This window comes from Maricaulis salignorans (genome assembly GCF_900103475.1).
GTDB lineage: Bacteria > Pseudomonadota > Alphaproteobacteria > Caulobacterales > Maricaulaceae > Maricaulis > Maricaulis salignorans.
This window is the reverse complement of record NZ_FNHG01000001.1, coordinates 55,119-285,804: the sequence shown is the minus strand read 5'-3', so window position 1 is coordinate 285,804 and position 230,686 is coordinate 55,119. Positions and strand designations below refer to the sequence as shown.

Sequence of the window (230,686 nt, the reverse complement as noted above, 5' to 3'; positions counted from 1 at the left end):
CCGAGGCGCTCGCGATCGCCATTGTCGATTCATACGCCACGGGCCACCACGCCGTCCTGATCGTCCGCCTGGATGGCGCAGATGTGGTGCTGGACAATGAAACACCCTGGATCCTCCCGTGGACGGAAGCGCCCTATACCTGGCGAGCCGTGCAGTCCGGACCCAGCCTGCTGGAGTGGCGCTCGCTGGCCCTGATGCCGTAGGGCTGCGCCCACCCGGGGCCGCCTCGCAGGATCGCCCAAGCCCGGCGCCCGCCTTTGGTGGAACCGCCACCTTGGGCGCCTCAGCCAAACCACAAGACGTCGCGATCCCCTGCGGCAGACAACTCCGCACCATCCGCCGACACGTCGGGGCGGCTTGTCCGATTGCTCGATCCCGGACGAGCTCCCACGAAAATTTCGCCTCTATAGCCTCAACAGCGACCCCGCAGCGGGCACACCCGCACCAGGGCAGCACGCCGCCTGCGCGACCCTAGCGCGCAAATGATGCCCGCAACCCCCATGCGCGAGCACCGAAACCCGGGCTCGCCTGCGCGGCGAAATGTCAACACAAAACATCAGCTTGGCACCCGGTAAGGTTTAACCAGACGCGCGCTCGACTTGCGCACCGGAGTGACAGGAAATCAACCACTTAGCTCCCCAAAAAAGCTGATTCGCTTTTCTTGCCCCTGAAATTGCTTAATAAATCATTGACTCTTGCAGTGCGTTGCCGTTCCCTGAAAAGTAACGAGCGTCAGGGGGTCTGTCGCTGCAAAGATGCAAAAAAAGTAGGGTAGGGGACTGGTTATGGCTTTCACAACATCTCAGGATTTCATTGACGCGTGGGCTGAACTCGATGCGGCGTATGTGACGTTTCCGTCGCTTGCGAGCACCGGCGGCAATTACCAAGACGACACACCGGTCTCAACTTCCGGTGAGTTCATCAATGTCCTTTCGCAATTTCCCGGCTATTTCGCGACGCTCCAGAGTGGCGCGACCACAATGGGTCAGCTCGCGCTGGCCGTGAACACCCTCTTTGTTGAGCTGGCCAATGCCTATGTCGACTATCTGGAAGCGGGCAACCCGCCGATCATGGATATCGCCAAGGATCGCGGCGGCCCTCCAAAGCCTGGCCAAACCTACCACGACAACATTCTCGGCAATCTCGGCGATGGTCCCATCGCCTGGCGCTTCGGCAGCGATGACCCTGCCAACAATGTCGACGTCACAGGTGACGGCATTGGCGATCTGAACGCCGAACCCCGCTCGGTCGACGCACAGGCCTACGGCGCGCGCCCGCTGCCGGATGGCAATTCCACCGCCAACATCAAGGCGAGTATTGAATGGGACCTGGCCAATATTCCAGGCATCTCCCCGGCCGACCTTGATCTGGGCCGCCTTGCCCACATCGCTGGCGAAATCAACCTGGTATCGGGCGGCGTGATCACGACATACGCTACCATCCAGGAAGCCATCGACGCGTCGGTGGACGGCGATACCGTGACCATCGGTGCCGGCACCTATGTCCAGACCGGCGTTCTCAACGTCAACAAGGAGATTTCCATCATCGGTGCGGGCGATGGCGCGACCATTATTGAAACCGGTGTCGCGGGCTATGGCCTCCACGTCACGGCCGATAATGTCTCGCTCTCCGAGATGTCGATCGATGCCAGCAACACAACCCATTACGGCGTGAAGATCGACCCGGGTTCGGGCGTCTTTGAAGATGCGATTGTCAACTTCTCGATGGAGAATATGACGGTTTCCGGCGCTGGCCGTTCGGAAGTGGACATGAACAGCCTCGATGGCGGTACATTCACCAATGTGACCGCTGATGGCCTCGCCACCAGCGGCGTCGGCTTCGGCGTCACCGATTCCACCGGCATCACATTCACCGACATCACCACGACGGGGAATAACTGGGGCGCTGTGGGCCTCTATTCTGCCGGTCGCTCCTACGAGCCTGGCACTGATGACGTCACCTTCGCCGGCACATTCACCACCGACGATGCCCCCGGCATCTATATGGAAGAGGAGCTCCTTGAAGGCGTTCCCACCACGGTTACCAATATCGACCTCAGCGCGATCTACGACACGGTCTACATGGTGTTCAATCCAGACCACCGTGAAACCGGCGATCACTTCCACTTCATGTTCGGAAATGCGGCCGACGCGGAAGCCTTCGCTCTGGCCCTGACAAATCCTGAATCATCGGTCATCTACACCGATACAACGCCGGACAATGTCGATTCCAGCGCGGTGGGCGACACATTCTACGTCTACGCCGGCATGTCGATCCAGGCTGCCGTCGATGCGGCCGATGCCGGTGCCACCATCATCGTGGGCCCGGGCACGTATGACGAAGACATCGTGATCGACAAAGCGATCACCCTGCTGTCGTCCGATGGTGCCGCGACAACGATCATCAATGGCCAGAATGGTGCGCTCGGTGCAATCGAAGTTGATCCGAACGCCGGCGCCGTCCAGATCGGTGCCACCGGCCAGGGCTTCACCGTCCAGGGCAATAACGGCAATGGCGCCATCGAGAATGCAGCCATCTATCTGCAAGGCGACCAGGATGGCATCACCATCCAGGGCAATATCATTGAAGCGCGCGGCGATGCGGCCCTGCTGTCGGAATACGCGGCAGCCGTCACCAATCTGCTGATCGACAATAATGAGTTCACCGGTCAGACCTTTGAAGGTGCCCAGCCGAGCGACAATGGTTTTGCGACGCAGTTTGACGTTGGCAATAATGTCCCACGCCAGCTGGTCACGATTGGCGGCAATGGACAGAATGCTTCCGACATCACCTTCACCAATAATACGGTGTCCGGTACGGCCGGTGGCACCAATGCAGGCGGCGAACAGGGCAATACCCTGGTCACCATTGATGCCGAAAACTCAGTGATCGAGGATAACCTCTTCACCGGCTTCACCGCCCGTTATGCGACCGCACTGCGCGCCCGTGAAGACAATACGGATATCCGCAACAACGTCTTCGACGGCGAAACTGCCGGTAGCCCAAACACTGGCGCCATCTATGTCGACACGCCGTTGCCCGGCACGATCGAAGGCAATACCTACATCACCGACACCGGTGAGCGGACCTTCGAATCCGTCGCTGGCGGACAAATCATCCGCGGCGGCACCCAAGTCGACATGATCGATTATTCCGGTTCCGATGCGGGCATTGACGTTCGTCTGTGGCGCGGGGGCGAAAACTCGGGCGGCCATGCCCAGGGCGACATCATCCGCGATGTTGAATCCCTGACCGGGTCGGCCTTCGACGACTTCTTGCAGGGCAAGAATGGTATCAACGTCACCATGGATGGCGGTGCCGGCAATGACGAGATCTGGGGCTATGACGGCGATGATACGCTGATCGGCGGCGACGGAGCCGACAAGCTCCGGGGCTATGACGGCAATGACTCACTGTCTGGCGGCGAAGGCGATGACATCCTCCTTGGCGGTGACGGCGATGACACCCTGATTGGTGGTGCCGGTGCCGATAGCCTGCAGGGTCATGGCGGCTTTGATACAGCGGATTACTCCGCCTCGGGTGCCGGCATTGATGTGCGTCTGTGGCGCGGCGGCACCAACTCCGGTGGCGATGCCCATGGCGACAAGCTGCGCGACATTGAGGCCGTGATTGGCTCGGATTTCGACGACTTCCTGCAAGGCAAGAATGGCGTTGACGTGACCCTGGATGGCGGTGACGGCAATGACGAGATCTGGGGCTATAACGGCAATGACAGGCTGATCGGCGGCGACGGCGCTGACAAGCTCCGGGGCGACAGAGGCGCTGACTCACTGTCCGGCGGCGATGGCGATGACATCCTCCTCGGCGGTGACGGTGACGATACCCTGATTGGCGGCGCCGGTGCCGATAGCCTGCAAGGCCATGCCGGTTTCGACACGGTGGATTATTCCGGCTCCAGCGCAGGTATCGATGTACGTCTGTGGCGCGGGGGTGCGAACTCCGGCGGCGATGCCCAGGGCGACAAGCTGCGCGATATCGAGGCGGTGATCGGCTCCGACTTCGACGATGTGCTGCAAGGCCGGAACGGTGTCGATGTAAATTTGGACGGCGGTGCCGGCAATGACTTCATCGATGGCCTGAGCGGTAACAATGTCCTTGTCGGCGGCGCAGGTGACGACAGCATCTATGGTCGTGCCGGCACGGACACGCTTGATGGCGGAACCGGCAATGACACACTGAGTGGCGGCGCAGACGCAGACACATTCGTCTTCGCTGACGGTTATGGTGCCGACACCATCCTGGACTTCGAGGATGGCACCGACACGATTGACCTGACCGGTGTTGCCGGTGTCTCCAGCGCGGTGGACGTCTTCAACAGCGCATCGCTGAACGGTGCCGATACGGTCATCGATCTGGGCGGCGGAGACACCCTGACCATCGCCGGCTGGAACTACCAGACGGAGATGGACGGGTCGGAGTTCCTGTTTGCTGCGCCAGCAGCGGCTGAGCTCAAACTTTCCGGCGGTGCTGCAGGCAGTCCTGCAATGATATTCGACCTCAAGTCGGGCATCGGGGAAGGCTTCATCGAGTTCGAACAACTGAACCAGACCCTTGGTTCAGTTGGCGACATGATCTCGTCTGATTATGATGGACCAGACTATTACACCTTCTGATGAAGGTGTTTCCAGACCGGGCCCCGCCCGGTCTGGACGCTGGCTCCAAACTGGACTTAAGTGCGGCGGGTTCTCCTTGAACCCGCCGTTCGCTTGTGTGGATGGCCCCGGTGTCCAGGGATGGTGCCACCAGTTCAGGGGATGAAATCAAATGGCTGCAGCAAGCCGAAAGCCACGCGTCCTCCTGGTTCACTACTGGCTCGTGGGCATGCGCGGTGGCGAGAAAGTACTCGAGGCCCTGTGCCGGATGTTTCCCGAGGCTGACATCCTCACCCATGTCGTGGACCGCGAGCAATTGTCACCCCTTTTGAAGCAACACCGCATTCTGACGACATCCATAAGCCGGCTTCCCTGGGCGAAGCGTCATTACCAGAAATACCTGCCCTTCATGCCGCAAGCGCTCGAGGCCTGCGATCTGACCGGCTACGACCTGGTGATTTCCAGCGAGTCCGGGCCGGCCAAAGGGGTCATCGTTCCGCCCGACACGCCGCATATCTGCTATTGCCATTCGCCGATGCGCTATATTTGGGACCAGTATCACGCCTATAAGTCATCGGCTGGCCTGCTGGCCGGAATCGCAATGCCCCACATCGCCCACCGCCTGCGCCAATGGGATGTTACGAGCGCGGCGCGGGTTGATCATTTCGTGGCCAATTCAAACCATGTCGCCAATCGGGTCAGCAAATACTGGCGTCGTGACGCCTCAGTCATTCACCCGCCCGTCGATATAGCCGCATTCTCGCCCGTCGAACCTCAGGAGCGTGGCGATTACTATCTCTGGCTCGGCGAGCTCGCCCCTTACAAACGGCCCGACATCGCCATCGATGCATTCCGGCAGTCCGGCCGCAAACTCAAAGTCATCGGTGGCCCGGACAAAGCGGTCGCACACTTGCAGAAATCAGCCGGAACAACGGTCGAATTTCTTGGCAAGACCGATTTTGACACGCTCAGACATCATCTCTCACGCTGCAAGGCGCTGATCTTCCCGGGCGAAGAAGATTTCGGCATTGTGCCGGTTGAAGCCCTGGCGTCGGGCCGGCCGGTGATTGGCTTCAATCGCGGTGGGGTCCGCGATACGGTGACCGACGGTCAGACCGGAATTCTCTATGATGACCCCAGTGCAGCCGGACTGAATGCCGCGATCGACCGGTTCGAGACCAGCGGTCTCGACTCCTGCGACACAGCGGCATTCACGGACGCCGCGGCGAACTTCACCGAAGACCGTTTCACGAAGGAAATGTGGTCAATCGTCAGATCGCAAACTTTGCCGCACGGGGCTGATTGGCAATAATGTTGCTGGGCCGGCTGAGATCCTTGCGCGAACGCGTCCGCGCCCAACCTGAATTGATCGGTCGCACCGCTATCGTGCTCCTCATCAAGCTGGGCGCAGCCGGGCTGTCCTATGCGATGTTCATCGCGATCGCCCGCGCACTGGACGCCCAGGCGTTCGGCAGTTTCGGCCTGGCATTTTCCGCCGCAACACTGGCCGCCGTAATTATCGGATTTGGGCAGAAGGCCTATATCCTCCGACGCGCGCCCGTTCTGTTCGCGGCGGGGAAGCAGGCAGCGGTCGGAGCCCTGAATCGGCGCGCCCTCCTGCTGTTTGCCCTCGTGACAAGCCTGATCGGCGCCCTCGGCTTTCTCGCCACCTCCGTCTGGCCGACCACCCTTCCAGCCGGGTTATGGCTATGGGCGACCGCCGCTGCGGGGTTGTTCGCACTCGCCGAATATCAGCAAAGCACAGCACGCTCGGCCGGGATCTTCATTCGCGCCCTGGCGCCCCGGGACCTGATCTGGCGGATTCTCGTGATCGCCTTTGCCGTCGGGGCAGCCGGCGCCACATGGATGTCCGCTCAAAGCATATTTGCCGCTCTCGTTCTGTCGCTGGCAGGCTTGCTCCTGGCACAGCAGGTCTGGCTCCCGCACCTGCGACCGGGATTTGCCACACCGGCGGCGGAGGATCGCGCCCGTGTCTGGCTGACAGCCTCAACCGGCCTGTGGGGCGTTGCGATCATACAAGCCCTGATCCCCAACCTCTCGGTCCTTGCCGCAGGGTTTATCCTTGATGTCGATACGGCCGGGCGTCTGTTCGCCGCGCTGCGCACGGCCATGTTGCTGCAGATATTCCAGATGGCTGCCAATCTTGTCATTGCCCCGTCCATCTCCCGGCTGAAGGCCGAAAACCATCTCGACCGACTTCAGACCGAAAGTCGCCTTGTCACTCTGCTCGCCGCCCTACCATTGGCAGGCCTGCTTGTCATTTTTGCACTGGCGGGCGGTTGGGTGATGTCAATTTTCGGGCAGGAGCATGCCGGTTCCGGACCAGTATTGCTGATCCTGGCGCTGGGTTTTTCGGCCAATGCCGTCTGCGGGCCAACTGCGCAAATGATGGAATCCCTCCATGATGAGCGTAGCCTTTTCGTGATTCTCGCCGCTTCGGCGGCCATTTCCACAATCCTGATATTCATCCTCGGTTTCGCTTTCGGCGTGCTGGGGGTGGCCGTGGCCGTCTCCTTGCACAGCATCATGTGGAATCTCGCAGCCTATATCCGGATATGGCAACGCCATGGCATCCGGGTCGGGTTGATCTGATCGGGTGGGTCGATGAAGCCGAATTTTCTTTACCTTGGAGGAGACAAATGCGGCTCGACCTGGCTGCACCGCCTCCTGTCACTTCACCCCGATACAGGGCTGCCAACCTCCAAGGAGCTTTTCTTTTTCGATCGCTATTTTGAGCGCGGAACCGACTGGTACACGCGCCAGTTTGAGGGGCTCGATGCGCCGAGAGTGGGGGAGATCTGTCACGACTATCTTTACAGTCCCGTGGCATTGGAGCGCATTGCGAACTTTTTTGAAGATGATGCCGTTTTTCTGATTTTCCTGCGCAATCCGTATTTGAGAACGATCTCCCATCACCGCTATTTGCAGCGCATCGGCAAAACCACACGCTCGCTTGACGCGGCGCTGGAAACCCATACCGGGCTCACCTCCCATAGTCTTTACCTGCGCCCCGTGCAGCAAGCGATCAACTTGCTGGGCCGGGATCGAATAAAGATTTTGAAATTTGAAGACCTTGCCAGTGACCCGCTTCAGTTTGGCCAGAGCGTATCCGACGCGCTCGGCATCCGCTTCATCGCCGACCTTCCCTATCAAGACAGAGTCCTTGAAGGAAGCTCTGCGCGGTCTGCCGGTCTGGTGCGTATATTGCGATCAGCCGGTTGGCGCCTGCGCGATGCCGGTCTTCAGAGCCTGGTCGGCTCGGTCAAATCCCATCCGCTGGTTGAGCGTCTACTGTTCCAGGGCGGCAGCGCGCGCACGTCATCCCAGGATGCCCGTATGACACCGCGCATTGCCGATCTGGTCCGGCAATTCCATGACGAGGTGATCGGCCTGGAAGAGGTCTGCGGCCTGGATTTTTCGGATTGGCGCGAAACACTCGAAAGTGTCGCAGCACCCGACAATCAATAGATCGCCGCCTCAACGGATTTGATCGCCGTATGCGCCAACCCCAGCAAGGCAATCGCGATAAAATTTCGCCGCGTCAGCATGACCGCAAGCAAGGGGATGAAGAAGAAATAATATCGCGCATTCTGAAAGGCGTGCGTGATTTCACCCATTCCGATCAGTGTAACCGCAAATGCGAAAACATAGTGGCGCACCTTGAAAAGGCGCCGCCGCGATTCCGGGTCTGCAGCGAGGACTGCCAGGACCATGGCCGTGAATACGGCATCCACATACCAGGCGAGATCATGGCGAGTGAAGAAATGCATGGACGAGAAGAACACGACCAGCGTTTCCAGCGGATTATATTCCGGATTGACGACTGTCCGGGTCCAGTTGAACCGCTGCAACTCGGGACCCAGCAAGGGAATTCGTTGAGCGATTCCCATATTGAGCAAGTGATTGAGGCTCACCGCAAATGCCAGAAAGACCGATGGCGCCAGCCAGGTGAAGCGAACTTTTTGCGCGACGATGATCGATCGGAATATGGCGATCACGAAGAAATTGTTTTCTCTCAGGAACAAACCCAACCCGACCAGAACCAGAATGACCGCCACATCCACCCAGATCCGGGCATTCAGCGCCATCAGGCAAAACGGGAACACCAGAAATTCGATGTGGATCCGGCTGAAGAGGAAGGTCGTCATCGGCCAGACCAAGGCCAGCACCAGCGTGTTTTTGTCGATCAGGCCAAGGCGGTAGAAAACAAGACTCAGCACCACGCAAATCGATAGAAGAATGAGCCTGACCAGCGCCGTCGAAACCTGCCCAGCGGCATCGGTCCCGAAGAAAAACTCATTGAATGCGCCGATGTATTTATACTCGTCAGGCCGCAAGTCGGTGACAATAAATGTGGTCTGCAAGGCGATCTGGATCAGGAGACACAGCGCGGTCACGATGAAAACATCGCGCACCTCGTCAGGCCTTGGGCTCAGGACTGGTTGGTTCATGTCTTTGTTTCCCCAGCCCTTGTGTGTCGCAATAGACTTAATGCCTAATTTACACGGGCTGATTACATCCTGTCCTTCTCGGATGTCAGCGAAGGCGGAGCGGGTTGCGACCGAAATGATATGCCCATGAGCACGCGATCTCGACTGGCCATCGCCGCGGTTATGTACAGTCCCAATCTCGGGGACGGAGCGATTGCGGTGTGCATGGACCAGGCTGTTCGCCAGCATGACCCATCGACCGAGCCCGCCTGGATTGACCTTGCCGGCCGCGCCGACATTCCTCGAACCTATTCGCCCCTCCGGCATAACCTGCTGCAATTGCTGGACTTGCTGCCCCCGCCAGTTGACCAGCTCGCCGGCGAACAAATCATCCGCCATCAAGTCCGCGCGCGGCTGAAGCCACGCCTTGAGCACATCTTGCCAGCGACCAGCGCGATACTGGTAGGAGGTGGCCAGCTTTTCTCGGACGCCCATATGAACTTCCCGGTGAAGCTGGCTGAACTGGGCACGCAGGCCGGCGCTCGTCAGATACCGATGGCAATTCACGGCGTCGGCGTCGCGAAGAACTGGCGACGTCGAGCGGCCGTCCTGTTTTCCGATCTCCTCGACAGCTCACAATTGATGTCGATCTGTGTGCGTGACACCGCGTCCCGCGACAATCTCGAACGGCTCGTCAAGGATCACGGGTTGCGGCGCTCCACCGTCGACATCCGGGTGGCTCCGGACCCCGCCTTCATGGCGGCGGAGACATTTGGACTGAATGCTGCCGGGAATGAGACCGGGCGTATCGGGCTCGGTGTCACCCATCCTGCTGCGCTCCATGCCCATGGAGATTACGCAAGAGTTTCCGAACGCGACGCTATCCTTTCCCTGGCCGAACTGGCATCAAACCTCATCGCCTGCGGCTTCTGCCCGGTTCTGTTCACGAATGGCGCCTTCGAAGATGAGGCCTTCCTCGCAAAAGCCCTCAACGCTACGGCCTTTGAAGCGCTGGAGGGCCGGGTTGAGGTGGCACCAGCCCCGACCTCCCCACGGATGCTCGCACAATCTATCGCAGGGTTTGACGGGGTCATTGCTCATCGCCTGCATGCCAATATCCTGTCCTATGCTCTGGGCGGGGTCCCGGTCGGCCTCGCCTGGGACGCCAAGATGCACGGGTTCTTCGGCCTAATCGGAGAAACCGGCTTGTTGCAGCAGGGCGCAAGTCCGGATGCCTCACGGGCGGTCAAAAGTTTGCAGGACGGGTTGAAACGGCGCACCGATATGAGACAGCGCGCCCGGGAGTTATCGCAGGCCGCCCGTTCGGGTGTGCTGGAGAGTCTGAATAGTGTGTGCTAGCCACACTGACAGGAAGTCGGCACACGCGTGCCACATAGGGAGTCGCTGAGATGCAACCGATATCTGTGTTCCGCCTGGTTTCTTTCCTCAGTGTTCTGTTGATTGCGGCTTGCGCGTCAACATCGCCCGGCCCGGCACCCGCCGATGCAGCCGCGAACATGTTCGATCGGGTCGAATACCGGCTGGGCGCTGGCGATCAGCTGAGAATTATCGTGTTCGGCGAGGATGACCTGTCGGGCGAGTTTGTCGTCGACGGCCGCGGCACGGTATCCTTGCCACTGATTGGCGAAATCGATGCCGGTGGATTGACACCGCGGGAGTTCCAGCAGGCCTTCGCCGCTGCGCTTCGCGATGGCTATCTCAATGATCCACGGGTCAGCGTCGAAGTCATCAATTTCCGGCCCTACTATATCCTCGGCGAAGTCGAGGCTGCGGGCGAGTATCCATTTTCCGACGGGCTTACGGTGATGAATGCCGTGGCAACAGCTGGCGGGTTCACCTATCGAGCCAACCGTCGCGTCGTCTTCATCCGGCACGCCGGCAGCGATCAGGAAATCGAAGTGCCGCTGCTGGCCGTCACCGAAGTTCAGCCCGGCGATACCATCCGCATCGGCGAGCGCTTCTTCTGAGGCGGCAGATGAGCTGATCCGGCCAGTTCGGTGTTTGCCTATATCTCCCTCGGCCTGATCGGGCTGGCCGCTTTCACCGCGCTCGGCGCTGACAGCGAAATGGCCAGCTATTTTTACGGCGCCCCGCTTCTATTGATTGGTGGATGGGTCGCGTGGCGAGATCGGGAACTCGGCACCGGTGCCGCCGTTCTGCTCGCGATCATGGCGCTGTTTCTCGGGATCGCCGCTCTACGCGGCCAATTGCTGAGCGGGGCGCCTGAATTTGTCGCACTGGGGGCCTGTGCAGCGGTATTCATTTCAGCGCGGGCGCTGGCGTTCAGGGCCAGAAAAGCGACTGAAATTTGCGCTGTCCTCCTGGGCTTCTTCCTGCTCGCATCGATCATAGCCTTTCTTGATCACATCTGGTCACCAGATCGAATTTTCCTGTTTGAACGACCCTACCATCTCGGGCGGCTGTCTTCCCCCTTCCTCTCCGCCAACACGGCCGCAACCTTCTTCGGAATAGGCGTTATCCTGTCTGTCGGAAGACTGCTGCGCGCAACGGCGGGGCCTATGGGTGGCGCCCGGTCGAAACATTTGATCCTGCCACTGACAACCCTGCTCTTTTGCCTCTCATGTCTCGTCCTGACAGCATCGCGCGCCGGGATCCTGCTGACCGGCAGCGTGACCTGCCTGCTGCTGCTCTGGGAGATGGCACAGCGATTCCGGCGCGGCGAACGGCAGTCGCTCTGGGCGCTTGCTGCCGCCGGTTTGGGACTCGCGCTCACAGCGACCGGCATTGCTTTGCTCTCTGGCGAAACCTTTGGCAGCCGTATCGCAGATGTCGGTGTCGGTGCCGGGTCGCGCAGCGAGCTGTGGACGGCCTATAGCCGTGCCGCGCTCGAGCAATTCTGGTTCGGGGCCGGTCCCGGCGGGTTTGAATACGTCAACGCGGCCTCCACAAATGCCGAGAACGCATCCATCCTCGTTTTCCAGCGTGCCGCTCACAATATTGTCCTGCAATGGCAACTTCAAACTGGCCTCATCGGCCTTCTGACATTGGCAGGTTTCTGGCTCTGGGCGGGCCGAAGAATCCTGTCCGGCCTTGAGCAATCGGGCAGACCCCGCTGGCTGATCCGGACTCTCGTTTGTATCGGCCTGTTCGTTCTCGCGCACGGCCTGGTCGACTATGCCTTGGAGATCCCCGCAATCGCCTGGATGACCGCCTGGCTGGCCGGCCTGGCGGTCGGAGTTTCAGCCCCCAGGGGCAAAGCTCAATCGTCTTTCGTACGACATGCGGTGGGGGTAGCGATGCTTCTGCTCGCCGCCGGGGCAGTGCTTGGTCTGGTGGACACACTTCGGGCGAACGCTGTGAGGGCCGCAACCGGGGATCCCGCGGCCGCCATACTCGCCGCCCCCTTCCCGCAAATGTCAGGCCTGGCGCTCGCCCGCGCCCATGCGGATCTCGCGCTCAGCAGCACGCCGGCCAACCCGGGCCATGCACGTGCGGCCCTTGATCGCGTCCTCGCTCTGGAGCCTCGCGATGGTCGCGCCGAGGCACGCCTGGCCTACGCGCTTTTATTGGCGGGAGACAGTCAAGCCGCGGCCAATCATTTGAGCCGAAGCTTCCAGCTGTGGCCCTATGCCCATCCGGACTTCCGGACCTGGCGCCTTCAGCTCTCTGCCTCGCTATGGAATCGTTTGGGGGAAGAGGAACGGCGCGCAGCGCTCCGTGAGCTCCGTCAGGTTCGTCCGGAGTGGCGCCGCCCATGGCTGGAGCAAACCCGGGCCTGCGAGCTTGGTGGCCAGCCGGCGTGCATAGGCCTGGGCGAAGACTGACCCCCTCACGCCCCCGCGCCGGCTCGTCTCCTGCGCGCGATCTGGACTCGTCCGGCCCGCGCGCATGCTTTACTCAATTGAGGTAGTGTCGTATCATACACTTAGAGAGTGGGGGTGCGTGTCTCATGAAACAATTACGTTCTGTGTTTGTCGCGGCAATCTTGTCGGGGGCGGTATTCGGCGCGCCGGCGACCGCAATTCAGTCAGACGCGACCGCCAACAGCGAAGCTCCTGCTCCGTCCATAGGCGCTCGCGCCCTGGCCGATCAGCTCCTGGCCATTCTTGCAACATTCGGTGAAGATGCGGACGCGGCGGCGCTGGAGACAGCGCTGATCAACGCCCTGGTTTCATCGGACCAGAGCGTTCTGGTCGAAGCTGAAGCGCTTCGCCTCGTGATCGCCGAGACCGATACCGGCGCATTCCGTGCTGCCGCTGAATCAGTCCTGTCGCGCCAACCAGAGTCCGAAGAAGGCTATGTGGCGACGGCCGAGTATACCGGCGGCTTGCCAGCCGGCGTAGGCGATCTCGTTATTCCGGGTTCGCCACCTTTGGCTCGCGGGGGCGGGTCTGATTATTAGTATTATTGCACGGCAAAAATGCCGGCAGGTGGGGAATGGAAATGCGGGGAATACAAACCTTAATTGTGGCGCTCACGCTTGTGCCAGCACTCATCGGCGGCATGGCCTCAGCCCAGAATCAGGGTGAGTTTTTTCAACGCGATCGCAACACGGCTGTCCTTGAGCGCTCGCGAAATGAATTCATCGCCCCACCAGCCCGGCACGGCGCATTCCACGTAAAGGCAGAGGCGGAATTGGGCCTCGCCTCGGACAGTAATATTTTCGCGACAACCAGTAATGAAGAGGCCGACGTGATCGCCTCTTTTCGCCCCTCCTTCGGCGCGGAAAGCACCTGGTCGCGCCATTCGTTGACGGCCAGCGCCTCGGCAACACGCCGCGAATATCTCGACAACACCTCGGAAAGCGTCTGGAACGCCGAAGCCGGTGTTATCGGACGGCTTGATATCCAGCGCGGCTTCTTTGTCGATGTCGCGGCATCAGCAGAAATGCTGACCGAAAACCGCTCGAGTGCCGGCGCAGCGGCGCTGTCCGCCGAACCCATCGAATACGACACGGCCAGTATTGCCGCCGGCGTGACCTACACGACGGGCCGCGTTCGCGTGAACGGCGCCATTGATGTGCACACCTCCGACTTTGAAGACGCAGCGCTGGCCGGCGGCGGCGTCGCTGACCAGGATTTCCGCGACTACACAGAAACCCGCATCAGCGCCCGTGTCGATGGAGCGGTGAGCCCGGCTGTCGCGGTGTTCGCCCGCGCTTCCAGCAATCAGCGCGACTATGACGCTCCGGCCGCAGGCCTGGCGAACCGTGATTCAGACGGGATTGTCGTCGAGGTCGGCGTTGATTTTGACCTTGGCGGACAGGCCCGCGGCTCCGTCGCCGCTGGTGTTCTCGAGCAGAAATACGACGATCCATCCTTCGCCGATATCGACGGCGCGAGTTACAATGCAGAAGTGGAATGGTTTCCGACCGAGCTCACGACCGTTACGGTTTCGGCCACCCGCGCACCGCGCGAATCCGCGATCGCAGCCAGCGCCGGTTATACCGAAACCCAGATATCCGGGCAGGTCGATCATGAACTCCTGCGCAATCTGATCCTGTCCGGTCGCGCTTCGTTTGGGGATGACGATTATTCGGGCATCGACCGGAGCGATGAGCGGTTTGAACTGGTCGCTTCTGCCACCTGGTTGATGAACCGGCGCGTCGGTGTGCAGGCCTCCCTGACCCGCCTCGATGTCGATTCCAGCGGAGCTGCAGCCCGAGGCGATTTCGATAGTAATGTCGCCCGCATCTCTGTCAGCCTGCGGATGTAATCCTGCGAGTTCTGGCCCCGAACGTGCATGTGAAATCTCCAAACCGACACATGACGAGAGTGGCCCATGGCAAGACTGGAAATTGACGAATTCGACAATCAAAATCCCGACGGACCGGGCAATGATGTCGCCGATCTACGCCTGATTCTCGTTATCATCCGCCGACGCATGTGGAGCATGTTATTCGTTGCGGCTCTGATCTTCAGCGCGGTTGTACTATACACCTTCCAGCAGACTCCACTCTATACGGCCAGCGCACGCATCTTGATCGAAACCCGTGAATCCCGCGTGGTGGATTTCGAGGCAGTCCTGTCCGGTCTGCCGCCAAACTCCGCCGCCATTGATACCGAGGTCGAGGTCCTGCGCAGCCGCTCCCTGGCCCAGGCCGTGGTCGCGCGCACTGATCTTGCGACCATCCCCGAATTCAACACCGAATTGCTTGAGGACAGCTGGGCAGACCGTCTATTGCGCCAGTTTACGGCACTGGGCGGCACCTCTGTAGCGACCTCGAACCCGGCTGCCGCTGGCGGGGAAACGCCAGAGATGATGATGGACCGCGTCGCCGAGGAATTGCTGCAGCGGACTTCGGCGCGACGGCTCGGCGGCACTTTCGTGATTGAGGTTTCGGCGACATCCCAGAGCCCGGAGCTCGCCCAGGACCTGGCGAATGCCTATGCGGAGGAATATCTCCTGGCGCAGCTTGAAGCCAAGTTCCGCGCGACGGAGCGGGCCAATGAATGGCTGTTCGAACGCGTCGCCGCGCTTCGCGAAGAGGTTCAGGCCGCCGAACAGGCCGTCGCACAATACCGCGAGGCCAACGGGCTGCTCGATGCCGAAGGCGCCACCCTCACAGAACAACAGATTTCCGACACCAACGCCCAGCTGATCGTCCAACGCGCCGAACTGACAGAAGCACGGGCGCGCCTGCGCAATGTGCGGTCGCGGCTGGAACAGGGCGTGGGGCCTGAATCCATTGCTGAAGTCCTCAATTCCGAAGTGATCCGGGAATTGCGCTCGCAGGAAGCCATGGTCAGCCGTCAGAGGGGCGAGCTGATGTCGCGCTATGGCGCGCGTCACCCCGAAATCCAGACTGTCGAGCGGGAACTGGCCGATATCCGCGTCCAGATCGACCAGGAAGTCAGTCGGATTGTCAGCAATCTCGAGAGCGAAGTGAATATCGCGTCCGAACGCGTCAACTCGCTCTCCAGAAGTCTCCAGGAGCTGCGCAACGAGCTCGGCTCCAACAATGCCGCCCTCGTCAATCTGCGCGCCCTTGAGCGCGAGGCCAATGCCAGCCGCGCGATGTTTGAATCCTTCCTCAGCCGTTTCCGGCAGACCGGCGAAGCCGATCAGTTCAACGAGGCAGATGCCCGCGTTGTTGCCAATGCGACCCTGCCGCTTGAACCCAGCTCACCCCGGCTTATCCTGAATCTTGCACTTGGCCTGGCGCTCGCCGGCCTCGGGGCTGTCATGATCGCCCTGATCCGCGAAATCCTGGAGTCGGGCCTGAGAACCGAGGCGGAAGTCGAGCGCAAGCTGGGCGTGCCGCACATCGCCTCGGTACCGAAGCTGAACACCGGCCTGTTCGGACGGGTTCTGCGAAAGCGTCATGATCCCGGTGAATATGTATTGAGCAAACCGCTGTCGAGCAGCGCCGAGAGCTATCGCACGCTGCGTTCCGGGCTCAAGGTCGCCGGACTCGACAAGCCGTTGACCGTGATTGCCGTCACCTCGGCCCTGCCGGGTGAAGGAAAGACCACAACCACCATCGCATTGGGGCGCATCGCCGCGCAGGCCGCCGACCGGGTGCTCGCCATTGATTGTGACCTGAGACGCCGCGGCTTGAGCACCGCACTCGCTCCCAATGCATCAGCGGGAATGCTGGAAGTGCTGGCGAACGAGGCCTCTCTGGATGATGCCATCATCGTCGACGAGCGCTCGGGGCTTCACGTCCTGCCGCTGACCGTTCGCGCCTTCACGCCGAAGGATTTGTTCCGGTCGGAAGCCTTCAAATCGCTACTGGCAAGCGTGCGGGACCGCTATGATCTGGTGTTGCTGGACACCGCACCGGTCATGGCCGTTGCCGACACACGCGCCATCGCGGGCCTGGTGGATGGCATCGTGTTTTCCGTGGAATGGGGCCGTAGTCCGGTCGGGGCCGCACGCCTCTCCATCGATGCGCTGCATCGCGCAAAAGGCAATATCGTCGGAGTGGTTCTGAACGGCGTCGATATCAACCGTCAGGCGAGATATGGCTATGGGGCGTACTACACCTATTACGGATCCTATCAGAAATACTACACAAATTAACGATTAGGGCTTGCCCTGAACTCAATTTTGGCCCCCAATTTGCGGGACTGTCGTTAATTGTCCTGAATTGAAGCGGACGAACCGGGAGTCATGGCCTGTAAAGGCTTGGGGGGGGTAGCATGCTATTCAATAGCCGGTACGATCAGAGCTTCGCGGATGTTGAGGCACAGGCCGCCGCTACGCCGATCGGCCACTCGGCGGTGAGCCAAAAGGTTAAGCGTTTCGCTGACCTTTTACTGTCTGTTATCCTTGTTGTTCCGGTCGGTCTTCTGCTGGGCGTGATTGTTCTGGCCGTGATGATCTTTGATCGTCAGCCCGTTTTCTACGTCCAGACACGGATCGGACGCCGCGGACAACCGTTTCGCTGCATCAAGGTTCGCACCATGCGGCTCGATGCCGATGCCCGCCTCGAACAAATTCTCGCCGAGGACCCGGCCGCAGCCCGGCAATGGCGTGAACATCAAAAACTCAGCCATGACCCACGCGTGACGCCGATCGGGCGCTTCCTGCGCAAAACCAGCCTTGATGAACTGCCCCAATTGCTCAATGTTTTTCGGGGGGACATGTCCCTGGTCGGCCCACGGCCGATCATTGCGGACGAAATCGATCGCTATGGGGCCGACATCGCCTATTACATGGCGGTCCGCCCCGGCGTGACCGGGCTTTGGCAAGTGTCGGGCCGCAGCCAGACCAGCTATGCCCGCCGCGTGGCTCTGGACCGGGAATATGTCGAGACCCAGTCGCTGCCGAAGGATTTGTCCATCCTGGTCAAAACGGTCCGTGTGGTCCTCACCGGCGACGGCTCGGCCTGATCTATTCTTCGCGGAAAGCCCGCGCCAGGCGATCCGTCATCGGCCGCAAAAGATACTCGATTGCGGATTGTGAGCCGGAGGTGATGAAGACCTCGACCGGCATGCCCGGGACGATTTCGATATCCGGCCCCTCGCCCTCCATCGCGATCAGCGCCAGATAATAGGAGATGCCGGTTTCGGGTTCCACGAGACGGTCGGCGGAAATCGTCAGCACTGAACCGGGCCATTCCGGAGTCTGACGTCCCTGAAAAGTCGAGAACCGAATGCGGGCCTCAGCGCCCGGTGCGATCCGGTCAATCTCTGTCGGCGGAATCCTGGCAGAAATCACCATGGGCTGGTTCGCCGGAGAGACCTGCATGAGAGGGAAGCCCGGCCGGACCACGCCGCCCAGCGTGTGCACATCCAGACCCAGGACATAGCCCGAGCTCGGCGACGCGACCTCGGTACGTTCCAGCGCATCGGCGACGGCGACGCGCCGTTCGCGCAACTCCGCGATCTGCGCCCCGACATCGGCTTCGTTGGACGCGACCTCCTCGATGAAGGCGTTATACAGCTGAGCAATCTCGACCTCGGTCTGGCCGATCGCTGATTGCGTGCCGGCGATCTCCGCGATGCGTGAGCCACGTGACCCGCGCAGCGCCTCGCCCTCTCGCTCGAGGGCCAGGACACGCGTACGGGGCGTCAGGCCGCGCTCATAGAGGGACCGCAGACCGACCAGCTCCTCTTCAATCAGGGCCAACTGGCGGGTTTCAGAATCGTATTGCGCCTGAAGCCCGGCAATCCGGTCATGATACTGACCGATCCGATTGCGCATCACCTCGATTTCGGTTTCCCGCGTTTCCCGCCGCGTCATGAAGACGGTGCGCTGGGCTGCAATGATGTCCTCAGTGTCGTCAGAGGTCGTCATGGAACGAAAATATCGATCGAAGTCGATATCCTCCAGGCCCTCGCGCTCGGCTGCGAGGCGCGCGCGCCGGGCCGTCAATTCCGTCAGGCGAGATTCGATTTGAGCCATCTCGGCACGCGGGCCGGTATCGTCCAGCCGGATCAGTATCTGGCCTTCTTCGACACGATCGCCCTCGCTCACCAGAATCTCGGAAATGATCCCGCCCTCAAGGTGCTGGATAGATTGCACCTCCGTCTGTCCGCGAACCTCACCGGCCGCAATGACAGCGCTGGAGATCGGGGCGAAGACAGACCACCCGATCAGACCGCCAAAGACCAGGATGATAATTGTATAGCCGAGCCGGTTTGCGTTCTGAATTCTGGGATCCCCGCCGGCTCCGGAATTCGCACTTGTCGCATCAGCCATTCTGCTTTTCCTTGCTTGCTGCTGCCAGACCGGAAAGCACTTCGTCGCGGGGCCCAAACCCGCGCACCTGACCGTCGGCCAGCACCATCACCTTGTTGCAGGATCCCAGAATGCTGGGGCGGTGGGCGATCACGACCAGGGTTGTTTTGGATTTCCGAAGCTCGACGAGGGCCTTGAGGAGGGCATCCTCGCCCTCCTTGTCGAGATTGGAGTTGGGCTCGTCGAGGACGACGAAGACCGGATTGCCATACAGGGCCCTGGCCAGCCCAACGCGCTGCCGCTGTCCGGCCGACAGATTGCGACCACCCTCCCCGACATTGGTGTCATAACCATCCGCAAGGCGCAGGATCAGATCATGCGCGCCAGCCTTTCGCGCCGCTTCCACGATGGTCGCCGGCTCGGCGCGCGGGCGAAAACGGCTGATATTGTCCGCGACCGTGCCCGGCAGAAGATCGACCGTCTGCGACAAATACCCGACCTGGGGCCCCAATTCATCCCGACTCCAGTCTTCGAGAGACGCCCCATCAAGCCGCACAGCGCCGCTGAGTGGGGGCCAGAGTCCGAGCAGGACTTTTGCGAGGGTCGATTTTCCGCCGCCCGACGGCCCGATGACACCCAGCCCGTCACCCGGCTCAAGCCCGAAGCTCACGCCCTTGAGGATATGGGTTTGCCCGGTGGGCGGGCCAGCATAGACTTTCTCGACCCGCAGGATCCCGGTGGCAGCTGGCAGCGACATCTTGTCTTTCGGAACCTGGGCCACCTCGAGCAATTCGCTGAGACGGTTGTAGGACTGGTAGGCCATCAGAGCCGGCCGCCACTGACCGATTGCCTGTTCGATCGGTGCCAGAGCCCGCCCCAACAGGATGGACCCGGCGATCATCATGCCGGGCGTGATATCGCCCAGAACGGCGAGCCATGCGCCAACGCCCAGCACGGCGGATTGCAGACCGACCCGCAATGCCTTGGTCGCCGAGCTGTACTGGGCAATGCTCTCGCTGGCGCCACTGTTCAGATCGAGCGATTTTTCATTGCGCTCAAGCCAGCGCCGCTCAAGCTCGCCGCGCATACCCATCGCCTCGATGGACTCAAGACTCGAGAAGGCCGCGTCAGCCGTCAGGTCCGCGGCAGCCGATGCCTGGCCAGCATCCTTCAGCTTGCCTCTCGAACGCGCCTGGTTCGCGAGAGCAAGGCCGCCGAGCAAGACGATGGAGGCGACGCAGAACACGCCGAGGATCGGGTGAATCAACGCCATCACGATGATGAAGAGTGGCGACCAGGGCACATCGAAGATGACGCCGGGCGCCGGGCTGGAAATGAAATTGCGCAGGGTGCGCATATCCTGCAGCGCCTGATTGGAACGGCTGCCGGCCGCGAGATTGGCCCGCATGACCGCATCGATCAGACGCGGCCCCATCTTGCGTTCCGCGGCGGTACCAATCCGGCTGAACAGCGCCGACCTGACAAATTCCAGACCGCCATAGGCGACATACATCACGGCAGCCAGCAGCGACACGGCCAGCAAGGTATCAATGGAGCGCGATGAGAGCACCCGGTCATAGACCTGCAGCATATAGATCGGGCCCGTCAGGACGAGCAGATTGAGGCCAAAGGAGAAAATCGTGAGATTGATCACGCTCCCACGCGCCGCACCCAACGCCGCCTTGACGATGTCATTGTCCCGGAGTTCCTTGCGGGACGATGAGGCCGAAGCCTGCGCCGATTTGCTGGACATATTGGATTGGCCCCTTGCTTTCAGCGCGAGATTCGCGTCAGGAGCGAGAGGCCTTGAAAACCTCTTCGCTCCTGGCGTGTGCCTGACTGGCCTATAGAGAGAGGCAATAACATTATCTCTCCGTTAACGTTGATTACAGTTGTGCCCGAAGCTTGGATTGCCTAATATTCATTTAACTTTAGCGGACAATCCAGCGCGGTTCGCCGGGTTCCGGTCAAAGTGGGGATGGTTTGTTGCAGCGGGGATCCAGAGCAGGTTTGGACGACGGCCAGCCCGGCTTGTGGCCGGGAGGCCTCGACGTCTTCCCGTGGGACGCGCCGCAACCGGTTGCAGCCGATCCCGTCGCCGCCAACCTGGTCGCATCCGATTTGCCACTTTTCGCGCCCATGCCAGAACTGGCACAGGAAGTTCGACGCCTCTGGCAAGAGCGCGGCGACGCTTCCCTGGCTGCGGACAACGACGCTTCGTTTGCTATGATAGCCGAACCATCGCCGCTACACACTCCCGCACCCGACATCGATGGCGTCGAGCTGACTGGAATTGACCTCGGCCTGGCTGGCCTGGTGGATGATGGAGCATTATTCGATTTCAGTGATTATCTGGAACGCCACGAGCAACGCATCGAGGCGATCGGACGCGTGGATGGTCCCGACCTGTTTGCCGGTGACACCGCAACCGCAATCGATGCCAACGGGCATTCCGTCCCGCTCGCCCTGTTGCTGGAACATGTCGAGGCCAACTCGCCCGGCGACAACGCGGTCGCCCTCAGCCGCGAATTTGCGCCTGAAGGGGTAGAATTGGGCGGGCTTGCCAATGACGGGGCGCCAATCGATTTTGGCGGCTATCTCGAAATGTCCAACCAATGCCTGGGCGCACTGGCACAGGCCGAAGGCATGGACCGGTTTGCGGCCAAGGATGCCATGCTCACACCGGCAGACGATTATTCCGTACAGCTGACTTTGCTGCTCGATGCGCCGGGACACGCAGCCAGCTTGCCGGATTACGGCGCTGCGGCCCTGCATGACGGCCTCGAAATTCCGTCGGCTGCCGAGTTCACCGGCCTGGATTGGCTGTCGCAGGATGTGATGGATACATTCGGCTTCGATTACGCGCTCTTCTGAGCCACGTCTCTGGCGACACCCGCTTGAATAGCCGGTACTCATTGTATTTTCTCCGGATTTCAACCTAGACTGAAGGCTGTGGGAACACCCGGACGAGGGCGCGGGCATGGCACGGATTCTGGTTACAGGCGGCGCAGGCTATATCGGCGCGCATGTCTGCCGTGCCCTCGCCGCGCGAGGCGACCAGCCTGTCGCCTTCGACAATCTCTCCAGCGGCCATCAGCATGCCGTGCAATGGGGACCGCTTGTCACAGGGGACATTCGCTCGCCGGCCGCGCTGGACCAGGCTTTTCAAGAATACAAACCAGATGCGGTCATGCATTTCGCCGCCAGTATCGAAGTCGGTGAGGGCCAGCAAAAACCCCAGCAATACTGGGACAACAATGTCGGCGGACTGATCAGCCTGCTCGGTGCCATGGGCCGCGCGGGGGTCAAGCCAATCGTGTTTTCATCCTCCTGCGCCGTGTATGGCGCCCCCTCCAGCATCCCGATCCGGGAGAGCGAAACCCGCGCACCGGTCAGCGTCTACGGCCAGACCAAGCATGCCGCGGAATTGCTGCTGGCGGACATGGCCTTGAATGATGATGCCCGATTTGTCGCGCTACGATACTTCAATGCGGCCGGCGCCAGCCCGGATGGCGAGATCGGTGAGGAACACGAGCCGGAGACCCATCTGATCCCGAATGCGCTGAAGGTCGCCGCCGGCCTTGGTCCGGACCGGTTGAAACTGTTCGGATCGGATTATGACACGCGCGACGGGACCTGCCTGCGCGACTATATCCATGTGGTCGACCTGGCCGCCGCACATCTGGCGGCACTCGACCGGGTCCTGGCCGGTCCGAGCCAGCTATTCTGCAATGTCGGAACCGGTCAGGGCGCCACGGTGCTGGAGGTTTTGCAGGCGGCCGAGCGCATCACCGGGGCCCGGATACCCTATGATATCCACCCGCGACGGCCCGGCGACCCAGCCGTGCTATTGGCCGAAACAAGCCTGGCCAAGGCGCAACTGGGCTTCCAGCCCCGCTTTTCATCCATTGATCAGATCCTCACCGATGCCTGGAATTTCCATGCCAGAAAATGGCGGGTCTGAGCGGATCTGGCCGGTTTTACCGGCTATAGGTGATCGCAAACCAGAGCTTGGTCCGGTCGGCAATCGCGCTGTCGCCGCCGTCATAGAAGGCAGCCTTGAACTCAAGCCCGACATGCTCGCTCAGCTGCGAACTCAACACGGCATCGAATTCCGACCCCAGATCGAGACTGCCATTCTCCGTCTCGAAATCATGATAGACGACCATCGCGCGCATCGCCGATCCCAGTGGCGGGTTGGGGAAGGCGTAACCGGCGCGGCCATAAACATCCCGGATGCCATTGGCCGGCGTTGTCAGGAAGACATCGGCCCAGCCTTGATACCCGTGCAGGGTCGCCAAAGGCGTGCTGAAACCGCGGACGCCATTGCCTTCCAGTGATTCAATGCCGATGGCACCGCTGAGCCCGTTCTGGCTGAGACTGGCCTCGGCGCGGAACATGTTCAGATCGAAGCTGGCCGGGGCATTGCCGTAATCGCTCTGCACGGCATATTCGAGCTTGTAACCAAAGGTCGCCTGGCCCTCGCGGGCGACCGAGCCACTCCAGTTCAGCCCGTAGGTGGCGCTCGAGAGCGCTGCCGCATCCTGCACGTCAGCGAGGATGGCGAAGGCCGTCACGGTGCCGAGCGGTGCTGTTACCGCCGCGGTGATCGCGTGGGCATCCAAGTCAAGCTCGCCGGCAGGGTGATCATCGCCAAAAATCCGGTGAGCGCGGTCCAGATAGGCATAGGTCAGGTTGAGATTCTCGATCGCCGTCGTGGAAGCGACAAAGGCATCAAAGGTCTGCTCGTTCTGCCGGAAGCCGACATTCCCGACATAGCGGGCATCGCCCAGGATGATGCGCTGACGCCCCAGCGTCAGGCGCGTATCCTCAAAGCCGGTAAAGGCCAGCTGCACCCGGTTCAGTTCCGCCGCTTCCGGATCGGCCACCACCGGATAGCCGGGGCGGCCATTGATCGTGTCGTTGAAGTCATCGACCAGATGGAGAACATGCTCGCCCTCAATCAGGAAGGTGAAGCCCGACAAGTCCCCGCTTTCATAACCCAGGCGGGTCCGCAGGGTGATCGCCGTGGCGTCATTGGCCAGGCCGGCCTGGTCGACCAGCTCGGTCCGGAGGCGTGCGTTGACAAGGAATTGACCCTCGGCATGGGCAGGTGCAACCGCGCACACTCCCACGATCAGGCCAGCCGCCCCTGACAGGGCAGCGCGGCCAAGTTTGCTCATACTCATCTCGTTTTCCTCTTTCGCGGGCTCGTCAGGAGCCCGTTTGACCGGTTTGGGTCACTGCACGAGCGGCGATGTCGCGCCGTGCAGTTCAACACCGGAAATTTTCGCCTCACCGACAACCAGTGAGACAAATTGAGCCACCGCCCGCCGCCAGCTGGCATCGCGCAGGAACTCTTCGACCAGGGGCCGTGCAAGTTCGAATTCGGGCACCTGGCCACGCACCAGCTGATCCAGCCGGATAATGTGGAAGCCATAGGGCGTCTCGATCGCCTCGCGCGTCATTTCGCCCTGGCGCAGCTTCATCATCGCCGTCTCGAAAGCCGGCGTCGTCTGGCCCCGCGTCACCTGTCCCAGCCGGCCACCATCGGTTGATGATGAACAGTCGGAGCGGTCACGGGCAATACGTTCGAAATCATCGGGGCGGTTTTGCAGGTGCTCAACCAGAGTCTGTGCTTCCTGCCGGGCCCGTTCATAGCTGTCGGGATCGTCCTTGCTGGCCTGCAGCAGGATATGGACCGGCTCGTAGAGATCGGGCGCACGCAGCTTGTCGGCATTATTGGTGAAATAGCGCCGGCAGGACTCCTCGTCCGGATCCGGCGTCGTCACCTCGCGATCCACGAAAGCCTGGATCAGCGCGTCTTCCTCGACCTCCTTGACCGCATCGGCATCCGAAGCGACAGGCGCCTCGATGCCGCGCGCCCGGGCGGCCTGCAGCAAGGCCTCGCGAATGACGAGCGCCTCCGCTGCAGCCTGCCAGGCCGCCTCAGGCCGGCGGGCGGGGTGATGCTGGGTCTCGGCCGCTATGGCCTTGGCCGGGATGACGACACCATTGACCGAAACTTCCGGCGTCGGTGGCTTGGGTGTGATGATGGAATGTCCGGTCATTTTTCAGCTCCGGGAACGGGCTTGCGGCGCACGACCTGATAGCCCTGGCGGAAGATGTAACGCAGCGGCGCGCTGAACATGTGCACCAGCCGGGTGAAGGGGAAGACGAGGAAGATCGTCAGCCCGAGCACGAGGTGTGCCTTGAAGATCCAGTGCGCGCCCATGATGTAGCTGGCGGCCCGGAAATCGAGGGTGAAAATACCCTGGGCCCAGCTCATAAAGGTCGTCATCTCATGGCCGTCGAGATGCTGGACCGAGATGAAGATCGTCCCGAGACCGAGCAGAAGCTGGACATAGAGCAGGATCAGGATCGCATTGTCGGCAAAGCTGGAATGCTTGCGGATCCGCGGATCGGCGAAGCGGCGATGCATCAGCAGGGTCGCACCGATCAGGGCGAGCGTGCCGGCGACGCCGCCGGCGACAATGGCGAGGATCTGTTTGGCGCCATGCGAAATGCCGAGCGCGTCAAACACCGCGATCGGTGTCAGAAGCCCGACCAGATGGCCGAAGAAGACCACCAGCACACCGATATGGAACAGGACCGAACCCATCACCAATTGGCGACGGCGCAGCAATTGGCTGGACCCCGCCTTCCAGGAATAGGGCTCGCGATCATAGCGGATGATGGAGCCAATCGCGAGGACAGACAGCGCGATATAGGGGTAGATGCCGAACAGGGCCGTGTTGAGGTATTCACTCATCTTTGCTCTCCCTGGCTACGCACCGATACCGCCGGCGCGGTCGGCAATTTCATTTTCTCGAGCATTTTCTCGGCGACATTGCAGCCTGCTTCGCCGGGACCGAATGTGACCGGCTCTTCAGCCCAGGCCTTGTCGAGAGCCTCCAGATCGTCGGCCTCCTCATCCTCGGTCTGGATCTCGACCGGAGCGGCCTCGGCATCCATCGTCGCCAGCGTCAGCAAGGAGCGAAAGACGGCGGCATAGATGCTCTTGCGTTTGCGCAGACGATCACGCAGCGCCTCGAGCACGTGCGAGGTCTCACCGAGCAGGTCGGAGGCCTCAGCCAGAGGCAGGGTCGAGAGAAACTCCAGGAAGAGCGGCAGGAAATCCGGCAATTCCTTGGCGTTGATCTCAAGCCCCTTCTCGCCATAGACGTTCTGAAGGTCGACCATCGCCTGGCCGCGCGCGCGGCTTTCGCCGTGAACATGCTCGAACAGGTGCAGCGACAGGGTCCGCGAGCGATCAAACAGGCTGACATAGCGTTCCTGCAGATCATAGAGATCGCGGCTCTCCAGCTGGTCGATCAAATGCCCGAGACGGGTCTGCTGTCCGACGGACAAGAGCCCCTCCTCGGCCAGCACGGCCTTGAGTTCCGGTCCGGCACCCTGGATATCGGCCGTCGGATAGCTCAACAAAGCCGCCATCACCTTGAATGTCTTGGCCATCATGCCTTCTCCATCGGTGTCATCGGTTTGTTGGCTTTGCCCTTGCCGAACAGCGAGCCGACGGTGGAACCGTCCGAACAGCCATTGCCGAAGCTGAAGCCGCACTCGCCGCGCAGGTCATAGGCGTCTTCAGCCCATTCCCGGTGCGTCGTCGGGATCACGAAACGATCCTCGTAATTGGCGATCGCCATGATCTGATACATGTCCTCAATCAGATCCTTGGTCAGGCCGACGCGCTGAGGAATGCTTTCATCGATCACGCCATCAACCGTCTTGGCCCGCATATAGGCGCGCATGGCGAGCATGCGTTCCAGACCGGACGCGATCGGGGCCTCGTCACCGGCGGTGAGCAGATTGGCGAGATAGCGCAGCGGAATGCGCAGGGAGCGCACATCCGGCATGCCGTCCTGGATATTGATCGAGCCGGCCTCGGCCGCCGCATTGATCGGCGAGAGCGGCGGCACATACCAGACCATCGGCAGGGTGCGGTATTCGGGGTGGAGCGGGAAAGCAATCTTCCAGTCGATCGCCATCTTGTAGACGGGCGAGCGTTTGGCCGCTTCCAGCCAGGCTTCGGGCACGCCGTCGAGACGAGCCTGGGCCTGCACGTCCGGATCATGTGGATCGAGGAACATGTTGAGCTGGGCCGGATAGAGATCCTTCTCGTCCGGCACCGAAGCGGCGGCCTCGATCTGGTCGGCGTCATAGAGGACGACACCGAGATAGCGGATCCGCCCGACGCAGGTTTCCGAGCAGACGGTCGGCTGACCAGCCTCGATGCGCGGATAGCAGAAGGTGCATTTCTCCGACTTGCCGCTCGACCAGTTGAAATAGATCTTCTTGTAGGGGCAGCCGGAGACACACATGCGCCAGCCGCGGCATTTTTCCTGATCGATCAGGACAATGCCGTCTTCCTCGCGCTTGTAGATCGCACCCGATGGACAGGCTGCCGCACAGGCCGGGTTGAGGCAATGCTCACACAGCCGCGGCAGATACATCATGAAGGTGTTCTCGAACTCGCCATACATGGCTTTCTGAATGCCTTCGAAATTGGCATCCTTGGAGCGCTTGGAGAATTCACCGCCGAGAATTTCCTCCCAGTTGGGACCCCATTCGATCTTCTCCATACGCTCGCCGGAGATCAGCGAACGTGGCCGTGCTGTCGGGAAAGCCTCGCTCTCGCCGGCACGCTGGAGGTGCTGGTAATCGAAGGTGAAGGGTTCGTAGTAATCGTCGATTTCGGGCAGGTCCGGATTGGCGAAAATCTTCGCCAGAATCCGCCATTTGGAACCCATTTTCGGCCGCAGCGAACCATTGCTGGCGCGGGTCCAGCCGCCATTCCAGCGCTTCTGGTTCTCCCAATCCTTGGGATAGCCAATGCCGGGCTTGGTCTCGACATTGTTGAACCAGGCGTATTCAACGCCTTCGCGATTGGTCCACACATTCTTGCACGTCACCGAGCAGGTGTGGCAGCCGATGCATTTGTCCAGATTGAGGACTTTGCCGATTTGCGCACGAATCTTCATTCCGCTGCCTCCATGGCGTCTGCGGCCGGACCTTCGAGCCAGTCGATCTTGGTCATTTTCCGGACGATCACGAACTCGTCGCGATTGGATCCGACAGTGCCGTAATAGTTGAATCCATAGGATTGCTGGGCATAGCCACCAATCATGTGGGTCGGTTTGAGTGTTGTCCGCGTGACGGAGTTATGGATACCGCCGCGCTGACCGGTCATTTGCGAACCGGGCACATTCACCGTCTTTTCCTGGGCGTGATACATGAAGAGCGTACCCTCCTTGATCCGCTGCGAAACCACGACCCGGGCAACCAGGGCACCATTGGCGTTATAGGCTTCCACCCAGTCATTATCCTCGAGACCCGCCTTGGCGGCATCGGTCTCGGACATCCAGACGATCGGGCCGCCGCGTGACAGGGTCAGCATCAGCAGATTGTCTGTATAGGTGGAGTGAATGCCCCATTTCTGGTGCGGCGTGATGAAGTTGAGCACGATCTGCGGCTCACCATTCGACTTGGAATTGATCACCGGCGCCACGGCCTTGGTATCGATTGGAGGCCGGTAGACGCACAGGCCCTCACCGAATGCGAGCATCCATTTATGGTCCTGGTAGAGCTGTTGGCGGCCACTCAGCGTACGCCATGGAATCCGCTCATTGATATTGGTCCAGCCGGCATTATAGCAGACGTCCTCGCTCTCGATCCCCGACCAGGTTGGTGAGGAAATGATCTTGCGCGGCTGAGCAACGACATCGCGGAAGCGGATCTTCTCGTCTTCCTTCGGCAAGGCCAGGTGCGCATGTTCGCGCCCGGTCGCCTTCGACAGGGCGTTCCACGCCTTGACGGCGACTTCGCCATTGGTTTCAGGCGCCAGCATCATCAAGGTCTCGCAGGCATCGATCGCAGTATCGATCCTGGGCTGCCCCTTGCTGATACCCTCCTCGAGGACGACACCATTGAGCTCGCCCAGCAGATGGACCTCGTGCTCGGTATTCCAGCCGATCCCCTTGCCGCCATTACCCAGCTTGCCCATCAATGGCCCGAGCGAGGTGAATTGCTTGTGCAGATTGGGATAATCGCGGGTCACGACGGTGATATTCGGCATCGTCTTGCCAGGGATCGCCTCGATCTCGCCCTTGCTCCAATCCTTGACGTCGAGCCCCTGGGCCATTTCGCCCGGGGTATCGTGCAGGATCGGTGTCAGCACGACATCGGTTTCCACGCCGAGTTCTTCAGGGGCGATTTCGGAGAATTTTTTCGCCAGACCCTTGAAGATTTCCCAGTCACTGCGCGCTTCCCAGGCCGGATCAACGGCCGCAGTCAGCGGGTGGATGAAGGGGTGCATGTCAGAGGTATTGAGATCGTCCTTCTCATACCAGGTCGCCGTCGGCAGGACGATGTCGGAATAGACGCAGGTGGTCGACATGCGGAAGTCGATCGTCACGAGAAGGTCGAGCTTGCCGCGTGGCGCTTCAGCGACCCATTTGACTTCGCTCGGCCGCATCTCCTCAGGGGCTTCCTCGCCCATGACGCCATTATTGCCGCCAACCAGATGCTTGATGAAATACTCATGCCCCTTGCCGGACGAGCCCAGCAGGTTGGAGCGCCAGACGAAGAGATTGCGCGGCCAGTTCGCCGGATTGTCCGGGTCGTGACAGGACATTTCCAGCTCGCCGCTCTTGAGCGATTTGATCACATAATCAGCCGGCTCCAGCCCTTGCGCCTTGGCGCTGGCGGCAATGGAGAGCGGATTGGTCTGGAGCTGCGGCGCCGAGGGTAACCAGCCCATGCGTTCGGCGCGGACATTGTAGTCGATCATCGTCCCGTCCCACGAGCCTTCCGGCGCGGTGGGTGACAGAATCTGGTCAACGCTGAGCGTCTCATAGCGCCACTGATCGGTGTGGGCATACCAGCAGGAGGTCGAATTCTGGTGGCGAGGCGGACGGTTCCAGTCGAGGCCGAAGGCGAGCGGTTGCCAGCCGGTCTGCGGTCGCAGTTTTTCCTGGCCGACATAGTGAGCCCAGCCGCCGCCGGACTGGCCGATACAGCCACACATCACCAGGAGATTGATGATCCCCCGGTAATTCATGTCCATATTATACCAGTGGTTCAGGCCAGCGCCGAGGATGACCATCGACTTGCCCTTGGTCTGCTCGGCATTGCTGGCGAATTCACGCGCCACGGCGATGATGCGGTCACGCGGCACACCGGTAATGGCCTCGGCCCAGGCCGGCGTATAGGGCATCATGTCGTCATAGGAAGTGGCGACGAAATCACCGCCGAGCCCGCGATCCAGCCCGTAATTGGCGCAGAACAGGTCAAACACGGTGGCGACCATCGTCTCGCCGTCCTTGAGCTTCAGCTTTTTGACCGGGATCTTGTGCACCAGCACATCGGGGTGGTCGGTGCCGGTGAAGGCATCATGACCCTTATTGGCGAAATAGGGGAAGCCGACATCGACAACATCGTCCTGGTTCTCATCAAGGATGAAGGTGGTTTCCAGGTCTATCTCTTCGCCCTGGCTGTCCTTCTGCTCGATATTCCACTTGCCCGACTGGCCCCAGCGGAAACCGATCGAACCCAGCGGCGTGACGATCTTGCCGCTCTTGCGGTCCCAGGCGACGGTCTTCCAGTCGGGATTATTATCCTCGCCGAGATCATCGCTGAAGTCAGAGGCCCGGACGAGGCGCCCCGCAACATAGCGGTCGCCCTGTTTTTCAAGGCGAACCAGATTGGGGAAGTCGGAGTTTTCGCGCACATATTTGTCGAAATACTCAGCCTGGCGGTCAAGATGGTATTCGCGCAGCACGACATGGCCGAAGGCCATGGCCAGGGCGGCATCGGTACCCTGTTTCGGATTGAGCCAGACATCGCCGAATTTGGAGGCTTCCGAATAGTCCGGACAGATCACCGCACTCTTGGCACCGCGATAGCGGGCCTCGGTATAGAAATGGGCGTCGGGCGTGCGCGTCTGCGGCACGTTCGAACCCCAGATCAGCAGATAGCCGGCATTGAACCAGTCTGCGGATTCAGGAACATCGGTCTGTTCGCCCCAGGTCATCGGGCTGGCAGGCGGCAGGTCGCAATACCAGTCGTAGAACGACATGCAGACGCCGCCGAGCAGCGACAGATAGCGTGAGCCCGCCGCATAGGAGACCATCGACATGGCCGGGATTGGCGAAAAGCCGAACACCCGGTCCGGACCATAGGTCTTGGCGGTATAGGCGTTGGCGGCGGCGATGATTTCGGTGACTTCATCCCAGTCACCGCGCACCAGACCGCCCGCGCCACGCTTGGAAACATAGGACTGGCGCACCGCATCATCCTGCTGGATGGAGCGCCAGGCGGCGATCGGTGGCAGGGTCTTGCGCGCCGCGCGCCAGGCCTTGAGCAGGCGCGACCGGATCAGCGGATATTTCACCCGGTTGGCCGAGTACATGTACCAGGAGTAGCTGGCACCACGGGCGCAGCCACGAGGCTCGTGATTGGGCAGGTCGGGCCGTGTGCGCGGATAGTCGGTCTGCTGGGTCTCCCAGGTCACCAGGCCGCCCTTGACGTAGATCTTCCAGCTGCACGAGCCGGTACAGTTCACGCCATGGGTGGAGCGCACGATTTTGTCGTGTTGCCAGCGCTTTCTGTAGGAATCCTCCCAGCCCCGACCTTCGGTCGTGGTGATGCCATGCCCGTCGGAAAAACTCTCCGATGGCCGCGTGAAAAAGGTAAGACGGTCGAGAAAATGGCTCATCAGGGCCTCCTATGGGTTTTTCACGTAAGCGCCGGGGCGCAGATAGAACCACCAGTTGAGAACAATGCAGACACCGTAGAAGACGGCAAATCCGTACAGGGCAATTTCCGGCGTGGTGGCGCGGATCTGTTCGCCCAGCACTTGCGGGATGATAAAGGCGCCGTAGGCGGCAATGGCCGAGGCCCAGCCGAGAACCGGTCCGGTTTGTTCGCGATCAAACACGACCGCGATGGTGCGGAAGGTCGAGCCATTACCGATACCGGTGGCCGCAAACAGGATCAGGAAGAGGATCAGGAAGGGCACGAAAAACTCTTCAGGCGTCTCCGAGCCATAGGCGAGCTTCATGCACAGGGCGACGCCAATGGCCGCGACAACCATCACGACGGAGATGATCTGGGTCACCAGGGCGCCGCCGAGCTTGTCAGCGATCATGCCGCCAACCGGCCGGATCAGGGCGCCGATGAACGGGCCCGTCCAGGCGAACATCAGGGCGCTGGGCCCGTCCGCATTGACTGTGGTGTGGGTCATCACCCCGTCGACCAGGATGTGCTGGAAGCCGAAAATGACCTTGATCGCCAGGCCAAAGGCGGCGCTGAAGCCGATGAAAGAGCCGAAGGTCATCGTATAGATGACCGTCATCGCCCAGGTGTGCTTGTTTTTGAAGATCTTGTACTGACGCTCGAGGCTGTCGTGGATCGGTCCGGGGATGAGCTTCAGCGCAAACACTGTCGCCGCGACCACGCCCGGCAGGACCAGCCATTTCGACACATTCCAGCCTGAACCACCGGCATTCTCCGGCAGCATCAGCCACAGGCCCGCCGCCGCCATCACCAGGCCGATCGCCAGCATGCCAATGATCTTGGCGAAGGCTGCGATCGGGGAACCGATATTCGGCGATACATATTCATCGCGGATATTATTCATGCCCACCCAGGTCGCGATCACGACCGGGATGAGGATTGCCACCCAGATGAATCCGGCATTGTGCAGGAAGGTCTCGGTCCCGGCCGGGATGCGGCCGATCAGGGTTCCCGAAGTGTTTTGCAACACCAGCGAGGTGCCGCCGAACATGCCGACCGTCATCACCAGCGGGATCAGGATCTGCATCGTGGTGACGCCGAAATTGCCGAGCCCGGCATTCATGCCCAGGGAATAGCCCTGGACCTTTTTCGGGAAGAAGAAACTGATATTGGACATCGAGCTGGCGAAATTTCCGCCGCCAAACCCGGACAGCAGCGCCATCAGCTGGAACTGCCAGAGGGGGGCCTCGGGGTTCTGCAGGATTACAGCAGTCCCAGCGGAGGGGATCAGCAGGAGTGCCGTTGTCAGAAAGATGGTGTTACGGCCACCTGCCAGACGTATGAAAAAGGTCGATGGAATTCTCAGGGTCGCACCGGACAGGCCCGCGATCGCCGTCAGCGTGAACAGCTCGGCCTGGGTGAAACCATAGTCCAGATTGATCATCTGGACCGTGATGATGCCCCAGTAGAGCCAGACAGCGAAGCCACACAGCAAGGCCGGGATCGAAATCCACAAATTGCGAGCGGCGATGACCTTGCCGGTTGCTTCCCATTGCACGGGATCTTCCGGGTTCCAGTTCTTCAGGTCCTTGCCCATAAGGGGCTCCTTGATTGGTCTTGTGGTTGGTACCGGACTTCACCGCCTGTATTCCCGGGGAGAGAAATGGACGCGGTGAAGTCCGGTCCCGTCTCAGCGCTGGGCCGAGGCGGGAATGGGGGATGATGGCAAGTCGGACAGGGAGGTCTCCCCGGCCAGCGCCGGGAATTTGCGATGCTCCTGCCGGCGAATGGCGACATGCATCCAGACCAGCGAGACAGCGACGAGCACGAACATCAGCATGAAGCAGCTGGTCCAGATCCCGGTCAGGTCATTGACGATGCCGAAGGAAATCGGGAGGACGAAACCGCCCAGTCCACCGATCATGCCGACCAGACCACCGACGCCACCAACATGGTGGGGGTAGTAGACCGGGATGTGCTTGTAGACGGCGGCCTTTCCGAGCGACATGACGAAGCCGAGGGCGATCGTGAGGACCGCGAATACCGGCACGCTGGTCGCGAGGCTGAATTCAATCGGCCCCTGGATCCCGTCAACGATGTAGTGGGTCGCCGGATAACTCAGGATAAAGAGGCAGATGAGCGAGACGATGAAGGTGAGATACATCACCGCGCGGGCACCGTATTTGTCGGACATCCAGCCGCCGAGTGCCCGGAAGACCGAGCCAGGCAGCGAGTAGGCCGCAGCCAGCATGCCGGCGGTCTGCAACTCCAGCCCGTAGGCACCCACATAATAGCGGGGCAGCCAGGAAGCGAGCGCGACGAAAGCGCCGAAGACGAAGAAATAATAAGTAGCGAAACGCCAGACCCGCGGGTCGCGCAGGGGCTCCAGCTGCATCAGGGCCGAAACCGGCTTCGCACCGGTCTTGCGCCGCTCCACCAGGGCCGGGTCATCCTTCGCAAAAATCCAGAACAGGATTGCGAGGACCGTGAGCACGGCCGCGTAGATCAATGCGGTCTGTTGCCAGCCGAACGCGACCACCAGAAAGGGGGCGCCAAAATTGGTGACCGCCGCGCCAACATTGCCGGCGCCGAAAATGCCCAGCGCCGTGCCCTGGTTCTTCGCCTCATACCAGCGAGAGACATAGGCGACACCAATGATGAATGAGCCACCGGCCAGGCCGACACCGAGCGCTGCGAGGAGAAAGAGCGGATAGGTATTGGCTTGCGACAACAGCACGGTCGCGAAGGCTGTGGTCAGCATCTGGATCGGGAAGATCAGCCGGCCACCATATTGCTCGGTCAGAATGCCGAGAAAGACCCGGCTGATCGAACCGGTCAGCACTGGCGTGGCGACCAGCAGGCCAAATTCGGTCTCGGACAGGCCAAGCTCCTGCTTGATGCTGATGCCGATAATGGAGAAAATCGTCCAGACCGCGAAACAGGCGGTAAAGGCGATCGTGGTCATGCCCAATGCCTGATTTTGCTGGCCGCGCGTTACGCCTTCAAGCGAATTCATGTCTCAGTCCCCGTCTCACACAACCCGTGTGGTTGCACTGCAGGACTGTCAATAAAGGGGCCAGGACCTCGCCACAACCGGACAGCGCGACGCGCGTCACAACGCCGCAACTAATTGAAATAAAATAGCAAAATTACTCACCCAACCAAACATTCATTGACTGACGACTTACCGGAATCGGACACCCCAGTTGATGTTTGTCAAAGAAACATTATAGGATTTGCGGGCATAGCTCCGGAGCCTCCATGAGACCACAAGATTGCGAATCAGTGCGGGCACTATCCCTGTTCCAGGACATGGATGCTGCGGTCTTCGAACGCCTGATCAGCGCCGCCTATCTGCAGCGCTTTCCCGCACAGATCGAATTGATCACGGAGGGCGAGTCGGCCGATTTCCTCTATATTGTCGTTGCGGGCTGCGTTGAACTTTTCTCAACCGCCAATGGCCGCGAGACGACCATGGCCCTGGTGCGCCCGGTCTCGACTTTCATTCTGGCTGCCACCATCAAGGACGCGCCCTACCTCATGTCGGGCCGGACGCTTGAGGCCAGCCAGATATTGCTGGTGCCATCGGACGACGTCCGCCGGGCGTTCGCAGAGGATGACAAGTTCGCGCGCGCCATCGTCACCGAGCTGGCGAGCTGCTACCGCGCTGTCGTCAAGTCGATGAAGAATCTCAAGCTTCGCACCTCGGTCGAGCGCGTCGCCAACTACCTCCTGCGCATGCAATCGCGCGCCGGCGGCACCCATGTCATGGAATTGCAGATCGGCAAACGTCATCTGGCCTCCATGCTCGGCATGACACCTGAAAATCTGTCCCGGGCGTTCGGGGCCTTGCAGGCGCATGGTGTGACGGTTGATGGCCGCCAGATCACGATTGAAGACACGGAACGCCTCATCCGCTACGCCAAACCATCCCCGCTGATTGATGATCCAAGCTGTTGATATGGGACGGATCGCCGGATTGATCCTCGCCGGCGGCCAGTCGAGTCGGATGGGCCGGGACAAGGCCCTGCTCACATGGCAGGGCGAAACCCTTCTGTCTCGCGCACGCACCCTGCTGCGCAATGCCGGGGTCGATATGATCTTTGTCGGCGGCCGCCCGGATCAGCCCGACGGCCTGCCCGACAGCGAGCCCCATGCCGGGCCGGCACGCGCCATTCTCGATGCGGCCGGCCTGTTGCGAGACCGGTGCGATCAGATGCTGGTCATCCCGGTCGACATGCCACTCCTGGGCCCGGACCAGCTCAGCCCGCTGCTCGGAGGTCATCCGGGCCGGGCGCACTGCTGGCAGGGCCACCCCTTGCCGGCGTTAATCCCTGTCGCGGCCTGCGATGGCCTGGCGAACGATGCCATTTATTCCATCAAGCGCTTGCTCACCACGCTCGACGCAAACCCCCTTGCCGTCGCGCCCATACTCGCTGGCCAGCCCGACCCGTTCAGCAATATCAACACACCGGAGGCCCTCGCCAGCCTGGACGCGATCAGCCGCTGACCGGGCTGGTCGGCTTCGATCCGAACAACATCGGCGCATAGCCGATACAGAACAGCAGGAAGGCCCCGCTCCACAGCGTCGCACCGGCGGCCAGCAGGAGCGTGTCATTTGCGTGCAATGCGGCACATACGCGAATAATCGCCCCGAGATGGGCGAGGATATAGATCAGCGTCGTCACCGTGTCGGCCTTCCGGGCGCGTCCGGTATGGCCCAGGCTCGCACGGGTCATCACTGCCAGCGTCATGGTGCCGATCAGGCCGGCCGCCATGGCATGCAGACCGGCGGAAGCCGTAATGGCTGCGGGCCAGGCAATCGCCGCCCCGATCAGGACAACCGAAATCCCGAGCCAGGCATATCCGGCATGCAGCGACCAGACGAGCGGTTCGGCCAGGGTGGCCTGCCCTTTCCACCGGGCCAGCCGCACCAGCTGCGTCAACCCGGCGAACACCAGCAAACCGCCCGTCAACAGATGGGCCGGCGCGATAACCCATCCCAGCAGCGCGAGAGCCAGCACGCCAATGGAGGCTTTGTCATAGGCCTTCATCGGGCCAGGCATCGTGGCCGTGTGGGGGCTGGTGACCGATGCGAGCCAGTTACGGGTAAAGCTCGGAACGATGCGGCCACCGATCAGGGCGATCAACAAGGCCGCGACCGCAAATGTCCCGCGAATGGCGGCGAGATAGTATTCGGGGGCGTGAAACAGAAGGTGAGACAGCGCGAACAGGGTGAGCAGTGCAACGACGGGCAGATTGCGCCAGTTCTTTCCGGCCATGACCTCCCGGAAGGCGACCGCCGCGAGAACGAAGAGGAAGGCGATATCCACCAAGGCGGCGATCATCCCGTCAACGGCCAACACCGCAATTCGCCCGGCGACCCACAACCCGAAGAGCGCCGCAAGCCCATTGCCGGCAACAGGTGCGCGGCCGGTCCAGTTCGGGATCGCCGTCAGAGAGAAGCCGCAGATAATCGCGGCAAGATAGCCATAGAGCATTTCATGGGCGTGCCCCGTCAGCCCCAGCGATGCGAAGGGGCCTGATCCGCCGCCAGAAAATTCCCAGACCCAGATGGGAACCAGGGCTGCAGCCCAGAACGCCCCGGCCAGGAAGAAGGGGCGGAAAGCGTTTTGCAGCAAGGGCGGGGCGGCGCGCCGTTGCGCGCCCCGGTCGGCGGTTCGTTCCATTATCGTGTCTCTGATCCAGGTGAACTTGATATTTCTCAAGCCTAGCCAAAACCACCACAATGCCGATGAGACGCATTGTCACGGAGCGCGCATCTTTGGACGGGAGTTCGCCGCGTCAGGATTCCCTCGCTGACCTGAGTTTCAGACCCTTGGATCGGAACCGGATTCACCCGCCCCGGTCCGGCGGACATCACCGACATCGAGAATTGGCGCCGCATCCACGTCTTCCGCGCTCATCAATTCCGCAAGCCGCTGGAGCGAAGCGATCAACATTTGCTGCTCCCAGTCGGCGAGCTCACCAAATGATTTCAGGAAACCGGATTGAAGGGCGGGCGGTGCATCGGCCAGGCTTTGCCGACCGGCATCACATATCTCGATATGGACACTTCGACGGTCCGTCTGGCTACGCTTCCGGGAGATGAGGCCCCGTTGCTCAAGCCGGTCGAGGATCACCGTCACGGTCGGCTGGCTGAGCGAAACCTCCCGTGCGATGACGCCGGGCGTCACCGAACCCTTCTGGGAGAGCGTCTGCAACACAATCCGTTGTGACGATGTCAGCCCGCTGGCTTTCATCAGTTTTTTCGAATGAAGGTCAACGGCCCGGACGATCCGGCGTACGGCGATCAGCACATCATCCTGCCTGCTCATCCGGTGTCTCCATCAACCGCCGCCAGCCCCTAAACCTAACCGCCTTTTCCCCGGTCGCAACTCGTCATTCTGGTCTTTAGAGAACGAATTTTCCAAGCCCTTCAACTAGCAAAGAGGCACCCGAAATCATCACCAGAATTCGTCTCAAAAATGCAACGCGAACCATATCTTACCGGAATGTAACGCCTATCTTCGCTTCGGGGGGCCACCAAGTGACGAACGGCCACTTCGGAAGGTCGTTAGACGTCTATATACATATGGCTATTTCGGGACGGATCGCCTAAACAGCTCAAATCAGAAAAATCATGAGGTAACTGAGAGCCATGCTCAAAAAGCGCGCGCTTACGACGACCATTTTGTCATCCGCCCTGCTTGCGGCCGTTGCGACCGGCATTGCTGCGGCGCAAGTGGAAACCATCACGGTGACCGCGACAAAACGGGAAGCCAGCACCCAGTCGATCCCGATCGCAGTCAACGCGATGGGAGAAAGCACGCTCGAAGAACTTCGCGTCAATGTTTTCACCGACTATCTCATGCAGCTTCCAGGCGTGACCGCCGGTGGCTCCGGCCCCGGCCAGAACACGATTTACATTCGCGGCCTTGCTTCGACGACGCCAAACCTCACCACAGCCGGCGTGGCCGGTCTGGCTCCGAATGTGGCCTTCTATCTCGATGAACAGCCTCTGGGTCAGCCCGGGCGCAATCTCGATGTCTACGCAGCCGACATCAATCGCGTCGAGGTCCTGCCGGGACCACAGGGCACGCTTTACGGTGCCAGCTCGCAGGCCGGCACCGTCCGGATGATCACCAATGCCCCTGTCATCGGTGAGTTTGAGGCATCTGCCAGCTTCGGCATGTCATTCACCGAAGGCGGTGAGATGAGCAATAATGTCGAAGCCGTCATCAACCTGCCGGTCTCCGAGAACTTTGCCTTGCGCGGCGTGGTCTATTACGACAACCAGGGTGGATATATCGACAATGTCGCCGGGACTCGCTCGGCGATTGAAAGTGCCCGCTTCCGTTCCGCCGGAACCATGCGCGCGAACGGTGTTCCAGTGAGCGCCAACCGCGCCGGTTTCCAGGCCGGAGCCGATTACACGACGAACGTCACCTATATCGACGCGGATAACGCCGCACTGGTCGAAGACGACTTCAATGACACCACCTATCAGGGTTTCCGTGTCAGCGGCTTGTGGGACATCAACTCCGATTTCAGTCTTCAGGTAACTCACACCCGGCAAGAGCTGGATAGTGATGGCGTCTTCTTCTCTGACCCGGAGCTCGGCGATCTGGAAATCCAGCGCTACGAAGCCGATGAAATGGAAGACTCCTTCCACAACACGGCCTGGACGCTGGAAGGCCGCCTCGGCATGCTCGATGCGGTTTATACGGGCGCCTATACCGACCGCCAGACCAACCAGCGGGTCGATTATTCCGACTATCTCTTCGTCGGCCAGTACCTGCCCTATTATATCTGTGACGGTTCGGTCTCCTATCCCGGCGCCGGCGGGCCATCGGGCACGTGTCAGGCACCGAATCTGTTTGTGGATTCATCAACGGACACTACGGTCTTCACGCAAGAACTGCGCTTCAACACCCCGGAAGATCGCCGGTTCCGCGCAACATTCGGCGGCTTCTACAGCGAGCTGGAACTGGCGGAGCGCAATGACTTCACCTATCCTGGCTCGGTCAATGCGGTGCTGTTCGGCCAAACCGGCTTCTCACCGAATTATCCCTTCACAACCGGATATATTTCCGATCCGGGCCCATTCCCGGCGGGCGTCATTTTCCGCAATGATGTTCTGAGAACCGATGTTCAATCGGGCGTGTTCGGTGAAGCCAGCTTCGATCTGAACGATCAGTTCTCGATCACCGTGGGAACGCGCTATTACGATATCGAAGTCGATCTCGAGGGCAGCGCCAACTCCTCCTTCTGTAACGGCTTCCAACCGGACGCCAATGCATTCGGAACCGATATTTCCGATCTGTATAATGGCGATGGCGCCGTGACCTTCCACGGCTCCTGCAACACGGCGGATCACATCACCTATACCGATCCGAATGCTGCCGGCATTCCGGCATCGGTGGCTGCGGCCCTCGCCGCTCCCGATGCAGCGCGCACGGATGGCTTCATCTTCAAGGCGACCGGTCAATGGACGCCGCGCGATGGCATGCTGTTTTACGCCACCTATTCCGAGGGCTTCCGCCCCGGTCTGCTCAATCGTCCAGGCGGCGCAGCCGGCCCGGGCGGATATACCGTTCCCTTTGCGCTCGAGAGCGACGAGGTGACCAATTATGAGTTCGGCTGGAAGCTCGACCTGGCGGACAACCAGCTGCGCTTCAACGGCAATGTCTTCTTCGTCGATGTCGAGAAGCTGCAAACCACGATTTTCGATCCGTCCATCGTCAATCTCTTCTTCTCGGACAATGCGGCGAATGCCGAGATCCGGGGTTTTGAAGGCGATGTGACCTGGGCGCCGAGGGATATTCCGGGCCTCACGGTCACCGGGGCCTTCTCGATGCTCGACACCGAGATCACGGAAGTCCTGACCCCCACCGATGACGTGCTTGTCGGCTCGGAACTGGCCTTTGCTCCGGGTTTTCAGGGTAATATCCGGGCTCGTTACGAATGGGAGCTGGACAATGGTCTGACGGCACACGTCATGCCACAGCTGATCTATTCCGGTGACTCCGTCAGTGACGTCATCGAGATCAACAAGATTGAGCTCGATGCCTACACCATGGCCAGCTTCTCAACCGGCCTGACCAGTGATGGCTGGAGCATCGAAGCCTTCGTCAACAATCTGACCGACGAACGCGCCCAGTTGAGCAACAACTTTGTCTATGACCGGGAGCGGGTCACCGTCGCCCGTCCGCGGACATGGGGCATGCGGGTGCGGGTCCAGTACTGACCCCGCCCTTGGCTGAGCTTAGCTAATACCTAGACTGGGCGTCCTGTGTTCTTGCGGGACGCCCAGTTTTATCCACGGATACCAATTTGCCCGACGAAACTGAAACCCAGTCCGATCTGCTGCAGGCCGTGCAGGCCCGCATGTATGCGGGCGAGTTTCGCGACGCTGTCACCCTGCTGGATGAGGCGATCAACTCCGACCCGGTTTCCGTCGAGGCGCGCTATATGCGCGCGGTCTGCCATCGCTATCTGAAAGACGCTCCTGCCGCCGCTGCCGATCTTGCGGCGCTCAAGCAAATGGCGCCGGATTTTGGCCGCGCCTATCAGGAAGAGGGACACCTGCATCGCGATAGCGGCAATTCCAAACGCGCGCTGCTGGCCTACCAACGGGCCTGCCAGTTCAATCCCGCCCTGCTGGCCAGCTGGAAAGCCCAGGCGGCCGCATTGCGATCACTCGGCCGCGCCGCAGAAGCCGATCAGGTTGAGGCCCAGGCCCGGCGACTCGAGAGTTTGCCCAAGGACCTCGTTTCCGTCACCCACCTTCTTTACGAAGGCAAACTGCTGAAAGCCGAGCAACTCTGCCGCGCCTACATGCAAAAGCACCCACACAACATTGAAGGCATGCGCCTGCTGGCAGAAATCGGGAAACGGTTCGGCGTGCTCGAAGACGCCGACTTCCTGCTCGAGACCGCGCTTGAACTCGACCCGGACAATATCCAGCTCCGGCTGGACTTCATCGATGTGCTGCGCAAACGACAGAAGTTCGAGGCCGCCCTGGCGCAGGCCAAGGCGCTGCATGAACGCGAACCGGACAATCCGCTATTCCAGTCCCATCTGGCGATTGAATCGATGCAGACGGGTGATTTCGACAAGGCGCTGGCGCTGTTCGAAACAATCCTTCAAGCCTTGCCGGAAGACCCCGCTACGCTCACCTCGCGCGGCCATGCCCTGAAGACGCTGGGCCAGCAGGATGAGGCAATCGCCTCCTACCAGTCGGCGGCGCGGATCAAGCCTGACCAGGGCGATGCCTGGTATGCGCTCGCCAATCTCAAGACCTACCGTTTTTCCGATGATGAACTGGCCAGATTACGGTCGCAGGAAACCAGTCCTGATCTGGGGTTTCAGGACCGGATCTATCTGTGTTTTGCCCTTGGAAAGGCGCTCGAGGACCGCAAGGATTACGCTGCGGCATTCGAGTATTATGAGCGCGGCAATGACCTCAAGCGCGCCCAGACCCGCTATAAATCAGATCAGATGGAAGAAGAGCTGGAGGCCCAGGCCAGCATCTGCACATCGGAAATGTTCGAGAAACAGGCCGGCAACGGGTGCCCGGCGCCAGACCCGATCTTCATTGTCGGATTGCCGCGGGCCGGCTCGACCCTGATCGAACAAATCCTTGCCTCGCACAGCCAGGTCGATGGCACGCTGGAACTGCCCAATATTCTAGCCCTTTCGCACAGGTTGCGCGGCCGCAAGCGGGTCAGTGACCGGACTCTCTATCCGCGTGTCCTGAATGATCTCGAGGCCGACAAGCTGCGCGCGCTTGGTGAGGATTATATCGAGAATACGCGCATCCATCGCCAGGGTGCCCCGTTCTTCACCGACAAGATGCCGAATAATTTCCGGCATATCGGCCTGATCAAGCTGATCCTGCCGAATGCGAAAATCATCGATGCACGCCGCGGGGCCATGGCGTGCTGTTTCTCCGGCTTCAAGCAATTATTCGCCGAAGGCCAGGAGTTCACCTACGGGCTCGAGGAAGTCGGCCGTTACTACAAGGCCTATGTCCGCTTGATGGACCATTGGGACGCGGTCCTGCCTGGCCAGATCCTGCGCGTGCATCACGAAGATGTCGTCGACGATGTCGAAGCCCAGGTCCGGCGGATACTGGATTTCTGCGGCCTGCCCTTCGAGCAGGCCTGCCTTGATTTCCACCATACCAAACGTGCGGTGCGTACGGCCTCTTCCGAGCAGGTCCGCCAGCCGATCTACAAGCAAGGCGTCGCCCAATGGCGCCGTTTTGAACCCTGGCTGGAGCCGTTGAAAACGGCTCTGGGAAATGAACTCGCCGAAGTCTGAGGAGACAGGATGCCCCGGAGATTTTACAGAACGTCGCACAAGACCGGCGAAGATAATGTCGAAGTCCTGGGCCTGGATGTTCACAATCCGGTGTTTTTCATCGCGGCCGTGCTCGTCGTCACCTTCATCGGCCTGACGCTGGCGTTTCCGCAGTCGGCATCGGACGTCCTGCTCGCATCACGCGCATGGGTGCTGGAGACATTCGACTGGCTCTTCGTGTCAACCGTGAACATTGTCTTCCTGTTCGCACTCTTCATCATGGTCTCGCCGCTCGGCCGTTTGCGCATTGGTGGCCGCGAGGCGCGCCCGGACTTCTCCACCGCGTCCTGGCTTGCGATGCTGTTCTCGGCCGGGATCGGGATCGGCCTGATGTTCTGGGGGGCCGCCGAGCCGCTGGCCTACTACACGAACTGGTTTGGCACCCCGCTCGGAGTCGAGCCTGAAACCCCGGCCGCACACGATCTGGCGCTAAGCGCGACCATGTTTCACTGGGGCCTCAATGCGTGGTCGATCTATGCGGTGATGGGGCTGGCGCTGGCCTATTTCGCCTTCTCAAAGGGCTTGCCTCTCACGGTGCGCTCGGCCTTCTACCCGCTGCTCGGCGACCGGATCTGGGGCTGGCCGGGACATATCATTGACCTGCTCGCGGTGATCGCGACCCTGTTCGGCCTGGCCACGTCCCTGGGTCTCGGTGCACAGCAGATATCCAGTGGCCTGCACTATCTTTTCGGGATCGAGGCCGGCATCGGTTTGCAGATTGCCATTATTGCCTTCATCACCCTAATCGCCACCGTTTCGGTGGTGCGCGGCCTCGATGGCGGCGTGAAGGTCTTGTCCAATATCAACATGGCAATGGCGGCACTCTTTATGCTCTTCGTCTTTGCCGTCGGCCCGACCCTGCTTATCCTGGGCGGCTTCTGGGACAATACGATCAATTATGTTCGAGACTTCATCCCGTTATCAAACTGGATCGGTCGCGACGACACGGAATGGTTCCACGGCTGGACGGTATTCTACTGGGCCTGGTGGATATCCTGGTCGCCCTTTGTCGGCATGTTCATCGCCCGCATCTCGAAGGGCCGGACAGTGCGGCAATTCCTGTTTTGTGTGATTTTCGTTCCGCTCCTCGTCACCATCGCCTGGTTTTCAACCTTCGGCGAGATCGCGCTGCTGCAGGCGGAAACCGGTATCGGCGAACTGGCCAACGGGATTGATGAAGTCTCACTCGTCTTGTTCCAGATGCTCGAAAACCTGCCCTTCGACCAGATTGCCTCGATGATGGCGGTTATCCTGGTGCTGATCTTCTTCGTGACGTCGTCAGACTCGGGCTCACTGGTGGTCGACAGCATTACCGCCGGCGGCAAACTCCACGCCCCGGTTCCCCAGCGTATCTTCTGGGCCTGTATCGAGGGGCTGATCGCCATTGTCCTGCTCTATGGCGGCGGAGCACAGGCCCTCACGGCGTTGCAAGCCGGCACGATCGCCGTTGGCCTGCCCTTTACGATCGTCCTGCTGGTCTGCTGCGTCAGTCTCTGGAAAGGCCTGTCCGCGGACTCGCGTGCCCTGCGCAAGCAAGAGCGCGAGGAAGTCGCCGCGAAGCCCGGCTAGGCGGCACCCTTGCCCACCGGATCAGCTGACGCCAGGAACTCCACGCTGTGAGCGACTGGAGGCAAGGCGGGTGGGTAAAAGGCCCCGCCTGCGCTCGCGGAGTCGACGCTGGACCGGCCACGATGGAGCATTCGGCTATCGTCCCACGGACGTGCGCACACAGGCGCACACAGGAAAACGGGCGGACCGGCAGGCCCGCCCGTTCTCTCTGTTCCAGCTTCGCCGAGCGACGCGGCGCTAGAAGCTGGAGCGCAGCTCCACGCGGACCGTATTGGCCGAGAAATCACCATCGCCCAGACCCGAGAAGGTCGATTCGATGCTAAGGCTGGCTCCCGGCATCAGCTGGCCGCGCAGACCAAGCCGGGCATCGGCGCGAACTCCGCCTGTGCCAACCAGACCACCGTCCTCATCCATCAATCGCGCGGCGTCATAATCCCACACACCGGTGAGCTCCACGCTCGGCTCCCACCAACCGCCCGAAGGCGTGTTGAAACGGTAGGATATCTGCGGACCGGCCTGGAAACGGCCGATGGCGATGGTCTGTTCCGGGATATCGATGCCGAGACTGTCGGTATAGGCCGCCTGGCTCTCTTCGAAATGCGCCACACCAGCGGTCGGACGGACCCGCCAGTTACCCGAGCGCCACTCGCCGGTGAGGTTCATCCGGACCAGCGAACGCGTAGTCGTGAATTCATCCTCATAGAGACCGAGCGGATCGACCGTGTTGTCGGATTCGCCATACATTGCAGTCGCGTCGAACCAGAGGCCGTCACCGATCTCGCGGACCAGATAGGGTCCGGCGAGCCAGCCGCTGCCTTCAATCCGGGCGCCACGAATGGCCCCTGCCCGTTCGGCGATATCGTCGGCTGTGTCGTCCATCCAGTCGTGCTGGAACATGACACCGATAATCGTCTGCTCGCCGAGCATCCAGTCAGCCCCGAGCTGCACCAGGCCGAAGGCGCTATCGGCAGCGTCGCCGGCCCGGTCATCGGAGATCGACGAGTAATTCGCCGAGAACCAGATATCGATGCCGTTATCGGCTTCGTCGATACGAGCCTCCTCACCCTCCATCTGCGGTGCCGCATCGCGGGCGGCGTGGCGCATGCCGGACAGGCTGGCGACCATCGACACATTGCGCGTTCCGCCATTGATGTCAGCGGCAAACTGGCCGGGCGAGCGCGTATCGCGATCCTGGACGCGCCGGGTCAGATCCGGTGCGGCCTGGAGAATGCGATCGCCGCGCCGGACCATGAAGTTGCGGATGGCGCGTTGGGTCGCCAGCTGGACCTCTGCCTCATCACGGGTGTTGGCGAAGGTGCAGACAATGACCTCATTGGCGTCCAGATCGATGTCGACCCGGCCCGCAGCGGGATCGATGACGCTGCCGCCATCTGTGTCACCAACGCAGCTGATGGTATCGAGACGCCAGCCGGCGGGTACTGATTGCATCACGTCATAGGTGCCCAGCAGTTTGCGCACCGGTGGGCTGGCGGCGTAGCCGGCCTGGGTGGTCAGGCTGAGAGCGTCCAGATCGGTGTCGCTTGAGGTGAAGACGAAGGTCTCGTCACGCTGGAGACCGCCCGGCGTGGTCGAAACCAGCTGGATCGTGCCACGGCGTTCCGCGATCGAGACGGTGAGCGGGATGGCGACGACGATGGTGTCACCGCTGGCGCGCGTCTCGGCATTGGGCCCCTTGGCCGCGGCACCGCCGCCGCTGAGATTGATGACGGTTACCGTGCCGGTATAGGTGCCGGCCGGCAGGTCATTGGCCAGTTCATTGACCGTGATGGTCAGCTCCACCTCGCCGAAGGCCGGGATCGTGCCGGTCAGCGGATCGACATCAAGCCAGTCCACATCGGCCTCGGTCCGGAACTGAACCGGCTGGCTGCCGGGATTGGTCACCGCGGCTGTGGCAGTGACGTCCGTCGGATCCTCGACATCGCTGCCCAGAACCACTTCGACTTCAATCGGCTGCGCCACGGCGTCGATCGAGGCGTACGCTGCCACATTGCCGTTGCCGGCGGCATCTTCCGCGAGTTCGGCATCGACCGTGATCTCGATCATGCCGATCGTCTGTGGTGTGACCAGCACGGTGTATTCCAGCGCACTGACCGCCACGAATTCGGACAGATCGGCATTGGAGGCTGTGATGTCATCGACCTCGAAGCCGGTGACATCCTCGGAGAAGGTGAAGCTCGCGGTGAAGGGTCCCTCTGTCTCCTCACCGGGCAAGGTAATCGCCAGGGTTGGCGGGATATTGTCGGTGATGATGGAGAATTGCTCCGCGGCCAGATTGGCATTGCCCGCCGCATCAATGACTGTCTCCGCGGGCAGATCCACCGTGACGGGGCTGCCGGCCGTGGGCGTCACCGTGAGTTCATAGGCCGCGCCGCTGCCACTCAGATCGGAGAGTTCGGCATTGGCGACGACGAAGTCTTCGAGCGCCAGATCCGTTACCTCTTCAGAGAAGGTTACCGTCAGCGTGAAGGCTCCGATCGCCGGCTCGGCGGCATCGCTGCTCAGCACCACGGTCGGCGCAGTGCCATCGGTGCTGATGGTGAACTGCGTCGCGGCTGTGTTGTCATTGCCCGCCGCATCCTGGGCGGCACCGGCGGCAAGGTCGACGGTGACATCACCGTCGGCGGCCGGCGTGACCGTGACCGCGTATTCCGCGCCGGAACCGGTCAGCTCGGACGCGGCACCATTTCCGACGACGAGATCCTCGAGGGCCAGGCCGGTCACAGCTTCAGAGAAAGTCACGGTCAGCGCGAAGGCACCCGAGACCGGGTCTGCGGACTCGGTCGAAAGCACCACTGTCGGCGCGGTCACATCGGCCGCGATGACAAATTGGGCCGCGGCCAGGCTTGAATTGCCGCTCGGGTCCTGCGCGGCGCCTGCCGCGAGATCCACTGTGACATCGCCGTCGGCCGACGGTGTGATCGTGACCGTATATTCAGCCTGGCTCGGTTCGACGCCGGCGTGCACCGTTCCGTCACGGGGCGCGTTCTCCTCAGGCAGAGCCGTGCCGGAGAAATCCGAGGCGGTGCCATTGCTGACGACGATGTCCTGTAGAGCCAGGCGGCTCACGGACTCAGAGAAGACAATGTCGAGCGTGAATGCGCCGGCAACCGGTCCGGTTTCTGCCGAGGACAGAACCACCGTCGGCGCGATCACGTCATTGACGAGCGTGTATGTCGTCTCATTGGCGCCGGTCGGCGTCAGACTGGCCAAGGATTGCCCGCTATAGTCGGCAATATCATTTCCGGCCAGAAGTGACAGCGTCACCACACCGTTCAGGGACGGCAAATCACCGCCATAGGCCACCACTCGGTAGGCCTCGGGGCCCGTCTCCGCCGCGACGGCTCTCGCAGGTCCGGCGAATCCACCAGAGCCGTAAGGCCTGACGTAGAAGCTTGCCGTCGTGCCATCGAGCGCGAAATCCGATTCTTCCAGGTTGATGACGGGTTCCGAGAACGTGACGATCCATGCGAGAGTGTCGGAATCGGTTATTTCGGTGGGCCCGGCGCGTTCGATCGAAACGAGCTCTGGCACCGAGAGATCATGGGCCACGCTCAAGGTTTCATCCCCGGCCAGACTGTCATTCCCCGCAATATCGGTCATCACGCCCGCGGCGATGGCGATCGTCACCTCGCCCTCGGCCAGCGGCGAGATGGTGAAGGAGAAGGAGTCGCCGTCCTGGGCCAGAATGGCCGCCGTGGCATTGGTGAGGGTCAGATCGGCCGCCGTGAAGCCGGTGACCACCTCGTCGAATGTGACGTTCACCACAAAATCGCCGCTCGAATAGCCACTCGAGTCGTCCAGCGACAGCTGCGGCGTCGGGCCGAGATTGTCGACCGTGACGATGCGCTCATCCGTCCCGCCGCTCGGAGCGAGCGTTTCGAGCCAAAACCCACCGGCATCCGTGGCGTCAGAATCATAGCCCAGTTCGAGTTCGACCGGTCCATTGAGCGAGGCGAGATCTCCACCGGCCGCTTCCACGACATAGACCGTGGGCTGTGACTGCGTCACAGAAGTGATGGTCGCCGTGGTCCCGGCCACACGAAAATCGTCTTCGGAGACATTGTCGAGCTGTTCCGAAAAGCTGACGGCCCATGTCAAGGTATCGGAATTGGTCGGAGAGCCACCAGTGGTGACAAATTCGACAGACGTCACGCTGGGCGGCGTAAAGTCATACAGGTAGGAGGCCTGCTCCGGCGCCGCATGGCCATTGCCCGCGATATCGGTCGCCGCGCCCGCGGCGAGATCAACCGTCACCAGTCCGTCGCCTGCTGGCGTAATCGTGGCGACATACCCGTTCCCGAAGGTCCTGAGGTCTGAGGCCGTGCCATTTCCGACTATGAATTCATCCAGCTCAAGCCCGGTCAATCGCTCGCTGGACAACATAATGAGCGTAAGCTGACCCGTCTCCTCAACCTCATCCGTGTCGATGATGAACTCCACGACGGGCGCTGTGCGATCAAGCGTATAGGCAGTTTCCTTGGTGCCGGTGGCAACATAGCTCCCCAGGTTGTTGCCATACTCGTCGGGATAGGGGCCACCCTCAATACTGATATAGAGGCCGCCCTCATACGTCAGCAGATCGCCGCCGGATGCCGTGACATAGAAGCCGACCGAATAACGCTCCACCTCGATCGTCCCCACGTTCACATTCCGCACCCTGAAGGCTTCAGGTGGAAGACTGTAGCCAGACGAAATGCTCGAGAACTGGAAGTCCCACGTCAATTCCGTTGCGTTTGTCAGCTCCGATGTCGAAGTCACTCGGCGAATATGGGCCAGAACCGGCGCGGTATTCGAAACATCGAAATAGTTTTCATTGGCCCCTGACGGGGTCACATCGACCAAGGCGCGGCCGTCGGTGTCTTCGATATCCTGTGAAGCAGAGACGCCGAGGGACACGATCCCCTCCAGCCCGGCGAGGTCGCCGCCGCCTATCCGGACTTGCCAGGCATTTCCGCCGGCCGACTGTGCGGTGAGAACCGTGGCAGTGCTGCCGGTCACGCTGAAATCAGTCTCATCCACTCCGGTCACAGGCTTGGAAAACGCAACAAGCCACCAGAGGTAATCCTCGTTTGTCGTCTCGCTCAAAGGGTCGGCGCGTTCGATCGAGAGTATGGTTGGCGGGCTCAAATCGGCCGCGATCGAAAATTGCGGCGCGGCCGGATTCGGGTTGCTGGCATCATCATACAGGCTGCCAGCGGGAAGATCGACCGTTACGGTGCCGGTGGCGGACGGCCGGAGGGTGAAGGAGGCGGTGTACGCCCCCCCAAAGGAAAAACTCTCTACCACGGCATTACCCACCACGAGATCGGATTGGGTGAACGCGACAATAATGTCGGACCATCCGGCCTGCGGCGTACAGGTCATGGTCACGGTAAATACATCGGTCACCGGCGCAGCCGCCGTCGTGGCAAAGGCGCACTCCGGCACGGTATTGTCGATCGTGATGGGCGATTCAGACACGGCAGCCAGGTCGGTCAGCGCAACCCCGGTCAGACTCTCGATATCCTGACCTGCCTTGAGTCGGACCCAGACCTCCCCGTTCATATCCGCCAAGTCGCCACCGGAGACTTCAGCCCAATAATACGAGGCGCTGACGGCGGTCCAGCCAGTGATGGTAGCGGTCGAACCGATCACCTCGAAGTCGGACGGATCGACATTGCGCACATTCGCATTGAATTGGAGCGAGGCGGTGAACGAATCGGCATTGGTGTAGGTCGGCCCCCCCGTGGACAAGAGGCGCGGCGCGGGATCGCTTGCCTCGGCGCCGGGCGTCAGGCCTGCGCCCGCAACGAGGGCAGCGGCGAGCATGGCCGTCACCAGCCCCGCCGTTTTCGCACCAGTGCCGCGACACATGCGGACGAGCCTGCCAAATGCAGCCGAACCAAAACCGATCATCTTGCCACTCCCTCTAATCCCGGCGCGCGACGGACGGCGACTCCCCCCCGAAGCCGCCACCCGCCTGTCGCAATGCCCTGCGGGCTTCGCGCGCACCCCCAACCCGGCTCCACGCCCAATTTGGGGTTGAGCGTAAATAAGGGTTGGATTTCAACTTGATTGGGCGATGTATTGGCACCAGCATCAATCACCCATATGGGTGGTTCTCACCGCTTTCCTGAAAAAACCTGTCCCCCAGAGATTTGCCCATGTCCGAGCTTGATCCTGCGTCTGAAACGGCAGCCGAGACCGCAAACAGGGTGAGCATTGTGACCCGCGCGAGCTATGGCGCCGGCGATCTGGGCTTCGTGCTGGTCTGGCAGGGGGCGGCGCTTTTCCTGCTCTATTTCTATACCGACATCCTGCACCTGGCGCCGTGGGTCGCGGGCGCGATCTATCTGGCAGGGATGGTCTGGGATGCCGTCTCCGACCCGCTGATCGCCACCTGGGCCGAGCGCCACGCCGCCCGCACCGGTCGCTATGGCCGCATCATCGGCTGGGCCGCCCTGCCGGTCGGGCTCACCTATGCTGCGATGTTTGCGATCCCGGCCGGCGGCGCGGCGGTTACCGCGATCGGGGCCCTGGTCAGCCATCTGGCCTTCCGCACCGCCTTCACCTGCGCCGCCATGCCCTATAGCGCCCTGCCCGCACGCCTGACCCGCGATGGCGATGTCCGCACCGCCCTGTCGGCCGTGCGCGTGGTCGGCGCGGCCATTGGCGGGCTGGCTGTTGCAATCGCGACGCCGCTGATCGTGCAGATGGCGGCCGAATCCGGCGAAGGTGCCGGCTATCGCCTCGCCGCCATCGCCACCGGAGCGCTCGCCGCCGCCGTGTTGCTGCTCTCCAGCCTCGGCATTCGCGAAACCCCGACCGCCTCACCACCGCCGCCGGCAACAGGATATCTGGGCGATCTGGGGGATCTCTGGTCAGGCATGCTGCGCAATCCGCCGCTGCAGCGCCTGCTGGCCCTGATGCTGCTGGCGACAATCGGTTTCGGCCTGTTCACCCAGAATATGCTGTATTTCCTCAATCATGTACTGGCCCGGCCCGAGCTCGCCTTGCCCGTCCTGGCCACACCGGCCCTGGCGATGATCGTCACCGCCCCCCTATGGATGATGCTTTCGGCGCGAAGCTCGAAACGTTTTGCCATGCTGGCCGGCATCATCACCGCCCTGGCCGGCTATCTGCTGATCGCCATCGCGCCGACCGCCGGTCCGGCCCTGATCCTCGTCAGCGTCGGCCTGGTCGGCATAGGCAGCGCCGCCCTGCCGGTCATGTTCTGGTCGATGGTGCCCGATGTGATCGATTTCGGTGAACTCAAGACCGGGGTGCGGGTCGAGGCACGCACTTTCGGGCTGACCACCTTCGTCCAGAAATGCGCGGCCGGACTGGCGGCCCTGCTGGCCGGTGGCTTGCTCGCCTGGTCGGGTTACACAGCGGATGCCGTCCAGACCCCGGTGGCGCAATCGACGATCATCGCGATGATCTCCTGGCTGCCCGCCGGCCTGATGGCTGCGATGATCGCCATTGTCTGGGGCTATCCGCTCAGCCGCGAGCGGCATCGTGAAATTGTCGCCGATCTGGCCAGGCCCCGTACCGGGAGCTGAGCGCATCACCCGTTCGGGCGGTTGAGCGCCGCAGCACAGGCTGGCATTGTCGCAGTTTGCACGGGCGGGAGCGCTCGCCCCATCCCTCCTGGAAGGCCCCAGATGAGCGAGACAATCCAGGAGCAACCGGCCAAACTCCGCTCGATGGCGGATGAGAGCGATGGTCTCAGCCAGGTCCATCTCGGCCAGGCGCAATTGCTGCACGCCCGCACCGGCCTGTCCTGCCTGATCGTCTCGGGCGTGACGCTCTATCTCGCCGTCCTGGTCAGCCTGACCGGTGATTTGCGCTTCGCGGCGATCTGGCTGGCCTGCACCGGCGCCATGATCGGCGTGGTCTATGCCTATGCGAGACTGATGGCCCCGCACGGCATCAATGCCGGCAATTACCGGCGCTATCTGACCGGGCACACGATCATCTCCGGCCTCACCGGTCTGGTCTGGGGCGGTCTGGCCAGCGCCTATCTTGACCCGAGCTCGCTGCTCAACATGTTCATCGCCACCAATATGGTGTTCTCGATCACCGTCGGCGGCATGATGCCAAGTTCGGAATACCGGCGCACCTTCATCAGCCTCGCCTCGGCCACGCTCCTGCCTTTCGCGGGCTATTGGCTGCTGACGGTCGATGGTCCCTTGCGGCTGATCGGGATCGGACTGCTGATCTATTACGCCTTCGGCCTGCTGGTCAGCGCCCGCGCCGAAGTGCAGACAATCGCCAGTCTCGCCGCCGAGCGCACCCGGGACCTGACGCGGCAATTACAGGAGCAGAACCGCATCATCGAACGCGCCAGCGCCAGCAAGTCGCGCTTTCTTGCCGCGACCAGCCATGACATGTCGCAGCCACTCCAGGCGCAAGGCTTTTTCATCGGCGCCATGCGCCGCACCCTCGACCAGCCCACCCAGCTCGAACTGCTTGACAAAATCGAGGCCTGTTGGCGCAGCCAGCAGCAGCTCTTGCAGGCGCTCGTGGAAACGGCCCGACTGGATAGCGGCGCCATTGTCGCTCGCACGCGCGGTTTTCCGCTAGAGGAAGTCCTGCAGGATTTGCGTGCCGAGTTTACGGGCATGGCGCGCGCCAACCGGGTTGAACTCGCCATTATCCCTGCGAAGTTGGCGGTGAATAGCGATCCGCTCCTGGTCACCCGCATCCTGCGCAATCTCTTGTCCAACGCTATCAAATTCACCCCCGCTGGCGGCCAAGTGGTGCTGCGCCATGCCCTGCAGGACGGCGCGCTTTTCGTAGAGGTCTGCGATGACGGACCTGGCGTTTCGACAACCGAGCGAGACCGCATCTTCGATGAATATGTCCAGCTCGACGCGAGCCATACCGGCAATGAAGTGGGGCTCGGGCTCGGCCTGACCATCGTGCGCCAGTTGGCGCGCAAGCTTGATATCGAGCTGCGGTTCGACTCGACGCCGGGCGAGGGGACATGCGCCGGCATCGTGCTGGCCCTCGCCGCTTCGCTCCCCGACGCGCCGGGCGATCCGCAACCGCGTGGCAAGATACCCGAAAGCCCGCTGGTCGTGCTGGTCGAGGATGAGGCCAGCGTGCGCGAGAGCCTGACCATGCTCCTCACCGATTGGGGTTGCCGCGTCATCGCCGCCATGTCCGGCCGCGAAGCGCTGGAATTACTATCCTGGGCTGATGCCGAGCCTGACGTGTTGATCGTCGACAAGCGTCTCGCCGCCGGTGAGGACGGGGTGGAGACGGTCAAGGCCCTGCGTTCCGAGGTTGTGGCTGATATCCCGGCCATTCTCCTGACTGGCGACATCTATCAATTCGAGGCCATCGCCGGCATGGAGCACATCACGGTCCTGCCCAAGCCGACCGAGGCTGACCAGCTTCATGGCGTCCTGCTCGACATCCTGCGCCCATCGGCAGGCTAGATCAGCCCAAGCGCCTGCGCCTTTCTCATACAGGCCGTCCGCGTATGCGAATCCAGCGCCTGGAAGATCGAGCGCATATGGGACTTCACCGTGTTCTCGCTGATATTGAGCCGGCCGGCGATATCCTTGTTGGTCGCCCCCTGCCCCATGAGATCGAGTATTTCCAGCTGCCTCGGCCCAAGCTTGGGCAATTGCCGTTCGGACTTCGATTGCCAGACATCCGCCGCCTCGCCGGCGCGAGCCATAACGCGGGTTTGCGGCCCGTCGAAACACGTGCCGCCCGCCAGGATGACATCGACGGCAGCGATCAACTCTCCGGTGTCAGCCGATTTATGGACGAAACCCCGCGCGCCCAGCCTTCTCATCTCCGCCAGCGGCGGTTCCGCACCGATGCCGGAAAGCATCAACACCGGCGTACGCGGTTTTTGCTCGCGGACCGCGGCGAGCACGACGAGCCCGTTCATCGAACGCATCACCAGATCGAGAATGATCAGATCATAGGTTGGGGCCGCGCCGAACGTCTTCAGGAACTCGACCGGCTCGCTAAAAACCTCGACCGTATAATCCTCGCGCATGCTCGACAGCAGCGCGCTGAAGCCGTCGGCAAACATCCGGTGATCATCGACAAGCGCAATTCGAAGGCTCGCAAGCATTTTCTACCGGCTCCATCCTGCGGAGTGCCACCTGACAGGCTCCACACTGCGCTCTCCAGCACGCCCGGAACCCTATCGCATGCTCCAGGGAGACACCAACCGGAGCATCAGACGCATGCGCTGCGGTCCGTGCCGCGTTTCAGATCACAATCTGGACCGAACAGAATGCCGTATCCCCTATTCGCTGTCGCGAAACTCGATTTCGAGCCGGTCATTGAACGCCGGCAAGACCAGTACACCAGCCTCCAGGCTGGCCCCTTCGCGCAGGGGCGTGACCGGCCGCCAGGTCTCTGGAATCTGAACGGTAAGGCCCTCGATCGGCGCATCCGTCGTCATGACCAGCGCAATCGTCTGCTCCCCCAGGCTGACATCCACTTGGACCGTGTCGCGCACCGCCCACCAGTCGCCAAATGCCTGGAGAGTGCCGATCCATGAATTGGGGCCGATTGCCGTTAGCAGTCCATCGAGCATGGCCAGTTTTTCACCTGTCTCATTGGGGTGAATCAGGACGACATTGACCCCGCCATACCTGGCCAGCGACGCAGCAAGGTCGATCCCGGCCGCCAACCTGTCACCATCGAGAACGGGCTGCTCGTCCTCTAGGGAAATCGGGAATTCAAAGATCGCGGTTTCGCTGGCATAGCGACGGCCGAAATTTGCCCTGTACGGCAGATGCGTGAGCGCTGTCCCGGAGCTGATCGAGGTCGAAAAGCGGTATCCACTGGCCTCCAGCGCCTCAGGCAAGCTGTCCGGCGTCGCTAGATAGCCCGGCCTGAAGGACGTGACGGTCTCCCCCGTCAGAGCTTCGAGAAGGAACCGGCTGACGCGGAGTTCTCCAAGCACCGAAGCATGGCGCGTATCGCCGACGCCGCCAACCCGCGGCTGATACCCAGGGTATCGCTCCTCGCCACTCCCCAGCGGTAGATCGGAGAAAACATCGGTATGACTAACGGAGTGGCTGCCGATCTCCATGCCCTGGCGCTGCAATTCCCGAATGGCGGCAAAGGCGGACTGATCAAAGAAACTGCGGTCGAGATAGTCGCGAAAATACTTGGTTTGGATGAAGAAGGTGCCATGCACGCCGTGGTCCGTGAGTACATCGGCATAGGCTGCCATATTCGCCACGGAGTACTGGTAGTCGACATCAAAGGTTATGATGCTGGCCAGCGCTTGCCCGTCGGGCACTGTCGCCAGGGTCACCGCGTCGGGCGCGTCCCGGTAAATGGCACGCACCAGACGCAACCAGACATCCACTGATGGCTCATAGCCATTGGCATAATCGCGCCCGGCACCCTCGTCGCGACCCGAATTGGCGCGCAGAATGAAGAAGCCAAGGTCAAAACCCAATGCATAGGCCTGGCCACCGCCGGCATGGGACCGGGCGATGAAAGCCGCTGCGCCATCCTGGTAACGACCGAGCACGGTTTGCGCGCCAACGAAGGATTGGGTGCCGATCCAGCCCTCCGGCCGTTCCGGATTGCCCAGCCTGACAACCTGTTCGCGCGGGCCGGTGAGAAAGCCGGTGAGGACCTGACCCGACCCGAAGCTGACCTCATAGTGATCACGTCCCTCCTCCAGACGCTCGAAGCCAAACACATCCTGCAACCCGCCGCCGAGTACCTGGGTCGCGATCAGCGTGCCCCCGCCGGCCACATATTGACGCAAGCTGTCGAGCTCGACCGGCTCGAGGAGGGCGCCAGAAATAATCGGATAGGCCAGAATTGTGGAATGCTGAACGGCACGCGCAGCATCGCGGGTGATGATAAAAGGCACACCGATCGTGCGCAGCCCGTGCACCAGGCCCAGCCAGGCAGAATCCTCGTCGGTCAGGAGAATCGCTAACCGCGACGCGCTACCGGTCTCGTAGTCGCGCCAGTCCGCCAGCTCGGCTTCGATATCTGCGCTCACGGCAGCGGGTCCATTCAGCCCACGCAGGAAAGCGGGCGGGCGGCTCAGCCATATACTTGCCGCGATTATCAGGCCTATGGTCAGGATGGCCCCAATTACACCCCAACTTCGGTTCATAACGTCCCTCGATATCCTCGCGCGTCCTTTAATAGGCCCGCAAGACCTTACTTTGCAGTTTTGATGGCAGCGCACGGTGACGCCCATCCGATCCGCAATCCATTTTCGTTACGGCCACCGCTGCCAAGGACCAAGGACAGATTTCCCGCAATGCTCTCCCCCCATCCCCCAGTCGCGCTCCGTATCCTGCTCGGCCTGTGTCTCGCAGCGGTCGCACCGGCGTATGCGGAAGAGCCAATCTGGACCTCGCCACTGTCCAGCTCCCGGCCCGCTTGCGTATCGGCCATCCATGTCTATGTGCGTCCGGTCGGGGAGAATGCTGTCGAGTATCTGCGCGCCGACGCCATTCAAGACGGCTGCGTCTCGCAAACACCTCCCGGCAGCTCGGCGCCGGACCTCGATCTCACGCGCGACGCCCGACCAGTCGACCGGGATCTCCAACGTGGCGCCTGGGCCTGGCATAGCGGATCCTGGCGCCAGGACCCTGAAGCCTTTGTTCTGTCGGCGATGGCCCAGGGGATTGATCACGTCTTTATTTCGATACCGATCGTGGAGGGTCGGGTCGACGCGTCGCCCGCGCTGGAACGCCTGATCAGCATTGCCCATGCCAGCGGAATTGGCGTGTCAGCGGTCGAGGGCGACCCGGAAATGGTCACAGCCGCCGGCCTGCAGTACGCGCGCGGTCGCGCTCTCGCGATCCGGCAATACAATCTCGACCACCCAGCAACACCGCTGGACGGGCTGCAATACGATATCGAACCCTATCTTCTACCCGATTATGCGCTGGCGCCGGAGGACATGCTCGAGCGCTGGGCACAATCCGTGATTGCTTTGAGCGAGACTTATGGTGCCGATGTCGACATCGTCATACCGTTCTGGCTCCCGCTGGTCCCCGGCGGACCGGAGGCCCTGAGCAGCGTTCGCGAACGAGCCGCGCGTCTCACGGTCATGGCGTATAGGACGGCGCCGGCGTCTATCCTGTCTGCAGCTCAACCATCCCTGATCTGGGGCGAGGCGCACGAGTTGCCGGTCGTCATCGCACTTGAAACCGGGCCGCTTGAGGATGAGCACCTTCAGGTCTACCGGCCCGCACCGCAGGGCCAGCTTCAGATTTCACAATCTGGTTCCGTTCAGGAAGTACACTTGCGCGCCGAGACCGTGGCCGGCACGGTAGATGAGCCCGCCTTCCGTTACAGCCACACGGTGACCGCGCCGGCATCACGGGTCAGTTTTCGTGGTGACCTGCCGGCATTATTCCTGACGCTGGACGAGGTGGAGCCGATGCTCAATGGCTATGACAGTTATGACGGTGCCGCGATCCACGGATTGTTCCAGCAAGCAGACCCGGCGCTCATAAGGAATGAGCCCTGAGTCGCATCCAACCCGGTTAGCAGTCTTGCAGACACACGACATCTCAAAGTAAGACCTTGTGCCTGCCCCCTGACAGGATAAGACTTCCCGCAAGTCCATAATTACACGCAATGCGAGTGGTGACCCGGGAGATTGTCGCACTCCCCGGCGACAACCCGCGGTCAGCTAGACCAAGCCTGAAGCATGATCGCCCGGCCATCCATGTGGCAGGTCAAATGTTGGAGATTTCTCATTGGCCAATGGCAAGCCAGATTTATCACCGCTGCACGAGCGGTGGCAGCATGCCCTGTCGGAATTCCTCGAGCGTGCAGCTGCGACCCGGCTTGAGCTGGATCGCAATATTGCCGACCTTGCCGGCGGCAATGCCGATCAGACCCAGCTCGATGCGCTCACGCACGACACGCACCAGTTGGCCGGGTCAGGTGGCACCTTCGGGTTTCCAGAAATCAGCCGGCTGGCCAAGACAGCGGAGAGACTGCTGCTCGCCGGTCCCGAGGCGATCACGGAGTCGATCAACGCCGTACAGGTGCTGAGCCTTTATCTGGGCGAAGTCGTCGCAGGCAAGCACGCCAGCCAAACGACACCCGATTTCAGCAACGCAGCGCCCGTCGAAGCATCTGCGCCAGCCAGACATGCCCCCCGCCAACGGCGCGTCCTGATTGCCGAGGATGACGTCGTATTCGCGGCCCTGATCGGTGACATGTTCGGCGATGAGATCGATGTCCACACAGTGCATGACGGCGACGAAGTCGTCGCGGCCGTGCGCCGCCTGACCCCCGATGTTCTTCTCCTTGATGACGGACTTCCGAATCTGCGCGGACTTGATTTGATCGAAGCCTTGCATCGCGATGGCATGACACGGGATATGGGCGTGGTGATGCTGACGGCCAATGCCGCCCCGGATTCCGTCCTGCGGGCGATTCAGGCCGGCGCGGTGGATTACCTCGTCAAGCCGGTCGATCCGGTCGCGCTCGTCCGGACAATCCGCGAACGGCTGGACAATTCGCGCACCTCCGTCTTGCTGATCGATGACGACCCTCTGGTCCTGCAATTGCTCCGCGACGGATTTCGCAATTCCGGGTGTCTGGTGTCGGAGGCCGCAGACGGCGAAACCGCGCTGGAGATGGTCGCCAATGAGAAATTCGACCTGCTCGTGCTCGACCGGATGATGCCGGGCCTTGATGGCAGTGCCGTGCTCCACCGCCTCAAGAGCAATCCGCAAACCCGGAGTATTCCGGTCATTATTCTGACGGCGCGGGGCGGGGCCGATGAATCTCTTGCTTTTCTGCGACGGGGCGTGACCGACTTCATCACCAAACCGTTCAATCCGGACGAAGTTGTTCTGCGCGGGCTGCGAATTCTGGAGCGCGCCGATGCTCGTTGAGACAGTAACAGCCATCCTGCTGGCCCTGCAGGCCGTACCCGCGGAGACCGGGGATTGGCGTGCCGATGTCTGGCGGCTTTCCGATCAAGGCGACTATTCCGCCGCTCTGGCACGTGTTGGAACCTCACCGGAACCGTCCGGGTATGAGGCCCGGGTGATGCGCGTTCGTGTCCTCGCCTGGAGCCATGATTATCAGAGTGCCGAACGCGAACTCGCCGAATTGGAGCGAGCCTTTCCAGGCAATCCTGAACTGGAAGCGGTACGTGGATCCCTGGCCTATTATCAGGGCCGGAATGACGACGCTGAAACCGCATTTCGCGCCGCGCTGGCGCTGGACCCGGATCTGGCGGAGGCTCGGGACGGGCTTGCGCGGCTCGACGCCGGCACCACCGGAACCGAAATGCGGCTCCGTCTTGATATGGGAATGGGTGTCAGCAGCTTCTCACGCTCTGCCAACAGTAACTGGACCCAGGCTTTCTCGCAGCTGACCTGGATTGCGCCGCGGTTCTCTGCCGGCATTCGCACCGATACCTATGACCGTTTTGGTCTGCGCAATGACAGCCTGGGCCTTCGCTTCACCTACCGCATCGATGAGGATTGGGATGTGGAAGGCAGTGCTGATCTGGGTCCAGGCAATGTTTTCCGTCCCGAACAGAGCCTCGGAATAACCATAGGCCGGCGCTGGGTGCCTCCTTCAACGGACCTCCCGGCCGTTCGGACCACGCTGGGGCTTCGACGCGATCAGTACAACGCGGTCACCGTGGAATCCGCTTCGCTAGGGATCGGGATGTTCTGGGAGGGCTATAGTCTGGAAACCCAGGTCATCGCCATTGCGGATGCGGGCGAGGACGCCAGTTACGGCGCCTTGCTGCGCGGATCCTACGAGCTTGGCGAGCGCGCCACTTTCAGCCTCGGCATGGCCGATGCGCCTGAGACCGATGCCGGTGTTACCGTCAACACACGCAGCCTGTTTGCTGGCGTCCGTTACCGCTTCGACGAGAACCGGCAAATCCGTCTCGACTGCGCACGCGATGACCGTGAGAATTCCTACATCCGGAAGGCGTGCAGTGTTTCAATCAGCTACCAATTCTGACACGGTTCTGCTGACCGCAATCTGGGTCGCCAGCCTTGTTCTCGTGAGCCTTTCCGTGTTGGCCCTGCTGGCGTTGGCGGCTCTGCGCAGTCTGCGCGACCTCGGCCGCGAGCGCGAACAGGCTTGTGCCGATGCGCTCAGCGCCAACATACGCAATCTCCTTGCCTCACGGGTGGAGATTGCGCCAGCCATGCTGCCCAAACTCCAGCATCGCGTCGTGCGGGCCAGCATCGCAGTGCTCATCGGCTATTTCCGCAATCTCGAAGGCGAGGCGCGCCAACGCTTGAAACAGCTCCTGGAGGTTTGGGAAATCGAACCCGCCCTGGCGCGCCTCTACCGCAAGTCACCGCGCCTTCAGAAACTTCAGATCCTGGCAATTTTCTCGCATCTCGACACCCCGTCATCACTGGATCTGGTGCGTCAGCAACTCTCCTCCGAGGATCAACATATTCGCCTGGCCGCTCTGCGGACAATGGTCCGGCGAGACCCCGAAATCGCGCTAGAAAATCTCGTCGACCTGACAAACCGCTCACGTGCTCGCGACATGCAATTGCTCGCCACCACGCTGCGGCGACAGGGGCCGCGGGCGATATCGGCGCTCGAGGCGCTCGCCGGCGCCGGAGCGATGGAAGGTTGTTTGCGCAGCGCCCTTGAAGGCCTCGCTGCGATCGGTGCTGCGGAGACACGGCTCGATCTGACAACGCTGGCAAACCACGCTTCCCCACGGGTGCGGTCCAGCGTCGCCCTGCTCGCCGCCGGCATTGTGAGCCCGGCCGGAGCAACGGCCCTGCTGCGGCTGGCCGAAGATCCCGAGCCGGCTGTGCGCGAAAGTGCGGCCCTTGCGATTGGCCTGCGGCGTCGCGCTGACCTGATCGAAATCCTGACAGCATTGATCACCGACCGGGTCTGGTCGGTGAGGTTCCGGGCTGCCCAGGCCCTGGCGGAACTGGGCCCGCCCGGCCGCGCCGTCCTGCGGCACCTGCCCGATCCGGGCCCGGGGACAATTCGTATTGTCGAAGAAGTTCTGTACGCTTCAGGTCGTGCGACATGATCGGTCTGGTCGAAATCCCGCTTCTGGTTCTGGCCTGGCTCGTCCTTCTGGTCGGCCTGATCCAGAATCTGATCTATGCCAGCTATCTGATTCCGGCGTGGCGCGAATTGCGCGACCGCGCCAACGCCCATGACGACGAGGCCACCTGGCAGGCCCTGAGGCGCGGCGATCAGCCGCCGATCACCCTGATCGTGCCCGCCTATAACGAAGACAAATCCATCGTCGCCAACGCCCATTCCCTGCTGTCGCTGCGCTATTCCGGCTTTCAGGTCATCATCGTCAATGACGGCTCGACCGACGAAACCATGACGCGCCTGGCCGATGCGCTCGAATTGGTCGAGATCCCGCGGGCGCCGATCCCCGGATTGGTCCATGCCGAGATCCGCGCCATTCATCGCTCGGCGATCTACCCCAATCTCTGTGTTGTCGACAAGGAGAATGGCGGAAAGGCCGACGCGATCAATGCCGGTCTCGCCTGCACCCGCACCGAATTGTTCTGCGTCATTGATGCCGATTCCATTCTCCAGCCCGAGGCACTGGTCCGGGCCGTTCAGCCCTTCCAGGATCCGTCGGAGAATGTCGTTGCGGTCGGCGGTACGGTCGGCGTCGCCAATGGCTGTCTGGTCAAGCACGGACAGATCGACCAATACGACCTGCCGCAGGAGTTCATCGCCCGGGTCCAGGCGGTGGAGTATACGCGCGCCTTCCTGCTCGCCCGCCTGGCGCTGAGCCGCACCAACACGCTTACCCTCGTATCGGGCGCCTTTGGTGTTTTCTCGACCCGCGTGGTGATTGGAATTGGTGGCTTCGACGTCACGACGGTCGGTGAGGATATGGAATTGATCATGCGCCTGCACCACCGGCTGCGGCAGGACGGCATACCCTATTCAATGCGCTATCTGCCCGAACCGGTGTGCTGGACCGAAGTGCCCTCGACCCTGCGCGGCCTGTCCCGTCAGCGTATTCGCTGGCAGCGCGGAGCGATGGAAAGTCTGTCGCGACATCGCGGCATGATCCTCAACCCCCGCTATGGCCGGATCGGCCTGGTGGCCCTGCCGAGCATGATTGTCATCGATGTCCTCGGACCGGTGGTCGAGGTCCTGGGCTATTTCCTGGTCCCGGCGCTGGCGCTATGGGGCATTCTCGACCTCGATTTCCTCCTTGCCTATCTGGCTTTGACGTTCGGATTCGGGATTTTTCTCAGCACGGCGAGCATCGTGCTTGAACAGGGCTCAATCGAACGCCCCACCACAGCCAGGCAATTGCTCAGTCTGGCCTGGACGGCCGTGCTCGAAAATTTTGGCTATCGCCAGCTCAACAATTTCTGGCGTCTGACGGGGCTCATCAAGCATTTCAGCTCCACGCCCGCGCAGTGGGGCGATGTCGGGCGCACCGGCTTTCGGGAAGAGGACGCCAGCTGAGCCGCGCATGAGTGGGGCCCACGGCGCTGACTTCCGAGGCAGACCGGATCCGCGTCCTGTCTTGACCCGTCTCGCTAGACTGAGGGGTCGCATGGCCGTTTGCGCAGAATATGCGCCTGAAGCGGCGACGGAACCCGGTCTCCACGGCCCAGATCGATTCGCTCGGACGCCCGCCCTGCACGATCCGCACGACTCGAACGAAGTTCGGCTGACCGTCGACCGCGCCCAGACAATGTCGTCCTGCGGTTTCGGCATTCACCTCGCCCGCCCGGCCGCGGCGGCATCGCGAGCAAAAGCCAGGTGATCAGAAGCGCAGACGCAGGTCCGGGCCGGTGCGGTGATGCTTGGCTTGGTCGCCGAGTTCCGCATTGTAGCCAAAGCTGACGCTGACCCTCTCATTGCCGACGATATTGATGTCAGCACCGAGCTGATAGACGCGTCGGTCGAGAACAGTACTGATCATTGCCGCATCCGAATTGACGCTGGCGCCAGCGAAACGAACCGGGATGTCCACCCGACCGGTCGAGCTGAGCCGCGCGCCCATCGTCAGCGAGACGGTACCGGTGCGCGTTTCACTCTCATGGAAAACATGACCCAGACGCAAGACTGGATTGAGCGAAGCGATGAGTTGGGTGTCGCGAACCACCTGGACGCCGAGTCCGTCCAGACCGGTCTCCGTCAGGCCATAATGGCGCAAGGCCGTCAGACCTGCGTTTAGAGATGGTGCGGCGAAGAAAGCGCCATTGCGGAAAACATTTCCGACATGCCCGTCAAACCGGAGGTGCCCGGTCTGGGGTTCCGACAAGCCCCTGCCGGTCTCGAAGACCGCCACCGAGCGCGCCGTTTCCAGCCAGGTCCAGCCACCGGAAATCGAGAAGCCGCAATTATACCCGTCGGCATTCTGGCGTTCCATGCCCAGACCGGCCGTGAACCCCTGACCACTGGATCGCGCCCTGTTGCCATCAATCGGGGTCTGGCTAATTTCCTCATACGCTATTGCGAACGCCAGCGACCAATCCTGGCCGAGTGGTTGCTGGAACCCACCGCTAAAGCGAGTGGAATTGGAGCCCACGCCCAAATCCTCGGTGCCGGCCGCGCGGTCGCGCGTGGATTGCTCAAGGCGGGTCCAGACGCATTGATCATCGTGTGATCTGACCACCGTGCCGCAATTGAACAGATCGCTTGCCATCGTATTGGCCGCGGTGAGCTGCCCATGTAGCGCCGCGACGTGGGCCTCCGGATTGAGTTCGCTGAAGACCGCCTGATAGGCGTCAAGCTCGCCAGCCTGCATGCTGCGACTCCGCCGTCGAGCAGGGCTGTAGACACACCCGGGTCAAGCATGGCCATGACGACAAGCTCTGCGCCCTTGGCGTTATCGCCGCCAACATGGCCGTCGCCAGCCGCCCCGAGCAGGCCATAACTGCTGCCGGCCACGCCGCCGCCACCGCCGAGGCTTTGGGCGAACACACTGATCGAGCCCTCACCATGGGTGATGATCGTGCTGTAATTATTGACCGTCGCCGAGCCGCCGCTATTGCCGACTCCGCCGGTTCCGCCAGAGCCCAGGCTCAAAATGACATCGCCGCCCGTGCCGCCGATGCCGCTGTGGCTCTGTGCCACGACACCATGAGCCTGAACGTCATAGGTCGTGAGATTTCCGACCCGCGTGGTCAGGATGACCGTGCCGCCTGCGCCGCCGGCGCCGCCCGCCGCCGCACTCGCCCCGGCATAGCCGTCACCACCATTGCCGCTATTGCCGCCCAGGCTGGTCGCGATCACGCCGGCCAGAAGATCGGTGTGCGTGACGAAATCGCCATGCGTGTCCGGCACTTCCCAGGTATTGGCGGTGCGAGATTGTCCGCCAGCACCGTTATTGGCTTCACGGAAAGGATAGCCGTGGCGCCCATTGCCGCCGGACGCGCCGAAACGGTGCACCGCGACGGAATTGAAATCACCCGGCCCGCGCGTCGGCGTATTCAGTGAGTAGGCGAGCCCGGTGCCGCGGACATCCAGTTCGCTGGCAAGATTGACCATGCTGCCCGTATCGAAAGTGACGCTCTCAAGCTCGCCATAACCGTTGAGCACAACAGCCGTAACTTCAGCGATCACACCCGTCGTCGGGTCGATCATCATGTCACCAACGGCAACGACGCCGGCATCCGTGGTCCCGAGGATGATGTATTCGCTGTCACTAAACAGGTTCAGTGGGTTGCCGGCCAAAAATCCGCCGTCGGCCAGGACTTCGGTGATCGTGAGAAAGCCAATGCCGCGGACAAAGATCTGATCGCCCACCTGGCTCTGCGCCAACGCCTGTCCGGCTCCGGCCGCCAGCAGCGCCCCGGAGACCGCCAGAACCGTCCCCAGCGAACTCAGCCGGTTCAGTATTGTGTGCGAGAGCAGCGAATCCTTGCGGCCGCGCTCGGCTGAACTCAAAATTGAGGGATTCCTGAGAGCTGATGAACCCACAGTCTTATAGCGACAAGTCTCGTCATTTTGCGTCCCCCCGGAGCAAATCACAAACTGCGCGTATGTGTGCACCCAAAATCCACTGCCAACCGACTAGGGAAATGCTTGCTTATAATTGGATCTTGCATGACCTGTGTCATGCAGATCTAGTTCAAAACTATAAAGTTACACTATTTACAGATTGTTGCTGCAGCGAAACGCCCCAATTTACTCAAAGATAGTCGATCCCTCTGCGCAGGCGTGAAAACGGCGCCATGAGCTGAGCGGGGCCCGTCGCGCCGCTCTCCATCATCGGCCGCGCTTAAGTTCAACGTTGATCCCGTCCGGATCCGCACCCGCGCGGATCGTCGGGCACGTGCGAGCGAGCAGCAGATCGAGGCAGCCCTATCCCGCCTGGGTCAGCGCGCTATGATCGGATTGATGGCGCACTCAAACCCGGCCGCGCGTTGAAAGCGGCCAATGCCGCGCACAACGCAAGGCATGAGTTTTGCGCGGACATGGATCAGAATTGGCGCAGGAAATCCGGACGAGCGCGACAGCGGCAAATCGATGACCAGACAGGGGTGACGGTGCTGTCAGGCCAATGCGGGCCGGTCTCTGAATCGAAATCGCCCCTCAAGGCTCAGGGCAAATTTGTTTCAGCGCGGCCTGTAAGTTCGGCAGAATCGCCGAGAATGTCCGATATTATCGCCTCGGCAAGCCAGCGCGTTCCATCGGTGTCTGCAGCGTAGAACATGAATTGTGAGCGTCGTTCAGCGCGGATCAAGCCGGCCCGTTCCAGGGTCTGCAGGTGGCCGGTCATGGTCGATCGCGGCACTTCATAGTGCGCAGCCAGATCACCCGCGGATACCGAGATCGGATATCGCGCGCACAGCCGCCGAAAAAGGTCCAGGCGCACCGGGTGTGAAAGGCCGGCCAGCGCGGTAACGGTTCTTCGATTTGTCATGCCGGCAAGTTGCGGTACGAGCATGACCAGCACATCGAATTTTCGTGAATGTTTTGCGACGACGCGAATTCGGCACAGCCCGGCACCGGCTAGTCCCGACGGCAGGAATAGTGACCGAGAACCGGGATAACCCTGCGGCTTCCATCAACGCCTTCCAGGCGCAAAACAGCACGGTTCATCCGCAACCCATCCGCAACGACTTCGTCAAAACGGCCTGAGACCAGGATCTCGCGGACATTGCCGGCACCAGGAAAGCGGCGCTCATAGAGGTCGCCCACCGCGATCATGCCCGCAAGCCCCGGGCTGACCCGGCGCAGCGCTTCCGCGTCCACCAGAAACCTGATTTCACCGCGCGTGAGGTTTTCGAAAGCCAGCAAATCGTGGGGTCCACCGGCGCGCCACAGGAAAACGCCGCACTCCCCGGAATCAAGTCTTTGCGGCCCCAGCGACGTCGTCGGCTCCAGCACGCCCCTCTCCCCGGCCAGCGGGGCCGCGGTCGCCGGAGACGGTATCGGTAGGGACTGACAGGCCGTCGCAGACAGACTCAAACCGGCCAGGGCGATGATTGCCTTAATCCGCATGACCCATCTCCCCGTTTTGCCGCCAGATCCCATCCGAGAGCTGGAAGCCTGAATAGGACAGCGCATTGCCCAGATCGGCATTCGTCGTTGCGATGTCGATCGTCCACGCGACAGCAGCCGAGCCAAAAATCATGTCTGCCGCGACCGTCATATCCGCAGTCTCCCCGGATAGTGCGGCCACGAGCTCGCCGCCGCGGCACTCCAGAGCGCCGTTCAATTCGGGTACAGCAAGGCCGAATTCCTGCGACAGATCGGCCGAGAAAGCCGCAGTCATCACGCCACTGGCGGCGGCACAATGGCCACCGGTGAAATCCAGCCGGTCGAGGCTGACCGTGATGACCGCCGCTTCCGTGAGGCCGGGGATCTCCTGCAGGCCCATTCGAACCGGTACGCCGACGAGCTGGGCATCGAGCACTTGCCAGTTACCGTGCAGATCGACCCGCGCAAGCCCACTGCCGCGCAACCCGGCATCGGCCAGCACCCAGTCGATTGCGGGCCGGCCACCTGGCAGGGTCCACGGCCGGGTGTGAATTTGCGCCCGGCGCATGGAGACCTGACCGAGGCGCGCGCCCCGGATCGTGCCATTCCAGATCGAGCCATGTATCTCGGCCCGGCTCAGATCGACCCCATTGGTGGTCAGTCCGAGCACCAGCTTCAGCGGCAGCGTGGCAATCAGCCCGATCAGCAATGCGATGATGAAAACAGCCAATAATCGCAGCATTTGCCTAATTCCCTGCCCTGGTCAGAACGAGATTGAGTTCGACCTGGTCACGGCCCAGCCGGGCCATGGTGATCGACATCACCTCAATGCCATAGCGGCGCTCCATCTCGATCAGCCAACCCATCGCGGCTCCGTAGTCAGCGCGGTCGATATGTACGCTCAGTCGTCCGTCGACGCCCGGGACAATGCCGGCAATGGCGATACGCCGCGAAGTCGCGGCCGCGCCAACTATTGTGCGCAGCGGCCGCGATGCCTCGTTCGAGCCGGGATTTGCCGCTGGCAGGACGGCATAATCGGCCAGGCCTTCCCGAATCTCGCGGTGCTGTTCGACAGCCGCTGCGTATTCGCGGCGGGCCCGCTCGTGAACATCAAGCAGCGGCCCGACCAAAAGGGTCTGGACCAGCCAGGCCAGCAAGAGGCCGGCGAGGGCCAGGGTCATCACTTGCTCGCGGCCCGTGCGGGCGGCCCAGAGCGCAGGAATGCTCGACAAAAGGGCGGTCATGGGATCCTCAGCGTGAAATCGCCGTCTATCCCGGCGGGGCCATCGCGCGCGCCCTGATCGACAAGCTCGATATTGCGCGCCTGCGCATCTTCACTCAGCGCATCGAAATCGGAGAAAACGTCATAGCGGGCCGAGACGCTGAGTTCCTGACGAGACTGATCATAGCGGATCGCCTGGATCACGACGGAATCATGCCCGTCTGACAGATTCGCCAGCGCAGCGAGCAGTGGCAGGAATTCGCCGCTTCGCTCGCGCCCGTGACGCTCGGCAAGCCGCTCGTCGAGAATCCTGCGGGCACGCACTGGGTCGAGCGAGCCGGAAATAGCAGGGAAAGCCGCCTGTACAAGCTCAACGCTGGCCGCATCATAACGGTCGGCCCGTTGCATCAGATAGACACTCTCGCCGATCATGAAGAGCCCCAGGCCAAGCAGAAGGCTGGCCGCGAGGGCAGCGCTGCGTGCAAACAGGCCAAGGGTCCGCGACCAGTCTATACCGGCGCCAAGCCTCTGACCGAACAGCGCCGGCATCCGTTTCAACACCCCCTCCGACAAGCCGCAAGCCGCCTGATCCAGCGGCCGGTCACGCAGGGGCCGTATGCTCTCCCCAGCGAGGCCAAGCGCTGGAGAGACCGCGAGCCGTCCCTCGCTCGCCGATGCTGTCAGGCTGTGAAGCAAGGAGTCGAACATGCGCCCGCTGCAGGCACCGCCAATCGCCCGGCCAGGCTGCCGCAACGCCTCCCCGTAGAAATAGATGACCCGGCCCTGCTCGTGGCGAAGGGTCAGCGCCGCGTCGCCTTCGGCAATAAGCAGGCAATCGGGGACCGTCGACACACTCCCGCGCAGGTAGGGCCGGCAGGTATCACGCCAGGCCTCAACCGCTGATTTGGCCGCGGCGAACACCCATCGCTGCCCATCCTCATCCGGAGCACCGATGGCGACATCGACCTCCTCCAGCCGGGAGGCGAGCTCTTCCTCGATGAGGAATGGCGCGGCCTGCCGGGCATCATGCTCCGACCGGGTCGGCAACACGGCCTGGCTCACAAAGACATCGTCGGACGGAAGGATGACAATGGTGGACCTGATTGCTTGCAGCAGCGCCGTATCGAGCGAAGCCGAATTGTCGCCGGAGGAGACCTGCACCACGGCCTCGTGGCCGCCTTCAAGGATTGACCATTGCAGGCCATCCGGCGGTGATGGGAACAGGACGAGGGTCTGACTCATTGGAACATTCCATGTCGCTGCGTCACACGCGTGATCTGCCGCCCGCCGCTCACTTCGATCTGCTCGCGCAACGCGTATCGAATGCCCGCGTATTGCACCGTGATGTCGATCTCGAAATACCGCGAGCTCACTCCCAATTCAGGCCGCTCTGCGGCATCGAGCTCGAGCGCGCGCATGATGTCTGTGGCCCAGAATGCCTCGATATCGGCATAGCCGGCCGCCGGCCGCTGTAGCAGAACGGTCTCGGCCTCGGCCCGGGTAAGGGCGCCATTCAGTGCTGCCATCAGCAAGGGGGCCTGATCGAGCCGCAATGTATTGATATCGAGCGCCAGGGGTACAGCGCCGGGGAAGGCGCAGATCAACGGCGCCACACGCGAATAGGCGTCGGTCGTGACACCGGCGACCGCACGCAACTCCCCCGCTTCCGACAGATAGGTATTGCCGGTGCGGTAGGCGCGCCCGTCGCGCAGATAGATATCGTCCTCGGCGCCGGACGTGACCGGTCGCAGATCGCTATCGAGCCAATCAGCCGTCGCCGCGGCAATCTGGACTGCCTGCCCGGCTGGGATCCCGGTCTCTCTCAGAAGGCGCTCGAACTGGGGTTGCTGATCAGCGTTGATCGCAAGCCTGCCCTGGGCATCAGCGGTCACCAGCGCGTTGGGGTTGAAGCAATTATGGGCATCACGGATCTCGCCGGTAATCTGGCCGCCCTCTATCGGGAAAACGCGCGGTGTGTTGAGCCAGCCGGCATCGGGTCGGAAGGCCTGACTGGGATCGTCGAGGGCCCGTAGCAGCAAGGCCTCGGCATAATCGCGCGCGCCGAGCACATACCAGTGCGCCTGATCCCGCACCTCCATATTGGCGGCCTGGCGCAGCGAGAAACGCATCCCGGAGGTCATGGCCAGCGCCAGGCTCGACATCAGCGCCACCAATAGGATCGCCGTGATCAACGCCGCACCAGCCTGCTTGTCCGCGCGCCCGATCACGCCACAACCCTCGTAGTCGAGGTCAGGACAAAGTGCTCCAGCCGGCCCAGACCGGCGAGGCTGTAGTGCAAACGCACAGCGCGCGGCAGTTCGGCGGCCTGGTTGGCAGGACCAGCCGGCACCCATATCGTATCGACCCAGGCCGCTCCGACGAGAGCTTCGAGCCCGACCTCGCTGACACCCTCGATCAGGATCTGTTCGCGAAACCCGTTTGTCAGACCGGCATCAGGATGACCTCGCACCCGCCGCACGATGCGGTCGCCCCGCAGGACGTATTCCACACGTATCAGGGAGCTGCGTCTCCGGCCCACGCTCGTATCGGTGGCACCTCCGCGCGTAAAGACGAGCAAGACTAGATCGGTCGGCACCGCCTTGTGACGATCCGGGACGCCATTGGTTGCAGCAGCAAACACGACCGGGTCGCGCATCCCATCGGCTTCACGCACCGGCCGTAGCGCCAGCTGTCCCATATCGTCCCGCAGCATCACCCGAAACCGGTCGAGCGAACCCACACGGTCGAGCGCGCCATCAACCTGTTCCGAACCCTGCACGCTGGCCGAAAGCAAGGTCACCGCCATGCTGGCCATCAGGGCAAAGACAAAAGACGCGACCAGGATTTCGAGCAAAGAGAAGCCGGCCTGGTTGGTGGGAGTGCTCATCCGCCGCTCCCGCGCCGAAAGGTCTCGAGCCGGGCCAGTTCGCTGCCCGTGCCGCCCGCATTGACGAGCAAGATCAGGCGCTGCAGATCGCGGTCGGTGGTCGGCTCGACCAGGAGCTGCCAGGCATAGCTGCCACCGGCCAGCTCATACGTTCCCGCATCGCCGCCGCGCAGCCGAGGTTCCAGCAGAGCCTGGTTGAGTAGATTTTCGGCAGCCATCACCGCCAGGGCGCGCTCCTGGATGACGGCCGCATTACGGGTCGAGCTCTGCATCAGACTGAGCATACCAATCCCGCCCAACGCCAGGACCACCAGCGCCATCATGACCTCGATCAGGGAGAAACCGGCCTCGCTATGGGAGCTGCAAGGCTTCATCCCGCGACGGCTTCCACACGCAGGCGTCCGGCATCGTCGAGCAGGATCGCGTAAGTCTGACCCCGCTCCTCCAACAGGAGCCGGAACGGATCGTTGAAACCGGCAGGGTCGAAGAATGCCGCGGGATACACGGCCACACCCTCGGGGTGCCAGGCCAGGGCGATGGTATCGCTGCGCAGTGTCATCTCAGAGGCAAAGCCGCGCGGCTGCAGGGTCGGGTGGTTGCGCAGCGGTCGCCACTCGCCGTCGACATAATTGGTGAAGGCATAGCCACCATCTGTGAGCGTCAGCCCAACCGGTTGACCGGAGATCACGGCTTCCTGCTCGGCATCGTGAAGCCGCACAACCAGGCGCTCCGCTTCGCGGCGCAGCGGTGTGCGCTCGGGACTGGCGGCGAGCGCGATCGTGGTCGCCATCAGTGCCATGATCGAGACCGCGACCAGCACTTCAAGCAAGGAAAAACCTGACTCCTTCTCGGCATTCATGCTCATGATTCGCGCTCCCAGTTGCCAATATCGGCATCGAGCCCCTCGCCGCCTTCGCGGCCATCGCGGCCGAGCGAAAACACGTCAAACACGCCGTATTGGCCGGGATAGACATATTGATAGGCATGGCCCCACGGGTCGGCCGGGAGGCGACGGATATAACCCTGTTCACGATAGGCCGCGCCGGGTCCCGCAGGCACTTCAACGAGAGCCTGAAGCCCCTCTTCCACTGACGGATAGCGGCGCGCGTCGAGCCGGAATGCGTCGAGCGCCTGCTCCAGCACTGCGATATCGGCGGAGGCCTTCTGGACCATCGCCTGATCCTGAGCTGGCATGACATTGATCACCACAATCGTGGCCAGCAGACCAAGGATCGAGATGGAAATCATGATCTCGAGCAGGGAGAAACCGGCTTCGCTGCCGGTCGTATCAGTGTCTTCATCATACGGGGTCATGAGGGCCTCCTTAACCGAGGACGAGCGTGTTGAGTTGCAGGATCGGCAACAGGATGGAAAGAACGATCAGGACGACGATCAGCCCCAGAACCAGGATAATTCCCGGCTCCAATAACGACAGGCTGACCGCGATCGAGCTGTCGATATCCCGACCGAGCTGGTCGGCGGCACGCCCGAACATCTCGTCGAGCCGGCCCGAGCGTTCGCCCGCCGCGACCATGTAGATCACCAGCGACGGAATCCAGCCACCGCGGGTCAGGGCGTCGGACAGACCGCGACCGCTCTCCACGTCCGAGACGACGACCGCGATCATCTCCCGAAATGCGTGGTTTGCACCGGCCCGACCTGCAGCCCTCAAGGCGTCAGGCAAGACCGTGCCCGAGGTGATGAGGATGGACATGGTACGGGCAAAGGCTGCCGCCTCGACCTGGCGCAAAAACGCGCCGATCAAGGGCACCCGGACGACGACCGCGTCATGGATCCGGCGATAGCCGGGCTGACGATAAGCCAGGATAAAGGCGATCGCACTGCCGGCCAGACCTGCGGCAATCCAGGGCCAGGATGTCGCGAGGAAGCTGGAGATCGCGATCATGCTGCGGGTCAAAGTCGGCAGACTGACCCCCATGCCGGTGAATTGTTCGGCGAGACGGGGCACGACGAAAAGCATCAACATGGTGATGACGCCGATCGCGACCACGGCAAGCACCGCCGGATGGACCAGCGCACCGACAACCTTGTTGCGGACGGCATCTTCGGTTTCGAGATGGTCGGACAGGCGCGACAGCACCATGCCGAGGCTGCCACTGGCCTCGCCTGCAGCGATCAGGGCCCGATAGACAGGCGGAAAACTGCCAGGAGCAGCGGCCATCGCGTCGGCCAGCCGACTGCCCTCGGTAACGCGGGCGCGCACTGCCATGATGATGCGCCGCATCGCATGTTTTTCGAGCTGGCGTCCAACCAGGTCCAGCGATTCCTCGACCGGCATACCGGCCTCGATCAGCGCCGCCAATTGGCGGGTGATGAGCATCAGGTCGCGCGTTCCCAGATCGCGCCGCGAGACGTATTCGATCAATTGGCCAACCGCAGTGCCCGGCGCTTGCACGCCACGACGTGAATCGGCCTGGCGCAGGGCCAGCGGCGCCAGGTGCTGCAGGCGCAATTCGCGCCGCGCGGCCAGTTCCGAGTCCGCCGTGATCAGGCCGGTCTTCTTGTGCCCGCGGCCGTCAAGCGCACTATATTCAAACGCTGGCATGACGTACGCCCCCGTCATCACGGCACAGGCGCAGCACTTCGGCCAGGCTGGTCTCGCCACGCAAGGCCAGACACGCACCATTCTCAAACAGCGTCTGAGTGTGCGCGAAGGCGTGAGCTGCCATCTCGCTTTCGCGTGCATCCTCATGAATGAGTTTGCGCAGGACTTCGTCGACCTCGACGATTTCGTAAATCCCGACGCGGCCCGCATAGCCCAGCGACTTGCAGTTCGAGCATCCCGTGGGCCGGTAGAGCATCACATCCTCCGCCTCGTCGAGACCGAGGATGGCCCGCTCGGCCCGATCTGGCGCATAGGGCTCGCGACAGGCATGGCAAAGACGGCGCACCAGCCGCTGGGCGATGATCGCGGTGAGGGTCGAAGCGAGCAGATAGGATTCGGCCCCCATATCGCGCAGGCGCGCGATCGCTGCGACGGCGGAGTTTGTATGAACGGTCGAAAGCACCAGATGCCCGGTCAGGCTGGCCTGCACGGCGACTTCTGCCGTCTCGGCATCCCGGATTTCGCCGACCATCACGATATCGGGATCCTGGCGCAGGATGGCGCGCAGACCGCCGGCGAAAGTCATCCCGATCTTGGTGTTGACCTGGGTCTGCCCGATCCCGTCGACGGCGTATTCGATCGGGTCCTCGACCGTAAGGATATTGCGCGCCAGCGTATTGAGCTGGTTGAGGCCTGAATACAGCGTCGTGGTCTTGCCTGCACCGGTCGGCCCCGTCACGAGGACGATGCCGTTGGGTTGCGCGAGCGCCCGCTCATACGCGGCGAGCACCTCTGCGGACATGCCCAGATCATCGAGCCGGAACCGCGCATCCGAATTGTCGAGCAGCCGCAGAACGACCCGCTCCCCATTTCGCGACGGCAGCGTGGAGACGCGAATATCAACAGACTTGCTGCCGAGTGAAAGCGACAGGCGGCCATCCTGGGGAAGCCGCTTTTCCGCGATATCCAGACGCGCCATCACCTTGATCCGTGACACCAGGAGCTTCGAGAGTTTCGCAGAAACGCTGGCCGCCTCCTTCATCACGCCGTCGATACGATAGCGGATGACGACGCGATCACTGAAGGATTCGACGTGCACATCGGAGGCCTGCATGCGCACGGCCTCGGCGATTAGTCCGTTTATCAGGCGGATCACCGGGGCGCTGGAAGAGTCATCCAGCAGGTCTTCCGACTGGGGAATCTGGTCAATCAGATCGGAGAGCGACTCGCCCCGTGTGGTTTCCTCAAGCTCGGTCTCGTCGAGCCCGGCATAGGCGTAAATATCGCGCAGGAGCTGATCATACTCGACCGTACCCAGCTCGCTGACGGGATAATTGCCTCCAACCACCCGGCGCACCTCAAGCAAGCGCAGCCGGTCCGCACCCGTCCTGACCACATATCGCGGCGCATCGCCGGGAATGAAGGCGATCCCCGCCTGGCGCGCAAAGGCGTAACGCACCGGCGGCAGGGAGTTGGAGCTCTGGCTGTCGGCCACGATCAGTCCCCAACCTCCGGCAGGCGCGTCGAGGTCGCATCCATCATGCCCATCAAGGCTTCCAGGCTGCTCGCACCGTCGGGGTGGGACAGACGCTGCTCGCGCGTGATGTAATCATACCGGCCATCGGTCACGGCCCGCATGTCGGCCGCGCTTCTGATAATGGTCGGACGAATGAAGATCATGAGATTGGTGCGGTGCGTGGAGCGCGAACGCGACCGGAACAGATTGCCGATCCCGGGCAGGCTGCCGAGCACAGGCACCTGGGAATTATTCACGTCATCATCTTGCTGTATGAGCCCGCCGAGCACGATGATTTCGCCATTGTCGGCGAGAACAGTGGTTGTCACGCGGCGCTTGTTTGTCACCAGATCGGTGGAGTCGCCCACCACGGTTCCGGCGATACTCGAGACTTCCTGTTCGATATAGAGCCGAACCGTTCCGCCCTCTGTGATCTGCGGCCGGACCAGGAGTTTAACGCCGACCTCCTCGCGTTCAATGGTGCGGAAGGGGTTGGAATTGTTGTTGCCAAGGGCCTCACCGGTTGTGATCGGGATTTCCTGACCGGAGATGAAACTCGCCTCCTCATTGTCCATGGCCAGGATGGACGGCGTCGCGAGCACGTTGGAATCGACGTCATTCTCCACGGCATTGAGCACCAGGCCAAACAGTCCGCCATTGCCCAATTGTCCCCCCAGGCCAAACGCGCCACCACGCACGCCCAGCAGAGAGGCCAGTGCCGCATCCCTGAGCTCACCGATCGTGGCATCGGCGCTGTCACCGGGCACCGCAACCGCGCCGGCAAGGGCGAGAAGATCGGGATTGGACGCGGAGTAACGTGTAAGGGCCAGCGGCGTACTGCTGTCATCGCCGCCGGCGAGCATCATCTGAACCCCGAGTTCGCGGGCCGCGCTGTCAGAAATCTCGACGATAATCCCCTCGACAAGGACTTGCGGGCGGCGCACGTCGAGCTGACGGATAACGCGCTCAAGCTCGCGCTGGACATCGATGCTGGCATTGATGACGAGCGCATTGGTCGGCGCGTGGTGGGCGACCGTCGGCCGCCGGTCGCCCGGCGCCCCTGCGCTCATTGCGTCGACCATTTCCTCAAGGATTGGCAGCAACATTTCGCCGTCGGCATTGTTGAGATAAACGACGCGGAAGCCTTGGTTGGAGACGCTCGCCCCGTCGACGCGACGGATCAAGGCGGCCATATCACGCACAGCATTTGCGGTGCCGCGCAGCAGTAATGTGTTCGACGATGAGAGTGGCGCGACGGTGACGCCGCTACGGGTTTGCCCCTCGCCCGTGCCGCCCGAACTGTTCGAGCGCTGGATGATCAGACTCATCTCCGAGGCCGAAGCATTCTCCAGCTCGACCATTTCATAAACGGCAGTATCGCGATCGAGATCACGTACAACCTCCCGGATGCGCTGCATATTTTCGGCGAAGTCGACAATGACGAGTGCGTTTCTGCCCGGCGCAGCATTGACGCTGCCCTGCGGGTGAATAATCGGACGCAACACGGCAAGCGCATCCTGGGCGCTGGCATGCTGGAGATGGATTACCTGGGTGGCATATTGGTCGCCGCGAATTTCCGCATTGACCGGGCTGACCGAACGCGCACCGGCCTGGTCCGGCACGATCTGGAAGGCGCCCGAGGCCGTCGGCACGACAACATAGCCATGCACCCGCATCGTCGACAGGAAGACCTGGAAATACTCATCAGCGGTCAGCGGGCTTTGCGACGTGATAGTGACCCGCCCCCGCACGGATGGGTCGACGATGAAAGTGTGACCGGTGACCGCCGAGACATCGTCGATCACGGTCTGGATATCAGCCTGATTGAAATTGACGATACTGTCCTGGGCCTGGGCCTGATCGGCCCCCGAGATGAGGATAGCCATCACCGCGATAAAGGCGGCGACTCGTTTTGAGATCGAAAGCATCAGGACAAATCCACCTGGAGGGTCAGCGGCACACCGCCGCGCCGGATTGAAAGAGAGATTGTTTCGCGCCCCTGCAGGCTCTCGAACAGCTCAGCCACATCGCCCGCCTCGGCCAGAATCTGGCCGTCAACGGCGAGCAGGATGTCGTCGCGACGCAGCCCGAGGGCGGTGAGGACGACATCGGATTCGGTCGCCATGCGATAGCCAATCAGCGCTCGCCCCTCGAACACCGGTTCGACGCGGAAGATGTCCCCAGGTGCCCGTCCCCGTGTGCGTCCGGCAGACGCAGGGGCTGCAGCGGGGGCAGCCGCCGCGACCGAATGTCGGGTTTCGCGCAAGACGAGCGCTTCCAGCACGCCACGGCGGTCAATGATGATGCGATCCTCGTCGAGCGAATGCAGTGTGACGCCATCGACGATTTCATCGCCCTGGCGGAATAATCCGTCCCGGCCATCCGGCGTTTGCAGGAAGGCGACGCCGCCGGCAGCGGTCTGCCCGGTGCGGATGCCGCGCACGACCAGATTGAGGCGGGATTCCGGGATTGCGGCGATTTCGACCGCGCTCGACAGGGAGGCCGTGCGATCGGCGAATAATTGCGCCGACGGCAAGCCGCCGATTTCGGAGGCGTAGCTTGCATCTCTGGTGCGGCCGCCAGACTGGACAGCATCGTCGAACGACATGTTCGATGCACTGGCGCCAAAGGCGATGAACCAGATTATGTGGGCCAGCAGAAGGCCGAGCAGGGCGACGAGGACAATCTCGAAGCCACTCGCCAGAGCAGATAGCGTCCGATGACGACCGGATCCTGTAACCAGATATTGTGCCAACTTGCTCATGCCGACTTCGCCCACAGCATGATCCGGGTCACGGACCAGCGAAAAGGGTCGCGATGCCGACCCCTGTTGGCCTTTCGATTACACGTGACTCCCGACAGTTCTGCGACACCCGCATGACAGTTTCGCAACACCGCGAAAAGCCGACTCAAAGGGAGGGAATGGGAGGCGGCGAGCCGGCGGGGTTCCATGGCCCGGTAGAGGGCCGGCCGGGGGCCGACGTGCGGGGCGGACACAGAGGCCCGCCCCGGTCGTTTGGGCTACCAGGTCCGGCTCACCGAGACGCTGAACGTGGTACCCAGATCATAGGTATCGACGGCCAGTTCGGTGCCGCCGGCATTCTGGGTGGCGCTATAGCCATCACCGAGAATATTGCGAACCGAGAAGCCCACATCCCAGTCTGCTTCCGCGACATTGATCGTGCGGCTGTAGACGAAGTCGAGGGATGACGGGACCTGCTCGACAATCTCGGGGAGACTGTCTGACAGGTTGGCCACAGCCCGGGTCCGGTCACTGACGTAATTGTAGAGCAATGCACCGCGCGCCCGGCCATCGAAGGTTTCGAAGCCGACCTGCACGTTGAACAAATGCTCAGACTGACCCTGCAGGGCCCGGCCATCTTCAATGAAGCCGGCGGCGCTGAGCACCAGCGCCTGCGGGTTGCCGAAGGCACCCTGGGCGACAGTGACACTACCTTCACCCGACACTTCCGACTGGATGTAGGTGTAGTTGGTCTTCACGAACCATTCGCGGTCATTGAAGAAAGGCTGATCCCAACTATCCGAGAAATCGAAGGTTTTCTCGTACTCGAACTCGGCCCCTGTCAGGGTCGCGCTCGGTGCGTTGATGAAGGAGGTATTGAGGCCATCACCGATCGGGATGATGAACTCCTCGATCGGATTGGTCAGCTCCTTGTAAAAGGCACCAACCGTGACGAATTGTTCCCGGCCGAAATAGTATTCGAGGCGGGCGTCATAGTTCGTGATCTCGGTGTTTTCCAGATAGGGATTACCCTGGAAACGCTGATCGGTTTCGGTGTTGAAGAACTCGGCAAAGGCGAGCTCGCGGAATTGCGGGCGGGCGATCGTCTGGGAGTAACCGGTGCGCAGCTGGAGATTGTCAGCGAAGGTCCAGGTCAGCGTCAGTGCTGGCAGGACATAGTCTTCCTGCTGCTGGGTTTCGACCAGGCCGCTGTCCGCCGCACTGGCCGGGAAAGCGAAGGTGTCGACACTCAACTCACCGTCTTCGAAACGCGCCCCGAATGCAGCCCGGACAAAGTCGGTCAACTCAAGATCGGCGCCGACATAATAGGCATCGACGTCAAGCTGGCCGTGATAAGCTTCCGGCAGGGACAGGCCACCGGTCTCGATGAGACGCAGGCGTTCATCCGTGATGTTCTGGTTCGCAAAAATATAGTCGATACGGCTGCTCAGAAGCTCGGACGGGATGCCGACCGAACCCGGTGCGAAGGAGAAGCGACGCGTCCAGGCATCACGCTCGCGGCTGGTATTGGCGTAACCGGCCGTCAGCGAGACGTCCATCGATCCCAGCTCGACGGGAAGTTCGAGATCGATCCCGTAGTCGGAGGTGTTGTCTTCAACCTCGGAGAAGGAGGTCGAGTTGCCGTTGACCGTGCCTTCATAGACATAGCCAGCCCCAGTATGGGCGTATTCGGCATTGCGCTGATAGGGCGCGTCACGGGTCGCAGTCGCATCGGACACCCGCCATTCGACAGACAAGCCACCGAGGCTTTCAAACAAGTGTTCACCGGTCAGCTGATTGAACAGAACCTGCCGCTCGAACCATTCAGTGCTGTCGGTGCGGAAAACGCCATTGGCACCCGCGTTGAACTCTTCCTCTATGCGCGCCTCTTTCGAGGTCGAACGCAGCGCCATGGTCAGGAAATTGATCGAGTGATTGGTGTAGAAATCGACACCAACGGACACCATTCCGGACACATCGATCGTGTTTTCGGTGCCGAGGAAATTATTGATCCCCCGGCCGGGAAGGGCGATGCCCGAACGGTCGGCGAGCGGTGGTCCGTTTTCATAGACCAGCTCATCGCCTGCGCCGATCCGACCCTTGCCACGCTGGCCCTCACGGGTCTCCCATGCATTGCTGTACTGGAAGGCCGCGATCACGCCGAGCGAGAAATTCTGGAAATCATAACGGTCACCGGCATTGAACGAGACCGCGCCATTGGCGTCGGTATCGACATTCTGGATAACCCAAAGCTCGGAATTGACGAGCGAGCGGCCGATCGCCTGCTGCTGGTCGGCCGGTAGATTGTTTCCAACGCGTGTGGTCTCGAACACCGAGGCCAGCTCGGCCGGGATGTCACGCAGACCGTCATCATAGCCCATCCAGTCCGTGTCTGAGCCGTGATAGGTGAGGCCGTGATTTCCGGTCGTGATCGTGTTGAAACTGCCATCGACGCCGGCCGTGAAGAAACCTTCCTCCGGCAGGGCCGAGGTCTCGATCCCGATGACACCACCGCCGAACTCACCGGGGAAACGCGGCGAGAAGGTTTTCTGGACCAGAACACTGGACAGGATATTTGTCGGGAAGATATCGAGCGGGGCAGCGCGCCGGAACGGTTCCGGCGATGGCATCGGCGAGCCATTGAGCAGCGTGTTGGAATAACGCTCATTCAGACCGCGAACAACGACAAACCGGCCCTGGGTGGTCGACAGGCCGGTGATACGCACAAGCGCGCCGGCGAGATCAGAATCGCCGGTCGTGAGCAGGTCGTCGATCGAAAGGGACGCCGAAACCTCGGAGGTCACGCGGCGAGCTTCGGGGATATACTGATAGCGCACCGTGATGACTTCAACATCACTGGGGCTTTCCGCATCCTGCGCGAACGCAGCGGCCGGCACCAGCGTCGTTGACGCGAGGAGTGCGGCCATGAATGCCATACGATTCGTTTTCATCTTCATCACCGTGAGACTTCGGTTGAACGGAACCAGTTCCCGGCCGGCATCTGCCGGCCGGGAGAGCGGTCGTGCGTTACGGAGTGACCTGGAAAGTCCAGCCCTGGTACCAAGTGTCGTTGCTGTCCTCGACGGCACCGATATAGGTCACGGGTTCGAACCAGCTATCGAGCGCATTGACGTCGGTCGTGTTGACCGCCAGCTCGGTGGCACCGGGAACAACACCGGTGGAACCCGGGATGAAGGTGAAACCGCTCATCGAGTTCGTGATCTCGGCATTATCAGCCTGCCCCAGGAACCAGGTCGACAGATCGACTGGATCGCCGGCGGTTTCCTTGAAGTTGGTCAGGCAATCGAGCACGGTCGACTGGATGATGAGGTCTTCATCACCCGCGGCGCCGGTGGCACCGATACGGTCGAAGGTCTCGGCGTCGTCGACATTCAGGCAGGCATTGCCGAAATCGACCACGATACCGTTATAGAATTCGCCCGCGGTGCCGGCACGGATCAGCATGCCTTCATCGGAGTCATTCGAGCCCGCACCATTACGGCGACCGATCAGGGTAAAGTTCGAGATGCGGGGATTGGACCGTGGCAGAAGCGTGTTGTTCGACGATCGGTTGTCAAACTCGAAAGCTTGATCGCCATCATCCGACTGCTGGATGATCACGTATTGGGCGCGCCCGACCCAGCCATCGGTGTAGTCCATCGAGTCGTCGGAATTGCCGGTCAGCACCAGGTGGCGCAAATCGACGGCCCCGCCGAACATCTCAACACCGTCATCGGCATTATTGTGAACCTGGACGTAATCGACTTCCGTACCGCTACCGACAGCCTGGAAGGCGATACCGTTGAGCTCGTCCTCATTATTCACCTTGAAGCCGGCATAGCGGACTTGGGTGTAGAAGATATTGCCCGAGTCATCCGTCGGATCGGCACCACCGAACAAGCCGGAAGAGCCTTCACCGGATTTCTGACAATCGGCCGTACCGCCCGTTGCAGTACCGTCGATACAGGCGTTGATCGGTGCGCGGCCATTGATGACCAGACCGCCCCAAAGACCGATCTCGGTGGCGCCAACCGTGCCTTCCACATCCGAGCGGGCCGTCAATACGACGGGCGCGGTGCGGGTACCGTTGGAGCGAATGCTCGAGCCCCGGGCGATCACGATATAGTCGGAACCTGCCGAACCGAACACTGTGACACCCGGGTCAATCGTCAGCTCGACCTCGATGCCCGAGGGCGCAGGACTGGCGGCATCGGGACCTCGGTCAACACCGACGAACACCGGACCGACCAGTTCATAGACCGAGCCACGCGTCAGGTGCAGATCGGCAGTCACATTGCCGGTGATCTGGCAGATACGCTGATTGTTGATGACTTCAGCGGATTCGGTGGTGCCGGTCGGACAGCCCGGATCGGCGAAGAGATTGTAGGTCCAGCCCGCGGCCCAGTTCGAGGCCGCATTCTCGGAACCGGAGAAGGCACCGATATAGGTGGTCGGTTCGAACCATGGGTCGAGCGCGTTGACGTCGGTGGTGGCCACGGCCAGTTCGATCGGGCCCGGGAAGACGTCCGACATCGTGTTGTCGATTTCGGCATTGTTCGCCTGGCCGAGGAACCAGTCGGAAACATCGACCGGGTCGCCGGCCGTTTCCGAGAAGTTGACCACGCAGTCAAGCGCGACCGATTGCATGACCAGGTCTTCATCACCGGAAGCGCCGGTAGCGCCGATCCGGTTAAAGGTCTCGGTGTCATCGATGTCGAGGCAGTTGTCGCCGAAGTCGACCACGATGCCGTTATACAGCTCGCCAGCGGTCCCGGCCCGGATCAGCATGCCTTGATCGGAGTCGTTGGAACCCGTGCCGCCGCGCTGACCGACAAGGGTGAAGTTGGAAATGCGAGGATTGGAGCGTGGCAGCAAGGTGTTGTTCGACGACCGGTTGTCGAACTCGAAGCCCTGGTCGCCATCGGCCGACTGACGCACAAGCACATATTGTGCACGGCCACGCCAGCCATCGGTGTAGTCCATCGAGTCGTCGGAATTGCCGGTCAGCACCAGGTGGCGCAGATCGACGGCCCCGCCGAACATCTCAACGCCGTCATCGGCATTATTGTGGACCTGGACATAGTCGACTTCCGTGCCGCTGCCGACACCCTGGAAAGCAATGCCATTGAGCTCGTCTTCATTATTGACCTTGAAGCCGGCGAAGCGAACCTGGAGGTAACGCAGCGTCCCGGAATCATCGGCCGGGTTGTCGCCGCCGAACAGGCCGGAAGAGCCTTCACCGGACTTCACACAATCGGCAGAACCGCCAACAGCTGTGCCGTCGATACAGGCATTGATCGGTGCGCGGCCATTGATGACCAGACCGCCCCAAAGACCAATTTCGTTAGCGCCCACCGTGCCTTCAATGTCGGACCGGGAGGTCATCACGATCGGCGAGTCGGCGGTGCCGACTGCTTCGATGCGGGAACCGCGGGTGACGACGATGTAGTCGGAGCCGGCAGCGCCAAACAGAGTCGCGCCCGGGTTGATGGTCAGGGTAACCGGCGTGCCGCCAGCGGCCTCGCCATTGGGTTTTTGCGCCGTGGCGCCATCATCGAGACCGACAAAAACCGGTCCGGTGACGATCACACCGGCATTGGCAGCGATCGTCGTATTCGAAGTGATATTGCCGGTGATCTCACAGGCATTGATGGTGGTCGTACCGTGCGTAACGCTTGTCTCGCGGATCGAGCCGGTGCCGCAGCCTCCAGCCGGGACGAGATCGATCACCACATTACCGGTGCCGCCACCGCCGCCACCACCACCGGGGGGTGTTCCGACATTATTGCCGCCGGGCGACGAGATCGATGTATCCGAACAGGCTGCCAGCAGGACGCATGCGGTACTGGCCAGCAGAAATTTGCGGAATTCTTGCTTCGACATTTGAGGGACCCCCTAAAGAAACCGTGCAATGTGGGCCGATCCCGACCGACCCGTTTCGGCCTTGGCCCTATAGAGGCTGTGTGACGGTGCCGTGACGGGCTGCGGGCCTGCAGGCCAGCTGGCACAGGGGAAATCCGACTCTGCCGCGAGTTCGGAAATTCGGAAATTTCGGAAGAAGGGCGTCCAGAAATGGCGCGAGAGCCGGGCGCCTCCGAGGGATGCCCGGATGAGTGACGTGCTTGAAGTTTTTGTGACGTGTCATTGCGTTTGGTGCCGCCGGGCGCTTCACGGGCAGGAAGACGAATCGATCGCGCCTTCACGACCGCCTGTCATGCGCTGACCGCACCAGGCACAACCGGGTCCGGAAGCCGCTCTGTGGACAACTGGCGCACCTGCACTAAAAAGCAGGATAGTTTTCCTAGTATTTCGGAATTACCCGAAATCTGGAATATTCATTTCGCCACTAATTATGCTATTTCGGGAAATTTGGCATTCTTGTTTTGAAATACATAACATGTGGAATTAGAACAAAATATAGCAAACTTTGAATGATAGTACAGAGCATCTTTTCATCCGTACCCGGACGCGTTAGAATTGCGACAGTTAGATGTCAAACAGGACGTTTGGATCAATGAAACGGAGCAAATTATCATGATGCATTCCACCCGGCCGTTCGCCCTCGCAGGCGCCGTCTTCATGCTGCTGGGCGCCGCGCCTGCTGTGCAGGCGCAGTCCGCCAATGTCTTCACCTTCCAGACCGATCAGGCCACACTCCGGACAGAGACCGGAATCCTGGAAACCTATGAACGTCTGGTCACGCAAACCGGACAGTATTGCGAACAGTTTGACCTCGGCGCGATGAGCGAGCAGTGCGAAACTGAAGTTCTGGCGGCCGCCGTCGCCCAGGTTGACAGTCCCGGCCTCGCAGCGCTGCACGCCGCCCGGCTGGCCGAACAGGCCCTTCGCGCCCGGCAGGATGCGGCAACACCCACCAGCTAACCCGTCCGCCAAATTGCTATCGCAAGATTGGTCTACTCCCCGGCGGCGGCTGACGCCTGCTTCCCGGGGAGTTTTGGCCGGGCCCCGGCTCTGGCCGATGGCGATTTGCTGCGCTGCTCAAGCTGGCCCCGTTCGCGCAGGCAGGATCGGCCGCGAGCGACACAAAACCTTCATTTCACACCCCGCCTGCCGCTCGATATAGCTCCCGGCACATCGCTGCCTGGAGTCGCGAATTATGAAAGCCCTGCTTGCGATTTTCGCACTCACCCTGACCACAGCATGCACACAGCCCGAGGCGGGCAATAATGCCGTAGCGGCCTTTGACGCGGACCATCTTGCCACCTCGCAGGCCTGTTTCAGTGAACACCCCGCCAGCTTGCTTGAACCTGGCCAGACGCTGCTTGAACGCGGCCCTGACGGCATAGTCCGCATTTCCAGCCTCGTCGAAGGGCGTAGCGAGAACCTCGAATTCTCCATCGCGCAAATGCCGGACGCAGACCGTCAGGCGCTTGACGCTGCGGCAGCTGATTTCTTTCAAGCGGCAAGCGCGGTCTATGATGTGACCAGCGACACCGTCATCTATCACCGGGCGACCGATGGGACTCTGTGCACCGTTACCGGTGACCGGGCGATCGGACGGACGCTGATGGCGAGCGTCCGCAGCCTCGCCAGCACCGAATAGAGCGCCATCGGCGGTGCATTCATAGAAACGCGAACCGGTCTCTGGATAGGGGCCCGTCGCCATTCACTATGTGTCCCCGCCCCTTTCGAGGTAAACTGTGTCCGCCCCAGTCAGTTTTTGTCGGGATCCCGCATGCAGGCAGGATGCTGAGATGGAATCAAGGCTCAAGGTCAAACTCCTCTGAACCCACTCTCAAGCGCCTCTCGATGGTCGGGATGTGCAATGTTGACCAGGCGCCTGACGCGCTCGGCAAGCGGCTGTCCGCGCAGTTCAGCGGCCCCGTATTCGGTGATGATGATGTCGACATCACCGCGCGTCGTCGTGACATTGGCCAGTGGGCCGGCGACAATGCGGCTTCCACCATCCTTGCGCCTTGATGCCAGCGCGATGATCGACCGCCCACCTTGCGCAATCTGCGCGGCTCGGACGAAATCCGGCTGACCGCCAACCGCGCCCAAATAGTGCCGACCGGCGGTTTCGGCATTCACCTCGCCCGTCAGGCCGACTTCCATCGCACCATTGATCGAGACCAGTCTCTTCTGAAACTGCGCCTCACCATGCGTCACCGCAACAGGATGAATTTCCAAGTCTGGATTCTGGTGGACAAAATCGTAGGTCTTGCGGGTTCCGACCGCCATCGACGCGACGCCAATGCCGGGCCGCATTGATTTGCGGGCATTGGTCAGCACCCCCGCCTGCGCCAACTCGACCAGGCTGTCCCCGATCATCCCGGAGTGAAGACCAAGATCGCGACGGTCAAGCAGGCGGCTCGGAATGGCATCGGCAATCGCGCCGATACCAAGTTGCAAGGTCGCGCCATCGCCAATGTAGGCCGCGGCATGCTCGGCAATTTGCTGGGCCACATCACTGGGACGGCCGGCGACTTCCAGAATGGGGTAATCGCTCTCCACCACCCGGCTAACGCGATCCCGTGAAATAATGGCCCCGCCACTGGCCGGCATGGCGGCATTACATTCAATGATCACATGCCGGGCCGTCGCGGCCGCGGCGCCCATCAGCATGCAGGACAGGCCAAAACCGTACACGCCATCGCGGAGTGCTCCGGACAGCAGGGCGACATCACAGCGGAATTGTCCGGCCAGAATGGCGTTCGACATTTGCGCCAGGCTGACCGGCAAGACCTCGAGACAACCGGCTTTCGACAGCGCGCCCGTGCCGCCCAGTGCGCCATAACTTTCAAATCGAAGCACGTCAGCATGTTCGGCGGTGAAGCGGCTGTGGATGTCATATCCGAGGAAGACCGTCACACCGCCGAGGGCGTGGCGCTGCTCGATCAAGGCGTCGACCAGCGCAACCGGGCTGCCGGCAGCCTCACTGATGAACACCCGGTCGCCGGGGCGGATATAGTCCGTGAAATCGATGTCCAGCCGGCTCGCTTCAGACATCTTGACCCCGAAATGTGGACAGGATGGATTGGGCCTGGCGGACGAGTGGCGTATCGATCATCCGGCCGTCGACCGAGATCACGCCCTTGCCATCGCGCGCGCCGGCCTCGGCCGCAGCGACGACACGACGAGCGAAGTCGATCTGACTTTCTGTGGGCTGATAAGCCGCATTGGCCTGGGCGACCTGGCCCGGCGCGATGCACATCTTGCCCGAATAGCCGATCTCGCGGCCCTGCTGCACGTCGCGATCAAATTGTTCCCCGTCCCGCACCGCGATGGTCACCAGATCAAGCGCCTGCACCTTATGCGCCTTGGCGGCCAGGGCGACATGGGAGCGGGCGTGGAGCACTTCCCGGTTATCGTCCGTGCGAAGCCCGTCCATTTCGGCGACGAGGTCCTCGGCTCCGAAATACAGGGCCATCACACCGGCAGCAGCGGCGATTTCGGGCGCACGCAACACACCAAGCGGTGTTTCAATACCGACGACAATGAAGGGCGCGTGGCGATGAAGTCGCGCGACCTGGGCTTCATTCTCCACCTTGGGCAGGACAGCATACTCGGTACCGGCCGCCGACAGGGCCTGGCAATCGGCCTCGAAATCCGCACTGCCGATCGGGTTGACCCTGACCATCACCAATGCCCCGGGCTTGGCATCGCGGGCGGCGCGATACAATTCGGGCAGACCGGCCCTTGCGGCGGCCCGTTCGCCTGGCGGCGTTCCGTCTTCTAGGTCCAGCACAAAGGCATCGGCCGGAATGCGCTCAAACTTTGCGATCAGATCCGGCCGGTTCGCCGGGGCGAAGAGCATGGAGCGGATCATGCCGCTTCGGTTTCCGGCTTGCGGTGCATCAGGGCGGTGCGATCGCACACGGCCACCAATTCGTCACGCTGATTGAAGGCTTCATGGCGGAAGCCGATAATGCCCTGGTGCGGCCGCGACGCGCTGGCGCGCGTCGACGTGACATGGGTCACGACATGGATCGTGTCGCCGTGAAAAACTGGCTTGGGAAAGCCCACATTCGACATGCCCAGATTGGCAACCGTCGTGCCGAGCGTTGTGTCGTTCACGGTGATGCCGATCATCAGACCTAGAGTGAACAGTGAATTGACCAGCGGGCGGCCGAACTCGGTCCCTTTCGCGAATTCGAAATCGATATGCAGCGGCTGGACATTCAGGGTCATGTTGGAGAACAACATATTGTCGGCCTCCGTCACGGTACGCCGCAAGGCGTGGTGGAATGTCTGCCCCACGGTAAACTGTTCAAACCAAAGCCCGCTCATCTCGTCCTCATTTTCTGGTCAGTCATCAAGGCCAATCACTTCGCCATCCACCTGGAAATGCTCGCCCCTGAGTTGTCCCAGTGCGAACTGGCTGATCGGCCGGTTGGTTTGCGGCGTGTTGCGGATCCGGATCCCCGGAGCCAGCGCCGGCAGTGTCGCATCAAGCGTGTGGGCGGCATCCATCACCGCGCGACGCGTCGGAGCTTCGGCGGCCCGCAAGGTCTCTACCGTCGCCTGAAGCAAGCTTGAAGCCCAGAAGGTCAACTGGTTCCGGGGCGTGCGCGGGGAATAGCGCTCCATCACTTCACGCCACAGAACAACATCGGGACTATCGATGAATTGCGGGTCGGCCGGGTCCTTCAGGAAGAGCAGGCAGCGCACGCCCTGCAGGGCGTCATAGCCGGCCGGCTCAATCACTGTTGTCGGATCGGGCGACGCATTGGTCAGCAGGTTGAGTTCAGGTTCCCAACCGGAGCGCACCAGCGCCTTGTAGCCCAGCGCGGCAAATTGCGGGGTGGCTCCGTTGAAGAAGACATTGGAGCCCGCTGCCCTCAGATTGGTAATCTGCGATGCCAATGTTGTGTCGGTCGGCTGATAACCCTGGATGCCGGCGATGGTCACAGGCAACGCGCCCGCATCAATTTCTGCCTGCAAGCCATACTCAAGGTCATGGCCAAAATCGGTATTGTCGCGCAGGAGACCGATACGGGCTCCCGGGTGATTACGGGCGAGCCAACGCGCCCAGATACGGCCTTCGACGGCGCTCGATGGCTGCAATCCGACCGACCAGCGAAAGCGCGCCGTGTCAGTCCAGTGCCGGGCACCGGACAGGACATAGAGCAAGGGGATGCTGGCGCGCTCGGTATAGGTCGAGATCGCGGTGGAATTGGCCGTCCCCGCCGGGCTGATCATGGCAAAGACATTTTCGCGTTCGACCAGATAGCGGGCATTCTGGATCGCCCGGCTCGGATCGAGACCATCATCGGCCGTGCGCAGATCGATCCGGCGCAGCCTGCCATCAGTCATCATCACCCCGCCCTCGGTATCGTTGAGGTGCTGCTGCCATGCGCGGATGGCATCGAGCATCGGGCCGAAAACTGCTGCCGCAGCCCCGGAGGTCGGCCAGCTCTGACCGAGGCGGATCGTGTCGTCAGTGATGCCATTGGCGCCACCTCCGACATCACCACCGGGCGCCCCGCAAGCCGCCAGCGTTGCGGCCGAGCCGATCAGGGCGGCCCGGCGTGTCCAGCCATTTGCGGTGCGCGTGGTCATCCGATCAACCATCAATCAACTGCTCGGCGATGGCGAGCGCAAATGCGTCCTCGCCTCGCTCGATCGCACGGACGGCACGGGTAACCGGGGCACAGTCCGTTGTTCCACCGGTGCGGGCGATATTGCCCGACAGGACCCGGGCCGCTGACAGCGCAAGAATGTAACGGGCGTGACCGGCCGGGCAGGTTTCCGCCGCCTCGACCGCCATAGCGGTTTCGGCCAGCCGGACATGGAAGGCCGGCGTGTCGATCGCCTCGCCGGCAGCGCCAATCCAGCTCTCATAGGTGGTGCGCAAGACCTCGAGCAGGGCGCGAAGGTCAGCCGGTGCCGTGTTGAGTGCAATCGCGGGACGCGCCCCGCCGGCCTTGACCCGTTTGGCTTCGGCGCGACCGATAATGGAACGCTGCACCTCGGAGGCACCCTCATAGATCGTGGTCGGGCGCACAGCGCGGGAAATCATCTCGATTTCCTCGCCGACGATCACGCCACGGCCACCATGGATCTGTTGGGATTGGTAGATCACCTCAACCGCAGATTCCGTGGCAAAAGCTTTGGACACAGCACCTTCGACAATCGTGCTTTGCCCGGAGTCGCGCAGATTGGCTGCACGGTCGACCAGGGCCGCGCCGCCTTCTACCATCGCGGCCATAATACCGAGCTTCAGCCGGATGCCGTCGAGATCGCTGAGATGGCCGCCAAAGGCCTCACGACTGGTACTGAACGCGAGCGCCAGATCCAGCGCACGGCGCGCCATGCCGAGGGTTGCAGAGCCGACTGACGGGCGGAAGATTTCAAGCGTGCCAAGGGCCGCTCTGAGGCCCTGACCGACTTCGCCGAGCCGCTGGCTGTCGGGAATGCGGCATTCATCGAAATCCAGGTAGCCGATCGCGTGGGGCGCCTGCAGCGCGATGCCGCCGCGCGCCGTGAAGCCGGGCATTCCCGTCTCCATCAGGAAGGCGGTCACAGAGCGTTTGTCATCATCGCCCGTGCGGGCGAAGGTGATGTAGACATCGGAGTCCGGCGCACCGGAGATGAACATTTTCGAGCCGTTGAGGACCCAGCCATCGCCATCGCGGCGGGCCCTGGTCCGCATTCCCAGAACATCGGATCCACTATGGGGTTCGGTCAGGGCGAAGGAGAAGAGCGTCTTGCCCTCGACGAGCCCCGGGAGATAGCGATCACGCTGATCATCGGTTCCCATACGCAGGATGGCGTTGGTTCCAAGACCTTGAATGGCGAATTGCGTATCAATCAGTGCGTCATGATAGCCAAAGCGTTCGCGCAACAGGCACAGGATCGCGGAATAGCGTTCAACCCTGCCCGCCCCGCCATACTCTGCCGGCAAGGTCAGGCCGAACAGTCCCTCCTCGGCGATCGCCTCGATCAGCGGGCGGCACGTACGCCCGTGATCCTTCCAGCCGTTTACAATCGGCATAAAGCGTTCCGCGCAGAGCCGGTCAACTCGCTCACGAAGCTCAGCGTCAGTTTCGGGTGTCGGTGTTGTTTTGAGCATGGAAATGCGCCCCCACTGTGTTTTGACTGCACCGAGCCGACCCGGCGCTTGACAACCATATTCGTCACATACTACTCGGTAGGTCAACACATCTTGTGTGATCTCACTGCAGGCCGTTAGTGTGGCCAGATACGCAATTTCCAAGACAGGCCCTACGCAATGGAAATGACAGTCGACCAGCTACTTCACGCCTTCCGCATCATGGAGCGCTCCATTCTGGCCGAGCAGCGCCTCCTGCGCTTCATCGAGGCTGGCGATTCCCGTGTCTTGCTCCACTCCGGCCGCGGCCAGGAAGCGATTGGCATTGGCGCCTGCGCGGCGCTGCGTGATGACGACATGCTCTTCTACAGCCACCGCGGGGTTGCGCAGATTCTCGCCAAGGGCATCTTGCTGGACGAGTTGATCGGCGACTTCCTCGGCCGTATCGGCGGCGCGACCGGCGGGCTGGGCGCCGGCATTGTGCACGCTGTGGACCCGAAATTTGGCGTGATGGGTTCAAGCGGCACACTCGGCGGCGGCTTCGTGCTCAGCGCCGGCGCGGCCCTCGGTGCCGCCAAACTGGGTGATGACCGCGTCTCGATCCACCTCTTCGGCGAAGGCTCAGCCAATCGCGGGACATTCCATGAGGCTGCCAATGCCGCGGCGCTCTGGAAGCTCCCGATGATCTGGCTCTGCGAGAATAATGGCTATTCGGTATCAGTCCCCCATCGCGAGGCGACCTGTATCGAGGACGTGGCCCAGCGGGCACAGGCCTATGACATGCCGTCGGCCATTGTTGACGGGCAGGATGTCGAGGCGGTCTACGGCGCTGTGAAGGAGGCCGTTGAACGGGCTCGGTCCGGCTGCGGACCAACCCTGATCGAAGCCAAGACCTTCCGAATTCGCGGCCATTACGAAGGCGATCCGCAAAATTACCGCAGCAAGGATGAGATCGCGGCAGCGAAGCTCAAGGATCCGCAAATCCTGGTTCAGGAAAGACTGGCGGCCCGCGGAGTTGGAGAAGACCGGCTCGAGGCGATCCGCCAGGAAGAACGCGCCCATCTGGAAGCCGCTGTTGCGACGGCCATGTCGCATGCCAAGGCCGGAGAAGCGCAAATCTATCAAGGCCTGCTGGCGGGGGACATGTCGTGAGCGAACGGATAATCAGCTACCGGGCGGCGTTGAATGAAGCCCTCGTCGAGGAAATGGAGCGCGATGAGCGCGTTTTCCTGATGGGTCAGGACGTTGCGAAATTTGGCGGCGTGTTTGCTGTCAGCAAGGGTTTGCAGGACAAGTTCGGCCCGAAGCGGGTCTTTGACACGCCGATTTCCGAGACGCTCATCGTGGGCGGCGGCGTCGGCGCAGCACTCGCCGGGGCACGCCCCGTGGTCGAGCTGCAATATGCCGACTTCGCCCTGGTCGCTATGGACGAGATCCTGAACAAGGCCGCGAAATGGCGCTACATGCACGGCAACCGTCAGAGCGTCCCGCTTGTGATCCGGGCCGCCGAAGGCATGTTCGGGGGGCTGGGGCCCGAGCATTCACAGTCTTTCGGCCAATACTTCTGGAACGCGTTCGGACTGAAAACCCTGATGCCCTCAACGCCCGCCGACGCGAAGTCGATGTTGAAGGCAGCGATCCGTGATGATGACCCTGTGCTCTTCCTTGAAAACAAGGCGCTCTACAATCGCCGCGGCCCGGTCCCGGACGAGGTGGAAGTCGATCCGATCGGGAAGGCCTCGACCATTCGCAACGGCACTGACCTGACCATTATCGCCTGGTCGAGCATGGTCGCGGTCGCGTTGAAAGCCGCCGAAGCGCTGGCCGAAGAGGGGATCAGCGCTGAAGTGATCGACCCGCGCGGCGTACGCCCGCTGGACACGGCGACCATCTTTAACTCTGTCGACCGGATCGGGCGGGTGCTGGTCACCCATGAGGGCCCGGTCACGGGCGGACTTGCCGGTGAACTGATCGCCCAGATCGTCGAGACCCGTTTCGACAAACTATTGGCGCCGCCCGCCCGGGTCGCCGGGGCTGACACTTACGTCCCGCAAAATCTGGAACTGGAACGCTTCATCGTTCCGCACCTGGAACACATTTTGGCCGCGGCACGCAAATTGGCCGCGACCGGCAAGTCATCCACCCAATAAAGAGGTCGAATAGATGTTTGAGATCAAGCTGACGAAGCTGGGCCAGACCATGGAAGAGGGCGAGGTCGCCGAATGGCTGATCGCCGTCGGAGACAGCTTCAAGGAGGGCGATGTCCTCTATGAGTGCGAGACCGAGAAGGCCCGCACCGAAGTCGAGGCGACCCGCTCCGGCAAGCTGGTCGAGATCGTCGTCGCGGAAAACGAAATCGTGCCGGTTGGCACCGTGATCGCCCGTGCGGAAGAAGCCTGATGAGCGATGAGGGGACCAGGCTGACCGGCATCCAGCGGGCGATGGCCGGTGCGATGAAGCGGAGCTGGGACGAGATTCCCCATTTTGCGGAAGTCACCCAGATCGATGCCGAGCCCGTTCTTGACCGGCTTGATGCCTGCCGCAAGGCGGCCCCGGTCGATGCGCCGCGGGTGACGATCAACGACCTTCTGGTCCATGCTGTCACCCGGGCCCTGTCCGAGGATCCCCGCTTCAACGTCCTGTTCGACGGCAAGGCGATCAGGCAATGTGACGGAGTCAATCTCGCCGTCGCCATCGCCACCGACAACGGGCTGATGACGCCGGTTCTCCGAGATGCGCACACCCATGACATCTACGCGATGGCCGCAGCCCTGCGCGAAAAGGCGGACCGGGCCCGCGCCTGGAAGCTGGCACCGGACGAATTCGACGGCGCTGTGATGACGGTATCCAATCTCGGCAAATTTGATGTCGACAGCGGTTTCCCGGTCATCAATCAGCGCCAGACCGCGCTGCTTTTCATGGGCAGCATCAAGAAACGGCCCTTCGTGATCAATGACGCCGTAGTGGCCCGCAAGACCGCCTATCTGACGCTCGCCAGCGATCACCGCATCATTGATGGCGTCACGGCGGCGAGCTTCCTTGAACGGATTATTGGCCACTTCACCGGCAGGAGCGCGGCGAATGACGCATGAATTGAACGGACGCACCGCCATCATCACCGGCGCCGGCCAGGGGCTGGGCCGCAGTTATGCGCTCGCCCTGTCGCGCGCGGGTGCGAACATCGTCGTCAATGATATTGGCCGCGGGCCCGATGGACGCCCGACCGCCGAGGCCGTCTGTGCCGAGATCCAGGCGGCCGGCGGTAAAGCCGTTGCCAACACGGATAGCGTCAGCGAGCGTGACGGCGCCCAGGCCATGGTTCGCGATGCGATCGAGCATTTCGGCAGCATAGACATCCTGGTCAGCAATGCCGGCATCGAGCGCAACAAATCCTACGGCAAGTCGACCGATGAAGAGTGGGAGGCCGTCACCAGCGTTCACCTCACCGGCACCCATTATCTGTGCCATGCCGCCTGGCCGCACATGCTCGAACAACAGCGCGGCCGCATCATCCTCGTGAGCTCACCCTCCGGGCTTTGGGGAAATTTTGCGCAGTCGTCCTACGCGGCCGCGAAGATGGGCATTATCGGGCTCGGCACTGTTCTCGCCATCGAGGGGCAACGGAAGAATATCCTGGTCAATTCCCTCGCGCCCATTGCGACGACACCGATGACTGAAGCCCTCCTGAGCCCCGAACTTGCAGCGAAACTGTCGCCCGACGAGGTTGCGCCCGCCGTGACCAAACTGGCCTCAGACGCGCTCACGACAACCGGCGCCATTATCGTCGCCGGCGGCGGCTGGTTCTCCTCCGCCCATATTTCACTCTCGCCCGGCGTTCACTTCGAGGGCCGCCCTGGCCCGGCCGATCTGGACGCGCGGTGGGAGGAGATCGTGTCGGGCGACAAGAGCGCCCCCAGCGGGCCACTCGATCCTGACACGCTGCAGAAGATGTTTGTCGGCGACTGAACTATTCAAATCCGAGGTATGTGATGAATTTCGAGTTGAGCGAAACGCAGCAGGATGTCCAGCGCGCCGTGCGCAGTCTGGCCGGAAAATTCGGCGATGAATACTGGCGCAAATGCGACGAGTCCGAGACTTTCCCCTGGGATTTCTACAACGCCTTCGCCGAGGCCGGCTGGATCGGAATTGCCATCCCTGAAGAATATGGCGGATCCGGACTAGGCATCAGTGAAGCCGCCATCCTGCTGCAGGAAGTCGCAGCATCGGGCGCCGCAATGAATGGCTGCACGCCGATGCATCTGAGTATTTTCGGCGTCAATGTCATTGCGAAACACGGCTCGGAAGAATTGCGCCAATCCCTCCTGCCACAGGTCGCGACCGGCAAGCTGCATGTTTGTTTTGCGGTCACCGAACCTGATGCCGGAACCGACACCTCGCGGATCAAGACTTTCGCGCGCAAGACCAATGATGGCTACGTCATCAATGGCCGCAAGGTGTGGATTACCAAGGCCCTCGAATCACAGAAAATGGTGCTGGTGACACGCACGACACCGCGTGAGGAATGCGCCAAGTCCACCGACGGCATCTCCCTCTTCCTGATCGACATTGACCGCTCGAAAATCGACATCAAGCCGATCCCGAAAATGGGCCGCAATGCGGTGAAGACCAATGAGGTCTTCATCGACGACCTGCACGTACCGAAATCCGCACTGATCGGCGAGGAAGGCAAGGGATTCCGCTATCTGCTCGACGGCTTGAATCCGGAACGCATCCTGCTGGCCCACGAGTCCATCGGCATCGGCTATGTCGCGCTGAAGCGCGCCATCAGCTATGCCAATGAACGCGTGATCTTCGACCGGCCGATCGGGGCCAACCAGGCGATCCAGCACCCGCTGGCCATGGCGCATGCGCAGCTCCAGTCCGCTGAATTGCTCGCCCGCAAAGCCGCCTGGCTCTATGATCGTGGCGAACCGTGTGGCGGCGAAGCCAACATGGCGAAGGTGCTCTGTGCCGACGCGGCTTTCTTCGCCGCCGACCGCGCCGTGCAGACCCATGGCGGCTATGGCTATGCCAAGGAATATGATGTCGAACGTTATTTCCGGGAATCGCGGCTGATGCGGATTGCGCCGATCAGCCAGGAGATGGCATTGAATTATATCTCGCAACATGTGCTGGGCCTGCCACGCTCCTATTGATGACCAAGACCGCATCTCCTCGCCTTCTCGACCGGATCTCCGCGATCCCGGGATCACAGACCGCAGTGGTCACCGTCGGGACGGACGGGGAGACGCGCTGGAGCTATGGCCAGCTCCTCTCGGAAGCCGGGGCGTGGACACAGAGACTGAGCGATCTCGGCCTCGAGGCCGGCGACGCAATCGGACTTTGGCTTCCCAATTGTGCCCCCTGGCTCGCGATCGAGCTGGCAGCATCGACGCTCGGCCTGCTGGTTGTTCCGGTAAACCCGCGCCTTCGCGGCAATGATGCACGCGCCCTGCTTGAACGGGCCGGGCTTCGCTGCCTCGTCGCTCCAGAGGCCAGCGGCATGGTCGATTTCGACGCGCTTCTGGGCGAAGCCCTGGCTTCTCCCCTGCCCGGTCTCGATCACGTCCTGCGGATCGATATCGACGCGCAAATCGCGAGTGGGGCCGAGGCCGGGATACCCAGGGCCGCTGGCGGCGATCTGGCACTCAACTGCTTCTCCACATCCGGTTCGACCGGCGCGCCAAAACTGGCGATGCACCGACAGTCCTCGCTGGTCATCCGCTTCAGTGCCGCCGCACAACGGTTCGGCATCAATTCCGGCGATGCGGTGTTATGCGCCTTGCCACTTTGCGGCGTCTGGGGGCTAGGCATATCACTCGCCGCCCTGATGCGCGGCGCGAGTTGTGTCTTCCTGCCGGTCTTCTCCGCCAGCCGCGCGGCCGAAGCCATGCACGACTATCAGATCGCGCATGTGCATGGCGGCGACAATCTGGTTCGCGAAATTCTCAACGCGCCGACATTCCAGGGCGAGCAATTACCGTATTGGCGCAGCTGCTATTTCGGAGCTTTCACCGGGAGCCCGGCGGCAGAAACCATCAGGATGATCGCAACAAGCGGTGCGGTGCAGGTCCAGGCGGCACAGGCCTATGGATCGTCCGAAGCTCTGGCCTTCGTGGCCGGTGCCGCTCCCAATGCTCCCGAACCGGAGCGCCTGCTGGCTGGCGGTCCCTATCTCGATGACATGACCCAGGCCAGGGCCGTGTCGCCGGATGGAAGCAACCTGCCCCACGGCGAACGCGGCGAGCTCCAGTTGACAGGTGCATGCATCATGCTGGGCTACCGCAATGACAGCCCAGCGAGCACTGCAGCGATGACGCCGGACGGATGGTACCGGACGGGGGATCTTGGCTACACGACGCCCGGCGGACTCGTCTTCATTTCACGCCTGGGTGACGCCTTGCGGCTACGCGGCAATCTGATCGACCCGGCCGAGATCGAACACCATATCGGCACCCATCCGGACGTTGAAGAAGTCCATGTCGTGGGGGTCAGTCTGCCATCGCGCGGCGACGTTGCCGTCGCCTTCGTGCGCGTATCCTCTCCCGGCTTGGACGAGCCGACATTGAAGGCCTTCTGCAAATCGCGGATTGCCGGCTTCAAGATCCCGGACAGGATCGTCCTGACTGACGCTATTCCTGTGACGGTCGGCGCCAATGGCACAAAGGTCAAAAAAGGGGAGCTGCGCGAACGGGCCCTGGCCTATTTCGACACCCCGTGAAGGATGAAATCGGCGATGACGTCGGCAATTTCCTCTCGCGTATCGGCCGATGACTGGCCGCGCTCGACATACCACATGATGGTCCAGTTCAGCGAGCCCAGCAGCGTCTTGGTCAAAAGCCCCGGATTGACCGTCCGGAACTCACCGCTGGCCATGCCGGCCTCGATGACGGTCCGGAACAGGCCCTCATAGTCTGACCTGGCATTGCTGATTTCATCCACGAAACGCTCACGCTTCTCGTTGACCAGAAGGTCGGTCGTCGACAGCAAGGCGACCCGGGTCAGCGCCAGGTTTTCCATGATCACCATGGCATGGCGAAATGACATCGCCCGAATGGCCTCGCTGGCGCTGCCCTCGATCCGGGCGAGCGGCGCGACCTGGGTCAACATCAGGTCAAGAACATGCCGGTGAATATCAATCAAGATATCCGATTTCTTGCGGTAGTAATGGTAAATACGCCCCTTGGTCGCATTTAGTTGGTCGGCGATTTCATCAATCGAGGCACGGGCATATCCCAGCCGCATGAAGGCCTCGGTCGCAGCGAGCAGAATCTCGAGCCGCCCTTCCTCATTGCGATTGGGCCGAGCCCGCGTCCGGGACGTTGCCGCGGGTTTGGCGGATTGATCATCACTGACTGCATTCTTGGTCACTGGCTTATTCATCAATCGCAATCCGTTGTGTCGGCACTGGTAGTGGCCGCAGTTTTGGCCGGACGTGAAACCTTGCGCTGCATGATCGGAATCAGGGAGACAAGGCCACCCGGCAGGAAAAATACAACCGCAATCAAAATTGCACCGAACAGAAGTTGTGTCCACGCCTGACTTAGACCAGCCGCCAACTCCGGAACCAGCTGCACGAACAGTCCACCGATCAACGCCCCCGCGATGACCCGGCTGCCACCGACCATCAGTGCAGCCAGGAAGGTCAGGTTGATCAAAAGGCCAAACGCCTCCGGCGCGATGAAGCCGATGGCCGCCGCATAGAGCCCTCCCGCCAAACCCGCACAGATGGCGGAAACGGTGAAGGCCGCGAGCTTGTAGCCGGCGACGTCAATACCCATCGACCTGGCGGTCAGCTCGCTGAGCCGGATCGCATCGAGTGCCCGGCCGAGCCGGTTGCGCGTCACCGCCCAGGCCACAAAGACGAGGATAGCGATGGTCACGACGGTAACCATATACATCCAGCTGACAGAGCTCAGCCCCCAGCTTTCCGGCGCGAATTGTGGCGGAATGGCCAGGCCGGCATGGCCACCCGTCAGGTCCGAGAACCGGGGCAGCATAAGCGGAAAGACGATCGCCAGCGCCGCGGTCACGATCGCCAATTGAAACCCGCGCAGTTTCAGCGCCGGCTTGCCAAACACCAGACCCAGCACACCGCCGGCGAGGGCGCCGGCCAACAGCGCCAGCGGCAAGGGCAGGATGTCGCGCACGAGCAGGATTCCCGTCGTATAGGCCCCGATGCCGAAGAAGGCCGAATGCCCGATGGAGAGCTGCCCCGCCCGGCCGGTGATGATGACGAGGCCGATTGTCGCGGCGCCGTAGATCAGTGCCAGGGTGAGGCGATCAATCCGGTATTGCGGGATCAACCAGGGGGCCGCGAGCGCGAGAAGAAAAGCGGCGGCCAGAAGCATGGCAATAGTCTTGTTGTTCAGCGTCATCATACGCGCTCCGCCTGGACGGTGCCGAACAGGCCGTGGGGCCGGAACAGCAGCGCGATGAAGACCAGGATGAGCGGCGCTGCGATCCTGAGGTCACTGCCGATGAAGGGGAGATAGGTCGAGGCGAGGTTTTCGGTCACCCCGACGAGTATCCCGCCGACAATCGCACCAAATGGATTGTTCAGACCTCCCAGCGTCGCCGCGCAGAGGCCATAGATCAGGATCGGGAACATCATTCCCGTGGTCAGCAGAATGGACGGCGCAAGCAGGATCCCCGCCATGGCCGCGAAAATCGCGGACAGGCCCCAGCCGAGCGTGAACAAACGGTTTGGCTCGATTCCGATATAGACCGCCGATTCCGGATTATCCGATGCGGCCCGCATGCGCAGACCCAGGCGGGTATGCCGGAAGAACCACCACAACAAGGCTGCCTGCCCGGCGAGCACCGCGATGAGGAGAAGCGTCTCGCTGCCAATCCGCACGCCGGCGAATTCAAGATTGAGCGCCGGCACCAGCGCCGGAAACTCGCGCTGTGCCCCTGGCCAGATCAGCGCACAGACCTGGTTGAGGACAAGGAAGACCCCCAGCGCCACGACGGCGGAAGCGAGCGGTGGCTTGTTGCGCAAGGGCCGCATCAGGACCCGTTCAATCCCGGCCCCCAGCACGAAGGCAAAGACCAGCGCGGCAATGATCGCGACGGGCAGCGGCGCTCCCCAGGCGGCAAGCTGCCACGCGAGAAATGTGCACACGAGCGCCATTTCGCCGAGCGCGAAATTCACCACGCCGGTGGTGCGATGAGCGAGGACGATGGCCACCGCCATGGCCGCATAGAGCGACCCGTTGGCGATGCCATCGACGACCTGTTGCAGGAAGACCTGGAATTCAGCCGGCATGGTTCAGATAGGCCTCCTCGATAATGCCTGACCCTGCGATCTCGTCCGGGCGCCCGGAAGCGACGACGCGGCCGTGGGACAGGAGCAGCGCCTGACTGGCGATTTTGAGGCTGAGGTCCGCATTCTGCTCGATCAGCAACACTCCAATGCCGTCTGCTGCAATCGCGCGGATTGTCTCGAACAGCTCGATGCGGATGAGCGGGGCCAGGCCGAGCGAGGGCTCGTCCAGCATCAATATCCGCGGCTCGAGCATCAGGGCCCGGGCAACCGCGAGCATCTGTTGTTCGCCCCCGCTCAGCTCACCGGCCGGCTGCGTCCAGCGCTCGCGAAGTATCGGGAAAAGCCTGCAGACCTTGTCACGCAATTCGGCTTCTCGGACCACGGAACCGGTCTGCGTGGCGGAGAGATTTTCCCCGACCGTCAGTCCGCCGAATGTGCCCCGCCCCTGAGGGACATGAACGACACCGGCGCGAACGATATCGCGGGCCGAGACGTCGATCATCTCGCGGTCGTCGAGTCGGATGCTGCCGGCCCGTGGAATAATGCCCGAAAGCGCCCGGAGAATGGTTGTCTTGCCGGCACCATTAGCCCCGAGCAGGGCGACGATTTCGCCCGGCCCGACCATCAGGGTGATATCATGCACAACCCGGCTATTGCCGTAGCCTGCGCTGAGAGCGGAAACGACCAGCTTCATGCCGCCTCTCCCGCGCCGCCAAGATAGGCGGCCCGCACGGCCTCGTCATTGCGGATAGTTTCAGGTGTTCCCAGTGCGACAAGCCGGCCGGAGACCATCACTGCCACCCGATCGCAGATCGCATTAATCAGCCCCATGTGATGTTCGACGAGGATCAGGGTCAGGCCCATTTCCTGGCGCAAATCGCGGAGCAATTCACCAAACTCGTTGACTTCGCCATGGCTGAGGCCCGCCGCCGGTTCATCTGCAAGAAGCAGGTCCGGCCGGTGCACCAGCGCGCGGGCCAGCTCAATTCGCTTCTGGGTTCCGTAGGGCAATTCGGATGGCAATTCGTTGAGGCAGTCAGCCAGCCCCAGGCGCTCGCACAGGGCAATAGCATCGGCACGGAGCGCGCGTTCTTTCCGGTTACTCCAGGTAATGACGGAAGCCCAGTATCCTGCAGCGCCAGCGCTGTGGCCGCCCACCAAGACATTGTCGAGCACGGAAAGCTCGGAGATCAGGGAGATATTCTGGAAGGTCCGCGAGACACCCAGACGCCGGATTCGCCAGGCGTCCTGCCGGGCCAGGTCATGGCCGGCGAACTGGATTTGGCCCGAGGTTGGCCGGTACAGGCCACTCAGACAATTGATGAGCGAAGTCTTGCCCGCCCCGTTCGGCCCGATCAGTCCGAGAATTTCATCTGACCGGACATCCAGGGTGACGTCACGTACAGCGTGCAAACCGCCGAAGCTAAGCGACAAGGCCTGGATTTGAAGCAAGTTGGGCACAGCATCCCTCCGAATGGATGACGCCGGCTGTGCAAGCCGGCGCCACCTGTCAGACATACTGCCTGCTAGCGTTGGATCGAGAACTCGATGCCGAAGGTCTGCGGAGCACCAAGCCGGGAGACTTCGTCATTGATCGCGTAATTGACCGTCGTCCGATACACCGTGTCAGCCAGATTTCTCCCCCACAAGGCAATCTGCCAGTCACCATCGTTCGGCGTGAAGGCCACCCGGGCATCGAGAAGACCATAGGGGTCTTCAAACTGGGCATTGTTCGGCCCCCAGAACATCTCGCCGCGGTGGTTGTAGTTGACCCGGAAAGAAAGCGCATCCGACATCCCGGCGAGGTCGGTCGTGTAATCGAAACCGACATTGTATTGATAGTCCGGCGTTCTTTGCAGGAAGTTTCCGTCGTTCACATTGCCGAGCGAGTCGGAGAAGTCGATGTATTCAGTGTCGAGGAAGGTCGCGTTTGCGAAGATCCGGAGCCCGTCGGTGACCAGAAGTTGGGATTCAACTTCAATGCCCCGGATTTCTGCATCGGCTGCGTTGTCGGTCACATTGCACAGACAGTTGGTGTCAGTCTGGGTGACCTGAAGGTCAGCATAATCCATCGAGAACACCGCGAGATTGACCCGGGCGCGCCCTTCAAGGAGATCCATCTTCGCACCGAATTCCATATTGGTGACGGTTTCCGGATCATAGCTGATCGTTGCCGCAATTGCGTTTGACGGCGTGTCTTCAAAGCCGCCGCCCTTATAGCCCCGCGACCATGTTGCGTAGAACATGAGGTCGTCATTGGGACGGTATTCAACGGTGACCTGTGGCGTGATTTCATTCCAGTCATCGGAATAGGCTGCCGAGAATGACTGACCCTCGGTCAATCCGCCGGCAAGCGGCGTCAGTGGAACCGTGCCGCCCGGGTTGAAGCGGTCACCGGTCGACACCGCAGTCGCGAGCACGTCGCCGCTTTTTTCGTCGTAGGAGTAGCGCACCCCGGCGACAGCCCGCAGCTGGTCACTGAAGGAATAGCCCAGCTGCCCGAACATGCCGTAGGAAATATTGCGCGAATTATTGTCCCAGTGGGACTCGCCGGAGATCAGGTCGAGCGCGGCGAGCGGCACAATGCCCCAGAAGCGGTCATACTTGTGGACATCATCCTGCTGATGGTAGGCGCCGATGATCCAGTCGAAACTGGACTCGCCAGGCGTCGAGACCAGGCGGACTTCCTGCGAGAACTGGGTCGCGCTTTCGAACTCGTTCACAGGCGTCGCGAACAGGAGTGGCGAGAGCACGCCATAACCGTTGTCAGGCCCGATGCTGGTCTGGTCATACAGGCTGTCGGCGTCGCCATTGCGATAGCCGACGACAGCGCTAAGGGTAGCAAAATCGCCAATCTCACGGTCGACCTGGAGCGTGATACCAAAGGCCTCCCGGTCGAGTCCCTGGGGCGTCTCGGTCGCGTCGCCAAAGAAAAGCGGATGCTGCGGCAGGCTTTCACGCACGCTCAATGGCCGGCCAAGAATGACGCCGATCGCTTCGCGTGCCGAGCTCCAGGCACCCTGCCCCGCGTCAGGACCATCGATTGCCACCTGATGACCGCCATTGCTTTCATCCTGGGTGAAGTCCGCAATCAGGCGGGCTTGCCATGGTGAATCGTCCGGAGCCCACAGCAGCTGAGCGCGAGCCTGGAAGGACCGCAGGTCATCCAGATCGCGATTGTGCAGGATGTCATAATTATACCCTGAACGATTTCGCGACTGGGCCGAGAGACGTCCGGCGAAGTCGCCGGCTATCTGACCGGTCACATGGCCGCGCGCCACAGTTTCATCGTAATTGCCGAAGGACATGGAGAGGGAGGAAGACGGATCGAACGCCGGGCCCGCGGTGATAACGTTGATCGCACCACCAACAACATTCCGCCCCATGAGAACACCTTGAGGGCCGCGAACGACCTCGACGCGCTCAATGTCATAAAGGTCGAAGTTGAAGAGACCGGAGCGCCCCGCATAGATGTCATCGATAAAGATGCCGATGGATTGGTCGGCAGACGGCGAGTCGAGGCGCGTATTCGTGATACCGCGAATATTGAACTCGGTGTCGAGCGGCGAGATTGCCGTAAACGACAAGGAAGTGACCCGGTTGGCAACATCTTCAAGGCTCATAATCCGGTCTTCGGCGAGCGTTTCACCGTCGAAGGCGCTGATCGCCAGCGAGGCGTCCTGAACGCTTGCGGCCCGGCGCTGCGCCGTCACGACAACCACGTCGAGGCGGCCCGCCTGGTCCGGATTTGAGGCCCCCGCCTCCTGTGCCACGGCCGATGGCGTGACTGCAATCGCCGAAACGGCGGCCAAAAGGGCAAGGCTGGAAACTGATGTCAAAAGTCGCATGGTAGAAACTCCCCTATACAAGATCTCGCCTTACCCCGCGCCTGATAGCGGAGAGTAGTCGATTTTTATAACCTACTGGGTAGTATGCAAAACGGCGCCGGTCAAGCCCCTTGACGTTGAGGTGCGCGGCATACTACTTAGTAGGTTATGAACCCTGTTCCACAAAACCCCGACAGCTTCCCCGCACCCTTGCGGGGCATCCGCGTGCTCGACCTGGGCATGCTTTTACCTGGACCGGTTTGCGCCCTGCACCTCGCCTGGTTCGGCGCAGATGTCATCAAGGTGGAGCCCACGACCGGGGATCCGGGCCGCGACCTTTATGATGGCGCCTTTTTCGATACCTATAATCGCGGCAAACGGTCGATCGCTCTGGACCTGAAGTCAGAAGACGGTCGCGCGGTCATGCGCAAGCTGATCGCCGAGGCGGACGTCCTGGTCGAGAATTTCCGGCCAGGGGTCGCCACGCGGCTGGGCGTAGATGCCGACACCGCCACTCGCGAAAACGCCCGTCTCATCTATTGTTCAATCAACGGATACGGCAGCGGTGCGGAAGCTACGCGGCCCGCGCATGACCTGAACTTCCTGGCCCGGTCCGGTGCCATGGGGGCCGCAACAACCTGGTCCGGACAGGGCCGCGCGCCCGTACGTCCCGCCATGCCCGTGGCCGATATGGGCGGCGCCGCAATGGCCACCCAGGCGATTCTCGCGGCGCTGTTCCAGCGCGAGCGGACAGGTCGCGGTGCCCGAATCGAAATCCCGATGATTGACGTCATGATGCACTGGATGGCCTGGCGGGTTGCTGCAGAAGACCGGGCTGACCCGGACGCCTGGACGCGCTACCTCGAGCCGGCCAACGACATCTATAAAACCGCCGATGGGCGCCACATCGTCATCGGCGCCATTGAAGCGCATCTCTGGAAGAAGCTCGTGGACCTGCTCGACGCGGCAAGGCCCGGCTGGTTCGCCGATGCAGGCGTTGCGGACTGGGGATGGCAGGACCGGCGCGCGGCGGCGGCCCCGCTCGGCGAGGCGCTCAGTCATGCCTTCCTGTCGCGCACAAGCGATGACTGGGTCACATCCGCCACCACGGCCGGCATCCCCCTTGAACGCGTCGACACGCCGGCGGAGGCCTTCGCCCAGCTATCAGCGTCGGAACGCGGTATGATCAGCGCCGATGGCTGGATCCGTCCACCGCTACCCGGCTTGCCAACACTCGGCGCAGCGCCGCATCTCAACGCCGACGGAGATTCGATCCGTTCCGGAAATATATGGGTGACTGATGACCGCTGACTCCCACCACACGATCGACCACATTGTCGCGCACAACGTCGCCACAACACCGGATGCGCCAGCGATTACGTTCGAAGACCGGACGCTGAGTTATCGCGAACTGGACGCTCGCACGAGCGCCCTGGCCGACTCGCTGACCCAACTCGGCGCCCGCAAGGGCGATCTGATTGCGTTCATCGGTCGCAATCGCCCCGAACATTTCGAAGTGATCATCGCGGCATCGAAAGCCGGGCTGATTGCCGTCGGGCTGAACTGGCGCCTCAGCGAAAGAGAGTTGGCGGAGCAACTTGCCGATTGTGGCCCCTTCGCCGTTTTCACCACAACTGCCGCGCGGCCGACCCTTGATGCGGCCTGCACCGGCCTATCCGCTGAAGCGAAAATTATCACATTCGGGGAAACGGGGCCGCTGGGTCATGAAGGCCTTGTCGCGCACGGCAATGCGGAATCCGTCCCGAGCCGGTCCTCGCCTGAGGATTTGTGCATGATCTGGTACACCTCCGGCACAACAGGCCGGGCGAAGGGCGTCACATTCACGCATCAGAGCTTGTGGTCGATCTTCCCGGGTGCGGGTGCGGAATGGCGGGTCAGCAGGGACAGTACGAGTCTGGTGTGTATGCCGACATTTCACACCGCCGGTGTTGGCTGGGGCCTGATAACCCTGTCCTTCGGCGGGCGCATTGTCATCGTCGACGAGTTCATTCCCTCCGAGCTTGTCGACTTGATGATGCGCCTGCGGGTCACCAATTCGGTTTTTGCGCCGATCATGCTGGAACAGATTGTGTCGGAGCTCGAGGGTCGCGGACTTCCACCGCTTCCCGACTTGCGGGCGATCCTCTATGGTGCCTCTTCAATCACCGAACCTGTTCTGGCTCGCGTCGTTGAAGCGCTCGATTGCGAGCTCATCCAGGGATATGGCCTCACGGAGGTCAATGGCACGATTTCAATCCTGCGATCGGAAGAGCACACACTGACCGGCGAACGCCGCAAGTATTTGCGCTCGGCCGGCGTCGCTGTGCCCTGGGGCGAGCTCAAGGTCGTCGATCCGGAAACCGGCACCGAGCTTCCCAGCGGGGAAGTCGGGGAAATCTGGGGCAAAAGCCCCGGCATGATGACCGGGTACTGGAACAAGCCCGAAGAATCCCTCGAAGCGTTGACACCGGACGGATGGCTGCGGACCGGCGATGCCGGCTACATCGATTCCGAGGGGTTTCTGTTCCTCACCGACCGGGTGAAGGACATGATCATTACGGGCGGCGAGAATGTCTATCCGATCGAGATCGAACACCTCATCGCCGCCCATCCGGCGGTCTCGGAAGTCGCTATTGTCGGCGTTCCCGACAAGAAGTGGGGCGAGACCATCAAGGCCGTCGTCGCACTGAAACCGGGCGCGCACGTCACCGAACAGGAATTGATCGCGCTGACCCGGGCCGAACTGGCCAGCTATAAATGCCCGACCTCCGTCGATTTCGTCGACAGCCTGCCGCGCAACGCGTCCGGCAAGATCCTGAAACGCGTGATCCGCGACGCCTATTGGACCGGCCACGACCGGCGCATCGGATGACCCGACGTTTCGACGGAAAAGTCGTGTTCGTCACCGGCGCCGCGCGTGGACAGGGGCGCGCTACGGCGGAGGCCTTCGCCCGTGAAGGGGCCTGCATCATTGCCGCCGATATCTGCCGACCGATCGCATCGGATTCTCCCGGCGCTGCCCCCGATGATATGACCGCCATGGTCGACGCCATTGAGGGCCAGGGCGGCCGGGTGCTCGCGCGGCAATGCGATGTCCGCGATCTCGCCTCCATCGAGGCCGTCCTGGATGAGGGCGTCGCTGCGTTCGGCGGTCTGGACATCGTCTCGGCGCAGGCCGGGATCGCCGGTTTCGGCAAGAGCCATGAGCTCAGCGAAGACCAGTGGTCGACCATGATCGATATCAATTTGTCCGGGGTCTGGCGCACATGCCGCGCGGCCATCCCACATCTGGTCGCCGGAGAATCCGGTGGTTCGATTATCCTGACGAGTTCAGCGATGGGCCTGAAGGCCTTGCCGGATGTCTCTCACTATGTTGCAGCCAAACATGGCGTGGTCGGGCTGATGCGGGCATTGGCGCTGGAACTTGGACATCATTCGATCCGGGTTAATGCGGTCTGCACGACGACCGTCAACACGCCGTTGATTCAGAATCCGTCCCACCTCCGCAAATTCCGGCCTGACCTTGAAAACCCGACCCTGGACGACGCCGCGAAGTCCGCGCGGCGGATGAATGTCCTGCCGGTTCCCTGGGTTGAGGTCGACGACGTCCGCAATGCCATTCTCTGGCTGTGCTCGGACGAGGCGCGCTATATCACCGGCGTCGCCCTGCCCGTCGACGCCGGCTTTTTGATCAAATAAGAGGGGCAAGGCCTTGAACTCTGTATCCTATCAAGCCGTCGGCGAAATCGGCGTCATTACCGTCCACTACCCGCCGGTCAATGCGCTGAGCCTCGCGGTTCGAACCGGGCTGGGCGAAAGCCTGGCCCGCGCCAATGCCGACCCGGATATCAAGGCCATCCTGATCCGCTGCGACGGCAAGACCTTTATTGCCGGGGCCGACATCAAGGAATTGCAGAAGGGCTGGCACCTCAAAAACCCGACCCTCGGCGAGATCCAGGCGATGCTGGAGACCGGCAAGCCGAGCATTGCCGCCATTCACGGCACAGCACTCGGCGGCGGGTATGAGCTGGCGCTGACCTGCCATGCCCGGATCGCTCTGAATGATGCAGCGATCGGCCTGCCCGAGGTCAAGCTTGGCCTCCTGCCCGGCGCGGGCGGCACCCAGCGCCTGACCCGGCTTTGCGGTCCTGCCGCTGCGCTCGACATCATCGTCAGTGGCCGTCAGGTACCCGCCAGCGAGGCGCTGCAGCTTGGGGCCATTGATGCGATTGTCACAGACCTCGACGAGGCGGCCCTGACATTCGCCAGGGATTTCGCCGCGCGCCCGGCGCCCGCCCCGGTGATCGCCCGCAATGAGGCCATCGCTGGAATCGATCCGGACATTTTTGCCGCCGCCCGCAAGCAGGCCGCGCGCAAGTCGCGCGGTGCCGAGGCGCCATTGGCGATCATCGCCTGCATTGAGCAGGCCTGCGAACTCACGCCCGCTGAAGGCCTCCGCTTCGAACGCGCCGAGTTTGATGGCCTGTTTGGCAGCGACCAGCACAAGGCGCTGACACACTATTTCTTCGCCGAGCGCGAGGCCCGGAAGATCCCCGGCCTGCCCGGCGAACTTGCAGCCGTCCGCATTGAACGGGCCGGCGTGATCGGGACGGGCACAATGGGCCGCGGTATCGCGGTCGTGCTGGCCAATGCCGGGATCGAAGTGCGGCTGGTCGACACGAATTCAGACGCCGCCAAGCTGGGAATGGAGGCCATCAAGGGCATTTATGACGGATCAGCCGCGCGCGGCATCCAGACCCGGGACGCGGCCGATGCGGCTCTGAAGCGGATCAAGCTGGGCGGCTATGAGGACCTCGGCGAAGTTGATCTCGTGGTCGAGGCGGCCCCGGAAATCATGGAGCTGAAACGAACAATTTTCGCCCGGCTGGATGCGTCCACGCCGCCCCGGGCGATTCTGGCGACCAATACGAGTTCGCTGGATATCGACAGCATCGCGGCCGCAACCGCTCGGCCGGAACGCGTAATCGGCGCTCATTTCTTCTCGCCGGCTCATATCATGAAACTGCTGGAACTGGTGCGCGGCACCACCACCGGGCCGGAAGCCATCGCCGCCATGATGTCGCTCGCCGCACGTCTGGGAAAGACGCCGGTGCTGGCCGGCAATTGTGACGGCTTCATCGGCAATCGGATGCTGCAATACTATACGGGCCAGTCTGAATTCCTGATGGAACACGGCATCGCCCCCGAGCGGATCGATGCCGTGGCCGAACGATTTGGCATGCCAATGGGTCCCGTTGCGCTTCGGGATCTGGCCGGAATCGATGTCAGCGTCCTGGTCCGCAAGGAGCGAATGAAGACACTGCCCGAGGGCGAACGCATGTCGCCCATTCTGGAGCGGATGGTTGAGGCCGGCCGCTTCGGCCGCAAGAACGGCAAGGGTTTCTATCGCTATGAGGGAGGTGAGCGCAGCCCCGCCCCGCAGGCCGCAGCCATTATTGCCGGCGTCGCCAGCGATCTTGGAATTCCGGCCCGCGAGTTCAGCGATGAGGAAATCCGCGACCGTCTCTTCATGCCGCTGGTGAATGAGGGCGCGAAGGAGTTGGAAGACGGCATCGCGATCCGGGCCGGTGACATTGATGTAGCCTGGGTGAATGGCTATGGCTTCCCGCGCTGGCGTGGCGGCCCGATGTTCTGGGGACAGAGTGTCGGCTTCGACAAGGTGGCCGAGCTCGCCCGCGAATTTGGCGAGCGCTACGGCCCTCGCTGGCGCCCCACCCCGCTCCTGGAAACCATGGTCCGGGACGGAGTCGCCACCTGGCGCGAGGCTGGTTACTGAGCGCCTTGGCCGGCGACTTCAAACAAGGCGGCCGCGCCCATTCCGCCACCGACACACATGGTCACGACAACATGTCGTGCGCCGCGCTTACGGCCCTCAATGAGGGCGTGGCCGGTCATGCGCGAGCCGCTCATGCCGAACGGGTGGCCGATCGCAATAGCACCGCCATTGACATTGAACCTGTCGAGCGAAATGCCGAGCTCGCGCTGGCAATAGACGGTTTGGGACGCGAAGGCTTCATTGAGCTCCCACAGGCCGATATCGTCGACCCCCAGCCCGTGACGAGCCAACAGGCGGGGCACGGCGAAGACCGGGCCAATACCCATCTCCTCCGGTGCACAACCGATGATCTCAAAACCCCGGAAAATGCCGAGCGGTTGGAGGCCGGCCCGCTCGGCCGCGTCGGCACTCATGACCAGGCAGGCGCTCGCGCCGTCGGAAAGCTGGCTCGAATTACCAGCCGTCACCGACCCGCCCGCCTCAATCGGGCTCAGCCCTGCAAGGGCCTCGGCGGTTGTGCCGGGCCGCGCCCCTTCATCATGCACAAATTCGACCGGGCCCTCTTCTGACGCCAGCGAGAGCGGCAGGATCTCGTCGTCAAAAGCACCGCGGGCGCGCCCTTCCGCATGGCGTGTCTGACTCAGCAGGGCATATTCATCCTGGGCCTGACGGGAGACATGATAGCGCGCTGCCACGGTCTCTGCCGTATGGATCATGGAGTCGTAGAATCCCGGCCGGGCCGCTGAAAGCGCCCCGGATTGATAGCCCGTCATATTGCGGTGTGGCAAAACCTGCGACACGGACTCAACCCCTCCGGCGATACAGATTTCGGCCTCGCCGGCGCGGATGCGGTGAGCAGCCGTAACGATCGCCTGCAGACCGGATGCGCATTTGCGATCCATCGTGCATCCTGCGACCCGGTCGGGCAGTCCCGCCAGCAAGGCCGACGCCCGGGCAATATTGTTTCCGGTCGCCCCCTCAGGCTGGGCGCACCCCATCAGGACATCATCAACCAGATTTCCGTCCAGCCCGGTGCGGTCCATCAAGCCACGGATCACATGAGCCCCCAGGCCAGGGCCGTCTGTGCCCGTCAGACGTCCCTTGAACGCCTTGCCTATCGGCGTGCGGACCGTGGCAGCAATAACGACATCATTCATGAAAAACCTACCAAGTGGGTTGCTGTAAGAGCCTTATAATATGCCCAGTTTTACGTATTTCAAGCAAAGATGGAGGAGAATGACGAGATCATGCCAGGGCGGTGCGCAGGCGCTGTCAGACCAATGCGAACCGGTCTCCGAAATCGACCATCAACCTTAACTCAGACGGGGAGCTGGCGCCATTCGGCCAGGGCGGCGGATCGGTTCTGCTTGAATGTTTCTCTGCGGTTCAGGTGGCGTTCGTGGCTGGAGTGATTGTGGACGGATGATTGGGCCGAGACGAATCTCTGGAGTGTCTCGAAGCTGCGGAAATTGCCCATCGCACGCTCCTTTCGCCTGAAGGGAAGGCGGGAGCTTTCGGCGCGGTTATTGAGCCATCGCCCGGTCTCCTGGCGGCCGGCATTGCCGATTAGTTTCATCGCGGCTTTGTATGACTTCAGCCGATCCGTCACCACGACTTGCGGATGACCCTATCGCTTCTTCGTTCTACGCAGGAACCTCAACGCTGCCTTGCGATCCCGGCGCCTCGTGACATAGGCCTCAAGCACCTTGTCCTCGTGATCGACGGCGCGCCAGAGATAGTGAAGCTCACCGTTTATGTTGGCTCTGCCGCCCTTCGGCTCACGAAAACCTCGTCCAGGTGCCACCGCCATTGAGTGTGGGCTCGCATTGAGGCAGATCGTTTCTTGCGGATCTGCGCTGCGAACAATGTCCCGAACCTGTTCCACCAAAATCGCACCGTCTCGTGCGTGATATCGATCCCGCGCTCGTGGAGCAGATCCTCGACGTTTCGCAGCGAGAGCGGAAACCGGATATACATCATCACCGCAAGGCGGATGATCTCGGGCGAAGTCTTGAAATATTTGAATGGATTACGCATCGGGTGGGGCTAGGGAACTGCGTCGCCGCGCTCAACCCGTTTTAATCTGACAGCACCGTCAGATCAGGGGTCAGATAAGGATGGCGTTGGGAAAACCCGCCATGTTACCGCGCCTTGGCGGGGCGGGCCCGTGAGGTGAGACCGGTGTCGGGGGTTAGTGGCGGTGAGGGTGGGATTCGAACCCACGAGACGGTTCCCCGCCTACACACTTTCCAGGCGTGCGCCTTCGACCACTCGGCCACCTCACCGCGAGGAGCGCGGACTATACGCATCACGGGGGCCAGAGCAAGTGACCTCAATCAGCTGCGACCGGCTGCGCAGCAGGCGGCGGCAGTTTCGGCTCTGGCAATCGCGCCGGGAGTGCCTATTTTGATGGCAGCCCCTGTCCAGGAAATCCCCATGACCCAGCCCGCTGCCAATTCCGCCATCATCACCGCCGACCAGGCCCTGCCCGGGCGCCCGACGGCGATTGCCACCGCCAGCCATCATTTCGTGACCGGCCGGCCCTTGAAGGTGGAGCGGCCGGAAATGATGGAGGAAATCTTCTTCGGCATGGGCTGTTTCTGGGGCGTGGAACGCCTGTTCTGGGAAGCCGAGGGTGTCTGGCACACAGCGGCCGGCTATGCGGGCGGGCACACACCCAATCCGACCTATGGCGAGGTCTGCTCCGGCTCGACCGGTCATGCCGAGATCGTGCGGGTGGTCTATGATCCGCAGGAGATTTCGCTCTCCGCCCTGCTCAAGCTCTTCTGGGAGGGCCATGATCCAACCCAGGGCATGCGCCAGGGCAATGATCGCGGCAGCCAGTACCGCTCGGCAATCTACGTCACGACGCCGCAGCAGGCGCTGGAAGCACAGCTCAGCCTGACCGCCTATAACAAGGCCCTGGCAGCGCATGGTCGCGGCCCGGTCACAACCGAGATTGCCGAGAACCGGCCCTTCTTCTATGCCGAGGACGATCACCAGCAATATCTCGCCAAGAATCCCGGCGGCTATTGCGGGCTGTCCGGCACCGGCATCGTCTGCCCGATCGGCACCGGGATCGGCGCGGCCTGAGACCGGTCCCGGCTGATGCCGGACTTGCGGTGGCATCGCCGCAATCAGGGAATCGCCGCAGATTGATGAGACTGCGGGTCCGCCGGGCCCGTCCACGCATGGAACCGGTTATTTGGCACGTTTGATCGCCTTCGATGTCGACTCGACGCTGTTGCGGGTGGAATCCCTCGACATGGCGCTGGAGGCTGCCCTGTCAGCCCTGCCCGATGCGGCCGGCGCCAAGAAACGCCTGCATGACATCACCAATGCCGGCATGACCGGCCGGATGGCGCTGCGTGATTCCCTCGAGGCACGCCTGCAACTGGCCGCGCTCGACCGCGACATGGTGGCGCGGATCGCCGAAGAGCTGCGCAAGCGCGTGACACCAGGCATGGCGGCCCTGCTGCGGCAATTACGGGCCCAGGGCGATGAATTGCACGCGGTCTCCGGCGGTTTCGCCGACCTGCTTGAACCGGTGCTGGGCGATCTCGGCTTTGGCCGCAGCGAGATCCACGCCAATGAATTCGTCTACGAGGGCGGCCAGGTCATCGGGCTCAATCCCGATTGCCCGCTATCGCGCAATGGTGGCAAGGCGGAGATTCTCAACCGGATCTCGCGCCCGGCCAAAACCACCATCATCATCGGCGATGGCATGACCGATTTCGAAGCCTTCGAGCAGGGCGCGGCCGACAAATTCATCGGCTTCGGGGTCATCGCCCAGCGCGAAGTCGTGCTCGCCGCCGCCGAATGGGCCGGCGAAAGCTATGTCCGCAGCGTCAACGCCCTGGCCAGCCTGCTCAAGACCTAGCCGAGGATCAGGCGCGCCCGGATCGTGCCGTCCATTGCCTTGATGCGCTCGAGGAAGTCCGCGGGCAGATCGCCTTCGAGATCGGCGGCGACATAGCCCAGCTCACCGCGGGTCTCCAATTGCTGGGCCGCGATATTGGCACCGGCTGCACTGACCGCATCATTGAGCCGCGACAGATAGCCCGGCGCATTGCCGTGGAAGCTCAACAGCCGAACGCGTCCGGCCTTGATAGCCCCCGGCTCGATTTCCGGGACATTGACAGCACCCTTGGTGGCCCCGTGGCTGAGAAAGCGGGCCAGCTTGGCCGCGACATCGTCGCCGATTGCCTCCTGGGCCTCCAGCGTCGAACCGCCGACATGCGGGGTGAGGATGATGTTCTCGAATTTCTGCAGCGGCGTCACAAAGGCTTCGTCCTTCGAGGCCGGCTCCTTCGGGAAGACGTCGACTGCGGCGCCGGTCAGATGGCCGCTTTCCAGCGCCGCGCACAGGGCATCGATATCGACCAGATCGCCACGCGCCTGGTTGATCAGGATCGAGCCCGGTTTCATGCGGGCAATCGCCTGGGCGTTCATCATATTATGGGTCGTTGGCAATGAGGGCACGTGCAGGGTCACGACATCACACATTTCGAGCAATTCATCGAGTGTGCCGACCGAGCGCGCATTGCCATGGGCCAGCTTGGGTTCGACATCGTAGAAATAGACATGCATGCCCAGCCCGCTGGCCAGCACGCTCAATTGCGATCCGATATTGCCATAGCCGACAATGCCGAGCTTCTTGCCGCGCACTTCGTGGGAATTGCTCGCGGATTTGAGCCATTCGCCGCGCTTGGCAGCGGACGCGCGCAGCGGCACCCCGCGCATCAGCATGATGACGGAGGCCAGCGTCAGTTCGGCGACCGAGCGCGTATTGCCGAACGGGCCATTGAAGACCGGAATGCCATGGCTGGAGGCAGCATCGAGATCGACCTGGTTGGTGCCGATGCAGAAACAGCCCAGTGCCAGCAGACGCGGCGCGGCGTCAAAGGCGGTCGCGGTCATTCTGGTGCGCGAGCGGATCCCGGCGATACGCGCGTCGGCGAGAGCGGCGTGCAGCGCCGCCGGCTCGAGCGCCGAGGCATGACGCTCAATGCGCAAGCCTGCGGCCAGCAAGGGTGCATCGGCCACCGGGTGAAGATTCTCAAACAGGACGGCGGTATCGGTCATGGGGCGCTCCTCGGCATTCGGCGCCAGACTAGGAGGATTTCGCTGCACCGCAACATCAACGGGAGGAATTTTGCACGCATGCGGCGGTTTTTCGCAGCCGGAAACCCTGATCATGCGTCAAACGGGCCAGGGAGCCGCAAGAATCGTCTCAACTGGCCTCATAGGCGGCACGGAGCCAGTCGATCACCGCCCCGTCGACTTCATCGGCACCCTGCAGCCGCACCCGATGTGTGACCATCGCATTGAAGGAGCCTGCCGCCTCCAGCCGTCCGGCCGGCGGCATGGCGCCAAGATTGAGCCCGAGATCGAGGCGCGTCCTGGTCGAGGGTTGCACGATGGCGAATTGTTTCGACCGGCGCAGCGAGACATAGGCCTTCTTCGGCGCGAGCTCCACATCATCGCCAAGACTGCGGGCGACCTCCATCAGACGGTCATGGATGGGCCTCAACCCCGCCTTGCCGGCATATTGCGCCTCGACCAGATCGGCTTCGGACCCGGCCGTCTGCGGCGCGAGCCTTTCGGGATTGAGGCTCACCGTCGCCACGAGATTGGCATAGCCATGGGTCAGCCCGTGCTCGCCCTTGAGCCAGGCGAGGATCTTGCCATGCTTGCGCTCGGAAACAGTGCCCGCCAGAACCAGCCATTCATCGAGCGAACGGCCGGTCTTCTCCGGCATGTTGGCAATCATGCTCTGCAGCATCTCGTCAGGCGTGGCCATTCGGTCTCCCTCCCGTCAAAACGGGTTCAGGCTAGCCAATCACTCCGGATGGGAAAACCCCTATTCGCCCGAAGCAGGCTCGGTCGGGTCCGCCAGGGCATGCAGGGCGTCCAGCGTCAGGGTGACGTGTTCATTCGGGTTGTTGTCGGTGTGCTTGAACGCGATCTCACCATCGGCGGCGATCACATAGGAGGTGCGGTTGGTCCAGCCCGGACGCATCATCAAGCCGACGCCATAGGCCGAGACCGTTTCGCGTTCGACGGCAGCGACCGGAAAGGCGCTGGCACAATGCGCTTCGGAAAACTCGGACAGACGGTCCGTATTCCCGGCGGTCAAGCCAATCAGCGTGGCGCCGGCGGCGGCGAATTCGGCGGCGGACTCGGCAAACAGGGCCGCTTCGACATTACAGCCCCCGGTGAAAGCAGCCGGGAAGAAATACATCACCACCGGACCTTCACTCAGCGCCGCGGCGAGATCGAACTGGATGGCTTCGCCACCGAGAAAACCGTCGGCCTGGAAGAGAGGGGCCGTGTCGCCAACTTCGGGCGCAGCAAAGGCCGGCGCGGCAAGACAGGCGGTGACGGCAAGGCTGGCGAGAAAACGGCGCATGATGAACTCCAGGGGTTTGGGCAGAGATATCCTAGCGCATAAATGCGCCCTGCCGGAAAATAAGCAAGGGCGCGCGGCCAATCAGACGGCTCGCTCACCAAAAGGTGAGCGGAGCCAGCCTAGTTGTCGTCCATCTTGAGCGCGGCGATGAAGGCTTCCTGCGGGATTTCGACCTTGCCGAACTGACGCATCTTTTTCTTGCCGGCCTTCTGCTTGTCCAGAAGCTTGCGCTTGCGCGAGGCGTCGCCGCCATAGCATTTCGCGGTCACATCCTTGCGCAGGGCGGACAGGGTTTCACGGGCGACGATACGGCCACCGATCGCGGCCTGGATCGGGATCTTGAACATGTGGCGCGGGATCAGATCCTTGAGCTTTTCGCACATGGCACGGCCACGCTGTTCGGCCCGGCCGCGATGGACCACCATGGAGAGCGCATCGACCGGCTCGTCATTGACCAGGATCGACATGCGAACGAGATCGCCCTCGCGATTGTCCACCCAGTGATAATCGAAGCTGGCATAGCCCTTGGAAATGGATTTCAGCCGGTCATAGAAATCGAACACGACTTCATTGAGCGGCAATTCATAGATCAGCATGGCCCGGCTGCCGGCATAGGTCAGTTCGAGCTGATTGCCGCGGCGGTCCTGGCAAAGCTTGAGCACGCCGCCGAGATATTCGTCCGGCACCAGGATGGTGGCCTTGATCCAGGGTTCGGCGATCGAGCGGATCTTCATCACATCGGGCATGTCGGCCGGATTGTGCAGATCGACCGTGGTGTCGTCGGTCATCTCGAGCTTGTAGACCACGGACGGCGCCGTGGTGATCAGCTCGATATTGTATTCGCGTTCGAGGCGTTCGCGGATGACTTCCAGATGTAGAAGGCCGAGGAAGCCGCACCGGAAACCGAAGCCGAGTGCCGCCGATGTCTCCATCTCATAGGAGAAGCTGGCATCATTGAGAGCGAGGCGTTCGATCGCCTCGCGCAAATCCTCGAATTCGGCACTGTCGACCGGGAACAGGCCGCAGAACACCACCGGCTGGGCCGGTTTAAAGCCCTTGAGCGCTTCGGTCGCGGGGCGTCGGTCATCGGTGATGGTGTCACCGACGCGGGCATCGCGAACCTGTTTGATCGAGGCATTGAGATAGCCGATCTCGCCGGGGCCCAGGCTGTCGATCGATTCCTTCTTGGGCCGGAAGACGCCGACGCCATCGACCGGATAGGCCCCGCCGGAACGCATCAGGCGAACCTTCATGCCCTTTTTCAACGTGCCCTCGATGATCCGCACCAGGCAGATCACGCCGAGATAGGGGTCATACCAGCTATCAACCAGCATCGCCTTGAGCGGCGCATCGGGGTCACCCACCGCTGGCGGCGGCAAGCGCTTGATGACGGCTTCCAGCACGTCTTCAATGCCCAAACCGGTCTTGGCGGAAATCTCGACGGCTTCCGAGGCGTCAATACCGATCACATCCTCGATCTGCGCCTTGACGCGCGGCACATCGGCGGCCGGCAGATCGATCTTGTTGAGCACGGAGACGATCTCGTGATCGACATCAATCGCCTGGTAGACATTGGCCAGCGTCTGCGCCTCGACGCCCTGGGAGGCATCGACGACCAGAAGCGAACCTTCGCAAGCGGCCAGTGAGCGATTGACCTCATAGGCGAAATCGACATGGCCTGGGGTGTCGATCAGATTGAGGATATAGGTCTTGCCGTCCTTGGCCGGATAATCGAGGCGCACAGTCTGGGCCTTGATGGTAATGCCCCGCTCGCGCTCGAGATCCATATTGTCGAGCACTTGCTCCTTCATCTCACGATTGGTCAGCCCGCCCGTATACTGGATCAGGCGATCGGCCAGGGTGGATTTGCCGTGGTCGATATGGGCCACGATGGAGAAATTGCGGATCAGGGATTGGTCAGTGCTCATGGTGCGGGAGGTAGCATTGCCGCGCGATCAGGCCAAGCGGGATGGGCTGTTTGCTTTATGCACGCCGGAAAATCTCCACGCGACTTGCCGCTGGAGGGATAGGAGGGTGCGGGACGCCGGCGAATGCCGGGTAACCGGTAGTGAAAGTAGCGTGACATTCGAGACGTCCCGCACGTGCAGTTTTCCCGTGGCGTCTCCACCGCCGTTTCCAATTCAATCAGGTATTCGGGTCGGTCGTTTAGTGCCGTCAGACCTGAAAGAACGCCCTGCCAGCGCTCAGGTTGTCACCCCTTCGCCCGGACAGGCTGCACGCTCCCGATCGCCGCGACTGACTGAGCTCGTGCCTCCCGTGCGACCGGAACGGGTGGATTGTGCGTCAGGCGCGAGGGGGCGGGGATAAATTGACCCATAAATCGTCATTCCAGCGAAGGCTGGAACCCGGTTCGTAGAGCAAAAGGGTCGGAAACTGGCGCCAAATCAATGAGATGTCGGTGCGTGAATCCGGGTCCCAGCCTTCGCTGGGATGACGATGATTTGTATGCCTGGTGCTGGATAAGTCACGTCAGCGCGGAACGAACACCGGCACCAAACACCCCACCCCACCGTCATCCCACGGTGCTCGGGCGCGCTTTGCGCGGCTGAGTGTCCGGGGGAGCTCAGCGATCCGGTGGGCCGGCGCGCTCCGCTGTTACTGACGGCCAGCGTTACCGATGAGGTCCCCCGGGCGCGCTTCGCGCGCCGTGGGATGACGGAGGGTTTATTGGCAGGGGTGGCAGGCCAGTCCGTCGCGCCCGTCATCCTCACCAGCTCCGCCCCGGACTGCGTCCGGCGCACCGCTTCCGGATTACCGCCTCAAATGCAGCGAGTGAGGAACAGGCCCTACCCCGCCGGCAGATTCTCCAAGAAGAACCGGATCGTGTTCTCGCCCATCACGGCGCGGATATCCGCCTCGCTGAGACCGGCCGCCAGCAGGCGATCCGTCAGCACCGCGTATTCCGAAGCGTCAAACGTCGCCGTGATCGTGCCATCATAATCAGACCCCAGCGCGACATGCTCGACGCCCAGCAAATCGATCGCGGCGAGGATGGTCGCGGCGACGCCTTCCGGCGTGTCATCACAGGTGACGTCGGCCCAGAAGCCAATGCCGATAACACCGCCGCGCCGGGCAACCTCAGCCATCAGATCGTCGGGGATATTGCGCTTGGCTTCGCAATGACCGTGAATGCCGGTGTGGGAGATGACCAGCGGGACATCGGTCATGTCGAGCACTTCGCGAACCACGGCCTGGGAGGAATGGGCCAGGTCGATGATCATGCCGTGTTCGACGATGCGGGCGACAGCGGCGCGGCCGAAATCGGTCAGGCCGGCATTCGAGACGCCGTGCAGCGAGCCTCCAAGCTCATTGTCGAAGAAGTGCTGCAGGCCGATCATCCGGTAGCCCTCATCATAGAGGCCGTCGATATTGGCCAGATCGCCCTCGAACGGGTGTCCGCCCTCGGTGGCGAGAATGCCGACCAGCACATCGGTATCACCGGCGCGGCGCTCCAGGGCTTCGGCCAGGTCCCCGCGGGTCAGGGCGACGATGAAGTCACCATCCGAGCGCTCGGCCACACGCATCAGGCGCCGGGCATGGAAGCGGGCGCGGGCATAGATGGAAGTCCAGGTGTCGAGGGGCCAGCGCTGGACAATGGCGAGCGGGGTGATGTTGTCACTGTCGGCGGTATTGCTGTCGTAATTCATGTCGGCCGGCGTCTTGGTGACGCTGGAAAAGACCTGTAACGCGACATGGCCGGCGCGCAGGCGCGGCAGATCGGTATGGCCACGATCATTCCAGCGCGTCGGATCGCGCATCCACAGCAGCATGTCGGAATGCAGGTCGGCGACGCGCAGGCTGTCATGCAGGGCCGTCGCCTCGGTGGATATGGCATAGGGGTCGTGGGCGGTGACGGCATTCATGTCGTGGTCGAGCTTGGCCGGAAGAACACCGAATACGCCGATGGCGACAGCCACCAATAGAGCCGCAGCCACTGCCAGGATTATACGCATGTCATTCCCCCGAAAATCTGTTTGATCGCGAGAGTGCCACAGCGCGCCGGGCTTGCAAGCAAAAGGGCCGCCCGATCTCCCGGACGGCCCTCTCAATGCACTCGATGCTGTCAGATCTATTCGCTGTAGAGCTCGGAGATCGACAGGGAAGCGGTGGCGTTATTGCCCTGGCTGTAGGAGCCGATCCAGATGTCATAGACACCGGATGCCGCATTATTGAAGCGCAAGGCCGGGTTCAGACCGGCATTGCCGCCATCATCATCACAGAACCAGTTGCCGTTCGGATCATTGATCAGCAGCGTCGTATCGGAGCTCGAGGCCGCCGAGATGATCAGCGGCAGGGAACCGGCCGAATAGGTCAGCTCGAAATCAGGCGCAGACGCGACCCAGCCGGCACAGCCGGAGCGGACGCTATCGGCCCGATAACCACCACCGGAAGTGATGCTGACACGGTATGGGTCAGGCTGGAAGCCGGCGCGCAGCGACACGGAGCCATAGGCGGCAGGCGCAGCCATATTGATGCCCGACCGCGGCTGTGGCCGAGGCTGGGGACGCGGTTGCTGGCCGGCAACCTGGCCGATTTCCGAGATCGACAGGACCGAGGTCGCATAATCGCCCTGGGAGTAGGAACCCACCCAGATGTCGTAACGACCGGAAGCCAAATTGGCCAGCGTCACCAGAGGGTTGAGGCCATTGCCGCTATCATCGTCGCAATACCAGTTGCCATAGGCGTCATTGACGACCAGCGTCGTGTCCGAGCTGGATACGGCACCAATGGTCAGCGTGTCATAACCGCCGGCGCTGTAATTGACCGAGAAATCAGGCGCATCGGCGATCCAGCCGCGGCAGGAACTGCTCAGCTGAGCGGCGCTGCGCGTGCCGCCGGAGGTCACATTCACCGTATAGGGATCGGGTGTGAATCCGGCCCGCAGATTGGCGCTGCCGAAAGTTGCTGGCGCATAGGTATTGGGGACATTGGATGTGCCCTGGGTCAGGCCGATTTCGGAGACCGAGAGAGTGGTGGCGGCATAATCGCCCTGGGAATAGGAACCGATCCAGACATCATAGCGACCGGACCGTGGATTATTGAGCTGAACCAGCGGGTTGAGGCCCTGGCCGCTATCATCATCGCAATACCATTCGCCATTTGGCCCGTTGACCAGCAGGGTCGTGTCCGAGCTCGAGGTCGCGCCGATCGTCAGATCATAACCGCCGGCCGCGTAATTGATCGAATAATCGGGTGCATTGGCGACCCAGCCGCGACAGGACGAGGACACATTGCTGGCCTGGATCGAACCGCCGGACGTGATGTTGACGTTATACGGATCGGGCGTGAAGCCGGCATTGAGATTGACACTGCCATAGGTTGGCGGCGCCGAGTAATCCTGGGCGAGCGCGGCGCCCGCCATCAGTGCGGCAGATGCCGTTGCGAGCAAAAATGCTTTCATCTTGATTTCCCCTTGAACGATCGCCGGGGGCTCGGCCCACCCCGTGCAAGCCGCCCCGGCAGATGCCAGACCTCCATACTAGAGGGTTTTCCGGGTGAACCCTAGCTGAATGAAGGACTTTTTTTTTGATTTCAGGCCTGGCCCGACGCCATCAGGCAGGCGACTGCAGACGCCAGTACGGCGGGCAGTTCGCCCTCCTCGCCATGCTCGCCGCGCTCGAGCGCTCCGGCCAGATGGCCCAGCCGTGTGAGGCCGACATTGAGCGCTGCGCCCCGCAGGCCATGCGCGGCCGCGCGCGCGGCGGCCTCGTCACCATCACGGCGGGCCTGGATATGCGTCGCTGCGAGAGATTGGAAGTCCGCAACGAACTGGGCTTTCAGGGTCGCGAAAGTGTCCGCGCCAACCGCCGCAACCAGGGCCCCCACGGCAGTTTCGTCGATTTCTGCATAGTCGCGCCAACCCATCGCCTGGTCCGTCATCATTCATACCCTTCCGAGATTTTCTGCCAGCCTGCCCGGTTGGCGATGCGCGCCTTCAGTCGCGAGGCGAAACCAGATTAGGGTGATATCCTGATCAAGCCGTAAACCGCATGCAGCGCCAGTGGCCGGCAGAGTGTCCGCGGGGCATCAAAGGCCGGTAAAAACCTGCAGCGCCCGCAAGAGCGGGTCGTCAAAGCGCAACTTGCCCTGGGTCAGTGCGAGACAGATGCATTCCTCGCCCTCACCAATCTGGATATCATGCTCGACCCCGGGATCGGCCTCCTCGACATCACCGCGTACATACCGCTGATCGCCATCGAGGAAGGAACCCTGCAAGACGAGCGTCAATTCGGTACCGCGATGACCATGGCGCGGGATGGCGACACCTGGACGCGCGCGCAGCAGCCAGAGGCGCTCATCGCTCTCGCCATGCCACAGCATCGCCTTTCTCAGACCGGGGCCGAGAAACTCCCAGCGCAATTTGATCCCTTCCCGGTCGATGAAATCGCACAACACCGCGGGCAGGCATTCGGGCCGGTCGACCGCGGCCGCCGGTATGGCCGCAGCAGGCTCAGGCGGGGTCCGGGCGGCATCAAATGCCTCGTCGAGGGCGAAAATATCATCCGCATCGAAGGCGAGTTCACCCTTGTCCTCAACCGATTCCAGCATGGCACCACCAATCCGCGCCATCGAGACAGCATGCGCCCGCGCCGGCACGGACACTTCCAGATGCGAACGCAACAGCATGTCCTGACCCGGCGACATCGAGGCACCGGCGGCATGGTCGAGATACCAGCCCTGTTCGAGGAAATAGCCTCTCCGGCTCATTGCAGATCTCCAAGGCTGAGTTTCAATTTGTCCATCGCCAGACGGATTCGCGATTTGACCGTCCCCAGCGGCAAAACCAGGCGGACGGCAATATCGCTGTGGGACAGGCCTTCCATGAAAGCCAGTTCAAGCACCCTGCGCTGATCCTCCGGCAGGGTCTGGAGCGCCTCGCTCACAGCGCTGGCATCCTGGCCGCGGGCATAGAGTTCATCGGCGGCCGGGATTTCGCCGGGGCGCAGGGATGGATCGGTCAGGTCGACACGATCAGCCCGGGCCAGCTTGCGATACTGGTCGATATGGAGGTTGCGCGCGATCGTATAGACCCAGGTCGACACGGCGGATTTGGCGACGTCATAGCTTTCGGCACGGCGCCAGATAGCCAGCATGGTGTCCTGGGCCAGGTCATCGGCCTGGGCAGAGGGCAAGCCGCGGCGGACCAGAAAGCCGCGCACACGCGGCGCGAAATGATCGAACAGACGGCGGAAGGCCTCACGGTCCCGGTCGGCGCCAATGCGCTCGACAAGACCAGCCAGCTCCGCAGCATCCATCAGCCCTGCCTGCGACGGCGCAGCCATCCCCATTCGCCCCTTTTCCAGGCCAGTCCGCCCGCGCAACCGGGGCGAATTCAATATCTGAGCGACAGCGTACATGCCCAGACTACGGCGCCCGCGGCGGGATGGATCACATGTGACTGCAGTGATCCACACCGGGCCAGCGCTCGTAACCCCTTTCATTGACCACAATTATCGGGCGCGGCCAATGGGTGCACTACAACAGAAAAAGCGGATCGCGGTGATCGGTTCGGGAATTGCCGGACTGTCAGCGGCCTGGCGTCTGACACTGCATCATCAGGTCACCCTGTTCGAGGCGGCCTCCCGGCCAGGCGGCCACGCCCATACGGTCGAGGTCGATATCGACGGCGAGCCGGTCGCCGTGGATACCGGCTTCATCGTCTTCAATCCGGCCAATTACCCCAATTTCACAGCCATGCTCGACCTGCTCGGCGTCGAAACCGCGCCCAGCGACATGTCATTTGCCGCCTCGCTCGACGGTCATGGCTTCGAATACTCGTCGCGGCCCGAAGGCCTGTTCGCCCAAAAGCGCAATCTTCTTCGGCCTCGCATGTGGCGCATGCTGCGCGACCTCTTGCGCCTGCACGCGCATTCCAAAGTGCTCGATGCCGCGTCCGAGCCGCGCTGCCTTGATCAATTCCTGCGCGATGAGGGCTATTCGCGCACCTTCCGCGACGACCATATCCTTCCCATGTGCGCAGCGATCTGGTCCTCACCGGTCGCCACCATGCGCGGCTATCCGGCCAGCGCCTTCTTCGAGTTTTTCCGCAATCACGGCCTGCTGCAGGTGCTCAACCAGCCCGCCTGGCGCACCGTGACGGGCGGTAGCCGCCACCATGTCGAGGCACTGATCGATCTCTTCACCGGCGACTTGCAGTTATCGACGCCAATCCGCTCGGTCACGCGCTCCAATGACTCGGTGACCCTGCATCCAGTCGACGGCGACGCCATGCTGTTCGACGAAGTGGTTTTCGCCTGCCATAGCGACCAGGCCCTGAAACTTCTGGCCGATCCCACACCGCAGGAGATCAACCTGCTCGGGGCCATCCGTTACCGCGATAATATCGCTGTCCTGCATACCGATACGCGGCTCATGCCGCGGCGCAAATCGGCCTGGGCGAGCTGGAATTATCTCGATACGCCGGACAGAACCGGGCAGGAACGCATCAGCCTGACCTATTGGATGAACCGGCTACAGCCGCTGGCAACCGCCAAGCCGGTGCTGGTCACCCTCAATCCCGATCTCGCCCCGGCGCCCGACCTCGTCCTGCACACGGACCATTATGCCCATCCGGTCTTCGACGCCGCCGCGATCGCGGCGCAGCGGCAAATCCATGAAATCCAGGGCGATAATCGCAGCTGGTATTGTGGTGCCTGGCTGGGATCGGGATTTCACGAGGACGGGCTGCAATCGGGACTCGCCGTTGCCGAGGCACTGGGCGCCCCGGAGCGCCCCTGGGGCCTGGAGGGCATGACCGGACGCATCGTCTGGCCGGACCATAATGCGGCGCAGACCGGAATTCGCCGGACCGTTAGCGCTCAATGACGCCGCTGCCCGCCTCACTTCTCGATGGCGATATCGGCCATACCCGGCTGGGGCCGAAGCGCCACAGCCTGCGCTATCGCATGCACTCCGTCCTGCTCGATATCGACGGGCCGCAGCTGGCCCGGATCCGCTCCCCCCTGTTTTCGGTCAATCGCTTCAATCTCGTCAGCTTCCAGGCCCGCGATCACGGGCGCGGCGACGACAGATTGCGGCCCTGGGTGCGTGAGCAACTGGATGGTGAGGCAGCGGACTTCGAGCTCGGCCGGGTCCAGATCCTCGCGGCGCCCCGCGTGCTCGGCCTGGTCTTCAATCCGGTGACGGTGTTGTTTTGCCATGATCGGTCGGAGGCCTTGCGGGCCGTGATTTTCCAGGTCAGCAATTTTCATGGCGGGCGCCGCGCCTACACTTTCATGCTGCCGCCGGCCTTCCCGGGGAAAAGTCTGCGCTTTTCCAGCAGCAAGCGCTTCTTTGTCTCGCCCTTCAATGACACGAATGGCGAATACCGCTTCCGGCTCGACCGCGACCAGACCGGTCTGCGCCTGGCGATCCAGCTCTACCGCGAGGGCGCCTGCGTCCTCAGCGCCGTCCAGAAATGCACAATCGAGCCCCTGACGACGCGCAATCTTGTCCGCGCTCCGTTTTCGCTGGCCTTCAATACAATCAAGATCGTCGGCGCCATCCTGCTGGAAGCCGCACGCCTTCGCCTCAAGGGGCTAAGGCTGTATACTCCCCGGCACGGCTCCATCGACACCAGACCCTGGAGACAATGATGGATATCTATTCGGACCAGGCCGGTGACACTGGCCAACCGGAATCCGGCAGCGCGCTGGACCGTTTCATCGCCAACCGTTTGCGTCACGCCCTGTCCGGTCTGGACAGCGCACATCTCGTCATCCAATTGCCCTCCGGCTATCGGGTTTTCTGTGGTGACCCGGCGGCGAGTGCCCAGGCCGAATGGCGGCTGAAGCGCTGGAATGCACTGTTGCGGCTGGGGGGTAGCGGCGCGCTGGGCTTTGCCGAAGGTTATGTGAATGACGAATGGGACACGCCCGATCTGCGCGCCCTGCTCGATGTGCTCGCCCGCGCTTTCGACCAGATCAGTGTCGCCCAGGCGAGGGGCGGGCCGAGCCGCATCATCGGCCAGGTCCAGCACTGGCTCAACGCCAATACCCGCAGCGGCAGCAAGCGCAATATCGCCTTCCACTATGATTTGGGGAACGCTTTCTACGCGCTCTGGCTCGATGCGAGCATGACCTATTCCTCGGCCTGTTTCACGGCGCCAGACCAGAGCCTGGAATCGGCACAGGCGGAGAAATATCGCCGGATCTGCGTCGCCGCGCAGTTGAAGCCCGGCGATCATGTGCTCGAAATTGGTTGCGGCTGGGGCGGATTTGCCGAAGTGGCCGCGCGCGATTTCGGTTGCCGTGTCACCGGCGTCACCCTGTCGACAGAGCAGCTGGACTACGCCCGGGCCCGCATCGCCAAGGCCGGGCTGGACGGCCAGGTCGAGCTGCAGATCCGCGATTATCGCGATATCGACGAAAAGTTCGACGCCATCGTCTCGATCGAGATGTTTGAAGCGGTCGGCGAGGCGCATTGGCCGGTCTATTTTGACCAGCTGGCGCATTGCCTGAAACCCGGCGGCCATGCTGCGCTACAGGTTATCACCCTGCGCGAAGCCGATTTCGAAGATTATCGCGGCACGGTCGATTTCATCCAGAAATACGTCTTTCCCGGCGGCATGTTGCCGCCGCCGCAGGCGCTTGCCCGCGAAGCCGCCCGGGCCGGGCTGGAGGATATCGGCGCCGAGATGTTTGGCGAAGATTATGCCGACACCCTGCAGCGCTGGCACACCGACTTCGATGCGGCCTGGCCCCGGATCCGGGAATTGGGCTTTGACGACCGCTTCGCCCGCATCTGGCGCTACTACCTCGCCTATTGCGAGGCCGGCTTCCGCTCGGGCCGTTGCGATGTCGGTCAATTCGTCTATCGCAAACCCGACCCCGCCACGGCCTGAGTCGCGGCTCTGGACCGCGCGACCGATCCGCCGTCAAATGGGGCGAGGGGCTTGGCAGCCACCGGGAGCGGAGCTCATTGGCCTGGACGGATCAGATACGCAGCATTGTGAGCGCCGGAGCGCTGGCGCTTGGCTGGCTGTTTCACCCTGCGCCAGCGGCGGCGGACCAGGCGCTGATCGCCGTTGCGTCGAATTTCAACACGACGGCACGCGCGCTGCAGACCCGGTTCGAACAAACAGGCGAGCATACCGTGCTGATCACGCCGGGCTCAACCGGCCGGCTCTATGCCCAGATTCTCCACGGCGCGCCCTTCGATGTGCTGCTGTCGGCTGACCAGGAGACCGTAAACCGCCTTGCGGCGCAGGGTCGAACCGTGTCCGGCACGCAATTCACCTATGCCGTGGGGCATATCGCCCTGTGGTCGACCAATGGCTCTGACACATCAGGCCCGATAGCGGACAGGCTGCGTGAAGGCCGCTACCGCACGCTTGCCATCGCCAACCCGGCACTTGCGCCCTATGGCGCCGCGGCCCGCGAGGCGCTGCAGGCGCTTGAATTATGGTCCCCGGCGCAAGACCGGCTCGTCACCGGCGAAAGCATAGCTGCCGTCCAGGCGATGTTAATCACCGGCAATGCCGATCTGGGCGTCGTCCCGGTTTCGCAATTCGCCGGCACAGATATGAGCGCCGACCCCGACTACTGGGCGATACCCCCGCATCTTTACACGCCGATCCGTCAGGATGCGGTGCTGACGCGGCACGGGCAGGACAATCCGGCGGCGCGGGCCTGGCTGGATTTCCTGGCCAGCGCGGAGGCGCGCGAAATCATCTCCGCCCATGGCTATGGTGTTGAGGAATAATGCCTGATCTCGGCCCACTCTGGCTCAGCCTCGAACTCGCGGCGATCACCACCGCGATCCTTCTGGTGCTCGGCACACCGCTGGCCTGGTGGCTGGCGCGCACACGCTCGGTGCTGAAACCGGCGATCGAGGCCCTGACCGCCCTGCCGCTCATCCTGCCGCCGACCGTGATCGGCTTCTACCTGCTCATCCTGCTCAACCCGACTTCGCCGGTCGGCCGTTTCTGGCTGACCCTGACCGGCGATACGCTGACCTTCTCCTTCACCGGCCTGGTTGTGGCCTCGGTAATCTACTCCCTGCCCTTCATGGTGCAGCCGCTGCAGAGCGCTTTTGAAAGTGTCGGCCGCGCGCCCCTGGAAGCCGCTGCGAGCCTCGGCGCCTCGCCGCTGGACGCCTTTTTCAGCGTCGCCGCGCCGCTTTCGATTCGCGGTTTTCTGACCGCCTCGATATTGAGCTTTGCCCACACAATCGGGGAATTCGGTGTCGTGCTGATGGTCGGTGGCAGTATTCCCGGCCAGACCCGCGTCATCTCGATTGCGATTTTCGAACAGGTCGAGAGCCTGCAATACCAGGACGCCCATATCCTCTCGGGCATGCTGATCGCCTTCTCCTTCATCACCCTGCTGGTCGTCTACAGCCTCAATCGCCGGTTCCGTGTCCATGTCGGATGATCTGCTATCCCTGCAGCTGCGCTCCCGGCGCGGTGGTTTCGACCTTGATATCGAGGCGGAAATTCCGCTCGCCGGCATTACCGCTGTGTTCGGCCCCAGCGGTAGTGGCAAGACCAGCCTGTTGCGGCTGATCGCCGGTCTCGACCGCCCCGATCAGGGCCGCCTGGCGATGGGCGAGGCAGTCTGGGTCGACCGCGCCCGGCATGTTTTCACCCCGGCCCACCAACGGCCGGTCGGTCTGGTCTTCCAGGACGCACGCCTGTTTTCCCATCTCAGCGTCGCGGGAAATCTTGACTACGCACAGCGCCGCGCGGCGACCGGCCCGACACGTTTCGATCCCGAAACGATCATTGAAGCGCTTGACCTGGCGCCGCTATTGCCGCGCCGGCCGGCCTCGCTGTCGGGCGGCGAAGCGCAACGCGTGGCGCTCGCCCGTGCCCTGCTGACCCAGCCGCGCCTGCTTCTGCTCGACGAGCCGATGGCCGGGCTCGACCATGCCCGCAAGGCCGAGCTTCTGCCCTATCTCGACACGACCTTGCGGCAATTGGGCATTCCCGCGCTCTATGTCAGCCATTCCGTCGAGGAAGTGGTGCGCCTGTCTGACCGTGTTCTGGCCCTGTCCCGAGGTCAATGCGTCGCGATGGGACCGGTCGAGGATGTCTTCGCGCGGCTGGATATCGAACCGCTGGAACGGGATTTCGAGGCCGGTTCGGTCCTGGCCGGTCATCTGGTCGACCAGGATGAACGCCTGCAGCTCAGCCGGATCGATATTGGCGGACAGATACTGGAATTGCCGATGCCCGCCGCCCTGCAGCCGGGCGATGCGGTCAGGCTGCGGATCCGGGCCCGTGATGTCGCGATCGCCACGCTGAAACCGCAGGCGATCAGCATCCGCAACGTGCTCGATGGCCGGATCACGAGCATCACCGCCGATGAAAACTCCCCCTATGCCGATCTGACCCTCTCGATCGGCACCAGCCCGTTGAAGGCCCGTCTCACCCGCGCCTCGGTCGAGGCGCTGCAACTGGCACCCGGCCTGGCCGTCTATGCCCTCGTCAAGAGCGCCAGTTTCGACCGCGGCCCGGGCTGATCGTCGCAGCCGGTCCGGCGACGCTTTGCGGCGTTGGCGCGACAGCGTATGAGCAGACCATCGCCGGTTTTTTCAAGGAATTCCCATGACACAAGCGATCGACAACAAGCCACTCGCCGGCCTCAAGGTACTGGAACTGGCGCGCGTGCTGGCCGGGCCCTGGATCGGCCAGACCCTGGCCGATCTCGGCGCTGATGTGATCAAGGTCGAAGCGCCGCGCGGCGATGATACCCGCCAATGGGGCCCGCCCTGGGTCGAGCATGAGAGCGGCCGGGCGGCGGCCTATTATCATTCCTGCAATCGCGGCAAGCGCTCGATCGCGCTCGACTTCACCAGGCCGGAAGATCGCGATCTGGTGCTGGAACTGGTCGATGGCGCCGATGTTCTGGTCGAGAATTTCAAGGTTGGCGGGCTGGCCAAATACGGGCTCGACTATGACAGTTTGAAAACGCGCAATCCGCGCCTGGTCTATTGCTCCGTCACCGGTTTTGGCCAGACCGGGCCCTATGCCCACCGGGCCGGCTATGACCTGATGATCCAGGCGATGAGCGGGATCATGGACCTGACCGGAGAGCCCGACCGGCCGCCCCAGCGCCTGGGCGTCGCCTTCGCGGATATTTTCACCGGCGTCTATGGCGTGATCGGTGTCCAGGCGGCCCTGGCCCAGCGCGAGAAGACCGGACTTGGCCAGCATGTCGACATGGCGCTGCTCGACAGCATGATGGGTGTGCTGGGCAATCAGGCGATGAATTATCTGACCACCGGGATCACACCGCACCGGCTCGGCAATTCACACCCGAATATCGTGCCCTATCAGGAGTTTGCCGCCAGTGATGGGCATATCATCCTGGCCTGCGGCAATGATGGCCAGTTTGAACGCCTCTGCACCCTGCTGGACTTTCCGCCGGATGTACTTGCCCGCAATCGCACCAATGCCGAACGCGCGGCCAACCGGAGCGAACTGGTGGCCCAGATCGCCGCCGCCATGGCGCGCTTCACGCGTGAGGGCTTGCTTGCCGCGCTTGAAAAAGAAGGCATTCCGGCCGGGCCGATCAATACGGTCGAACAGGCCTTCCAGGATGTCCAGGCCCGACATCGTGGCCTGGCGACCGAAGCCGATGGGATTCCCGGCATCCGCAATCCGATCCGCATGTCCGGCGCCGATGTCGGCTCGGGCCAGCGCTCGCCCGGTCTCGACGAACATGGCGCCGAGATCCGGGAGCGTTTGTGGGACTAGTCTGCGGTCAGGCGGCGCGGATTGTATTCAGGAACTGGTCGAACTCATCCTTCCAGGCGCCCTGATTGCGGGCCATGTCGGTGCAGGAATTGAGCACGTCGCTGGAGACCTGGTCGGTCTGCTGGGTGAATTCGGCGACCTGGCCGACATCGGTGGCTGCCTTGGTCGCGCCCGCCTGGGCCCGCTGGGCCGACTCGGCGATTTCCGAGGTGGCGACGCGTTGCTGTTCGATCGCCGCGGCCGAGGCCGTTGCCAGTTCGCCCAGCTGGGACACGGCTGCGAGCGCCGCCGCCGTCGACTTGGCGCAGGCCTCGGTCGAGGACTGGATCGCCGAGATGCGCTGGGTGATCTGCTGGGTTGCACCGGATGTCTGCTCGGCGAGCGCCTTGACCTCGGAAGCCACGACGGCGAAGCCCTTGCCGGCCTCACCGGCCCGCGCCGCCTCGATGGTCGCGTTGAGCGCGAGCAGATTGGTCTGCGAGGCGATGGTGTCGATCAGATCGATAATGGCACCGATCGCCTGGGCCGATTCCGCCAGCTGTTCCACAACCTCGGAACTGACGCGGGTTTCCTGATCGGCGACCTGCGACAATTCACTGGTACGGGCGACCTGGCTGGAGACTTCCGCGATGGAGGCGGCGAGTTCCTCGGCGGCGGCGGCGACCGATTGCACGCTGCTGGCGGTCAGATCGGCGGCCTGGCGGGCCGAGTTGGACTGGCCGGCGGCCTCGCTGGACCGGGACTGCATCTGGCCGGCGGCCAGCTCAAGGCTTTCCGAGGAACGCATGACACTCTGCATCAGATTGGAAGACGCATCCTCAAAGCGTTCCACGGCCTGCCGGGTCGCTTCCTGCTGACGCATCTTGGTTTCGGCTTCGGCATCATCACGCGCGCGCACCTCATCGGCGGCCGTCAGGGCTGCGTCGAGTTGCGACAGGGCGCGGCTGAGCTCACCAAACACATCGGCGCGCTCCTGGCCGGCGATCTCGACATGCCGATCACCGCGGGCCAGGGCCGTGAGGACCTGCTGCACGCTGGCGACCGAGCGCCGGATCGACGCACCGATCATGATGGTCAGCCCATAGAGTACGCCCGCCGCGACCAGCACGGCGATGACCCCGATCCAGAAGCTGAGCGTGTGCATGGTGTCGAGTTCGGCCCAGCCGGCGCGCAGGTCATCGGCCGTGCCGTCGCGGACACTCTCGATCATCGTGTCCATATCGTCGTCGAATACGGCCAAGCGTTCAGTATAGGCGATGGTGTCCGCTGTCGTCAGGTTCCGAACCTGCGCTTCAAGCTCGCCGAACAACGCGGTCAGCGCGGTATATTCGGTCTGGATTTCGTCAAATGTCGCCTGATAGCGGGCATCGAGCCCGGTGGCCCGCGTATTCTCGATCGCAATCCCCAGATCGGTCAGATTTCCGCGCGCATCGGCAATGAAATCATCGGTCGGCAGGGCCAGCATGCGGTAGGTGTCACGCAGGAAGGAGGTCATGTCCTTCTCCAGCGCATTGGCCGCGACATTGGCGATGGTCGTTTGCCGCGACTCTGTGACGACCCGCGCCACCGCACTGCCCACCAGGCCGTTGACGAGCACATAGAGCAGCATGGCGCCGATCGAAGCGACCGCGAGCAGGGACAGGCGGCCACGCAAGGACATGTTTTGCAGGTTGATTGCAGGCATCAAGGGACTCCATGGCCCGGACCGGGCGGCGTGACAGGTCAACCGGTCGACGCGATGAAGTCTTGCGCAGGCCAGCTTCCCATTTGACGAGGACCCGCAAAAACGGGTTCGCCGAACGAACTGACACCATTAATTGTCAAGGTTAATCGGAGGCTACGCCGTGCCGGCCGCCCCAGTCATATTTTATCCATGCGGGAAGAAAAGCCTGCGGCAACCGGAGCGCGGTGCGCTCCGGCTGAATGCCGTCAGGACGCGACCAGGGTGACCTGGTCGGTTGGCACGTCCCAGGGCAGATGGTGATTTTGCAGCATCACCAGGTTTTCCGGACTGATCACGCGTGTGCCGCCTTCATAGCCGAGCAATTCGCTGATCGGCTGGTCGAGATGCCGCGCCAGGAGAAGCGTTTCATTGGACGAGAAATTGGTCAGGCCGCGGGCGCATTCCTCGTCGGCCTCGTTATAGATGTGCAGCACATCGCCCTTCTGGAAATCGCCATGGATCGAGACGATGTCGGCGCGCTCGACGACGAGGTCGCCGGCGAGCATGGCATCAATCCGCTCCTGCTTGAGCACCAGGCTGCCGGCCATTTGCAGGCGATTGGTCAGCCAGACAGCCCAGGAGGAGGCCGGCGTACCCTTGGCGACGCAACGCGTATGACGGCGCTCCTTGGCAAGGATGGAGGAGATCGGCCGCTCGATAATGCCGCGCGCGATCAGCGTCTCGCAACCGGCATCCTGCGCCATGTTGGCCGCATGCATCTTGGTCAGCATGCCGCCGCTTCCCAGCGCGCTCGTACTGTCGGTCACGGCCAGGTAGGAACTGACATCATCAATCGTTTCGATGAATTGGGCGCCCGGCTCTGAAGGGTCGCGATCATAGAGGCCGTCGACACTGGTCAGGATGATCAGATGATCAGCCTGGATCATGTGCGCGACCTTGGCCGCCAGTCGGTCATTATCGCCAACCCGGATTTCCTGGGTCGTAACCGTGTCATTCTCGTTCACGACAGGCATCACACCATGCTCGAACAGGCGCTGGATCGTGTTGCGGATATTGAGGAAGCTGCGGCGCTCCTCGATATCCCCCAGAGTTACCAGTACCTGGCCGATAATATAGCCATGCTCGGCGGCAACCTGGCCGTAGGCGTTCAGCAGGAGTGGTTGACCGCAAGCGGCGGCGGCCTGCTTGTCGAGCACATCGGCCTCTTCGGGGGATTTGTTCACGGCATTGAGTCCGAGCGCGACGGCGCCGGAAGAGGTCAACACAACATCATAACCCTGCTCGCGCAGATCGGCGATGTCGCTCAGAAGCCCGTGCATGAAGGCGTATCTCAGGGTCAGTCGCTTGCTGTTGGCCAGAAGGCTCGAGCCGATCTTTACAACAATTCTCTTGCGCGCACTCAAAACAGGTCTCCGTTCGATATCAGGGGGAAATTTTGTGGGTTGATCAGTCTATACGGGAATACGAACCGCATTTCAACCAACCGACTCCTGTAATGGCAAATACATTATATCATCTCTTGCCCTAATTTTGCCCTTTAACGCTTCTGCCCTTACTCACAAATTCGATACGGTATTGGACTCTGTGAGAAATTTGCGTTCGCTTTGCTTATAAGATACTACACGCTCTGAAATGACCGCAGGCCAGTGCTAGCCCAGCTTCTGTGATGGCCGCCCAGCAGGTCGTGACAGAGGATTATTGATGCAGATCTTGTTGATCGGGTGCGGAAAAATGGGCGGCGCCATGCTGCGCCGCTGGCTCCAGTCAGATATTGCGCGTTTCACCGTCGCCTCACCCAATGGCGGCTCCGTGCCGCCGGGCGTCGAGCATGTGCGCTCGCCCGCAGAACTGGGTGAACGCCTGTTTGATATGGTGCTGATCGCGGTGAAACCGCAAATGATCGATACGGCACTGCCACCCTATATGCCGCATCTGGCACCGGATGGCTGCCTCGTCTCGATTGCCGCGGGCTATTCCAGTGCCCGCATAACCGCCCTGATCGGCGAGAGCCCAGTGATCCGGCTGATGCCCAATTTGCCGGCAATGATCGGCCAGGGCGTCAACGGCCTGTTCGCCAATGCGACGTGCACAACCGCTCATCGCGAGGCCGCAACGGCACTGGCGAGCGCAACCGGCTCGGCGATCTGGGTCGAGGATGAAGACCAGATCGACCGTATCACAGCCGTCGCCGGCAGCGGTTCAGGCTATGTGTTCGAAATTGCCCGCAGCTATGTCGCCGCGGCCGAAGCCCTGGGCTTCGACACGGCGACGGCACGAACCCTGGTGCTCGACACCATGGCCGGTGCCATCGAGATGGCACGGCAATCCGACCAGTCGCTCGAGACCCTGCGCAAGGATGTCACGAGCAAGAACGGAACGACCCAGGCCGGGCTTGAAGCCCTGATGCAGGACGGACAGCTCGACACGCTGCTCGAAAACACCACCAAGGCCGCTTACGCGCGGGCCATAGAGCTGCGATAACAGTCGCCGCCTGCCCGCCCATCACCACCAGACAGACCACAAGGAAAATAATGTCCGAGACCGTGCAAGACTATGTGAATGAGCTGGGCCGCAAGGCCAGGCAAGCCGCCGGCGCTCTCGCCGGAGCCACCACAGAACAGAAGAATACCGCCCTGCGCGCCACCGCCAAGGCGCTGCGCGAGACCATGCCCGCTTTGCTCGACGCCAATCGCAAGGATGTCGAAAGCGTTGCCGGCAAAGGCAAGAATGCCGCTTTCATCGACCGCCTCGTGCTCGATGCCGGCCGGATCGAGGCGATGGCCTCGGCGCTGGAACAGATCGCAGACCTGCCCGACCCGGTCGGTCGCAAGCTGGCCCGCTTCGAACGCCCCAACGGGCTCGTCGTCGAACGCATCTCCGTGCCAATCGGCGTCATCGCCATGGTCTATGAATCACGCCCGAATGTCGGCGCCGATGCCGGCGCGCTCTGCCTGAAATCGGGCAATGCCATTATCCTGCGCGGCGGTTCGGAAAGCCTCAATTCAACGCGCCAGATCGTCGCCTGCCTTGCCGCCGGCCTGAAAGCGGCCGGTCTGCCCGAAGACGCCGTCCAGCTGGTCGACACCACAGATCGCGACGCGGTGAAATTCCTGCTGCATTGCGCCGACTATGTTGATCTCGTCATCCCGCGCGGCGGCAAGGGCCTGGTCTCCCTGGTCCAGCGCGAAGCGCGCGTGCCCACCCTGCTTCATCTCGATGGCAATGTGCACACCTATATCCACAGCGCCGCCGACCTGGCCAAGGCGACCGCCGTCGTCGTCAATGCCAAGCTGCGCCGCACCGGCGTTTGCGGTGCCACTGAAAGCCTGGTCGTCGACCGGGCGATTGCGGGACAATACCTGCCCGGCCTGCTCGACGCCCTCGGGGCCTGCGAAGTGCGCGGCGAGGCCGAATCCATCGCCATCGACGCCCGCATCAAGCCGGCCTCCGACGAGGACTGGGACACTGAATATCTCGATGCCATCCTGTCGGTGAAACTGGTCGATGACGCGGCCGAAGCCATGACATTCATCGAGGCCCATTCCTCGCATCATACCGATGCCATCATCACCGAAGACAGCGAGACTGCCGCCGCATTCCTGCGCACTATCGACTCTGCGGTCGTGATGCATAATGCTTCGACCCAGTTTTCCGACGGGGGCGAGTTCGGCATGGGGGCGGAGATTGGCATTGCCACCGGCAAGATGCATGCGCGCGGCCCGGTCGGACTCGAGCAATTGACCATCTACAAATATCTCGTCCTCGGCGACGGCCAGACCCGGCCATAAGGTCCCTGACCGCCGCCCAGACAACTCCCAATCCATGATCGTGAGCGTGACATGCAAACCGAAGCCCTGATTTCCCTCGCCCTCTATTTCATCCTGATGATGGCGATTGGCTATTACGCCTACCGAAAATCGACCAGCAATGTCGCCGAATACATGCTGGGCGGCCGGCAATTGCACCCGGCTGTGGCGGCATTGTCAGCGGGCGCGTCGGATATGAGCGGCTGGATGCTGATGGGCCTGCCCGGCGCCATCTATGTCTCGGGGATGAGCAGTGCGTGGATCGCGGTGGGTCTGCTGATCGGCGCCTATCTCAACTACAAGCTCGTGGCACCGCGCCTGCGCGCCTATACCGAGATTGCCGATGACGCGATCACCATCCCGGATTTCTTCGAGAAGCGCTTCAAGGACAAGTCACGCCTGCTGCGCGTCATTTCCTCGCTGGTCATCGTTGTCTTCTTCACCCTCTACACCTCGGCCGGTGTTGTTGCCGGCGGCAAGCTGTTCGAGGCTTCCTTCGGGCTGAGCTATGAGATCGGGCTGTTCCTCACCGCCGGTGTCGTCGTCGCCTACACATTGTTCGGCGGCTTCCTCGCCGTGTCGCTGACCGATTTCGTCCAGGGCTGCATCATGTTTGTCGCCCTGATCACGGTTCCGATCGTCACCTATATGGTGCTGGGTGGCAGCGATCCCATCCTGGCGGAAATCAATAGTATCGATCCAACCCTGTTGCAGATGACCACCGGCGTCACAGTGCTCGGCGTCATCTCGAGCATGGCCTGGGGCCTGGGCTATTTTGGCCAGCCACACATCATTGTCCGCTTCATGGCCATCGCCACGCTGAAGGAAGTCCGCGCCGCGCGTTATATCGGCATGAGCTGGATGCTCGTCACCCTGATCGGTGCCGTTGCCACCGGTATTCTCGGCCTCGCCTATGTCACTTCGACCGGTGCCGCCCTGACCGATCCGGAGACGATCTTCATCCTGCTCTCCCAGGTCCTCTTCCACCCGCTGGTCGGCGGCTTCCTGCTCGCCGCCATCCTGGCCGCGATCATGAGCACGATCTCCTCCCAGCTTCTGGTCTCCTCCAGCTCGCTGACCGAGGATTTCTACAAACATTTCGTGCGCCGCGGGGCGAGCCAGACGGAACTCGTCCTGGTCGGGCGGTTCTCGGTTCTGGCCGTCTCCCTGGTCGCCATTGCGCTGGCCTTTGACCGGTCGAGCACCATCCTCTCACTGGTCTCCAATGCCTGGGCCGGCTTCGGCGCCGCTTTCGGCCCGCTCATCCTGCTGAGCCTGTTCTGGCGCGGCATGACCCGTAATGCAGCGCTGGCCGGCATGGTCACCGGTGCGGCAACAGTGCTGATCTGGATCTACGCACCATTCGAGATCGGCGGCATGCGCCCGTCCGACGTGATGTATGAAATGGTGCCGGGCTTCGCGCTCAGCCTGATCGTCACCCTCGTGGTCGGCTTCGCCACCCGCACGCCAACCAGCGAGCTGACCGAGGATTTCGACACCATGAAGGAAGCCATGCGCACCGGCGTTATCGCGCCGAAATAGCGCCCATCGGCAAACAGACCAAAACGGCCGGCGGGGCAATCCCGCCGGCCGTTTTCATGTTCAGTTGAAGGTTTCGCCGGCCTCGGCTTTGCTTCGCAACAGGCTCGAAACTGTAAAGTCCGGCCCCAGCGCGCGGGCATGTCGGGCCAGCCCCTCGAGCACAACCTTCAGCCCGATCGTATCGGCCCAGAACATCGGACCACCGGTAAAGGCCGGCCAGCCATAGCCATTGAGCCAGACGATATCGATGTCCGAGGCGCGTTGGGCCATGCCCTCCTCGAGGATTTTCGCGCCCTCATTGATCATCGGATAGAGCAGGCGCTCACGAATCTCATCGCCCGAGAACTTGCGCTGCGGCAGGCCGCTCTTCGCCGCGAAGTCCGCGATTATCGTCTCGGTCTCAGGTGAGGGCGAGCCGCGACGGTTCTCGTCGTAATCATAGAAGCCTTTCGAGGTCTTCTGGCCCCGCCGCCCGCGCTCGCACAGGACTTCGCGAATGGTCGAACTGGTCGAGCCTTCCGCGGTCCAGCCCAGATCCAGCCCGGCCAGATCGGCCATCTGGAAAGGGCCCATCGGAAAACCGAATTCGGTCAGGGCGGCATCAACCTCCCATGGCGTCGCGCCTTCAAGCAGAAGCTTTTGCGCCTCGGTCTGACGCGGGCTGAGCATGCGGTTGCCGATGAAGCCGGGGCAGACGCCGGAAACGACGGCAATCTTGCCGATCCTTTTGGCCAGACCCATCACCGTCTTGAGAACGGAAGGCGAGGTGCTGGCACCGCGCACGACTTCGAGCAGGCGCATGATATTGGCCGGCGAGAAGAAGTGCAGACCGACCACGGCTTCGGGCCGTTCCGTCTCGGCGGCCATCTCGTCGATATTGAGATAACTGGTGTTGGAGGCGAGGATGGCGCCGGGCTTCACGATGCCATCCAGACGGCGAAAGACCTCTTTCTTGATCTCCATCAGTTCGAACACCGCCTCGATCACCAGATCGCAATCGGCGAGGTCCCCGTAATCCAGCGTCGGGGTCAGCAAGCCCATGGCCTGCTCGACCTGCTCTGTCGTCATGCGGCCGCGCGCTGCGGTGCGTTCGTAATTCTTGCGAATGGTGGCAACGCCGCGATCCAGCGCCGCCTGTTCACGTTCGACCAGGGTTACGGGCAGGCCGGCGGAGAGGAAATTCATCGCAATCCCGCCGCCCATCGTGCCGGCACCGAGAATCCCCACCCGGGCGATATCGATCACAGGTGTGTCGGCCGGGATGCCATCGATCTTTGCCGCCTGGCGTTCGGCGAAGAAGAGATGGCGCATCGCCCTGGACTGGGTGCCGGAGACGAGCTTCATGAACAGGTCCCGTTCCAGCTTGACACCCTGCTCAAACGGCAATTCGACCGCAGCCCGGACGGCCTCGATACAGGCCTTCGGCGCATCGAAACCGTGCAGCTTGCGGGAGTTTTCGGCGATGAATTTATCGAAGACCTGCGGGTGATTGGCCGCTTCGGCAATGCGGTCAGTGCGCAGGCTCGAGACCGGGTGGCCAGCCGCGCCGGCGACCTCCCTGGCAAAGGCGATGGCCGCATCAGCCAGACTGCCGGCATCGGCAACCCGGTCGACCAGGCCGATCTCCAGCGCCCGGGCTGCGGTCACCGGATTGCCGCTGACGATCATCGTCAGCGCATCAGCCACGCCGGCGACGCGCGGCAGGCGTTGCGTGCCACCCGCGCCAGGCAGAAGCCCGAGTTTCACTTCCGGCAGACCGAGCTTGGCTGAAGGAATTGCGATGCGGTAGTGGCAGCCCAGGGCGACTTCCAACCCGCCGCCCAGCGCCGTGCCGTGAATAGCGGCGACCACCGGTTTGCGGCATTGCTCGATTGCATCCACCACTTCGGGCAATGACGGGCCGACCGGAGGCTTGCCGAACTCGGTTATGTCGGCACCCGCGAAGAAGGTCCGTCCTTCGCAGCGAATAACCACAGCCTTGATCGCGTCATCGCCGGCCGCCTCGGCGATCCCTGCAGCCAGCCCCGCGCGGACGGCCTGGCCGAGCGCGTTGACGGGTGGATTGTCGGAGATGATGACAAGCACCTCACCGTGGCGTTGGGTGGTGATCACAGACATGGGCCGCTCCTGTCGATTCCGTTTCAATTCAGTCGTCTAACGCCAGACCGGCGCGACAAACCGATTTGACCCCAAGCCAGGACGCGCCGCAAGACGTGCAATCTGCCGCACTCGGTGACGCTCGCGCGAAACTCTGTTAAGCCGATGATATGGATGCCAGACATGACCAGGGCGACGACGCCACTACGCAGCGCTTTCAGCAGAAGCGCGAACGCATACTCGATGCCGCGGCGCAGCTGATCAACCGGCATGGCGTCAAGGGCATGACTTTTGTCGATGTCGCCGAGCTCGTCGGGCTGAATACCACCAGCGTGACCTATTATTTCAAACGCAAGGAATTGCTGGCAGCGGCCGTTCTGGACCGCTCGATCGACCGGCTCGAGGAGCTGATCCGCGACGCGGGCGCCCAGCCGACGCCGCGGGCGCGCGTCGCGCGTTATGTCCAGGTGCATTTCGAGCTGCACGCCCGCATCCAGCTCAATCGCGAACGTCCCTATACCGTCCTCTCGGATATCCGCGCACTGGGCGAACCCTTCCGCACCGATCTGACGGCCCGTTATGTCGGGGCGCTGCGCAAGGTTCGCGAATTCTTCGCGCCGCCGCTGACGGCACGCGACAAGATCCTGCGCACGATCCGCGCCCATGTCCTGGTGCAGAACATGTTCTGGCTGCCCGGCTGGCTGGCCCTGTATTCGGTCGATGACTACCCGCGGCTCAGCCGCCGCATGATCGAGATTTTCGAGCACGGCATTGCTCCGGCCGATGCTGCATGGACGCCGCAACTCCTGCCGGTCAAGACACCGTCCCGGACAGCCGAAGCGGAGGGCATGCCGGAGAATTTCGCGCGCGCCGCCACATGCCTGATCAATGAAAAAGGTTATCGCGGCGCCTCGGTCGAGCAGATCGCGTCAGAACTGAATGTCACCAAGGGCAGTTTCTACCATCATCTGGAAGCCAAGGATGAACTGGTGCTGGAATGCTTCCGGCGCAGCCATGAGCGGATCGAACTGGTGCAGCGCGCCGCCATCGAGGCCAATGGGAGCCAGCGCGACCGGCTGGCCTCCGCCATCGCCACCCTGCTGGATGTCCAGCTGTGCAGTGATTTTCCGCTCTTGCGCACGACGGCTTTGCAAGTCCTGCCAAGCGAATGGCGGACCGACATGCTGGAGCGCTCGACCCGGCTGGCGCGCCGCTTCGCGGGCATGATGATTGATGGCATTTCCGAAGGCTCTGTCCGCGCCCTCGACCCGCTGATCGCCAGCCAGGTCGTCATGGGCACGCTCAACGCGGCCTATGATCTGCGCGGCTGGATCTCCACCTTGCCGGATCCGACGGCGATCAGCCTGTACGGTTCGACCGTCGCCCACGGCCTGTTGGCGGACCCCGTCGACTTTGCAGTCGACTAGGGCGCGAACCCGGTAAAGCCACGCGCCGGCCCTAGGTCCGGCGCTGCCGGATCAGGCCTTCCTGCGCCGTGCTGGCAATCAGACGGCCGTCGCGGGAAAAGATCTGGCCGCGATTGAAGCCGCGGCCACCGCCAGCCCAGGGACTGTCGGTGACGTAGAGCATCCACTCATCCGCGCGCACATCGCCATGCAGCCACAGCGCATGATCCAGACTGGCCGACTGCATGCCGGGACTGATCCAGCTGACCCCGTGCGGCTGCATACTGGTGCTCAGCAAGGCCATGTCGGAGGCATAGGTCATGATCGCGCGGTGCATCACCTGATCGCCGGCAATCGGTGCCACTGCCCGCATCCAGATCTGCCGGACCGGCTCGCTCTGCTCCGGACGCAGCAATGACCAGGGCTTGACCGCCCGCATTTCGATCGGACGTGGCCGCGTCATCGCCTTCACGAAGGCTTCCGGCAGTTCGGCGCTCTCGCGCTGGATCAGTTCGGCATCGCTGAGCAGGTCTTCCGGTTGCGGCACATCGGGCATTTCGGCCTGATGGCTGAACCCGTCTTCGGGGATCTGGAAAGACGCCGCCAGATTGAGGATGGGCTTGCCATTCTGCATTGCGATGACGCGCCGCGTGGAAAAACTGCGACCGTCAAAATCGCGCTCGACGCGGCAGATGATCGGCAGGTTTTCATCGCCCGGCCGCATGAAATAAGCGTGGAGTGAATGCACGACCCGGCCGGGTTCGACCGAGCCGGTCGCCGACATCAGCGCCTGGGCGATCACCTGGCCGCCAAACACCCGCCCCTGCCCGCCCGGATTGCGCAGACCGCGATAAAGATCGGTGTCCAGCTTCTCGACCGACAGCAGACGCTCAAGCCCTTCGATCAGCTCGGCGGGTGTCTTGCGGGTTTCGGGCGTTTCACTTGCGGGCATGGCCAGGTCCTTCTTGTCGGCTCAATCAAGCCAGGAGCCGAAATTCGCGGTCAAAACGCCAGCCGTCAACGCCTATTGTGCAGCGCAACATATACGTATGGATCAGATCGCGACCTGCTTCATCGATACAGAAATGTCGGCCAGCCGCTCCAGGTCGACCGGCGTGCCGGCAGCGATCAGTTTGCGCCCGAACATGAATTCCGGCGGTGCATTGACCGCTTCGACGGACCGGACTCGATTGCCCTGCAGGTGAAACACGGCGAACTTCCCCGTCGCGGGATCGCCGCGCACCAGCTGGCTGGTCGCATCCAGCGGCAGGCCGGCGAGCTGGATTTTCAGATCATATTGATCCGACCAGAACCAGGGCACTTCCGGCGCGTGCGGCGACGTCGACGTCAGGACATGAGCGACGCAGCGCGCCTGTTCCAGCGCATTGGGCACGCTCTCGAGCCGGAATTGCGTGTTGTAGAGTTCCAGCGGGCGGAAGGAGACATCGCCAATGGCGAAGATCGCCGGATCACTGGTGCGCGCCTCGGCGTCGACAATTATGCCATTGCCGCACTCCAGCCCGGCCTCCCGTGCCAGCGCGTCATTGGGCACGACCCCGGCACCGACCAGAACCAGATCGCAGGCCAGCACACGGCCATCGGCCAGCTCGACAGCCGTTACGGCCTCGGTTCCGGCAAAGCCCTTGGCGGCGGCATTGAAGATGAACTCGACCTCATGATCGCGGTGATAGCGTTCAAGGAATTGCGACATGGTTGCGCTGGCGACGCGGGCGGCGCTGCGGGCCTCGCGTTCCACGATAATGGCTTTCAAACCCGCCTTGCGGGCCGAGGCGGCGACTTCCAGACCGATATAGCCTGCTCCGATCAAGACGATGGTCTTGCCGGGGATCATCGCGGTCTTCAACGCTTCGGCATCGGCCAGGTTGCGCAGGCTGAGCACGCCGGTAAGACCCTCGCCGGGCAGGCCGAGCACGCGCGGCCGCGCGCCCGTCGCGATGACCAGCGCGTCATAGCCGATAGCCTCGCCATCGCCGAGGATCACCGCTCGCGCCGTTCGGTCGATACGGGCGACACAGGTGCCGAGCCGCAGGTCGACATCATTGTCATTGTACCAGTCTTCCGGCCGCAGGATGACATGATCGAGACTGCTGGTGCCCGCCAGCCAGGCCTTGGACAGGGGCGGACGCTGATAGGGCACGACCGGTTCCTCGCCGATCAGCGTGATTGCGCCGGCAAATCCGCTCTGGCGCAATTGCGCCGCGACGGCGCCGCCCGCATGGCCGGCGCCGACAATCACAATACGCTGCGGCAGGCTCGGAGCTGGGTTCATGGCGCTGGGTCTTTCGGCGGGACGTTGGCGAAATCTGTCTTGCGCCAATCAGACCGCATAACCGGGGCCGCAATCAACCGACAAATCAGGCAATCGGCAAATCAGACCGATAGGCACGAAACGCCGGATGCGGTCGCCCCGAACCACTCAGACTTCGCCGCGAAGCCCCACCGCGCGCAGGATATTCGCCGCTGGGCAGAAGCCGGTGAAGCTGGACTGGACCAGGTTGAGCCCGACGAAGACCGCCAGGAATATCCACCAGGGATGGACCAGCCAGGCAAGAAGGATGGAAATCAGGACAAAACTGCCCGCAAGCAGGGTTACGCCGCGTCCTACAGTCATGATGCACTCCCTTGAGTTTGGACCGGCTCATCGCCGGTTGCCGGCACGTAAGGCACGTCCGGATCCTTGAAAACGACATAGATGGCCGGGATCACCAGGACCGTCAGAAGGGTCGAGGAAGCCAGGCCGAACAGAAGCGAAATCGCCAGACCCTGGAAGATCGGATCACCCAGGATGACGACCGCGCCGATCATCGCCGCGATTGCGGTCAGCATGATGGGTTTGAAGCGGATCGCGCCGGCGCGCAGCAAGGTTTCCCGCAGCGGCTCGCCGGCCTCCGCGCCGTGGCGGATGAAGTCGACCAACAGGATCGAGTTGCGCACGATGATACCAGCCAGGGCGATGAAACCGATCATCGAGGTCGCGGTGAAGGCGGCGCCGAACATCCAGTGACCGAACATGATGCCAATGAAGGTCAATGGCACCGGCGTGAGGATGATGAGCGGCACCCGGAAGGATCCGAACTGGGCCACCACAAGCACATAAACGGCGAGCAGGGCGACCATGAAAGCGGCCCCCATATCGCGGAAGGTGACATAGGTGATCTCCCATTCGCCATCCCACAGCAGGGTCGGCTCATCGTCGCTGGCTGGCTGGCCATGCAAGCGGATCACCGGTTGCGGCACGGCCTCGGTCCAGGGCCGGTCGTCGAGCGCATCGGCGACAGCGCCCATGCCATAGATCGGCGCTTCATAGGCCCCGGCCAGCTCGCCCATCACCATTTCGGCATAGCGGCCATCGCGGCGATAGATCGGGTAGGATCCGGGTTCTTCGGTGACGGAAACCACATCGCCGAGTTCGACAATGCCGCGGGCACCGGGAAGCCCGTTTGCGGGCACCGGTGTCGAGGCCAGACGTTCATTCCAGCTGCGCGCGCCGCGCGGCAGAGCAACCGAGATATCAATCGGATTACGGCCCTCACCGCGATGCGAATAGCCCACGGGCATGCCACCAATCAGGGCCTGGATGGTGTCATAGACGTCGCTTTGCTGGACCTGGAAGAATTCGAGACTGTCCTGGTCTATGGCAATACGCAGGCGTGGACGCGGCGTGCCGAAACTATCGTCGATATCGACGATATAGGGCACCGAGGCGAAGGCCGCGCGGACTTCGGTGGCGACGGCCCGCCGGGTCTCGGCATCAGGCCCGTAGATCTCGGCCAGCAGGGTTGCCATCACCGGCGGTCCCGGCGGAATTTCGGCGACGCGCACCACCGTGCCCTCGGGCATGTCGAGACCGGCAAGCAATTGCCGCGCTTCCAGCGCGATTTCGTGCGAGGAGCGGTCGCGCTCGGTCTTCGGCGCCAGATTGACCTGGAGATCGCCCAGTTCCGGCCGGTTGCGCAGATAGTAGTGGCGCACCAGGCCGTTGAAATTGAACGGTGCCGAAGTGCCGCTATAGAGCTGGATGGAAGTCGCCTCCGGCAGGGCTGCCAGACGATCAGCCGCCTCGCCCAGCACGCGTTCGGTCCGCTCCAGCGTGGCACCCTCGGGAAGATCGATGACGACCTGGAATTCCGATTTATTGTCGAAGGGCAGAAGCTTGACCGTCACCGTGCGGGTAAAGAAGAGCGACATCGAACCCAGGGTGAAAACCCCGATCACCAGCAGAAGCGTCCAGGCGCGGCCGCGCGTGGCGATCACCGGCGCGGCGACGCGGCGATAGAGCCGGCCGAGCGGGCCTTCGCTTTCATGGGCGTGGGCGGCATCATCGCCCGGCTTGTCGGGCTTGCCGCCGGCGATGACTTTCATCAGCCAGGGCGTGAGCACCATGGCGACGAAGAAGGAGAAGATCATGGCCGCCGAGGCATTGACCGGGATGGGCGCCATATAAGGCCCCATCAGTCCGGAAACGAAGAGCATGGGCAGAAGCGCCGCGACCACGGTCAGCGTCGCGACTATGGTCGGATTGCCGACTTCGGCAACCGCCTCGATGGCAGCCTGGACACGGGACCGACCGTCGCGCATCGCCCAATGACGGGCAATATTCTCGATCACGACAATCGCGTCATCAACGAGAATGCCGATCGAGAAAATCAGCGCGAACAGCGAGACGCGATTGATGGTGTAGCCCATCAGATTGGAGGCAAACAGGGTCAGAAGGATGGTCGTCGGGATGACGACAAACACCACCACCCCCTCGCGCCAGCCGATCACGAAGGTGACAAGCAGAACGATGGAGACAGTCGCCAGGGCGAGGTGGAAGAGGAGCTCATTGGCTTTCTCATTCGCGGTCTCGCCGTAATTGCGGGTGATGGTGACCTCGAGCCCGTGCGGGATCAGCGTGCCCTCAAGCGATTCAATACGCTCGATGATGTGTTCCGAGACAACGACCGCATTGGCGCCCTCGCGCTTGGCAATCGCCAGGGTGACGGCGGGCAGGCGATTCCACTCGGTCTCGCCTTCCTCGCGATTGAGCATCCAGGCGCGGGCATCGGTCGGCATGGAACCGACCACCACCGTGGCGACGTCGCGGACATAGACCGGGCGGCCATCGCGGGCGGTGACCAGCAGAAGCCCGATATCGGGAATGCCCTGAAGGGTCTGACCGGCGGTGACCGACCAGGCCTGGTCAGTGGCGGTGAGATCGCCGACCGGGAAAGAGCGATTGGCCTCGGCGATGCGGCCGGCAAGCTGTTGCAGCGTAATGCCGTATTGCGACAGGCGCTCCGGATCGGGCTCGATGCGGATCTGGTCGGCGCGGCCGCCGACGATATAGGTCAGGCCGACATCCTCGACCGAGAGCAGGGCGGCGCGCAATTCCTCGACGATATTGTAAAGGGCATTGTCGTCCCAATGCCCGGCCTCATCAGCCCGGGGCGAGAGCGTCAGCGATACAATCGCGACATCATCAATGCCGCGGCCAACAACAAGCGGCTCGGGAATGCCGTGCGGGATGCGGTCCATATTGGCGCGGATACGTTCATGCACGCGCAGGATGGCCGCGTCCGGGTCGGTGCCGACATCGAAACGGGCCGTCACCATCACCTGGTCATCACTGGTCTGGGAGTAGACATGCTCGACCGCATCGATCGAACGAATGATCGCCTCGAGCGGCTCGGTCACCAGTTCGACGCCATCGGCGGCGCGCAGACCATCGGTCTGGACGATGACATCGACCATGGGCACGGAAATCTGCGGCTCTTCCTCGCGCGGGATCACCATCAGCGCCAGAAAGCCCACGGCCAGCGAAGCCAGCAGGATAAGCGGCGTCAGCGGCGAGTTGATGAAGGCCTTGGTGAGGTGTCCGGAAATGCCGAGCTTCATGGCTGCACCAGCAGGTCACCGGCGGCGAGGCCACCGAGGACCTCCACACCATCGGCGGTGTCGAGACCGCGCTGGACGACAATGTCGGAATGGCTGCCATCCTCATGGAGCAGGCGGGCATAATCGACACCGTAACGGTTCGCCAGATAGCTGGCGGGCACCAGGATAGCGGCGCGCTCATCCACCGCGACATAGACCCGCACACGCTCGCCGACGAAATAGCTGCCCAGGCCTTCGACGACCGCATCGGCGATCACGCGGCCATCTTCAACCTGCGGATAGACTTGCCGGATATAGCCCGACGGGGAGACATCGCCGGTCAGGTCGGAAACGTCGACCATCACCGCATCGCCCTCGCGAATGCTGCGGGCATGCCGCTCGGGCAGGCGCAGGCGCAGAAGATAGAGATCGGAGGCGATCATCGCGACGGCTTCGCCGGGCAAAACCACGCTGCCGGAGGTCACGGGAACCTGCAACACGCGGCCGGACGCCGGCGCGAGCACATCGCCCTGCCGCGATTGCTGCACCAGGACATTGCGGTTCTGGCGCGCGGCGGACACCTGCCCGTCCAGGACGTCGACAGCCGTGCGCGCCTGGTCGAGCCGGGCCTGGGGGAATATCCCGCGGTCAAACAGGTCCTGTGCCCGGGTCAGATCGATCCGGGCCTGGGCCAATTGCGATTCCAGCGCCGAAACCTGACCGTTGACGGCCCCGATCTGTGGCGCAATCCGGTCATCAACCACGATGGCGAGAATATCACCGGCGATGACCGCGTCACCCTCATCGACCCGCAATTCGCCGATCGTGCCGCCAATCCGGGCGCGGGCGCTGACGACATCGACGCTCTCAACCGTGGCGAAAACCGCCTTGCGGTCGACGATCTGCTGCTCGGCCACCGTATAGGTCTCGCCGGTCTGGGCGAGCGTGGCTGTTGGCAGGCCAAGGCTGGCAAGGGTTAGCGGGAGAATGAGTCCGGTCAGTCGCATTGGGGGCCTCATACGGCTTGGGGGTCGAAAATGGCACCGGTCGCCGGGTCAATCGCGATGGTCGCCAGACCGGCCTGTTTCCAGGACATCAGCCCGCCGCGCACATGCGTGGTGATGGGGATGCCCGCCGCCTCGCAGCGTGCCACCGCATCGGCGGAGCGCTTGCCGGAGCCGCAATGAAAGATCACTTCCCGGGTCTTGTCGACAGGCAAGGCGGCGGGGTCAAAGGTTGAAAGGGGAAACAGCAAGGCGCCGTGAATGCGCTCGGAGGCGTATTCGCGCGGCTCGCGCACATCGATCAGGATGGCTTGTTTCGACTGCACCGCTTCAAGGGCGGTCTTCGGGTCCAGCTCACGCAGGCTCATCGGGGAATCTCCTCGGCGGTGAAGAAAACATAATTGACAACTAATGTAGTGAAAGATATTTTAGTGTCAACTAATGTTTGGAACACCGATGAACGCAAACCTGAACAAGCCCGAAGCCGACAGCCATTTCGCCGAGCTGCAACACCAGGCCGGCGATGCCGCCGCCTTCCTCAAGCAGCTCGCGAATGAAAAGCGCCTGTTGATCCTGTGCCGCCTGGCGCTCGGCGAGGCCACGGTGTCGGAATTGTGCGAGATGGCGGGTCTGTCGCAGTCGGCGATGTCGCAACACCTCGCCAAGATGCGCAGCGAAGGCCTGGTCACCGGACGCAAGGCGGGCCTGCAGGTTCACTATTCGATCGCAGACGAGCGCTGCCACGGCATTCTCAAACATCTCAAGGAAGACTTCTGCACCGCCGCCGACAGCCTGCCAGGCTGATCAGCGACCCTCTCAACCCCGAAGGAGCGTGACATGGCACATATTGTTGTACTGGGAGCCGGACTGGGCGGCGTACCGATGGCGCTCGAGGCCCGCAAACACGCCGGCAAGACCGATACGGTCACCGTCATCAGCGACAGCGCGACCTTCCACTTCACGCCTTCCAATCCCTGGGTCGCCGTCGACTGGCGCCAGCCCGACCAGATCAAGGTCGAACTGGAACCGATGTTGAGCCGGAAAAAGATCAATTTCATCCACGCCGCCGCGACCGGTTTGCGGCCACACGAGAATGCCATCGACCTCGCCAATGGCGAGACGGTGACCTACGACTATCTTGCCATCTGCACCGGCCCGGAACTCGCCTTCGACGAGATCGAGGGGCTGGGTCCCCATGGCGGCTTCACGCAATCCATCTGCCATGTCGATCATGCCGCGGCCTCGAAGCAGGTCTGGGATAAATTCGTCGCCGATCCGGGCCCGATCGTGGTCGGCGCGGTGCAGGGCGCGTCGTGCTTCGGGCCGGCCTATGAATCCGCCATGATCATGGAAACCGATCTGCGCCGCCGCAAGATTCGCGACAAGGTGCCGATGACCTTCGTCACCTCCGAACCCTATATCGGCCATCTCGGGCTCGACGGTGTCGGCGACACCAAGGGCATGCTCGAGAGCGAGCTGCGTAATCGGCATATCAAATGGATCACCAGCGCCCGCGTCACCAAGGTCGAGGACGGGCTGATGCATGTCGAGCAGGTCGCCGAGGACGGCACCGTCGCCAAGACCCACGAACTGCCCTTCAAGTATTCGATGATGCTGCCGCCCTTCCGCGGCATTCCCGCGCTGCGCGGCATTGAGGGCCTGGTCAATCCGCGTGGCTTCGTCATCGTCGACAAATCCCAGCGCAACCCCACCTTCCCCAATATCTACGGTATCGGTGTCTGCATCGCGATTCCGCCCGTCGGCAATTACGCCGTCCCCGTCGGCGTCCCGAAAACGGGCTTCATGATCGAGTCCATGGTCGTCGCGGCGGCTCGCAATATGCGCGCCGTGATGAAGGGTGAAGCGCCGCGCCATGAAGCGACCTGGAATGCCGTCTGCCTCGCCGATTTCGGCGATGGCGGCGTCGCCTTCGTCGCCATGCCGCAAATCCCGCCGCGCAATGTCAATTGGGCCGCGGAGGGCAAATGGGTCCACATGGCCAAGGAAGCCTTCGAAAGCTATTTCATCGGCAAGATCCGCAGCGGGACAGGCGAGCCCTTCTATGAGAAAGCCGCCTTCGACATGCTGGGCATTCACAAGGTCAAACCGCAGACACCGGCCGAGTGAGGCCATGTGAGATTTCAGTGACATCCCTGGCAAAGCTGGCCTTCAGGCTTGTCGCCTGAAGGCGGTCGGCTAGGCTGATCATCTCGCCATTTTGTGCGAGCCAGCGATCTGCCAGGGTGATGCCGTCATGAAATTCTTTATCGATACCGCCGAAACAGCTGAAATCCGCGAACTGGCGACCACAGGCCTTGTCGACGGCATCACGACAAACCCCTCGCTGATCAAGCAATCCGGCCGGGACTTCGTGGAGGTCATCGCCGAGATTTGCGACATCATTCCCGGACCGGTGTCCGCCGAAGTCGTGGCGCTGGATGCCGAAGGCATGCTGCGCGAGGGCCGGCGACTTGCCGCAATTGCCGGCAATGTCACCGTCAAACTGCCGCTGACCTGGGACGGGCTGAAAGCCTGCCGTGGCCTGAGTGATGAAGGTATAGCGACCAATGTCACGCTGTGCTTCTCGGCCAATCAGGCCCTGCTCGCGGCAAAGGCCGGAGCGCGCTTCATCTCGCCTTTCATCGGCCGACTCGACGATCTCGGTGTTGACGGTATGGACTTGATCCACAAGATCCGCGCGATTTACGACATTTATGGCTTCGAGACCGAAATCCTCGCCGCCTCTATCCGCTCGGCCGCCCATGTTGAGGCCTGCGCGCTGGCCGGTGCCGATGTCGCGACGATTCCACCGAAAGTACTCAAATCCCTGTCGCAGCACACGCTGACCGACAAGGGCCTGGCCAGCTTCCTCGCCGACTGGGACGCCACCGGCCAGAGGATCTGACCACCCCCGCTCTGCTGCACCGCAATATAACAAGGTGCATAACCGGACCTGCCATGTTACGGGGCGCTGACGCGTCACCCGAATATCGGACCAGTCGGCCGAGCCAGTTAGCTGGCATCATGAGGCATGATCTGGAGCAAACACGCGCCCGGATTGGAAGAATACCTCATGACACTGAACACCCGAATTGCGCCGGCATTGGCCCGCGCGCTTGAAAAGAAGGGTTTTGCCACCCTCACAGAAGTCCAGGAATCGGTGCTCGCACCGGAAGCCGATGGCGCCGACCTCCTGGTCTCGGCCCAGACCGGCTCTGGCAAGACGGCCGCATTCGGCATGGCCATCGCCCCGACCCTGCTCGGCGAGGCCGAACGTTTCGAACGCGGCGCCGAACCGATGGCCCTCGTCGTCGCCCCGACGCGCGAACTGGCCCTGCAGGTCCAGCGCGAACTGGTCTGGCTCTATGGCGAGACCGGCGCCCGCGTCGTCACCTGCGTCGGCGGCATGGATACACGGACCGAACGCCGCGCGCTTGAAGCCGGATGCCACATCGTCGTCGGCACACCCGGCCGTCTGCGCGACCATATCGAACGCGGTGCGCTCGACCTGTCCTCCTTGCGCGCCGTGGTGCTCGACGAAGCCGATGAAATGCTCGATTTCGGCTTCCGCGAAGACCTCGAATATATTCTCGATGCCGCACCGGCGAGCCGCCGCACGCTGATGTTCTCGGCCACCGTCCCGCGCTCGATTGCCGATATGGCCAAGCGCTATCAGCGCAATGCCGTGCGCATCTCCACGGTCTCGGAACGCGCCCAGCACAGCGATATCGAATACAAGGCGCTCTCGGTTGCGCCCAGCGATCGCGAACACGCCATCATCAATGTCCTGCGTTTCTATGACGCCCCGAGCGCCATCGTTTTCTGCGCCACACGCGAAGCGGTCAACCGGCTGTCCAGCCGTTTCGGCAATCGCGGCTTTGCCGTCGTCGCCCTGTCCGGCGAACTGAGCCAGAAAGACCGCACCTCGGCGCTGCAGGCCATGCGCGATGGTCGCGCACGCGTCTGTGTCGCAACCGACGTCGCCGCACGCGGTATCGACCTGCCGGGTCTCGAACTGGTGATCCATGCCGATCTGCCGACCAATAGCGACACCCTGCTGCACCGCTCGGGCCGTACTGGCCGGGCTGGTCAGAAAGGCACATGCGTCCTGATCGTGCCTCATACCCGCCGCGGCCGTGCCCAGCGCCTGCTGCGCGATGGCAAGATCCAGGCTGAATGGGGCAATGCGCCCAGCCTGGAAGACATTACGGCGAAAGACCGCGAGCGCGTCATGTCCGACCCGTCGCTGTCGGAGACCTATGACGAGGCCGCCCTCGCCATGGCCCAGGAACTGCTCGCCCGCTATCCGGCCGAACAGATTGCCGCCGCCTTCCTCAATCGCCGGCAGGCCGATATGCCGTCCGCCGAGGAATTGATCGAAAATCCCGGCACCTATTCCAATGACGGCCCGGGCGCACCGGAAAAGCGCCGCGAGCCGTTTGGCGACAGCGTCTGGTACCGTCTCACCGCGGGCCGCAAACATCGCGCCGAACCGCGCTGGATCCTGCCGCTGATCTGCCGTCTTGGCCATATCACCAAGCGCGAAATCGGGGCGATCCAGATCGGCGAGGAAGAAAGCCGGTTCGAGATCCTGGCCTCGGAGTCTGATCGCTTCATGGAAGCGGTGCAGAAAGCCGGTGGTGGCGAGAAGTCGATCCGCATCACCCGTGATGAGGGCGGTGCAGACGCACCGCTCGACCGCCCACGCACCCCGCGCCAGCCGGCCGCCTATACCGGCCGTCCGAAACCGGCTCGCGATGGCGAGGGCGGCGGCAATTTCACACCGCGTCCGAAACCCTATGCCGGCAAGTCCGACAAACCCTATCAGGGCAAGTCACAGGATGATGCAGCCTTCACCGCGCCCTATGCACCGAAGGCCAAATCGCGCGCCAGCGACGGCGACAAACCCTACACACCCAAGCCCCGAAAGGCTGATGGCGACAAGCCTTTCGCACCGAAAGGCAAGCCTCGTGCGGCCGAGGGCGGTGCGCCGTTCAAGCCGCGCAGCAAACCGTTCAGCGCGGATCGCAAGCCCGGCGCCAAGGCCGGCACGCCACGTCCGAGCAAGCCCTGGGATCCGGCCGTTGTCGCCTCGGCCCCGGTCAAGCGCCGCTCGCCAACCGAGAGCCCGGCTCCGGGCGGTCCCGATCACGCGCTGAAGAAGACCAAGAAGAAAGCCAAGCCGTCCGAAGAGTAGTCGCGTCGGACCTGCGGGCGATGGCGGACAACCGTCATCGCCCGCCGGGTCTATTCTTCGTCCGCCGGTTTCAACTCGTCAGTCTTGGACAAGTCCGGGAAGAGCTTGAACCAGCTGGCCGCCGTGATCAGCGCCAGAACGCCGCCCATCAACACCGCACCGACCGGGCCGAGAAAGCGCGCCGCAACGCCGGATTCAAACTCGCCCAGCTCATTTGACGCCGAGATAAACATGAACTCGACCGCCGAGACGCGGCCGCGCATGCTTTGCGGCGTCGAGAGCTGAATGATGGACTGGCGGATATAAACCGAGATCATGTCGGCGGCGCCGGTAATCGCCAGCATGGCCATCGACAGGATGATCAGGGTGGAGAGTGCAAACCCGATCATGGCGACGCCATAAACCGCGATCGCCCCGAGCATCCAGCCGCCAACATGGCGCGTCAGCGGACGGGTCGCCAGCATGAAGGCGACAATCGCCGCACCAATCGCCGGCGCTGTCCGCAACAGGCCAAGCCCGACAGTATCGGTGTGTAGAATATCGCGCGCGAAGACCGGCAATAGCGCGGTCACACCGCCAAACAGAACCACAATCAGATCCAGCGAAATCGCGCCCAGCACGATGCGGTTATTGCGCACATAGCGCAGGCCCTCGACGATCAGGGCGCGGCCGTTGACGCCGCGGACATGTTCGTGCTGCGGCGTGCGAGCCGTCGCGATGGCATAGATCGAGATGACCGTCAGGACAAAACCGGTGACATAAACCGTCGCCGGACCGGCGATATAGAGCAGACCGGCGATCGCCGGGCCGATGATCGCCGCACCCTGAAAGCCCAGTGAATTCCAGGCGATCGCCTGCCGCAATTCATCGCGCGGGATCAGGCGCGCAAACAATGCACTGGCAGCGGCTGGCGAAAACGCATGCATCACGCCCATCGCCAGCGAGGTCAGATAGATCATCCACAATGCCGTCGGGCCCGCGAAAAAGGGACTCGCCGCAAGCACCAGCATGCACAGGCCCCGGCCGATATTGCTGACCACCAGGATCATCTTGCGATCGAGCCTGTCGGCTGCCTGCCCGCCAACCAGCGAAAGCAGCAGGACCGGTGCAAATTGCGCCAGCCCGACCAGACCCAGCATCAGGGCCGATTCCTCGACCGAACGGGTTTCGCGCGCGATGTCATAAACCTGCCAGCCAATCGCCACCGCCATCATCTGGCGAGCCGCTGAATTGGCCTGTCGCATGATCCAGTAACGTAGGAAGGCATCATGCCGGAAGACGGCAATGGATGGCAGCAACACGGTACAATCCCCCCGGAAATCGAGGCCGCGACGCGTAGCGCGGCAGCCAATATGGTGAGCCATACACAGAGCCGCCGTGAAGCGAAAATCGAAACTGGCTCTTCGCTGCGATACCTGACAGACCACGTCGCGCATCACAATCACGCCACTGGCGTATCTGCGCATTCGCGCACCATCACGCTTCGCGCTAGACTGCGACCACACGCCGCTTCGCCACGTGGCGATTTTTGATGTTTATCAAGCCGGCAAGTTTGCCGCGACAGGGGTTTTTGTGGACGGTTCGATTTCAAACGCTGCCAGCACCGCCGCAGGCCAGCGCCCGCTGATCGATCATTTCGGGCGGCACATCACCTATCTGCGCCTCTCGGTGACGGATCGCTGCGACCTGCGCTGCGTCTATTGCATGAAGGCGCGGCCGGATTTTCTGCCAAAATCGGAATTGCTCACGCTGGAAGAATTGACCCAGCTGAGCGATGCCTTCATCCGCCGCGGCGTCACCAAAATCCGTGTCACGGGCGGCGAGCCGCTGGTGCGGCGCGACGTGATGACCTTGATCGAAAACCTCGGCACCCGGCTCAGTACGACCGGGCTGGAGGAGATCTGCCTGACCACCAATGCGACGCAGCTGCCGCGCTTTGCAAGGGATCTCGTCGCCGCCGGTGTCAAACGGATCAATGTCTCGCTCGACACGCTCGACGCGGCGACTTTCGCACGCCTGACCCGCGGCGGCCGGATTGCCGACACGCTGGCGGGAATTGACGCGGCCGATGCAGCCGGTCTCAAGATCAAGATCAATACGGTCGCCCTCAAGGATGATAACGAACATTCCCTGCGCGAGCTGATCGCCTGGGCCCATGGCCGCGGTTTCGATCTGACGCTGATCGAGATCATGCCGCTGGGCGAGGTCGATGCGGCGCGTTCGGATCAATTCCTGTCGCTGGCCCAGGTCAAGGCCGATCTGGAAAAGGGCTGGACCCTGACGCCGCTGACCGACAATACCGGCGGCCCGGCGCGCTATCACCGCGTCGAGGAGACCGGCGGCCGGCTTGGCCTGATCACGCCCCTGACCGAAAATTTCTGCGCCGGCTGCAACCGGGTCCGCCTGACCTGCACCGGCCAGCTCTATATGTGTCTGGGCCGCAATGGCCGGCTCGATCTGCGCGCGGCCTTGCGCGAGGGCGGGCTTGATGCGGTCGACGCCCTGCTCGACGAAGCCATGGCGCTGAAGCCGCAGGCGCATGATTTCGATGTCTCCGCCGGGGCTGAAGCCGCAGTTGGCCGCACCATGGCCCATACCGGAGGCTGATCCATGGCCCTGACAATCCGCTATTTCGCCGCCCTGCGAGACAGGATGGGCACCGCCGAATCGGTCGTCGACCACATGCCCGGCATTAATGGTGGCGGCCTCGCCGAATGGCTGATTGCCCGCGATCCGGCAGCAGAAGCGCTCGCCCATCCTTCGGTGCGCCTGATCATCAATGACGAGATCGCGCCGCGCAGCCAAGCCCTCCAGGATGGCGACACCATCGCCTTCTGCCCGCCCTTTTCAGGGGGCTAGACGGTGGCGGTTTCAGTGAAGGTCCAGACGGAACGCTTCGATGCCGGAGCATTGCTCGATGCGCTGACAGGCCGGGATTCCAGCTGCGGCGCTGTGGCCAGCTTTACCGGCCAGGTGCGCGGCGGCGATGATCTGGTCGCGCTCGAGCTGGAGCATTATCCCGGCGTCACCGAGCAGGCGCTCGGTCGCATCGCCGATGAGGCCGTGCGGCGCTGGTCGCTGGGCGAGGCGGTGATCATCCATCGGGTCGGCAGGATGGCGGTTGGCGAGCCGATCGTCTTCGTCGGCGCCTCGGCACCACACCGCCGCGCCGCCCTTGAGGCGACCAGCTTCATGATCGATATTCTCAAGACCCAGGCGCCGTTCTGGAAACGCGAACACACCAGCAGCGGCTCGCACTGGGTCGAACCACGCCCCGGCGATGATGAAGCCGCATCGGCCTGGCTGGCCGGCGAGAAGGAAAGCACAGCATGAGCGCCATTCCAGACATGATCGGCTTTGCCGTCATGACCGTCTCCGACAGCCGCGACAGCAAGACCGACAAGACCGGCCCCTGGCTGCGCGAACAGATCTCTGCCGAAGGCCATGCCGTCATCGACCATGCCATCGTGGCCGATGAAATCGACGCCATCCAGAACCAGCTACAGGCCTGGATCGCCGATCCTGCCATCCATGCCGTCATCGCCACCGGCGGCACCGGCCTGACCGGCCGCGATGTCACACCTGAAGCTTTCAAACCGCTCTATGACAAGGAGATGGACGGGTTTTCTGCCGTCTATCACCAGGTCAGCTTCCGCTCGGTCGGCGTCTCCACCATCCAGTCACGCGCCACGGCCGGGATTGCCGGCGGCACCTATCTCTTCGCCATTCCCGGCTCGATGGGCGGCTGCAAGGATGTCTGGAACCATATTCTCAAGGACGAATTCGACCGCACCCACCGGCCGTGCAATCTGGTCGACCTCCTGCCCCGCCTGACGGAGCGCTGACGATGAGCGCCAAACTTACGCACCAGGATGATGATGGCCGCATCCGCATGGTCGATGTCGGCGACAAGGACGAAACCACCCGCCGTGCCGTCGCGACGGGGCGCATCACGATGAGCCAGACCGCCTATCAGGCGATCCGCGATGGCCAGGGCCCCAAGGGCGATGCGCTCAAGACGGCGGAGCTGGCCGGCATCATGGCGGCCAAGAAAACCTCGGACCTGATCCCGCTCTGCCACCCGCTGCCCATCACCCAGGCCAAGGTCGCGATCAGCGCGAGCGACGAGATATCGGGCTTCATTATCCGCGCCGAGGTCTCGACGCGCGGCCGGACCGGGGTCGAGATGGAGGCGCTGACGGCAGTGTCTGTCACCGCGCTGACGATTTACGACATGGCCAAGGCGCTCGATAAGTCCATGCGCATTTCCGACATCGTGCTGGAAGAGAAAACGGGCGGAAAATCCGGAGATTATCAACGCGATGACTGACATCATGATCTCCGTCGAGGCGGCCCGCGCCCGCATCGCGGCGGCGCTGCTGCCGCTGGAGGCCGAGCCCTGCACGCTGATCGATGCGCCTGGCCGCACCCTCGCCGACCCTGTCATCGCCGTACTGACCCAACCACCGTTCGCGGCGTCGGCGATGGATGGCTATGCAATCCATTCAAGCGATCTCGGCGACACACCCAAGCGTCTGGCGCTTCAGGGCGAATCTGCGGCCGGGCACGGTTTCGATCTGGCCTTGAAGCCCGGCCACGCCATCCGGATCTCGACCGGCGCGCCGATGCCGCAGGGCGCTGACCAGGTGGTGATGCAGGAGCGGGTCGTGCGCGACGGCAACCACATCACCCTCGACGACACGCCGCGCCCAAACTCCAATGTTCGCGGCGCGGGGATTGATTTCAGTGCCGGCGATATCCTGCTGCCGTCGGGCATATTGTTGAGCCCCGACGCGGTCGCCCTCGCCGCCGGTGCCGGCATGACAGGCCTCACCGTCCATCGCCGTCCGCGCGTCGGCATATTGTCGACCGGCGACGAACTGGTCGAGCCGGGCCAGACGCCGGGGCCACACCAGATCATCAATTCCATCGCCTGGGGTCTGGACGGGCTGGTGCGCCAATGGGGCGGCGAGCCGGTCTATCTGGGCATTGCCCGCGACAGCAAGGCCGATGTCCGCGCCAAGCTGGAGGCGGCGCGCGGGCTCGACCTGATCGTGACCATTGGCGGCGCCTCGGTCGGTGATCATGATCATCTGCGCCAGGTCTTCAACGCCATGGGCGGCCAGCTGGAATTCGGCAAGATCGCGGTCAAGCCGGGCAAGCCAAGCTGGTTCGGACGGCTGGACGAGACCGCTTTCCTGGGTCTGCCCGGCAATCCGGTCTCATCGCTGGTGATGGCGCGGCTGCTGCTGCAACCAGCTCTGGCCATTCTGAGCGGGCGGCCGGAATCACTGGAGTTTGCCACCGTCATGCTCGGCGAGGATCTGGCGGCCAATGGCATGCGTGAGAACTTCGTCCGCGCCCGCATCGACTGCCAGACCGGCCGCGTTCATCCGCTCGGCAATCAGGACTCCTCGGCCTTGTCGGCGCTGGTGCATTCGAATGCACTGATCCGGCGCGAAGTCGAAGCGCCTGCAGCGCGGGCCGGCGAGACAACGCAAATCCTGCCACTCTGACGGTCAGGATCAGACCAGCGAGATCCCCGGCTTGCCGGCCTCAGTCCGCCCGATCACGGCCGCGGCCTCATGGCCGTGGCGAGTAAACAGCGCCAGCACTTCGTCGGCACGCTCCGGCGCGCAGGAGACCAGAAGCCCGCCACTGGTCTGCGGATCGCAGAGCAGATCGCGCTCGGCATCGGGCCAGCCGTCCGGCGCCGTCACGAAATCACCGACCGACGCCCAGACCCTCACCGATGCGCCCGTGCGCACCCCGTCCTCGGCCAGTCGCCGCGCGCCAGCGAAAACCGGCACCGCATCGCGCGTCAGCACGGCGGCGACGCCGCTGCCCTCACACATTTCGCGCAAATGCCCGAGCAGGCCGAAACCGGTGACATCAGTGACGGCATGCACACCATCAATTCCGGCCAGATCCGTGCCGGGCCGGTTGAGCAATGTCGTCGAGGCGATCATCTCGGCCTGGTCTTCCGGTGAAATAATGCCACGCTTCATGGCCGCGCTATAAATGCCGATCCCGAGCGGCTTGCCGAGAATGAGGACATCGCCGGGCTTGGCTCCGGCATTGGTCAGCATGCGGTCGGGATGGACAATTCCCAGCGCCACCAGGCCGTAGAAGGGTTCGGCCGCATCGATCGAATGCCCGCCGGCAATCGGTGCGCCTGCCGCCTCGGCGACCGAGCGGCCGCCATTGAGAATGGTACGGATCGTCTCCAGCGGCAGCTTGCCAACCGGCATGCCGACGATCGCCAGGCAGAAGATCGGCCGCGCGCCCATGGCGTAGATATCGGAGAGGGCATTGGTTGCAGCGATACGGCCGAAATCAAACGGGTCATCGACGATCGGGGTGAAGAAATCCGTCGTCGCGACAATCGCCAGATCATCGCCCAGACGATAGACCGCTGCATCATCGCGCGTCGCCGCATCGACGATCAGTTCGGCCGGCATGGCAAGGCCCGGCGTGCGCTCGATAATCTGGTTGAGCACCGATGGATCGAGCTTGCAGCCGCAACCGCCGCCGTGCGCCAGACTTGTCAGCAGGGGCGGCGTCGTGAGATCGGTCATGGGAATTCCTGGCAAATGGCATGACTGTCGCCATGTCCGGTGGGATTGATCGAGTGGAGTATACTGCGCCCATGCCCGATTATGCGATGCTCGATGACACGGATACCGCCAGCCTGGCCGGTTTCGACCTGATCGTCGATGTCCGTTCGCCGGGGGAATTTGCCGAGGACCATCTGCCCGGTGCCATCAATCTGCCAGTGCTGAGCGATGACGAACGCGTGCGCGTCGGCACGATCTACAAACAGGTCTCCACCTTCGATGCCCGCCGCGAAGGCGCGGCCCTGGTGACCCGCAATATCGGCCATCATCTCGAAACCGCGCTGGCCGGCCTGCCGCGCAAATCGAAGGTCCTCCTCTATTGCTGGCGCGGCGGCATGCGTTCGCGTTCGATGGCGCTGGTCCTGTCGGCGGTGGGCTGGAAGGTCTCGCTGCTGCGCGGTGGCTATCGTACCTGGCGGCGCGAAGTGGTGGCACAGCTGGAGCACTCAGAGGCGTCCCTGCCCTTCATCCTGATCGACGGCCAGACCGGCACGGCCAAGACCGCCATCCTGCTCGAGCTCGCGGCCAGAGGCGCCCAGATCCTCGACCTGGAGGGCCTTGCCTGCCATCGCGGCTCGGCCTTCGGGGATTTCGCCGACATTGCGCAACCGAGCCAGAAACGCTTCGAAACCCTGATCTGGGAGCAATTGCGCGGCATGGATCTGAGCCGGCCGATCTATCTCGAGGCCGAATCCAACATGGTCGGGCGCCGGCACATCCCGACGCGCATCTGGACCGCAATGAAAGCCGCGCCGCGTATCGCCATCTCGGCTCCGGTGCCGGCGCGCGCGCGATATCTGGTTGAGGCCTATCCCGACCTGGTCTCGGACACCGTCAAGCTGAACGCCTCGCTTGACCAGCTCGCCAGCCGCCACGCCAAAACCCGGATCGCCGAATGGCGCGCACTGCATGCCGCCGGCGATTATCGCGAACTGGCCGGCCAGCTGATCACAGCCCATTACGACGCCGCCTATAATCGCGCCCGCGCGCATCACGGCGAGGATCCAGTCGTGACCCTGCGCAGCGAAACACTCGATGTGGCCGCGATTGGCGAACTGGCCGACGCCATTCTCGCAGCAAAGGTGAAGCCCTGATCGAGGCGATCAGTCCTGGGCTGCCTCGTGCAGCGCCGCTGCCAGCATCCAGCGATAAAACCTGTCCTTGAAGGATGATGGCCGTTCCAGCCCCATCCGCTCCAGCGCGGCCTGATCAACACTGCCCCTTGCCGACAGCCGGGCACCGCTCCAGGCAAGACGCAGGAGAGAGCCCAGCGAGGCCGACGCATTCTTCAACCGCTCCAGCGCCGGCAGGAGGCGCTGCTCGACCTCCGTGAAATCCGTGCCGAAGGGAAAATCAGGCAGATGCCCGGCGGCGCGCGCCGGGGCGAGCGTGGCGCGGATCCGCTCGGGCGTGTTGTTGCGATAGCCGGCAGGAATTTCATAATCTGCGGCGATCTTGCCCGCCTGTTTTGCGGCCGCCAGCAAGTCACCCTGAAACCGGCTATCAGCGATATTGATCAACTCGGCGACGACATCGGCATCGGATTTCCCGCGTAGATCGGCAATTCCGTATTCGGTGATGACGATATCGCGGCGATGGCGCGGGATCGTGTTGTGAGGGTAGGACCAGACGATATTCGACACCGTCTTGCCGCGCGAGGTCCGCACCGCATTGATGGTGATGATGAAGCGCGCCCCGTCCAGGGCAAAGGCCTGTTCGGCAAAGTCGAACTGACCGCCGACGCCGCTCACCACCTGGCCGTCACCGGTCGCATCGGAGACGACGGCGCCGAGCAGGGTCACCATCATGGCGCTATTGATGAAGCGCGCGTCGGTGCGCGCCCGCCGGCGCTCATCAACACCGCCATAGAGCGTATTGGTGAAACTGACTGGCCGCATCTCGAAGCGTTGTCGCCGGTCCTCCGGCATGGTGCGCAGGGCCGTGTAGAAATCGCGGCATTCCAGGAAGAAGGCCGCATGCAGCACGGCGCCATCAACCTCGCGCTTGAGCACATCCGCCTTTTCCAGCTGCAGGAATCCATCGGTCAGCATTTCGCTGGCGCCATAGAGACCGGCTTCGAAGGGCTTGTCCTCGCAGGCCAGGGCCTCACAATCGCCGGCATGCAAGGCCGCGGAGAGCGGCGCGAAAACGTCATTTTGCGTCTGGCGCAGGATCAGCCCCTGGGCGACAGCATCGCCGACGGCGCCGATACCAATCTGCAAGGTCCCGCCATCGGGCACCAGGCGTGCCGCCTGCAGGCCGATCGCCTGGTCGGCCAGGCTGACCGGGCGTTTCGGCGCCGAGAACAGCTCGAAATCCGTCGCTTCGCTATCGAGCATATGCGCGAATTCATGCGCGTCCACCAAAGCAGATTGGCCGCCCATAAAGGGCATTTGCGAATTGACCTGGCCGACCAGCATGAAGTCGGCCCGCCCCTCAGCCCGCGCCTTGAGCAGGTCAGGCGTGATGTCGGGATTACTGCCCAGGCTGTAGAGCGGCCCGGCATCACCCGCCTGTTTCGCCACCAGCTGGCCGACGACATTGACGCCGCGATCGAGGATATAGCTCTGGGCATCGGTATAATTGGCGCAGATATAATTCTGCTGCGCCCGCGCCACGCCGCGCCAGCGCCCGGCGAGGAAGAAGAATTCATCGACCCGGATATTGGCCGGCAGCGAACCATCGCGCAGCGCCGCCGCATAGCTCAAAGGCGGATAGGCGCCGAACAGCCGCTCCATCGCCGGTTCAAGAAAGCGCCGCTCCAGCCCGTTGCCGAGGGCCGGCGTTTCCAGCGTCAGCGCCGTAAAAATGGTCAGATCGAGGGCGGGGTCGGCCATCGCCCGCGCCACCAGCGCATTGACGACATGATTGGGTTTGCCCAGCCCCAGCGGCAGGGCCAGCACAATCCGGCGCCCGACCGCGGCGATAATCGCGTCGGCAATCGAATCCACGCTGTCATGGTGCTGTGGTCTGGCTGGCATGGCATGTCCTCAAACAAAACCGGTAGACCTGACGAGTCTAGCCCAGCCCGCCGGGGCAGGCCATGCGGCCAAAGCGGTACAGGAACAGGGCGATCTGGACAGGCCATAACGCCTGCCGCGGTTTGGACACTCTGTTCGATCCGGCCACCGGACATACCGCCCGGCCAAAGGCAGCGGAACGCGACGAACGGCCCGGTTCTGCCGCTGAATGACACGCGTTTTGATTTTCTACGCGGCAGGGAGCCGCTAGTCTGTCCCGGTTATGCTTAGATCGCTCAAAGAATCCGCACCGCAGGGACTGACCGCCCTGCGGAGCGCCAACCAACACCTGATCATTGTGCTGGCCGTGTTCTGGGGGGTCGCCGCCTTCCTGTCCCTGGTCATGAACTGGACCCAGTTCTCGGCGTCCCCGACCATGCTGATCAGGCTGTTGCCGGTTTCGCTCGCAGGCGGGTTTCTCTGCTATCTGCTGGCCGAACTCATTCGCCGCACCCGGGGCCAAGCCTGGCCCAAACGGCTTTCAGCGACCGCGCTGGGCGTCTGCGTCGCGGCCCTGGTCTATTCCATTGTCAGACTGACTTTCCTGGCCGAGAACGCCGTGGGCGAATTTGATCGCGGGATGCTCGGCCGGGTTGGCCAGCAATGGCTGACCGAGGTCGGGCTGTTTGCCGCCTGGTGTGGGCTGGCGCTGCTGCTTGGCCGCCGTGATGATGCAGCCGCAACATCCAACCGCCCTGCGATGGCGAGCCGCCGCTCACGGATTCATCGGATGCTGAATTCGACCGACCTGCCCGCCCCGCTGATGACGGGGCGCAATGACGGAATAAACCCGTCCACGCTGTGGCGCTTTCAGCTGGCCTTCTGGCTCTGCAATCTGTTCTTCACCTTCCTCTCCAGCGTCGCCGTCGTCGAGGAACTTTCCAACCTCTGGCGAAATGTCATCATCGAGAGCAGTGGCTTGGCGGTGACAATTCTGATTCATGTCGCCGTGCTGCGGCCGACGCGTCAGCTTGATCTGCCGATCCGTTTCGGCCTGGCCCTGGGCAGTTCGATGCTCGCGACCTGTTTCTACATCGTCGTCATGTGGCTGATGTGGTTCGAGGTCTTTCCTGCCGGCTTCAGCATCAACGGGCTGGAACCTCGTGGCTGGGCGGGGCTGACGGCCATCGCGCCGCGATGGTTTGTGTTCAACATGCCGATCTTCATCGCCTGGTCCGCGATCTATCTGGTCCTTGAATCCTTCGGTCGAATCCGCGCCCAGGAACGCCAGATTTTCGATTCCGCGGTCCTCGCCCAGGAAGCCCAATTGAAGATGCTGCGCTTTCAGTTGAACCCCCATTTCCTGTTCAACACGATCAACGCCATCTCTTCCCTGGTGATCGACAATCGCAATGACGAGGCCGAAACCATGCTGGGCCGGCTGAGCGGGTTTCTGCGCTTTGCCCTGCAGACCTCGCCAAACGACCAGGTCACCCTGCAACAGGAACTGGAAGCCCAGGCGCTCTATCTTGCCATTGAGAAAGCGCGCTTCGACAGCCGGCTTGAGGTCGAGCACGAGATTGAACCCGGGGTGCAGCGGGCGCTCCTGCCCTCACTGATCCTGCAGCCGGTACTGGAAAACTCGGTCAAATACGCCGTCTCGCGGTCACGCTCCCGCGTGAAAGTCCTCATTCGCGCCCGCAGACTGGGCGACGACCTGCTGGTGGAAATCCTCGATAGCGGTGGCCCCGGGATGCCGCCCTCTGAAAGCACCGGCGTGGGCCTGGCCAATATCCGGGCCCGGCTCGACGTCCTGTACGGCGAACGGGCACAGCTTGAAGCTGGCCCAGTCGACACCGGGGGGTTTGCTGTGCGCATTCGCCTGCCGATCGAGCTGGCGCCTGAAGATGATGACGCGGGAGGAGACGCCAAACATGCGCATTTTGATCGTTGACGACGAGCGGCTGGCATCGCGCCGCCTGGAAATTCTCCTGGCCCGGCGGCCACAATACGAGGTGGTCGGCGTGGCCCGCGATGGCGAGGAAGCGCTCCAGGCCATCGAACAGCACCGTCCGGATGTCGTCCTGCTCGACATTCACATGCCCGGCACAGACGGGATCCTGGTATCGCGAAAACTCGCCGGGCCGGATTCGCCCGCAGTGATTTTCGTGACCGCGTTTGAACACCATGCGGCCGACGCCTTTGAATCGGCCGCCATCGACTATTTGCTGAAACCGGTCAGCCCCGAACGGCTCGACACCGCCCTCGCCCGCGTCCGCAATCTGATCTACCTCAAGGACGCGCAATCACGGGTTGGCGAACTGGAATCGGTCGTGGCTGCGCTGCGCGGCGGCGATGATGGAAGCCAGGAAGTCATCTGGGTCCGGAGCCGCGAAGGCATGGTTCGCATCCCGAAGCGGACGATCGACTGGGTGGAGGCCGAGGGTGATTATGTGCGCCTCCATTGCCGGGAAAAATCCTGGCTGCACCGCGAGACTCTCTCGGCGATGGGGAAGACCCTGGGCGACCGCCTCTTCATACGGGTTCACCGCTCGGCGATCGTCAACAAGCGGCGCATTGTCCTGTCGTCAACGACCGGGACCGGTGGCCGTATTGTCCGGCTGGATACCGGGGCGGAAGTGCGCGTCGGCCGCTCCTATGGCGGGGCCCTGCGTGAAGCCCTCGACCAGGGCACGGACTGACCGGGCGCCGCTATTTCATCTGATCCGGGCATAAAAAAGGGCGGCAAACCCAAGGTTTGCCGCCCTTCTCATAGTCATGCCCCTAGTAGCGCAGAGCGATCTGGCCAAAGAAGCGGCGGCCGACAACGTCATAGAGTGACGGATCGGTACCGGACTGGACATTGGGTGCATATTCCGGCGGCTGCTCGTCGAACAGATTGTTCACACCGAACCGGATCGTGGCATTGTCGGTGATATTCCAGGTGCCGGCGGCATCCCAGTACCAGACCGAATCGGCCCCGGTGAAGCTGGTCTCGACCGGGAAGATCACGCTGGCCCGATTATCCATCGACGCGATGTATTGTGCGCGGACATCAAAGGCGAAGTCCGACACGCTCCAGCGCGTATTCCAGACGGCCTTCCATTCGGGGAAGGACGTGCCCAGGCCTTCACCAAAGAAGGACACTGTGCCGGCGAAATCCAGATCCGGAAGCGTGTCCAGGTCTTGCTGACGCCATTCCATCAGATGGGTGAGCATCAGGCTGGTGGTGACCGAACCGGTCCAGGACGGCGCGCCGAGCCATTCCGGGTCGAAACCCCAGCCGAGCGCGAGATCGAAGCCGGAAGCCTGTTGCGAACCACCATTCACGCCCGGGAACAGCCCGTTCGGATCATTGACATAATTGATCCCGAGAATATCGCCCCCGAAGCGCACGATCCCGGCGCAGGAGTCACGGTTCACATCATAGCTCGGATTGGTCCCATAGTAGTTGTAGCAATCCGCAATCAACTGATTCACCCCCGGCGCAAGGATCGGCGAGGAAATGTCGATCTGCCAGTAGTCGATCGTGCCCTGGAAACGGTCCAGCCAACGATTGGATACAGGGGACGAGAAGACCGCACCAATGGTGAAGGTATTCGCGGATTCCGGATCCAGATCCGTATTGCCTGTGGTGGTCACGGACGCCTGGGTGCCAGGGGTCTGGACATAGGCATCCGGAGACGCAACGCCCGTGGCCGCGCACAAGGCCCGCATCTCGGTCGCGTCTGGACCGGAACGCTGGTCACCGGTGATCGAGCACGGGTCGAAATACTGCGGCGCACCACCGCCACCACCGAACAGCTCACCAAAGTTCGGCGCGCGCACGGAGTGCTGGTAGGAGGCCCGGAAGCGTGCATAGTCCAGCGGCTCCCAGCTCAGCTCGGCCTTGTAGGCCGGGTCGTTCGAGCCACCGATGGCACCGGAAATGCCATCGCGGAACTCACTGCGCGAAACCCGGTAGCCCAGACTCAGGTCAACCGGACCGAACGGCGCGTCATCACCGGCAAGCGGGATCAGCGCCTCCCCGAAAATGTCTTCGAAGCTGTTCGTGCCGGAATTCGGACTCGCAGCATTGAAGCCCGAGATCGGCCCGCCGCCTGCACCCGGGTCATAGTCGAATTCGAATCCGCGATATTCGGCACCGAGAACCAGTGAAACCGGGCCGGCCGGCATGTCAAAGGCGTCACCCGTGACATAGACCTGACCCACCGTTTGCGAGAATTCGGTCGTCGCCGTCGTCGCGACTTCCAGATACGAGACACACGCGGCAGAGAGTGGCTGACGCCCGAACGGGTTGAACCCGCCAGCGCAGGTGCTGTCGCCGCCGTCGGCAGCTTCCAGAAGGATCTGCAGACGATCGGTATCGATATTCCCCTGCTGGGTTTCCTGGATCTCGGTATCACCCCGCGAAATATACGCATGCCACGTCCAGTCGCTGGAGCCGATCGGTCCGTCCGCACCGAAGCTGTAGCTGGTCACCGTGTTCTCATAGTTCGACTGGCGCAAACCGGCAGAGAGCGTCCGCTGGCGCATCATGAACGGCTCGGTCGCACCCGATCCAACCAGGTTCGGGTCATCGCCGGTCCGGCTCGCCAGAATGCTGGCCAAATCGGTCGGAATGAACGGGTTCGTCGTCGGAATGATCAGCTGGAAGGAAACCGTACGCCCAGGCTCGACGAGGGCGGAAACCGCCTGGGTCGGCGTGTTTTCACCCGGAGCACGGATGCTCACGGTCGGAATCGGGGTCGGCGCCAGGGCTGCCGCCGACGAATAATCCGTCCAGGCGACATTCGCGAATACATTCACGCCATTATCCAGGTCGTAGTCGGCCCGGGCCATGAAGCTGTCGCGCTCCATTGGCAGGGTGAGCAGGTTCACGAAGTCAAAATTGTAGGAATAGGCATCAGGAAAGATGTTCTGATTGACGTTGCCGTCGATATCATAACGGAAATTTTCGACGTCTGATGGATGATTGAAAATCCCCGCAGAGAACATCGTACCGTCCAGGTTGAAACCGAACCGGTTTCCGGCGCTCACATCAGCCGCATCAACGCCATAGCCAGCGAAGACAGCGTCAACGGCCGCTTCTGTCGGACCATTTGCGCCAAACAGCAGCGAGCCGGCCGGGAAGAAGCTGGTGGTGGATGTCGCCTGTTCGGCAAAAGGCCGCTGGCTTTTGATCATCCCCTGACGGACCGACCGATCGAAAGCCAGGACGGCATTGCCCCGGCCATTGTCGATATTGCCACCAATCACCAGAGACACGCCGTACTCCTCGGCATCCCAGTATTCGGTGGAATTTTCATAGGTGAAGCGCAAGTCCACGCCTTCAAAATCATCCTGCAGGATGACATTGACCGCGCCGGCCACGGCGTCGGCACCATAGACCGCCCCGGCTCCGCCGGTTGCGACTTCGATCCGGTCCACCAGAGCGGCAGGAATGATATTGAGGTCAACAGTCAGGCCTGCGCTGGACGGCATCGCCCGGCGGCCATCAACCAGCACGATGTTCCGGTTGGCGCCAAAGCCACGCAGATCGATATTCGCCTGCCCATTATTCCCCGGATTGTTGGACGTTGTGGTGCCAGCCGGATTCACCTGCGGCAGCGTGTTGAGATAGGTGTCCAGCGTAATGTCCGCATTGGCGACCACCTGTTCGCCGGTCACAGAAACCAGCGGGCTGTCAGCAACATAGTCCTGGCGGGCGATGCGCGAACCGGTAATGATGACAACATCATTATCCTCCGCCGCGCCGTCCTGCGCCGCCACGGGTGCTGTCAGGGCACCGAGCCCCGCCAGCATCGTCGCTCCGAGCAGAGCGGATCGTCCCAGACCGCTCCGGATTGATCTGAATCCTAGATTTTTCATGCCGTTTTGCTCCTCGGCTTGGATTTCCCTCGCATGCGGCAAGCCACACGCCTTTGCCGGCGCACGATCGCGCACCGAAACCCGATAAGGAGCGCTGCGGGTCAGGAAGGGGAGTCGTATTCGGTGGGCTGCATGGCGGGGGGATAAACGGCAGGAAGTCGATGAATGGGGCCGTTTCAGCGACCAACAGCGGTACGACGCGCGGCGGCGGCCAGGGTCCGAGGTAGAGACGACCGGATGCAAGCGATCATGTGGCCGAACCGGGTGCCACTCCCGGCAAAACACACATGTCGGCCCATGCAACAATCGGCGGCACACTGGGCGCCTCTTCAGAATGCTGGAGACAGACGTCCTGCCGCTCGCGGCGTGGAGACTTGCGTGTGGGCGATCATGTGTCGGAGGACAATGGCGGAGAGGGAGGGATTCGAACCCCCGGAACCTTGCGGTTCAACGGTTTTCGAGACCGCCCCAATCGACCACTCTGGCACCTCTCCGCGGGGAGGCGCTTTCTGTACCAGCCCGATGACAAAATCAAGAGGCGGAAACCGCCAATGCCAGCAGGCCTGTCGCTGTGCCCGGCGTTGACTCTGCGCGTGGCATGCGTATAACGCCCGCTCCTGTCTGTGCGGTTCGCCGTTCGGGCGGGTATTTGTTGAAACAACGCCCCGGGGATACGGGGTGAAGAAAAAGAGCCACGCCAATGCCGGAAAAACCGGTGAGGGACGTTGCTGAACAAAGGAAACCGAGATCATGTTTGCAGTGATCAAGACCGGCGGTAAGCAGTACCGCGTTGCAGCCGGCGACGAGATTCGTATCGAAAAGCTGGAAGGCCAGCCTGGTGACACGCTGTCACTCGGTCCTGTGCTGATGCTGGGCAGTGATGAAGGTGTGACCGTCGGTTCACCTGTAATCGACGGCGCCCAGGTGATCGGTGAATTGCTGGACACCAACCGTGCCCGCAAGATCATCGTCTTCAAAAAGCGCCGCCGTAAAAATTACCGCCGCACCCAGGGCCACCGCCAGTGGGGCACGATCGTGCGCATCGCCGAAATCGTGATGCCAGGCGCCAAGGCCAAGACGGCCCTGAAGACCACGACCGCGGCTCCGGCCGAAGTCGAGGCTCCAAAGGCTGCACCCAAGGCGAAGGCGGCCCCGAAAGCTGCTGCGCCGAAAAAGGCTGAAGCTGCTGCCAAGCCGGCCGCGCCCAAGAAGGCCGCTGCCAAGAAGGCTGCACCAGCTGCCAATGACGACCTGACCCAGCTGACGGGCGTTGGTCCGGCTCTGGCCAAGACACTGAATGAAGCCGGTGTGACGTCCTTCGCGCAAGTTGCGGCCTGGACGGCAGCCGACATGGAAGCCCTTGGCGTCACTGCCAAGGCTGAGAAAAATGGCTGGATCGAAGCGGCCAAAGCGCTCGCTTCCGGAACGGAGGGCTAACAATGGCTCATAAAAAAGCAGGCGGTTCATCCCGTAACGGTCGCGACTCCGCAGGTCGCCGCCTTGGCGTCAAGAAATACGGTGGCCAGGTGGTCATTCCGGGTAACATCATCATGCGTCAGCGCGGCACCAAGGTGAATCCGGGCGCCAATGTCGGCATGGGCAAGGATCATACCCTGTTCGCGCTTGTCGAAGGCCGTGTGGCTTTCACCAAGAAAGCCAACAACAAGGCCTATGTATCGGTTCAGCCGATGGCAGACGCCGCCGAATAAACGGTTCGCACATATCGAGCCGTTCGCTGTTACCAGCGGGGCTCGACAGCGCGATAGCGCATCAGGGGAGACGGGTCACCGTCTCCCCTTTTGTTTGCCTCCCCGCCGCCCAATGGAGACCATGATGGGTCCGCGGATCGAAACGACGAGATTGCTGCTGCGCCCGCCAGAGATGAGCGATGCGCCGGATATCGCGTGCCATGCAGGCGAATACGACATTGCAAAAATGACGATGATGATCCCGCACCCCTATCCGCTTCCGGCGGCAGAGATGTGGATCCTGATGCGCCTTGCCGGCTGGGATAGCTCCGCCAACCGCCACTTGATCGTCCAGACACAGGAGGCCGATGGCGGCGAAATGTGTGGCATGGCCGGGATTTTCCGGCGCTCGCCGGATAGCGAATGGGAAATCGGCTACTGGATTGCCAAACCCTTCTGGGGGCGTGGACTCGCCACGGAAGCGGGACAAGCCTTGATCGACTATGCCCGCACCGAATTGGCGGCCGAAACCGTGACAGCCGGCCATTATGACGACAATCCGGCTTCAGGCCGGGTACTGGAGAAGCTCGGGTTTCGCTATACCGGTAAAGCTTGCGAGGAATTCAGTCTCGGGCGCCTGGCAAAGGCGAACTGCCTGGGAATGACAATGGATCTGGTGACCGCCTGAAGCGGAACGCTGCAATGACGAGAAACGCTTATTTATGCCCGGGAAAGCGGTATAAGGGGCGCTCACAAAAGAGATTACCCGATGAAATTCCTCGACCAGGCTAAAGTTTATGTTCGATCCGGCAATGGCGGGGCGGGGTGTATGTCATTCCGGCGCGAGGCCTTTGTTGAATTCGGCGGCCCCGATGGCGGTGATGGCGGCAAGGGCGGCGATGTCTGGGCCGAGGCGGTTGAAGGCCTCAACACCCTGATCGACTATCGCTACAAGCAGCATTTCAAAGGCGATACCGGCGGCCATGGCCATGGGCGCGACCGTTCCGGCAAGGGCGGCGAGGATGTCATTCTGCAGGTTCCCGTCGGGACGCAGATCCTCGACGAGGACAAGGACGAAGTGCTCGCCGACATGACCGAGCTGGGCCAGCGCGTGCTGTTGGCGCGCGGCGGTGATGGCGGCCAGGGCAATGCCCGTTTCAAATCGGCGACCAATCGTGCGCCGCGCAAATCCACGCCCGGCTGGCCGGGCGAGGAGCGCTGGGTCTGGCTGCGGCTGAAACTGATCGCCGATGTCGGCCTGGTCGGTCTGCCCAATGCCGGCAAATCGACCTTTCTCAGCGTCGTTTCCAAGGCTAATCCGAAGATCGCAGCCTATCCGTTCACCACGCTCTACCCCAATCTCGGCGTCGTCGATCTGGGTCCGGGTTCGCGCTTCATCGTCGCCGATATTCCCGGCCTGATCGAGGGTGCGCATGAAGGTGCCGGCATTGGTGACCGCTTCCTTGGTCATATCGAACGCTGCGCCTCGATCATACATCTGATCGACGGCACCCAGGACGATCCGGTCGAAGCCTATCATACGGTCCGCAACGAGCTGGCAGCCTATGGTGGCGGCATCACCGACAAGCGCGAAATCCTCGCACTGAACAAGATAGACGCTATCTCCGAGGACGAGATCGAGGAGAAGGCGAAGCTGCTGGAAGCGGCGACCGGCAAGAAGGTCATGCGTCTGTCAGGTGTCTCCGGCGACGGCGTCAAACGGCTCTGCTCGGAAGCGTGGCGCATCGTGCAACAGGTCCGTGCCGGCGTCGCCGAACCCGATGAGGAAGGCTGGGCCCCGTGACACGCCGCGGCTTCGACGCGGCCCGCTGCATCGTGGTCAAGGTCGGTTCAAGCCTGCTGCAATCAGGCCCCTCCGTCATTGACGCGATCGCGGACGATATTGCGTCACTGGCCGGGCAGGGAAAGCGTATCGTACTGGTTTCATCCGGTGCTGTCGCGCTGGGACGGCCCCGGCTGGGCCTTGGCTCCGGCTCGCTGACGCTGGAACAGAAACAGGCCGCCGCAGCGGCCGGCCAACCGGTCCTGGTCGGCGAATGGGAACGCACTTTCGCCCGCCACGGACGCGCCACGGCCCAGGCGCTGTTGACCCTCGACGTCACAGAATCACGCCGTCACTGGCTCAATGCCCGCGCCACGCTTCACACACTGCTCGATCTCGGCGCCATTCCTGTCGTCAATGAGAATGATACCATCGCCACCGACGAAATCCGCTATGGCGACAATGACCGCCTTGCGGCGCGCGTCGCCCAACTGGTCGGGGCAGACCTGTTGGTGCTGCTATCGGATATCGAGGGCCTGTTCGACCGGGACCCGCGCTGCCACCCGGAGGCCAGACTTGTCCCGGAAGTCCACCGGATCGACGCGTCCATCCACGCCATGGCCGGCGATGCCAACAAGCTGACCGGTGTCGGCACGGGCGGCATGCGCTCGAAAATTCTCGCCGCCGAGATTGCTGCCGCCTCGGGCTGTGCGACAATCATCGGGTCGGGATCGGCGCGCACACCTATTCTGCGGCTACGCCAAACCGGTTGTGGCAGCTGGTTCCATCCGACCGGCTCGGCCGTCAGTGCCCGCGCCGCCTGGATTGCCGGCGCCCATAGCCCCAATGGAGAGATCCGGATTGATGCCGGCGCCGCGTCGGCGCTTCAGGCCGGCAAGTCCTTGCTGCCAGTCGGGGCCATCGCGGTCGACGGACATTTCGAGCGCGGCGATGCCGTGCGCATCATCGGGCCGGATGGCACCGCAATTGCGCGTGGGGTCAGCGGCTATGATGCCAGCGACGCACGACGGATTTGCGGTTGCAAGACCGCTGAAATCGAAGCCCTGCTGGGATACCGGCGAGCCTCGGCGCTCGTTCACGCCGACGACATCGTGCTATCGAGCCCTGGCGCAAATGGCGGCTGTAATGTCTAGACGCCGCTCCAGCCCGATGGCGCGAGGCCGGCTGATCAGCGCCCCGAAGCCGGCCCGCGCGCTGCGTGGCGAAACGTTCGTCCGGGGCATGAAAGTCGGCCTGTTCGGCGGCACATTTGATCCCCCCCATGACGGCCATCTCCACGTCGCCGAGGCGGCCAAACGGCGCCTTGGCCTCGACCGGATCTGGTGGCTGGTCTCGCCGCAAAACCCGCTCAAGCAACGCCGTGCCGGGGAGCTGGACAGCCGCATGGCGGCAGTTTCAGCCCTGGCGGACCGGCCGGGAATGGTGGTCAGCGACATCGAGACCCGACTGGGCTGCAACCGGACCATCGAGCTGATCAACGCCCTGCAGCGCAGCCATCCCGGCGTTCACTTCGTCTGGCTGATGGGCGCCGACAATCTCAGGAGTTTCCACCGCTGGGGGCAATGGCGCCAGATTTTCGGCTCAGTCCCGATTGCCGTGATTTCGCGGCCACAGGATTCCGTCCGCGCCCGCCTCGCTCCCGCTGTCCGGATGCATGCCGACTCACGGCTTCGTGACCAGGGTCTCGCGACGCTGCCCCTAAAAAAGGCGCCCGCGTGGACCTATCTGATAGAACCGTTAAACTGGCATTCCTCTTCCGCGCTTCGCGCGCAAACCTGAACCCCGATCCACAGCAGGCAGGACGATTCCATGACCGACCTCACCCTCGGCCAACCCCCGGTTCATGCCGCCCTGGATTTCTTCGACGATCAGCATCCCCCCGCCGGGGATTTCCTGCGAGACGTGCTGACCGGTCTGGCCGCGACGCCAAAGTCCATCCCGCCCGTCTACTTCTACGATGCTGCGGGGTCGGCCCTGTTCGACCAGATCACCGACCTGCCGGAATATTATGTGACCCGGACCGAACTGGCCCTGCTGGACCGGATCGGGCCGGAACTGGCCAAGCGCGCCGGGCCCGGTGCTGTGGTCATCGAACCGGGATCGGGCTCGAGTGTGAAGATCCGCAAATTGCTCAGTGCGCTCGATCAACCAGCTGGCTATGTCGGCCTGGATATTTCCGGCGAGCATCTCATAGCCTCCTGCGACGAGCTGGCGCGGGATTATCCCGGTCTGCATATCGGCGCGATCTGCGCGGATTTCACGACCGGCCTGTCGCTGGATCATCTGCCGCTGCCCAAGGGTCGGCGGATCCTGTTTTTCCCGGGCTCGACCATCGGAAACTTCGAACCTGACGCCGCCCGCGCCGTGCTCGCCAGTTTCCGCAAGGGCATGCGCGAAGGGGACGCTATCCTCATTGGCGCCGATCGTGTGAAATCACCGCAAACGCTGGAAGCTGCGTATGATGACGCCCAGGGCGTGACCGCAGCCTTCAATATGAACCTGATTGCCCGCATCAATTCCGAACTCGACGGCACACTCGACCCGGCCCTGCTCAAGCATGTCTCGGTCTGGAATGCCGAAAAATCACGAATTGAAATGCATCTCGAAGCCCGGGAAGCACAGCAGCTTCAAGTCGCTGGCCGGTCATTTTCGCTGGCCAAGGGCGAACGGCTGCACACCGAAAATTCCCACAAGTTCACGCCGGAGAGTTTTCAGGCCCTCGCCGAATCGGCCGGTTTCGACCTGCTGGAAAGCTGGTCAGACCCAGCTGAACTCTTCTCGCTGCACTGGCTCGAACCGAAAGCGAAAGCGTGATATAGGCACGATATTGTATTGGTTGTCAGAAAGGACACCCGCCCTGTCTACGGAAACATCGCGCCGGACCAAGGAAGAAACGGCTGCGGCCGTCCGGGTCATCGGAGAAGACGGTCCCCTCGAGGAAATGGAAGCACTGGTCCTCGAAACTCTCGACGACGACAAGGCTGAAGATGTTGTAGCGATCGATCTTCGCGGCAAGTCTTCGGTGACCGACATCATGATCATTGCCTCCGGGCGGTCATCGCGCCATGTCAGCGCGATCGCCACGCACCTGATCGATACGTTGAAGGAAACCGGCCGTGTGAAAACACGGATCGAGGGATTGCAGACCTGTGACTGGGTGCTGATCGATGCTGGCGATATCGTCATCCATCTCTTCCGACCGGAAGTCCGCACTTTCTACAATCTTGAGAAAATGTGGTCGGTCGACCCGGAAACTCCGGCATCTGCGGCAGACCCGGCAGTCTAAGTGAAACTCCGCATCGCAGCGATCGGACGCATTCGTTCCGGACCGGAACGTGAGCTGGTCGATGATTATATCAGCCGCTGTTCGGTTGCCGGACGTGCCATCGGCCTGGGTCCGCTGACCGAGACCCAGATCGATAATCGCAGTCTCAAGACACAGACCGATGAGAGCCGCGCCCTTGCCGAGAGCCTCGGTGGCGATATCAAATTCGTATTGCTTGATGAGCGCGGCAAGGCCTTCAAATCGCCTGATCTTGCCCGCAAGCTGGGGCAATGGCGCGATGGCGGCTGCCGCGAAGTCGTGTTCTGCATTGGCGGGGCGGACGGGCATGACAGGGAAGCGCTGCCGGCGCCCGATTTGATGCTCGCATTCGGCCCGGCCGTCTGGCCACACAAGCTTGTACGCGTCATGCTGGCCGAACAGATCTACCGTGCCGTGTCGATTCTGGCCGGCACGCCCTATCACAGAGAGTAAACATTGCGCCGGGAAGGCCATTGAGCATTTCCGGTGTCCGCATTTATCGGGTCGGCAATACCGGTTCCTACCGTTTTCAGAACAGGGATTTAGCGTCAGCGGATGTATCTCCTCCTTCTCTCCCTTTTGCTGTCGCAGGCCCAGCCTGCCGGTGCGCCGCCGGCCGATGCGGCCACGGCGGAGCAGCTTGAGCGGGAGGCCCGCGAGACCGCAGCGCGCGCCGAGGCCGCACGCGAACAAGCCGATCAAGTCGCGTCCGAGATCGCACTGATGCAACGGCAATTGGTGGAGTTGGGGCAGCGCGTCGGCAATAGCGAACAAGCGGCGCTGGCGGCATCGGGTGAACTCACGCGCCTGGGCAGCGAAGAAGCCGAAATCCTTGCCCGCCTCGCGGCAGAGCGCGAATCGCTGATCGACATTCTCGCAGCCATCCAGCGCATCGAGACCCAAACCCCGCCTGCGATACTGGCGGCGCCAGACGATGCGGCCCGGGCTGCGCGGGCGGCGGCATTGATGGCCCAGGTTGCGCCGGCCCTGCAGGAGCGCGCCGATGCCCTGTCGCGCGAGCTGGCGCAACTGCGCTCGATCCGCAGCGATATCGAAACCCAGAGCAGTGTGCTGGCGAGCGCAGAGGATGTCTTGTCGGCACAAAGACTTGAGTTGCAGGCGCTGATCGCGGAGCGGCGCGCGCTCGAGGCCCGCCGGCGAGACGAAGCCGTCGCCTTCCTGGAAGCGTCCAGTTCTGCCGGCGAACGCGCCCGTTCGATCCGCTCGCTCCTGTCCGAATTGACGCAGATGGCGGCTGTGATGCCGACGCTCAACCCGCGCCGGATCGAACTTCCGGACACGATACCGGAGCCGCATATGCGCCCGGCCCGTGACCTCATCGCTGCTCGGGCACCAGCCGAACCGCTTGAAACCCTGCGTTTCGCCGATGCCCGCGGTCGGCTCAGGCCGCCCGCGGCTGGCGAAGTGGTCCGACGCTTCGCGGAGCTGGCCGAAGATGGCACAGCATCTGAAGGAATATTCATTCGGACTCGCAGCGAAGCGCAGGTAGTGTCTCCCTTCGACGCCCGTATCGAATTCGCCGGACCGTTCAGCACATATGGCGGTCTCTTGATACTCAATGTCGGGGAGGGCTATTATATGGTCCTGTCGGGCATGGCGGTCACCTATGCCAGTGCCGGGCAAAGCGTTCTTGCTGGCGAACCGGTTGGTGCAATGCCCGATACTGGGCAAACGGCCCCAGAATTGTATCTGGAGCTACGTAGAGACGGTAATGCGATGGATCCCGGGCCCTGGCTCAGACCCACTGCACAATCCGGATAAGACCTCGCGCACAAAGGACGCGAATTTGTATGCGCATCAATGTCTTCGCTTCAATCCTGGCTTTCGCGCTCGGGGCAGTGGCCATAGCAGTCGCTGCCGAAGGACGGCAAGAGGATCATTCGGAGACGTTTCGGCAGCTTGAGCTGTTCGGGGACGTGCTGAGCCGGATCGAGTCCGACTACGTCACAGAGACCGAACAAAGCGAGATGATTGAGGCGGCCATTGAAGGCATGCTGACTTCGCTCGACCCGCATTCCGCCTATCACAATCCCGACAGCTACGAGAACCTGCGCGTAACGACACGCGGCGAGTATGGCGGGCTGGGCATGGAAGTGACCAAGCGCGACGAATTTATCACCATCGTGTCGCCGATCAGCGACACCCCGGCCGAACGTGCCGGCCTGCGTACCAATGACCGCATCATCGCCGTCGATGGCGATAGCATTGTCGGAGCCACGGTCGACAGGGCCGTAGAACTGATGCGCGGCGCCGTCGGCGATCCGATCACGATCACCATTGCCCGCGCCGGCGAAGATCCTTTCGAAGTCACCCTCGTGCGTGACACCATCCCGCTGCGCACCGTCGCAACGCGAATTGATGACGGCATTCCCTATCTGCGGATTGCAGGCTTCAATGAGCGCACCACCGAAATGGTGCTGGAAGGGATTGCCGATCTGGAAGAAGAATACGGCGCGCCCCTGCCCGGTCTGATCCTCGATGTCCGCTATAATCCGGGTGGTTTGCTCGACCAGGCGATCGGTGTGACCGATGTTTTCCTGGACGGTGGCGAGGTTGTTTCGACCCGCAATCGCGATCCACGCGACACCCAGCGTTACAATGCCCGCCCCGGCGACCGTCTGAATGGCGCACCCATTGTCATCCTGATCAATGAGGGTTCGGCCAGTGCTGCTGAAATCGTAGCCGGCGCGCTGCAGGATCGTGAACGCGCCGAGCTTGTGGGCATGACGAGTTTTGGCAAGGGCTCGGTTCAGACCATTATCCCGCTCCGCGGTGGCCGTGACGGCGCCTTGCGCCTGACGACCGGCCGCTATTACACACCAGCGGGGCGCTCTATCCAGGGTACAGGCATTGTGCCGGACCTCCAGATCAGCTCCTTCCCGATTTCTGAGGATGAGGATGCTCCCGGCTCCCAGGTCAGGCTTGAAGCCGACCTGCCAGGCGCACTCGAGAATGAATCCGGTGAAGGTCGGGCAGAGGCGGATATCGCAGCGATCGAGCAACCGCCGGCTGACTGGCCCGAAGACGAAGACTTCCAGCTTTCGCGCGCTCAGGAAGTCTTGCGCAGCTCGATGGAAAGTCAGCAGGCAGCGCTGCAATAACCAGCACGCCAATTCCCCGCCCGTCACCGCCAGGTGCGGGCGGGTCAAGCATGCTGGCCGTTAACCGTTTCTTTTCCGGGACAGGGCAGTTTCGACAGTGAATTCGTGCGCCCGGCCGGGGCGTATGATCGGTTATTTCGCTTGTCGAAGATTGCTCACATGTCCAGCGCCGTCCTACGTCATGTCGAACCCCTGCTCACAATCAGGGCACCGCTCTTCGCCGGACTCGGCGCGGCAGCCCTGTTTGCCGTCGTTATTCTGACAATTGCCGTGTTCGGGAAAGCCGATCTGCAGCCCCCACTCGCCCGCGGCGGCGTCACACCGGCGCCGGCTGAAGCGCTTTATCCGGCAGCTGAATTGCGGATCGCGCCCGAGGAAGACGAACCCCCTGTGATCCGCTTCATCGAGCCGGACGGAGCCGAGGAAGTCCAGCTCGCCGGGATTGAGGATCGCTTTGCCTCGCCCCGCGCCCCCGCAGCGGGATCCGACCCGGCAGACGCGGAAGCCCGCCATGCCGCGGCGCGGCCTGACCCGGCGCAGGCCTTGGCACCGGCCCCGCTTCCCGGTCTGAGTGAAAACGGCCCCAATGGCCTGCTGCCCGTGATTCCACCCAATGGGCTGCGGGCATCACGCGCCTATGCCCGGCCCTTCCATGGTGATCCAAGCGCTCCGACCATCGCAGTCGTGATCGGGGGACTGGGCCTCAATAGCGCCGTGACGCAAGCAGCCATCAATGAATTGCCGCCGGAGATTGCCCTCAGCTTCGCGCCCTATACCCGCGATCTTCAGACCTGGGTCGACCTGGCGCGTGCCGCTGGTCATGAAGTGCTGATCGAGGCGCCGATGGAGCCTTTCGACTATCCCAATAATGATCCCGGGCCACAAACCCTGCTTGCCGATGCCGCACCCGGAGACAATCTGGCGCGCCTGGAATGGGTGCTGGGGCGCACGACCGGATATTTTGCGGTCTCCAACTATCTCGGCGCCCGCTTCTCGGCGTCGGAGCCGGCCATGACGCAATTGCTGCAGAGCCTTGAGGACCGGGGCGTCGCCTTTCTGCATGACGGCGCCGGCCGGCGCACGGTGATCGAGACAGCCGCCCGCGCGACCAATGTCCAATACGCCATCGCCGACCGGGTGCTCGACGAAGACCCGAGTCCGACCGCAATCGACGACCATCTGCTGACGCTGGAGGCGCTGGCGTTGCAGAATGGTGCATCACTCGGCGCCGGCTTCTCCTATCCGACCACAGTCGAGCATGTTCGTGACTGGGCCCGCAGCCTCGACATGCGCGGCTATCAGCTGGCGCCGCCATCGGCCGTGATGGCCCGCCGGCGCTTGCAGGCACGTCTTGCGGCCGAAGCCCGGGCGCTGGAGCCCGAGCCTGAACATGTCACCGATAATCGCTGGTCACGCCCGCCAGCCGACGCATCGGATGGCGGCGAGCACGCGGCGCCTGCCGCCTCGTCGGGCCATTGATGTCGGAGCCTGACGACCCCTGGCCGAACCATCGCGCCAATGTCGGCATTGCTCTTTTCAATGCTGATGGTCAGGTCTGGCTAGGTCGCCGCGAAGGCACACCGCCGCCCTGGAACTGGCAATTGCCTCAGGGCGGGATGGATGCGGGGGAGACCGCCGAGACCGCGGCGTTGCGCGAACTTGAGGAAGAAACCGGTATCCGGCCCGATTGCGTCGAACCGCTGGGTAATATCGCAAACTGGATCGCCTATGATTACCCGCCAGATGTGCGCGAGGATCCACGCTTCCACAAGAAACGGCATCTCGGGCAGAAACAGCGCTGGTTTGCCTTCCACTTTAAGGGCTGTGAGGCTGATATTGACCTCGCCCGTCACGCCGAGGTCGAGTTCGACGCCTGGCGTTGGGGCGAACTGACGGAAATCCCGGACCTGATCATCCCCTGGAAACGGGATGTCTATGTGCAGGTCGTAGCGGCGTTCGCGAAATTCGCGCGCTAGTCACCGCGCCGCCTCACTCTGCCGCGCTGACAAGACGGATCGCTCCAGCGGCTGACCGGCCAGAAGAACCATATCGATGCGGTCATAGGCCGTCACATCAAGCAAGGGATTGGCACGCAGGATCAGCAGGTCAGCGCGCTTGCCCGCTTCAATTGTCCCGATCTCCCCGGCCAGTCCGAAAGCGACAGCGTTGTCGATCGTCAGGCTGCGGAACAAGGTCGCCGGCGAGATGCCGGCCTCGATCCAGTTCTGCATCTCCCAATAACCGGCCAGTCCGGGCGGCGAAGCCCAGCCGAAACCACCAACCGCCGTATCCGAGCCAAACAGGAAGCGGGCCTGTTCGGTAGACATCTCCCAGATCAAGTCTTCATAGCGATTGAGAAATGCGGACTGGGCCGCGGCCATATCGGTCGCTTCATCCCCTTCCGCGATCATCTGGCCAAACATGCCGATGAAGTGCTGGCGCTGTGCCTGGGCATCACCACGCAAATATCCCAGATAGGCGGCTGGGACGACATCAGTCCATCCTCGATCCTCCAGGAGCGTGGCGTCAAACAGGCTGGCCGTATTGCGGAGGGTCTGGACGGTGGGCTGCACCGCAATCGGTGAATGGGAGATGCGCCGGGCAATGCTCTCTATTTCTGCGGATGGCTGAGGGTCGGTGAAAGACTGATCCGTCCATTCCCACAGGCCGTGGGCGAGGATATCGACCCCGGCTTCGAGCGCAAAGGCATGACCGGCGGGCGTTGTGGCATGCAAAAGGACGGGCAAGTTCTCTGCATGGGCTGCGCGGACCACGTCCCGGACAATATCGACCGAGGGCAATCGGAAGGCTGGTGCCCCACCAGGCCACCACAGAGCCTCCTCATAATAGAGTTTGATACACTGGCCGCCCTGATCGAGAACCGAGGCCACAGCGGCCTCTGGAGTGTGCGCGGCGATGTCTGCCCCCTCGGGAACGAGGCCCGCGGCATGCGTGTCGATCAGATACCCCGGATAGGTGTCCCAGACCGGCTCGCCCCCGAGCTCAAGCGCCATGAAGCCATCCGAAAGCACGACGCCCTGCCCACAATGAACCAGGTGCGGGTGAAGCGGCGCGGCCTCGAACCGCGCATTGGTCGCCGCGTCGGCATTGAGCTCGATCACGGTGGTGAAGCCGTGAAACAGGAAGCTGCGCGGCTGTTGCGCCATATAGTCCTGATATAGCGCCTCGTAGTCCTCGCTGTAGCGGCGACGCAGCCCGGTCGCATGGTAGAGATGAACATGGCTGTCGATCAGGCCAGGGATAAGAAAGCCCTGCCCGGCATCGATGATGCGCGCAGCACCGACATCGATCGGTCCGCTTCCCGTCTCGATAATGCGGTCGCCGCTGACCCGCACCCATGCATCCTCAAGCGGGGCGTCCCGTTCGGGGCTGAGCAATATCGCATTCACGATGATCAGATCCGGAGCCAGCCCGGATCGGAGGGCCGGCTGGCCGGAGACGGGCTGGCTCAGCGCCGCGCCCAGCAAGAGGGCCGACGCTAAGCAGGTCGATAAGGGGTGGCTGGGCATGGGGATCTCCTGTGACAAGGGCCCCAACAAGCCGGTATCCAGGAAGCGGGCGCCCTCAAACGCGATCGGGGACATCCATAATCGCGATCTTGGACAGGCGCGTGAGACGTTCTATCAAGTCGAGATGACCTCGGTTCTTCATATCTCCGCCGTGCTCTGTGCGATCATGGCGCTCTATCTGGTGAATCTGCGGTCACAGCCGCGGCTCGCGCACCGTTTGCTGGCGCTTGTCTTCGCACTGTTTGCCGCCCAACACCTGCTCACCAGCCTCGCCATTCTGGGACTTGGCCCGGCCCTCGTCTGGTGGCGGCCGACACTGGCCATGCTTTTGCCACCCGCCCTTTTTCTGCACCTGCGCGCGGCCTCACAGCCGGGCAGGAGGCTGACCGCAGGGGACCTGCTCCACCTGGCGCCGCCTGCCGGACTGCTGCTGGGACGGCTTTTCCTCGGCGATGGCCGCTATCTGGACGGAGCGATTATCGCCAGCCTGCTGTGCTATGGTGCCTATGCTGTCCTCGCTCTGCGGACCCGGAATGCATCGGGCCGCCGCTGGAAAATCATGGTTTGCGGCTGGCTGTTCATGATGGCCCTGGCCGACCTCCTGGTGATGATCGAGCTGTTGGGCCGGGAAGACCTGCGCCATTCGCTCATCCTGATCATCACTGTCTCGGGATTCTTCCTCTTCCTGGTCTATTTTCTCCTCACAAGCCTGCATCAGAGCGGTCCGCTCAGCTGGACCATGACGCGGGCCCGGGAAGATACAGCTGGAAACGAAGTGGTGAGGACCAGGCTGGAACAGCACATGGCGGATCAACGGCCCTGGCTGGATCCCGATTTGACGGTGGCCCGGCTCGCACGGCAACTCGCCCTGCCGCAACGGCGTGTGTCCGAGACCATCAATGACGAATTTGGGGTCAGCGTCAGCCGCTGGATCAATGGCTGGCGAATTGCCGAGGCCCAGCGCCTGATGCGGGGCACACCGGACCGGCCGCTGGTCGAACTCATGCTCGATTGCGGGTTTCAGACCCGGTCCAACTTCAACAAGGCCTTTAAGGGTGTGACTGGTGAGACGCCGAGTGCCTGGCGTAGACGCAACCGCCAGCCGCCTTCGTCTCTGCCGCAATAGAAAAAGGCCGCCCCAACGGGACGGCCTTGATCAGATTCAGTAGTTCAGACGGGTCAGTTGGCGACCGTCGTCCGCATCGCTTCCAGCCGCTCGATGCGGCCCTGTGCCTGCTCGACTTCCATCTCGGACTTGGCCACACCCAGGTCTTCCTGGGCATTCTTGAGGTCTTGCTCGAGAGCGGCGACATCAATCTCCGAAACCGGGATCGCTTCTTCCGCGAGGATGGTCAGACCCTCCGGCGTCACCTCGGCGAAACCGCCATGGATGAAGGTGCGCTCGGCAACGCCGTCGGTCGTCACAATGATCGCGCCGGAGCGGATCACAGACATGAAGGGGGCGTGCTTCGGCAGGACGCCGAAATCGCCATCTTCACCAGGCACGACCACCATATCGACTTCACCCGCAAACAGGCGGCGCTCAGGCGATACGAGGTCAAAATGCAGCTTGTCAGCCATCAGGTATTCCTCCGGCTAATGCCGGAGACCGCTTATGCGGCCTCCGCAGCCATTTTCTCGGCTTTTTTCACCGCGTCTTCGATCGTGCCGACCATGTAGAAGGCCTGCTCGGGAAGGTGATCATACTCGCCGTCACAGATCGCCTTGAAGCCCTTGACCGTGTCAGCCACAGGCACCTGGATGCCCGGGAAGCCGGTGAAGATTTCGGCCACGTCGAATGGCTGCGACAGGAAACGCTCGATCTTGCGGGCGCGGGTCACCAGCATCTTGTCCTCTTCGGACAGCTCGTCCATGCCGAGGATGGCGATGATGTCCTGCAGGGCCTTGTAGCGCTGAAGCGTTTCCTGGACCCGGCGGGCGGTGTTGTAGTGATCGTCGCCAACGATGCGAGGCTCGAGAATACGCGAGGTCGAATCGAGTGGATCCACAGCCGGGTAGATACCCTTTTCCGAGATCGCACGGTTGAGAACCGTGGTCGCATCGAGGTGGGCGAAGGTTGTGGCAGGCGCCGGGTCGGTCAGGTCATCGGCGGGCACGTAAACGGCCTGAACCGAGGTGATCGAGCCCTTGTTGGTCGAGGTAATGCGTTCCTGCAGTGCACCCATATCGGTCGACAGGGTCGGCTGATAGCCCACCGCGGACGGGATACGGCCGAGCAGGGCGGACACTTCGGAACCGGCCTGGGTGAAGCGGAAGATATTGTCGACGAAGAAGAGAACGTCCTTGCCCTCTTCATCGCGGAAATATTCAGCCTGGGCGAGACCCGACAGGGCGACGCGGGCGCGCGCTCCCGGAGGCTCGTTCATCTGGCCGAAGACCAGCGAACAACGCGAACCTTCGGTCGAGCCATCATGCTCTTTCGGGTCCTTGTTGACGCCTGATTCGATCATTTCCCAGTAAAGGTCATTACCTTCACGGGTCCGCTCGCCAACACCGGCGAAAACCGAGTAACCACCGAACATCTTCGCGATGTTGTTGATCAGCTCCTGGATGAGAACCGTCTTGCCAACGCCGGCGCCGCCGAACAGGCCGATCTTGCCGCCCTTTGCGTAGGGGCAGAGCAGGTCGACGACCTTGATGCCGGTAGGCAGGATCTCAGCTTCCGTTGCCTGTTCGGCAAAGGATGGTGCAGCCCGGTGAATCGGGGCCGTCATCGTGTGCGGGATATCGCCCGCTTCATCGATCGGCGCTCCGGTGACGTTCATGATGCGACCGAGCGTGCCCGGACCGACGGGAACCATGATCGGCGCGCCAGTGTCGACAACTTCGACGCCGCGCTGCAGGCCCTCGGTCGCGTCCATGGCGATGGTGCGAACCGTGTTCTCGCCAAGGTGCTGCGAAACTTCGAGGGTCAGCGGCTTGCCGTCATTGGTCGACAGCAAGGCGTTGAGGATGTTGGGCAGTCCACCATCGAACTCGACGTCGACGACGGCGCCGGTGATCTGGACAATACGGCCTTTAAGAGTGCTCATGATTGGTCTTCCCCTCGTCTAGAGAGCTTCGGCGCCGGAGATGATTTCAGTCAACTCCGTCGTGATTTGCGCCTGACGGGTGCGGTTATAAAGAAGGTTCAGCTTGTCGATCAGTTCGCCGGCATTGCGGGTGGCATTATCCATGGCGGCCATGCGGGCCCCCATTTCGCCAGCCGAATTTTCCAGCAGGGTCGAAAGAATTACGGTGGTGATATAGCGCGGCAACAAGGCGTTGAGGATGCTCTCTTCGTCCGGCTCGGCGTCATAAACGCTGCCATCCGTGTCCGGCCGATCGGCTCCGTCCTCGATCGCATCGATCGCCGGGATCAACACTTTCGAATACGGTTTCTGCGAGATCACCGAAACGAATTCCGAAGCGAGGATTTCACAAACATCGAACTCACCGGCTTCAAACATATGGGTGATCTCGTCACCGATACGTCCGGCAACGGCGCCGTTGAGGGTCTTCTCGGACTTGAGATCGAACATCTTGATGATCAGCGAGGCGAATTGGCGCTTCAGCTGGTCGAAGCCCTTCTTGCCAACGCAGATAATCTTGACGGTCTTGCCAGCACGCTGAAGCTCGTTGACACGAGCCCGCGCCAGACGGGCGATATTGGTGTTGAAGCCGCCACACAGGCCACGGTCGGCCGTCATGACGAGCAGCAAGCGTGTCTCATCGCTACCGGTACCGACGAGGAGCGGCGAGGCTCCCGGGGTTCCGGCCATCGAATTCGACAGGTTCGCCATCACGGCAGCCATGCGCCCGGCATAGGGGCGCGCGGCTTCCGCGGCTTCCTGGGCCCGGCGCAGCTTGGCCGCTGACACCATCTGCATCGCCTTGGTGATCTTCTGCGTGGATTTCACGCTGGCGATACGATTTCGAAGGTCCTTAAGGCTCGCCATGCGGCACTCCTAGCGGTCGTTACGGTTCAAATTCACGCGAAATGTTCGGTGAACTTGTCCAGAACGCCCTTCAGCTTGGCCTCAGATTCGTCGCTCACCTTCTTCTCATCACGGATCGCCGCCATGAGAGTGGCATGCTCGGCATGGAGATGACGCAGAAGGTCTGCCTCAAAACGCTGAATGTCGCCGATTGCGATCCCGTCGAGATAGCCGCGTGTACCGGCATAGATCGCGCAGACCTGTTCTTCCATCGACAGCGGCGAGAATTGCGGCTGTTTCAGGAGCTCGGTCAGGCGCTGACCACGGCTCAGCAGTTTTTGTGTTGCGGCATCAAGGTCGGAACCGAACTGGGCAAAGGCCGCCATTTCGCGGTACTGGGCCAGTTCGCCCTTCATCTTGCCGGCAACCTGCTTCATCGCCTTGGTCTGGGCAGCCGAACCAACGCGCGACACCGACAGACCGACGTTCACAGCCGGGCGGATGCCCTGGTAGAACAGGTCGGTTTCCAGGAAGATCTGGCCGTCAGTGATAGAGATCACATTGGTAGGAATATAGGCCGACACGTCATTGGCCTGGGTTTCAATGATCGGCAGAGCCGTCATCGAGCCGGAACCATTCGCTTCGTTCAGCTTGGCCGAACGCTCGAGCAGACGAGAGTGAAGATAGAAGACATCGCCCGGATAGGCTTCGCGGCCTGGTGGGCGACGCAGCAACAGGGACATCTGGCGATAGGCAACAGCCTGCTTGGACAGATCATCATAAACGATCAGTGCATGCATGCCGTTATCGCGGAAATACTCGCCCATGGCAGAGGCTGTAAACGGTGCCAGGAACTGCATCGGTGCAGGATCCGAAGCCGTCGCGGCCACGACGATGGTGTAATCCATCGCGCCATTTTCTTCGAGCGTCTTGACGATCTGGGCGACCGTCGAACGCTTCTGGCCGATCGCGACATAGATGCAGTAGAGCTTGGCGCCCTCATCTGTGCCCTGGTTGATCGCCTTCTGGTTCAGAATGGTGTCGAGCGCGATCGCGGTCTTGCCGGTCTGGCGGTCACCAATGATCAGCTCGCGCTGGCCACGGCCGACCGGGATCATGGCGTCAATCGCCTTGATGCCCGTTGCCATGGGTTCGTGAACCGATTTGCGCGGGATGATACCCGGCGCCTTGACGTCAACGCGGCGGCGTTCGGCGACATCGGTCAGAGGACCCTTGCCATCGATCGGCTCACCGAGACCGTCCAGCACGCGGCCCAACAGGCCCTTGCCAACGGAGGTGTCGACGATCGAGCCGAGACGCTTGACGGTGTCGCCTTCCTTGATGCCCCGGTCTTCACCGAAGATCACGCAACCGACATTGTCGCGTTCCAGATTGAGGGCCATGCCCTTAATCCCGCCCGGGAACTCAACGAGCTCACCAGCCGCGACCTCATCGAGGCCGTAAACGCGCGCAATACCGTCACCGACGGATAGCACACGACCGACGTCCGAAACCTTCGCTTCGGTGCCGTAATTTTTGATCTGATCCTTCAGGATCGCAGAAATCTCTGCAGCCCGGATGTCCATGGCCTACGCCTCTTTCATCGCATTCTTCATCCCGTCCAGCTTGGTGCGGAGAGATGAGTCGAACATACGGGAACCAATCTTGACGATCAGCCCGCCCATTAATTCAGGACGCACGTTTGTGCGAACTTCGATTTCGCGCCCGAAGGCACTTTTCAGAGAAGCCGCAAGGGCTTCAGTCTGTTTCTTGGTCAGCGCCGCGGCCGATGTCACATCAGCCCGCACAATGCCGCGATCGGCATCAAGCAGGGCCGCGAAGATCGTCGCGATATCGCCGAGTTCGGCAGCACGGCGGTTTTCCGCCACGACGCCAAAAGCGTTCTTTGTCAGCTCGTTGAAGCCAGCCTTGTCGGCCAGTGCGAACAACACGCCGGTCTTGTGCTCGGCCGAGTACAGCGGCGAGGTCAGGACGTCGGACAATTCGTCCGAGGTCTCGAGCGCTGCGCGCAGGGCCGACAGATCAGCGGCCACCGCATCGAGGCTGCCGCTTGACTTGGCCAGCTCGAATACTGCTTTCGCGTAGCGACCTGCAGCATTGGCTGTGATGGCGTCTTCGCCGGTGCTCACCGTGACGTCACTCTCTGGCTGGAGAAGTGTCTGTAATTCACCGGAAGGTGCAAACACTTGAAATTCAACGATTTGTACGATTGGACGAGCAAGCTTGCGCTACCCGTCCTCGGGGTTCGGCGCTGCGATAGCACAGGGTGATCAGCGCAGCAAGCCGGAGCGCGTACCGATTCAGCAGGCGGGCGGCTGTCTGCAGCCTGTGCCTGGCGCTGAAATCCTCGCGAGAGGCTGGATTGGCGGCCCGCCTGGCCCTGGCCTGATCGGAGCATGAAGCCCCCGGCGCCCTGTGGTTACAGGGTATTCGGCGGTTCCCCGGTAGCCAGTCCCGCGGCCGCCGGCGGGGATAACAGCCGCGGCGGAGCAGCCGCGGTGCGGGCCAGTTATTTTTGCGGGTCCGGCGAGCGGCCTGCGATTTGGCGCGGGCAGGCGCAGCACAACAGCGAATCCCCCTGCCGTGCGATGCTGTCGCCTGGAATGGCTGCAGAGCCGCCGCCGTCCTGCCGCACGCCCCCTGGCGGACACCGGCTAGCCTGCCACATCCTTGCCGGATGGTGGCGAACCAGCACTGCGCGCCTTCTTGGCGAGGATATTGAGCACTTCGACGAAGAGCGAGAACGCGATCGCGAAATACAGATAGCCGCGCGGAATGTGGAATCCGAGACCATCGGCGATCAGCGACATGCCGATCAGCAACAGGAAGGCCAGCGCCAGCATTTTCGTGGTCGGGTGATTCTCGATGAACCGGGCGACCGTACCGGCGGCGAACAGCATCACCCCCATCGCGATCACCACGGCGGTGATCATGATCGGCACATGATCGGTCATGCCGACAGCAGTGATGACCGAATCGAGCGAGAAGACGATATCGATCACGGTGATCTGGGCGACGATCATCAGGAAGGCGTCGCCGGCCGCATTCCTTGGCGCCTCGCTGACGCCTTCAACGGTGTGGTGGATTTCCAGCGTGCCCTTGGCGAGCAGGAAGAGGCCGCCGCCGAGCAGGATCAGATCACGCCAGGAGACGCCGTGATCGAAGACGGCAAACAGGTCGGCCTCCAGATGCGCCATCCAGACCAGCCCCATCAGCATGATAATGCGGAAGAGCAGCGCCATGGCCAGGCCAAGCGTTCGCGCCGAGGCCCGCCTCGCCTCGGGCAGGCGCGCGGCCATCAGGGCGACGAAGATCACATTGTCGACGCCCAGCACGATCTCCAGAAAAGTCAGCGTTGCCAGTGACAGCCATATTTCCGGCGTAGACAGGAGTTCAAGCATGATGGTGTTTCCCGGTGGGGCCTGCAGGCCAGGCGCTACATGAAACTATAGGGATCGACATCAATCGTCACGCGGATCGATGGCGGGATTTTGACCCGCGACTTCCAGGCCCGCAAATAGGCGGAGATATCAATCGCCTTGTCGGCCCGGACCAGAATGCGCCGGCGATGCCAGCCGCGCACCAGGGCGCGCGGCGGCTCGGCCGGTCCCCAGATCTCGACACCATCGGTCAGCGGCGCGGCCGCGGCATAGCGCCCGGCCGCGGCTTCAACGGCCTGGACATCGCGCGCCTGGAAGCTGATCGCCGCCATGCGCCCGAAAGGCGGCAGGCCGAGCGCTTCGCGCGCCATCATCTCGGTTTCCAGGAAGGCGTCACGATCACCGGCAATCAGCGCCTGGATCGCCTCATGCTCGGGCTGGTGGGTCTGCAGCAGGGCACGGCCCGGGCGTTCGGCACGGCCGGCGCGGCCGGCGACCTGGACCAGGGTCTGGAAAGTGCGCTCGCCGGCGCGCGGATCACCGCCGGCCAGACCGAGATCGGCATCAATCACCCCGACCAGGGTCAGATTGGGGAAGTTATGACCCTTGGCGGCGATCTGGGTGCCGACAAGAATATCGATCTCGCCGCGCTCCATCCGGTCGACCAGATCGGCACCCGACGCGCTGTCGGAGGAATAGATCTCGATCTTCGCATCGGGGAAGAGATGTTTCGCCTCCTCGGCGACGCGCTCCACGCCCGGACCGACACTGGTGAGACTGTCCTCGGCCTGGCACTCGGGGCAGAATTTCGGCCGCGGCATGGAGAAACCGGTGACATGGCAGACCAGCCGCCCGGTATAGCGATGCTCGACCAGATAGGACTGGGTATCCGGCGAGGTCATGCGATGACCACAGGCGCGGCACAGCACCAGCGGCGCATAGCCGCGGCGGTTGAGATAGAGCAGGACCTGCTCGCCGGCCTGCAGCGTCTCGACCATGGCCGCGATCAGCGGCGGCGAAATCCAGCGCCCGGCTTCAGGCGGATGTTCGCGCAGATCAATCGTATCGACCTGCGGCAGCACGGCAGAGCCCGGCCGTGCCGGCAGGCGCACATGCACATAGCGCCCGGCCTGGGCATTGGTCAGGCTTTCCAGCGACGGCGTCGCCGAGGCGAGCACGATCATCGCGCCCTCGATCTTGGCCCGCAGCACCGCCAGGTCGCGCCCCTGATAGGGCAGGCCCTCATCCTGTTTATAGGTCGGGTCATGCTCCTCATCGACAATGATGAGTTTGAGATTGGTGAAGGGCAAAAACAACGCCGAACGCGCCCCGACCACGATCCGTGCCCGCCCCTCGGCGACTTCACGCCAGCAGCGGCGCCGCACCTTGGGCCCGGCGGCGGAGTGCCAGATCGCCGGGGCACAGCCAAAGCGCGCCTCGAAGCGCGACAGGACGGCAGCCGTCAGGGCGATCTCGGGGAGCATGATCAGGATCTGGCCATCGGGATGGCGGCGCAGGACTTCAGCAATCGCCTCGAAATAGACCTCGGTCTTGCCCGAACCGGTCACCCCGTCGAGCAAGGCCGCCTGAAATCCACCCGCCCGCACCAGCCGCCGCAACACACCGCCCGCCTCGGCCTGCAGCATGGTGAGCGACAAGCCCTCGGCCTCGGGATCGGGAATGCCATAGGGTGGATCGATCGGGCGGCTGATCGTCGTCAACGCCCCGGCCGTTGCCAGACCCTTGACCACGCCGGCCCCGACCCCGGCTTCACGCGCAATATCCGCCGCCGAAGCCTCCCCCAGCGCCAGCGCCGCATCGAGCACTGCCGCACGCGCCGCGGTCATGCGCGGCGCTTCAGTGCCGCTGACCTGGTAGAGGGTTTCGGTGGGTGAGGGTTTCAGCGCCTCGGCACTGCGCAGCACCGATCGCAGGATCACACCGGGCGGCTGCACCAGATAGCGCGCCAGCCAGTCAACGAATTGGCGCGTCCCCGCCGGCAGCGGCGCCCCGCCCATCGGCGCCTCAACCGATTTCAACGCCCGCTCGCCAGGCCCCGGTTTCAGCCCCCAGACAACCCCATGCACCATCCGCTTGCCCAGCGGCGCCAGCACATGATCGCCCAACCCCAGCTCGAGCCCTTCAGGCACGAGATAGTCAAAGGCCTCCGGCAAGGGCAGCGGAAACAGGATCGAGGCGCGAGATGACGATTCGGAGGACACAGGCGCAAGTGTGCCTGTTTGCGCGGGGGAGTTCAAAGCGGAATAGCGCCGGGGAGGGAGCAGTGCCTCTCGCGCGACCAAACCCGAACCCTTGTCATCCCTGACGGATGCCCGGACGCGTCAGCGATCCGGGCGCAGATCAGGGACCCAGACGCCCGACGTCTGGCCAGTCACGCGCCGGGCGACAAGGTTTACCGCCCCAGCCCCGATGGATTCACCATGGCGGTTCTGGGTCCCTGATCTACGCCCCGCATACGCGGGGCATCCGTCAGGGATGACAAGATATGATTTGATGACAGAGAAATTTGAGCCCGCCCCTGACCCAGGCATGGCTCGTGGCCTGAAATCACCGCCGCCGTGTCAGGCGGGCGTCGAACCAGGTTTGCAGGGGCTGGCGCGCGGCCTTGTGCTGGCGCAGCAGGGTGTCGAGCATGAAGCCCGCCTTCGCGCCCGCATTCGGGGCACTGCTACCGTGCATGAATTCTGTCGCCTGCGGCGTGTGTCCGGGTCTGGTGTTCATCATCGCCTCCCTGGCTGATGATGAGAGTTTGCCCGCTGCCTGTGTCACGATCAGGCCGCTCGCAGGGCATGTTTGCGGCGGTGACATTCATGCTGGGTCGGGCTTTCGTGGGTGGCGGGCTGGAGAACAGCCCCGTGCGGACCGGTGAAAGAAGAGGCCTGTCGCCATTGCCGGCACCGGAAGAAGGATCACCATTATCGATCTCCCTTTGATTTTTTATCGGTTTTAAGCTATCAAATTTCCTTCAAAGGATAGTTCATGCCCTATCAACACGACTCCCTCGCCCGCGCGCGCAAACAGCTCGATCAGAAACTGGCCCCGATCCGGGGCGAGGCGGCCTTCGTGCGACCTGCCAAGGGCTGGGTGCGGGCGATCCGCGATGCGCTGGGCATGACGGGGCGGCAATTGGCGGCGCGGCTTGGGATCAAGCAACCGACCCTGGTCGCGCTGGAACAGGGCGAGGTCAACGGGACCATCACAATCGGCCGCCTGAAAGAGCTTGCCGAGGCGCTGGACTGCACCCTCGTCTATGCGCTGGTGCCCAACCGGCCGCTACAGCAAATCGTCGAGGAGCGAGCCCGGCACCTGGCCAATCTGCGCCTGACGCGCACGCATCACTCCATGCGGCTCGAAGACCAGGGCCTGAATGTTGACGATCTTGCCGACGAGCGGGATCGCCTGGCTGCGGGCCTGTTGCGCGACAATGCGCGGCAGATATGGCGGCCCGACGAGGATGAGATGTGACCAAGGACCTCGCAGACGGAGCGGACGACGCCGCCACCGCCCTCGAGGAAGACGAGCGCAAGCAGCTCATCCCGACCTATATCACCAGCCGGGCCGAGCTGAATGAGGCCGAACAGGTCAATATCTCCGATGCCGATGGCTGGGCCTTCTCGCGCCAGCGCGACGTCCTCGATACCGGCTTTCTGCTGCGGCTCCACAAACGCATGCTCGGCGATGTGTGGCGCTGGGCCGGAAGCTACCGGACCACTGAACGCAATATCGGCATCGAAGCCTGGAGAATTCCGGCCGAACTCGCGCAACTGCTCGATGATGTCCGCTTCTGGGTCGCGGCGGAAACCTACGGGCCGGACGAGGTCTGCATTCGCTTTCACCACCGCCTGGTCGCGATCCATCCCTTCCCGAACGGCAATGGCCGGCTTGCCCGTATGGCTGCCGACCTGCTCGCGGTAAGGCTCGGCCGGCCGCGCTTCAGCTGGGGGCGCCGCGAGCTGGTTGCGCCGGCCAGCGCCCGCGCGATCTATATCGCCGCGCTCCAGGCCGCAGACCGGCATGATATCGCCCCGCTTTTGCAGTTCGCGCGGCCGGATGGAGCATGAGCCCATCCACGCTCAACTTGCCCCCTAGCTGCGATGCTCCGGATTCTCGTAATCGAAGCGGCAACCGGCCTTCCAGGCGTTGCGGTCATTGCCGTGACTGGGCAGGCCGCCCGCGGTTTTGAGCATGTGGGCGAGGTGCATCAGATTCCAGCTCATGATGGTGGTGTTGCGCTGGGTGAAATCATTGTCGAAACCGGCACCGTCATCGCCATAGCTGGCGCCCGGTCCGGCCTCGCCGATCCAGCCGCAATCGGCCTGCGGCGGGATGATATAACCCAGATGACCGAGGGCGTAGAGCATGGTCATGGCGCAATGCTTGATACCGTCCTCATTGCCGGTGATGACGCTGCCGCCGACCTTGCCATAAAAAATCGACTGGCCCTTTTCGTTCAGCTTGCCGGACTCGGCATAGAGGCGCTCGATCAGACGGCGGCAGACCGAACTTTCCTCGCCGAGCCAGATCGGTGTGCCGATCACCAGGATGTCGGCGGCCATGACCCTGGCGCTGATCTGCGGCCAGTCATCACGGGCAAAGCCGTGCTCGGTCATGTCGGGATAAACGCCGGGCGCGAGATCGAAATCGACCGGGCGCAGCATCTCCACGGCGACACCATTGGCAGCCATGATCGCGCTGGAGACATTGAGCAGCATCTCGGTGTGAGACGGCGTGCCCGTCGGCTTGAGGGTGCAGTTCAGAAACAGCGCCGACAGGGAGGAGAAATCGAAATCATGGCCCTCACACAAGGCCTTCTGTTTCGCGTTGAGAACCATGCGGCGCGCTCCTGTTGCTCGGTGAGATCGTGGGATGCAGGCAATGTAACGCAAAACACTTCGAGGTCACACGCACCGATAGCCCGGACGCTCGAACCGGCTTGTGGGGCCTGTCACTTGGCGGCGTTGCGCGCACGGCCGAATTGCGCCGGACCCGCTGAATTTCCAGCCTGTGCCGGCGCAAACGCCGTGCTAGATCTGAAGGCCACGCGGTCAGAGGCCAGACTTGTCAGCCCGGGCGGGGCGCCCGGCCGGAACAGGACCGCCAGCGCAATCGGAGTTGCAGCATGGGGATTTCCTTTCGGGCAGGTGTGCTGGGTTTGATGACCGCCGCGTGCAGCGAACCGGCCGAAACCGAAGCGGCCCCGGCAGCCGAGACTGTGCTGCCGGCCGCGACTGAAGCGGCACTGAATGCCCGCCTCGACGCCATGATGGATGTTTACGCCCCGGTCGGATATTCCGTGGCGATTTTCCGCGGCGAACAGCTTGTGTTTGAGCGCCATGACGGGCTCGAACGCCTTGGCCGGCCGGACGTTCCGACAGAGCACACGCTCTACGCCGTCTTCTCGATGTCCAAGCTTTTCTTCCTCGTTGCGGTGATGCAATCGGTCGAACGGGGCGAACTCGACCTTGACGCTCCGATTGGCCAGTATGTCACCGATCTTCCCGAGGCCTGGCGGACGCTTCGCGTGCGGGAATTGCTGGAGCACGTATCCGGACTGCCGGAATACTATTTCCACCCGAATGTGCCGGCGAATGCACAGGATGCCATGGCGCTGGTGCGTAACGCCGACTTCTTGAACCCGACCGGCGATGTGTCCCGCTATAACCAGACCAATTTCCTGCTCGTTCTCAAGGCGCTGGAAACCGTCAGCGGCCGCAGCTATGCCGATCTGGTCGGCATCGACCAGATCGCGCGTCTCGGCCTGGACGATTCGATCTTTGGCGGCCGGGCCCTCGCTGATCAGGACCGGATCGTCCTGTATCGCGGACAGGGCGCGGACGGAGGGTTGCTGGCTTCGGAATTTCCGGTCTACCCGCCCTATGTGCACTCCTCCGTCGGGCTCAATACCAGCCTGGCCGATCTAAAGGCCTGGACCCGGGCCCTCGTGCAGGGCGAACTGGTCGCCCGCCAGACCCTGCTCGATCACTGGCAACCCATGCCACTCAATAGCGGCCGTCCCGGCGCCTATGCGACTGGCTGGGAATATCAGAGCCTGGGCGAGTTCACGTCTGTGGGGCATGGCGGCGGTGGCCGGGTCAATCTGATGCACGCCTTCCGGACCGACGCGCCAGACGACAATGTCACCGTCATCTATCTCGACAATGGCGGGCCGCGCGAAACCTCGCAGCGGCGGCTGACCGCCGCGCTCGCCAATGAGATTGTGCCCGGCATTGCCACCGGACTGCAAATCCTGTTCGAGGATCTCACCCCGGTCTACAGCGCACAGGGCTGGCCCGCCGTACTGGAGCGACTCGACCGCTATGCGGACGCGGAAGGTCTCGACGACGCCGGCCGGGAGGGCCTGCTCAACAGCTTCGGCTATAATCTGTTCAACGTCTACGGCCCGGCCTCGGCGCAAGATCCATTCCGCACCAATGTCGAGCGCTATGCCAGCTCGCCCAATGTGCATGACAGCCTTGGCGAGGCTGTGTGGGCAAGCGGTGATCCGTTCACCGCCCTTGGCCACTATCAGGCCGCCCTGTCCCTCGACCCGGGAAACCGGCGTATCGAGTCTGTCATTGCTGCTCTGGAGCGTGAAATCGATGCGGCCGCAGCGCTCAGCCCTGGCGCGGAATAGACAAGGCGCGCCGGCCTCGCTGCGGCGCCATGTCACCTGTGCTGCGGGGCCAGGTTTGATAAGTGTCAATACAGCCCTTCGCACACGCTGGACCGACCCATGACGCCCTCCCCGACCCTGCTCAAATATGCCCGCCAGAACACGCCGCGCTATACCAGCTATCCCACAGCGCCGCATTTCCATGCCGGCATTGATGGTGATGTGTTTGGCGGCTGGCTGGGTGCGCTCGACGCGGACGCGGCCGGTTCGCTCTATCTCCACATTCCCTGGTGCCGCGAGATGTGCTGGTATTGCGGTTGCTCGACACGGGCGACCACGCGCAATGAACCGGTGGCGACCTATGCCGGGACCCTGCTGAAGGAAATCGATCTGGTCGCCAGCCGCTTTGCCGGCCGGCCGCGCATCGCCCACATCCATTTCGGCGGCGGTACACCGACGATTCTCAGCGAAGACCAGCTCAGCGCCGTGATGGAAAGCCTGCGCCAGCGCTTTGACGTGCTGGACACGGCCGAGATCGCGATCGAGATTGATCCGCGTATCTTCACGGCCTCGCTGGCCCATCATCTCGCCCGCCTGGGCTTCAACCGCGCCAGCCTTGGCGTGCAGACCTTTGATGCCGGCGTGCAGGCGAAGATCAACCGTATCCAGCCGCTTGAAACCGTCGCCGCCTGCACCGAAGCCCTGCGCGCGGCGGGCATCACCAATCTCAGCTTTGACCTGCTCTACGGCCTGCCCGGCCAGACGCTCGAAGCCTGCCGCGAGACCGTCACGGCAGCGCTGGCGCTGGCGCCCGACCGTTTCTCGGTGTTTGGCTATGCCCATGTGCCGCACATGAAACGACATCAAAAACTGATCCGCGACGAGGATTTGCCCGGTGCCGAGGCCCGCATCGAACAGGCCCTGGCCATCGCGGAGGCGGTGCAGGCAGCCGGCTATCGCCCGATCGGGATCGACCATTATGCACGCGCGGGGGACGACATGGCCCGGCAGGCGACGGCCGGGACAATGCGGCGCAATTTCCAGGGCTATACGACCGACCAGGCGAGTTTTCTGATCGGTCTCGGAGCCTCGGCGATCAGCCAGATGCCGGCCGGCTATGCCCAGAATACGGCCGATGTCGCCAGCTGGAGCCGGGCGATCGAATCGGGACATCTGGCGACAGCGCGCGGCATTGCCCAAAGCGGTGAGGATCGTATTCGCGGCGAGATCATCGAACGTTTGATGTGTGACCTGGAAGTCGATCCCGGCGCCATTGCAGCGCAGTTTGGCGGCGCCCTGGAGCAGGCCGACCTCGACGATCTGGTCAGCGACGGGGTGATAAACCGCCAGGCCAGCCGCATTGCGATCGCCGAGGATTACCGCATGCTGGCACGGGTCGTGGCGGCGCGGTTTGACGGTTATCTGCAGGCCAATGCCGCGGCGCGCCATTCCGTCAGCGTCTGATCACACCGCCATCACTGCATTTCATGGCCCCGGTTTGCATTTGGGAAACCGTATCAGGCAAAGCTGCGTCCTGATCGCAATGGAGCCGAATCACCATGACGGAAAACGCCGAGGGCATGTCTGCCGAGCCGCTGGACAGTGAGCGTGTCCGCGCCTTCCTGCTCTCCAATCCGGACTTCGTGCGCGAGGACGCCGAATTGTTCGCGCAAATCGCGCAGCGCCAGACCGGCGAAGGGGTGATCGATCTGGGCGCCGCGGCGCGCGCCAAGCTGTTGACCGAATTGCGCCAGCTCAAATCGCTCAATTCCAGCATTGTCGAGACCGCGCGCGCCAATCTGGCGACCCAGTCACAGATTCACATGGCGGTTCTGGCGCTGCTGGAAACCGATAATCTGACCGCGCTCGACCGCAAGATTTCCAGCCGCCTGACCGGCGCGCTGGGGGTCGATGTCTGCCGCGTCCTCATCGAGGGGCACGCGCCGCTGCCGGCGGGGGAATCGATCCTCGGCGCGGCCGAAGGCTTTGTCGGCGAAGTTCTGGGCAAGAAGGTCGAGCGGCTGGGCCCGGTCAATCCTGACCTGGCGCACGCGCTCTACGGGCAGCAGGGCAAGCGGGTGAAGTCGGAAGCGATTGTCCGGCTCGATTTCAACGGCCATGACGGGCTGATGGCAGTGGCGGCGCGCGACCACACCCTGTTCGAATCTGGCCAGGGCACCGAATTGCTCAACTTCCTCGCCCGCTGTGTTGAACGGATGATCACACGATGGCTGCACGCGAGCTGAGCCTCCCCCTCACCAATGCGCGAATGGTGTTCGGCCAGCATCTGGCGGGCGAACGCCGGCTGAGTCCGAAAACCGTCGAGGCCTATGGCCGTGATCTCGACCAGTTTGCGGTGTTTCTCGGCGGGCATCTGGGGCGCAGTGTCACGCTGGATGATCTGGCCGGGCTGAAAGCGACCGATTTTCGCGCCTTCATGGCGTCGCGGCGACGCGGCGGGTTGTCGGCGCGCTCGCTGGCGCGATCGCTCTCGGCGATCCGTACCTTCTACAGTTATGCGGAGCGGCGCTGGGGTGTCGAGAATGCCGCCCTGGCCCTGATCGAAGGCCCCAAGCTGGGCCGTTCCAAGCCGAAACCCGTCAGCGAGACCGGTGCGCGCGACCTGATCGCCGAGGCCGGTCGCGCCCGGGGCACGGACTGGATCGAGGCGCGCGATGTTGCGGTCTTGTCGCTGCTCTATGGCTGCGGCCTGCGGATCTCCGAAGCATTGAGCCTGACCGGTCGCGACAGGGCCCTGCCCGACAGCATGCAGATCACCGGCAAGGGCTCCAGGACGCGGCTGGTGCCGATCCTGCCAGTCGTGCGCGAGGCGGTGGCGGCCTATGCCGCGATCTGCCCGTTCGAACTGACCGCCGAGCAGGCTCTGTTCCGCGGCACGCGTGGCGGCGCGCTGGGGCCGCGTACGGTGCAGAAAACGATGGAGGCATTGCGCATCCGGCTCGGTCTGGGACCAACCGCGACGCCGCATGCCCTGCGCCACTCCTTCGCGACGCATCTGCTCGCCCATGGCGGCGATCTGAGAGCGATCCAGGAATTACTCGGCCATGCCAGCCTGTCGACGACGCAAATCTATGCCGATGTCGAGGCGACACGCCTGATGGCGATTTATGACGGGGCGCATCCGCGCTCACGCACGCGCTGAAGCTTCCGCCTGTCAGGCCGCGAGCTGGGCCCGGTCGTGAGACCACAACGTCACCTCAAAACCCTCTTCCGGGTCCATATGGGTCGACACCTGCTTGAAGCCGGCTTTCTCGAGCACGCGGTGGGACGGATTGCGATCGCTTCGGGTGCGGGCAATGACGCGTTTGACCTGCTCATGGCCATAGGCCCAGCCCATCAGAGCGTTGACCGCCTCGGTGGCAAGGCCCTGTTCGCGGTAGGAGACCAGCATGGAATAACCGATCTCGACCTCGCCTTCGGCGGTGGGCGCACCCTGGAAACCGCCAATGCCCAGGAGCCGGTTCATGATCGGCGAGACATAGACCCAGGAATACCAGCCGGCGTCTCCGGGATGGGCCGCGAGCTGGTCGCGATTCCACGACATCGCCGCCGCGTCCATCAGTTCGGGCGGCCAGGCCGGCTCGCGCTCAACCCCCAGCGCGGCAAAAAAGGCCGCGCGGTCATTGAGTTGCATTTCCGCCAATTCCCGGTCGAGAGCGACCAGCCGCAGACGCTGTGAGACGATTTCGGTTCTGTCAGACATTGAACTGCGTTCCATCCACTCAACGCGCGCACCATTCCAGCCAGACATTGGCGTCGATATTGCGCTGCGATTTGGGTTGTCATGCCGCATCACGCGACGCCTGTCCTCACACGTTTTGCGAAAACACGCATGCGCCGCTAACGGGATTCTTGCCATCCCAGCCTGCCGGGGGCAAGCCCAAGCTGGCCAAAGACGGTAACAGAATGCGCGTCCGCGGTCAGGACTGCATGCTCCAGCCTTCAACGCCCATCGCCGCCTGGCGAACCGCTTCGGTCAGCGTCGGGTGGGGGTGGCAGGTTCGCGCAACATCCTCGGAAGACGCACGGAATTCCATCGCCAGGCAGATCTCGGCGATCATTTCCCCGACATTGGCACCGATCATGTGGGCGCCCAGAATTTCGTCGGTCTCGGCATCGGCGAGGATCTTCACAAATCCGTCAGTGGCGTGGTTGGCGCGGGCGCGCGAATTGGCCTGGAAGGGGAATTTGCCCTTCTTGTATTTGCGACCCGCCTGTTTGAGCTCGTCTTCGGTCTGACCGACCGAGGCCAGTTCAGGATAGGTGTAGACGACGCCGGGAATGACGCCGTAATTCACATGGCCCGCCTTGCCGGCAATGCGCTCGGCACAGGCAACACCCTCATCCTCGGCCTTGTGGGCCAGCATCGGCCCATGGGTGCAATCGCCGACGACCCAGACATTCTCGGCCGAGGTGCGGAAATGATCATTGGCAATGAAACCGCGGGCATCAGGCTCGATGCCGACATTTTCCAGGCCGAGCCCGGCGGTGAAGGGCCGGCGACCGATACAGACCAGCACCGTGTCGGCCTCGATCGTCTCGGCCTCACCGCCCTTGGCGGGCTCCAGCGTCACTTTCAGCGTGTCCGGATCGGAGCTGTCGACGCCGGTGACCTTGGTCCCGAGGCGGAAATCCATGCCCTGTTTGGCGAAAATGCGCTGGGCGGCCTTGGCCAGCTCGGTATCCATGCCGGGCAGGATACGGTCGAGATATTCGACCACGACCACCTCGGCACCCAGGCGGCGCCAGACCGAGCCCAGCTCGAGCCCGATCACGCCGGCACCGATCAGGACCAGGCGTCCGGGCACTTTCTGGAGATCCAGCGCGCCGGTCGAGGAAACGATCCGCGCCTCGTCAATCGTCACGCCCGGCAGGGGTGTCACTTCGGAGCCGGTGGCGATGACGATATGCCTGGTGTCCAGCACAGACGTGCCGCTATCGGTTTCGACCTGGACCTTGCCCTGGCCGAGGATCTTGCCCTTGCCGCGAATGTATTCGGCGCCGTTTTTCTTGAACAGGAATTCAATGCCCTTGGTCAGCCCGTCAACGGTCTCGTCCTTATGGCCAAGCATGGCCGGCAGGTCGAGCTCGACGGCGCCGGTGACAATGCCCATGGCGGGGAATTCGCTGGTCGCGCTCTCGAACAGTTCGGAGGCGTGCAACAGGGCCTTTGACGGAATGCAGCCGACATTCAGGCAGGTGCCCCCGAGCGTGCCGCGCATCTCGACGCAGGCCACTTTCAGGCCAAGCTGGCCGGCACGAATGGCGCAATTATAACCGCCGGGACCACCGCCGATAATGACAAGATCATAGGGTTCGGACATGGGGGCCTCGCGGATTGGTAAAGGGCTCAAATTCGGACACGTCTTCTATATGCAACCTTCTGGCATCGAAGGTAAGAGGCGGCCTGCGGTCCAGCCAGGCGCTGCGCATGGCGCACTGCGGGCCATCAGCCCGGTCGTCGCGGCCAGTATTGCAGCACGGCAACGCCCAGCAGGGTCGCAAGGCTGGCGATATTGATGATGACATCGTGAAGCTGGAAGGCCGGCCGGTCGATATTCACGTAAAGCGGTTCGGCAATGATCCAGATCCAGTATCCCAGATCGAGGGAAACCGCGGCCGCCGCGGCGAGCAGGGCCAGCTTTATGCCTTTCGGCCAGGCAGCGATCAGCAGTATGGCCGTCGCCAGGAAGCCGGCCATATAAGCGGTCCAGATTGCCTGCAGCCAATCGGGGACGGCCTGCACCGCTGTGAGGATTTCCGGACCGCTGGCACCGAGCGGAGGGACCAGCCAGTCGCCGGTCCAGGCAGCCAGCAGATAGGGCAAGCTGTAGACGACGCGGCCCAGCGCAAGGATGACGACTATCCAGCGCACAACCTGCATCACATACTCCTTGTTTGACACCGACCTCGGCGCGGGCCCGGAAAGCCGTGTCGGCGTTCCCGCCCGCGTCCTGTGTACGACCTAGAGGTCGAACAGCATGCGCTGCGGATCTTCCAGGTTTTCCTTCACCCGCACCAGCCATGTGACGGCTTCCTTGCCGTCGACGATACGGTGATCATAGGACAGGGCCAGATACATCATCGGCCGGATCGCGACCGCACCATTGAGGGCGACAGGCCGTTCCTGGATCTTGTGCATGCCGAGAATGCCCGATTGCGGCGCATTCAGGATCGGCATCGACATCAGCGAGCCATAGACGCCGCCATTCGAGATGGTGAAGCTGGCACCCTGCATTTCATCAATCGTCAGCTTGCCATCGCGGGCACGTTTGCCCAGGCGGATGATTTCCTTCTCGATCTCGGCCAGCGACATCTGGTCGACATTGCGCACCACAGGCACAACGAGGCCACGCTCGGTGCCGACAGCGACGCCGATATCGTAGAAATTCTTGTAGATGATATCGCTGCCATCAATCTCGGCATTGACCGATGGGATCTCTTTGAGCGCCGCGACACAGGCCTTGGCGAAGAAGCTCATGAAGCCGAGCTTGACGCCGTGCTTGGCAACGAAAGCTTCCTGATGGGCTTTGCGCGCATCCATGATCGCGCCCATATCGGCTTCATTATAGGTCGTCAGGATAGCGGCGGCGTTCTGGGCATCCTTGAGGCGTTTGGCGATGGTCTGGCGCAGGCGCGTCATGCGCACGCGCTCCTCGCGCGGGCCGGTTTCACGCGGCGCAGCCGGAGCAGACGGTGCCGCAGGTGCGGGCCGTGCAGCCGGGGCCGACGTGGCGGGCGCGGCGGCCGGTGCAGCGGCAGCCTGCAGCGCGTCACCCTTGGTAATGCGGCCATCACGGCCCGTGCCGGCAATGGCGCCGGCATCAAGCTTGTTTTCCTCGATAATGCGGGCGGCCGATGGCATGGCCACGGCGTCACTGCTGGCGGCCGGCGCTTCAGCCGCAGCCGGAGCGGCGGCGGCAGGCGCGGCAGAGGCGGCTCCACCCTCAGTGATTTTCGCCACGACATCACCCGGCGCAACGCTATCGCCCTCACCAACCATCAGCTCGGCAATGACGCCCGCAGCCGGTGACGGCACTTCGACGGCGACCTTGTCGGTTTCAATCTCGACCAGGGCCTGATCGACGGTGACGCTGTCGCCAACCTTCACCAGCCAGGCACCGATCGTGCCCTCGGTGACCGATTCGCCCATCACAGGCACGGTTGCCTCGACAGTTTTGCCCGAAGCGCTGGCCGGTGCGGATGTCGCTTCGGCCGGTGCGACCGGTGCAGGCTCAGCGGCGGCCGGGGCCGCGGCGGCTTCGCCACCGGCACTCATCGTCGCCAGCTTGGCGCCAATCCCGACGGTTTCGCCCTCCTCAACGAGGATGGTGCCAACCACGCCGTCATTCTCTGCCCGGACCTCGACGGCAACCTTGTCGGTTTCGAGTTCGACGAGGACATCGTCTTTCTTGACCGCGTCGCCGGCCTTGACCGACCAGGTGCCAACGGTGGCTTCGGTGACGGATTCGCCGAGTTGTGGAACGGTGATGTCGGTCATGATGATGTCTTTCCTGTTGGCGACGGGATGGTAAGGCGGCGGCCGGGAATCAACCCAGCGCCTCGTTGACCAGCGTTTCCTGTTGATGCTTGTGCTTGGCGGCAATACCGGTTGCGGTCGAAGCCGAGGGCTGACGGCCGACATAGACCGGGCGTTTGGCAACGCCGTCCAGCTTGCCAAGAACGAATTCGATATTGGGCTCGACGAAGGTCCAATAGCCCATATTGCGCGGCTCTTCCTGGCACCAGACGATCTCGGCCTGCGGGAATCGGGCGAGCTCGGCGAGCAGCGCCTTGAACGGGAAGGGGTAGAGCTGTTCGACGCGCATCAGATAGACATCGTCGATATCCTTCTCTTCGCGCGCTTCGAGCAGGTCGTAATAGACCTTGCCGGTACACAGCACGACGCGCCGGATCTCATTATCGGGCTTGAGCACGGTGGTGGAGTGCGAAATCTCGCCATCCAGCCGCGAGCTCTTGTCGGCATCATCCCACAGGACGCGGTGGAAAGAGGAACCCGGGCCCATCGCCGCGAGCGTCGAGACGCAACGCTTGTGACGCAGCAGGCTCTTGGGGGTCATGATGACCAGCGGCTTGCGGAAATTGCGATGAATCTGGCGCCGCAGGATGTGGAAGTAATTCGCCGGCGTCGAACAGTTCGCGACCTGCATATTGTCCTGGGCGCATTGCTGCAGGAAGCGCTCCGGGCGGGCCGAGGAGTGCTCGGGGCCCTGGCCCTCATAGCCATGCGGCAACAGCATCACCAGGCCGGACATGCGCAGCCATTTGCGTTCACCCGACGAGATGAACTGGTCGATGATGACCTGGGCACCATTGGTGAAATCGCCGAACTGGGCTTCCCACATCACCAGCGTATTCGGTGCCGAGAGCGAATAACCGTATTCGAAACCAAGCACAGCCTCTTCCGAGAGCATGGAATCGATGACTTCGTATTTCTTCTGCTCGTCACCGAGATGGTTGAGCGTGGTGTAGCGATCGCCGGTTTCCTGGTCGATAATGTGCGAGTGGCGCTGCGAGAAGGTGCCGCGGCCGCAATCCTGGCCGGACAGGCGCACCGGGAAACCCTCGGTCAGAAGCGTTCCGAAAGCGAGATGCTCGGCCGTTGACCAGTCAATCCCCTCGCCGGTCTCGATCGCGGCGCGGCGGGCACCGATGACCCGGTCCAGCGTGCGGTGGATATTGATGCCGTCCGGCACCGTCGTCATGGCCATACCAACGGCCTTCAGACGCTCCATGGTCGCGCTGGTCTCGCCCTTGCGGTCATCGCTCTCGGGCAGACCCAGACCGGACCAGCGGCCATCCAGCCAGTCAGCCTTCTCGCGGGAGAAGGTCTTGCCGGCGTCAAATTCAGCCTCGAGGAAGCGATCGAACTCATTCTCCATCGCCTCGACTTCGGCGGCGGTGAGCGAGCCCTCGGCGATCAGCTTGTCCTGGTATTTCTTGCGGACCGGCGGCAGATCCTTGATCACCCGATACATGATCGGCTGGGTGAAGGTCGGGTCATCGCCTTCGTTATGGCCGTAGCGGCGATAGCAGAACATGTCGATCACGACATCCTTGCCGAAGAGCTGCCGGTATTCGGTCGCGATGCGCGTGGCATGCACCACGGCTTCGGGATCATCGCCATTGACGTGGAAAATCGGGGCCTGGACCATCAGCGCCACATCGGACGGATAGGGGCTGGAGCGGCTGTCCTTGGGATCGGTGGTGAAACCGATCTGGTTATTGACGATGAAATGGATCGCGCCGCCGGTGCGGTGACCGCGCAGGCCCGACAATCCGAGACATTCGGTCACGATGCCCTGACCGGCAAAGGCGGCATCGCCATGCAGCAGCAAGGGCAGGACCTTGGAGCGCGGCGTACCGGCCTGGGCGCGGCAATTCTCTTCCTGCTTGGCGCGGGCCTTGCCGAGAACAACCGGATCAACCGCTTCAAGGTGCGATGGGTTGGCGGTCAGCGAGAGGTGGACCCTGTTGCCGTCAAACTCGCGGTCGGATGAGGCACCGAGATGGTATTTGACATCGCCGGAGCCGAATTCTTCCTCGCCTTGCGTATTGCCGCCCTGGAATTCATGGAAAATCTGGTGATAGGGCTTGCCCATCACGGCGCCGAGCACGTTCAGGCGGCCCCGGTGCGGCATGCCGATAATGATGTCGTCGACACCCATGGCGCCGCCGCGCTTGATGATCTGCTCCAGCGCCGGAACCATGGATTCGCCGCCATCGGCGCCGAAGCGCTTGGTGCCGGGATAACGCTTGTGCAGGAACTGCTCGAAACGTTCGGTCTCGATCAGCTTGCCGAGAATGGCGCGCTTGCCGTCGATGGTGAAGCGGATCTCCTTGTCCGGCCCCTCGAAACGTTCCTGCAGCCAGGATTTTTCCTCGGGATTGGAGATATGCATGAATTCAATGCCGACCGGGCCGCAATAGGTGCGGCGCAGGATTTCCAGCATTTGCCGCGGCGTTGCGGTTTCAAGGCCGAGATAGCCGTCAATGAAGACGCTCTCATCCATCGCCGCGCCGTCGAAACCATAGGTCGCCGGGTCCAGCTCGGGCTGGGCGCCCTGGTCGGACAGGCCGAGCGGGTCGAGATCGGCGGCCAGGTGGCCGCGCATGCGATAGGCGCGGATCATCATGATGGCGCGGATCGAGGCCTGGGTCGCCTTGCGGATCGCGGCCGGGTCGGCATCGGGCGCGGCGCGCGTCACATGCGCGGCGACCTTCTCGACCATGGCCGCTTCATCAGCCCCGATATCGCCGAGCGCCGAGACCATCTCGCCATTGGCGCGCGGCGGCCAGCCGGCGCGCTTCCAGCTTGGGCCGGCGGCGGCGCGCGTTGAATCGGCGGGCGCATCCCCCATGGCAGCGAAGAATTGTCGCCAGCTGTCAGGAACACTCGCCGGATCGGCCGCGAAGGCCGCCGCCATCTGCTCGAGATAGACGGCGTTGGCACCTTGCAGGAATGACGTATCCAGGAAGGACTGATTGTCGGAAGAGCGGGTCTGGTCAGACATGGGGGGAAGGCCTGAAATCGCAAAAAGATTCGTAAGGGACTAAGCCGATACGGTTAACAACCATCTATGGCCGTTCTGTGGAGAACAGAAGGTTTGCGCAGGCCACTGGTGCCAACTTGCTGACAGCTGACGCCAGACACGAAAAAGCCGCGCCCGGACGAACCCGGACGCGGCTTGTTCATGTCAGCGCAAAAGCTCAGCCCTTGAGCAATTCCGCCAGCGTGGTGCCGAGACGGGCCGGGCTTGGCGAGACGATGATGCCGGCCGATTTCATGGCTTCGATCTTGTCTTCCGCGCCGCCCTTGCCGCCGGAAACGATGGCGCCGGCATGGCCCATGGTACGACCTGGCGGGGCTGTGACCCCGGCGATGAAGCCCACCGTAGGCTTGGAACGGCCCTTCCTGGCTTCATCCTTGAGGAATTGCGCTGCATCTTCCTCAGCCGAACCACCGATTTCGCCGATCATGATCATCGACTTGGTTTCCGGGTCTGCAAGGAAAAGCTCGAGCATGTCGATGAATTCCGTACCCTTGACCGGATCGCCGCCAATGCCGACCGCGGTGGTCTGGCCAAGGCCGACCTGGGTGGTCTGGAACACGGCTTCATAGGTCAAAGTGCCGGAGCGTGAGACCACGCCAACCGAGCCCTTCTTGAAGATCGAGCCCGGCATGATGCCGATCTTGCACTCTTCAGGGGTGAGAATGCCCGGGCAATTGGGGCCGAGCAGGCGGGAATTGGATGTCTCCAGCCGCGCCTTGACCTTGACCATGTCGAGTACGGGAATGCCTTCGGTGATGCAGACGATGAAGGGAATTTCCGCATCGATCGCTTCAATGATCGCGGCGCCAGCCCCTGCAGGCGGCACATAGATCACCGAGGCATCAGCCTTGGTCGCGTCCCTGGCTTCGGCCACGGAGGCGAAGATCGGCAGGCTGGCCGCACCGTCGAGGCCGGATGACCAGGTCGTGCCGCCCTTTTTGGGGTGCACGCCGCCCACCATCTGGGTGCCGTAATAAGCCAGCGCCTGTTCGGTGTGGAAAGTGCCGGTCTTGCCGGTCAGTCCCTGAACAATGATGCGGGTGTCTTTATTGACGAGGATCGACATCTATTTGGCCTCCTTCACGGCGGCGACAATCTTCTGGGCCGCGTCGTCGAGATCGTCCGCAGCGATCACATTGAGACCGGATTCATTGATGATCTTCTTGCCGAGCGCGACATTCGTGCCCTCGAGGCGCACCACGAGAGGAACCTTCAGCCCGACTTCCTTCACCGCGGCGACAACGCCCTCGGCGATGACGTCGCAGCGCATGATGCCGCCGAAGATATTGACCAGAATGCCTTTGACGTTCGGATCCGCAGTGATGATCTTGAACGCCGCCGTCACCTTCTCGGTCGTGGCACCGCCACCGACATCGAGGAAATTGGCGGGCTCGGCACCGTAGAGCTTGATAATGTCCATCGTCGCCATGGCGAGACCGGCACCATTGACCATGCAGCCGATATCACCATCGAGGGCGACATAGGCGAGATCATGCTTGGAGGCTTCGATTTCCTTGGCGTCTTCTTCCGTCGTGTCGCGCAATTCCATGATGTCGGGATGGCGGAAGAGGGCATTGCCGTCGAAGGAGACCTTGGCGTCGAGCACCCGCAAATGACCGTCTTCCATGACGATCAGCGGATTGACCTCGAGCATGCTCATATCCTTCTCGACGAAGGCCTTGTAGAGAATTTTCGCCAGCGAACCCATATCGGTCCGGGCCGCACCGGTCAGCTTCAGCGCGTCGGAAATCCGGTCCGCGTCGGCGTCGGTGACACCGGCGAGCGGTTCGATATTCAGCGTCTGGATTTTTTCCGGGGTCGAATGCGCGACATCCTCGATATCCATTCCGCCTTCAGTCGAGACCACGAAGGCAACCTTGCCGGTTTCGCGATTGACCAGGATGGAGAGATAGAGTTCGCGCTCGATGTCGGCGCCGTCCTCGATATAGAGGCGGTTGACCTGTTTGCCGGCCGGGCCGGTCTGGTGGGTGACCAGCGTATTGCCGAGCATTTCTTTCGCGTTCTTGACCACATCCTCTTTCGAGAAGGCGAGGCGTACGCCGCCCTTGGCGTCGGAGCTGAGCTCCTTGAACTTGCCCTTGCCGCGTCCGCCGGCATGGATCTGGGATTTGACGACCCAGAGCGGCCCGGGGAGTTTGTCGGCGGCGGCCCTGGCCTCGTCGACAGAGAAAATCGCTACGCCTTCGGCGACAGGCGCGCCAAAGCTTTTGAGAACGGCTTTCGCCTGGTGTTCATGGATATTCATGTGTGCGGGCCTCGCGTGGGGAGAGATCGACAGATAGGCCGGGTGGAACCCGCCTTATAACACCCGCCCGCTTCAGCGCAACGCCTTCGCACGGACGGGTTTTCATTCAGATATGAACCACATTCGCCGCATCGTATGATGGTGCGGGCCTGTGGGCGATATCATTGAATTCGAGCGGCCTTGCTGGCGTCGGGACAGCTTGGTCCGGCCCGATCAGGTCGCCGCTGAACAAACGCACGCCAGCGCTGACCGAAGCGCCGAGCAGTGACGTGTTCTCGATTTGCGTCAGGAAAGTCTCGGCCCTGAGATCCTGGGCTGCCGTCACCAGGCCAAGCACAGCCTGGACGGTCGCGGTTGAGACCTCACCATCACCCAGCCGGTGGGGGATTTCAGTACCGAACATACCGATGCCACTGCCCTCGAACCGACGCAGCTTCGAGACGCCATAGGGCAGGCGCGCGATGATTTTCGACCCGAAGGGCATCATCGAGCGAAATAATTCCTGCATCTGCGCTTCCGGTGCGCCGTCGGGGATTCCGTCAATGCGCAACTGGAAATGCCGCCGGATCGGCACCGGCACCGATTGCAGAATGGCGAAATAACTCATCCGCTCCGACAGCGAGGAAATCGTGTCGTAATGCACCGGGATGATTATGCCGCAACTACCACCCGCGGCATGGACCCGCTGAAAGCCGCGCTGGGCGGCAATCGCGACAGAATGGTCCAGAAGGCGATTGAGTGGCCGGGAATCGAGCACCGTAAACGTCTCCCGGCCATAGGCGGGGAAGCCATTGATCACCCGGCGCGCGACACAGAGATGGTGGGAGACGGCATTGGTGCGCGCGTCCCAGCAGGGCTTGAAAACGATATCATCCCAGGGCGTCGAGCGGGGCTTCGCGGCCGATTGGGTCCAGCGCGGCGGAGGCGGGCCGGTTTCGGCAAGCGGTTCATCCTCAGCCCAGGCTGGCCGGCCCGGATCGCCCCCCGGATCCCGGGTCGCGCCACCCGCCCCTGACGGCCGGATTTCCGCTTCCTGCGGCTGGGCCTGGGCTATGATTTCGAGAAACTCCTCAGGCGAGACACTGCGGGATTCTGCGGCGAGTTTCAGGGTTTCCAATGCCTGGTCGCCGAGAAAGAAGGCGGAAAGCTCGGCGGTGATTTCAGCCACTCGCTCCGCCGCTGCATCACCGGTCAAAACACTGAAAATGATCAAGAACCCGCCCTGACAGCGGAAGGTGACATCGTCCGCGTCGAGCCGTTTCTCAATAAAGTGAGCGCTGACATCATAGATTTTTGTGCGCAAATGGGGCCAGTCAGAGCCCGCTCGCTGCTTCACCTCCTCGAGATTGAGGAATTGAAGCTGGCCCATCTCGACATTCGCGCGGCCCGCGAGTGCCAGTTTGAGCTTCATTTTGAGTTCAGGCTGCATCGCGTTCCTGCTCCGAACCCCTAGAGAACACCCGTGAGTGCAAACAGACGGTTACGACAGGCGCGATCCAGGTGTTTTTAGCAGGCCGGCCAGCCGGACCGCGCCGCCGTGCCGGCAAGCGATGGGGGGCACCTAGCTGCCATAACCCAGCAATTCACAATCGAAATCGCGCATGTCCTCGGCTCGCTGCCGCAGGGCGACGAAGGAAAGCGCCTGGTTTGGGATCGGCAAGGCTGCATCCGTCCCGATAGCGTCACCGGCAAAACCCCGCACGCCGACGCTGATGCCGGCGACCAGCGCCTCGAAACTATCAACCTGGCTGAGCGCAGTTCCGGCTCCCTGCTGGCTCGCCGCCTTGGTCCGGCGGCCCAGGAGTTCGATGTGCTCGTCCGAAATGCCCCCCGCACGGATTGCAGCCGGGATATCGGCCCCGAAAATATCGATCCCACACCCCTCAAACCGGCTCAGATCCGTCTGGTCGAACGGGACGGTCGCGAGCAAATTTGATCCAAACCATTTCATCGAGCGAAACATGTCCTGCATCTGCGCGAGCGGTGCATCGTGCGGAATATGGTCAACCCTCAGGAAGAAGTGCCGCCGCAGATGTGGAGGCACCACCTGCAGGATCGAAAAGTAATTCACACGATCAGCCACGGTGCGGATTGTGTCGTAGTGGACCGGGATGCAGATGTCGCAACTGTCGCCGCGGGCATATCCGCGTTGAAACCCGCGCTGGGCCGCGATCGCGACGGCGATATCAAGAGCGCTGTGAAGCTCGGGCGCACGGCTGCCCATCAGCGTGTCCCGACCGTAGGAGACAGCACCATCCTTGAAGCGCCGGGCCAGGCAGATATTGGAGCAAATCGCATTATGGGTCGCATCCCAGCACGGCTTGAAAATGATATCATCCCACAGCTGTGTAATATCGACCGGCACCGGCTCAAGCAGCGCGGGCTCGCTCATGACGTTCGCAGCCGCGTCGGCCGCCGAATATGCAAGACGAGCTGGTGCCCGCGCCTTGTCCCGGCCCGGCACCATGGCGCCGGTGTATTCTGGCTGACCGGAATTTGAGACCGGAGCCTCTTGCCAGCGTCCGACCGGCCGCGGCACGGTTCGAGGCTCCGCCTGGAGACCGGAAGATGATGCCGACGACGCCGATTGGCCTTCAACCCACCGGGCAACGGACTCGGGTACCGGCGAGCCCGCGTCACGACCAAGCGCCGGCGCCCGACCCTGCTTGCCATTCCGGGCCAGTTTCCGGTCCCTGCCAGAGGGGGCCGCGGGCTGTTCGGCTGTCCTGCGGCGACCACCCGACACCGCTTCGCCGGGGTCAGCCTGGGCGCTCATCTGTATGAATTGGGCGAATTCCGCCGCATTGACCTTGCGCGCACTCGCATTGATGTCGAGATCCTTGAGAATCTGGTCCCCGAGGAAAAACACGTTGAGTTCCTGCGAGAGGACTTCGAGCCGTGCCCGGGATTCTTCCGCCGACAAATGCGCGAAGATCAGAATGAAGCCCCCACGGCAGCGCACCACAACATCATCGGGATGCACCCGCTTTTCGACGAAATGAGTCGCAACGCTGTAGATTTTCTTGCGGACCTCGATCCAGCGGTCACCGGTCTCGACCTTGACCATTTCCAGATTGAGGAATTGGAACTCATTCATTTCCGCCGGAGAGCGCCCCGCCAGGGCTTTTTTCAGACGCTCTTCAAGTCCCGACGACATGGCATTTCCAATTCAACAACTTGCCACCAATGGGCGAATTTGTTGAATACTGGAGCTGCAGACGGATTCATTCAAATCATGAATAATGCATCGTTATCAATTACTTTACCTTCGGAACGCCGGTCAGGATTTGCCTTAGCGAAGCGCGCCCATGACCGCCCCGTCAACTGACAAGCCCCCGCCGCCACGCACACAGAGATAGAAGGCCAGCGCGCCATAGACCGCTGCGCTGGTCCAGGCCTGCGGCGCAATCCACCAGGCGAAGACAATCGCTGCGATCAATAGCGCCAGACCGACGATCCGGGTCAGAAAGCCGACGGCGAGCATCACGACCGCCAGGTGGGCACCCCAGACCGCGATCTGCGCCAATTGCGCTGGCGCCACCAGCGGCACGGCCCAGATCTGGGCCGCACTGACGGCAGACGGCACCACATCGGGCCAGTCTGCGGCATAGGCACGGCCCCACACCCATAATCCCGGTATAAGCGACCAGCGTAGCGCTGCGCCGACAATCCAGTCTGGCATGAAGCGTTCGGCGCGCTCGGTCTTGGTGATTTCCTGCATGCTTGTCCCCGATCCCCAAACCTCCATTGGAGGCCGTCAGAGCCAAGCATGCCTGCCGCGCCGTGCGCTGGCAATCTTATGCACCTAACGCGCGAAATAGCGTCCGGCCCAATGATCGACCGAGAGTCTTCCGGGGCCAGAACCGGCCACAAAAGCCGTCATCACCACCCACAAGGCATGCGTGCTCCACCAGGCATCCGGATAGACGAAGATCTGGATCACCACGGTCATGCCCAGCAGGGCCAGCGCCGACAATCGGGTCATGACACCCAGCACCAGCAGGATGGGAAGGGAGAATTCGGCCAGCGTTGCCATCCAGGCCGCGACCTCGATCGGGAGAAGCGGCAGGGCATACTCAGTCTCGAACAAAGCCAGCGTTGACGCTTTCAGGCTGAGCGGGAATTCCGGCAGGCGCAGATACGCACGCTGCACCGCGAAATCATTGATCATCTCGGTATAGGGAAAGACACCAACGGTCTGCACCTTGGTCAGGAGCGAGCGCCAGAACACACCCGCCAGCGTCAACCGGGCGAGGAGTTTGAGAGCATCACCGGCCAGATAGCGCTGCACGAGCTCAATCAGGCGTTGGTGCGCGTGCTGCGCGGTCTTGATACTCGCTGCGATCGTCATGAGCGGGATCCTCCAAGGATTGAACTGGCAAGGGCCTCACCGAACAGGTCGGCGGCATTGTGGCCGGCATCAACCGATGCGGCGGCATGGGCCGCATCCTGCAGGGTCTGCCCCTGCGCCAGCGCAGCCAGAAAGCCATGATCGGCCGATGACAGGGCGCGATGGCGCACAGTGCCGCGATGGCGCCAGACAAGGGCATGGTCCGGTGCCGGCCTGAGCTCGACACGCGCCGGCTCGGCATCATCGCGATTGCTGCGCCAGATCGCATAGGCCGGCCAGTTCGAAGTGCACAGATGGACCGAGGGGTGCAGGCGCGGCGCCAGTTGCGGCAATGCCTCCGGTGCCAGTCCTGCCAGCTGACCGGCGTCGAGGGCCGGCTCGTCTGATGCGTGGTGGGCCTCAAGCCAGGCCCGGTCGAGGCGCGCGACATCGCCGAGATAAACCAGCCCGGCGGAAGGGGCATAGCCGTCAATGAAATCGGCGAAAGCCTCGCCATAATGACTCATCACGGGATCGGTCGGCGGCACTGCCTGCCAATAAGCCTTGGCCATGGGCGCAAAGAAACCAGCGCCGACCAGCCGCTCGACCACCGGATAGGCGGCGCGCAGGACTTCAATCATGCCGTGAACGACATTATTGCGATAAACCGCCATGCGCCGCAGCGCCGCGGGCGTCGTCAACCAGGGCTCGAGCCCCGCCGCCTCGCCGCTCGTAATCGCAGCGACCAGTTCGTCATGAAAGCGGTCAGACATGAGCAGACTTTCCGGCGCGTGCGCACTCAAGCACACGCTGCGCCCGCTCGCGCTCGACAAGCAATTCGCCAAAGGCGGGAATATTATTGTCGCGCTCGATCAAGACCGGCCGCGGCCCGAGCCGGGCAATAACGGCTTCATACAGGCGCCAGACCGGATCTGCGACCGGCGCACCATGGGTGTCGATCAGCAATTCATCGCCCAGCTCCGCATCGGCCTCATGGCCGGCCAGGTGGAGTTCGCCAACAGCGTCTTCCGGGATCGTGTCGAGCCAGGCGGTGATGTCGAAACCGAGATTACGGGCGCTGACATGCAGATTATTGACGTCGAGCAAGAGGCCGCAACCGGTGCGCCGGACCGTCTCGGCGAGAAATTCAGCTTCCGGTATTTCTTCGCGCATCGGCAAGTAGCGCGAAGGGTTTTCGATCAGGACCGAACGCCCCAGCGCCGACTGCATCGCGTCCACATGTTCACAGAAACGGTCGAGCGCGAGGCGTGTCATCGGGGTGGGGAGAAGATCGTTGAAATAGGTGCCGGAATGAACCGACCAGGCAAGGTGTTCGGATATCCGCACCGGCTCATAGCGGTCGAGCAAGGCTTTCCAGCGCCGCAAATGAGCCGGATCGGGCGGTTCCAGCCCGCCCAGCGACAGGCCGACACCATGCAGTGAGACGGGCGCCTTCGCCCGGATAGCATCAAGCCAGTTCAGCCGCGGGCCGCCGGCCGACATGTAGTTCTCGGGATGAACCTCGAACCACAGGCCGGCCGCCTGTTCATCCAGGGCCGGGCGATAGTGCTCCGGCTTCAGGCCAAGGCCTGCTGAAGGGGGCGTTCCAGGGATGGACAAGCGACCTCGCCTCGCGATGCGGCACCCCGGGGGAGGGCGGCGCATTCAGGAGTGGTGGAAATCAGGGGCGTTCAACAGGCGTCAGCGAACCATTGCCGTAGGGCGTCTCGATGTCGACGCAGGTACCGGCCGGGACGGAGGTCCAGGCATTGCCCTGATAATCGACAGTCGAAGTCCCGGCGCAAGTCGTGCCCGGGCCCGCAGCGCAATCATTCTCACCGGCCAGGGCGACGCCATAGCAATGCTCCATTGGCGGCTCATTCTGCGTAGTCCCTGCGTGGGCGACAGCAGCGGTCAGCGAAAGGGCGAAGGCGGACGCGGCAAGGGCCGCAATTTTGGCCTTTGGGGTACGGGTTTTCATCAGGCTTGGTCTCCAGGGTCTGGCCGGTCGCCGATGGGGGGAAGAAAGTGTGCGACGGGCAGGGAGACCATATCGCGCAGCCGCCGGAAGGCTATTCACGTCCCCGTCCGGTCGCTTCACCAATGCGTTATCTGTGGCGTGATTGAGCGCGAGCGTCGGCTTGCGGCATTGGCTACTGGCCGGCGAACATCGTCATCCGGCCCGTCTGTGCGCCAAAGACCACCGTCTCATAGCTGCCCGGCAGCGGCCTTTCCTGCGGGCAGGCCTCGCTACGGCCCGCGCGCGGCGCGGCGAAGACCGGCCCATCGGCATTGTCAGTCATGCAGACCAGGCCGCCGCCGGCCAGACTGTCGGGACCGGGCGCGAGCAAGACCTGGCCGTCGCGGGGAAAGCCGCGATAGATTACCCGGCACTCGCCGGCTGCGAGCGCCTGCCAGGGCTGGAATTCAAGCCCGCCCGAAGTCGTGACCTGGCCGGCCGAGACCGGCACCGGCCCACGGCCATTATTACAGACCTCCAGCTCACGCACGAAGGCGGCCATGCCGCGCGGATCGACGGGCGCGCCCGGACAAAGTCCGGCATCGGCCGCGCCCAGGTCCTCACAATGAATGCGATGCACGACGCGGCCGAAATTGCGGCCGCCCGGCCCGCGCCGGCTTGTCGCCTCAACAGGCAGGCGGGTGAAGTCCCGGGCCCGGCGATTGGCCGAACAGGGCGGGACTGACGCCAGGGTCAATGTCGCGTCCGCCGGCACGCAATAGGTCTGAGCAGTTTCCCGGGCCGGCCAGACCCAGCTTCCCGACATCACATGCAGGTCGAGATCTTCGCCGACGACACCATTGAGGGCGCCGTTCAGGCATTCGCCCGGTGCGATCATGAACCAGCTGCGCAAGGTGCGCGATGGAGCCGGCGTCGTCCGGTAGGCGGCGGCGGCGGCGACGGCAAATCCGGTCTGGTTGCAGACCTCAAGCAGCACATCGCGCGGCGCCTGGGCCTGAACCGGCGCCGCGAAACCGGCCATGAGAAGAAAACCGAGAAAACCAGACCGCATAACACTCTCCATCCGCCGGAATGGTTGCGGCGACGATCCCGCAGGTCAACCGGGAAAATCTCTCCCCGCACCAGCCCCTTCGGACCCGGCGCCGCATCCCGGCTGTCTTCAACAGCTTCAGGTGAGGCCGGAAAGATCGCTGATCACAGGCCCGCGAGGACAATCGTGTGCATCAGGCGCCCCGGGATGAAGGAGAGCAGGCCGGGAATGATCAGGGCGCCATAGAACAGACCCATGACCTGGCCTCGATGACCGCGCCGGTCACCCCGGCGGGCCGAGAGGACGAGACGGAAGACGCCGATAATCGTCAGCGGCACGAAGATATGGATGAAGGAAAAATTGCCGCCATTGATTTGCCGGATGAAGATCGCGCTGATCGCGGCCGATGCCATCAACAGGACGAAGAGAATCCCCATCGTGCGGTGCGGCAGATTGCCCTTTGGGGCGAACATCTGGATCGAGCCGATCAGCAAAGCTCCAACGGCGCTCAAGACATGCAGCTGGACGACGAAGGGGGCGGTCAGGAAAGCTTCGGTATTCATGGCAATCTCCTCGGATGGCGTGGTCTGTGGGAGACACAAAAACGCATCACGGCAGGGATTGAAGCGCGATTGCGCAAACGGGCTGATGCGGTTCGCGAAATGCGCTAGGTGTTGATCCACGCTTCGTGAATGGACGTCATGACCCCGAATGATTCCAACAAGGGCCTGCTGCCAACCATCGCCATTATCGTGGTGCTGGGCAGTTTTCTGTCCGTACTCGGACCCTATCAAACCCATCAGCTCGGATTTCCCGGCGTCTGGTTCTACTGGGTCGGCCTGATGAGTCTGGGCTGGGCCTCCAACGCCCTGGTGACCTTGTTTCTGGCGCGCCTCACCGGCGACTGGCCCTGCCTCGCCCATTACGCGCTCGCCTCATTCCTGATCAGCATCCCGATCACGATCGGCGTTGTCACCATCCAGGCGCTGCTCTCGCACCCTTTCGCGGTCCAGGCCCTGCCCGTCGTCTTCATCTTCGTCTGGGTCATTTCTGCGGCCGTGACCGCGCTGGGCTGGCTGATGGACCGCCGCGCCGCGCCGCCGGAAACGCCGGCGATCAGCCGGGCCCTACTCGACAAGCTGCCGCCACGCCTGCAGCGCGCCCCCTTGCTGGCCCTGCAGTCGGAAGATCACTATCTGCGCGTCCACACCTCTGCCGGCGATGCACTGGTCCTGATGCGGCTGAGCGATGCCATGACAGCTGTCGAGAATCTGGACGGCCGTCAGACCCATCGCTCCTGGTGGGTGGCGCGCCAGGCCGTCGACACCGTCTCCCGCGGCGACGGACGCGCCGTTCTCACGTTGAGCAATGGTGTGCAGGCCCCTGTCAGCCGCACCCACGCGCCCGGCCTGCGCGAGGCGGGCTGGTATTGATTCCCGCAGCGCCCTGCGGCGGCATGCCGCCTGATCAAGGCCTTGCCCGCCAGCGCTGCGCGTCACACACTCCCGCCACCCGATTACCCCAGCCTGCAGGATGACCGCGCCGATGAGCCCCAGTATCGATTTCAAGCTGAACCCGGATCTCGACGTCGCCCATTATGCCCGCCTGTATGCCAAGACCGGCCTGGTACAAATCCCGGACATACTGACGGAAGACACGGCCAATGCCGTTCACGAAATGCTCGCCCGGCAGATCTCCTGGCGGCTGGTCTTCGTCGCGCCGGAGGGCGGACAGGTTGCGGATTACGGCTCGGTAGTCTGTCTCGACCAGGCTGAAATGCAGGCCATGGGCCGCGACGGCCTGCAACAGATCATCGCCGGCGTCATGGAAATGGCGCGCAAGAATATCGGCTTTCTCTACTCATCCTACCCGATGATCCAGGCCTATTCCGAGGGCTGGGATCCGGGACACCCGATCCATCAATTGACGGAATTCATGAACTCCCCGGCCTTTCTGGACTTCGGTTGCGAAGTGATCGGTGCCAAGCAGATCACCAAGGCCGACTGCCAGGCCACGCTCTATTCGCGCGGCCATTTCCTCACCCGTCACAGCGATGTTGGCATGAATAACGAACGCCGCGCGGCGTACACGTTTGGCTTCACGCGCGACTGGCAAACCGATTGGGGCGGATTGTTGATGTTTCTCGATGACAAGCAGGATGTCGAGCGGGCCTTGATGCCGCGCTTCAATCTGCTGTCGCTGTTTGACGGACACCGGATCCATTCGGTGAGTCCGATCTCGCCCTTTGCCGGTGCCGGGCGTTACCAGATCACCGGCTGGCTACGCGACGATCTCCCACCCTTCATCAGCTAGTCCAGGCTCAATGCGCCAGCAGGACAGCGAAGGACGTCCCGTCGATCAGTGACGTCGTTTCATCACGGCCGAGGGCGCGCAGCAGTATTGGCGCACCAAACCCGCCCATCACGAGAAGATCGGTATGGTCTGCCGTCGCTGCATCGATCAACACCTCCGAAGCACTACGCCCCTCGAGCGCAATCGTGCTGGTCGCGGCTGTCACGCAATGCAGGTCGAGATAGGCAGCGACCTCCGCCAGCTGGTCTGAAGCTTCAGCGCCACGTCCCGCCCGCAAGACCGCGACCGCATCGGCGGCCTGCAGCATCGGCATGGCACCGACCATTGCGCGCATCGCCTCCAGCGAGCCATCCCAGGCAATCGCCATTCGCTTGAATCCCGCCTCCGGGTCCCGCTCCGCCGGGAGCAGGAGCACGGGGCGGCCCGATCGTGTCGCCGCCATGCTGATAGATTGCAGTGCCGCGGCTCCAGCCCGTCCTTCGGGCTTGGCCATGACGAACAGGTCACACAGGCGCCCCTCATCGGCGAGCGCTTCCTCAGGCAAGCCAATGTATTCGATGAATTTTCCAATCACCGCTTCATCGGCCTCGTCAGCCACCGTTTCGAAAGCGGCGTGCGCGGCAGCGCTGGCCTTCGCTGCAGCATCCGCGAGCGCTTCGAGCACGGCCTCCATCCCGTAGGTCGAAAAGGAATCGCCGAGAAAGTCGGCGCCGCTGGCCAGGTTGCGGCGGACGAAGAGGGCGTCGAGGCGAGCCTCGTGCTCGCGGCAAAGCCCCACACCCTGCCGCAGAAGCGGGCCATCGGATGGCGAGCCATCGAGCATGATAACAATACGACGAAGCCTCATGGAAATTCTCCTGTCGGTAAAGCTCTAGACGACATCCGCGATAAATTCCTGACGATTGGCGCGCCAGTCAGCGGCGGTCTGGCCCCAGATATCCACCAGGATACCAAAGCCCGGAACTTCCACTTCCTGGCCGCTATTGGTCGAGCCGACACGGTCGGCGACAGCCTGACTACCGTGATTATCGGCATGAATGAGGTGGATAACACTGTCCCAGCCCAGCGTATCGAAGGCGTGATCCATACAGGCGATCGCGGCCTCGGTCGCATAACCCTTGCCCCAGCTTTCCCGATTCAGCGTCCAGCCGATTTCCGGCTGCGGCCAGCCATGCGGATACCAAGGCCCGACCCGGCCAAGCCATTGGCCCGTTGCCTTCTCGATCACCGAGAAAAAGCCATAGCCGCGCAAACGCCAGTGGCCGGCAATACCGCACAGGCTCCGCCAGGCCAGCGCGGGCGATTGCACCCCGCCAATAAAACGGGTTGTGACCTCGTCGGCCATCATCGTGCAGAGCGGCTCGAAATCCGAAAGATTCGGCGGTCGCAGCAGCAGGCGTTCGGTTTCCAGGACAGTGTCGGTCATGCCCTGAAAGCGACACCACCCCGCCACAAACGTCAAGTAGGGGTAAGGGCGGCAAATGCGCCCGCATGGCGGATCGCCAGCTCTGCGGCATGATGGCTCGGCGATTGCAGGGCTGCGCATGAAACTGGGCTTTAGGAGAGTGTAAACCATCATGGACGCCAGCAACCGTCCCGGAGTGATACGCTTATTGATCTACATGCTCGTCGCGGCGGGCGTGTCGGGTGGATTTGCGGGCTGGGTACAATCGAGCGAAGCGGCGCTGTGGACGGCGAATCTGAACACCCCCGACTGGACGCCGGTCGGAATTCTGCCCAACCTCATTTCGATTCTCACCATGCAATTGATCGCGATCAGCCTGTGGATCACACAGCGCAGCGAGCGCGGTGCCTTTCGCTTTCTCGCAGCGGCACTCACGCTGGGTATCGTCGCCGGTCTGGCCTTGCAGGTGTGTATCACCTTTGGTGGGCGGGATGTTCAGTCGGGCTTCCTGGCCGCGCTGGCATTATGGCTCTACGCGCTTTTCACCGTGGCCATCGTCGGACGCTGCTCAAGACCGGCAGGCTGGTTGCTCTGGCCCCTGTTTGCGTGGCTGACCTTCGTGGTCGCGCTGAGCTTTGAAGTCATGAGGCTCAACAATACATCGACATTCGTCGGCGGGCTCTGAACACGACCGGCGTGGAAACACGAGAACGGCCGCCGGATATCTCCAGCGGCCGTTCTTCATCTCAGACTGGCGTCCGGATCAGGCGAGCGACGGGTCGAGCGCCTTACAGGCCGCGACCAGACCTTTGACCGAGTCGACCGAGACATCGAACATGGCCTGTTCTTCAGCATTGAGCTGGATCTCGACCACTTTCTCGACACCACCGGCACCAATCACGACGGGCACGCCGACATACATGTCGTCCTGGCCGAACTGGCCAGTCAGATGTGCGGCGCAAGGCAGGACGCGCTTCTTGTCGCGCAGATAGGCGGTCGCCATTTCAATGGCACTCTCGGCCGGTGCATAGAAAGCCGAGCCGGTGCCGAGCAGGGCGACGATCTCGCCGCCGCCGCCGCGCGTGCGCTTGACGATTTCTTCCATCTTGGCGTCGGTCGACCAGCCCATGGCGATCAGATCGGGAACCGGGATGCCGGCGACGGTGGAGTAACGCAGCAGCGGCACCATGGTGTCGCCATGCCCGCCCATCACGAAAGCGGTGACGTCTTCAACCGAAACCGAGAACTCATCGGCGAGGAAATGGCGGAAGCGGGCGCTGTCGAGCACGCCGGCCATGCCGACGACCTTGTTGTGCGGCAGGCCGGAGAACTGGCGCAGGGCCCAGACCATGGCGTCGAGCGGGTTGGTGATGCAGATCACGAAAGCGTCGGGCGCGTGTTTGGCAATGCCTTCGCCAACCGCCTTCATCACTTTCAGATTGATGCCGAGAAGGTCATCGCGGCTCATGCCTGGCTTGCGCGGCACACCGGCGGTGACGATGCAGACATCGGCGCCGGCAATGGCGGCATAGTCGTCAGCGCCGGCCAGTTTGGAATCCTTGCCGAAAACCGGGCTGGCTTCAGCGATATCGAGGGCCTTGCCCTTGGCAACACCGGCAGCAATGTCGAACAGGACGACATCGCCGAGTTCTTCACGCGCGGCGATATGAGCCAAAGTGCCACCGATCATACCGGATCCGATGAGCGCAATCTTGTTACGGGCCATGGGGAGAGCTCCTCTTGAGGGAAATGAATTGCTGGCTCGCGGTCTAACCCCGCACGCGCGTCCGGGCAAGAGACCTTCTCGGACCCGACCGGTCCGGCGTCATCGCTTGATCGCCATGAGAATGCCGTCACCAATGGTCGTGAACGCCATATCGACGCGCGCATCATCGCGGACCTTATCGGCCAGCGCCTTGAGGGCCGCTGTATCGGCATCCGCCGAACAGCGCTGCGGATCGGCGACACTGCCTGACCACAAGACATTGTCGAACAACACCAGGCCGCCCGGTCGCAAGAGCCTCAGCGCCGCTTCGTAATAGGCGTCATATCCGGTTTTGTCGGCATCGATGAAGACCATGTCGACGCTGCCGGCGATGTCGCCGATCAGTTCGCCGAGAGTTTCGCGTGCATCACCGATACGCAGCTCGATCTGGCCGTCAATGCCTGCCTCCTGCCAGTAGGACCGGGCCCGCCCGGTGTAATCGTCCGAGATATCGCAGCCATAGAGCCGCGCCGCCGGACCGTGCAGCTCGACCATTGCCAGCATGGTCGCCAGCGCCGAATAGCCAGTGAAGACGCCGATCTCGACAGCAGTCCGCGCCTGCACCAGCCGCGCGCAGATTTGCAGGAAGGCGCCCTGTTCCGGGCTGATCTGCATCACCGCCACATCGCCCATTGCCTCGGTCTCGAGCCGGCATCTCAGCTGCGCCGGGTGTTCCGGCCGGTTTGCGTCGCGGACATAGCGGGTCAGGCGGGCATCAAGCCCGAAGGAAGAGGACATGGGCGTTCTCCATCAAGGAAAGGCCGATCAGCTGGCCGGCCCGGGATCGCGGACCTGCCATTGTGCGGCAAGATAATCATGGCTGCGCATCTCGATCAGGCGCGAGGCGGTGCGTTCGAATTCAAACGCGCCATCGCCCTGCGGATAGAGATCGACGGGCTCGGCATCGGCGCTCATCACCAGCTTGGTCTTCGCCTCATAGAGGGCATCAATCAACGTCACGAACCGCTTGGCCTCATTGCGCTTGTCGCGCTGCAGCTCGGGCACATCATCGAGCAGAACGGTGTGAAACCGTGCCGCGATGGCGAGATAGTCAGCGGCACCAAGTGGCCGTGCGCATAATTCCTCAAAGCTGAAGCGGGCGACGCCCGCGACCTCGCGCTCGACGCACAACTGGCGCCCGGAAACCTCAAGCACGCAGTGTTGCGGCGTCGCGCCCTGGGTCAGCCGCGCCCAGGCCGCATCCATCGCCGCTGCGGCGTCGGGCCCCAGCGGGGCATAATAGACCGGTGCCGCCTCGAGCTGCCGCAGACGGTGATCTACGCCGCCATTGAGTTCGACCAGGTCGAGACGCGATTTCAGCTCCTCGATGAAGGGCAGGAAAAGCTGGCGATTGATACCGTCGAGATAGAGGTCGTCGGGATGGCGATTGGAGGTCGCGACGACCACGACACCCTCTTCAAACAAGCGGTCAAACAGACGTCCGAGGATCATCGCATCGGCAATATCGCTGACCTGGAATTCATCAAAGGCCAGCAGACGCGCCTGCTGGGCAAGGGCGCGCGCGACTGGCGGAATCGGATCATCGCCGGTGCCCCGGACATATTCGGGTCGGCGTTTGCGTTCGCTGTCGCTTAGGCCGCGCCACGCGCCGATGCGAGCATGCACATCCTGCATGAATTCATGAAAATGCGCCCGTCGCCTGGTCTCGACCGGTGCGGTATCGACGAAAATATCCATCAGCATGGATTTACCGCGCCCGACGCCGCCCCAGAGATAGAGGCCGCGTGGCGCCGGTTTGGTTTTACCGAACAGTGTTTTTGCGCCGGGCGTCCAGCCCTGCAGACGCTGCGACAGCGCCGTCAGCAAGCGCGCGGCCCGCTCCTGGTCCGCATCCGCCGACAGCACCCCGGAGCCAACCCGCTCTTGCCACAATGAAATCGGCGTCGCCATGGGACAAGCCTAATGGCGAGGGGTTGCGATGGCGTCAATGGGGGAAGGCCGTCGGCCCGGCTATCCAGCTGGCCACAGCCGGATCACCGCCGCGGCGAGAGACACCACCGTCACGATGCCGGCAATGACCAGCCAGACCGGTTTTTCCACCTCACGCATGCACCGCCTCCAGGGCTGTGCGCATGGCGTCGGGCAGGGGCATGGGGCGGCGGGTTTCGCGGTCCACATAAACGTGGACGAAATGGCCCTGGGCGGCAGCTTCGGGCTCACCGGGTTTGAACAGGGCGATCTCGTAACGTACGGAAGACCGGCCTATTTTCGCGATGCGCAGGCCGCCTTCGACCCGGTCGGGATAGGCCAGTGGTGCGAAATAATTACAGCCCGTCTCGACCACCAGACCGATGACATCACCGTTGTGGATGTCCAGTCCGGCCTCCTCGATCAGGAAGCAGTTTACGATCGTATCGAAGAAACCGTAATAGGCGGCATTATTGATGTGGCCGTAAATATCATTGTCGGCCCAACGGGTTGGCAGATCCCTCCAGCGGCGATAGGCGGCGCGTGGCCGCGCCTCGGTCACAGGACGGCCTCGTAACAGGCGTGCGCGTCATCGAGCGTCATTTCGCGGGGATTATTGACCAGGAGCCGGGTCACCAGCATCGCCTCTTCGGCCAGGCGCGGCAGATCATTATGGCTGACACCGACCTGCGACAGCCGTGTTTCTATCCCCACCGACGCGGCGATCCTTTCCATCTCCTCGACCAGACCCTGGGTCGAGGCGTGCAGGCCCAGATGGCTGGCGAGCTCGCCATAGAATGGCTCTGCGGCGGGCGCGTTGAAGCGCAGGACCGGGGGCAACATCAAGGAGTTGGACAGGCCGTGCGGGACGTGGAACACGCCGCCGAGCGGATAGGCCAGCGCGTGTACCGCGCCGACCGGCGCATTGGCAAAGGCCTGCCCGGCCAGCAAGGCTCCGAGCAACATATCCTCGCGCGCTTCGGTGTCGCGGCCATCGGTGCAGGCGCGCTCAATGGCGCCGTGGAGCTTCTTCAGACCGGCCAGGGCGAGGGCGTCGGAGACGGGATTTTTCTGCAGGCGGGTCGTATAGGCCTCGATCGCGTGAACCATGGCGTCGATTCCGGTCGCCGCCGTGGTGGCGCGCGGCAAGCCATAGGTGAGTTCGGCGTCCAGCACGGCGAGATCGCCATACAGGGCAGGTGAATTGACGCCCATCTTCGAACTCTCCCCGACCGTCACGACCGAGATCGGGGTCACTTCCGAACCGGTTCCGGCCGTTGTGGGTATGAGAATCAGCGGCAGTCGCGGACCCGTCGCGTTATTCACGCCATACATGGCTGCAAGGCTCTGGCTGGACCCGCATAACATTGCCACAAGCTTGGCGCAGTCCATCGAACTGCCACCCCCGAAGCCGATGATGAGTTCCGCGCCGAAAGCCCGCGCGGCATCCTCGGCCGCCAGCACGACAGCCTCGGGTGGATCGGCGACGACCTGGTCGAAAATTGAAACCGAAAGACCGGCCGCTTCGAGCGCGGCCACCGCGGCGTCGGTCAGGCCGGCGGCGCGAACGCCGGGATCGGTGACGAGAAATATGCGGCGGCGGTCGCCGATCAGCGGGGCCGCGAGCCGGGCCAGGCGCGCTGCGGAACCGGCACCGACATGAATATGTGGCACGGTGCGAAAATCGAATGACGGCATGTGGACCTCAGACTGAATTCGCCCGCATGGGCCGGTTGTCATCACCATTATCCTCGCCGGGCTGGATCCTCAAGGCAAGCATAGCCCGGAGCCGGCCGGATGGCCGCGATCCTGTGCCAGAATAACCCAGGTGCAATGCCCCCGGATCCCACGACAGGTAGACCAGAATCATCAAGAAATACTGGCCTCCCCGGGGGGCGGGACCTAAGCTTGAAATCAACCAATAAAAACATGCTGTGTGTGGATAAGCGTATGCCGATAAAAGTCAGCCTCAATGAAAGCGAATGCCTGATCCTGATCGAGAGCAGCGGCGCATTGCTGCGGCGCGAGGCTGGCTGGGGCGCGGAACGGGTCCGGGAGCTGCTAAAACAACACGCCGTGTCCGCCATTCTTTTCGATTCAAGCCAGATCCAGAAACAGAATTCGCCATCATTGTCGCGCGAGATCATTTCCGGCTTCATTCAGGCCATCGATTCCGGTGCCCTGATCGCCTATGTGCGGCCAATCTGCTGGGATGAGGCCTATTTAAGCCAGGTTACGACCGGGATTGAAGACGTCCCCACCCGATCCCGGGTGTTCGAGGATGTCGGCACGGCAACGGCCTGGCTCCGCGATGAAACAAGCTGCAGGGCCGCACCGGCCTGACCTGCGGCGCTGGCTCCTGCCCGCCACACGGGCCGGCAGAAGCCAACACAATTCAATCCAGACAATCCGTGACTAGTTCATCGTCGGGATGACGAAGGCCTGGTCGCCGATATCGCCGGTCGGCCAGCGCTGGGTCACCGTCTTGATCTTGGTGAAGAAGCGGATGCCGTCCGTGCCGTACTGATTGGTGTCGGTGAAGGCGGAACGCTTCCAGCCGCCGAAGGAATGATAGGCGACGGGGACCGGGATCGGCACATTGATGCCGACCATGCCGACATTGACCTTGGCGGCAAATTCGCGGGCGGCCAGACCATTACGGGTGAAGATGGCGACACCATTGCCATACTGGTGATTACTGGGCAGGGCCGCCGCCTCTTCCAGGGTATCGGCGCGCACGACCTGCAGCACGGGGCCAAAGATCTCTTCCTCATAGGATTGCATGCCCGGTTTGACATGGTCGAACAGGGTCGGGCCGATGAAGAAGCCCTTCTCATGCCCCTGCAACTGGAAACCGCGGCCGTCGAGCAGGAGCTCGGCACCCTCATCAATCCCCATCTGGATGTAATTCTCGATCGTCTTGCGATGTGCCGCCGAAACAACCGGGCCGTAATGGGCGGTGTCGTCGGTGGAGACGCCGATGCGCAGATTGACGGCTTCCGCCTTGATGCGCGCGACGAATTCATCGGCGGTCTTCTTGCCAACCGGTACGGCGACAGGCAACGCCATGCAGCGCTCGCCGGCCGAACCATAGGCGGCACCAAGGAAGTCGTTGACGACCTGGTCCATATCGGCGTCGGGCATGATGATGCCGTGGTTCTTCGCCCCGCCCATCGCCTGGAAGCGCTTGGCATGTTTGGTACAGCCCTGGGCGATGTAATGGGCGATATTGGAGGAGCCGACGAAGCTGACGGCCTTGATATCGTCATGCTCGATCAGGGCATCAACGGCGGTCTTGTCGCCATGCACAACCTGCAGCACACCCTCCGGGAGACCGGCTTCGATCATGATTTCGGCCAGGCGGACCGGCACGGATGGATCCTTCTCTGACGGCTTCAGGATCATCGCATTGCCGGTCGACAGCGCCATGCCCATGAACCACATCGGGATCATCGCGGGAAAATTGAACGGGGTGATGCCGGCGACAACGCCGAGCGGCTGGCGCATGGAATAGACGTCAATGCCGGGGCCGGCGCTCTCGGTATACTCGCCCTTCATCAGGTGCGGCACGCCACAGGCAAATTCGATCACTTCCAGACCGCGGATCAGATCGCCCTTGGCGTCGGCGATGACCTTGCCATGCTCGGAGGAGAGAAGATGGGCAAGCTCCTCCATCTGGTCCTCGACCATCATCTTGTATTTCATCAGCACGCGGGCGCGGCGCTGCGGGTTCATCGCGGCCCAGATCGCCTGGCCCTTCTTGGCACCGGCCACGGCATCGGCCACTTCATCGCGGGTCGCGAACTGGACGCGGGCCTGAACTTCGCCGGTATTGGGATTGAAAATATCGCCGAACTGTCCGGATTTCCCCTTGAAGGCCTTGCCGTCAATGAAGTGTTGGATTTCACGCGTCATGTGACTCGCTCCCGATTAAGCTTGATGATGGCTGCGGAGGTCGCGCCATGCCATTAAGGCTGACTTAAACCGGTGACCGGGCCGTGTCGAGGCGATGAGATGCAGCGCGACGTGACCTTCGGTCGCGGCCCTCGTGAGTTGGCAGAAACCGCGATCGCGCTTACGCACATTCCGTCTAAGTGATGGAGCGCGCGATGCAGTTCAAAGTTGGTCAGGCCTGGAGCATACGCGACAGCAGCGAGCCGGATGCCCGCGCGGTGATCGGCCGGATCGAGGCTGCGGCCGAGCTTGATGGCCAGATCGTCTTTCACTGCACGATCTTCAATGCCGCGACGGTGGATATGGGCGAGGGCCCGGAATTGCTCGTCTTCGGACACATTCCCTTCACGCGGGACGCTTTTGCCGCCTCCGCCCTGACCTTGCTCGATGAGAAGGCCGAGACGGCTGCAGCCTTCGATGAAGGCTATTACCAGTGGGCAGAAGCGCTCGGCGGGGCTTTCAACGTGCCCATCGCCCAGGCGATCAATGACGCCCTGCAGGCCGCGCGCGACTGAGCGGCCCGCCGGGACCAGTCTGGCGCGCAGGCGCAGCCAGCCGCCGGCATTCGACCAGACGTTGAAAATCGCGCGTGGTTTCAAATGCACACCCACCCGCTAATCATGCTGTAGGGCAAGAGAATCCTTGACCGGCCTTTCCCCTGTCCGGTACTAAAATATGAACGCTGCCTTTCTGCAATCACAGGGATTGCCGGATGATCGCAGCAGCCGAATGGCCAAGGGGAAATTCCATGTCGCACGAGCGCTTCACGAAAAAATTCAGACAGTCGATGGGGGCCAGCTGCTCGCTGCTCGCACTGCTTATCGCCGCGCCGACGGCCATGGCCCAGACTGAAGTGGGAACCATCGTTCCTGCCGATCCAGGAACGCCCGACACGATTCTCGATACCGCCACCGATGTCACCGGCGTTGGCATGTTCTTTCGCAATGACGGCTTTGTCTGCACGGGCACCCTGTTCAATCGCCGCACGGTGATTTTTGCCGCACACTGCGTCAACTCGAACCCTGCCAGCGATTTTGGCACCACCCTCCCGGCCGCCTGGTCGTTCGGCTCCAATGCGCTGCCCGGCTTTATCGACTGGATCAATAACGGTTTTGCATCCAATCCGGATCTCGCCGTCTTCAACGTCAACCAGGTGATCTACAATCTGGACTCGATCGCCCGCCCCGAGGGCGCAGGCTTCCTTGAAGGTGATGTCGCCCTGTCCGTGCTCGACACCCCGGCGAGCGAAGTGCCGACCTGGGCACTGCTCTTCTCGGCTCTGCCGGCACCAACCAGCTATTCTGCGGAAACCGGATCGGGCTATCATGTCACCATGAGCGGCTATGGCCGCAGCGGAACCGCGACGGCCGGCGCCATCTACGGCATCGACTGGCGCCGCCGGGCTGCCGAGAACTTTATCGGCGCCCTGGCGTCATTCGATGAGCGCAACACCTTCCTGTTTGGCGACCCGTTCGGTGATCTGCCGCAAAATCTCTACCGTCTGGATTTCGACGACCCGACGCGGACCAATCCATTCGACTTCGACCTGTATTACGGCAACGCGGCCACCAATGAAGGCATCACCGCTGGCGGCGATTCCGGTGGCCCGCTCATCCTTGATGCGGCCAATAATCCCGGTGTCAATGAAGACCTGGTCCTGGGCGTTCTGTCCGGTGGCTCGCGCTTCTTTGGCCCACAAGCCTTCAGCTCCTATGGCACGGAGAGCTTCTACCAGCCGCTCTATCTGTTCTGGGACTGGATCGTCGCCAACAGCCCGGTACGCTATGCGACCGCGGCCGCCGGCGATGGGGCCTGGGAAGATGGCAATCATTGGCTCACCGAAATCGACCCGGCCTTCCGCATCATTGATGCCAATGGCGATGTCGTAAATGGCCTGCCGGGCAATCCGGGCGTCGGCGTTGCCGGCACCGACCCGAGCTGGGGCCTGGTCTGTTTCGCACCGGGCGGCGTCAGCGGCATCGGCCATGAATGCCAGGATCTGGCGACCGGCGCGGTCGGGCCCTATGAAGACCCGACACCGGCTGGTGCGGCGGACGGCAATATGATCGGCGATGTCCAGGGCATCAACGCCGATTCGATCGGCGACGGCGTGCTGTCCATTGAAGGCTCTGACCTCTCGGTCGAAGACGCCCCGCAGGACGGCAGCGGCAGCCTGGCGCTGGTTCCCGGTGAATTCACCTCCGACCCGCTCCCGGCAGCCACACTCGAGAACGGTCTCGCCGGCGCAACCGGTTTCGTGCCTGACAATATCGATCCCGATATCGCGCTGGGCATCAATGCCCGTTATTTCGACGTCAACCTGGCTGCTGACGGCACGACCACGCTCAACAGCACGGTTGAAATCGACTATCTGAC

Annotated in this window: 194 protein-coding genes, 2 tRNA genes and 1 pseudogene (2 of these 197 only partly in view); 92 read left to right on the top strand and 105 right to left on the bottom strand. The window is 62.5% G+C overall.

The features are described 5' to 3' along the window. From BLT42_RS15200 to BLT42_RS01245, 5 genes are all read left to right on the top strand, one after another. Positions 1-203: the 3' portion of a transglutaminase-like cysteine peptidase gene (locus BLT42_RS15200; protein WP_233342246.1), read on the top strand. The gene continues 271 nt to the left of window position 1, outside the view; only the last 203 of its 474 coding nucleotides appear in the window; the start codon falls outside the window, past its left edge; it ends in the stop codon at positions 201-203. Between the two features lie 582 nt (positions 204-785). After that, complete coding sequence (locus tag BLT42_RS01260) at positions 786-4,634, top strand: hypothetical protein (RefSeq protein WP_091765551.1); 3,849 nt, start codon at positions 786-788, stop codon at positions 4,632-4,634. A gap of 151 nt (positions 4,635-4,785) precedes the next feature. After that, the gene (locus BLT42_RS01255; protein WP_091765548.1) at positions 4,786-5,925 is read left to right on the top strand and encodes a glycosyltransferase; all 1,140 of its coding nucleotides are present in this window, start codon (positions 4,786-4,788) and stop codon (positions 5,923-5,925) included. Further along, positions 5,925-7,226, top strand: a complete 1,302-nt coding sequence (locus tag BLT42_RS01250; RefSeq protein ID WP_091765545.1) for a lipopolysaccharide biosynthesis protein — start codon at positions 5,925-5,927, stop codon at positions 7,224-7,226. Before BLT42_RS01255 ends, BLT42_RS01250 begins: the two co-directional genes overlap by 1 nt. A 12-nt stretch (positions 7,227-7,238) precedes the next feature. After that, entirely contained in the window at positions 7,239-8,102 is an 864-nt protein-coding gene (locus BLT42_RS01245) for a sulfotransferase family protein (protein ID WP_091765542.1), read from the top strand. Here BLT42_RS01245 and BLT42_RS01240 read toward each other — a convergent pair. After that, positions 8,096-9,313 carry a hypothetical protein gene (locus BLT42_RS01240; RefSeq protein ID WP_143023991.1) on the bottom strand — a complete coding sequence of 406 codons (1,218 nt, stop codon included), beginning with the start codon at positions 9,311-9,313 and terminating at the stop codon, positions 8,096-8,098. The two genes, BLT42_RS01245 and BLT42_RS01240, sit on opposite strands and share 7 nt — an antisense overlap. Here BLT42_RS01240 and BLT42_RS01235 point away from each other — a divergent pair. From BLT42_RS01235 to BLT42_RS01205, 7 genes are all read left to right on the top strand, one after another. Continuing rightward, on the top strand, positions 9,206-10,423 hold the full coding sequence (locus tag BLT42_RS01235; protein WP_091765535.1) for a polysaccharide pyruvyl transferase family protein: 1,218 nt from the start codon (positions 9,206-9,208) through the stop codon (positions 10,421-10,423). The two genes, BLT42_RS01240 and BLT42_RS01235, sit on opposite strands and share 108 nt — an antisense overlap. Before the next feature lie 50 nt (positions 10,424-10,473). Then, a complete protein-coding gene (locus BLT42_RS01230; protein ID WP_091765532.1) occupies positions 10,474-11,052 on the top strand; it encodes a polysaccharide biosynthesis/export family protein in 579 nt (192 codons plus the stop codon). A 30-nt stretch (positions 11,053-11,082) separates the two neighbouring features. Further along, positions 11,083-12,870, top strand: coding sequence for an O-antigen ligase family protein (locus tag BLT42_RS01225; protein WP_091765529.1), 1,788 nt, complete (start codon positions 11,083-11,085; stop codon positions 12,868-12,870). A gap of 125 nt (positions 12,871-12,995) precedes the next feature. Further along, positions 12,996-13,448, top strand: coding sequence for a hypothetical protein (locus BLT42_RS01220; RefSeq protein WP_143023990.1), 453 nt, complete (start codon positions 12,996-12,998; stop codon positions 13,446-13,448). A gap of 65 nt (positions 13,449-13,513) precedes the next feature. Next, positions 13,514-14,761, top strand: a complete 1,248-nt coding sequence (locus BLT42_RS01215) for an outer membrane beta-barrel protein (protein WP_233342245.1) — start codon at positions 13,514-13,516, stop codon at positions 14,759-14,761. A 66-nt stretch (positions 14,762-14,827) separates the two neighbouring features. Beyond that, positions 14,828-17,071 (top strand): polysaccharide biosynthesis tyrosine autokinase, encoded by a 2,244-nt coding sequence (locus tag BLT42_RS01210; RefSeq protein ID WP_091765519.1) that lies wholly within the window; start codon positions 14,828-14,830, stop codon positions 17,069-17,071. Positions 17,072-17,190: 119 nt separating this feature from the next. Continuing rightward, positions 17,191-17,883 carry a sugar transferase gene (locus BLT42_RS01205; RefSeq protein WP_091765516.1) on the top strand — a complete coding sequence of 231 codons (693 nt, stop codon included), beginning with the start codon at positions 17,191-17,193 and terminating at the stop codon, positions 17,881-17,883. A 1-nt stretch (position 17,884) separates the two neighbouring features. Here the strand turns inward: BLT42_RS01205 and BLT42_RS01200 are convergent, their stop codons facing one another. After that, positions 17,885-19,195, bottom strand: a complete 1,311-nt coding sequence (locus BLT42_RS01200; protein WP_091765513.1) for an HlyD family type I secretion periplasmic adaptor subunit — start codon at positions 19,193-19,195, stop codon at positions 17,885-17,887. Further along, positions 19,188-20,927 carry a type I secretion system permease/ATPase gene (locus BLT42_RS01195; protein ID WP_091765510.1) on the bottom strand — a complete coding sequence of 580 codons (1,740 nt, stop codon included), beginning with the start codon at positions 20,925-20,927 and terminating at the stop codon, positions 19,188-19,190. Before BLT42_RS01195 ends, BLT42_RS01200 begins: the two co-directional genes overlap by 8 nt. Positions 20,928-21,400: 473 nt before the next feature. Between BLT42_RS01195 and BLT42_RS01190 the strand changes: the two genes are divergently transcribed. Then, positions 21,401-22,048: a hypothetical protein gene (locus tag BLT42_RS01190; RefSeq protein WP_233342244.1), complete on the top strand. Its 648-nt coding sequence runs from the start codon at positions 21,401-21,403 to the stop codon at positions 22,046-22,048. 106 nt (positions 22,049-22,154) lie between these two features. After that, positions 22,155-23,138 (top strand): UDP-glucose 4-epimerase GalE, encoded by a 984-nt coding sequence (gene galE / locus BLT42_RS01185; protein WP_091765504.1) that lies wholly within the window; start codon positions 22,155-22,157, stop codon positions 23,136-23,138. A 16-nt stretch (positions 23,139-23,154) separates the two neighbouring features. Here galE and BLT42_RS01180 read toward each other — a convergent pair whose 3' ends face one another. The 8 genes from BLT42_RS01180 to BLT42_RS01145 all read right to left on the bottom strand — a co-directional run bounded on the left by BLT42_RS01180 (position 23,155) and on the right by BLT42_RS01145 (position 34,946). After that, positions 23,155-24,363 carry a hypothetical protein gene (locus BLT42_RS01180; RefSeq protein WP_143023989.1) on the bottom strand — a complete coding sequence of 403 codons (1,209 nt, stop codon included), beginning with the start codon at positions 24,361-24,363 and terminating at the stop codon, positions 23,155-23,157. Between the two features lie 51 nt (positions 24,364-24,414). Further along, positions 24,415-25,245 (bottom strand): peptidylprolyl isomerase, encoded by an 831-nt coding sequence (locus BLT42_RS01175; protein ID WP_091765498.1) that lies wholly within the window; start codon positions 25,243-25,245, stop codon positions 24,415-24,417. Further along, entirely contained in the window at positions 25,242-25,946 is a 705-nt protein-coding gene (narI, locus tag BLT42_RS01170; RefSeq protein ID WP_091765494.1) for a respiratory nitrate reductase subunit gamma, read from the bottom strand. The genes BLT42_RS01175 and narI overlap by 4 nt, the downstream gene beginning before the upstream one ends. Beyond that, positions 25,943-26,650 carry a nitrate reductase molybdenum cofactor assembly chaperone gene (gene narJ, locus BLT42_RS01165; protein WP_091765860.1) on the bottom strand — a complete coding sequence of 236 codons (708 nt, stop codon included), beginning with the start codon at positions 26,648-26,650 and terminating at the stop codon, positions 25,943-25,945. Before narJ ends, narI begins: the two co-directional genes overlap by 4 nt. Further along, positions 26,650-28,176, bottom strand: coding sequence for a nitrate reductase subunit beta (gene narH, locus BLT42_RS01160; RefSeq protein WP_091765491.1), 1,527 nt, complete (start codon positions 28,174-28,176; stop codon positions 26,650-26,652). The genes narJ and narH overlap by 1 nt, the downstream gene beginning before the upstream one ends. Beyond that, a complete protein-coding gene (locus tag BLT42_RS01155; RefSeq protein WP_091765489.1) occupies positions 28,173-31,910 on the bottom strand; it encodes a nitrate reductase subunit alpha in 3,738 nt (1,245 codons plus the stop codon). Before BLT42_RS01155 ends, narH begins: the two co-directional genes overlap by 4 nt. 9 nt (positions 31,911-31,919) lie before the next feature. Then, the gene (locus BLT42_RS01150; protein ID WP_091765486.1) at positions 31,920-33,527 is read right to left on the bottom strand and encodes an MFS transporter; all 1,608 of its coding nucleotides are present in this window, start codon (positions 33,525-33,527) and stop codon (positions 31,920-31,922) included. Positions 33,528-33,620: 93 nt separating this feature from the next. Continuing rightward, the gene (locus tag BLT42_RS01145) at positions 33,621-34,946 is read right to left on the bottom strand and encodes an MFS transporter (RefSeq protein ID WP_091765483.1); all 1,326 of its coding nucleotides are present in this window, start codon (positions 34,944-34,946) and stop codon (positions 33,621-33,623) included. Between the two features lie 245 nt (positions 34,947-35,191). Here BLT42_RS01145 and BLT42_RS01140 point away from each other — a divergent pair, with 245 nt between their 5' ends. Continuing rightward, the gene (locus BLT42_RS01140; RefSeq protein ID WP_091765480.1) at positions 35,192-35,890 is read left to right on the top strand and encodes a helix-turn-helix domain-containing protein; all 699 of its coding nucleotides are present in this window, start codon (positions 35,192-35,194) and stop codon (positions 35,888-35,890) included. Next, positions 35,874-36,440, top strand: a complete 567-nt coding sequence (locus BLT42_RS01135; protein ID WP_143023988.1) for a molybdenum cofactor guanylyltransferase — start codon at positions 35,874-35,876, stop codon at positions 36,438-36,440. The genes BLT42_RS01140 and BLT42_RS01135 overlap by 17 nt, the downstream gene beginning before the upstream one ends. On the opposite strand, the gene BLT42_RS01130 is transcribed toward BLT42_RS01135, so the two are convergent. Further along, positions 36,430-37,620 carry an NnrS family protein gene (locus tag BLT42_RS01130; protein ID WP_091765474.1) on the bottom strand — a complete coding sequence of 397 codons (1,191 nt, stop codon included), beginning with the start codon at positions 37,618-37,620 and terminating at the stop codon, positions 36,430-36,432. The genes BLT42_RS01135 and BLT42_RS01130 overlap by 11 nt on opposite strands. A 141-nt stretch (positions 37,621-37,761) precedes the next feature. Beyond that, on the bottom strand, positions 37,762-38,268 hold the full coding sequence (locus BLT42_RS01125; RefSeq protein WP_091765471.1) for a MarR family winged helix-turn-helix transcriptional regulator: 507 nt from the start codon (positions 38,266-38,268) through the stop codon (positions 37,762-37,764). Positions 38,269-38,591: 323 nt separating this feature from the next. Here BLT42_RS01125 and BLT42_RS01120 point away from each other — a divergent pair, with 323 nt between their 5' ends. The 3 genes from BLT42_RS01120 to BLT42_RS01110 all read left to right on the top strand — a co-directional run bounded on the left by BLT42_RS01120 (position 38,592) and on the right by BLT42_RS01110 (position 44,866). Next, positions 38,592-41,180, top strand: coding sequence for a TonB-dependent receptor (locus BLT42_RS01120; RefSeq protein ID WP_091765469.1), 2,589 nt, complete (start codon positions 38,592-38,594; stop codon positions 41,178-41,180). Between the two features lie 86 nt (positions 41,181-41,266). After that, the gene (locus BLT42_RS01115; RefSeq protein WP_091765466.1) at positions 41,267-43,258 is read left to right on the top strand and encodes a tetratricopeptide repeat-containing sulfotransferase family protein; all 1,992 of its coding nucleotides are present in this window, start codon (positions 41,267-41,269) and stop codon (positions 43,256-43,258) included. 9 nt (positions 43,259-43,267) lie between these two features. After that, positions 43,268-44,866, top strand: a complete 1,599-nt coding sequence (locus tag BLT42_RS01110; RefSeq protein WP_091765463.1) for a BCCT family transporter — start codon at positions 43,268-43,270, stop codon at positions 44,864-44,866. Positions 44,867-45,103: 237 nt separating this feature from the next. On the opposite strand, the gene BLT42_RS01105 is transcribed toward BLT42_RS01110, so the two are convergent. Then, a complete protein-coding gene (locus BLT42_RS01105; RefSeq protein ID WP_091765460.1) occupies positions 45,104-50,782 on the bottom strand; it encodes an Ig-like domain-containing protein in 5,679 nt (1,892 codons plus the stop codon). Positions 50,783-51,030: 248 nt separating this feature from the next. On the opposite strand from BLT42_RS01105, the gene BLT42_RS01100 reads away from it, so the two are divergent. Further along, positions 51,031-52,428 (top strand): MFS transporter, encoded by a 1,398-nt coding sequence (locus BLT42_RS01100; protein ID WP_091765456.1) that lies wholly within the window; start codon positions 51,031-51,033, stop codon positions 52,426-52,428. A 102-nt stretch (positions 52,429-52,530) separates the two neighbouring features. After that, the gene (locus BLT42_RS01095; RefSeq protein WP_091765453.1) at positions 52,531-54,312 is read left to right on the top strand and encodes an ATP-binding response regulator; all 1,782 of its coding nucleotides are present in this window, start codon (positions 52,531-52,533) and stop codon (positions 54,310-54,312) included. On the opposite strand, the gene BLT42_RS01090 is transcribed toward BLT42_RS01095, so the two are convergent. Together BLT42_RS01090 and BLT42_RS01085 are read right to left on the bottom strand one after the other, a co-directional pair. Continuing rightward, a complete protein-coding gene (locus BLT42_RS01090) occupies positions 54,309-54,965 on the bottom strand; it encodes a response regulator transcription factor (protein WP_091765450.1) in 657 nt (218 codons plus the stop codon). The genes BLT42_RS01095 and BLT42_RS01090 overlap by 4 nt on opposite strands. A gap of 177 nt (positions 54,966-55,142) precedes the next feature. After that, entirely contained in the window at positions 55,143-56,873 is a 1,731-nt protein-coding gene (locus tag BLT42_RS01085) for a polysaccharide deacetylase family protein (RefSeq protein ID WP_176780189.1), read from the bottom strand. A gap of 267 nt (positions 56,874-57,140) precedes the next feature. Between BLT42_RS01085 and BLT42_RS01080 the strand changes: the two genes are divergently transcribed. The 5 genes from BLT42_RS01080 to BLT42_RS01060 all read left to right on the top strand — a co-directional run bounded on the left by BLT42_RS01080 (position 57,141) and on the right by BLT42_RS01060 (position 63,310). Then, a complete protein-coding gene (locus tag BLT42_RS01080; RefSeq protein WP_091765444.1) occupies positions 57,141-58,361 on the top strand; it encodes a hypothetical protein in 1,221 nt (406 codons plus the stop codon). 232 nt (positions 58,362-58,593) lie between these two features. Beyond that, positions 58,594-59,745: a response regulator gene (locus tag BLT42_RS01075; protein ID WP_091765441.1), complete on the top strand. Its 1,152-nt coding sequence runs from the start codon at positions 58,594-58,596 to the stop codon at positions 59,743-59,745. Next, a complete protein-coding gene (locus tag BLT42_RS01070) occupies positions 59,735-60,838 on the top strand; it encodes a YaiO family outer membrane beta-barrel protein (RefSeq protein ID WP_091765438.1) in 1,104 nt (367 codons plus the stop codon). The genes BLT42_RS01075 and BLT42_RS01070 overlap by 11 nt, the downstream gene beginning before the upstream one ends. Next, positions 60,813-61,889, top strand: a complete 1,077-nt coding sequence (locus BLT42_RS01065) for a HEAT repeat domain-containing protein (RefSeq protein WP_176780188.1) — start codon at positions 60,813-60,815, stop codon at positions 61,887-61,889. Before BLT42_RS01070 ends, BLT42_RS01065 begins: the two co-directional genes overlap by 26 nt. Then, positions 61,886-63,310, top strand: a complete 1,425-nt coding sequence (locus BLT42_RS01060; RefSeq protein ID WP_091765432.1) for a glycosyltransferase family 2 protein — start codon at positions 61,886-61,888, stop codon at positions 63,308-63,310. The genes BLT42_RS01065 and BLT42_RS01060 overlap by 4 nt, the downstream gene beginning before the upstream one ends. 304 nt (positions 63,311-63,614) lie before the next feature. Here the strand turns inward: BLT42_RS01060 and BLT42_RS14915 are convergent, their stop codons facing one another. The 18 genes from BLT42_RS14915 to BLT42_RS00970 form a co-directional block, all read right to left on the bottom strand. After that, entirely contained in the window at positions 63,615-64,382 is a 768-nt protein-coding gene (locus BLT42_RS14915; RefSeq protein WP_233342242.1) for an autotransporter outer membrane beta-barrel domain-containing protein, read from the bottom strand. Further along, complete coding sequence (locus tag BLT42_RS15195; protein WP_091765426.1) at positions 64,304-65,743, bottom strand: hypothetical protein; 1,440 nt, start codon at positions 65,741-65,743, stop codon at positions 64,304-64,306. Before BLT42_RS15195 ends, BLT42_RS14915 begins: the two co-directional genes overlap by 79 nt. 655 nt (positions 65,744-66,398) lie before the next feature. Beyond that, positions 66,399-66,746, bottom strand: coding sequence for an ArsR/SmtB family transcription factor (locus BLT42_RS01045; RefSeq protein WP_233342255.1), 348 nt, complete (start codon positions 66,744-66,746; stop codon positions 66,399-66,401). A gap of 65 nt (positions 66,747-66,811) precedes the next feature. Next, on the bottom strand, positions 66,812-67,189 hold the full coding sequence (locus tag BLT42_RS01040) for a hypothetical protein (RefSeq protein WP_143023985.1): 378 nt from the start codon (positions 67,187-67,189) through the stop codon (positions 66,812-66,814). 103 nt (positions 67,190-67,292) lie between these two features. After that, on the bottom strand, positions 67,293-68,024 hold the full coding sequence (gene gspN / locus BLT42_RS01035; RefSeq protein WP_091765417.1) for a type II secretion system protein N: 732 nt from the start codon (positions 68,022-68,024) through the stop codon (positions 67,293-67,295). A gap of 4 nt (positions 68,025-68,028) precedes the next feature. Then, positions 68,029-68,526, bottom strand: a complete 498-nt coding sequence (gspM, locus tag BLT42_RS01030) for a type II secretion system protein GspM (protein WP_091765414.1) — start codon at positions 68,524-68,526, stop codon at positions 68,029-68,031. Continuing rightward, positions 68,523-69,746 carry a type II secretion system protein GspL gene (gspL, locus tag BLT42_RS01025; protein ID WP_091765411.1) on the bottom strand — a complete coding sequence of 408 codons (1,224 nt, stop codon included), beginning with the start codon at positions 69,744-69,746 and terminating at the stop codon, positions 68,523-68,525. The genes gspM and gspL overlap by 4 nt, the downstream gene beginning before the upstream one ends. After that, positions 69,743-70,732, bottom strand: coding sequence for a type II secretion system minor pseudopilin GspK (gene gspK / locus BLT42_RS01020; RefSeq protein ID WP_176780186.1), 990 nt, complete (start codon positions 70,730-70,732; stop codon positions 69,743-69,745). Before gspK ends, gspL begins: the two co-directional genes overlap by 4 nt. Continuing rightward, on the bottom strand, positions 70,729-71,391 hold the full coding sequence (locus BLT42_RS01015; protein WP_091765857.1) for a GspJ family type II secretion system protein: 663 nt from the start codon (positions 71,389-71,391) through the stop codon (positions 70,729-70,731). Before BLT42_RS01015 ends, gspK begins: the two co-directional genes overlap by 4 nt. Continuing rightward, a complete protein-coding gene (gspI, locus tag BLT42_RS01010) occupies positions 71,388-71,765 on the bottom strand; it encodes a type II secretion system minor pseudopilin GspI (RefSeq protein WP_091765405.1) in 378 nt (125 codons plus the stop codon). Before gspI ends, BLT42_RS01015 begins: the two co-directional genes overlap by 4 nt. Beyond that, positions 71,762-72,256 (bottom strand): GspH/FimT family pseudopilin, encoded by a 495-nt coding sequence (locus BLT42_RS01005; protein ID WP_091765402.1) that lies wholly within the window; start codon positions 72,254-72,256, stop codon positions 71,762-71,764. Before BLT42_RS01005 ends, gspI begins: the two co-directional genes overlap by 4 nt. Next, entirely contained in the window at positions 72,253-72,705 is a 453-nt protein-coding gene (gene gspG, locus BLT42_RS01000; RefSeq protein WP_091765399.1) for a type II secretion system major pseudopilin GspG, read from the bottom strand. Before gspG ends, BLT42_RS01005 begins: the two co-directional genes overlap by 4 nt. A 10-nt stretch (positions 72,706-72,715) precedes the next feature. Further along, entirely contained in the window at positions 72,716-73,957 is a 1,242-nt protein-coding gene (locus BLT42_RS00995) for a type II secretion system F family protein (RefSeq protein WP_091765396.1), read from the bottom strand. Next, entirely contained in the window at positions 73,944-75,452 is a 1,509-nt protein-coding gene (locus BLT42_RS00990) for a GspE/PulE family protein (protein WP_324609745.1), read from the bottom strand. Before BLT42_RS00990 ends, BLT42_RS00995 begins: the two co-directional genes overlap by 14 nt. A 2-nt stretch (positions 75,453-75,454) precedes the next feature. Beyond that, positions 75,455-77,401, bottom strand: a complete 1,947-nt coding sequence (gspD, locus tag BLT42_RS00985) for a type II secretion system secretin GspD (protein ID WP_091765391.1) — start codon at positions 77,399-77,401, stop codon at positions 75,455-75,457. Next, positions 77,401-78,237, bottom strand: a complete 837-nt coding sequence (locus BLT42_RS00980) for a type II secretion system protein N (protein ID WP_143023984.1) — start codon at positions 78,235-78,237, stop codon at positions 77,401-77,403. The genes gspD and BLT42_RS00980 overlap by 1 nt, the downstream gene beginning before the upstream one ends. 257 nt (positions 78,238-78,494) lie before the next feature. After that, positions 78,495-81,143, bottom strand: coding sequence for a TonB-dependent receptor domain-containing protein (locus BLT42_RS00975; protein ID WP_233342241.1), 2,649 nt, complete (start codon positions 81,141-81,143; stop codon positions 78,495-78,497). Between the two features lie 100 nt (positions 81,144-81,243). Further along, positions 81,244-84,099, bottom strand: a complete 2,856-nt coding sequence (locus BLT42_RS00970; RefSeq protein WP_091765386.1) for a hypothetical protein — start codon at positions 84,097-84,099, stop codon at positions 81,244-81,246. 651 nt (positions 84,100-84,750) lie between these two features. Between BLT42_RS00970 and BLT42_RS00965 the strand changes: the two genes are divergently transcribed. Together BLT42_RS00965 and BLT42_RS00960 are read left to right on the top strand one after the other, a co-directional pair. Next, a complete protein-coding gene (locus BLT42_RS00965) occupies positions 84,751-85,098 on the top strand; it encodes a UrcA family protein (protein WP_091765383.1) in 348 nt (115 codons plus the stop codon). 235 nt (positions 85,099-85,333) lie between these two features. Next, positions 85,334-85,780, top strand: coding sequence for a hypothetical protein (locus BLT42_RS00960; protein WP_091765379.1), 447 nt, complete (start codon positions 85,334-85,336; stop codon positions 85,778-85,780). Between the two features lie 170 nt (positions 85,781-85,950). Here BLT42_RS00960 and BLT42_RS00955 read toward each other — a convergent pair whose 3' ends face one another. Genes BLT42_RS00955 through BLT42_RS00935 form a run of 5 tightly spaced genes read right to left on the bottom strand, consistent with a single transcriptional unit; the run spans position 85,951 to position 91,252 of the window. Next, positions 85,951-87,186 carry an acetyl-CoA hydrolase/transferase family protein gene (locus tag BLT42_RS00955; protein ID WP_091765376.1) on the bottom strand — a complete coding sequence of 412 codons (1,236 nt, stop codon included), beginning with the start codon at positions 87,184-87,186 and terminating at the stop codon, positions 85,951-85,953. Next, entirely contained in the window at positions 87,179-88,006 is an 828-nt protein-coding gene (locus BLT42_RS00950) for an HpcH/HpaI aldolase/citrate lyase family protein (RefSeq protein WP_091765374.1), read from the bottom strand. The genes BLT42_RS00955 and BLT42_RS00950 overlap by 8 nt, the downstream gene beginning before the upstream one ends. Then, the gene (locus BLT42_RS00945; protein ID WP_091765371.1) at positions 88,003-88,467 is read right to left on the bottom strand and encodes a MaoC family dehydratase; all 465 of its coding nucleotides are present in this window, start codon (positions 88,465-88,467) and stop codon (positions 88,003-88,005) included. The genes BLT42_RS00950 and BLT42_RS00945 overlap by 4 nt, the downstream gene beginning before the upstream one ends. Positions 88,468-88,485: 18 nt before the next feature. Beyond that, positions 88,486-89,739 carry an ABC transporter substrate-binding protein gene (locus BLT42_RS00940; protein WP_233342240.1) on the bottom strand — a complete coding sequence of 418 codons (1,254 nt, stop codon included), beginning with the start codon at positions 89,737-89,739 and terminating at the stop codon, positions 88,486-88,488. Positions 89,740-89,743: 4 nt separating this feature from the next. Beyond that, the gene (locus BLT42_RS00935; protein WP_091765365.1) at positions 89,744-91,252 is read right to left on the bottom strand and encodes an acyl-CoA dehydrogenase family protein; all 1,509 of its coding nucleotides are present in this window, start codon (positions 91,250-91,252) and stop codon (positions 89,744-89,746) included. A gap of 159 nt (positions 91,253-91,411) precedes the next feature. Between BLT42_RS00935 and BLT42_RS00930 the strand changes: the two genes are divergently transcribed. The 7 genes from BLT42_RS00930 to BLT42_RS00900 are packed head-to-tail and all read left to right on the top strand — an operon-like array spanning position 91,412 to position 97,952. Further along, complete coding sequence (locus BLT42_RS00930) at positions 91,412-92,383, top strand: thiamine pyrophosphate-dependent dehydrogenase E1 component subunit alpha (protein WP_091765362.1); 972 nt, start codon at positions 91,412-91,414, stop codon at positions 92,381-92,383. Further along, a complete protein-coding gene (locus tag BLT42_RS00925) occupies positions 92,380-93,381 on the top strand; it encodes an alpha-ketoacid dehydrogenase subunit beta (protein ID WP_091765359.1) in 1,002 nt (333 codons plus the stop codon). Before BLT42_RS00930 ends, BLT42_RS00925 begins: the two co-directional genes overlap by 4 nt. Positions 93,382-93,394: 13 nt before the next feature. Then, a complete protein-coding gene (locus BLT42_RS00920) occupies positions 93,395-93,631 on the top strand; it encodes a biotin/lipoyl-containing protein (RefSeq protein WP_091765356.1) in 237 nt (78 codons plus the stop codon). Then, positions 93,631-94,323 carry a 2-oxo acid dehydrogenase subunit E2 gene (locus tag BLT42_RS00915; protein ID WP_091765354.1) on the top strand — a complete coding sequence of 231 codons (693 nt, stop codon included), beginning with the start codon at positions 93,631-93,633 and terminating at the stop codon, positions 94,321-94,323. The genes BLT42_RS00920 and BLT42_RS00915 overlap by 1 nt, the downstream gene beginning before the upstream one ends. Further along, complete coding sequence (locus tag BLT42_RS00910; protein ID WP_091765351.1) at positions 94,313-95,197, top strand: SDR family NAD(P)-dependent oxidoreductase; 885 nt, start codon at positions 94,313-94,315, stop codon at positions 95,195-95,197. Before BLT42_RS00915 ends, BLT42_RS00910 begins: the two co-directional genes overlap by 11 nt. Before the next feature lie 23 nt (positions 95,198-95,220). Beyond that, positions 95,221-96,387 (top strand): acyl-CoA dehydrogenase family protein, encoded by a 1,167-nt coding sequence (locus BLT42_RS00905; protein WP_091765348.1) that lies wholly within the window; start codon positions 95,221-95,223, stop codon positions 96,385-96,387. Then, positions 96,387-97,952 (top strand): AMP-binding protein, encoded by a 1,566-nt coding sequence (locus BLT42_RS00900; RefSeq protein ID WP_091765345.1) that lies wholly within the window; start codon positions 96,387-96,389, stop codon positions 97,950-97,952. The genes BLT42_RS00905 and BLT42_RS00900 overlap by 1 nt, the downstream gene beginning before the upstream one ends. Here BLT42_RS00900 and BLT42_RS00895 read toward each other — a convergent pair. The 6 genes from BLT42_RS00895 to BLT42_RS00870 all read right to left on the bottom strand — a co-directional run bounded on the left by BLT42_RS00895 (position 97,934) and on the right by BLT42_RS00870 (position 104,350). Then, complete coding sequence (locus tag BLT42_RS00895; RefSeq protein ID WP_091765340.1) at positions 97,934-98,614, bottom strand: TetR/AcrR family transcriptional regulator; 681 nt, start codon at positions 98,612-98,614, stop codon at positions 97,934-97,936. The genes BLT42_RS00900 and BLT42_RS00895 overlap by 19 nt on opposite strands. Then, positions 98,614-99,612, bottom strand: coding sequence for a branched-chain amino acid ABC transporter permease (locus BLT42_RS00890; RefSeq protein WP_091765337.1), 999 nt, complete (start codon positions 99,610-99,612; stop codon positions 98,614-98,616). Before BLT42_RS00890 ends, BLT42_RS00895 begins: the two co-directional genes overlap by 1 nt. Beyond that, complete coding sequence (locus BLT42_RS00885; RefSeq protein WP_091765334.1) at positions 99,609-100,502, bottom strand: branched-chain amino acid ABC transporter permease; 894 nt, start codon at positions 100,500-100,502, stop codon at positions 99,609-99,611. The genes BLT42_RS00890 and BLT42_RS00885 overlap by 4 nt, the downstream gene beginning before the upstream one ends. Next, complete coding sequence (locus BLT42_RS00880; protein ID WP_091765329.1) at positions 100,492-101,196, bottom strand: ABC transporter ATP-binding protein; 705 nt, start codon at positions 101,194-101,196, stop codon at positions 100,492-100,494. The genes BLT42_RS00885 and BLT42_RS00880 overlap by 11 nt, the downstream gene beginning before the upstream one ends. Then, positions 101,193-101,963, bottom strand: coding sequence for an ABC transporter ATP-binding protein (locus BLT42_RS00875; RefSeq protein ID WP_233342238.1), 771 nt, complete (start codon positions 101,961-101,963; stop codon positions 101,193-101,195). The genes BLT42_RS00880 and BLT42_RS00875 overlap by 4 nt, the downstream gene beginning before the upstream one ends. Before the next feature lie 65 nt (positions 101,964-102,028). After that, positions 102,029-104,350, bottom strand: coding sequence for a TonB-dependent receptor (locus BLT42_RS00870; protein ID WP_091765324.1), 2,322 nt, complete (start codon positions 104,348-104,350; stop codon positions 102,029-102,031). Positions 104,351-104,497: 147 nt separating this feature from the next. On the opposite strand from BLT42_RS00870, the gene BLT42_RS00865 reads away from it, so the two are divergent. From BLT42_RS00865 to BLT42_RS00850, 4 genes are read left to right on the top strand one after another with little or no spacing between them, the layout of a single operon-like run. Further along, positions 104,498-105,640 carry a CaiB/BaiF CoA transferase family protein gene (locus BLT42_RS00865; RefSeq protein ID WP_091765321.1) on the top strand — a complete coding sequence of 381 codons (1,143 nt, stop codon included), beginning with the start codon at positions 104,498-104,500 and terminating at the stop codon, positions 105,638-105,640. Continuing rightward, the gene (locus BLT42_RS00860; RefSeq protein WP_091765317.1) at positions 105,630-107,201 is read left to right on the top strand and encodes a long-chain-fatty-acid--CoA ligase; all 1,572 of its coding nucleotides are present in this window, start codon (positions 105,630-105,632) and stop codon (positions 107,199-107,201) included. The genes BLT42_RS00865 and BLT42_RS00860 overlap by 11 nt, the downstream gene beginning before the upstream one ends. Next, on the top strand, positions 107,198-108,028 hold the full coding sequence (locus tag BLT42_RS00855) for a mycofactocin-coupled SDR family oxidoreductase (protein ID WP_091765314.1): 831 nt from the start codon (positions 107,198-107,200) through the stop codon (positions 108,026-108,028). Before BLT42_RS00860 ends, BLT42_RS00855 begins: the two co-directional genes overlap by 4 nt. Positions 108,029-108,041: 13 nt before the next feature. Further along, on the top strand, positions 108,042-110,126 hold the full coding sequence (locus tag BLT42_RS00850; RefSeq protein WP_091765309.1) for a 3-hydroxyacyl-CoA dehydrogenase NAD-binding domain-containing protein: 2,085 nt from the start codon (positions 108,042-108,044) through the stop codon (positions 110,124-110,126). On the opposite strand, the gene BLT42_RS00845 is transcribed toward BLT42_RS00850, so the two are convergent. Next, a complete protein-coding gene (locus BLT42_RS00845; protein ID WP_091765305.1) occupies positions 110,120-111,283 on the bottom strand; it encodes a thiolase family protein in 1,164 nt (387 codons plus the stop codon). The genes BLT42_RS00850 and BLT42_RS00845 overlap by 7 nt on opposite strands. A 161-nt stretch (positions 111,284-111,444) precedes the next feature. Next, positions 111,445-112,106 (bottom strand): annotated as a pseudogene (locus BLT42_RS00840) (IS6 family transposase). Here BLT42_RS00840 and BLT42_RS15190 point away from each other — a divergent pair. Continuing rightward, positions 112,029-112,208 (top strand): hypothetical protein, encoded by a 180-nt coding sequence (locus tag BLT42_RS15190; protein WP_233342237.1) that lies wholly within the window; start codon positions 112,029-112,031, stop codon positions 112,206-112,208. The pseudogene BLT42_RS00840 and the gene BLT42_RS15190 sit on opposite strands and share 78 nt — an antisense overlap. A gap of 113 nt (positions 112,209-112,321) precedes the next feature. On the opposite strand, the gene BLT42_RS00835 is transcribed toward BLT42_RS15190, so the two are convergent. Continuing rightward, positions 112,322-112,411: transfer RNA gene (locus BLT42_RS00835), tRNA-Ser, on the bottom strand. 151 nt (positions 112,412-112,562) lie between these two features. On the opposite strand from BLT42_RS00835, the gene msrA reads away from it, so the two are divergent. Continuing rightward, positions 112,563-113,219, top strand: a complete 657-nt coding sequence (msrA, locus tag BLT42_RS00830) for a peptide-methionine (S)-S-oxide reductase MsrA (protein ID WP_091765300.1) — start codon at positions 112,563-112,565, stop codon at positions 113,217-113,219. A 112-nt stretch (positions 113,220-113,331) separates the two neighbouring features. After that, positions 113,332-114,006 (top strand): HAD-IB family phosphatase, encoded by a 675-nt coding sequence (locus BLT42_RS00825; protein WP_176780184.1) that lies wholly within the window; start codon positions 113,332-113,334, stop codon positions 114,004-114,006. Here the strand turns inward: BLT42_RS00825 and serA are convergent. The 9 genes from serA to BLT42_RS00780 all read right to left on the bottom strand — a co-directional run bounded on the left by serA (position 114,003) and on the right by BLT42_RS00780 (position 123,842). Further along, positions 114,003-115,211, bottom strand: a complete 1,209-nt coding sequence (gene serA, locus BLT42_RS00820; RefSeq protein ID WP_091765290.1) for a phosphoglycerate dehydrogenase — start codon at positions 115,209-115,211, stop codon at positions 114,003-114,005. The genes BLT42_RS00825 and serA overlap by 4 nt on opposite strands. Positions 115,212-115,359: 148 nt before the next feature. Beyond that, positions 115,360-115,929, bottom strand: a complete 570-nt coding sequence (locus BLT42_RS00815) for a DUF4287 domain-containing protein (protein WP_091765285.1) — start codon at positions 115,927-115,929, stop codon at positions 115,360-115,362. A gap of 60 nt (positions 115,930-115,989) precedes the next feature. Continuing rightward, positions 115,990-116,538 (bottom strand): redoxin domain-containing protein, encoded by a 549-nt coding sequence (locus tag BLT42_RS00810; protein WP_091765279.1) that lies wholly within the window; start codon positions 116,536-116,538, stop codon positions 115,990-115,992. A 119-nt stretch (positions 116,539-116,657) separates the two neighbouring features. Next, positions 116,658-118,466, bottom strand: a complete 1,809-nt coding sequence (gene lepA / locus BLT42_RS00805) for a translation elongation factor 4 (RefSeq protein WP_091765272.1) — start codon at positions 118,464-118,466, stop codon at positions 116,658-116,660. Positions 118,467-119,345: 879 nt separating this feature from the next. Continuing rightward, positions 119,346-120,512 (bottom strand): dipeptidase, encoded by a 1,167-nt coding sequence (locus BLT42_RS00800; protein ID WP_091765265.1) that lies wholly within the window; start codon positions 120,510-120,512, stop codon positions 119,346-119,348. 116 nt (positions 120,513-120,628) lie between these two features. Continuing rightward, the gene (locus tag BLT42_RS15065; RefSeq protein ID WP_176780183.1) at positions 120,629-121,960 is read right to left on the bottom strand and encodes a hypothetical protein; all 1,332 of its coding nucleotides are present in this window, start codon (positions 121,958-121,960) and stop codon (positions 120,629-120,631) included. 131 nt (positions 121,961-122,091) lie between these two features. Then, a complete protein-coding gene (locus BLT42_RS00790; protein ID WP_091765259.1) occupies positions 122,092-122,442 on the bottom strand; it encodes an Hpt domain-containing protein in 351 nt (116 codons plus the stop codon). 144 nt (positions 122,443-122,586) lie between these two features. Then, positions 122,587-123,267 (bottom strand): ChrR family anti-sigma-E factor, encoded by a 681-nt coding sequence (locus BLT42_RS00785; protein ID WP_091765252.1) that lies wholly within the window; start codon positions 123,265-123,267, stop codon positions 122,587-122,589. Continuing rightward, positions 123,264-123,842, bottom strand: a complete 579-nt coding sequence (locus BLT42_RS00780; protein WP_233342236.1) for a sigma-70 family RNA polymerase sigma factor — start codon at positions 123,840-123,842, stop codon at positions 123,264-123,266. Before BLT42_RS00780 ends, BLT42_RS00785 begins: the two co-directional genes overlap by 4 nt. 184 nt (positions 123,843-124,026) lie before the next feature. Here BLT42_RS00780 and BLT42_RS00775 point away from each other — a divergent pair, with 184 nt between their 5' ends. From BLT42_RS00775 to BLT42_RS00745, 7 genes are all read left to right on the top strand, one after another. Continuing rightward, positions 124,027-125,385: an NAD(P)/FAD-dependent oxidoreductase gene (locus tag BLT42_RS00775; protein WP_091765249.1), complete on the top strand. Its 1,359-nt coding sequence runs from the start codon at positions 124,027-124,029 to the stop codon at positions 125,383-125,385. Beyond that, positions 125,382-126,155, top strand: a complete 774-nt coding sequence (locus BLT42_RS00770; protein WP_091765246.1) for a DUF1365 domain-containing protein — start codon at positions 125,382-125,384, stop codon at positions 126,153-126,155. The genes BLT42_RS00775 and BLT42_RS00770 overlap by 4 nt, the downstream gene beginning before the upstream one ends. After that, the gene (locus BLT42_RS00765) at positions 126,155-127,402 is read left to right on the top strand and encodes an SAM-dependent methyltransferase (protein WP_091765243.1); all 1,248 of its coding nucleotides are present in this window, start codon (positions 126,155-126,157) and stop codon (positions 127,400-127,402) included. Before BLT42_RS00770 ends, BLT42_RS00765 begins: the two co-directional genes overlap by 1 nt. A gap of 107 nt (positions 127,403-127,509) precedes the next feature. Then, positions 127,510-128,262, top strand: a complete 753-nt coding sequence (gene modA, locus BLT42_RS00760) for a molybdate ABC transporter substrate-binding protein (protein ID WP_233342235.1) — start codon at positions 127,510-127,512, stop codon at positions 128,260-128,262. Next, the gene (modB, locus tag BLT42_RS00755) at positions 128,262-128,933 is read left to right on the top strand and encodes a molybdate ABC transporter permease subunit (RefSeq protein WP_091765237.1); all 672 of its coding nucleotides are present in this window, start codon (positions 128,262-128,264) and stop codon (positions 128,931-128,933) included. The genes modA and modB overlap by 1 nt, the downstream gene beginning before the upstream one ends. Beyond that, positions 128,923-130,023 carry a molybdenum ABC transporter ATP-binding protein gene (gene modC, locus BLT42_RS00750; protein ID WP_091765235.1) on the top strand — a complete coding sequence of 367 codons (1,101 nt, stop codon included), beginning with the start codon at positions 128,923-128,925 and terminating at the stop codon, positions 130,021-130,023. The genes modB and modC overlap by 11 nt, the downstream gene beginning before the upstream one ends. A gap of 97 nt (positions 130,024-130,120) precedes the next feature. Then, positions 130,121-131,260, top strand: coding sequence for a CaiB/BaiF CoA transferase family protein (locus BLT42_RS00745; protein ID WP_091765846.1), 1,140 nt, complete (start codon positions 130,121-130,123; stop codon positions 131,258-131,260). Positions 131,261-131,267: 7 nt separating this feature from the next. Here BLT42_RS00745 and BLT42_RS00740 read toward each other — a convergent pair whose 3' ends face one another. Together BLT42_RS00740 and proB (BLT42_RS00735) are read right to left on the bottom strand one after the other, a co-directional pair. After that, on the bottom strand, positions 131,268-132,944 hold the full coding sequence (locus BLT42_RS00740) for a methyl-accepting chemotaxis protein (RefSeq protein ID WP_091765232.1): 1,677 nt from the start codon (positions 132,942-132,944) through the stop codon (positions 131,268-131,270). A gap of 245 nt (positions 132,945-133,189) precedes the next feature. Further along, entirely contained in the window at positions 133,190-134,347 is a 1,158-nt protein-coding gene (proB, locus tag BLT42_RS00735; protein ID WP_091765229.1) for a glutamate 5-kinase, read from the bottom strand. A gap of 298 nt (positions 134,348-134,645) precedes the next feature. Here proB (BLT42_RS00735) and BLT42_RS00730 point away from each other — a divergent pair, with 298 nt between their 5' ends. From BLT42_RS00730 to putP, 3 genes are read left to right on the top strand one after another with little or no spacing between them, the layout of a single operon-like run. Continuing rightward, positions 134,646-135,425, top strand: coding sequence for a pyrroline-5-carboxylate reductase family protein (locus BLT42_RS00730; RefSeq protein ID WP_091765227.1), 780 nt, complete (start codon positions 134,646-134,648; stop codon positions 135,423-135,425). 20 nt (positions 135,426-135,445) lie between these two features. After that, positions 135,446-136,732: a glutamate-5-semialdehyde dehydrogenase gene (locus tag BLT42_RS00725; protein WP_267887687.1), complete on the top strand. Its 1,287-nt coding sequence runs from the start codon at positions 135,446-135,448 to the stop codon at positions 136,730-136,732. Positions 136,733-136,783: 51 nt separating this feature from the next. Next, complete coding sequence (gene putP / locus BLT42_RS00720; RefSeq protein ID WP_091765223.1) at positions 136,784-138,292, top strand: sodium/proline symporter PutP; 1,509 nt, start codon at positions 136,784-136,786, stop codon at positions 138,290-138,292. A gap of 60 nt (positions 138,293-138,352) precedes the next feature. On the opposite strand, the gene BLT42_RS00715 is transcribed toward putP, so the two are convergent. Continuing rightward, on the bottom strand, positions 138,353-140,410 hold the full coding sequence (locus BLT42_RS00715) for a 3-hydroxyacyl-CoA dehydrogenase NAD-binding domain-containing protein (RefSeq protein ID WP_091765221.1): 2,058 nt from the start codon (positions 140,408-140,410) through the stop codon (positions 138,353-138,355). Positions 140,411-140,559: 149 nt separating this feature from the next. Here BLT42_RS00715 and BLT42_RS00710 point away from each other — a divergent pair, with 149 nt between their 5' ends. Further along, a complete protein-coding gene (locus BLT42_RS00710) occupies positions 140,560-141,816 on the top strand; it encodes a TetR/AcrR family transcriptional regulator (protein WP_091765219.1) in 1,257 nt (418 codons plus the stop codon). A gap of 31 nt (positions 141,817-141,847) precedes the next feature. On the opposite strand, the gene BLT42_RS00705 is transcribed toward BLT42_RS00710, so the two are convergent. From BLT42_RS00705 to BLT42_RS00680, 6 genes are all read right to left on the bottom strand, one after another. Next, positions 141,848-142,747: an acyl-CoA thioesterase gene (locus BLT42_RS00705; protein WP_091765217.1), complete on the bottom strand. Its 900-nt coding sequence runs from the start codon at positions 142,745-142,747 to the stop codon at positions 141,848-141,850. Between the two features lie 102 nt (positions 142,748-142,849). After that, positions 142,850-144,085: an NAD(P)/FAD-dependent oxidoreductase gene (locus BLT42_RS00700; RefSeq protein ID WP_091765215.1), complete on the bottom strand. Its 1,236-nt coding sequence runs from the start codon at positions 144,083-144,085 to the stop codon at positions 142,850-142,852. Positions 144,086-144,232: 147 nt separating this feature from the next. Next, entirely contained in the window at positions 144,233-144,427 is a 195-nt protein-coding gene (locus BLT42_RS00695) for a YgaP family membrane protein (protein ID WP_091765213.1), read from the bottom strand. Continuing rightward, on the bottom strand, positions 144,424-147,693 hold the full coding sequence (locus BLT42_RS00690; protein ID WP_091765210.1) for an efflux RND transporter permease subunit: 3,270 nt from the start codon (positions 147,691-147,693) through the stop codon (positions 144,424-144,426). The genes BLT42_RS00695 and BLT42_RS00690 overlap by 4 nt, the downstream gene beginning before the upstream one ends. Continuing rightward, positions 147,690-148,679 carry an efflux RND transporter periplasmic adaptor subunit gene (locus BLT42_RS00685; protein WP_091765207.1) on the bottom strand — a complete coding sequence of 330 codons (990 nt, stop codon included), beginning with the start codon at positions 148,677-148,679 and terminating at the stop codon, positions 147,690-147,692. The genes BLT42_RS00690 and BLT42_RS00685 overlap by 4 nt, the downstream gene beginning before the upstream one ends. Before the next feature lie 8 nt (positions 148,680-148,687). Beyond that, positions 148,688-149,044: a rhodanese-like domain-containing protein gene (locus tag BLT42_RS00680; RefSeq protein WP_091765204.1), complete on the bottom strand. Its 357-nt coding sequence runs from the start codon at positions 149,042-149,044 to the stop codon at positions 148,688-148,690. Between the two features lie 88 nt (positions 149,045-149,132). On the opposite strand from BLT42_RS00680, the gene BLT42_RS00675 reads away from it, so the two are divergent. The 4 genes from BLT42_RS00675 (at position 149,133) to BLT42_RS00660 (ending at position 153,873) form a co-directional block, all read left to right on the top strand. Continuing rightward, on the top strand, positions 149,133-149,480 hold the full coding sequence (locus BLT42_RS00675) for an ArsR/SmtB family transcription factor (RefSeq protein WP_091765201.1): 348 nt from the start codon (positions 149,133-149,135) through the stop codon (positions 149,478-149,480). Positions 149,481-149,513: 33 nt separating this feature from the next. Next, a complete protein-coding gene (locus tag BLT42_RS00670) occupies positions 149,514-150,803 on the top strand; it encodes an NAD(P)/FAD-dependent oxidoreductase (RefSeq protein ID WP_091765198.1) in 1,290 nt (429 codons plus the stop codon). A gap of 127 nt (positions 150,804-150,930) precedes the next feature. Then, the gene (gene fsa, locus BLT42_RS00665; RefSeq protein ID WP_091765195.1) at positions 150,931-151,581 is read left to right on the top strand and encodes a fructose-6-phosphate aldolase; all 651 of its coding nucleotides are present in this window, start codon (positions 150,931-150,933) and stop codon (positions 151,579-151,581) included. A 168-nt stretch (positions 151,582-151,749) separates the two neighbouring features. Then, a complete protein-coding gene (locus BLT42_RS00660) occupies positions 151,750-153,873 on the top strand; it encodes a DEAD/DEAH box helicase (RefSeq protein WP_091765843.1) in 2,124 nt (707 codons plus the stop codon). A gap of 50 nt (positions 153,874-153,923) precedes the next feature. Here the strand turns inward: BLT42_RS00660 and BLT42_RS00655 are convergent, their stop codons facing one another. After that, a complete protein-coding gene (locus BLT42_RS00655) occupies positions 153,924-155,174 on the bottom strand; it encodes an MFS transporter (protein ID WP_233342233.1) in 1,251 nt (416 codons plus the stop codon). Between the two features lie 283 nt (positions 155,175-155,457). On the opposite strand from BLT42_RS00655, the gene moaA reads away from it, so the two are divergent. From moaA to BLT42_RS00625, 6 genes are read left to right on the top strand one after another with little or no spacing between them, the layout of a single operon-like run. Further along, entirely contained in the window at positions 155,458-156,480 is a 1,023-nt protein-coding gene (gene moaA, locus BLT42_RS00650; protein WP_176780203.1) for a GTP 3',8-cyclase MoaA, read from the top strand. A gap of 3 nt (positions 156,481-156,483) precedes the next feature. Continuing rightward, positions 156,484-156,732: a MoaD/ThiS family protein gene (locus BLT42_RS00645; protein ID WP_091765181.1), complete on the top strand. Its 249-nt coding sequence runs from the start codon at positions 156,484-156,486 to the stop codon at positions 156,730-156,732. A 3-nt stretch (positions 156,733-156,735) separates the two neighbouring features. After that, on the top strand, positions 156,736-157,206 hold the full coding sequence (locus tag BLT42_RS00640) for a molybdenum cofactor biosynthesis protein MoaE (protein WP_091765178.1): 471 nt from the start codon (positions 156,736-156,738) through the stop codon (positions 157,204-157,206). Next, on the top strand, positions 157,203-157,718 hold the full coding sequence (locus BLT42_RS00635; RefSeq protein WP_091765175.1) for a molybdenum cofactor synthesis domain-containing protein: 516 nt from the start codon (positions 157,203-157,205) through the stop codon (positions 157,716-157,718). Before BLT42_RS00640 ends, BLT42_RS00635 begins: the two co-directional genes overlap by 4 nt. Positions 157,719-157,720: 2 nt before the next feature. Further along, entirely contained in the window at positions 157,721-158,203 is a 483-nt protein-coding gene (moaC, locus tag BLT42_RS00630) for a cyclic pyranopterin monophosphate synthase MoaC (RefSeq protein WP_091765172.1), read from the top strand. Then, positions 158,196-159,389 (top strand): molybdopterin molybdotransferase MoeA, encoded by a 1,194-nt coding sequence (locus BLT42_RS00625; protein WP_091765169.1) that lies wholly within the window; start codon positions 158,196-158,198, stop codon positions 159,387-159,389. The genes moaC and BLT42_RS00625 overlap by 8 nt, the downstream gene beginning before the upstream one ends. A 9-nt stretch (positions 159,390-159,398) precedes the next feature. On the opposite strand, the gene selD is transcribed toward BLT42_RS00625, so the two are convergent. After that, positions 159,399-160,451, bottom strand: coding sequence for a selenide, water dikinase SelD (gene selD / locus BLT42_RS00620; RefSeq protein WP_091765166.1), 1,053 nt, complete (start codon positions 160,449-160,451; stop codon positions 159,399-159,401). A 71-nt stretch (positions 160,452-160,522) separates the two neighbouring features. Here selD and mnmH point away from each other — a divergent pair, with 71 nt between their 5' ends. Then, on the top strand, positions 160,523-161,584 hold the full coding sequence (gene mnmH / locus BLT42_RS00615) for a tRNA 2-selenouridine(34) synthase MnmH (RefSeq protein ID WP_091765163.1): 1,062 nt from the start codon (positions 160,523-160,525) through the stop codon (positions 161,582-161,584). A gap of 9 nt (positions 161,585-161,593) precedes the next feature. On the opposite strand, the gene BLT42_RS00610 is transcribed toward mnmH, so the two are convergent. Next, complete coding sequence (locus tag BLT42_RS00610) at positions 161,594-163,471, bottom strand: acetyl-CoA hydrolase/transferase C-terminal domain-containing protein (RefSeq protein ID WP_091765160.1); 1,878 nt, start codon at positions 163,469-163,471, stop codon at positions 161,594-161,596. Between the two features lie 262 nt (positions 163,472-163,733). Here BLT42_RS00610 and BLT42_RS00605 point away from each other — a divergent pair, with 262 nt between their 5' ends. Together BLT42_RS00605 and BLT42_RS00600 are read left to right on the top strand one after the other, a co-directional pair. Further along, entirely contained in the window at positions 163,734-165,404 is a 1,671-nt protein-coding gene (locus tag BLT42_RS00605) for a sensor histidine kinase (RefSeq protein ID WP_091765157.1), read from the top strand. Next, a complete protein-coding gene (locus BLT42_RS00600; RefSeq protein ID WP_176780181.1) occupies positions 165,385-166,152 on the top strand; it encodes a LytR/AlgR family response regulator transcription factor in 768 nt (255 codons plus the stop codon). The genes BLT42_RS00605 and BLT42_RS00600 overlap by 20 nt, the downstream gene beginning before the upstream one ends. An 82-nt stretch (positions 166,153-166,234) precedes the next feature. Here the strand turns inward: BLT42_RS00600 and BLT42_RS00595 are convergent, their stop codons facing one another. After that, on the bottom strand, positions 166,235-169,321 hold the full coding sequence (locus tag BLT42_RS00595; protein ID WP_091765153.1) for a TonB-dependent receptor domain-containing protein: 3,087 nt from the start codon (positions 169,319-169,321) through the stop codon (positions 166,235-166,237). Positions 169,322-169,727: 406 nt separating this feature from the next. Continuing rightward, positions 169,728-169,815, bottom strand: a tRNA-Ser gene (locus BLT42_RS00590). A 256-nt stretch (positions 169,816-170,071) separates the two neighbouring features. Between BLT42_RS00590 and BLT42_RS00585 the strand changes: the two genes are divergently transcribed. The 13 genes from BLT42_RS00585 to BLT42_RS00525 all read left to right on the top strand — a co-directional run bounded on the left by BLT42_RS00585 (position 170,072) and on the right by BLT42_RS00525 (position 181,215). After that, positions 170,072-170,758: a 50S ribosomal protein L21 gene (locus BLT42_RS00585; protein WP_091765149.1), complete on the top strand. Its 687-nt coding sequence runs from the start codon at positions 170,072-170,074 to the stop codon at positions 170,756-170,758. Between the two features lie 2 nt (positions 170,759-170,760). Next, on the top strand, positions 170,761-171,030 hold the full coding sequence (gene rpmA, locus BLT42_RS00580) for a 50S ribosomal protein L27 (RefSeq protein WP_091765146.1): 270 nt from the start codon (positions 170,761-170,763) through the stop codon (positions 171,028-171,030). Positions 171,031-171,151: 121 nt separating this feature from the next. Next, the gene (locus BLT42_RS00575) at positions 171,152-171,697 is read left to right on the top strand and encodes a GNAT family N-acetyltransferase (protein ID WP_176780180.1); all 546 of its coding nucleotides are present in this window, start codon (positions 171,152-171,154) and stop codon (positions 171,695-171,697) included. An 81-nt stretch (positions 171,698-171,778) separates the two neighbouring features. Further along, positions 171,779-172,813 (top strand): GTPase ObgE, encoded by a 1,035-nt coding sequence (gene obgE / locus BLT42_RS00570; RefSeq protein ID WP_091765140.1) that lies wholly within the window; start codon positions 171,779-171,781, stop codon positions 172,811-172,813. Next, entirely contained in the window at positions 172,801-173,946 is a 1,146-nt protein-coding gene (gene proB, locus BLT42_RS00565; RefSeq protein ID WP_176780202.1) for a glutamate 5-kinase, read from the top strand. Before obgE ends, proB (BLT42_RS00565) begins: the two co-directional genes overlap by 13 nt. Then, positions 173,939-174,592 carry a nicotinate-nucleotide adenylyltransferase gene (locus BLT42_RS00560; protein ID WP_233342230.1) on the top strand — a complete coding sequence of 218 codons (654 nt, stop codon included), beginning with the start codon at positions 173,939-173,941 and terminating at the stop codon, positions 174,590-174,592. Before proB (BLT42_RS00565) ends, BLT42_RS00560 begins: the two co-directional genes overlap by 8 nt. Positions 174,593-174,622: 30 nt before the next feature. Beyond that, positions 174,623-175,627: an L-histidine N(alpha)-methyltransferase gene (gene egtD / locus BLT42_RS00555; RefSeq protein WP_091765134.1), complete on the top strand. Its 1,005-nt coding sequence runs from the start codon at positions 174,623-174,625 to the stop codon at positions 175,625-175,627. A 127-nt stretch (positions 175,628-175,754) separates the two neighbouring features. Beyond that, positions 175,755-176,099 carry a ribosome silencing factor gene (gene rsfS / locus BLT42_RS00550; RefSeq protein WP_091765130.1) on the top strand — a complete coding sequence of 115 codons (345 nt, stop codon included), beginning with the start codon at positions 175,755-175,757 and terminating at the stop codon, positions 176,097-176,099. After that, entirely contained in the window at positions 176,100-176,570 is a 471-nt protein-coding gene (gene rlmH / locus BLT42_RS00545; RefSeq protein WP_091765127.1) for a 23S rRNA (pseudouridine(1915)-N(3))-methyltransferase RlmH, read from the top strand. Positions 176,571-176,672: 102 nt separating this feature from the next. Continuing rightward, entirely contained in the window at positions 176,673-177,899 is a 1,227-nt protein-coding gene (locus BLT42_RS00540; protein WP_091765124.1) for a murein hydrolase activator EnvC family protein, read from the top strand. A 29-nt stretch (positions 177,900-177,928) separates the two neighbouring features. Then, positions 177,929-179,239 (top strand): S41 family peptidase, encoded by a 1,311-nt coding sequence (locus BLT42_RS00535; RefSeq protein WP_091765121.1) that lies wholly within the window; start codon positions 177,929-177,931, stop codon positions 179,237-179,239. A gap of 159 nt (positions 179,240-179,398) precedes the next feature. Beyond that, positions 179,399-180,718, top strand: a complete 1,320-nt coding sequence (locus BLT42_RS00530; RefSeq protein ID WP_091765118.1) for a divergent polysaccharide deacetylase family protein — start codon at positions 179,399-179,401, stop codon at positions 180,716-180,718. After that, positions 180,718-181,215, top strand: a complete 498-nt coding sequence (locus BLT42_RS00525) for an RNA pyrophosphohydrolase (protein WP_091765116.1) — start codon at positions 180,718-180,720, stop codon at positions 181,213-181,215. Before BLT42_RS00530 ends, BLT42_RS00525 begins: the two co-directional genes overlap by 1 nt. Here the strand turns inward: BLT42_RS00525 and BLT42_RS00520 are convergent, their stop codons facing one another. Continuing rightward, positions 181,216-182,769: an amidohydrolase family protein gene (locus BLT42_RS00520; RefSeq protein WP_176780179.1), complete on the bottom strand. Its 1,554-nt coding sequence runs from the start codon at positions 182,767-182,769 to the stop codon at positions 181,216-181,218. 124 nt (positions 182,770-182,893) lie between these two features. On the opposite strand from BLT42_RS00520, the gene BLT42_RS00515 reads away from it, so the two are divergent. Beyond that, complete coding sequence (locus tag BLT42_RS00515; RefSeq protein ID WP_176780178.1) at positions 182,894-183,895, top strand: helix-turn-helix domain-containing protein; 1,002 nt, start codon at positions 182,894-182,896, stop codon at positions 183,893-183,895. A 53-nt stretch (positions 183,896-183,948) separates the two neighbouring features. On the opposite strand, the gene BLT42_RS00510 is transcribed toward BLT42_RS00515, so the two are convergent. The 8 genes from BLT42_RS00510 to BLT42_RS15060 all read right to left on the bottom strand — a co-directional run bounded on the left by BLT42_RS00510 (position 183,949) and on the right by BLT42_RS15060 (position 192,850). After that, on the bottom strand, positions 183,949-184,350 hold the full coding sequence (locus BLT42_RS00510) for a F0F1 ATP synthase subunit epsilon (protein WP_091765110.1): 402 nt from the start codon (positions 184,348-184,350) through the stop codon (positions 183,949-183,951). 32 nt (positions 184,351-184,382) lie between these two features. Then, on the bottom strand, positions 184,383-185,822 hold the full coding sequence (atpD, locus tag BLT42_RS00505; protein WP_091765106.1) for a F0F1 ATP synthase subunit beta: 1,440 nt from the start codon (positions 185,820-185,822) through the stop codon (positions 184,383-184,385). Positions 185,823-185,840: 18 nt separating this feature from the next. Then, entirely contained in the window at positions 185,841-186,728 is an 888-nt protein-coding gene (locus BLT42_RS00500) for a F0F1 ATP synthase subunit gamma (RefSeq protein WP_091765103.1), read from the bottom strand. A gap of 32 nt (positions 186,729-186,760) precedes the next feature. Beyond that, positions 186,761-188,293, bottom strand: a complete 1,533-nt coding sequence (atpA, locus tag BLT42_RS00495) for a F0F1 ATP synthase subunit alpha (protein ID WP_091765100.1) — start codon at positions 188,291-188,293, stop codon at positions 186,761-186,763. Positions 188,294-188,296: 3 nt separating this feature from the next. Beyond that, positions 188,297-188,914 carry a F0F1 ATP synthase subunit delta gene (locus BLT42_RS00490; RefSeq protein ID WP_233342229.1) on the bottom strand — a complete coding sequence of 206 codons (618 nt, stop codon included), beginning with the start codon at positions 188,912-188,914 and terminating at the stop codon, positions 188,297-188,299. Positions 188,915-189,382: 468 nt separating this feature from the next. Then, positions 189,383-190,129, bottom strand: a complete 747-nt coding sequence (locus BLT42_RS00485) for a TerC family protein (protein ID WP_091765097.1) — start codon at positions 190,127-190,129, stop codon at positions 189,383-189,385. Between the two features lie 35 nt (positions 190,130-190,164). Next, on the bottom strand, positions 190,165-192,330 hold the full coding sequence (locus BLT42_RS00480; protein WP_233342228.1) for a primosomal protein N': 2,166 nt from the start codon (positions 192,328-192,330) through the stop codon (positions 190,165-190,167). A gap of 346 nt (positions 192,331-192,676) precedes the next feature. Then, complete coding sequence (locus BLT42_RS15060) at positions 192,677-192,850, bottom strand: hypothetical protein (RefSeq protein WP_176780177.1); 174 nt, start codon at positions 192,848-192,850, stop codon at positions 192,677-192,679. Positions 192,851-193,108: 258 nt separating this feature from the next. On the opposite strand from BLT42_RS15060, the gene BLT42_RS00475 reads away from it, so the two are divergent. Both BLT42_RS00475 and BLT42_RS00470 read left to right on the top strand, forming a co-directional pair. After that, the gene (locus tag BLT42_RS00475) at positions 193,109-193,594 is read left to right on the top strand and encodes a mobile mystery protein A (protein WP_091765093.1); all 486 of its coding nucleotides are present in this window, start codon (positions 193,109-193,111) and stop codon (positions 193,592-193,594) included. Beyond that, complete coding sequence (locus BLT42_RS00470; RefSeq protein WP_091765091.1) at positions 193,591-194,190, top strand: mobile mystery protein B; 600 nt, start codon at positions 193,591-193,593, stop codon at positions 194,188-194,190. Before BLT42_RS00475 ends, BLT42_RS00470 begins: the two co-directional genes overlap by 4 nt. 24 nt (positions 194,191-194,214) lie before the next feature. On the opposite strand, the gene BLT42_RS00465 is transcribed toward BLT42_RS00470, so the two are convergent. Beyond that, entirely contained in the window at positions 194,215-194,961 is a 747-nt protein-coding gene (locus BLT42_RS00465) for a flavodoxin family protein (protein WP_091765089.1), read from the bottom strand. Between the two features lie 287 nt (positions 194,962-195,248). Between BLT42_RS00465 and BLT42_RS00460 the strand changes: the two genes are divergently transcribed. The 4 genes from BLT42_RS00460 (at position 195,249) to BLT42_RS00445 (ending at position 199,905) form a co-directional block, all read left to right on the top strand. Continuing rightward, complete coding sequence (locus BLT42_RS00460) at positions 195,249-196,763, top strand: serine hydrolase domain-containing protein (protein WP_091765087.1); 1,515 nt, start codon at positions 195,249-195,251, stop codon at positions 196,761-196,763. A 99-nt stretch (positions 196,764-196,862) separates the two neighbouring features. Then, positions 196,863-198,206, top strand: coding sequence for an oxygen-independent coproporphyrinogen III oxidase (hemN, locus tag BLT42_RS00455; RefSeq protein WP_091765085.1), 1,344 nt, complete (start codon positions 196,863-196,865; stop codon positions 198,204-198,206). A gap of 95 nt (positions 198,207-198,301) precedes the next feature. Further along, on the top strand, positions 198,302-198,988 hold the full coding sequence (locus tag BLT42_RS00450) for a DUF484 family protein (protein ID WP_091765082.1): 687 nt from the start codon (positions 198,302-198,304) through the stop codon (positions 198,986-198,988). Further along, the gene (locus BLT42_RS00445; protein WP_091765080.1) at positions 198,970-199,905 is read left to right on the top strand and encodes a tyrosine recombinase XerC; all 936 of its coding nucleotides are present in this window, start codon (positions 198,970-198,972) and stop codon (positions 199,903-199,905) included. Before BLT42_RS00450 ends, BLT42_RS00445 begins: the two co-directional genes overlap by 19 nt. Before the next feature lie 12 nt (positions 199,906-199,917). On the opposite strand, the gene BLT42_RS00440 is transcribed toward BLT42_RS00445, so the two are convergent. The 16 genes from BLT42_RS00440 to BLT42_RS15055 all read right to left on the bottom strand — a co-directional run bounded on the left by BLT42_RS00440 (position 199,918) and on the right by BLT42_RS15055 (position 217,507). Next, positions 199,918-200,466, bottom strand: coding sequence for a GNAT family N-acetyltransferase (locus BLT42_RS00440; RefSeq protein ID WP_233342227.1), 549 nt, complete (start codon positions 200,464-200,466; stop codon positions 199,918-199,920). A 217-nt stretch (positions 200,467-200,683) separates the two neighbouring features. Next, positions 200,684-202,087 carry a dihydrolipoyl dehydrogenase gene (gene lpdA, locus BLT42_RS00435; RefSeq protein ID WP_091765077.1) on the bottom strand — a complete coding sequence of 468 codons (1,404 nt, stop codon included), beginning with the start codon at positions 202,085-202,087 and terminating at the stop codon, positions 200,684-200,686. Positions 202,088-202,212: 125 nt separating this feature from the next. Next, complete coding sequence (locus tag BLT42_RS00430; protein WP_091765076.1) at positions 202,213-202,647, bottom strand: hypothetical protein; 435 nt, start codon at positions 202,645-202,647, stop codon at positions 202,213-202,215. An 81-nt stretch (positions 202,648-202,728) separates the two neighbouring features. After that, positions 202,729-204,264, bottom strand: a complete 1,536-nt coding sequence (gene odhB, locus BLT42_RS00425; protein ID WP_091765073.1) for a 2-oxoglutarate dehydrogenase complex dihydrolipoyllysine-residue succinyltransferase — start codon at positions 204,262-204,264, stop codon at positions 202,729-202,731. Between the two features lie 49 nt (positions 204,265-204,313). Continuing rightward, entirely contained in the window at positions 204,314-207,298 is a 2,985-nt protein-coding gene (locus BLT42_RS00420; protein ID WP_091765072.1) for a 2-oxoglutarate dehydrogenase E1 component, read from the bottom strand. A 196-nt stretch (positions 207,299-207,494) separates the two neighbouring features. Further along, positions 207,495-208,403 carry a succinate--CoA ligase subunit alpha gene (sucD, locus tag BLT42_RS00415; RefSeq protein WP_091765070.1) on the bottom strand — a complete coding sequence of 303 codons (909 nt, stop codon included), beginning with the start codon at positions 208,401-208,403 and terminating at the stop codon, positions 207,495-207,497. Continuing rightward, positions 208,404-209,603 carry an ADP-forming succinate--CoA ligase subunit beta gene (sucC, locus tag BLT42_RS00410; RefSeq protein WP_091765067.1) on the bottom strand — a complete coding sequence of 400 codons (1,200 nt, stop codon included), beginning with the start codon at positions 209,601-209,603 and terminating at the stop codon, positions 208,404-208,406. Positions 209,604-209,709: 106 nt separating this feature from the next. Further along, positions 209,710-211,032 carry a hypothetical protein gene (locus tag BLT42_RS00405; protein WP_091765064.1) on the bottom strand — a complete coding sequence of 441 codons (1,323 nt, stop codon included), beginning with the start codon at positions 211,030-211,032 and terminating at the stop codon, positions 209,710-209,712. 132 nt (positions 211,033-211,164) lie between these two features. After that, entirely contained in the window at positions 211,165-212,760 is a 1,596-nt protein-coding gene (locus BLT42_RS00400) for a hypothetical protein (protein ID WP_091765062.1), read from the bottom strand. A gap of 135 nt (positions 212,761-212,895) precedes the next feature. Next, positions 212,896-213,324, bottom strand: a complete 429-nt coding sequence (locus tag BLT42_RS00395) for a DoxX family membrane protein (protein ID WP_091765059.1) — start codon at positions 213,322-213,324, stop codon at positions 212,896-212,898. Between the two features lie 84 nt (positions 213,325-213,408). Next, entirely contained in the window at positions 213,409-213,954 is a 546-nt protein-coding gene (locus tag BLT42_RS00390) for a DoxX family protein (RefSeq protein ID WP_091765056.1), read from the bottom strand. Further along, a complete protein-coding gene (locus BLT42_RS00385; protein WP_091765053.1) occupies positions 213,951-214,706 on the bottom strand; it encodes an HvfC/BufC family peptide modification chaperone in 756 nt (251 codons plus the stop codon). The genes BLT42_RS00390 and BLT42_RS00385 overlap by 4 nt, the downstream gene beginning before the upstream one ends. Continuing rightward, positions 214,699-215,547 (bottom strand): MNIO family bufferin maturase, encoded by an 849-nt coding sequence (gene bufB / locus BLT42_RS00380; RefSeq protein ID WP_407657262.1) that lies wholly within the window; start codon positions 215,545-215,547, stop codon positions 214,699-214,701. Before bufB ends, BLT42_RS00385 begins: the two co-directional genes overlap by 8 nt. Positions 215,548-215,614: 67 nt before the next feature. Further along, positions 215,615-215,914: a BufA1 family periplasmic bufferin-type metallophore gene (locus BLT42_RS00375; protein WP_091765048.1), complete on the bottom strand. Its 300-nt coding sequence runs from the start codon at positions 215,912-215,914 to the stop codon at positions 215,615-215,617. Between the two features lie 172 nt (positions 215,915-216,086). Continuing rightward, a complete protein-coding gene (locus tag BLT42_RS00370) occupies positions 216,087-216,965 on the bottom strand; it encodes a hypothetical protein (protein ID WP_091765047.1) in 879 nt (292 codons plus the stop codon). A 143-nt stretch (positions 216,966-217,108) separates the two neighbouring features. Then, the gene (locus BLT42_RS15055) at positions 217,109-217,507 is read right to left on the bottom strand and encodes a DUF2306 domain-containing protein (protein ID WP_176780176.1); all 399 of its coding nucleotides are present in this window, start codon (positions 217,505-217,507) and stop codon (positions 217,109-217,111) included. A gap of 138 nt (positions 217,508-217,645) precedes the next feature. Here BLT42_RS15055 and BLT42_RS00360 point away from each other — a divergent pair, with 138 nt between their 5' ends. Continuing rightward, positions 217,646-218,377 carry a LytTR family DNA-binding domain-containing protein gene (locus BLT42_RS00360; RefSeq protein WP_176780175.1) on the top strand — a complete coding sequence of 244 codons (732 nt, stop codon included), beginning with the start codon at positions 217,646-217,648 and terminating at the stop codon, positions 218,375-218,377. A 112-nt stretch (positions 218,378-218,489) separates the two neighbouring features. Beyond that, a complete protein-coding gene (locus BLT42_RS00355) occupies positions 218,490-219,257 on the top strand; it encodes a 2OG-Fe(II) oxygenase (RefSeq protein ID WP_091765825.1) in 768 nt (255 codons plus the stop codon). A 7-nt stretch (positions 219,258-219,264) separates the two neighbouring features. Here BLT42_RS00355 and BLT42_RS00350 read toward each other — a convergent pair whose 3' ends face one another. Both BLT42_RS00350 and BLT42_RS00345 read right to left on the bottom strand, forming a co-directional pair. After that, positions 219,265-220,104, bottom strand: coding sequence for a universal stress protein (locus tag BLT42_RS00350; protein ID WP_143023982.1), 840 nt, complete (start codon positions 220,102-220,104; stop codon positions 219,265-219,267). A 24-nt stretch (positions 220,105-220,128) separates the two neighbouring features. Beyond that, complete coding sequence (locus BLT42_RS00345; protein WP_091765038.1) at positions 220,129-220,683, bottom strand: GNAT family N-acetyltransferase; 555 nt, start codon at positions 220,681-220,683, stop codon at positions 220,129-220,131. 151 nt (positions 220,684-220,834) lie between these two features. On the opposite strand from BLT42_RS00345, the gene BLT42_RS00340 reads away from it, so the two are divergent. After that, positions 220,835-221,347: a tryptophan-rich sensory protein gene (locus BLT42_RS00340; RefSeq protein ID WP_091765035.1), complete on the top strand. Its 513-nt coding sequence runs from the start codon at positions 220,835-220,837 to the stop codon at positions 221,345-221,347. 78 nt (positions 221,348-221,425) lie between these two features. Here the strand turns inward: BLT42_RS00340 and mdh are convergent, their stop codons facing one another. The 5 genes from mdh to BLT42_RS00315 form a co-directional block, all read right to left on the bottom strand. Then, complete coding sequence (gene mdh / locus BLT42_RS00335; protein WP_091765033.1) at positions 221,426-222,388, bottom strand: malate dehydrogenase; 963 nt, start codon at positions 222,386-222,388, stop codon at positions 221,426-221,428. Between the two features lie 99 nt (positions 222,389-222,487). Further along, positions 222,488-223,165 carry an O-methyltransferase gene (locus BLT42_RS00330; protein ID WP_091765031.1) on the bottom strand — a complete coding sequence of 226 codons (678 nt, stop codon included), beginning with the start codon at positions 223,163-223,165 and terminating at the stop codon, positions 222,488-222,490. Between the two features lie 27 nt (positions 223,166-223,192). After that, a complete protein-coding gene (zapE, locus tag BLT42_RS00325; protein WP_091765030.1) occupies positions 223,193-224,338 on the bottom strand; it encodes a cell division protein ZapE in 1,146 nt (381 codons plus the stop codon). A 151-nt stretch (positions 224,339-224,489) separates the two neighbouring features. Continuing rightward, positions 224,490-224,918 carry an acyl-CoA thioesterase gene (locus BLT42_RS00320; RefSeq protein WP_091765028.1) on the bottom strand — a complete coding sequence of 143 codons (429 nt, stop codon included), beginning with the start codon at positions 224,916-224,918 and terminating at the stop codon, positions 224,490-224,492. Continuing rightward, entirely contained in the window at positions 224,915-226,054 is a 1,140-nt protein-coding gene (locus tag BLT42_RS00315; protein WP_091765025.1) for an iron-containing alcohol dehydrogenase, read from the bottom strand. The genes BLT42_RS00320 and BLT42_RS00315 overlap by 4 nt, the downstream gene beginning before the upstream one ends. A 99-nt stretch (positions 226,055-226,153) precedes the next feature. Here BLT42_RS00315 and BLT42_RS00310 point away from each other — a divergent pair, with 99 nt between their 5' ends. After that, the gene (locus BLT42_RS00310; protein ID WP_143023981.1) at positions 226,154-226,699 is read left to right on the top strand and encodes a hypothetical protein; all 546 of its coding nucleotides are present in this window, start codon (positions 226,154-226,156) and stop codon (positions 226,697-226,699) included. A gap of 72 nt (positions 226,700-226,771) precedes the next feature. Here the strand turns inward: BLT42_RS00310 and BLT42_RS00305 are convergent, their stop codons facing one another. Continuing rightward, positions 226,772-228,271, bottom strand: coding sequence for a CoA-acylating methylmalonate-semialdehyde dehydrogenase (locus BLT42_RS00305; RefSeq protein WP_091765018.1), 1,500 nt, complete (start codon positions 228,269-228,271; stop codon positions 226,772-226,774). A 194-nt stretch (positions 228,272-228,465) separates the two neighbouring features. On the opposite strand from BLT42_RS00305, the gene BLT42_RS00300 reads away from it, so the two are divergent. Then, on the top strand, positions 228,466-228,825 hold the full coding sequence (locus BLT42_RS00300; protein ID WP_143023980.1) for a hypothetical protein: 360 nt from the start codon (positions 228,466-228,468) through the stop codon (positions 228,823-228,825). 233 nt (positions 228,826-229,058) lie between these two features. Next, a protein-coding gene (locus BLT42_RS00295) for an autotransporter domain-containing protein (RefSeq protein WP_091765013.1) crosses the window boundary here: on the top strand, positions 229,059-230,686 show its 5' portion. Its footprint extends 1,741 nt past the window's final position; only the first 1,628 of its 3,369 coding nucleotides appear in the window; the start codon lies at positions 229,059-229,061; the stop codon falls past the right edge of the window.

Excerpts from the sequence above, each read along its gene's own strand:
- BLT42_RS01260 (WP_091765551.1), top strand. The coding sequence starts at position 786 with ATGGCTTTCACAACATCTCAGGATTTCATTGACGCGTGGGCTGAACTC.
- BLT42_RS01255 (WP_091765548.1), top strand. The coding sequence starts at position 4,786 with ATGGCTGCAGCAAGCCGAAAGCCACGCGTCCTCCTGGTTCACTACTGG.
- BLT42_RS01250 (WP_091765545.1), top strand. The coding sequence starts at position 5,925 with ATGTTGCTGGGCCGGCTGAGATCCTTGCGCGAACGCGTCCGCGCCCAA.
- BLT42_RS01245 (WP_091765542.1), top strand. The coding sequence starts at position 7,239 with ATGAAGCCGAATTTTCTTTACCTTGGAGGAGACAAATGCGGCTCGACC.
- BLT42_RS01235 (WP_091765535.1), top strand. The coding sequence starts at position 9,206 with ATGCCCATGAGCACGCGATCTCGACTGGCCATCGCCGCGGTTATGTAC.
- BLT42_RS01240 (WP_143023991.1), bottom strand. The coding sequence starts at position 9,313 with ATGCTGGCGAACAGCCTGGTCCATGCACACCGCAATCGCTCCGTCCCC.
- BLT42_RS01230 (WP_091765532.1), top strand. The coding sequence starts at position 10,474 with ATGCAACCGATATCTGTGTTCCGCCTGGTTTCTTTCCTCAGTGTTCTG.
- BLT42_RS01220 (WP_143023990.1), top strand. The coding sequence starts at position 12,996 with ATGAAACAATTACGTTCTGTGTTTGTCGCGGCAATCTTGTCGGGGGCG.
- BLT42_RS01210 (WP_091765519.1), top strand. The coding sequence starts at position 14,828 with ATGGCAAGACTGGAAATTGACGAATTCGACAATCAAAATCCCGACGGA.
- BLT42_RS01205 (WP_091765516.1), top strand. The coding sequence starts at position 17,191 with ATGCTATTCAATAGCCGGTACGATCAGAGCTTCGCGGATGTTGAGGCA.
- BLT42_RS01200 (WP_091765513.1), bottom strand. The coding sequence starts at position 19,195 with ATGGCTGATGCGACAAGTGCGAATTCCGGAGCCGGCGGGGATCCCAGA.
- BLT42_RS01195 (WP_091765510.1), bottom strand. The coding sequence starts at position 20,927 with ATGTCCAGCAAATCGGCGCAGGCTTCGGCCTCATCGTCCCGCAAGGAA.
- BLT42_RS01190 (WP_233342244.1), top strand. The coding sequence starts at position 21,401 with ATGATAGCCGAACCATCGCCGCTACACACTCCCGCACCCGACATCGAT.
- galE (WP_091765504.1), top strand. The coding sequence starts at position 22,155 with ATGGCACGGATTCTGGTTACAGGCGGCGCAGGCTATATCGGCGCGCAT.
- BLT42_RS01180 (WP_143023989.1), bottom strand. The coding sequence starts at position 24,363 with ATGAGTATGAGCAAACTTGGCCGCGCTGCCCTGTCAGGGGCGGCTGGC.
- BLT42_RS01175 (WP_091765498.1), bottom strand. The coding sequence starts at position 25,245 with ATGACCGGACATTCCATCATCACACCCAAGCCACCGACGCCGGAAGTT.
- narI (WP_091765494.1), bottom strand. The coding sequence starts at position 25,946 with ATGAGTGAATACCTCAACACGGCCCTGTTCGGCATCTACCCCTATATC.
- narJ (WP_091765860.1), bottom strand. The coding sequence starts at position 26,650 with ATGGCCAAGACATTCAAGGTGATGGCGGCTTTGTTGAGCTATCCGACG.
- narH (WP_091765491.1), bottom strand. The coding sequence starts at position 28,176 with ATGAAGATTCGTGCGCAAATCGGCAAAGTCCTCAATCTGGACAAATGC.
- BLT42_RS01155 (WP_091765489.1), bottom strand. The coding sequence starts at position 31,910 with ATGAGCCATTTTCTCGACCGTCTTACCTTTTTCACGCGGCCATCGGAG.
- BLT42_RS01150 (WP_091765486.1), bottom strand. The coding sequence starts at position 33,527 with ATGGGCAAGGACCTGAAGAACTGGAACCCGGAAGATCCCGTGCAATGG.
- BLT42_RS01145 (WP_091765483.1), bottom strand. The coding sequence starts at position 34,946 with ATGAATTCGCTTGAAGGCGTAACGCGCGGCCAGCAAAATCAGGCATTG.
- BLT42_RS01140 (WP_091765480.1), top strand. The coding sequence starts at position 35,192 with ATGAGACCACAAGATTGCGAATCAGTGCGGGCACTATCCCTGTTCCAG.
- BLT42_RS01135 (WP_143023988.1), top strand. The coding sequence starts at position 35,874 with ATGATCCAAGCTGTTGATATGGGACGGATCGCCGGATTGATCCTCGCC.
- BLT42_RS01130 (WP_091765474.1), bottom strand. The coding sequence starts at position 37,620 with ATGGAACGAACCGCCGACCGGGGCGCGCAACGGCGCGCCGCCCCGCCC.
- BLT42_RS01125 (WP_091765471.1), bottom strand. The coding sequence starts at position 38,268 with ATGAGCAGGCAGGATGATGTGCTGATCGCCGTACGCCGGATCGTCCGG.
- BLT42_RS01120 (WP_091765469.1), top strand. The coding sequence starts at position 38,592 with ATGCTCAAAAAGCGCGCGCTTACGACGACCATTTTGTCATCCGCCCTG.
- BLT42_RS01110 (WP_091765463.1), top strand. The coding sequence starts at position 43,268 with ATGCCCCGGAGATTTTACAGAACGTCGCACAAGACCGGCGAAGATAAT.
- BLT42_RS01105 (WP_091765460.1), bottom strand. The coding sequence starts at position 50,782 with ATGATCGGTTTTGGTTCGGCTGCATTTGGCAGGCTCGTCCGCATGTGT.
- BLT42_RS01100 (WP_091765456.1), top strand. The coding sequence starts at position 51,031 with ATGTCCGAGCTTGATCCTGCGTCTGAAACGGCAGCCGAGACCGCAAAC.
- BLT42_RS01095 (WP_091765453.1), top strand. The coding sequence starts at position 52,531 with ATGAGCGAGACAATCCAGGAGCAACCGGCCAAACTCCGCTCGATGGCG.
- BLT42_RS01090 (WP_091765450.1), bottom strand. The coding sequence starts at position 54,965 with ATGCTTGCGAGCCTTCGAATTGCGCTTGTCGATGATCACCGGATGTTT.
- BLT42_RS01080 (WP_091765444.1), top strand. The coding sequence starts at position 57,141 with ATGCTCTCCCCCCATCCCCCAGTCGCGCTCCGTATCCTGCTCGGCCTG.
- BLT42_RS01070 (WP_091765438.1), top strand. The coding sequence starts at position 59,735 with ATGCTCGTTGAGACAGTAACAGCCATCCTGCTGGCCCTGCAGGCCGTA.
- BLT42_RS01060 (WP_091765432.1), top strand. The coding sequence starts at position 61,886 with ATGATCGGTCTGGTCGAAATCCCGCTTCTGGTTCTGGCCTGGCTCGTC.
- BLT42_RS01045 (WP_233342255.1), bottom strand. The coding sequence starts at position 66,746 with ATGCTCGTACCGCAACTTGCCGGCATGACAAATCGAAGAACCGTTACC.
- gspN (WP_091765417.1), bottom strand. The coding sequence starts at position 68,024 with ATGCTGCGATTATTGGCTGTTTTCATCATCGCATTGCTGATCGGGCTG.
- gspM (WP_091765414.1), bottom strand. The coding sequence starts at position 68,526 with ATGACCGCCCTTTTGTCGAGCATTCCTGCGCTCTGGGCCGCCCGCACG.
- gspL (WP_091765411.1), bottom strand. The coding sequence starts at position 69,746 with ATGAGTCAGACCCTCGTCCTGTTCCCATCACCGCCGGATGGCCTGCAA.
- BLT42_RS01015 (WP_091765857.1), bottom strand. The coding sequence starts at position 71,391 with ATGAGCACTCCCACCAACCAGGCCGGCTTCTCTTTGCTCGAAATCCTG.
- gspI (WP_091765405.1), bottom strand. The coding sequence starts at position 71,765 with ATGAAGCCTTGCAGCTCCCATAGCGAGGCCGGTTTCTCCCTGATCGAG.
- BLT42_RS01005 (WP_091765402.1), bottom strand. The coding sequence starts at position 72,256 with ATGAGCATGAATGCCGAGAAGGAGTCAGGTTTTTCCTTGCTTGAAGTG.
- gspG (WP_091765399.1), bottom strand. The coding sequence starts at position 72,705 with ATGACCCCGTATGATGAAGACACTGATACGACCGGCAGCGAAGCCGGT.
- BLT42_RS00995 (WP_091765396.1), bottom strand. The coding sequence starts at position 73,957 with ATGCCAGCGTTTGAATATAGTGCGCTTGACGGCCGCGGGCACAAGAAG.
- gspD (WP_091765391.1), bottom strand. The coding sequence starts at position 77,401 with ATGCTTTCGATCTCAAAACGAGTCGCCGCCTTTATCGCGGTGATGGCT.
- BLT42_RS00980 (WP_143023984.1), bottom strand. The coding sequence starts at position 78,237 with ATGAGCAAGTTGGCACAATATCTGGTTACAGGATCCGGTCGTCATCGG.
- BLT42_RS00975 (WP_233342241.1), bottom strand. The coding sequence starts at position 81,143 with ATGGCCGCACTCCTCGCGTCAACGACGCTGGTGCCGGCCGCTGCGTTC.
- BLT42_RS00970 (WP_091765386.1), bottom strand. The coding sequence starts at position 84,099 with ATGTCGAAGCAAGAATTCCGCAAATTTCTGCTGGCCAGTACCGCATGC.
- BLT42_RS00965 (WP_091765383.1), top strand. The coding sequence starts at position 84,751 with ATGATGCATTCCACCCGGCCGTTCGCCCTCGCAGGCGCCGTCTTCATG.
- BLT42_RS00960 (WP_091765379.1), top strand. The coding sequence starts at position 85,334 with ATGAAAGCCCTGCTTGCGATTTTCGCACTCACCCTGACCACAGCATGC.
- BLT42_RS00955 (WP_091765376.1), bottom strand. The coding sequence starts at position 87,186 with ATGTCTGAAGCGAGCCGGCTGGACATCGATTTCACGGACTATATCCGC.
- BLT42_RS00950 (WP_091765374.1), bottom strand. The coding sequence starts at position 88,006 with ATGATCCGCTCCATGCTCTTCGCCCCGGCGAACCGGCCGGATCTGATC.
- BLT42_RS00945 (WP_091765371.1), bottom strand. The coding sequence starts at position 88,467 with ATGAGCGGGCTTTGGTTTGAACAGTTTACCGTGGGGCAGACATTCCAC.
- BLT42_RS00940 (WP_233342240.1), bottom strand. The coding sequence starts at position 89,739 with ATGACCACGCGCACCGCAAATGGCTGGACACGCCGGGCCGCCCTGATC.
- BLT42_RS00935 (WP_091765365.1), bottom strand. The coding sequence starts at position 91,252 with ATGCTCAAAACAACACCGACACCCGAAACTGACGCTGAGCTTCGTGAG.
- BLT42_RS00930 (WP_091765362.1), top strand. The coding sequence starts at position 91,412 with ATGGAAATGACAGTCGACCAGCTACTTCACGCCTTCCGCATCATGGAG.
- BLT42_RS00920 (WP_091765356.1), top strand. The coding sequence starts at position 93,395 with ATGTTTGAGATCAAGCTGACGAAGCTGGGCCAGACCATGGAAGAGGGC.
- BLT42_RS00915 (WP_091765354.1), top strand. The coding sequence starts at position 93,631 with ATGAGCGATGAGGGGACCAGGCTGACCGGCATCCAGCGGGCGATGGCC.
- BLT42_RS00910 (WP_091765351.1), top strand. The coding sequence starts at position 94,313 with ATGACGCATGAATTGAACGGACGCACCGCCATCATCACCGGCGCCGGC.
- BLT42_RS00905 (WP_091765348.1), top strand. The coding sequence starts at position 95,221 with ATGAATTTCGAGTTGAGCGAAACGCAGCAGGATGTCCAGCGCGCCGTG.
- BLT42_RS00900 (WP_091765345.1), top strand. The coding sequence starts at position 96,387 with ATGACCAAGACCGCATCTCCTCGCCTTCTCGACCGGATCTCCGCGATC.
- BLT42_RS00895 (WP_091765340.1), bottom strand. The coding sequence starts at position 98,614 with ATGAATAAGCCAGTGACCAAGAATGCAGTCAGTGATGATCAATCCGCC.
- BLT42_RS00890 (WP_091765337.1), bottom strand. The coding sequence starts at position 99,612 with ATGATGACGCTGAACAACAAGACTATTGCCATGCTTCTGGCCGCCGCT.
- BLT42_RS00885 (WP_091765334.1), bottom strand. The coding sequence starts at position 100,502 with ATGCCGGCTGAATTCCAGGTCTTCCTGCAACAGGTCGTCGATGGCATC.
- BLT42_RS00880 (WP_091765329.1), bottom strand. The coding sequence starts at position 101,196 with ATGAAGCTGGTCGTTTCCGCTCTCAGCGCAGGCTACGGCAATAGCCGG.
- BLT42_RS00870 (WP_091765324.1), bottom strand. The coding sequence starts at position 104,350 with ATGCGACTTTTGACATCAGTTTCCAGCCTTGCCCTTTTGGCCGCCGTT.
- BLT42_RS00865 (WP_091765321.1), top strand. The coding sequence starts at position 104,498 with ATGAACCCTGTTCCACAAAACCCCGACAGCTTCCCCGCACCCTTGCGG.
- BLT42_RS00860 (WP_091765317.1), top strand. The coding sequence starts at position 105,630 with ATGACCGCTGACTCCCACCACACGATCGACCACATTGTCGCGCACAAC.
- BLT42_RS00855 (WP_091765314.1), top strand. The coding sequence starts at position 107,198 with ATGACCCGACGTTTCGACGGAAAAGTCGTGTTCGTCACCGGCGCCGCG.
- BLT42_RS00845 (WP_091765305.1), bottom strand. The coding sequence starts at position 111,283 with ATGAATGATGTCGTTATTGCTGCCACGGTCCGCACGCCGATAGGCAAG.
- msrA (WP_091765300.1), top strand. The coding sequence starts at position 112,563 with ATGACCCAGCCCGCTGCCAATTCCGCCATCATCACCGCCGACCAGGCC.
- serA (WP_091765290.1), bottom strand. The coding sequence starts at position 115,211 with ATGACCGATACCGCCGTCCTGTTTGAGAATCTTCACCCGGTGGCCGAT.
- BLT42_RS00815 (WP_091765285.1), bottom strand. The coding sequence starts at position 115,929 with ATGGCCACGCCTGACGAGATGCTGCAGAGCATGATTGCCAACATGCCG.
- BLT42_RS00810 (WP_091765279.1), bottom strand. The coding sequence starts at position 116,538 with ATGCGCCGTTTTCTCGCCAGCCTTGCCGTCACCGCCTGTCTTGCCGCG.
- lepA (WP_091765272.1), bottom strand. The coding sequence starts at position 118,466 with ATGAGCACTGACCAATCCCTGATCCGCAATTTCTCCATCGTGGCCCAT.
- BLT42_RS00800 (WP_091765265.1), bottom strand. The coding sequence starts at position 120,512 with ATGCGTATAATCCTGGCAGTGGCTGCGGCTCTATTGGTGGCTGTCGCC.
- BLT42_RS15065 (WP_176780183.1), bottom strand. The coding sequence starts at position 121,960 with ATGAAAGCATTTTTGCTCGCAACGGCATCTGCCGCACTGATGGCGGGC.
- BLT42_RS00790 (WP_091765259.1), bottom strand. The coding sequence starts at position 122,442 with ATGATGACGGACCAGGCGATGGGTTGGCGCGACTATGCAGAAATCGAC.
- BLT42_RS00785 (WP_091765252.1), bottom strand. The coding sequence starts at position 123,267 with ATGAGCCGGAGAGGCTATTTCCTCGAACAGGGCTGGTATCTCGACCAT.
- BLT42_RS00780 (WP_233342236.1), bottom strand. The coding sequence starts at position 123,842 with ATGGCTGCGCCGTCGCAGGCAGGGCTGATGGATGCTGCGGAGCTGGCT.
- BLT42_RS00775 (WP_091765249.1), top strand. The coding sequence starts at position 124,027 with ATGGGTGCACTACAACAGAAAAAGCGGATCGCGGTGATCGGTTCGGGA.
- BLT42_RS00770 (WP_091765246.1), top strand. The coding sequence starts at position 125,382 with ATGACGCCGCTGCCCGCCTCACTTCTCGATGGCGATATCGGCCATACC.
- BLT42_RS00765 (WP_091765243.1), top strand. The coding sequence starts at position 126,155 with ATGGATATCTATTCGGACCAGGCCGGTGACACTGGCCAACCGGAATCC.
- modB (WP_091765237.1), top strand. The coding sequence starts at position 128,262 with ATGCCTGATCTCGGCCCACTCTGGCTCAGCCTCGAACTCGCGGCGATC.
- modC (WP_091765235.1), top strand. The coding sequence starts at position 128,923 with ATGTCGGATGATCTGCTATCCCTGCAGCTGCGCTCCCGGCGCGGTGGT.
- BLT42_RS00740 (WP_091765232.1), bottom strand. The coding sequence starts at position 132,944 with ATGCCTGCAATCAACCTGCAAAACATGTCCTTGCGTGGCCGCCTGTCC.
- BLT42_RS00730 (WP_091765227.1), top strand. The coding sequence starts at position 134,646 with ATGCAGATCTTGTTGATCGGGTGCGGAAAAATGGGCGGCGCCATGCTG.
- putP (WP_091765223.1), top strand. The coding sequence starts at position 136,784 with ATGCAAACCGAAGCCCTGATTTCCCTCGCCCTCTATTTCATCCTGATG.
- BLT42_RS00715 (WP_091765221.1), bottom strand. The coding sequence starts at position 140,410 with ATGTCTGTGATCACCACCCAACGCCACGGTGAGGTGCTTGTCATCATC.
- BLT42_RS00710 (WP_091765219.1), top strand. The coding sequence starts at position 140,560 with ATGGATGCCAGACATGACCAGGGCGACGACGCCACTACGCAGCGCTTT.
- BLT42_RS00705 (WP_091765217.1), bottom strand. The coding sequence starts at position 142,747 with ATGCCCGCAAGTGAAACGCCCGAAACCCGCAAGACACCCGCCGAGCTG.
- BLT42_RS00700 (WP_091765215.1), bottom strand. The coding sequence starts at position 144,085 with ATGAACCCAGCTCCGAGCCTGCCGCAGCGTATTGTGATTGTCGGCGCC.
- BLT42_RS00695 (WP_091765213.1), bottom strand. The coding sequence starts at position 144,427 with ATGACTGTAGGACGCGGCGTAACCCTGCTTGCGGGCAGTTTTGTCCTG.
- BLT42_RS00690 (WP_091765210.1), bottom strand. The coding sequence starts at position 147,693 with ATGAAGCTCGGCATTTCCGGACACCTCACCAAGGCCTTCATCAACTCG.
- BLT42_RS00685 (WP_091765207.1), bottom strand. The coding sequence starts at position 148,679 with ATGCGACTGACCGGACTCATTCTCCCGCTAACCCTTGCCAGCCTTGGC.
- BLT42_RS00680 (WP_091765204.1), bottom strand. The coding sequence starts at position 149,044 with ATGAGCCTGCGTGAGCTGGACCCGAAGACCGCCCTTGAAGCGGTGCAG.
- BLT42_RS00675 (WP_091765201.1), top strand. The coding sequence starts at position 149,133 with ATGAACGCAAACCTGAACAAGCCCGAAGCCGACAGCCATTTCGCCGAG.
- BLT42_RS00670 (WP_091765198.1), top strand. The coding sequence starts at position 149,514 with ATGGCACATATTGTTGTACTGGGAGCCGGACTGGGCGGCGTACCGATG.
- fsa (WP_091765195.1), top strand. The coding sequence starts at position 150,931 with ATGAAATTCTTTATCGATACCGCCGAAACAGCTGAAATCCGCGAACTG.
- BLT42_RS00660 (WP_091765843.1), top strand. The coding sequence starts at position 151,750 with ATGACACTGAACACCCGAATTGCGCCGGCATTGGCCCGCGCGCTTGAA.
- BLT42_RS00645 (WP_091765181.1), top strand. The coding sequence starts at position 156,484 with ATGGCCCTGACAATCCGCTATTTCGCCGCCCTGCGAGACAGGATGGGC.
- BLT42_RS00635 (WP_091765175.1), top strand. The coding sequence starts at position 157,203 with ATGAGCGCCATTCCAGACATGATCGGCTTTGCCGTCATGACCGTCTCC.
- moaC (WP_091765172.1), top strand. The coding sequence starts at position 157,721 with ATGAGCGCCAAACTTACGCACCAGGATGATGATGGCCGCATCCGCATG.
- BLT42_RS00625 (WP_091765169.1), top strand. The coding sequence starts at position 158,196 with ATGACTGACATCATGATCTCCGTCGAGGCGGCCCGCGCCCGCATCGCG.
- selD (WP_091765166.1), bottom strand. The coding sequence starts at position 160,451 with ATGACCGATCTCACGACGCCGCCCCTGCTGACAAGTCTGGCGCACGGC.
- mnmH (WP_091765163.1), top strand. The coding sequence starts at position 160,523 with ATGCCCGATTATGCGATGCTCGATGACACGGATACCGCCAGCCTGGCC.
- BLT42_RS00610 (WP_091765160.1), bottom strand. The coding sequence starts at position 163,471 with ATGCCAGCCAGACCACAGCACCATGACAGCGTGGATTCGATTGCCGAC.
- BLT42_RS00605 (WP_091765157.1), top strand. The coding sequence starts at position 163,734 with ATGCTTAGATCGCTCAAAGAATCCGCACCGCAGGGACTGACCGCCCTG.
- BLT42_RS00600 (WP_176780181.1), top strand. The coding sequence starts at position 165,385 with ATGCGCATTTTGATCGTTGACGACGAGCGGCTGGCATCGCGCCGCCTG.
- BLT42_RS00595 (WP_091765153.1), bottom strand. The coding sequence starts at position 169,321 with ATGAAAAATCTAGGATTCAGATCAATCCGGAGCGGTCTGGGACGATCC.
- BLT42_RS00585 (WP_091765149.1), top strand. The coding sequence starts at position 170,072 with ATGTTTGCAGTGATCAAGACCGGCGGTAAGCAGTACCGCGTTGCAGCC.
- rpmA (WP_091765146.1), top strand. The coding sequence starts at position 170,761 with ATGGCTCATAAAAAAGCAGGCGGTTCATCCCGTAACGGTCGCGACTCC.
- BLT42_RS00575 (WP_176780180.1), top strand. The coding sequence starts at position 171,152 with ATGATGGGTCCGCGGATCGAAACGACGAGATTGCTGCTGCGCCCGCCA.
- obgE (WP_091765140.1), top strand. The coding sequence starts at position 171,779 with ATGAAATTCCTCGACCAGGCTAAAGTTTATGTTCGATCCGGCAATGGC.
- BLT42_RS00560 (WP_233342230.1), top strand. The coding sequence starts at position 173,939 with ATGTCTAGACGCCGCTCCAGCCCGATGGCGCGAGGCCGGCTGATCAGC.
- egtD (WP_091765134.1), top strand. The coding sequence starts at position 174,623 with ATGACCGACCTCACCCTCGGCCAACCCCCGGTTCATGCCGCCCTGGAT.
- rsfS (WP_091765130.1), top strand. The coding sequence starts at position 175,755 with ATGGAAGCACTGGTCCTCGAAACTCTCGACGACGACAAGGCTGAAGAT.
- BLT42_RS00540 (WP_091765124.1), top strand. The coding sequence starts at position 176,673 with ATGTATCTCCTCCTTCTCTCCCTTTTGCTGTCGCAGGCCCAGCCTGCC.
- BLT42_RS00535 (WP_091765121.1), top strand. The coding sequence starts at position 177,929 with ATGCGCATCAATGTCTTCGCTTCAATCCTGGCTTTCGCGCTCGGGGCA.
- BLT42_RS00530 (WP_091765118.1), top strand. The coding sequence starts at position 179,399 with ATGTCCAGCGCCGTCCTACGTCATGTCGAACCCCTGCTCACAATCAGG.
- BLT42_RS00525 (WP_091765116.1), top strand. The coding sequence starts at position 180,718 with ATGTCGGAGCCTGACGACCCCTGGCCGAACCATCGCGCCAATGTCGGC.
- BLT42_RS00520 (WP_176780179.1), bottom strand. The coding sequence starts at position 182,769 with ATGCCCAGCCACCCCTTATCGACCTGCTTAGCGTCGGCCCTCTTGCTG.
- BLT42_RS00515 (WP_176780178.1), top strand. The coding sequence starts at position 182,894 with ATGACCTCGGTTCTTCATATCTCCGCCGTGCTCTGTGCGATCATGGCG.
- BLT42_RS00510 (WP_091765110.1), bottom strand. The coding sequence starts at position 184,350 with ATGGCTGACAAGCTGCATTTTGACCTCGTATCGCCTGAGCGCCGCCTG.
- atpD (WP_091765106.1), bottom strand. The coding sequence starts at position 185,822 with ATGAGCACTCTTAAAGGCCGTATTGTCCAGATCACCGGCGCCGTCGTC.
- BLT42_RS00500 (WP_091765103.1), bottom strand. The coding sequence starts at position 186,728 with ATGGCGAGCCTTAAGGACCTTCGAAATCGTATCGCCAGCGTGAAATCC.
- atpA (WP_091765100.1), bottom strand. The coding sequence starts at position 188,293 with ATGGACATCCGGGCTGCAGAGATTTCTGCGATCCTGAAGGATCAGATC.
- BLT42_RS00485 (WP_091765097.1), bottom strand. The coding sequence starts at position 190,129 with ATGCTTGAACTCCTGTCTACGCCGGAAATATGGCTGTCACTGGCAACG.
- BLT42_RS15060 (WP_176780177.1), bottom strand. The coding sequence starts at position 192,850 with ATGAACACCAGACCCGGACACACGCCGCAGGCGACAGAATTCATGCAC.
- BLT42_RS00475 (WP_091765093.1), top strand. The coding sequence starts at position 193,109 with ATGCCCTATCAACACGACTCCCTCGCCCGCGCGCGCAAACAGCTCGAT.
- BLT42_RS00465 (WP_091765089.1), bottom strand. The coding sequence starts at position 194,961 with ATGGTTCTCAACGCGAAACAGAAGGCCTTGTGTGAGGGCCATGATTTC.
- BLT42_RS00460 (WP_091765087.1), top strand. The coding sequence starts at position 195,249 with ATGGGGATTTCCTTTCGGGCAGGTGTGCTGGGTTTGATGACCGCCGCG.
- hemN (WP_091765085.1), top strand. The coding sequence starts at position 196,863 with ATGACGCCCTCCCCGACCCTGCTCAAATATGCCCGCCAGAACACGCCG.
- BLT42_RS00450 (WP_091765082.1), top strand. The coding sequence starts at position 198,302 with ATGACGGAAAACGCCGAGGGCATGTCTGCCGAGCCGCTGGACAGTGAG.
- BLT42_RS00445 (WP_091765080.1), top strand. The coding sequence starts at position 198,970 with ATGGCTGCACGCGAGCTGAGCCTCCCCCTCACCAATGCGCGAATGGTG.
- BLT42_RS00440 (WP_233342227.1), bottom strand. The coding sequence starts at position 200,466 with ATGTCTGACAGAACCGAAATCGTCTCACAGCGTCTGCGGCTGGTCGCT.
- lpdA (WP_091765077.1), bottom strand. The coding sequence starts at position 202,087 with ATGTCCGAACCCTATGATCTTGTCATTATCGGCGGTGGTCCCGGCGGT.
- BLT42_RS00430 (WP_091765076.1), bottom strand. The coding sequence starts at position 202,647 with ATGCAGGTTGTGCGCTGGATAGTCGTCATCCTTGCGCTGGGCCGCGTC.
- odhB (WP_091765073.1), bottom strand. The coding sequence starts at position 204,264 with ATGACCGACATCACCGTTCCACAACTCGGCGAATCCGTCACCGAAGCC.
- BLT42_RS00420 (WP_091765072.1), bottom strand. The coding sequence starts at position 207,298 with ATGTCTGACCAGACCCGCTCTTCCGACAATCAGTCCTTCCTGGATACG.
- sucD (WP_091765070.1), bottom strand. The coding sequence starts at position 208,403 with ATGTCGATCCTCGTCAATAAAGACACCCGCATCATTGTTCAGGGACTG.
- sucC (WP_091765067.1), bottom strand. The coding sequence starts at position 209,603 with ATGAATATCCATGAACACCAGGCGAAAGCCGTTCTCAAAAGCTTTGGC.
- BLT42_RS00405 (WP_091765064.1), bottom strand. The coding sequence starts at position 211,032 with ATGCAGCCTGAACTCAAAATGAAGCTCAAACTGGCACTCGCGGGCCGC.
- BLT42_RS00400 (WP_091765062.1), bottom strand. The coding sequence starts at position 212,760 with ATGTCGTCGGGACTTGAAGAGCGTCTGAAAAAAGCCCTGGCGGGGCGC.
- BLT42_RS00395 (WP_091765059.1), bottom strand. The coding sequence starts at position 213,324 with ATGCAGGAAATCACCAAGACCGAGCGCGCCGAACGCTTCATGCCAGAC.
- BLT42_RS00390 (WP_091765056.1), bottom strand. The coding sequence starts at position 213,954 with ATGACGATCGCAGCGAGTATCAAGACCGCGCAGCACGCGCACCAACGC.
- BLT42_RS00385 (WP_091765053.1), bottom strand. The coding sequence starts at position 214,706 with ATGTCTGACCGCTTTCATGACGAACTGGTCGCTGCGATTACGAGCGGC.
- BLT42_RS00375 (WP_091765048.1), bottom strand. The coding sequence starts at position 215,914 with ATGAAAACCCGTACCCCAAAGGCCAAAATTGCGGCCCTTGCCGCGTCC.
- BLT42_RS00370 (WP_091765047.1), bottom strand. The coding sequence starts at position 216,965 with ATGCGGTCTGGTTTTCTCGGTTTTCTTCTCATGGCCGGTTTCGCGGCG.
- BLT42_RS15055 (WP_176780176.1), bottom strand. The coding sequence starts at position 217,507 with ATGAATACCGAAGCTTTCCTGACCGCCCCCTTCGTCGTCCAGCTGCAT.
- BLT42_RS00360 (WP_176780175.1), top strand. The coding sequence starts at position 217,646 with ATGACCCCGAATGATTCCAACAAGGGCCTGCTGCCAACCATCGCCATT.
- BLT42_RS00355 (WP_091765825.1), top strand. The coding sequence starts at position 218,490 with ATGAGCCCCAGTATCGATTTCAAGCTGAACCCGGATCTCGACGTCGCC.
- BLT42_RS00350 (WP_143023982.1), bottom strand. The coding sequence starts at position 220,104 with ATGAGGCTTCGTCGTATTGTTATCATGCTCGATGGCTCGCCATCCGAT.
- BLT42_RS00345 (WP_091765038.1), bottom strand. The coding sequence starts at position 220,683 with ATGACCGACACTGTCCTGGAAACCGAACGCCTGCTGCTGCGACCGCCG.
- BLT42_RS00340 (WP_091765035.1), top strand. The coding sequence starts at position 220,835 with ATGGACGCCAGCAACCGTCCCGGAGTGATACGCTTATTGATCTACATG.
- mdh (WP_091765033.1), bottom strand. The coding sequence starts at position 222,388 with ATGGCCCGTAACAAGATTGCGCTCATCGGATCCGGTATGATCGGTGGC.
- BLT42_RS00330 (WP_091765031.1), bottom strand. The coding sequence starts at position 223,165 with ATGTCCTCTTCCTTCGGGCTTGATGCCCGCCTGACCCGCTATGTCCGC.
- zapE (WP_091765030.1), bottom strand. The coding sequence starts at position 224,338 with ATGGCGACGCCGATTTCATTGTGGCAAGAGCGGGTTGGCTCCGGGGTG.
- BLT42_RS00315 (WP_091765025.1), bottom strand. The coding sequence starts at position 226,054 with ATGCCGTCATTCGATTTTCGCACCGTGCCACATATTCATGTCGGTGCC.
- BLT42_RS00310 (WP_143023981.1), top strand. The coding sequence starts at position 226,154 with ATGGCCGCGATCCTGTGCCAGAATAACCCAGGTGCAATGCCCCCGGAT.
- BLT42_RS00305 (WP_091765018.1), bottom strand. The coding sequence starts at position 228,271 with ATGACGCGTGAAATCCAACACTTCATTGACGGCAAGGCCTTCAAGGGG.
- BLT42_RS00300 (WP_143023980.1), top strand. The coding sequence starts at position 228,466 with ATGCAGTTCAAAGTTGGTCAGGCCTGGAGCATACGCGACAGCAGCGAG.